This window comes from Pandoraea terrigena (genome assembly GCF_902459705.1).
GTDB lineage: Bacteria > Pseudomonadota > Gammaproteobacteria > Burkholderiales > Burkholderiaceae > Pandoraea > Pandoraea terrigena.
Window position 1 is genome coordinate 173,014 of record NZ_CABPRU010000002.1, and the last position, 230,686, is coordinate 403,699.

At 64.6% G+C, this 230,686-nt stretch carries 202 protein-coding genes, 1 tRNA gene and 1 pseudogene (2 of these 204 running past the window's edge); 109 read left to right on the forward strand and 95 right to left on the reverse strand.

The window, feature by feature from the left end; all coding sequences use genetic code 11:
• Together recB and recC are read right to left on the reverse strand one after the other, a co-directional pair.
• Positions 1–3,045, reverse strand: partial view of an exodeoxyribonuclease V subunit beta gene (gene recB, locus PTE31013_RS05050; RefSeq protein WP_150611747.1) — the 5' portion only. It extends 807 nt beyond the left edge of the window; 3,045 of the gene's 3,852 nt are visible here — the first part of the coding sequence; the start codon lies at positions 3,043–3,045; its stop codon lies beyond the left edge, outside the window.
• Positions 3,042–6,458, reverse strand: coding sequence for an exodeoxyribonuclease V subunit gamma (recC, locus tag PTE31013_RS05055; RefSeq protein WP_150611748.1), 3,417 nt, complete (start codon positions 6,456–6,458; stop codon positions 3,042–3,044). The genes recB and recC overlap by 4 nt, the downstream gene beginning before the upstream one ends.
• A 254-nt stretch (positions 6,459–6,712) precedes the next feature.
• Here recC and PTE31013_RS05060 point away from each other — a divergent pair, with 254 nt between their 5' ends.
• On the forward strand, positions 6,713–8,935 hold the full coding sequence (locus tag PTE31013_RS05060; RefSeq protein ID WP_150611749.1) for an FUSC family protein: 2,223 nt from the start codon (positions 6,713–6,715) through the stop codon (positions 8,933–8,935).
• Between the two features lie 59 nt (positions 8,936–8,994).
• Here the strand turns inward: PTE31013_RS05060 and PTE31013_RS05065 are convergent, their stop codons facing one another.
• From PTE31013_RS05065 to PTE31013_RS05085, 5 genes are all read right to left on the reverse strand, one after another.
• A complete protein-coding gene (locus PTE31013_RS05065; protein WP_174978436.1) occupies positions 8,995–9,633 on the reverse strand; it encodes a response regulator in 639 nt (212 codons plus the stop codon).
• Positions 9,634–10,139: 506 nt separating this feature from the next.
• On the reverse strand, positions 10,140–11,651 hold the full coding sequence (locus PTE31013_RS05070) for an efflux transporter outer membrane subunit (protein WP_150612183.1): 1,512 nt from the start codon (positions 11,649–11,651) through the stop codon (positions 10,140–10,142).
• 199 nt (positions 11,652–11,850) lie between these two features.
• Positions 11,851–14,991 carry a multidrug efflux RND transporter permease subunit gene (locus PTE31013_RS05075; RefSeq protein WP_150611751.1) on the reverse strand — a complete coding sequence of 1,047 codons (3,141 nt, stop codon included), beginning with the start codon at positions 14,989–14,991 and terminating at the stop codon, positions 11,851–11,853.
• Positions 14,988–18,170, reverse strand: coding sequence for an MdtB/MuxB family multidrug efflux RND transporter permease subunit (locus tag PTE31013_RS05080; protein ID WP_150611752.1), 3,183 nt, complete (start codon positions 18,168–18,170; stop codon positions 14,988–14,990). Before PTE31013_RS05080 ends, PTE31013_RS05075 begins: the two co-directional genes overlap by 4 nt.
• Before the next feature lie 91 nt (positions 18,171–18,261).
• Entirely contained in the window at positions 18,262–19,620 is a 1,359-nt protein-coding gene (locus PTE31013_RS05085) for an MdtA/MuxA family multidrug efflux RND transporter periplasmic adaptor subunit (RefSeq protein ID WP_246173900.1), read from the reverse strand.
• A 531-nt stretch (positions 19,621–20,151) separates the two neighbouring features.
• Between PTE31013_RS05085 and PTE31013_RS05090 the strand changes: the two genes are divergently transcribed.
• Both PTE31013_RS05090 and PTE31013_RS05095 read left to right on the forward strand, forming a co-directional pair.
• Positions 20,152–20,871, forward strand: a complete 720-nt coding sequence (locus tag PTE31013_RS05090) for a response regulator (protein ID WP_150611753.1) — start codon at positions 20,152–20,154, stop codon at positions 20,869–20,871.
• 121 nt (positions 20,872–20,992) lie between these two features.
• Positions 20,993–22,285, forward strand: a complete 1,293-nt coding sequence (locus PTE31013_RS05095; RefSeq protein WP_150611754.1) for an ATP-binding protein — start codon at positions 20,993–20,995, stop codon at positions 22,283–22,285.
• A 347-nt stretch (positions 22,286–22,632) separates the two neighbouring features.
• On the opposite strand, the gene PTE31013_RS05100 is transcribed toward PTE31013_RS05095, so the two are convergent.
• Positions 22,633–22,923, reverse strand: coding sequence for an H-NS histone family protein (locus tag PTE31013_RS05100; protein ID WP_150587551.1), 291 nt, complete (start codon positions 22,921–22,923; stop codon positions 22,633–22,635).
• Between the two features lie 824 nt (positions 22,924–23,747).
• Between PTE31013_RS05100 and PTE31013_RS05105 the strand changes: the two genes are divergently transcribed.
• Together PTE31013_RS05105 and PTE31013_RS05110 are read left to right on the forward strand one after the other, a co-directional pair.
• Positions 23,748–24,356 (forward strand): GNAT family N-acetyltransferase, encoded by a 609-nt coding sequence (locus tag PTE31013_RS05105; RefSeq protein WP_246173901.1) that lies wholly within the window; start codon positions 23,748–23,750, stop codon positions 24,354–24,356.
• A 123-nt stretch (positions 24,357–24,479) separates the two neighbouring features.
• Positions 24,480–25,814 (forward strand): MFS transporter, encoded by a 1,335-nt coding sequence (locus tag PTE31013_RS05110; RefSeq protein WP_246173937.1) that lies wholly within the window; start codon positions 24,480–24,482, stop codon positions 25,812–25,814.
• A 28-nt stretch (positions 25,815–25,842) separates the two neighbouring features.
• Here PTE31013_RS05110 and PTE31013_RS05115 read toward each other — a convergent pair whose 3' ends face one another.
• Genes PTE31013_RS05115 through PTE31013_RS05125 form a run of 3 tightly spaced genes read right to left on the reverse strand, consistent with a single transcriptional unit; the run spans position 25,843 to position 27,092 of the window.
• Positions 25,843–26,265 carry a DUF6691 family protein gene (locus PTE31013_RS05115; protein WP_150611756.1) on the reverse strand — a complete coding sequence of 141 codons (423 nt, stop codon included), beginning with the start codon at positions 26,263–26,265 and terminating at the stop codon, positions 25,843–25,845.
• On the reverse strand, positions 26,262–26,708 hold the full coding sequence (locus tag PTE31013_RS05120) for a YeeE/YedE family protein (RefSeq protein ID WP_150611757.1): 447 nt from the start codon (positions 26,706–26,708) through the stop codon (positions 26,262–26,264). Before PTE31013_RS05120 ends, PTE31013_RS05115 begins: the two co-directional genes overlap by 4 nt.
• 21 nt (positions 26,709–26,729) lie before the next feature.
• Positions 26,730–27,092: an ArsR/SmtB family transcription factor gene (locus PTE31013_RS05125; RefSeq protein WP_150611758.1), complete on the reverse strand. Its 363-nt coding sequence runs from the start codon at positions 27,090–27,092 to the stop codon at positions 26,730–26,732.
• Positions 27,093–27,202: 110 nt separating this feature from the next.
• Between PTE31013_RS05125 and PTE31013_RS05130 the strand changes: the two genes are divergently transcribed.
• Positions 27,203–28,072, forward strand: coding sequence for an MBL fold metallo-hydrolase (locus PTE31013_RS05130; protein WP_150611759.1), 870 nt, complete (start codon positions 27,203–27,205; stop codon positions 28,070–28,072).
• Here PTE31013_RS05130 and PTE31013_RS05135 read toward each other — a convergent pair.
• On the reverse strand, positions 28,059–28,946 hold the full coding sequence (locus PTE31013_RS05135) for a LysR family transcriptional regulator (RefSeq protein ID WP_246173902.1): 888 nt from the start codon (positions 28,944–28,946) through the stop codon (positions 28,059–28,061). The two genes, PTE31013_RS05130 and PTE31013_RS05135, sit on opposite strands and share 14 nt — an antisense overlap.
• Before the next feature lie 139 nt (positions 28,947–29,085).
• On the opposite strand from PTE31013_RS05135, the gene PTE31013_RS05140 reads away from it, so the two are divergent.
• Positions 29,086–29,487 carry a tautomerase family protein gene (locus PTE31013_RS05140; protein ID WP_150611761.1) on the forward strand — a complete coding sequence of 134 codons (402 nt, stop codon included), beginning with the start codon at positions 29,086–29,088 and terminating at the stop codon, positions 29,485–29,487.
• A 189-nt stretch (positions 29,488–29,676) separates the two neighbouring features.
• Positions 29,677–30,072, forward strand: coding sequence for a YXWGXW repeat-containing protein (locus PTE31013_RS05145; protein WP_150611762.1), 396 nt, complete (start codon positions 29,677–29,679; stop codon positions 30,070–30,072).
• A gap of 141 nt (positions 30,073–30,213) precedes the next feature.
• Here the strand turns inward: PTE31013_RS05145 and PTE31013_RS05150 are convergent, their stop codons facing one another.
• Positions 30,214–32,502 (reverse strand): NADP-dependent malic enzyme, encoded by a 2,289-nt coding sequence (locus PTE31013_RS05150; protein ID WP_150611763.1) that lies wholly within the window; start codon positions 32,500–32,502, stop codon positions 30,214–30,216.
• 205 nt (positions 32,503–32,707) lie between these two features.
• Here PTE31013_RS05150 and PTE31013_RS05155 point away from each other — a divergent pair, with 205 nt between their 5' ends.
• From PTE31013_RS05155 to PTE31013_RS05170, 4 genes are all read left to right on the forward strand, one after another.
• Positions 32,708–33,670 (forward strand): LysR family transcriptional regulator, encoded by a 963-nt coding sequence (locus PTE31013_RS05155; RefSeq protein WP_150612186.1) that lies wholly within the window; start codon positions 32,708–32,710, stop codon positions 33,668–33,670.
• Positions 33,671–33,866: 196 nt separating this feature from the next.
• Complete coding sequence (locus PTE31013_RS05160; protein ID WP_150611764.1) at positions 33,867–35,141, forward strand: autotransporter strand-loop-strand O-heptosyltransferase; 1,275 nt, start codon at positions 33,867–33,869, stop codon at positions 35,139–35,141.
• A 124-nt stretch (positions 35,142–35,265) separates the two neighbouring features.
• On the forward strand, positions 35,266–35,823 hold the full coding sequence (locus tag PTE31013_RS05165) for a helix-turn-helix domain-containing protein (protein WP_150611765.1): 558 nt from the start codon (positions 35,266–35,268) through the stop codon (positions 35,821–35,823).
• Positions 35,820–36,236 carry a VOC family protein gene (locus PTE31013_RS05170; protein ID WP_150611766.1) on the forward strand — a complete coding sequence of 139 codons (417 nt, stop codon included), beginning with the start codon at positions 35,820–35,822 and terminating at the stop codon, positions 36,234–36,236. The genes PTE31013_RS05165 and PTE31013_RS05170 overlap by 4 nt, the downstream gene beginning before the upstream one ends.
• Before the next feature lie 37 nt (positions 36,237–36,273).
• Here PTE31013_RS05170 and PTE31013_RS05175 read toward each other — a convergent pair whose 3' ends face one another.
• On the reverse strand, positions 36,274–37,290 hold the full coding sequence (locus PTE31013_RS05175; RefSeq protein WP_150611767.1) for a transporter: 1,017 nt from the start codon (positions 37,288–37,290) through the stop codon (positions 36,274–36,276).
• A 333-nt stretch (positions 37,291–37,623) separates the two neighbouring features.
• Here PTE31013_RS05175 and ppk2 point away from each other — a divergent pair, with 333 nt between their 5' ends.
• Positions 37,624–38,544 (forward strand): polyphosphate kinase 2, encoded by a 921-nt coding sequence (gene ppk2, locus PTE31013_RS05180; RefSeq protein ID WP_150611768.1) that lies wholly within the window; start codon positions 37,624–37,626, stop codon positions 38,542–38,544.
• A 72-nt stretch (positions 38,545–38,616) separates the two neighbouring features.
• On the opposite strand, the gene PTE31013_RS05185 is transcribed toward ppk2, so the two are convergent.
• Genes PTE31013_RS05185 through PTE31013_RS05195 form a run of 3 tightly spaced genes read right to left on the reverse strand, consistent with a single transcriptional unit; the run spans position 38,617 to position 41,083 of the window.
• The gene (locus PTE31013_RS05185; RefSeq protein ID WP_246173903.1) at positions 38,617–40,005 is read right to left on the reverse strand and encodes an ATP-binding protein; all 1,389 of its coding nucleotides are present in this window, start codon (positions 40,003–40,005) and stop codon (positions 38,617–38,619) included.
• Positions 40,002–40,844 (reverse strand): response regulator, encoded by an 843-nt coding sequence (locus PTE31013_RS05190; protein WP_150611769.1) that lies wholly within the window; start codon positions 40,842–40,844, stop codon positions 40,002–40,004. Before PTE31013_RS05190 ends, PTE31013_RS05185 begins: the two co-directional genes overlap by 4 nt.
• Positions 40,845–40,861: 17 nt before the next feature.
• Complete coding sequence (locus tag PTE31013_RS05195; protein ID WP_150611770.1) at positions 40,862–41,083, reverse strand: hypothetical protein; 222 nt, start codon at positions 41,081–41,083, stop codon at positions 40,862–40,864.
• Between the two features lie 414 nt (positions 41,084–41,497).
• On the opposite strand from PTE31013_RS05195, the gene PTE31013_RS24720 reads away from it, so the two are divergent.
• A complete protein-coding gene (locus PTE31013_RS24720; protein ID WP_174978437.1) occupies positions 41,498–41,650 on the forward strand; it encodes a hypothetical protein in 153 nt (50 codons plus the stop codon).
• Between the two features lie 104 nt (positions 41,651–41,754).
• Here the strand turns inward: PTE31013_RS24720 and PTE31013_RS05205 are convergent, their stop codons facing one another.
• Positions 41,755–42,963, reverse strand: coding sequence for a Rossmann-fold NAD(P)-binding domain-containing protein (locus PTE31013_RS05205; RefSeq protein ID WP_246173904.1), 1,209 nt, complete (start codon positions 42,961–42,963; stop codon positions 41,755–41,757).
• A gap of 15 nt (positions 42,964–42,978) precedes the next feature.
• On the opposite strand from PTE31013_RS05205, the gene PTE31013_RS05210 reads away from it, so the two are divergent.
• The 4 genes from PTE31013_RS05210 (at position 42,979) to PTE31013_RS05225 (ending at position 46,614) form a co-directional block, all read left to right on the forward strand.
• Positions 42,979–44,013, forward strand: a complete 1,035-nt coding sequence (locus PTE31013_RS05210) for a CDP-6-deoxy-delta-3,4-glucoseen reductase (protein ID WP_150611771.1) — start codon at positions 42,979–42,981, stop codon at positions 44,011–44,013.
• Positions 44,014–44,297: 284 nt separating this feature from the next.
• Entirely contained in the window at positions 44,298–45,557 is a 1,260-nt protein-coding gene (locus PTE31013_RS05215; RefSeq protein ID WP_150611772.1) for an acetylornithine transaminase, read from the forward strand.
• Positions 45,558–45,640: 83 nt separating this feature from the next.
• The gene (locus PTE31013_RS05220; protein WP_150611773.1) at positions 45,641–46,138 is read left to right on the forward strand and encodes a GNAT family N-acetyltransferase; all 498 of its coding nucleotides are present in this window, start codon (positions 45,641–45,643) and stop codon (positions 46,136–46,138) included.
• Entirely contained in the window at positions 46,135–46,614 is a 480-nt protein-coding gene (locus tag PTE31013_RS05225; protein ID WP_150611774.1) for a GNAT family acetyltransferase, read from the forward strand. Before PTE31013_RS05220 ends, PTE31013_RS05225 begins: the two co-directional genes overlap by 4 nt.
• Before the next feature lie 157 nt (positions 46,615–46,771).
• Here the strand turns inward: PTE31013_RS05225 and PTE31013_RS05230 are convergent, their stop codons facing one another.
• The 7 genes from PTE31013_RS05230 to PTE31013_RS05260 form a co-directional block, all read right to left on the reverse strand.
• Positions 46,772–47,485, reverse strand: coding sequence for an ABC transporter ATP-binding protein (locus tag PTE31013_RS05230; RefSeq protein WP_425495538.1), 714 nt, complete (start codon positions 47,483–47,485; stop codon positions 46,772–46,774).
• Entirely contained in the window at positions 47,485–48,258 is a 774-nt protein-coding gene (locus PTE31013_RS05235) for an ABC transporter ATP-binding protein (RefSeq protein ID WP_150611776.1), read from the reverse strand. Before PTE31013_RS05235 ends, PTE31013_RS05230 begins: the two co-directional genes overlap by 1 nt.
• Before the next feature lie 21 nt (positions 48,259–48,279).
• Positions 48,280–49,416: an ABC transporter permease subunit gene (locus PTE31013_RS05240; protein ID WP_174978438.1), complete on the reverse strand. Its 1,137-nt coding sequence runs from the start codon at positions 49,414–49,416 to the stop codon at positions 48,280–48,282.
• Between the two features lie 18 nt (positions 49,417–49,434).
• Entirely contained in the window at positions 49,435–50,385 is a 951-nt protein-coding gene (locus PTE31013_RS05245; RefSeq protein ID WP_150611777.1) for a branched-chain amino acid ABC transporter permease, read from the reverse strand.
• 212 nt (positions 50,386–50,597) lie between these two features.
• On the reverse strand, positions 50,598–51,806 hold the full coding sequence (locus tag PTE31013_RS05250) for a branched-chain amino acid ABC transporter substrate-binding protein (RefSeq protein ID WP_150611778.1): 1,209 nt from the start codon (positions 51,804–51,806) through the stop codon (positions 50,598–50,600).
• 717 nt (positions 51,807–52,523) lie between these two features.
• The gene (ispH, locus tag PTE31013_RS05255) at positions 52,524–53,498 is read right to left on the reverse strand and encodes a 4-hydroxy-3-methylbut-2-enyl diphosphate reductase (RefSeq protein ID WP_150611779.1); all 975 of its coding nucleotides are present in this window, start codon (positions 53,496–53,498) and stop codon (positions 52,524–52,526) included.
• A gap of 8 nt (positions 53,499–53,506) precedes the next feature.
• Positions 53,507–53,962 carry an FKBP-type peptidyl-prolyl cis-trans isomerase gene (locus PTE31013_RS05260; protein ID WP_150611780.1) on the reverse strand — a complete coding sequence of 152 codons (456 nt, stop codon included), beginning with the start codon at positions 53,960–53,962 and terminating at the stop codon, positions 53,507–53,509.
• A 160-nt stretch (positions 53,963–54,122) separates the two neighbouring features.
• On the opposite strand from PTE31013_RS05260, the gene radC reads away from it, so the two are divergent.
• The 4 genes from radC (at position 54,123) to nadB (ending at position 57,285) form a co-directional block, all read left to right on the forward strand.
• Positions 54,123–54,797 (forward strand): RadC family protein, encoded by a 675-nt coding sequence (gene radC, locus PTE31013_RS05265; RefSeq protein ID WP_150611781.1) that lies wholly within the window; start codon positions 54,123–54,125, stop codon positions 54,795–54,797.
• 223 nt (positions 54,798–55,020) lie between these two features.
• On the forward strand, positions 55,021–55,254 hold the full coding sequence (rpmB, locus tag PTE31013_RS05270; RefSeq protein ID WP_150587582.1) for a 50S ribosomal protein L28: 234 nt from the start codon (positions 55,021–55,023) through the stop codon (positions 55,252–55,254).
• Between the two features lie 16 nt (positions 55,255–55,270).
• The gene (gene rpmG / locus PTE31013_RS05275) at positions 55,271–55,438 is read left to right on the forward strand and encodes a 50S ribosomal protein L33 (RefSeq protein ID WP_017232785.1); all 168 of its coding nucleotides are present in this window, start codon (positions 55,271–55,273) and stop codon (positions 55,436–55,438) included.
• A 242-nt stretch (positions 55,439–55,680) separates the two neighbouring features.
• Positions 55,681–57,285, forward strand: a complete 1,605-nt coding sequence (nadB, locus tag PTE31013_RS05280; protein ID WP_150611782.1) for an L-aspartate oxidase — start codon at positions 55,681–55,683, stop codon at positions 57,283–57,285.
• Between the two features lie 114 nt (positions 57,286–57,399).
• Here the strand turns inward: nadB and nadC are convergent, their stop codons facing one another.
• The 6 genes from nadC to purN all read right to left on the reverse strand — a co-directional run bounded on the left by nadC (position 57,400) and on the right by purN (position 64,598).
• Positions 57,400–58,305: a carboxylating nicotinate-nucleotide diphosphorylase gene (nadC, locus tag PTE31013_RS05285; protein ID WP_150611783.1), complete on the reverse strand. Its 906-nt coding sequence runs from the start codon at positions 58,303–58,305 to the stop codon at positions 57,400–57,402.
• The gene (gene nadA / locus PTE31013_RS05290; RefSeq protein ID WP_150611784.1) at positions 58,302–59,435 is read right to left on the reverse strand and encodes a quinolinate synthase NadA; all 1,134 of its coding nucleotides are present in this window, start codon (positions 59,433–59,435) and stop codon (positions 58,302–58,304) included. The genes nadC and nadA overlap by 4 nt, the downstream gene beginning before the upstream one ends.
• 95 nt (positions 59,436–59,530) lie before the next feature.
• Positions 59,531–60,727, reverse strand: a complete 1,197-nt coding sequence (locus PTE31013_RS05295) for a DesA family fatty acid desaturase (protein WP_150611785.1) — start codon at positions 60,725–60,727, stop codon at positions 59,531–59,533.
• 314 nt (positions 60,728–61,041) lie between these two features.
• Complete coding sequence (locus PTE31013_RS05300; protein WP_150611786.1) at positions 61,042–62,436, reverse strand: mechanosensitive ion channel family protein; 1,395 nt, start codon at positions 62,434–62,436, stop codon at positions 61,042–61,044.
• A 45-nt stretch (positions 62,437–62,481) separates the two neighbouring features.
• Positions 62,482–63,753: an RsmB/NOP family class I SAM-dependent RNA methyltransferase gene (locus tag PTE31013_RS05305; RefSeq protein ID WP_150612189.1), complete on the reverse strand. Its 1,272-nt coding sequence runs from the start codon at positions 63,751–63,753 to the stop codon at positions 62,482–62,484.
• Between the two features lie 194 nt (positions 63,754–63,947).
• Entirely contained in the window at positions 63,948–64,598 is a 651-nt protein-coding gene (purN, locus tag PTE31013_RS05310; protein ID WP_150611787.1) for a phosphoribosylglycinamide formyltransferase, read from the reverse strand.
• A gap of 237 nt (positions 64,599–64,835) precedes the next feature.
• On the opposite strand from purN, the gene PTE31013_RS05315 reads away from it, so the two are divergent.
• From PTE31013_RS05315 to dut, 7 genes are all read left to right on the forward strand, one after another.
• On the forward strand, positions 64,836–65,828 hold the full coding sequence (locus tag PTE31013_RS05315) for a bifunctional riboflavin kinase/FAD synthetase (RefSeq protein ID WP_150611788.1): 993 nt from the start codon (positions 64,836–64,838) through the stop codon (positions 65,826–65,828).
• A 158-nt stretch (positions 65,829–65,986) separates the two neighbouring features.
• Complete coding sequence (gene ileS, locus PTE31013_RS05320; RefSeq protein ID WP_150611789.1) at positions 65,987–68,824, forward strand: isoleucine--tRNA ligase; 2,838 nt, start codon at positions 65,987–65,989, stop codon at positions 68,822–68,824.
• On the forward strand, positions 68,824–69,357 hold the full coding sequence (lspA, locus tag PTE31013_RS05325) for a signal peptidase II (RefSeq protein ID WP_150611790.1): 534 nt from the start codon (positions 68,824–68,826) through the stop codon (positions 69,355–69,357). Before ileS ends, lspA begins: the two co-directional genes overlap by 1 nt.
• A 137-nt stretch (positions 69,358–69,494) precedes the next feature.
• Positions 69,495–70,724, forward strand: a complete 1,230-nt coding sequence (gene coaBC / locus PTE31013_RS05330; RefSeq protein ID WP_150611791.1) for a bifunctional phosphopantothenoylcysteine decarboxylase/phosphopantothenate--cysteine ligase CoaBC — start codon at positions 69,495–69,497, stop codon at positions 70,722–70,724.
• A 152-nt stretch (positions 70,725–70,876) separates the two neighbouring features.
• Positions 70,877–72,097 (forward strand): MFS transporter, encoded by a 1,221-nt coding sequence (locus tag PTE31013_RS05335; protein ID WP_150611792.1) that lies wholly within the window; start codon positions 70,877–70,879, stop codon positions 72,095–72,097.
• Between the two features lie 55 nt (positions 72,098–72,152).
• On the forward strand, positions 72,153–73,187 hold the full coding sequence (locus tag PTE31013_RS05340; RefSeq protein WP_174978439.1) for an LLM class flavin-dependent oxidoreductase: 1,035 nt from the start codon (positions 72,153–72,155) through the stop codon (positions 73,185–73,187).
• 85 nt (positions 73,188–73,272) lie between these two features.
• Positions 73,273–73,719: a dUTP diphosphatase gene (gene dut / locus PTE31013_RS05345; protein ID WP_150611793.1), complete on the forward strand. Its 447-nt coding sequence runs from the start codon at positions 73,273–73,275 to the stop codon at positions 73,717–73,719.
• 92 nt (positions 73,720–73,811) lie between these two features.
• Here dut and clpA read toward each other — a convergent pair whose 3' ends face one another.
• Together clpA and clpS are read right to left on the reverse strand one after the other, a co-directional pair.
• Positions 73,812–76,109, reverse strand: a complete 2,298-nt coding sequence (clpA, locus tag PTE31013_RS05350) for an ATP-dependent Clp protease ATP-binding subunit ClpA (protein WP_150611794.1) — start codon at positions 76,107–76,109, stop codon at positions 73,812–73,814.
• A complete protein-coding gene (gene clpS, locus PTE31013_RS05355) occupies positions 76,106–76,420 on the reverse strand; it encodes an ATP-dependent Clp protease adapter ClpS (RefSeq protein WP_150611795.1) in 315 nt (104 codons plus the stop codon). Before clpS ends, clpA begins: the two co-directional genes overlap by 4 nt.
• Positions 76,421–76,862: 442 nt before the next feature.
• Between clpS and cspD the strand changes: the two genes are divergently transcribed.
• The gene (gene cspD, locus PTE31013_RS05360) at positions 76,863–77,069 is read left to right on the forward strand and encodes a cold shock domain-containing protein CspD (protein WP_017232769.1); all 207 of its coding nucleotides are present in this window, start codon (positions 76,863–76,865) and stop codon (positions 77,067–77,069) included.
• A gap of 597 nt (positions 77,070–77,666) precedes the next feature.
• Here cspD and PTE31013_RS05365 read toward each other — a convergent pair.
• From PTE31013_RS05365 to PTE31013_RS05380, 4 genes are all read right to left on the reverse strand, one after another.
• Positions 77,667–77,981: a non-heme iron oxygenase ferredoxin subunit gene (locus tag PTE31013_RS05365; RefSeq protein ID WP_150611796.1), complete on the reverse strand. Its 315-nt coding sequence runs from the start codon at positions 77,979–77,981 to the stop codon at positions 77,667–77,669.
• 13 nt (positions 77,982–77,994) lie between these two features.
• Entirely contained in the window at positions 77,995–78,468 is a 474-nt protein-coding gene (locus tag PTE31013_RS05370; protein ID WP_150611797.1) for an aromatic-ring-hydroxylating dioxygenase subunit beta, read from the reverse strand.
• A gap of 12 nt (positions 78,469–78,480) precedes the next feature.
• Positions 78,481–79,767: an aromatic ring-hydroxylating dioxygenase subunit alpha gene (locus PTE31013_RS05375; protein ID WP_246173905.1), complete on the reverse strand. Its 1,287-nt coding sequence runs from the start codon at positions 79,765–79,767 to the stop codon at positions 78,481–78,483.
• Positions 79,768–79,841: 74 nt separating this feature from the next.
• Positions 79,842–80,909: an FAD-binding oxidoreductase gene (locus PTE31013_RS05380; protein ID WP_150611798.1), complete on the reverse strand. Its 1,068-nt coding sequence runs from the start codon at positions 80,907–80,909 to the stop codon at positions 79,842–79,844.
• Positions 80,910–81,070: 161 nt separating this feature from the next.
• Between PTE31013_RS05380 and PTE31013_RS05385 the strand changes: the two genes are divergently transcribed.
• Positions 81,071–81,982, forward strand: a complete 912-nt coding sequence (locus tag PTE31013_RS05385) for a LysR family transcriptional regulator (RefSeq protein WP_150611799.1) — start codon at positions 81,071–81,073, stop codon at positions 81,980–81,982.
• Between the two features lie 317 nt (positions 81,983–82,299).
• On the opposite strand, the gene PTE31013_RS05390 is transcribed toward PTE31013_RS05385, so the two are convergent.
• A complete protein-coding gene (locus PTE31013_RS05390; protein WP_150611800.1) occupies positions 82,300–83,043 on the reverse strand; it encodes an SDR family oxidoreductase in 744 nt (247 codons plus the stop codon).
• Between the two features lie 105 nt (positions 83,044–83,148).
• Here PTE31013_RS05390 and PTE31013_RS05395 point away from each other — a divergent pair, with 105 nt between their 5' ends.
• On the forward strand, positions 83,149–84,072 hold the full coding sequence (locus PTE31013_RS05395) for a LysR family transcriptional regulator (RefSeq protein WP_150611801.1): 924 nt from the start codon (positions 83,149–83,151) through the stop codon (positions 84,070–84,072).
• Between the two features lie 298 nt (positions 84,073–84,370).
• Complete coding sequence (locus PTE31013_RS05400) at positions 84,371–84,799, forward strand: hypothetical protein (protein WP_150611802.1); 429 nt, start codon at positions 84,371–84,373, stop codon at positions 84,797–84,799.
• Between the two features lie 123 nt (positions 84,800–84,922).
• Here the strand turns inward: PTE31013_RS05400 and icd are convergent, their stop codons facing one another.
• A complete protein-coding gene (icd, locus tag PTE31013_RS05405; RefSeq protein ID WP_150611803.1) occupies positions 84,923–86,176 on the reverse strand; it encodes an NADP-dependent isocitrate dehydrogenase in 1,254 nt (417 codons plus the stop codon).
• A 259-nt stretch (positions 86,177–86,435) separates the two neighbouring features.
• Here icd and PTE31013_RS05410 point away from each other — a divergent pair, with 259 nt between their 5' ends.
• The 4 genes from PTE31013_RS05410 to PTE31013_RS05425 all read left to right on the forward strand — a co-directional run bounded on the left by PTE31013_RS05410 (position 86,436) and on the right by PTE31013_RS05425 (position 88,274).
• On the forward strand, positions 86,436–87,026 hold the full coding sequence (locus PTE31013_RS05410; RefSeq protein ID WP_150611804.1) for a pseudouridine synthase: 591 nt from the start codon (positions 86,436–86,438) through the stop codon (positions 87,024–87,026).
• A 50-nt stretch (positions 87,027–87,076) separates the two neighbouring features.
• Positions 87,077–87,325 carry a hypothetical protein gene (locus PTE31013_RS05415; protein WP_150611805.1) on the forward strand — a complete coding sequence of 83 codons (249 nt, stop codon included), beginning with the start codon at positions 87,077–87,079 and terminating at the stop codon, positions 87,323–87,325.
• A 127-nt stretch (positions 87,326–87,452) separates the two neighbouring features.
• Entirely contained in the window at positions 87,453–87,659 is a 207-nt protein-coding gene (locus PTE31013_RS05420) for a hypothetical protein (RefSeq protein ID WP_150611806.1), read from the forward strand.
• A gap of 135 nt (positions 87,660–87,794) precedes the next feature.
• Positions 87,795–88,274, forward strand: a complete 480-nt coding sequence (locus PTE31013_RS05425) for a DUF192 domain-containing protein (RefSeq protein ID WP_150611807.1) — start codon at positions 87,795–87,797, stop codon at positions 88,272–88,274.
• A gap of 29 nt (positions 88,275–88,303) precedes the next feature.
• Here PTE31013_RS05425 and PTE31013_RS05430 read toward each other — a convergent pair whose 3' ends face one another.
• The 3 genes from PTE31013_RS05430 to xseA form a co-directional block, all read right to left on the reverse strand.
• Positions 88,304–89,044, reverse strand: coding sequence for an HD-GYP domain-containing protein (locus PTE31013_RS05430; RefSeq protein WP_150611808.1), 741 nt, complete (start codon positions 89,042–89,044; stop codon positions 88,304–88,306).
• 250 nt (positions 89,045–89,294) lie between these two features.
• A complete protein-coding gene (sodB, locus tag PTE31013_RS05435; RefSeq protein ID WP_150611809.1) occupies positions 89,295–89,873 on the reverse strand; it encodes a superoxide dismutase [Fe] in 579 nt (192 codons plus the stop codon).
• Between the two features lie 202 nt (positions 89,874–90,075).
• On the reverse strand, positions 90,076–91,449 hold the full coding sequence (gene xseA / locus PTE31013_RS05440) for an exodeoxyribonuclease VII large subunit (protein WP_150611810.1): 1,374 nt from the start codon (positions 91,447–91,449) through the stop codon (positions 90,076–90,078).
• Between the two features lie 450 nt (positions 91,450–91,899).
• On the opposite strand from xseA, the gene PTE31013_RS05445 reads away from it, so the two are divergent.
• From PTE31013_RS05445 to PTE31013_RS05475, 7 genes are all read left to right on the forward strand, one after another.
• The gene (locus PTE31013_RS05445) at positions 91,900–92,514 is read left to right on the forward strand and encodes a MotA/TolQ/ExbB proton channel family protein (protein ID WP_150587610.1); all 615 of its coding nucleotides are present in this window, start codon (positions 91,900–91,902) and stop codon (positions 92,512–92,514) included.
• Between the two features lie 15 nt (positions 92,515–92,529).
• On the forward strand, positions 92,530–92,991 hold the full coding sequence (locus tag PTE31013_RS05450) for an ExbD/TolR family protein (protein WP_150611811.1): 462 nt from the start codon (positions 92,530–92,532) through the stop codon (positions 92,989–92,991).
• Positions 92,988–94,061 carry a tetraacyldisaccharide 4'-kinase gene (lpxK, locus tag PTE31013_RS05455; RefSeq protein WP_246173906.1) on the forward strand — a complete coding sequence of 358 codons (1,074 nt, stop codon included), beginning with the start codon at positions 92,988–92,990 and terminating at the stop codon, positions 94,059–94,061. The genes PTE31013_RS05450 and lpxK overlap by 4 nt, the downstream gene beginning before the upstream one ends.
• A complete protein-coding gene (locus PTE31013_RS05460; RefSeq protein WP_017232748.1) occupies positions 94,042–94,248 on the forward strand; it encodes a Trm112 family protein in 207 nt (68 codons plus the stop codon). Before lpxK ends, PTE31013_RS05460 begins: the two co-directional genes overlap by 20 nt.
• An 8-nt stretch (positions 94,249–94,256) precedes the next feature.
• Complete coding sequence (gene kdsB / locus PTE31013_RS05465) at positions 94,257–95,036, forward strand: 3-deoxy-manno-octulosonate cytidylyltransferase (RefSeq protein ID WP_150611812.1); 780 nt, start codon at positions 94,257–94,259, stop codon at positions 95,034–95,036.
• Between the two features lie 304 nt (positions 95,037–95,340).
• The gene (adk, locus tag PTE31013_RS05470) at positions 95,341–96,006 is read left to right on the forward strand and encodes an adenylate kinase (protein WP_150611813.1); all 666 of its coding nucleotides are present in this window, start codon (positions 95,341–95,343) and stop codon (positions 96,004–96,006) included.
• Positions 96,007–96,068: 62 nt separating this feature from the next.
• Positions 96,069–96,800 carry an Mpo1 family 2-hydroxy fatty acid dioxygenase gene (locus tag PTE31013_RS05475; RefSeq protein ID WP_150611814.1) on the forward strand — a complete coding sequence of 244 codons (732 nt, stop codon included), beginning with the start codon at positions 96,069–96,071 and terminating at the stop codon, positions 96,798–96,800.
• 111 nt (positions 96,801–96,911) lie between these two features.
• Here PTE31013_RS05475 and PTE31013_RS05480 read toward each other — a convergent pair whose 3' ends face one another.
• A complete protein-coding gene (locus tag PTE31013_RS05480) occupies positions 96,912–97,778 on the reverse strand; it encodes a SirB1 family protein (protein ID WP_150611815.1) in 867 nt (288 codons plus the stop codon).
• A gap of 46 nt (positions 97,779–97,824) precedes the next feature.
• Positions 97,825–99,375, reverse strand: coding sequence for a murein biosynthesis integral membrane protein MurJ (gene murJ, locus PTE31013_RS05485; protein WP_150611816.1), 1,551 nt, complete (start codon positions 99,373–99,375; stop codon positions 97,825–97,827).
• A gap of 179 nt (positions 99,376–99,554) precedes the next feature.
• Between murJ and rpsT the strand changes: the two genes are divergently transcribed.
• Positions 99,555–99,827 carry a 30S ribosomal protein S20 gene (rpsT, locus tag PTE31013_RS05490; protein ID WP_150611817.1) on the forward strand — a complete coding sequence of 91 codons (273 nt, stop codon included), beginning with the start codon at positions 99,555–99,557 and terminating at the stop codon, positions 99,825–99,827.
• A 309-nt stretch (positions 99,828–100,136) separates the two neighbouring features.
• On the opposite strand, the gene PTE31013_RS05495 is transcribed toward rpsT, so the two are convergent.
• Positions 100,137–100,451: a DUF3579 domain-containing protein gene (locus PTE31013_RS05495; protein WP_150611818.1), complete on the reverse strand. Its 315-nt coding sequence runs from the start codon at positions 100,449–100,451 to the stop codon at positions 100,137–100,139.
• A gap of 351 nt (positions 100,452–100,802) precedes the next feature.
• On the opposite strand from PTE31013_RS05495, the gene argF reads away from it, so the two are divergent.
• From argF to PTE31013_RS05510, 3 genes are all read left to right on the forward strand, one after another.
• The gene (gene argF / locus PTE31013_RS05500) at positions 100,803–101,729 is read left to right on the forward strand and encodes an ornithine carbamoyltransferase (protein ID WP_017232740.1); all 927 of its coding nucleotides are present in this window, start codon (positions 100,803–100,805) and stop codon (positions 101,727–101,729) included.
• Between the two features lie 368 nt (positions 101,730–102,097).
• Entirely contained in the window at positions 102,098–102,421 is a 324-nt protein-coding gene (gene ppnP, locus PTE31013_RS05505; RefSeq protein ID WP_150611819.1) for a pyrimidine/purine nucleoside phosphorylase, read from the forward strand.
• An 87-nt stretch (positions 102,422–102,508) separates the two neighbouring features.
• Positions 102,509–103,969, forward strand: coding sequence for a patatin-like phospholipase family protein (locus PTE31013_RS05510; RefSeq protein ID WP_150611820.1), 1,461 nt, complete (start codon positions 102,509–102,511; stop codon positions 103,967–103,969).
• On the opposite strand, the gene murB is transcribed toward PTE31013_RS05510, so the two are convergent.
• Positions 103,959–104,975, reverse strand: a complete 1,017-nt coding sequence (gene murB / locus PTE31013_RS05515; RefSeq protein ID WP_150611821.1) for a UDP-N-acetylmuramate dehydrogenase — start codon at positions 104,973–104,975, stop codon at positions 103,959–103,961. The genes PTE31013_RS05510 and murB overlap by 11 nt on opposite strands.
• Before the next feature lie 231 nt (positions 104,976–105,206).
• On the opposite strand from murB, the gene PTE31013_RS05520 reads away from it, so the two are divergent.
• Positions 105,207–105,692, forward strand: a complete 486-nt coding sequence (locus tag PTE31013_RS05520) for a YajQ family cyclic di-GMP-binding protein (RefSeq protein WP_150611822.1) — start codon at positions 105,207–105,209, stop codon at positions 105,690–105,692.
• Between the two features lie 163 nt (positions 105,693–105,855).
• On the opposite strand, the gene plsY is transcribed toward PTE31013_RS05520, so the two are convergent.
• Both plsY and ybaK read right to left on the reverse strand, forming a co-directional pair.
• On the reverse strand, positions 105,856–106,458 hold the full coding sequence (plsY, locus tag PTE31013_RS05525) for a glycerol-3-phosphate 1-O-acyltransferase PlsY (RefSeq protein ID WP_150611823.1): 603 nt from the start codon (positions 106,456–106,458) through the stop codon (positions 105,856–105,858).
• 118 nt (positions 106,459–106,576) lie between these two features.
• Complete coding sequence (gene ybaK, locus PTE31013_RS05530; RefSeq protein WP_150611824.1) at positions 106,577–107,071, reverse strand: Cys-tRNA(Pro) deacylase; 495 nt, start codon at positions 107,069–107,071, stop codon at positions 106,577–106,579.
• A gap of 114 nt (positions 107,072–107,185) precedes the next feature.
• Between ybaK and PTE31013_RS05535 the strand changes: the two genes are divergently transcribed.
• Complete coding sequence (locus PTE31013_RS05535; protein ID WP_150611825.1) at positions 107,186–108,751, forward strand: class I adenylate-forming enzyme family protein; 1,566 nt, start codon at positions 107,186–107,188, stop codon at positions 108,749–108,751.
• Positions 108,752–108,826: 75 nt separating this feature from the next.
• Here PTE31013_RS05535 and xerD read toward each other — a convergent pair whose 3' ends face one another.
• Together xerD and queG are read right to left on the reverse strand one after the other, a co-directional pair.
• Positions 108,827–109,714, reverse strand: a complete 888-nt coding sequence (gene xerD / locus PTE31013_RS05540) for a site-specific tyrosine recombinase XerD (RefSeq protein ID WP_246173940.1) — start codon at positions 109,712–109,714, stop codon at positions 108,827–108,829.
• A gap of 107 nt (positions 109,715–109,821) precedes the next feature.
• Positions 109,822–111,087, reverse strand: coding sequence for a tRNA epoxyqueuosine(34) reductase QueG (gene queG / locus PTE31013_RS05545; protein WP_425495539.1), 1,266 nt, complete (start codon positions 111,085–111,087; stop codon positions 109,822–109,824).
• Between the two features lie 17 nt (positions 111,088–111,104).
• Between queG and tsaE the strand changes: the two genes are divergently transcribed.
• On the forward strand, positions 111,105–111,629 hold the full coding sequence (gene tsaE / locus PTE31013_RS05550) for a tRNA (adenosine(37)-N6)-threonylcarbamoyltransferase complex ATPase subunit type 1 TsaE (protein ID WP_150611827.1): 525 nt from the start codon (positions 111,105–111,107) through the stop codon (positions 111,627–111,629).
• Positions 111,623–113,077, forward strand: coding sequence for an N-acetylmuramoyl-L-alanine amidase (locus tag PTE31013_RS05555; protein ID WP_150611828.1), 1,455 nt, complete (start codon positions 111,623–111,625; stop codon positions 113,075–113,077). The genes tsaE and PTE31013_RS05555 overlap by 7 nt, the downstream gene beginning before the upstream one ends.
• A gap of 112 nt (positions 113,078–113,189) precedes the next feature.
• On the opposite strand, the gene PTE31013_RS05560 is transcribed toward PTE31013_RS05555, so the two are convergent.
• The gene (locus tag PTE31013_RS05560; protein WP_150611829.1) at positions 113,190–113,858 is read right to left on the reverse strand and encodes a VTT domain-containing protein; all 669 of its coding nucleotides are present in this window, start codon (positions 113,856–113,858) and stop codon (positions 113,190–113,192) included.
• Positions 113,859–114,107: 249 nt separating this feature from the next.
• On the opposite strand from PTE31013_RS05560, the gene mutL reads away from it, so the two are divergent.
• The 9 genes from mutL to PTE31013_RS05605 all read left to right on the forward strand — a co-directional run bounded on the left by mutL (position 114,108) and on the right by PTE31013_RS05605 (position 124,951).
• The gene (gene mutL, locus PTE31013_RS05565) at positions 114,108–116,165 is read left to right on the forward strand and encodes a DNA mismatch repair endonuclease MutL (RefSeq protein ID WP_246173908.1); all 2,058 of its coding nucleotides are present in this window, start codon (positions 114,108–114,110) and stop codon (positions 116,163–116,165) included.
• Positions 116,166–116,172: 7 nt separating this feature from the next.
• Positions 116,173–117,120 carry a tRNA (adenosine(37)-N6)-dimethylallyltransferase MiaA gene (gene miaA, locus PTE31013_RS05570; RefSeq protein WP_150611830.1) on the forward strand — a complete coding sequence of 316 codons (948 nt, stop codon included), beginning with the start codon at positions 116,173–116,175 and terminating at the stop codon, positions 117,118–117,120.
• 238 nt (positions 117,121–117,358) lie between these two features.
• On the forward strand, positions 117,359–118,234 hold the full coding sequence (locus tag PTE31013_RS05575; RefSeq protein ID WP_150611831.1) for an ABC transporter permease: 876 nt from the start codon (positions 117,359–117,361) through the stop codon (positions 118,232–118,234).
• A gap of 1 nt (position 118,235) precedes the next feature.
• Positions 118,236–119,288 carry an ABC transporter ATP-binding protein gene (locus PTE31013_RS05580; protein ID WP_150611832.1) on the forward strand — a complete coding sequence of 351 codons (1,053 nt, stop codon included), beginning with the start codon at positions 118,236–118,238 and terminating at the stop codon, positions 119,286–119,288.
• 76 nt (positions 119,289–119,364) lie between these two features.
• Positions 119,365–120,429: an extracellular solute-binding protein gene (locus PTE31013_RS05585; protein ID WP_150611833.1), complete on the forward strand. Its 1,065-nt coding sequence runs from the start codon at positions 119,365–119,367 to the stop codon at positions 120,427–120,429.
• Positions 120,430–120,455: 26 nt separating this feature from the next.
• Complete coding sequence (locus tag PTE31013_RS05590) at positions 120,456–121,376, forward strand: ABC transporter permease (protein WP_246173909.1); 921 nt, start codon at positions 120,456–120,458, stop codon at positions 121,374–121,376.
• A gap of 109 nt (positions 121,377–121,485) precedes the next feature.
• A complete protein-coding gene (locus PTE31013_RS05595) occupies positions 121,486–122,682 on the forward strand; it encodes a M24 family metallopeptidase (RefSeq protein WP_150611834.1) in 1,197 nt (398 codons plus the stop codon).
• A 64-nt stretch (positions 122,683–122,746) separates the two neighbouring features.
• The gene (locus PTE31013_RS05600; RefSeq protein WP_150611835.1) at positions 122,747–123,988 is read left to right on the forward strand and encodes a metal-dependent hydrolase family protein; all 1,242 of its coding nucleotides are present in this window, start codon (positions 122,747–122,749) and stop codon (positions 123,986–123,988) included.
• A gap of 48 nt (positions 123,989–124,036) precedes the next feature.
• Positions 124,037–124,951 carry a LysR substrate-binding domain-containing protein gene (locus PTE31013_RS05605; RefSeq protein ID WP_150611836.1) on the forward strand — a complete coding sequence of 305 codons (915 nt, stop codon included), beginning with the start codon at positions 124,037–124,039 and terminating at the stop codon, positions 124,949–124,951.
• Between the two features lie 21 nt (positions 124,952–124,972).
• On the opposite strand, the gene PTE31013_RS05610 is transcribed toward PTE31013_RS05605, so the two are convergent.
• Positions 124,973–125,854, reverse strand: a complete 882-nt coding sequence (locus tag PTE31013_RS05610) for a LysR family transcriptional regulator (protein WP_150612196.1) — start codon at positions 125,852–125,854, stop codon at positions 124,973–124,975.
• A gap of 182 nt (positions 125,855–126,036) precedes the next feature.
• Here PTE31013_RS05610 and PTE31013_RS05615 point away from each other — a divergent pair, with 182 nt between their 5' ends.
• Positions 126,037–127,626: an MFS transporter gene (locus PTE31013_RS05615; protein ID WP_425495540.1), complete on the forward strand. Its 1,590-nt coding sequence runs from the start codon at positions 126,037–126,039 to the stop codon at positions 127,624–127,626.
• A 97-nt stretch (positions 127,627–127,723) separates the two neighbouring features.
• On the opposite strand, the gene purM is transcribed toward PTE31013_RS05615, so the two are convergent.
• The gene (purM, locus tag PTE31013_RS05620; RefSeq protein WP_150611837.1) at positions 127,724–128,770 is read right to left on the reverse strand and encodes a phosphoribosylformylglycinamidine cyclo-ligase; all 1,047 of its coding nucleotides are present in this window, start codon (positions 128,768–128,770) and stop codon (positions 127,724–127,726) included.
• Between the two features lie 146 nt (positions 128,771–128,916).
• Between purM and hda the strand changes: the two genes are divergently transcribed.
• The 6 genes from hda to panB are packed head-to-tail and all read left to right on the forward strand — an operon-like array spanning position 128,917 to position 133,936.
• Entirely contained in the window at positions 128,917–129,627 is a 711-nt protein-coding gene (gene hda / locus PTE31013_RS05625; protein WP_150611838.1) for a DnaA regulatory inactivator Hda, read from the forward strand.
• A 55-nt stretch (positions 129,628–129,682) separates the two neighbouring features.
• Positions 129,683–130,372, forward strand: coding sequence for a histidinol-phosphatase (locus PTE31013_RS05630; RefSeq protein ID WP_150611839.1), 690 nt, complete (start codon positions 129,683–129,685; stop codon positions 130,370–130,372).
• The gene (pcnB, locus tag PTE31013_RS05635; RefSeq protein ID WP_150611840.1) at positions 130,369–131,901 is read left to right on the forward strand and encodes a polynucleotide adenylyltransferase PcnB; all 1,533 of its coding nucleotides are present in this window, start codon (positions 130,369–130,371) and stop codon (positions 131,899–131,901) included. The genes PTE31013_RS05630 and pcnB overlap by 4 nt, the downstream gene beginning before the upstream one ends.
• Positions 131,898–132,410 carry a 2-amino-4-hydroxy-6-hydroxymethyldihydropteridine diphosphokinase gene (gene folK, locus PTE31013_RS05640; protein WP_150611841.1) on the forward strand — a complete coding sequence of 171 codons (513 nt, stop codon included), beginning with the start codon at positions 131,898–131,900 and terminating at the stop codon, positions 132,408–132,410. Before pcnB ends, folK begins: the two co-directional genes overlap by 4 nt.
• Positions 132,407–133,063 carry a deoxynucleoside kinase gene (locus PTE31013_RS05645; RefSeq protein WP_150611842.1) on the forward strand — a complete coding sequence of 219 codons (657 nt, stop codon included), beginning with the start codon at positions 132,407–132,409 and terminating at the stop codon, positions 133,061–133,063. The genes folK and PTE31013_RS05645 overlap by 4 nt, the downstream gene beginning before the upstream one ends.
• Before the next feature lie 54 nt (positions 133,064–133,117).
• Positions 133,118–133,936: a 3-methyl-2-oxobutanoate hydroxymethyltransferase gene (gene panB, locus PTE31013_RS05650; RefSeq protein ID WP_150611843.1), complete on the forward strand. Its 819-nt coding sequence runs from the start codon at positions 133,118–133,120 to the stop codon at positions 133,934–133,936.
• 120 nt (positions 133,937–134,056) lie between these two features.
• Here panB and PTE31013_RS05655 read toward each other — a convergent pair whose 3' ends face one another.
• Positions 134,057–135,424, reverse strand: a complete 1,368-nt coding sequence (locus PTE31013_RS05655) for a sensor histidine kinase (protein WP_150611844.1) — start codon at positions 135,422–135,424, stop codon at positions 134,057–134,059.
• Entirely contained in the window at positions 135,421–136,083 is a 663-nt protein-coding gene (locus PTE31013_RS05660; RefSeq protein WP_017232029.1) for a response regulator transcription factor, read from the reverse strand. The genes PTE31013_RS05655 and PTE31013_RS05660 overlap by 4 nt, the downstream gene beginning before the upstream one ends.
• A gap of 232 nt (positions 136,084–136,315) precedes the next feature.
• Here PTE31013_RS05660 and PTE31013_RS05665 point away from each other — a divergent pair, with 232 nt between their 5' ends.
• The 3 genes from PTE31013_RS05665 (at position 136,316) to PTE31013_RS05675 (ending at position 139,166) form a co-directional block, all read left to right on the forward strand.
• On the forward strand, positions 136,316–137,116 hold the full coding sequence (locus tag PTE31013_RS05665; protein ID WP_150611845.1) for an ABC transporter ATP-binding protein: 801 nt from the start codon (positions 136,316–136,318) through the stop codon (positions 137,114–137,116).
• Positions 137,117–137,126: 10 nt separating this feature from the next.
• Positions 137,127–138,047, forward strand: a complete 921-nt coding sequence (locus PTE31013_RS05670) for an ABC transporter permease (RefSeq protein ID WP_425495541.1) — start codon at positions 137,127–137,129, stop codon at positions 138,045–138,047.
• Positions 138,048–138,137: 90 nt separating this feature from the next.
• Positions 138,138–139,166 (forward strand): ABC transporter substrate-binding protein, encoded by a 1,029-nt coding sequence (locus tag PTE31013_RS05675; protein ID WP_150611846.1) that lies wholly within the window; start codon positions 138,138–138,140, stop codon positions 139,164–139,166.
• Between the two features lie 40 nt (positions 139,167–139,206).
• Here PTE31013_RS05675 and PTE31013_RS05680 read toward each other — a convergent pair whose 3' ends face one another.
• From PTE31013_RS05680 to grpE, 4 genes are all read right to left on the reverse strand, one after another.
• Positions 139,207–141,162: a chorismate-binding protein gene (locus PTE31013_RS05680; RefSeq protein ID WP_150611847.1), complete on the reverse strand. Its 1,956-nt coding sequence runs from the start codon at positions 141,160–141,162 to the stop codon at positions 139,207–139,209.
• A 4-nt stretch (positions 141,163–141,166) separates the two neighbouring features.
• Positions 141,167–142,318, reverse strand: a complete 1,152-nt coding sequence (gene dnaJ / locus PTE31013_RS05685) for a molecular chaperone DnaJ (RefSeq protein WP_150611848.1) — start codon at positions 142,316–142,318, stop codon at positions 141,167–141,169.
• A 127-nt stretch (positions 142,319–142,445) separates the two neighbouring features.
• Positions 142,446–144,371, reverse strand: coding sequence for a molecular chaperone DnaK (dnaK, locus tag PTE31013_RS05690; RefSeq protein ID WP_150611849.1), 1,926 nt, complete (start codon positions 144,369–144,371; stop codon positions 142,446–142,448).
• A 252-nt stretch (positions 144,372–144,623) separates the two neighbouring features.
• Complete coding sequence (gene grpE / locus PTE31013_RS05695; protein WP_150611850.1) at positions 144,624–145,169, reverse strand: nucleotide exchange factor GrpE; 546 nt, start codon at positions 145,167–145,169, stop codon at positions 144,624–144,626.
• 299 nt (positions 145,170–145,468) lie between these two features.
• Between grpE and PTE31013_RS05700 the strand changes: the two genes are divergently transcribed.
• Positions 145,469–145,657, forward strand: coding sequence for a hypothetical protein (locus PTE31013_RS05700; protein WP_150611851.1), 189 nt, complete (start codon positions 145,469–145,471; stop codon positions 145,655–145,657).
• A 55-nt stretch (positions 145,658–145,712) separates the two neighbouring features.
• On the opposite strand, the gene PTE31013_RS05705 is transcribed toward PTE31013_RS05700, so the two are convergent.
• The 4 genes from PTE31013_RS05705 to hrcA form a co-directional block, all read right to left on the reverse strand.
• Positions 145,713–146,114 carry an RNA-binding S4 domain-containing protein gene (locus tag PTE31013_RS05705; protein ID WP_150611852.1) on the reverse strand — a complete coding sequence of 134 codons (402 nt, stop codon included), beginning with the start codon at positions 146,112–146,114 and terminating at the stop codon, positions 145,713–145,715.
• Positions 146,111–147,286: a ferrochelatase gene (hemH, locus tag PTE31013_RS05710; RefSeq protein WP_150611853.1), complete on the reverse strand. Its 1,176-nt coding sequence runs from the start codon at positions 147,284–147,286 to the stop codon at positions 146,111–146,113. Before hemH ends, PTE31013_RS05705 begins: the two co-directional genes overlap by 4 nt.
• 104 nt (positions 147,287–147,390) lie before the next feature.
• Positions 147,391–149,745 carry a DUF6600 domain-containing protein gene (locus PTE31013_RS24725; protein ID WP_174978441.1) on the reverse strand — a complete coding sequence of 785 codons (2,355 nt, stop codon included), beginning with the start codon at positions 149,743–149,745 and terminating at the stop codon, positions 147,391–147,393.
• Positions 149,746–149,976: 231 nt separating this feature from the next.
• Complete coding sequence (gene hrcA / locus PTE31013_RS05720) at positions 149,977–151,005, reverse strand: heat-inducible transcriptional repressor HrcA (RefSeq protein ID WP_150611854.1); 1,029 nt, start codon at positions 151,003–151,005, stop codon at positions 149,977–149,979.
• 113 nt (positions 151,006–151,118) lie between these two features.
• On the opposite strand from hrcA, the gene PTE31013_RS05725 reads away from it, so the two are divergent.
• Together PTE31013_RS05725 and recN are read left to right on the forward strand one after the other, a co-directional pair.
• Positions 151,119–152,027 carry an NAD kinase gene (locus PTE31013_RS05725; RefSeq protein WP_150611855.1) on the forward strand — a complete coding sequence of 303 codons (909 nt, stop codon included), beginning with the start codon at positions 151,119–151,121 and terminating at the stop codon, positions 152,025–152,027.
• A 23-nt stretch (positions 152,028–152,050) separates the two neighbouring features.
• On the forward strand, positions 152,051–153,715 hold the full coding sequence (recN, locus tag PTE31013_RS05730; protein WP_150611856.1) for a DNA repair protein RecN: 1,665 nt from the start codon (positions 152,051–152,053) through the stop codon (positions 153,713–153,715).
• Positions 153,716–153,793: 78 nt separating this feature from the next.
• Here the strand turns inward: recN and glnE are convergent, their stop codons facing one another.
• Positions 153,794–156,655, reverse strand: coding sequence for a bifunctional [glutamate--ammonia ligase]-adenylyl-L-tyrosine phosphorylase/[glutamate--ammonia-ligase] adenylyltransferase (gene glnE, locus PTE31013_RS05735; RefSeq protein WP_150611857.1), 2,862 nt, complete (start codon positions 156,653–156,655; stop codon positions 153,794–153,796).
• A 173-nt stretch (positions 156,656–156,828) separates the two neighbouring features.
• Between glnE and PTE31013_RS05740 the strand changes: the two genes are divergently transcribed.
• The 3 genes from PTE31013_RS05740 to aroG all read left to right on the forward strand — a co-directional run bounded on the left by PTE31013_RS05740 (position 156,829) and on the right by aroG (position 164,668).
• A complete protein-coding gene (locus tag PTE31013_RS05740; RefSeq protein WP_150611858.1) occupies positions 156,829–161,193 on the forward strand; it encodes a YhdP family protein in 4,365 nt (1,454 codons plus the stop codon).
• Positions 161,194–161,647: 454 nt separating this feature from the next.
• Positions 161,648–163,108: a metalloprotease TldD gene (gene tldD / locus PTE31013_RS05750; protein WP_150611859.1), complete on the forward strand. Its 1,461-nt coding sequence runs from the start codon at positions 161,648–161,650 to the stop codon at positions 163,106–163,108.
• A gap of 486 nt (positions 163,109–163,594) precedes the next feature.
• Complete coding sequence (gene aroG, locus PTE31013_RS05755) at positions 163,595–164,668, forward strand: 3-deoxy-7-phosphoheptulonate synthase AroG (protein WP_150611860.1); 1,074 nt, start codon at positions 163,595–163,597, stop codon at positions 164,666–164,668.
• Positions 164,669–164,738: 70 nt separating this feature from the next.
• On the opposite strand, the gene PTE31013_RS05760 is transcribed toward aroG, so the two are convergent.
• The gene (locus tag PTE31013_RS05760) at positions 164,739–165,299 is read right to left on the reverse strand and encodes a cob(I)yrinic acid a,c-diamide adenosyltransferase (protein WP_150611861.1); all 561 of its coding nucleotides are present in this window, start codon (positions 165,297–165,299) and stop codon (positions 164,739–164,741) included.
• A gap of 333 nt (positions 165,300–165,632) precedes the next feature.
• Between PTE31013_RS05760 and PTE31013_RS05765 the strand changes: the two genes are divergently transcribed.
• The 4 genes from PTE31013_RS05765 to glcE are packed head-to-tail and all read left to right on the forward strand — an operon-like array spanning position 165,633 to position 170,547.
• Positions 165,633–167,054, forward strand: a complete 1,422-nt coding sequence (locus PTE31013_RS05765; protein ID WP_150611862.1) for an FAD-binding oxidoreductase — start codon at positions 165,633–165,635, stop codon at positions 167,052–167,054.
• Positions 167,055–167,061: 7 nt separating this feature from the next.
• A complete protein-coding gene (locus PTE31013_RS05770; protein WP_246173910.1) occupies positions 167,062–168,597 on the forward strand; it encodes an FAD-linked oxidase C-terminal domain-containing protein in 1,536 nt (511 codons plus the stop codon).
• Position 168,598: 1 nt separating this feature from the next.
• Positions 168,599–169,465, forward strand: coding sequence for an ion transporter (locus PTE31013_RS05775; protein ID WP_150611863.1), 867 nt, complete (start codon positions 168,599–168,601; stop codon positions 169,463–169,465).
• Positions 169,465–170,547: a glycolate oxidase subunit GlcE gene (gene glcE, locus PTE31013_RS05780; RefSeq protein WP_150611864.1), complete on the forward strand. Its 1,083-nt coding sequence runs from the start codon at positions 169,465–169,467 to the stop codon at positions 170,545–170,547. The genes PTE31013_RS05775 and glcE overlap by 1 nt, the downstream gene beginning before the upstream one ends.
• 51 nt (positions 170,548–170,598) lie before the next feature.
• Here glcE and PTE31013_RS05785 read toward each other — a convergent pair whose 3' ends face one another.
• Positions 170,599–172,131, reverse strand: coding sequence for an aminotransferase-like domain-containing protein (locus PTE31013_RS05785; RefSeq protein WP_246173911.1), 1,533 nt, complete (start codon positions 172,129–172,131; stop codon positions 170,599–170,601).
• Positions 172,132–172,307: 176 nt separating this feature from the next.
• Here PTE31013_RS05785 and PTE31013_RS05790 point away from each other — a divergent pair, with 176 nt between their 5' ends.
• Positions 172,308–172,823 carry a hypothetical protein gene (locus PTE31013_RS05790; RefSeq protein WP_150611865.1) on the forward strand — a complete coding sequence of 172 codons (516 nt, stop codon included), beginning with the start codon at positions 172,308–172,310 and terminating at the stop codon, positions 172,821–172,823.
• 53 nt (positions 172,824–172,876) lie between these two features.
• Here PTE31013_RS05790 and PTE31013_RS05795 read toward each other — a convergent pair whose 3' ends face one another.
• On the reverse strand, positions 172,877–173,374 hold the full coding sequence (locus tag PTE31013_RS05795; protein ID WP_150611866.1) for a glutathione peroxidase: 498 nt from the start codon (positions 173,372–173,374) through the stop codon (positions 172,877–172,879).
• A 227-nt stretch (positions 173,375–173,601) separates the two neighbouring features.
• Here PTE31013_RS05795 and PTE31013_RS05800 point away from each other — a divergent pair, with 227 nt between their 5' ends.
• Both PTE31013_RS05800 and proC read left to right on the forward strand, forming a co-directional pair.
• Positions 173,602–174,315: a YggS family pyridoxal phosphate-dependent enzyme gene (locus PTE31013_RS05800; protein ID WP_150611867.1), complete on the forward strand. Its 714-nt coding sequence runs from the start codon at positions 173,602–173,604 to the stop codon at positions 174,313–174,315.
• Positions 174,316–174,376: 61 nt separating this feature from the next.
• A complete protein-coding gene (gene proC, locus PTE31013_RS05805; protein ID WP_150611868.1) occupies positions 174,377–175,189 on the forward strand; it encodes a pyrroline-5-carboxylate reductase in 813 nt (270 codons plus the stop codon).
• Between the two features lie 157 nt (positions 175,190–175,346).
• Here proC and ubiA read toward each other — a convergent pair whose 3' ends face one another.
• The 6 genes from ubiA to PTE31013_RS05835 form a co-directional block, all read right to left on the reverse strand.
• Entirely contained in the window at positions 175,347–176,219 is an 873-nt protein-coding gene (gene ubiA, locus PTE31013_RS05810; protein WP_150611869.1) for a 4-hydroxybenzoate octaprenyltransferase, read from the reverse strand.
• Positions 176,220–176,295: 76 nt separating this feature from the next.
• The gene (locus tag PTE31013_RS05815; RefSeq protein WP_150612201.1) at positions 176,296–177,639 is read right to left on the reverse strand and encodes a 4Fe-4S binding protein; all 1,344 of its coding nucleotides are present in this window, start codon (positions 177,637–177,639) and stop codon (positions 176,296–176,298) included.
• Positions 177,640–177,840: 201 nt separating this feature from the next.
• Positions 177,841–178,677, reverse strand: a complete 837-nt coding sequence (locus PTE31013_RS05820) for an FTR1 family iron permease (RefSeq protein ID WP_150611870.1) — start codon at positions 178,675–178,677, stop codon at positions 177,841–177,843.
• 58 nt (positions 178,678–178,735) lie between these two features.
• A complete protein-coding gene (locus tag PTE31013_RS05825) occupies positions 178,736–179,059 on the reverse strand; it encodes a cupredoxin domain-containing protein (RefSeq protein ID WP_174978471.1) in 324 nt (107 codons plus the stop codon).
• A 100-nt stretch (positions 179,060–179,159) separates the two neighbouring features.
• Positions 179,160–179,783: an iron transporter gene (locus PTE31013_RS05830; protein ID WP_150611872.1), complete on the reverse strand. Its 624-nt coding sequence runs from the start codon at positions 179,781–179,783 to the stop codon at positions 179,160–179,162.
• Positions 179,784–179,973: 190 nt separating this feature from the next.
• A complete protein-coding gene (locus tag PTE31013_RS05835) occupies positions 179,974–180,435 on the reverse strand; it encodes an Lrp/AsnC family transcriptional regulator (RefSeq protein WP_150611873.1) in 462 nt (153 codons plus the stop codon).
• Positions 180,436–180,837: 402 nt separating this feature from the next.
• On the opposite strand from PTE31013_RS05835, the gene PTE31013_RS05840 reads away from it, so the two are divergent.
• The 5 genes from PTE31013_RS05840 (at position 180,838) to PTE31013_RS05860 (ending at position 184,505) form a co-directional block, all read left to right on the forward strand.
• Entirely contained in the window at positions 180,838–181,656 is an 819-nt protein-coding gene (locus tag PTE31013_RS05840) for an amino acid ABC transporter permease (protein ID WP_150611874.1), read from the forward strand.
• Positions 181,653–182,306 (forward strand): amino acid ABC transporter permease, encoded by a 654-nt coding sequence (locus PTE31013_RS05845; RefSeq protein WP_150611875.1) that lies wholly within the window; start codon positions 181,653–181,655, stop codon positions 182,304–182,306. Before PTE31013_RS05840 ends, PTE31013_RS05845 begins: the two co-directional genes overlap by 4 nt.
• A complete protein-coding gene (locus PTE31013_RS05850) occupies positions 182,290–183,018 on the forward strand; it encodes an amino acid ABC transporter ATP-binding protein (RefSeq protein WP_150611876.1) in 729 nt (242 codons plus the stop codon). The genes PTE31013_RS05845 and PTE31013_RS05850 overlap by 17 nt, the downstream gene beginning before the upstream one ends.
• Positions 183,019–183,061: 43 nt before the next feature.
• Positions 183,062–183,859, forward strand: a complete 798-nt coding sequence (locus PTE31013_RS05855) for a transporter substrate-binding domain-containing protein (protein ID WP_150611877.1) — start codon at positions 183,062–183,064, stop codon at positions 183,857–183,859.
• Positions 183,860–184,046: 187 nt separating this feature from the next.
• A complete protein-coding gene (locus PTE31013_RS05860) occupies positions 184,047–184,505 on the forward strand; it encodes a c-type cytochrome (RefSeq protein WP_343039546.1) in 459 nt (152 codons plus the stop codon).
• Positions 184,506–184,531: 26 nt separating this feature from the next.
• Here the strand turns inward: PTE31013_RS05860 and PTE31013_RS05865 are convergent, their stop codons facing one another.
• The 3 genes from PTE31013_RS05865 to PTE31013_RS05875 all read right to left on the reverse strand — a co-directional run bounded on the left by PTE31013_RS05865 (position 184,532) and on the right by PTE31013_RS05875 (position 189,213).
• Positions 184,532–186,019 carry a SulP family inorganic anion transporter gene (locus PTE31013_RS05865; RefSeq protein ID WP_150611878.1) on the reverse strand — a complete coding sequence of 496 codons (1,488 nt, stop codon included), beginning with the start codon at positions 186,017–186,019 and terminating at the stop codon, positions 184,532–184,534.
• An 86-nt stretch (positions 186,020–186,105) separates the two neighbouring features.
• Positions 186,106–187,455 carry a glucarate dehydratase gene (gene gudD, locus PTE31013_RS05870; protein WP_150611879.1) on the reverse strand — a complete coding sequence of 450 codons (1,350 nt, stop codon included), beginning with the start codon at positions 187,453–187,455 and terminating at the stop codon, positions 186,106–186,108.
• Positions 187,456–187,776: 321 nt separating this feature from the next.
• Positions 187,777–189,213, reverse strand: coding sequence for an MFS transporter (locus PTE31013_RS05875; protein WP_425495542.1), 1,437 nt, complete (start codon positions 189,211–189,213; stop codon positions 187,777–187,779).
• 281 nt (positions 189,214–189,494) lie between these two features.
• Here PTE31013_RS05875 and PTE31013_RS05880 point away from each other — a divergent pair, with 281 nt between their 5' ends.
• Positions 189,495–189,887: a hypothetical protein gene (locus tag PTE31013_RS05880; protein WP_150611880.1), complete on the forward strand. Its 393-nt coding sequence runs from the start codon at positions 189,495–189,497 to the stop codon at positions 189,885–189,887.
• A 35-nt stretch (positions 189,888–189,922) separates the two neighbouring features.
• On the opposite strand, the gene PTE31013_RS05885 is transcribed toward PTE31013_RS05880, so the two are convergent.
• The 3 genes from PTE31013_RS05885 to PTE31013_RS05900 form a co-directional block, all read right to left on the reverse strand.
• Positions 189,923–190,690 (reverse strand): hypothetical protein, encoded by a 768-nt coding sequence (locus PTE31013_RS05885; RefSeq protein ID WP_150611881.1) that lies wholly within the window; start codon positions 190,688–190,690, stop codon positions 189,923–189,925.
• A gap of 214 nt (positions 190,691–190,904) precedes the next feature.
• On the reverse strand, positions 190,905–193,079 hold the full coding sequence (gene katG / locus PTE31013_RS05890) for a catalase/peroxidase HPI (protein ID WP_150611882.1): 2,175 nt from the start codon (positions 193,077–193,079) through the stop codon (positions 190,905–190,907).
• A 372-nt stretch (positions 193,080–193,451) separates the two neighbouring features.
• Positions 193,452–194,375 (reverse strand): LysR family transcriptional regulator, encoded by a 924-nt coding sequence (locus tag PTE31013_RS05900; protein WP_150611884.1) that lies wholly within the window; start codon positions 194,373–194,375, stop codon positions 193,452–193,454.
• Positions 194,376–194,483: 108 nt separating this feature from the next.
• Here PTE31013_RS05900 and PTE31013_RS05905 point away from each other — a divergent pair, with 108 nt between their 5' ends.
• From PTE31013_RS05905 to PTE31013_RS05930, 6 genes are all read left to right on the forward strand, one after another.
• Positions 194,484–195,245: an SDR family oxidoreductase gene (locus PTE31013_RS05905; RefSeq protein ID WP_150611885.1), complete on the forward strand. Its 762-nt coding sequence runs from the start codon at positions 194,484–194,486 to the stop codon at positions 195,243–195,245.
• 32 nt (positions 195,246–195,277) lie between these two features.
• Positions 195,278–196,174: an SDR family NAD(P)-dependent oxidoreductase gene (locus PTE31013_RS05910; protein WP_150611886.1), complete on the forward strand. Its 897-nt coding sequence runs from the start codon at positions 195,278–195,280 to the stop codon at positions 196,172–196,174.
• Between the two features lie 37 nt (positions 196,175–196,211).
• Positions 196,212–197,225: an aldo/keto reductase gene (locus tag PTE31013_RS05915; protein ID WP_150611887.1), complete on the forward strand. Its 1,014-nt coding sequence runs from the start codon at positions 196,212–196,214 to the stop codon at positions 197,223–197,225.
• 200 nt (positions 197,226–197,425) lie between these two features.
• Positions 197,426–197,980 carry an NADPH-dependent FMN reductase gene (locus tag PTE31013_RS05920; protein ID WP_150611888.1) on the forward strand — a complete coding sequence of 185 codons (555 nt, stop codon included), beginning with the start codon at positions 197,426–197,428 and terminating at the stop codon, positions 197,978–197,980.
• A gap of 570 nt (positions 197,981–198,550) precedes the next feature.
• On the forward strand, positions 198,551–199,078 hold the full coding sequence (locus tag PTE31013_RS05925; RefSeq protein ID WP_246173912.1) for an O-methyltransferase: 528 nt from the start codon (positions 198,551–198,553) through the stop codon (positions 199,076–199,078).
• Entirely contained in the window at positions 199,075–199,770 is a 696-nt protein-coding gene (locus PTE31013_RS05930) for a GntR family transcriptional regulator (protein ID WP_150611890.1), read from the forward strand. Before PTE31013_RS05925 ends, PTE31013_RS05930 begins: the two co-directional genes overlap by 4 nt.
• Positions 199,771–200,003: 233 nt before the next feature.
• Here the strand turns inward: PTE31013_RS05930 and PTE31013_RS05935 are convergent.
• Positions 200,004–200,088 (reverse strand) — tRNA-Leu (locus tag PTE31013_RS05935).
• A 91-nt stretch (positions 200,089–200,179) separates the two neighbouring features.
• Here PTE31013_RS05935 and PTE31013_RS05940 point away from each other — a divergent pair.
• From PTE31013_RS05940 to PTE31013_RS05955, 4 genes are all read left to right on the forward strand, one after another.
• Positions 200,180–200,377 carry a hypothetical protein gene (locus PTE31013_RS05940; RefSeq protein ID WP_150611891.1) on the forward strand — a complete coding sequence of 66 codons (198 nt, stop codon included), beginning with the start codon at positions 200,180–200,182 and terminating at the stop codon, positions 200,375–200,377.
• Positions 200,378–200,471: 94 nt separating this feature from the next.
• Positions 200,472–201,788, forward strand: a complete 1,317-nt coding sequence (egtB, locus tag PTE31013_RS05945; RefSeq protein ID WP_246173913.1) for an ergothioneine biosynthesis protein EgtB — start codon at positions 200,472–200,474, stop codon at positions 201,786–201,788.
• Entirely contained in the window at positions 201,788–202,771 is a 984-nt protein-coding gene (egtD, locus tag PTE31013_RS05950) for an L-histidine N(alpha)-methyltransferase (protein ID WP_150611892.1), read from the forward strand. The genes egtB and egtD overlap by 1 nt, the downstream gene beginning before the upstream one ends.
• Before the next feature lie 434 nt (positions 202,772–203,205).
• A complete protein-coding gene (locus PTE31013_RS05955; protein ID WP_150611893.1) occupies positions 203,206–204,033 on the forward strand; it encodes a DUF4088 family protein in 828 nt (275 codons plus the stop codon).
• A 96-nt stretch (positions 204,034–204,129) separates the two neighbouring features.
• On the opposite strand, the gene PTE31013_RS05960 is transcribed toward PTE31013_RS05955, so the two are convergent.
• Together PTE31013_RS05960 and PTE31013_RS05965 are read right to left on the reverse strand one after the other, a co-directional pair.
• Positions 204,130–205,119: a hypothetical protein gene (locus tag PTE31013_RS05960; RefSeq protein ID WP_150611894.1), complete on the reverse strand. Its 990-nt coding sequence runs from the start codon at positions 205,117–205,119 to the stop codon at positions 204,130–204,132.
• The gene (locus PTE31013_RS05965; protein ID WP_150611895.1) at positions 205,116–205,349 is read right to left on the reverse strand and encodes a hypothetical protein; all 234 of its coding nucleotides are present in this window, start codon (positions 205,347–205,349) and stop codon (positions 205,116–205,118) included. Before PTE31013_RS05965 ends, PTE31013_RS05960 begins: the two co-directional genes overlap by 4 nt.
• 654 nt (positions 205,350–206,003) lie before the next feature.
• Between PTE31013_RS05965 and PTE31013_RS05970 the strand changes: the two genes are divergently transcribed.
• Positions 206,004–206,480: a nitrate reductase associated protein gene (locus PTE31013_RS05970; RefSeq protein WP_174978442.1), complete on the forward strand. Its 477-nt coding sequence runs from the start codon at positions 206,004–206,006 to the stop codon at positions 206,478–206,480.
• Positions 206,481–206,495: 15 nt separating this feature from the next.
• On the opposite strand, the gene garD is transcribed toward PTE31013_RS05970, so the two are convergent.
• The gene (gene garD / locus PTE31013_RS05975) at positions 206,496–208,055 is read right to left on the reverse strand and encodes a galactarate dehydratase (RefSeq protein ID WP_174978473.1); all 1,560 of its coding nucleotides are present in this window, start codon (positions 208,053–208,055) and stop codon (positions 206,496–206,498) included.
• Between the two features lie 423 nt (positions 208,056–208,478).
• Here garD and kdgD point away from each other — a divergent pair, with 423 nt between their 5' ends.
• Both kdgD and PTE31013_RS05985 read left to right on the forward strand, forming a co-directional pair.
• Complete coding sequence (gene kdgD, locus PTE31013_RS05980) at positions 208,479–209,390, forward strand: 5-dehydro-4-deoxyglucarate dehydratase (protein WP_150611897.1); 912 nt, start codon at positions 208,479–208,481, stop codon at positions 209,388–209,390.
• An 11-nt stretch (positions 209,391–209,401) separates the two neighbouring features.
• Positions 209,402–210,976, forward strand: coding sequence for an aldehyde dehydrogenase (NADP(+)) (locus PTE31013_RS05985; protein WP_150611898.1), 1,575 nt, complete (start codon positions 209,402–209,404; stop codon positions 210,974–210,976).
• 101 nt (positions 210,977–211,077) lie between these two features.
• On the opposite strand, the gene PTE31013_RS05990 is transcribed toward PTE31013_RS05985, so the two are convergent.
• The 7 genes and pseudogenes from PTE31013_RS05990 to PTE31013_RS06020 all read right to left on the reverse strand — a co-directional run bounded on the left by PTE31013_RS05990 (position 211,078) and on the right by PTE31013_RS06020 (position 217,556).
• Entirely contained in the window at positions 211,078–212,079 is a 1,002-nt protein-coding gene (locus tag PTE31013_RS05990; protein WP_150611899.1) for an anti-sigma factor family protein, read from the reverse strand.
• Positions 212,079–212,642, reverse strand: a complete 564-nt coding sequence (locus PTE31013_RS05995; protein WP_150611900.1) for an RNA polymerase sigma factor — start codon at positions 212,640–212,642, stop codon at positions 212,079–212,081. Before PTE31013_RS05995 ends, PTE31013_RS05990 begins: the two co-directional genes overlap by 1 nt.
• 176 nt (positions 212,643–212,818) lie before the next feature.
• Entirely contained in the window at positions 212,819–213,211 is a 393-nt protein-coding gene (locus PTE31013_RS06000; protein ID WP_174978443.1) for a COG4315 family predicted lipoprotein, read from the reverse strand.
• Between the two features lie 258 nt (positions 213,212–213,469).
• The gene (locus tag PTE31013_RS06005) at positions 213,470–214,312 is read right to left on the reverse strand and encodes an ABC transporter permease (RefSeq protein WP_246173965.1); all 843 of its coding nucleotides are present in this window, start codon (positions 214,310–214,312) and stop codon (positions 213,470–213,472) included.
• 248 nt (positions 214,313–214,560) lie between these two features.
• A pseudogene (locus tag PTE31013_RS06010) lies at positions 214,561–215,307 on the reverse strand (ABC transporter permease); the annotation flags it as partial.
• Positions 215,304–216,386 carry an ABC transporter ATP-binding protein gene (locus tag PTE31013_RS06015; RefSeq protein WP_150611903.1) on the reverse strand — a complete coding sequence of 361 codons (1,083 nt, stop codon included), beginning with the start codon at positions 216,384–216,386 and terminating at the stop codon, positions 215,304–215,306. The pseudogene PTE31013_RS06010 and the gene PTE31013_RS06015, both read right to left, overlap by 4 nt.
• Before the next feature lie 30 nt (positions 216,387–216,416).
• Entirely contained in the window at positions 216,417–217,556 is a 1,140-nt protein-coding gene (locus tag PTE31013_RS06020; protein WP_246173968.1) for an ABC transporter substrate-binding protein, read from the reverse strand.
• 347 nt (positions 217,557–217,903) lie between these two features.
• Between PTE31013_RS06020 and PTE31013_RS06025 the strand changes: the two genes are divergently transcribed.
• From PTE31013_RS06025 to PTE31013_RS06035, 3 genes are all read left to right on the forward strand, one after another.
• Positions 217,904–219,187 (forward strand): glucarate dehydratase family protein, encoded by a 1,284-nt coding sequence (locus PTE31013_RS06025; RefSeq protein WP_150611905.1) that lies wholly within the window; start codon positions 217,904–217,906, stop codon positions 219,185–219,187.
• Positions 219,188–219,252: 65 nt separating this feature from the next.
• Entirely contained in the window at positions 219,253–220,428 is a 1,176-nt protein-coding gene (locus tag PTE31013_RS06030) for a porin (RefSeq protein ID WP_246173914.1), read from the forward strand.
• Between the two features lie 237 nt (positions 220,429–220,665).
• Positions 220,666–221,412: a FadR/GntR family transcriptional regulator gene (locus PTE31013_RS06035; protein WP_130026933.1), complete on the forward strand. Its 747-nt coding sequence runs from the start codon at positions 220,666–220,668 to the stop codon at positions 221,410–221,412.
• A 78-nt stretch (positions 221,413–221,490) separates the two neighbouring features.
• On the opposite strand, the gene PTE31013_RS06040 is transcribed toward PTE31013_RS06035, so the two are convergent.
• Positions 221,491–222,135, reverse strand: a complete 645-nt coding sequence (locus tag PTE31013_RS06040) for a trimeric intracellular cation channel family protein (RefSeq protein WP_150611906.1) — start codon at positions 222,133–222,135, stop codon at positions 221,491–221,493.
• Positions 222,132–223,400 (reverse strand): M20 family metallopeptidase, encoded by a 1,269-nt coding sequence (locus PTE31013_RS06045; RefSeq protein ID WP_150611907.1) that lies wholly within the window; start codon positions 223,398–223,400, stop codon positions 222,132–222,134. Before PTE31013_RS06045 ends, PTE31013_RS06040 begins: the two co-directional genes overlap by 4 nt.
• 354 nt (positions 223,401–223,754) lie before the next feature.
• Between PTE31013_RS06045 and PTE31013_RS06050 the strand changes: the two genes are divergently transcribed.
• Entirely contained in the window at positions 223,755–224,960 is a 1,206-nt protein-coding gene (locus tag PTE31013_RS06050; RefSeq protein WP_150611908.1) for an MFS transporter, read from the forward strand.
• Positions 224,961–225,096: 136 nt separating this feature from the next.
• On the opposite strand, the gene PTE31013_RS06055 is transcribed toward PTE31013_RS06050, so the two are convergent.
• Positions 225,097–226,710 carry a methyl-accepting chemotaxis protein gene (locus PTE31013_RS06055; protein ID WP_150611909.1) on the reverse strand — a complete coding sequence of 538 codons (1,614 nt, stop codon included), beginning with the start codon at positions 226,708–226,710 and terminating at the stop codon, positions 225,097–225,099.
• A 73-nt stretch (positions 226,711–226,783) separates the two neighbouring features.
• Positions 226,784–227,182: a porin family protein gene (locus tag PTE31013_RS06060; protein WP_150611910.1), complete on the reverse strand. Its 399-nt coding sequence runs from the start codon at positions 227,180–227,182 to the stop codon at positions 226,784–226,786.
• A 162-nt stretch (positions 227,183–227,344) separates the two neighbouring features.
• Between PTE31013_RS06060 and PTE31013_RS06065 the strand changes: the two genes are divergently transcribed.
• On the forward strand, positions 227,345–227,512 hold the full coding sequence (locus PTE31013_RS06065; protein ID WP_150611911.1) for a Rid family hydrolase: 168 nt from the start codon (positions 227,345–227,347) through the stop codon (positions 227,510–227,512).
• A 478-nt stretch (positions 227,513–227,990) separates the two neighbouring features.
• On the forward strand, positions 227,991–229,994 hold the full coding sequence (pdeR, locus tag PTE31013_RS06070; RefSeq protein ID WP_150611912.1) for a cyclic di-GMP phosphodiesterase: 2,004 nt from the start codon (positions 227,991–227,993) through the stop codon (positions 229,992–229,994).
• A gap of 19 nt (positions 229,995–230,013) precedes the next feature.
• On the opposite strand, the gene PTE31013_RS06075 is transcribed toward pdeR, so the two are convergent.
• On the reverse strand, positions 230,014–230,686 hold the 3' portion of the coding sequence (locus tag PTE31013_RS06075; protein WP_150611913.1) for a crotonase/enoyl-CoA hydratase family protein. It continues 215 nt past the right edge of the window; 673 of the gene's 888 nt are visible here — the last part of the coding sequence; its start codon lies off the right edge, out of view — the gene reads right to left on this strand; its stop codon occupies positions 230,014–230,016.

The window sequence follows — 230,686 nt, forward strand, 5'->3', positions numbered from 1 at the left end:
ACGAAGAATGTCGTCGGCGGGTGGCCAGGCGTCGTCCCCCTCGGGCGGCAACGCGAAGGTCGGCCCGGCATTGGCCTGCGCATCGTAATCGGGACGCGTGCGCTCCGGCGCACTGAGTTGACCACCGCCCAGTTGCGGACCGGTGTGCATTCCCGCCAGCAGCCCCGAGAAGCTACCGATTCGCCAGACTTCGCGCAAGGCGCGAGCGCTCGCGCGTGGGCTGAGCTGCGGCGCCGCATCGTGGACGACACGCGTGCCGGCGTCCAACGTCTCACCCATCGGCAACGGCACGACGGCGATCGGCCCCCCGGCCAGCGTCGTCCATGCCGACCGGATTGCGGCCACGCGTTCGTCGGTATCGAGCGTCGAAGACACCCACGCGTCGAATGTCGTGCCCTGTCCGGCCGCAAGCCAGTTGAGCATGCCGCCGCACGCTTCCTTGACGCTGCGTCGCGAGGCATAAATGCCTGCCGCCAGGTAGCAACGGTAGACCGCACGCGTCAGCGCAACGTACAACAGTCGCGCCTGCTCCGCCGATTGCTCCTGCCGTAGCGCGGCGGCGGCCGGTGAACCCTTGCCCGTCGCATCGGTGAAGTCGATGACGGCCGTCGGACCATCGTGATATTCGAGCCCTTCGAGGCTCCCGCCATCGCGCACCGCGCCGTCCCAGAGAAACGGGCAGAACACCACGCCGTACTCAAGGCCCTTTGACTTGTGCACCGTCACGATCTGCACCAGGTTCTGATCGGACTCGAGACGCAATTGCGCTTCCTCGCCGCCGCCCGCACTGCGCTGCGACGCGAGCCAGCGCAGCAGCGCGGGCATGCCCGGCTGCTCGGCCCAACGGGCCTGCGCCAGCTCCGCCAGATGCATGAAGTTCGTCAGACGCCGCTCGCCACCGGGCTGCGCGACCAGACGTGCCGCGAGCCCCAACTCGCGCATCAACGTGCGCCACATCGCCGAGAAGCCACGGTCGATCCATAACTGGCGATAGCGTTGCAGACGCTCGATCCACGCGATGGCTTCCGCGTCGGAAGCCTCGCTGGTCTGCATGCGATACAGCGCCGTAGCGTCGAGTCCGAACAGCTCGGTCGCCAACGCGGCGCGCAGCGCCCGCACGTCGCCGGGCGATGCCACCGCACTCAGCACCCGCAGCAGCGTTTGCGCCTCCTCGCTCGCAAACACTGAGTCCTGCGTCAGCTCCACACTGCCCACGGCATGCTGCGCAAGCATCGCCTTCATCAGCGCACCTTGCCGGTGCGTTTGCACGATCACGGCAATGTCGCCGGGAGCCAACGCGCGTTCGCCCACGAGAACGTCGCCGCGCGACGCGCCGGCCAGCAAGCGCGCCACTTCGGCCGCCGTCGCGCGCGCGCACGCCTGCTGCGCTTCGTCTTTCGACAGCGGCTCGTCGTCGTCCGGCAGCCACCAGACGGTGAGATCGGCCACATCACGCACATCCGTGAACGATGCACGCTGCCGCGCCCCCGCGCGCACCGGCGGATAGTCGAGTCCTTCAAGCACGAACGCCCGATCATTGGCACCGAACAGACGATTGCCCGCCTCGATGATGGCGGGGGTCGAGCGTTGATTCACGGCCAGCGTGTAAGCTGCGTCGGCGTTCTCGCGCGCCGCCAGATACGTATGCAGATCCGCAGCGCGGAAACTGTAGATCGCCTGCTTCGGATCGCCCACCATGAACATCGGCCCGCGGCCGGCGTTGTGCGAAGCGACTGCCCGCTGTCCGTACACCGCGCTGAAAATGTCGAATTGCAGCGGGTCGGTATCCTGGAACTCGTCGATCAGCGCGCACGGATATCGCTCGCGCAGGGCTGCCGCGAGATCGGGGTGCTGGGTCAGTGCCCGTGCAATATTGCCAAGCAGGTCGTCGAACGACACCACGCGCAACTCGCGCTTGCGAAGCGCCAATTGGTCGGGCGCCTGGATGAGCCACTCGCGCAACATCCGCAGCCATTGCATCGCGTAGCGCTCGTGTGCGTCGGCACGTGCTTGCACCAGCCCATCGGCCATGCCGAAGAAGCGGTGGTCGGGAGGCGTCTCACCCTTTTTGATGTCCTTGGCAAGGCGCGTCGTCGTGAGCAGTTCCGCCTTCGGGCTCAGCAGCGCCCCGGCATCGTGCGCGCCCAGGTAGCGTTGCCAGGCCGATACCGCCTGCGCGAGCGATGCCTGGTTATAAATGTTTTTCTTGTACGACGGCAATGCACCGCGCATCAGGTCAGCGATCACCGAGGCTTCGGCGTCCCAGCACTCACACGCCGCTGCGTAGCTCGCAAGCCATGCAGGGTCCGCCGACGTTTGCGTGTCTGCCGACACCGCCGGCGGCCAGCGTAATTCCGACATCGGCTTCTTCAGCCGGCGCGCCAGTTGCTCCGTGAGCGTGCCCGGCGAGCGTTTGGCATCGACCAGCCACGCCGCGAATCCATCGTCCTGCGCGGCCAGCGGTTCGACCACGCGGCGCCAGAATTCGACGGCCAGATCGTGGCGCACACCGTTGTCGTCCGGTACGAGTTCGTAGGCGAACGGCAATCCGGCGGCAAACGGCACCTCGGCGAGGGCACGTTGGCAAAAGCCGTGAATGGTGTGAATCGAGGCCTGATCGAATCCGCGCAATGCAGCTTGCAGACAGGCGCGAATGGCCTTCGACGTCATGTCACCGCGCTCGATCAACCCCGCGATCATCACGTTGAACAAGGGATCGTCGCTCGCCTCGGGATCGAAATCGGGGATGTCGTCGCCCTCGTCACCCTCGTCGGTCTCTGCTGCGTCGTCGTCCTCCCCGAATACCGGCGCCATCGCGGCGACCAGTCCGGCCAGCCGTCCGCGAATCCGTTCGCGCAACTCCGCCGTGGCGGCATTGGTAAAGGTGACGACAAGAATCTGCTCGACCGTCAATTGCTTTTCGAGCAGCAAGCGCACGTAAAGCGCGCAGATGTTCCAGGTCTTGCCAGTACCGGCCGACGCTTCGATCAGGCAAATGCCGTCGAGGTTGCAACCGAAGACATCGAGGTCGATGAGTTGCGTCATGCGCCCTCCGCCATGTCGAGGTGTTTGACCACCGGGCCGAACAACAGATCGGCGAGCAGATCGAACGGCGACGCCAATGGGTCCTCCACGCCGCGCCAGATCAGTCGCGTGTACGGATCGTCCACGTCGCCACGTGCGAACGCCGACCCGAGCCACGCGTTTTGCGCCTCGCCCGGCTTGCCGGTACTCGCCAACTTCCAGGCACTTCGGGCGAAAAAAGGCAACGGCCGCGTCTGGCCGAGGCGGTACAGCGCTACCCATTGCCCCAACAGCGCCGCCGCATCTTCCACCGGCCGCAACGCGAACGTCTCGTCTTCGCCGTACCAGAGCGTTCTGGCCGCCACGTCCAGCCCGGCGTGCTCAGGCTGCTGCAGATGCGCACAAAGCGCCAAATGGGCCAACCACGCCGCGAGCAGATCGCTCGGACGCAGGCTTCCGTACCGATACATCACCAGCCCGTAACGCGATACCGGGGCCAAACGCCCCTGCAACAGGCAGTCCGCACGCAATGTGGCATCGCCATGCCACGCGGTGTCCGTCGACGCAAGCCATGACGGCGGCAACGCCGGCGCCAACGGCAGCGTCACCTGTAGCTCCTGCGTGCCCTCTGCTTGCGCCTCCCGTACCTGCGATGCCAGCGCACGCAGACCACCCAGTTCTCTGCGCCGCCAGACGGCACCCGTCGCCCCGCCCGGCAACTCGTGACTGACCTTGGCAATACGCTCGATCGCGTCGGCATTCGCGTGTTCGTCGCGCCCATCGTGGCGTAACAGGCGCGGCAGCAGTCGCGCCGCGAGCGCGTCGCGTCCGGCCCAATCGAGCACGAACGGCTCTTCGTCGTCGACCTCCGTGACCCAGTCACCGAGCGAGAGTCCCAGCCGGTCACGCGCCCAGGCTCGGCCAGGGTGGCGCCAGAAACGCAACAGGTCATCCAACGTCAAATGGGTTTGGACCACGGCGGGCAACGGTTCGCGCACGAATGGCACGGCGGGGGCGCTTGGTGCGGGAGACGCCAATTGGTCCGCCAACTGCTGCGCCGCCTCGCCATTGGCCGCGTCGTAGCTGTAGAGCGACGCATCGTGTCCGTCGTAATATGCCGGAGAAAACGGCTGGAGCGGATGCGACACGGCAAGACGCTCGCGGGCTTCGCGCTGGTCGTCGAGGCTGTACCCCTGCGACACCGGCGCGAGCAACTGCCCTGCGAAGTCGAGCAATTCGTCCACGACCGTCGATGGCGGCAACGGGGCATTGTCACGCACGCTTCGCCCCGTGTAGGTCATCAGGAAACGGGCCTGCGCGCTCAACATCAGATCGAGGAAGAGATTGCGCTCGTCGTCGCGCCGCTGGCGATCACCGCGCTGCGGCAACGCGCGCATGAGGTCGAACTCGTCGGCGCGTACGCGCCCGGGCAAAACGCCGTCGTCCATGCCGATCATGCACACGACACGGTAAGGCAGCAGGCGCAGGCTGGGGATCGCCGCAAACGTCACGCGCCCCGACGGCACACCACCGCGGGTCGGGTCATCGAGCGCATTGGCCAACACGCGCGCCACCACGTCGACGGGCAGCTGCACGTCGGGCGCACCATCGGCCATCGCCGAGCCGACCTGCTCGATGGCCATGCGCACCTCGGCAACATCGTCGGCAAAACGCGGCTCGTCGGAGAAGAATTGCTCCAGCATCGCCAGCAACTGGTCGCGCCATGCAAGCCCGGTGCGCGCCGTTTGCAGTGTCACGGCATTGGCGTCGAGATCGTCGATGAGCCGTGCCAATTGCCCGAGCCATTCGGCACGCCCGCCCTCGATTCCCCCGACAGGGAGCCAATCGTCGACCGGCAGCGCATCGTCAGGCAAGGCGTAGCCGAGAAACAGCCGCATCATCGCATCGCCCAACGTGTGTCGCTCCAACGTCGGTGAGGCTTCTGCCGTGCATGGCGCAGACGCCTGCGGCGTGTCGAGCCGCAGCAGGGCGTCACCACGCCAGCCACGTCGCGCGCCGGCGGCATGCAACCAGTCCTGAATGGCGTCGAGCACGTTGCCGCCGAGATCGTAGCGTTGCGCAATGGCCTCCGTGCGTGCCAGCTCCACCAGGCTCGACGCCGCCACCCGCTGCTGCGCCAAGGCCAGAATCGAGGCGAACGCACGCGCGACGGGATTGGTCCGCGTCGGCGGCAGCCCAGTCACCAGATAGGGAATGCGTGGCGTTGCGGTGCCGAACACGGCGTCGATGAGCGGGGCCGCGCGCCCGAGATCCGGCACGGTCACGAGCACATCGTCGGGACGCAAATCGGGAATCTCGTCGAAGCACGCCAACAACTGGTCATGCAGCACTTCGATCTGGCGCGCCAGGCTATGACATACATGCACCTGCACCGAACCGTCGGCACTCACACCATCGGGCGCGCCGTGGCGGCCGTCGTCCAGCGTGAGAATGCCGTTCTGCAGGGCAGCGAGCAGCGTCGGTGCGGGATTGGGCTGGAACAGCGCCCGGTCCTCCACCGCCTGCGGCGCGAGGTCGGCATACAGCGCGTCGATATGTGATTGCGTCTGGCGCCCCCACTCGGCCAGCAACGGATGGCCCACTTCCCGGTGCGCTACCCCGTCGCGCCGCGCCAGATAAGACAGCCGCGACGGCGGCACGATGTCGAACCAGTAGCTCTCGCACGGATTGAGGACATACAGGCGCACGTCGATCAGACGGGACATCGCCTTGAGCAGCGCCATTGAGAGCGGCGGCATCGACGACAGCGCGAACACCGACACGCGCGACGGCCATCCGGCCGGCACGGTCTCCGGCGTCAGTGCCTCGATCCGGTCGATGGCCCGCAGCGTCGGGTGACGCTCGCGAATCTCGAGATGCGCCAGCACCTGCTGCCACAAGGCGCTCTGCCACGCTTCGTCGGCACGCTGCATGTCGCCCCAGCCCGTGGCCGCCCCCGGTGTGATCGTTTCGCCCGATTGCCACCGCTCGAGCCAGTTCGGCCGGTACGTCAGGTATTGGTCGTAGAGATGCGCCAGACGGTCGGCCAGCTCGAAGCGCATGACATCGTCCGCGCCGGCCAGATAGCCCGCCAGTCGCGGCGAGGCAGCGACCCACGGCTGGCCGAGACACTGGTACAGCGGCCAGACTAGCCGGTCCGGCGCAAACGGCGAACTCTCGGGCACCGAGAGCAATTGACCCGCCATGTCCCACAGCCATTGGGCGAGGTACGTCAGACGAACGTTCGCACACACGCCGAAGACGTCCGCATAGTCCAGTTCGAGCCGGCGCCGCACCGCCACACTTGGCACGACGACGGTTTCCGTCTCGAACGGATTGCCCGATTTCCCCGCGCTGCCGGGCGCCTGTGCGAGATCGCGCAACAGGGCGGCTTCGAGCGTGGTGAACCGGTTGGAAAAGAATAGGTGGAGCATGCGGGCGTGGCGGCTGAGCGAGTCTGATCGCAAGCATAACAAAAGCCTCCCGACAAAACCGATCGGGCAGATCCGAAAACCTGCCCCGTCATGAGTGACGGCCGCCCCGCACGCCGTTGCCGGCCATCGGCACGCCGCGTATCACCGGCCGCGCCCCCTCTTCGCGGCGTGCGGGGCTTCGGCTAGACTCTCACTGCACCGCGCCCTACCCCGCCGCGCGGCCAGCTTTGCTGCGGAACCCTCGCACCCGACGCATGGACTACCAGACCGATATCAAGAAGTTTCTTTATAGCCATTACTTTTTCACCGGCACCCGTCAGGCCTTGGGGGTCGTATTGCCGGCGCTCGTGCTCTTCTGGGGGATGGGCCAGCACCTGCTCGGCATCGAGGTCGCCTCGGGGGCGCTGTGCGCGAGCGTGGTCGACATCAACGGGCCGCTGCGTCACAAGCACGCCGAACTACTCAGTTGCACACTGCTCGGTGCCCTCACGGTGCTGATCACTGGCATGGCCACTGCCGCACAGCCGTGGCAGCTCTGGATCACGTCGCTGATCCTGACATTCGGCCTGTCGATGCTCGTGATCTATGGCTATCGCGCGTCGCTGGTGAGTTTCGCCTGCCTGATGATGATGGTGCTCAACGTCGAGGGCGATCTCACGCGGCACCAGGCCGTGCTCGATGCCGGCGCCGTGCTCGCGGGCGGCCTCTGGTACACCTACTTCAGTCTCATCGTCTGCCGTGTCTGGTGGTTTCGCATCGAACAGCAGACGCTTGCCGAGTGCTTCTTCGTCACGGCGCAGTACCTGGAAGCCAAGGCGGCGTTCTACGACACGTCGACCGATATCGACGATTGCTACCGGCGACTGATCGCCGCGCAGGTCAACGTCGTGGAAAAGCAGCAGGCGGCGCGCGAAATCATTCTGCGCAACCTGCCCCGCCTGCGCACCGGCACGCTGGAGCCGCGCCGCACGATGCTGTTCAACCTGTTCATCAACATCGTCGATCTGCATGAGGTCGTGGTGTCGGTGCACACCGATTACCCGATGCTGCGCCGGGAGTTCGCCGACCATGACGTGCTCCTGTTTTTCCGCGACATGATCCGGAAGATCGCCAACGAAGTCGATGCGATCGGCTACGCCATCGCCACCAACGAGCCGTCGCGGGCACAGCGCAGTTGGCGCGCGGAGTTCCGCGCCATCGAGTACGAGATCGAACTGATGCGCAAGCAGTTGCTGCCACAGCGTTCGCCCGAAGCCTATCAGGCGCTGACGAACACGTTCCGCCGGGTCTGGAGCAGCACGCGTGTCGTGGAGCGCATGCACCGCAACACGAATCTCGCCACGGCGGGGTCGGCCACCGAAGTGCAGATCGATCAGGCGCTCGTTCGCTTCACGTCGCGACAGAGCTATTCTCCGAAGTTGCTCTGGAAGAATCTGACTTTCTCCTCACCGAGCTTTCGCCATGCGTTGCGGGTGACGATTGCCATTACGGGCGGGATGATCATTTGCGAGAACTGGTCGCTGCTCGCCGGGCAGGCACACAGTTACTGGGTGTTGCTCACGATCATCGTGATTCTGAAGCCCGGCTTCAGCCTGACCAAACAGAAGAACGCCCAGCGTCTGACGGGCACGCTCCTGGGGTGCGTCAGCGTGCTGATCATCCTCGCCTTTGTGCACAAGGCGTGGGTGCTGCTCGTCCTCATGTTCTTCTGCATGGTCATGGGCAACAGCCTGTCGCTGTTCAATTACGGCCTGTCGGTCGTCTTCATGTCGTCCTACGTGCTGTTGCTGTTCCACTTCCTGCTCCCCGGGTCGCTGTCCGTGATCGGCGAGCGCGCGATCGACACGCTGATCGGCTCCGCCGTGGCACTCGTGTGCTCGTATCTGTTCCCGTACTGGGAATACCGCCTGATGGGGCCGCTCATCCGGCAGGCGGTGCAGTCCACGCGTGCCTACCTGGAATCGTGCACCGGTCGCGACGGCAAGCGCGACGACCTCGCGTATCGCATGGCCCGCAAGGATATGCACATTGCGTTCGGGAATTTCGGGGCGGCGTTCAAACGGATGATGCTGGAGCCCAAGTCCAAACAGGTCTCGGTTGGGGAACTCAACGATCTGCTGGTCCAGAACCATGTGATGGCGTCCTACATCACGGGGATGTCGGACGTGCTGCCGCGTCAGATTGCGGCGGACAGGAGCGGCGAACTGGGACAGGTCGTCGCCGCCATCAGCGATCTGCTCTCGCAGGCCGTTGCGGCCCCGGCCGCGTCCGTGCCGACGGACGCGCAGGCCGCAAGCGAAGCACTGCGCGACTACACGCGACGCCTCGATGCGCTGGTCGTCGCCCAGGAGCAGCAGCCCGGCACACCCGAGGCCCACGTGCAGGAGATCAAGCAGGTGGTGCATCAACTCAAGCAGATGCTCCGGGCGGGCGAGTTGATCCTGCGCGACATGCGGGCCATTCGCCTGCCGGCCTGACCTGGCGTGGCGTCGCTGCGCCGCGCCACCCCAGTTGTCTGACGCGTTCAACCGATCCGTCAGGCGATGCCCGTGCGCGTGGCGTAGTGATACAGGTCGACGTCCCGGTCCAGCCCAAGTTTGCGCATGGCGTTGGTCTTCTGCGAGCTGACCGTCTTGACGCTGCGACTGAGCTGGAACGCGATCTCGCTGATGGTCAGCCCCGAGACGAACAGCCGCACCACTTCCACTTCGCGGCCCGAGAGCTTCGACGCATCGATCTCGGTGTCGTCGACCACCGAGTCGTGTAGCCGCGTCGCCAGCCCCGCCGGAATGTAGCGGCTGCCGTCCGCCACCACGCACACGATATCGGCGATCGAACTCTGCTCGTCGAGCTTCGAGAGAATGGAATGCACACCGAGCTTGAGCATGCCGCGAAGAATCGCCAGATTCTCCAGCATCGTCACGACGATGATCTTGATGTGCGGGAAATACCGGCGCACATAGCCGATCAGAAACAGGCCGTCCTTGAAATTGCCCCCCGGCATCGAGAAATCGGTCACGAGAATGTCGCATGGCGACTTGCCCAGCAAATTCACGAGTTCTGACGAATTGCCCGCCTCGCCGACCAGATGAATCATTTCCCGCTCTTCGAGCAGACGTCGTATTCCATAGCGCACAATCGGATGGTCGTCCGCGACCACGACATTGATCGTCATCGTTGTCCCCCTCCCTTTATTCGTCATCTGGCAGCACCGTCATCGCCGCACGACACGTACGGAGCTTCGCGCCTGCCATCGCGGCGAAGCGAGTCCATTCTGGCAAAAAGGGATCATGTCGGCCGGTTGGGAAACGTCACATAGACGATGCGCGCGCGCCTCCCTGCCACGCGGCGTGGTCAATGCGCGAGCGCCCCGCATGCTGCCCGATAGAGCGGGCACTGCGGTCTAACGGCTTGACGGGACTCGCCCAGAGGTGAAATTGCTCAGACGCCCGCCAGCGCAGTCTGTGCTACTCGCGTTACCGGTATTCCGATGATTCGCCACGTGTGTTTCCGACATTCCAATTGCGAAGTTCGGAATTACCTTAAACACCAACGCCCGATTTAGTGATCGGCCTGTTGTCTGCGTCGGAATATGCGTAGTCGGGAGAGGAAGGCATGCCGACGCGGCACCGGTCGAGCCTTGTCTCGACCAGGACGTGGCGAGGGTTGCCGGATTGCGTGTTACTTCTGCGCGTCGCGGCCATTGGCCGGGATAGCGATCGGGCCAACCGCCGCGGATGCCTTCATCGCCGACGCTTCGCCATCGGTCCCGCCCTCGGGCGGCAACCCATGCCAACCGCCGCCGAGCGCCGTCACGAGCAGCACGTTGGCCGTGAACTGACGACCGAGAATCGCCAGCGCCGTACGCTCCGTGGTGTACGCCGTCGTCTGGGCCGTCAAGACGTTCTGGAACCCGACGGTGCCCGCCTTGTACTGATTGAGAATGAGCTGCAGCGCTTCACGCGACGACTGCACCGCCTGGTCTTGCACGGTGGCCTCGCGTCCCAGATAGTTCAAGGCGGCGAGATTGTCCTCCACCGCCTGGAATGCGGTAAGCACCGTCTGACGGTAGGTCGCGACCTGCGCGTCGTACGCCGCGATCGCCGCGTCGGTCTGCGCACGGCGCAGGCCGCCGTCGAAGAGCGTGGCCGCCAGCGCCGGGCCGACCGACCAGAAGCGGCTTGGCAGCGTCAGCCAGTCGGCGAACGTGCTGCTTTGGAAGCCGCCCGTGGCCGAGAGTGAAAGGGTCGGGAAGAAGGCGGCCTTGGCCACGCCGATCTTCGCATTCGCCGCCGCCACCGAGCGCTCGGCCGCGGCAATATCGGGGCGCCGTTCCAGCAACGTCGACGGCAGGCTCACCGGCACCGTCGGCAACGCGGCACGCAATGGCGCCGGCGTGAGCGCAAACACCGCCGGGGCCTTGCCGACGAGCAGCGCGATCGCATGCTCCAGTTGGGCCCGCGTCACTTCGATATCGAGCGCCGAGGCCTGCGCCGACTGCAGTTGCGTCTGCGCCTGAATCACGTCGGAGCGCTGCGCCACGCCGACAGCGTACTGATTTTGCGTAAGCTTGAGCGTCTGCTCATACGCGGCGACCGTACGATCGAGCAGCGCCTTCTGGGTGTCCGTCACTCGCAGGTCGAAGTAGTTCTGCGCGAGCAGCGCCTGCGCCGAGAGACGCGCGTTGGCCAGATCGGCCGCACTCGCCTCGGCGCTCGCATTGCCGGCCTCGACCGAGCGGCGCACGCTGCCCCAGATGTCGGGTTCCCAGCTTGCCGTGCCCGACAGGCTGTAGCTGTTCGAGATGCCGCCCGCCCCCGATCCGCTCACCGCCGTGCTGCTCACGCGCGAGCTGGCGCGCGTGACGCCGCCATTGGCGCCGATCGTCGGGAAGAACGCCGAGCGGGCCTGCGACGCGACGGCCAGCGCTTGCCGATAGTTGGCCTCGGCGACCTTGATGTTCTGATTGTCGACGTTGACCTGTGCCATCAACTCGGAAAGCACCGGGTCCTGGTAGATCGCCCACCACTCGCCCTTGGAGGCCGCATCGCTGGGCTCGGCAAGCTTCCAGTCTCCGGTCTCCTTGAACGCTGCAGGGGTACTGATGCTCGGACGCACATAGTCCGGCCCCACGGCACAGCCCGCAAGCCACAGCACGGCGCTTGCGGCCAGCCACGTGGCGGCGCGGCGCATGCGCGGTGGCGTCCCCACGCACCGCGCTTGACTCACAGCCGCGGCGGCAGCGGCAGGCGCATGAGAACCCACGGCGGCGACTTGACGATTCAGGATACGGGACATGGCACACATCGGCCCTTCGGCCGGAACAGTAGTTTCAAAAGACGCACCGGGAGGCAACGCACCGGCGCGCACGCGGCGCTGGCGACGAACGGCATCAGCCATGCCCCACCTCCTCGGCGTCGCGCCGGCCACCGTCACCATGTGCACGCCATCGCGCCCAGCGCAGCCGCAAGCGGTCGAGATACAGATATACGACGGGCGTCGTATAGAGTGTGAGCACCTGGCTCACGAGCAAGCCACCCACGATGGAGATGCCCAGGGGCTGACGCAGCTCCGCGCCGTCGCCCGTCCCCAGCGCGAGCGGAATCGCACCAAGCATGGCGGCCATCGTCGTCATCATGATCGGGCGAAAACGCAGCAGGCACGCGTGGTAGATGGCCTCGCGCGGCGGCATCTTCTGGCGCCGTTCGGCATCGAGCGCGAAGTCGATCATCATGATCGCGTTCTTCTTCACGATACCGATCAGCAGAATCACCCCGATCAGCGCGATGATGCTGAACTCGGTATTGAAGAGCAGCAACGCCAGCAACGCCCCAACGCCCGCCGACGGCAGCGTCGACAGGATGGTGAGCGGATGAATGTAGCTTTCGTAGAGCACGCCCAGCACGATATACACCGTGAGCAGCGCCGTCAGGATCAGTACCGGCTGCGATGACAAGGCCGACTGGAACGCCTGCGCCGTCCCCTGGAAGCTGCCATGTACCGACGTCGGCATGCCCAGCCGGGCGACGGCCTCCTGGACAGAGGCTTGCGCGGCCGACAACGACACGCCCGGCGGCAGATTGAACGAAATCGTGCTCGCGGCGAACTGTCCCTGGTGCGAGACGCCCAGCGCCGTGTTCGTTGGGCGGTAACGCGCGAAGGCCGAGAGCGGCACCTGTGCCCCGGCCGAGGTCACCACATAGATATCCTTGAGCGACTCGGGGCTTTGCCACCATTGCGGCGCGACCTCCATCACGACCTTGTACTGATTGAGCGGGTTGTAGATGGTCGAGACCTGCCGCTGCCCGAACGCGTCGTTGAGCACGCTATCGATCTGGCTCATCGTCAGCCCCAGGCGCGATGCCTGATCGCGATCGACGTCGAGCGTCGTCTGCAGGCCCTTGTCCTGCTGGTCGGTGTTGACGTCGACGAGATTCGGCAGGTGCGAGAGCGCATTGCGCACCTTCGGCTCCCACTCGCGCAACTGCTGAAGGTCATCCGCCTGCAGCGTGTACTGGTATTGCGCGTTACTCGCCCGTCCGCCCACGCGAATATCCTGCACCGACTGCAGATAGAGCATCGCGCCAGGCTCCTTCGCCAGTTTGCCCCGCAATCGCGCGATGACCCGATCGGCCGAGATCTTGCGCTGGCCCAGCGGTTTGAGCGTGACAAACATCAAGCCGCCGTTGCGGTTCGACCCACCGGTAAAGCCCGTGACGGTCGACACGTCCGGATCGGCCTGCACGATCCTGATGAAGTCGGCCAGCTTCTTCTCCATGGCCTGGAACGAGATCGCCTGATCGGCCTGGATGAAGCCGATCATTCGCCCCGTGTCCTGCTGCGGGAAGAAGCCCTTCGGCACCACGGTATAAAGCCAGACATTCAGGCAGATCGTCGCGAACAGAATCCCCAGCATCAGCGGCCCGTGACGCAACGCCCATGACAGCGAGCGTTCATACTCGCGCAGCATGCCGTCGAACATGCGCTCGGTCCATCCGCCCAGGCGTGTCCAGACGGACGGGCGCGACGGCCGATCGGGCGCGCCCGGCGCAGGTTTGCCCTTGAGCAGACGCGCGCACATCATCGGCGTGGCCGTGAGCGAGACGACCAGCGAGACCAGGATGGCTGCCGAGAGCGTGACGGCGAACTCGCGGAACAGGCGCCCCACGATGCCGCCCATGAGCAGCAGCGGGATGAAAACCGCCACCAGCGAAATGCTCATCGAGAGCACCGTGAAGCCGACTTCGCGCGTGCCCTTGAGCGCGGCAGCGAACGGACTCAGCCCGTCTTCGATATGTCGGGAGATGTTCTCGAGCACCACGATGGCGTCGTCGACCACGAACCCGGTCGCAATGGTAAGCGCCATGAGCGACAGGTTATCCAGGCTGAAGCCGCACAGGTACATCACCCCGAACGTGCCGATCAGCGAGACGGGCACCGCCACGCTGGGAATGAGCGTCGCGCGCCAGTTCCGCAGGAAGAGGAACACCACCATGATGACGAGCGCAATCGAGATCAGCAGCGTGCGCTCGACTTCCTTGAGCGATGCCCGGATCGTCGGCGTGCGGTCCATCATCACGTCGAGATGGATGGCCGCCGGGATCGAGGCGCGCAGCACAGGCAGGATCTTGGTGATGCCGTCGACCGTCTTGATGATGTTCGCGCCCGGCTGCGTCGTGATGACGAGCACCACCGACGGCTTGCCGTTGGCCGACCCGGCGTTGCGCAAGTCCTGCACCGAATCGACCACATCGGCGATATCGGACAGACGCACCGGACGGCCGTCGCGATAGCTGACGACGACCGGAAGATAGTCCTTGGCAGTCTTCGCCTGATCGTTGGCGAGAATCTGCCAACGCAGATCGCCGTCTTCGAGCGCGCCCTTCGGCCGGTTCGCGTTGGCGGCCTGAATCGTCGTGCGCACCGTCTCGAGCGGGATCTGGTACTTGTTGAGCGCCGTCGGGTTGAGCTCGACGCGCACCGCCGGCAGCGAACTGCCGCCGACGGTCACATCGCCCACACCTTCGAGCTGAGAGATCTTCTGCGCGAGGATGGTCGACGCGGAGTCGTACATCTGCCCGCGCGTCATGCTGTCCGACGTGAGCGCGAGAATCATCACCGGCGCGCTCGCGGGATTCACCTTGCGATAGGTTGGGTTGCTCGGCAGACCCGATGGCAGCAGGCTGCGCGCCGCATTGATGGCCGCCTGCACGTCGCGCGCCGCCCCGTTGATGTCGCGCGAAAGGTCGAACTGGAGCGTGATGCGGGTCGAGCCCAACGCGCTGCTCGACGTCATCTCCGTCACCCCGGCAATACGGCCGAGCGAGCGCTCCAGCGGCGTGGCCACGCTCGCGGCCATCGTCTCGGGACTCGCGCCAGGCAGCGACGCCGAGACCGAGATCGTCGGGAAATCGACCTGCGGCAGCGGTGAGACGGGCAGCAGGCCGAACGCGACGATGCCTGCCAGCGTCACCCCGACGGTGAGCAGAACGGTCGCGACCGAGCGCTTGATGAAGACGGCCGACAGGTTCATCGCGCCGGGCCGCCTGTGGTTGCCGGGCCGTCACCGCCAGCGCCTGGGCTGCCATGATCGCCATGCCCCGGATCGTCCGGCGGCCCCGAGGTGTCGAAATGCCGATCCCGCCACGCGCGTGCCCGCGCGGCCCAGCGGTCGAACCACAGGTAGATCACCGGCGTGGTGAACAGCGTGAGCACCTGACTGACCATCAGCCCGCCCACCATTGTGATGCCGAGCGGCTGGCGCAGCTCGGAGCCCACGCCTGAGCCGAGCATCAGCGGCAGCGCCCCCAGCACGGCAGCCATCGTCGTCATCAGGATCGGCCGGAAACGCAGCAGGCACGCCTGATAAATCGCCTCGCGCGGCGCCATGCCCTGTTCGCGCTCCGCCTCGAGCGCAAAGTCGATCATCATGATCGCGTTCTTCTTCACGATGCCGATCAGCAGGATGATGCCGATGATCGCGATGATGCTGATATCGTTGCCCGAGACCATCAGGGCAAGCAGCGCGCCGACACCGGCCGACGGCAGCGTCGACAGGATCGTGATCGGGTGGATGTAGCTCTCGTAGAGCACGCCCAGCACGATGTACATCGTCACGACCGCCGCGAGAATCAGCCACAGCGTGTTCGAAAGCGACGCCTGGAACGCCTGGGCGGCGCCCTGGAACGTCGTCTGCGTGCTCACCGGCAGGCCAATGGACTGCTCGGCGGCGGTGATCGCCTTCACGGCGTCGCCCAGCGATGCGCCCTTGGCGAGGTTGAACGAGATCGTGGCGGCCGGGAACTGGGCCTGGTGGTTGATCGCCAGCGGGGTGGGCTTCTCGATGATCTTCGCGAACGACGTGAGCGGCACCTGCACCCCCGAGGTCGACGCAACGTAAATGCCCTTCAGTGCGTCGGGCCCGCGCTGGAAGTCGTCGCCCACTTCGAGCACCACGCGGTATTGCGACGCCTGTGTGTAGATCGTCGAGATCAGTCGCTGGCCGAACGCACTGTAGAGCGTCTGGTCGACGGCGGCGGGCGTCACGCCCAGGCGGCTCGCCGTGTCGCGGTCGATGTCCACATACGCCTGCAAACCATTGACTTGCAGATCGCTCGTCACGTCGGCCAGTTGCGGCACGTGTTGCAACGTGTTGACGAGCTTCGGCACCCAGACACCGAGCGTATCGAGACTCGGGTCCTGCAGCGTGAACTGATACTGCGTTCGGCTGATGCGGTCTTCGATGGTCAGGTCCTGCACCGGCTGCATATAGAGCGCGATGCCGGGCACGTTCGCGACCTCGGGCTGAATGCGACGAATGACTGCCGAGGCATCCAGCCCGCGCACGCCCTTGTCTTTCAGATTGATGAGCAGGCGCCCGCTGTTGAGCGTGGTGTTCACCCCGTCCACCCCGATGAACGACGAGACCGATTCGACGGCCGGGTCCTTGAGCACGGCGGCGACCAGCGCCTGCTGGCGCTCACCCATTGCCGCAAACGAGATTGACTGCGGCGCTTCGGAAATCCCCTGGATCACGCCCGTGTCCTGCACCGGGAAGAAACCCTTCGGTACCCACAGGTACAGGAGCACCGTGAGCACGAGCGTGCCGAGCGCTACGAACAGCGTGGCCGTCTGGCGATCGAGTACCCACGTAAGCCACTCACCGTACTTCGCAATGATGCGGTCGAACATCTCGCCCGTCTTGCGGTAGAACTTGCCCTGCTTCTCTTCGGGCACGTGACGCAGCAACTTCGCGCACATCATCGGTGTGAGCGTGAGCGACACCACGGCCGAGATCAGGATCGACACCGCCAGCGTGATCGCAAATTCGCGGAACAGACGACCGACGACGTCCCCCATGAACAGCAGCGGGATCAGCACGGCGATCAGCGAGAACGTGAGCGAAATGATGGTGAAGCCGATCTGCTCCGCGCCCTTGAGCGCCGCCTGCAGCGGCTTTTCCCCCTGCTCCATGTAGCGCGCGATGTTCTCGATCATCACGATGGCGTCGTCGACCACGAAGCCGGTCGCGATGGTAAGCGCCATGAGCGTGAGGTTGTTGATCGAGAAGCCGGCCAGGTACATCACGCCGAACGTGCCGACGAGAGACAGCGGCACCGCCACGCTCGGGATGATCGTCGCCGAGACGTTGCGCAGGAACAGGAAGATCACCATCACCACGAGGGCGACGGCGAGCAGGAGTTCGAATTGCACGTCGGAGACCGAGGCGCGGATCGTCGTGGTGCGGTCGGTCAGCAACTTCACGTCGATGCTGCCCGGCAGCGAGGCCTGCAGCTGCGGCAGCAGTGCCTTGACCCGAGTGACTGTCTCGATCACGTTCGCGCCCGGCTGGCGCTGCACGTTCAGCACGATGGCCGGCGTGGTATCGGCCCACGCGGCGAGCTTGGTGTTCTCTGCGCCGTCAATGACGTCGGCAATGTCGGAAAGGCGGATCGGCCCGCCGTTCTTGTACGCGATGACCAGGTTGCGATACGCGTCGGCCGATGCGAGCTGGTCGTTGGCGTCGATGGTCGACGCACGCAGCGGGCCGTCGAAGCTGCCCTTCGCCTGATTGACATTGGCCGCGGCAACCGACGTGCGGACGTCTTCGATATTCAGTCCGTACGATGTAATCGCGCTGGGATTGACCTGAATGCGCACGGCCGGGCGCTGGCCGCCCGACAGGCTCACCAGGCCGATCCCGGGCAACTGCGAGATCTTCTGCGCCACGCGCGTGTCGACCAGATCCTCGAGCTTGGGCAACGGCAGGGTCTTCGACATGATCGCCAGCGTCAGGATCGGCGTGTCGGCCGGATTGACCTTGCTGTAGATCGGCGGCATCGGCAGATCGGTCGGCAGCAGATTACTGGCGCTGTTGATCGCGGCCTGCACTTCCTGTTCGGCAACGTCGAGCCCGAGATTGAGCGAGAACTGCAGCGTGATCACCGACGCGCCACCCGAACTGGTGGACGACATCTGCTTCAGGCCCGGCATCTGACCGAACTGACGCTCCAGCGGGGCCGTCACCGATGAGGTCATCACATCCGGGCTCGCGCCGGGATAGAGCGTCACCACCTGAATGGTCGGATAGTCGACTTCCGGCAGTGCCGAGAGCGGCAGCAGCCGGTAGGCGACGAAACCGGCAAGCAGGATGGCCAGCATCAGTAACGATGTGGCGACCGGTCGGAGAATAAACGGGCGGGACGGATTCATTGGCTACGTCGAAGGGCGTCTCTGGGGGCCGTGGGCCTGGCGTGGGCGGGGCGTGGGCACGCGATGTCGTGCGACGTCACGCGTGAGCGCCCTACGGCGCCGAACGGCGATGCCCGCCGTTGCCGCTGCGCTTTTCCCCCGGCGCTGGCGGGGCAAGGGCCGCGGCGCGGCTAGTCGCCGTGATCACCTCGACCTTGGCGCCGTCGCGCAGCTTGTCCATGCCGTCGATCACGAGCTTCTCGCCCGGTGCGATGCCCGACGTCACCGCCACGTCGGTGCCATCGGTCGGCCCGAGCTTCACGGTCTTGAGCTTGACCGTCTGATCCGGCTGCACCGTATAGACGAAACTACCCTGCGTGCCGCGTTGTACCGCCGCGCTCGGAATCAGCGTGGCGCCCTTGAGCGTGTCGACGAGCATCTTCACGTTGACGAACTGGTTCGGGAACAACAGGCCATCGCGATTGGCAAATTCGGCCTTGAGCTTGACCGTGCCGGTCGTCGTATCGATCTGGTTGTCGATGGAAGCGAGCTTGCCGGTGGCCAGCTTCACCTTGCCCGCGCGGTCGAAGGCTTCGACCGGCAGCGTTTCCCCGTCACGCGAGCGTTTGACGACCTTCGGCAGGTTGTCTTCGGGAATGGTATAGACGACGGTGATCGGCGTGACTTCGTTGACGATGACGATGCCGTTGGTGTCGGACGCGTGAATGATGTTGCCCGGATCGACCTGACGCAGCCCCGCAAGCCCCGAGACCGGCGCGGTCACACTCGCGTAGTTCAGTTGCAGGCGGGCGTTGCCAAGCTGTCCTTCGTCGGACTTGACCGTTCCTTCGTACTGTTTGACAAGTGCGCGCTGGGTATCTACGGTCTGCGCGGCGATCGAATCCTGCTTGAGCAGCGTCTCATAGCGGGCGAGATCGAGCTGCGCATTCTTGAGCAGCGCCTGGTCGTGGGCAAGCTGGCCTTCCATCTGGGTGACCTGCACCTGGAACGCCCGTGGATCGATTTCGGCAAGCAACTGGCCTTCCTTGACCATGTCGCCTTCCTTGAAGTGCACCCTCATGAGCTGGCCATCGACGCGCGAACGCACGGTAACGCTGCGCGTAGGGGTGACCGTGCCCAGCCCGTTGAGGAAGACCGGTAGATCCCCGGTCTTCGCCTCGACCGCCGTCACCGGCGTGGCGGGCGCCCCGGCGCCGGCCACGCCGCCCGGTGGACCACCGCGTCGCCCCTGCGCCTGGGCCGGACCCTGGGCACCTTGCGAATGCAACCGGTAATACACGCCGCCGGCGATGAGCACGACGATCAGCCCGATCACGGTGGGCACGAGCCAGCGACGCGTGCGCGAGGCCGCGGGCGCCGGCCCGGCATCGCGTTGCACGCCAGGGGTGGCGGACGCAGGCCGATCAGAACCGTTCGGTGGTTCGGAACCGTGGGGACCGTGCTCGGTCATGACTTCCTCGTTACAGCGCAGTAGTAGGTGGATTCGTCCCGTGAGGACGACTTTTTTGTGGCTGGATTGCCGCGGCGCAACAAACGGTCCGGAAGCCCCGGGGGCCGTGCCTCACGCCAGATTCGGCCGATCAGCATAGCAGACCGCCGTAAAAAGCCCGATAGGACGGCGGATTACCCCCGCTTTCCGTGCAGGGGGGCGATAGCGGCGCGGTAGAAGAAAGACCGGCCGCGCGAGCGATGGTTCGCATGACGGCGTTGGCGCAGCGCCTCGCGATGGGCCGCATTGCCTTGTCGCGGCATTCTCGCGACGCGAGACGTACGACTGGGTGCGCGGAGTTGGCCGCCGACACGGAGGCTTTTCGATGCGTTAGAAGCTTACGGGATGGGAGGGACATTCGTGCGTAACGGGCGCTGGCTCTATTATTACGCATCGTTACGGGTGACCAATACTGTAATGTCCGGAAACAAAACCCGCGTCAAGCCGTGCGGGGAGGCCACTATCATGACAACACTACCTGTCCGAACGAATATGAAAATTCTTGTTGTCGACGACGATCCCGATCTGCGTGATCTGCTGCGCGAGTACCTGAGCCGCCACGGCTTCTCGGTGGCCGTGATGCATGACGGCGACGGATTGGCGGCACGCCTGGAGCGTGAGCGTCCCGCCCTGATCGTGCTCGACCTGATGATGCCCAAGGTCGATGGCCTCACCGCCCTGCGGGACTTGCGCGCGCGCAACGACGATGTGCCGGTGATTCTGCTCACCGCACGAAGCGACGAGATCGACCGCATCGTGGGACTGGAAATCGGCGCCGACGACTATCTCGGCAAGCCGTTCAGCCCGCGCGAGTTGTTGGCGCGGATCAATGCCGTGCTGCGCCGTCGCAAGATGCCCGACGCCGCGGTGCCCGAGCAGCGCGAGAACTACACGTTCGGCCCGTTCGTGCTCGACTTCCGCAGTCGCACGCTCACGCGCGATGCGCAACTGCTCACGCTCTCGGACGGCGAATATGGCTTGCTTCGCCTGCTGGTGAACCACGCCATGCAGGTGCTCTCGCGCGAGCGCATCATCGAATTGCTCTACGGTGCTGACAGCGACGTCAACGACCGCGGCATCGACGTGCAGATCTGGCGCCTGCGCCGCCTGCTCGACGAGGACGCGCAGAGCCCGCGCTTCATCCAGACCGTGCGCGGGCGCGGCTACATCTTCGTCCCCGATGGCCAACACGCCGACATGGTCACCGGTTGATGGCCCAACGCCAGCCACGACGCATCGGCGTCGGCCTGTTCGACGACGTCGCCTCCCGGTCTGACAAGGACGCGGGCACGCCGTCGATACCGCTGACGCCAGCGCACATGCGGAGCCCTGCATGAAAGGCCGTTTCGACACCTTGTTCGGCCGCCTCGCGCTGCTCATCATCGCAGCGCTGGTCATCAGCCATTTCTCGTATCTCACGATCCTGCGCAGTGATCACGACGAGACGCGCGTGCAGAATGCCGCCGAGCAAATGGCCTTCATCATCAAGGCCGCCGCTGAAGTGCACGACGGCAGCTCGACGCTCACGTTGCCCGATCTCGTCCAGGTCGTGCCGATCTCGTTCGCACATGGCGACGTCTTCGAGCCCGCCAACAAGAACGCCCGGCTGACGACCGAGCTCGCCCGGCGCCTGCCCGCCGGCACGCAGTTGCGCGTGGAGCGCACGCCACCGCCTCGAATCTGGGCGCGCCTGCCGGGCCGCGACTACTGGATCGCCACGCCCGTGCTGTCGGTGCGCAACCCGCCGGGCACCGCCACGATTTTGCCCGGCCTGGCCGCAGTCCTCGGCATTACCGTCATCTTTGCGTTGTTCGCGGCGTGGCAGTTGCAGCGGCCGGTGCGGGACATGGCCGCCGCTGCGGAGCAACTCGCGACCCATCGCATTCGGACCCAGGTCAAGGAACGCGGTCCGCTGGAGTTGCGTCAACTGACCGAGCGTTTCAATCGCATGAGCCACGACATCGTGCAAACCGATCGGGAGCGCAATACCATGCTCGCCGGCATTGCGCACGATCTGAAGACGCCCCTTGCACGGTTGCGCCTGCGCGCCGAAATGATCGACGACGTGCAGATGAGCGAAGGCATTACGCGCGACGCCGAATCGATGACCCGCATCGTCGATCAGTTCCTGCTGTTTGCCCGAGGCATCGAAATGGAGAGTGCGGCATTGCCGGTCGAAGCCCGCATTCCCGCATTGATCGCGCCGTTCCTCGACCAGGGCTATGCCATCGAACTGGACCTGCAGGCCGGCCCGGGCTTCAAACTCAGGCAGACCTATCTCGAGCGCATCGTGAACAACCTGCTCGATAACGCGGTCACTTACGGACGCGCGCCGCTCGCGATTCGCACATCGCACGACGCCAGCGGCTGGCGTCTCGTGATCGAAGACAGTGGTCCGGGCATTGCCAATGAAGACATCAATCGCATCGTGCGACCGTTCGTACGACTCGACCCGGCACGCGGCGGCAACGCGCATTGCGGGCTCGGTCTCGCCATCGTCGACAAGCTCACCCAGCAACTGGGCGGACGCGTATCGTTCAGCAATCGGTCCACCGGTGGCTTGCAGGTCACGTTGATGTTTCCGCCGGAGGATCCGAGCGCCGAATATGCGGAATATGCGGAATAAGCGGAATAAGCGGCGTTGGGGAATCCGGCACAAAGCGCCGCGCGGCGCAGGCCAGGCGTCTCTCCCCGCCGCGGCACCCGCACCTTCGCACGACGCCTCGCCCAAAGACAAACCCCGCCGTCGGTGCACGAACGGCGGGGTTTGTCTTTCACGGCACCGCATCACATCAAGCCACAGCCAGGCGATCCGGGTTGGGGGCAATGCGACGACTGGGCTATGGCTTTACTGCTCACAGGGACACGGCGGCGTTAGTCGGTCGCGGCGCACGTGGGTGCGGCGCAGCGACGGCGACTATCCGACCTCCCTGGCATGTGACCGGCAATGTGCGTCCAGCCTGGGCCAGAGAATTACTTGATCAGGAATTTCTCTTTGTTCTTTCCGACCCACTTCGGGGCGCGGCCACGGCCCGACCACGTTTCGCCGGTGGCCGGATTCATGTACTTCGGCGCAATCTGGGCCCGCGCGGCACGGCGGCGGCCGTCTGTCGCGGCAAGCCCCAGGTCCTTGGCGGACAGTTCATACTCCTGGATCTTCTGTTTGACTTCGGCGATGACCTGAGCGACCTCACGGGCCCGAGCCTCTTCGATTTGCTTTTCGATCTTTTCGCGCTGTGCGACGAGTTCCTTATAGCTTGCCATCTGGCGTGTCCTTACGTTGTTAAAATGGATCGCCACTTAAAATAGCACGAGTTTTAACAATTTGAAAACCGCATTTCCAGAGAGCGAGTCTGCGAATGGCAAAATCGCATTGAATCGTCCGACTGATGCATCAGAAAATGCACAGAATCGGGGCGTGAATCCGGGAATACCATCGACTCCACCCCGTCGATATCGATGGATAAGCGAGATCAATTACCGCGCAAAGCGCGTCAGACGCAACACGACGCAATCAATTGATGCACTCTCCCGCAAGTTTTTGTAAGTATTTTTCGCCGGAGATTTGTCATCGTTTGCAACGCCGCCGGCGCCGACGATCTGCGCCTCGAGCGATATGATCGCCATCCGATCATTCTGTTGTCCGAAAAGCTTCGCTCATTCGGGTTATTCACATTGGAGCGCCGTAGTTTGCGGATAAGCGAGGGACCCTTCGGATTCTCTTGATGCGCCGCGCGTCGTCCGGCGCGCGATCGGCACATTGAATCGCCACGACATCGCCGGCATGGCCCGGGGGCGTCTTCATTCGGCAGGCAGCGTCGATATCCGTGTAAATCGAGACAAATTCGTGTCATTCCGGCTTTTTACCCTGACCATCAAACTCATGCTTCGATGTCATTTCCCGAATCGATCATCTTTTCGTAAGATTGAAGCGTCTGGTCGAACACTACCGCTCGTTACGGCCCGTATGGCAGTATTGACGAGCGCGGACTCAACGTTCACGCGGACAGAATTAAGTCAATCCAGAATTGTCATCATCGGTGATTTGTCATTCGAATTCATTCGAATTCAACAGGGGATTTGAGCGCATGAGCACGTCGAGCATGGCTGACGATTCGGATTCGCCTTTCGGCGCGCCCACGCCCACGCTAACCACCGAGCGCACGATCTTGCGCCAGTGGCAGCCAGAGGACTTGCCGCTTTTCGCCGCGCTCAACGCCGATCGAGACGTCATGCGCCACTTTCCGACGACACTCGATCGGGTGCAGAGCGACGCCATCGCGCACCGGCTGGCACAGCATCTCGAGACGCATGGCTACGGCCCCTGGGCGCTGGAGATCCCGGGCGCGACACCGTTCGCAGGGTTCGTCGGCCTGATGCGCGTGGGTTTCGACGCCCCGTTCGTGCCGGCCGTGGAGATTGGCTGGCGGCTGGCACGCGCCTGGTGGTCGAAGGGATACGCGACGGAGGCAGCCATCGCCGCCGCCCAATTCGCGTTTGAGACGCTCGGCCTGGACGAACTGGTCTCGTTCACCGTCCCCGCCAACGTCCGCTCACGCGCGGTCATGGAACGCATCGGCATGCGCCACTGCCCCGACGAAGACTTTCTGCATCCCTTGATTCCGCCCGGCCACCGGATGCGCCGCCACGTACTCTACCGGCTCGACGCCGGCGAATTGGCGCCAAACAAGCGCTAGGCGTCGCTTCTGCGATTGAAGCGTCTGCTTAAATCGTGGGACAATTCGTCTCTTTGCGCCAGCCGTCCCCCCATTGTGTCGCGCGCCGTCATCATTCCGCTCATCATCGCTTGCGCCCTGTTCATGGAGAACATCGACGCCACGGTGATTACCACCTCGCTGCCCGCCATGGCGCGAGATCTCCAGCAAGACCCGATTTCGCTGAAGATGGCGCTCACCGCCTACGTGGTCGGGCTGGGCATCTTCATTCCGATCTGCGGCTGGGTCTCCGATCGCTTTGGCGCGCGCAACGTCTTTCGCACGGCGATCGGCATCTTCATGGCCGGCTCGATGCTCTGCGCGCTGTCGTTTTCGCTGTCGACGTTCGTGTTCGCCCGATTCCTTCAGGGCGCGGGCGGTGCGATGATGGTGCCGGTCGGACGCCTCGTGATCTTTCGTGCAGTGCCCAAGCACGATCTGGTCAAGGCCATTGGCTACCTGACGATGCCCGCCCTGCTCGGCCCGGTGATCGGCCCGCCGCTCGGCGGCGCCATCACGGCCTACCTGCACTGGCGCTGGATCTTCTTCGTCAATATTCCCGTGAGCCTGCTTGGCATCTATCTCGCGGGCAAGTACATCGACAACGAGCGAGGCGGCAACGCCGGGCGCCTCGACACGCTCGGCTTCGTCCTCTCCGCGCTCGGCAGCGGCCTGCTCATGCTGGGGCTGGCCATGATCGGCGAGCCTCACATCGACAACAGCGTTGTCGTCACCCTGTGCGCCGTCGGGGCGATCTTTGTCTATGCCTACTGGCGTCATGCCAATCGCGTGGATGCGCCCCTGCTCGACCTGCGGTTACTGCGCATTCCGACGTTCCACACCAGTGTCGTCGGCGGCTCGCTCTTTCGCATCGGGTTGGGGGCTGTGCCTTTCCTGCTGCCGTTGGCGCTGCAGGAAGGGCTGCACATGGATCCGTTCGAATCCGGCATGATTACGTGCGCGTCGGCGTTCGGGGCGATCTTCATGAAGGCGATTGCACAGCGCGTACTGGCGCGATTTGGCTTTCGCCGTGTGCTGATCGTCAATGCGGCGCTGGCCGGCTTGGCGCTGTCGTCCTACGGTTTCTTCACGCATGACACGCCGGTGATCCTGATGCTTGCCGTCGTGGCCTTCGGCGGCTTCTTCCCGTCGCTGCAATTTACTTGCCTGAACTCGATCGTGTACGCCGATATTGCCAGCGCCGACGCCAGTCGCGCGACGAGTCTCGCGAGCGTGGTTCAGCAGTTGTCGCTGGGGCTGGGCGTGACGATCTCGGGGATGGTGCTGCAGGCGAGCAGCCGGCTGGCTGGTCACGAACACCTGACCACCCGCGACTTCCTGCCGGCGTTCCTCGTGATCGGCCTGTTCTCGTGGCTATCGATTCCCGTCACCCGCCAACTGCCGGCCGATGCGGGCACGGAGTTGGCGAGAAAGCACTGAGTCGCGCGCGTTACTTCCGTTACTTCCGTTACTTCGTGTCGGCGCGGGTCACGACCGCGTGCAGCGCCATGCCGACGACCATGGCGACAACGAACAGCAATCCCTTGCCCGACCCCGCGCCGAGCAACACCAGCGCGGGTCCCGGGCAAATTCCCGCGATCCCCCAGCCGACGCCGAACGTCAACGCCCCGAGCACCAGCCGTTTGTCGAGACCGCTTGCCCCCGGCCAGGCACGTGGCTCCCCCGTCCAGGCGAGCGCCCGCGAGCGCGCCAGCCGGAACCCGACCAGCCCCACCGCGATGGCCCCGCCCATCACGAACGCCAGCGACGGATCCCACCGACCGGCCAGGTCGAGAAACCCCAGCACCTTCGCCGGATTCGCCATGCCCGCGAGAATCAGCCCCAGCCCGAAGACGAGGCCGCCAACGAACGCGAAAAGCAGCTTCTTCATGCCACACCTCCCAGATCAAGCACGTGACGGACGACGAACACCGTCAGGAAGCCCATCGCCATGAAGCACAACGTGGCGACGAGCGAGCGCCACGACAATCGCGACAACCCGCAAACGCCGTGACCGCTCGTGCAGCCCGATCCGAGTCGCGTGCCGAAGCCGACCAGCACGCCGGCCGTTATGAGCATGGCCGCACTGGCGTCGATCTGCGCGGCTGGCGCGACAGCCACCGTGCGGTACGCCCACGGTGCCACCATGAGCCCGACGACAAAGGCGACGCGCCAGCCGACATCGCCGGCGCGCGGACGCAGCAGGCCGCCGGCGATGCCGGAGATGCCCGCAATGCGCCCGGTCGCCAGCATCAGCCAGACGGCGGCAACGCCAATCAGCACACCGCCAGCCAGCGCGGTCCATGGAGTGAAATGAAGGGTATCAAGGGTCATGGGTGGATTCCCGTTACGTCATCAGGATTTCGGACAAAACTGGTCGTAGAGGCAGGCCAGCACAGCAAGCACCGCGCCATCGGCGACCGAATAGTAAATGCGCTTGCCGTCACGCCGGGTCGTCACCAGCGACTCGGTACGCAGCACGGCGAGCTGCTGCGACAGTGTCGGTTGCCGGATGTCGAGCTGCGTCTCCAGCTCCCCCACGGATAACTCGCCTTGCGTCAGTTGACAAAGGATCAGCAGACGGTCTTCGTTGGCCAACGCGCGCAGCAGCGTAGTGGCATCGCACGCGGCGGCGCGCAACCGTGCGACATCAAGCGATGCGACGTCCGCAACGGCGGTCGCCTGATCGACGGGGGATAGCGCAGTCACTCTTGGCATGGCAGGATCGACACAAATCAGGACATTGCGGCGCGGCGAGATATCACGTCGCCACAAACAGTTTACTTTACTATAATATATCAATTAATAAATTAATGCAGGAGCCAATCATGTCAGCCACTTCAGCCAACATCGAAGCCTTTTTCGACACCACCACCTCCACGGTGACCTACGTCGTGTTCGATGCGCCGGGCTCTCATGCGGCCATCATCGATCCGGTGCTCGACTACGATCCCAAGGCCGGCCGAACGCACACGGAATCAGCCGAGCGCGTGCTCGAATTCGTGACAGCGCACAAGCTCTCGGTCGACTGGATACTCGAGACCCATGCGCACGCCGATCACCTGTCGGCGGCGCGCTGGCTCAAGGAACGCGTGGGCGGGCGCATCGCCATCGGCGCACACATCCGCGAGGTACAGCACGTTTTCAAGACGCTGTTCCACCTGGGGGCCGATGTGCCGCCCGACGGCTCGCAATTCGACCATTTGTTCGAAGATGGCGAGACGTTCACCATTGGCGCCCTGCAAGCCGAAGCGATGTTCGTTCCGGGTCATACGCCGGCCGACATGGCCTATCGTGTGGGCGATGCCGTGTTTGTCGGCGACACGCTCTTCATGCCCGATGTGGGCACGGCGCGCTGCGACTTCCCAGGCGGCAACGCCCACACGCTGTTCCACTCGATCCGCCATCTACTGGCGCTGCCGGCGTCAACGCGCCTGTTCATGTGCCACGACTATCCGCCGGCCGGTCGTGCGGCGAACTGGCAAACGACGGTTGGCGAGCAACGGCGTGCCAACATCCATGTGCACGACGGCATCGATGAAGCGGCCTTCGTCGCCATGCGTGAAGCCCGCGACAAGACCCTCGACATGCCGACGCTGATCCTGCCGGCCGTGCAGGTCAATATCCGTGCGGGCGAGATGCCCGCGCCGGAAGCCAACGGCACGCGCTATCTGAAGATCCCGCTCAACGCGCTGTGAGCTGCGCAGCCAACGCCTCACGCGCCTGCGTGACCCACTCGGGCTCGCCACGGCGCGCGGGAAGCAGATGAAACTCGGCGTCCGGCAACGCGGGCAAGCGCCGCCCCGGCATCAACGTCTCGATACGCGCAAGTGACGGCCCGGCTGCCGAGGCATTCAGGCACGCGACCCCGAGTCCGGCAGCCAACGCCAGCTGCAGCCCCGCCACCCCCGACGCCACGTGCGCAATCGTGTAAGGCACGCGGTGGTCGTCAAGCCATTGCGTGGTGAAGCGATGCAGCGCACAGGTATCAGGCAGCACCAGCAGCGGTAGCGGCGCGCCCGCCACCAGAACCCGTTCTGGCGACGCCACCCAGTCGAGCGGCTCTCGCCCCAACGTTCGCGTGCCGGGCACCGCCTCGCGACCGAGGGCCTTGCCGAGCACGCGCATCGACAGACCGATGTCGAAGTCGCCCGTGTCGTAGCCCGACTCGATCTCGCCACTTTTCAGAATCGTTACGTGAATGCGCAACGACGGATACGCCACGCCGAGATGTCGCAGCATGCGAGCGACGTCGGCAGGACGAAAGTAGTCTGTGATCGCCAGCCGCAGTTCGCCCGCAAGGGAAAATCCGCGCACGTCGTGCCACGCCTGCTCCGACTGCGCGAGCAACTGCCGGGCGTGTCCGAGCAGACGCTCGCCCGCCGGCGTCGGCGTCACGCCTTGCTTGCCGCGCGTGAACAGCGTCACGCCGACGCGCTCCTCCAGCTTGCGAACCTGCTCGCTCACCGACGACTGCGACAGGAACACGCGCGGCGCGGCGGCCGACAGGCTGCCTGCGTCCGCCACCGCGACAAAGGTACGCAACTGATCGAAATCGAATCCGGGCGTCATGGCTGCATCCATTAAATAAACCGATGGATAAGATCGTAAATTCCCGCTTTTCCGATGTCAATCCACGCCCTAGACTGAAGTCGTTGTCTTCACACCATTCAACTTCATTGCGCAACACTCAACGCCAGGGAGCCACACCATGCCCCACCTCGTTCTGCAACTCTCGGGCACGCCCGACGACACCCTCACCCGCAATGCCGTTCGCGCGGTCTCGCAATTGACCGTCGATACGCTGCACAAGTTGCCTGACGTCATCGCCGTGACTGTCGACTATATTCCGCACGCACGCTGGTTCATTGGCGGCGCACCGCTTTCGGAGCAAGGGAAAAACGCCTTCCATCTGGACATCAGCGTGACCGACGAAACGAATACGAAAGCGGAGAAGGCGCAATTCATTGCTCAGGTGTTCGAAACAATGTCAGAGCTGCTCGGCAACGTTCACGAATGCTCGTACATCCATGTGATCGACGCGCGCGGCGCGGCCTATGGTTACGGCGGGCGCACGCAGGAATATCGTCATCAGCACGCATCGACGTCGTGACCCCTCGGCGCTCGCGTTGACCGGCGCTCCCCGAACATCCGCCAGTCAATGCGAGCGTCCTGCCCAAGCGATGTTTCGACGAACAAAACGAAACAATTCCAACACTTTCTTACGACTATTCGCTTCGCGGCGGACGCGGCTCCTCGTACGATGAAGGCATACCCAAAATCGAACTCAAAGGGAGCCATCATGAAGAAACTCACGTTGACCGTTGCCCTCGTTGCCGCGACGCTCGGGGGTATTGCCACTGCCCCGGCTCACGCCCAGGTCGGGGTGTCCATCAGCATCGGCGCGCCACCGGCGCCCCGCTATGAGCCGGTACCGCCGCCGCGCGTCGGCTATGTCTGGGCGCCGGGCTTCTGGGACTGGGACGGCCATCACCACGCGTGGCGCGGTGGTCACTGGGAACGTGCGCGTGCAGGCTACGCGTATCGCGCGCCGGCCTGGCATCAGGGGCCGCACGGCTGGGAGTTGAATCGCGGTGGCTGGGATCGCGGAGATCGCGGCCGAGGGCCGGATCATCGTGACGACCGCGACCATGGCCGAGGCCGAGATCGCGGCCACGGCCGCGACCACCACGGTTGATCTACGACACTCGACGTTCAAACGACAAAGCCCCGGCTCGGCCGGCAGCGCATCGGACCGATGCGTCTGCCGAACCGGCCGGGGCCACGACCGGCGCTCACACCTCGGGAGTCCTCCCCAGGTGTGAGCGCCGTGGAACCATCAGTCGTGATTGGCTTGAATGACGGTAAGCGCCGTCATGTTGATGATGCGTCGCACGGTCGAGCTGGACGTCAGCACGTTGACCGGCGCACCCACGCCCAACAGGAACGGCCCCACCGCGACGTTGCTGCCCGCGCCCGTCTTGAGCAGGTTGTAGGCGATGTTGCCTGAGTCGACGTTAGGGCACACCAGCAGGTTGGCGGCCCCCTTCAGACGCGACTGCGGCAGGATGCGGCTGCGCAGACCTTCGTCGAGCGCGCAGTCGCCATGCATTTCGCCGTCGATCTCCAGCGCTGGTGCCTGCGCCTTGACCAACTCCAGCACGCGACGCATCTTCGTCCCCGACGCCGCGCTGCCCGAGCCGAAGTTCGAGCGCGAGAGCAGCGCGACCTTCGGGTTGAGGTTGAGCCACGACATCTGCTTGGCGGCAGCCAGCGTGAACTCGGCGATCTGCTCGGCCGTCGGGTCGTCGTTGACGTGCGTGTCCACGAGCGCCACGGTGCGCTTGTCGAGCAGCAGGATATTCATCGCTGCGTAGGTATTCGCGCCCGCCTGCTTGCCGATAACTTCGTCGACGAAGCGAAGGTGGTCGTGATACGCCCCCACCGTGCCGCAGATCATGCCGTCGGCGTCGCCCAGGCGCACCATCATTGCGCCGATCAGGGTCAGGCGGCGGCGCATCTCGACGCGTGCCATTTCCTTCGTGATGCCATCACGGCAACGCAGTTCCCAGTAGCTGGTCCAGTACTGGTGGAAGCGCTCGTCGTAGTACGGGTTGGTGACTTCGACGTCTTCGCCCAGACGCAGGCGCAGGCCGAACTTCTCGATACGTGCGAGCAGCACTTCCGGGCGACCCACCAGGATCGGACGTGCCAGCTTTTCGTCGACGATCACCTGCACGGCCCGCAGCACACGCTCTTCCTCGCCTTCCGCGAACACGATGCGCGACTTGCCGCCGTCGCGCACGAGTTGCTTGGCCGCCGAGAAGATCGGCTTCATGAACGCACCAGAGTGGTACACGAACTGCTGCAACTGGTCGGCATAGGCGTCGAAGTCGGCGATCGGGCGCGTGGCCACGCCGTCTTCCATGGCGGCGCGCGCCACGGCCGGGGCAATGCGCACGATCAGACGCGAATCGAACGGCTTCGGGATCAGGTATTCCGGCCCGAACGAGAGATCATACGCGCCGTAGGCGGTCGCCACGGAGTCGTTCGGCTCTTCCTGCGCCAGCCCGGCAATCGCATGCACGGCGGCGATTTCCATGCTGCGCGTGATCGTGGTCGCGCCAACGTCGAGCGCGCCGCGGAAGATGTACGGGAAACACAGGACGTTGTTGACCTGGTTCGGGAAGTCCGACCGGCCGGTGGCAAGCACCACGTCGTCGCGCGCGGCGCGCGCCTCTTCCGGGAAGATTTCAGGCGTGGGGTTGGCCAGCGCCAGGATCAGCGGACGCGCCGCCATCGTCTTGAGCATCGCCGGCTTGAGCACGCCGCCGGCGGACAGCCCGATGAACACGTCGGCGCCTTCGATCACTTCCGCGAGGGTGCGCATGTCGGTCTTCTGCGCGAAGCGGGCTTTGTCCGGGTCCATGCCGACCGTGCGACCCTCGAAGACCACGCCATCGATATCCGTCGCCCAGACATTCTCGACCGGCAGCCCCAGGTCGACCATCAGGTCCAGGCAGGCGAGCGCGGCGGCGCCAGCGCCCGAGGTCACGACCTTCACTTCGCGGATGTCCTTGCCCACGACCTTCAGGCCATTGATGAACGCGGCGCAAACGGTAATGGCGGTGCCGTGCTGATCGTCGTGGAAGACAGGAATCTTCATCCGTTCACGCAGCTTGCGCTCGACGGTGAAGCACTCCGGGGCCTTGATGTCTTCCAGGTTGATGCCGCCGAACGTGGCTTCGAGGCTCGCGATGATGTCGATGAGCTTGTCCGGGTCGCTCTCGGTGATTTCAATGTCGAACACATCGATCCCGGCGAATTTCTTGAAGAGGACAGCCTTGCCTTCCATCACCGGCTTGGAAGCGAGTGCACCGATATTGCCCAGACCAAGCACGGCCGAGCCATTCGTGATCACACCGACCAGGTTGCCTCGACCGGTGTACTTGAACGACTGCGCCGGGTCGGCCGCGATTTCCTGGCACGGGATGGCAACGCCCGGGGTATAGGCGAGCGCCAGGTCGCGCTGGGTGACGAGCGGCTTGGTGGCCGTCACGGAAATCTTGCCCGGGGTCGGGAACTGGTGATATTCCAGGGCAGCCTGGTGGTCGTTGCTTTGGCTCATGGGGGTGTCGTCCTCGGTCGATGTCTCGGCTCTGCCTTGCGCCGCGGACCGTTCTGTAGACGGTTGCCGCGCTGGCGCATCAGAGGTGAGGCCATTCTAGGCAGCCGCCAGCGGGGGACGATTCTGAATTACTATGGGGGCATCATGTTTTCGTTATAAGCCCGGAGCATCGGGGGTTTCAGGGGATTGGGGACAGATGGGGGCGGTGCCTTTCGATACGGGGGAAGTGGTCCGACGGTTGACCACTCGGCTCAAGATGCGTCATCTCGTGCTGTTGCTGCAAATCCAGCAGCACGGTTCGCTCACGCGGGTGGCCGAGCACATGGCGACGAGCCAGCCGGCGGTCACGAGCGCCCTTGCGGAACTGGAAAGCATGCTCGGCGGCGCGTTGTTCGACCGCACGCCGCGCGGCATGACGCCCACGCCGCTGGGCGACGTCGTTCTCTCCCGTGCGCAGGCGATGGTGCACGATCTGGACCACCTGACGCGCGACATCGAGGCCGTGATGGCCGGGCACGCCGCGCGGCTGCAGGTGGGCGTGATCCCCTACATCTCGGGCAAGACGCTTGCCGCCGCGATTCAGCAGACGCTCGCCCAGATCCCCCAGCGGCTGACCGTCACGCTCCGTGAAGGCACCAGCGAATCGCTGATGGCGCAACTGCGCGACCACTCTCTCGATGTCGTGATCGGACGCGCGGCGGCCGGACTCGACCTGGCACAGGTGCAATTCGAAGTGTTGCACCACCAGATGCCGCGCGTGGTTGCCAACCGTCGTCTGGCCGCCCGGCTTGGACGCAGCGCCCCGGTGTGGGCACAACTCGCCGAACTCGATTGGGTGATGGGCGAGCCCCATACGCCGATGCGCGACCAGTTATCCGACCTGTTCCTGCATGCGGGCGTGGTGCCGCCCGTGCCCGTGGTCGAGAGCTTTTCGTCGCGGCTGACGGGGGAATTGCTCGCCAGCAGCGAGCGCGCGGTGTCGTTGCTGCCGGCCGACATTGCCGAGGAACTGGTGCGCATCGCGGGCGTGGCGATCGTGCCCTGGTCGCTCACGTGGACGCTGCCGCCCGTAGCGATGTTCACGCGCCGGGAAAATCCGCGCGAGACGCATCGCCTGTTCACGCAGGCGCTGCGCGCCCAGTACCAGGTGGTGGCTGCCGCCGTCTGAGCCCCCGCGGCTGCCCTTGGGGCTGGCGATACGGCTTGCCATCGTCGAATGCGTCCGCCGGCGCGTTGCCGGATGGATTGCCGAAAGGATCCGAAAGGCCTTTTGACATCAAAGCCGGTCAATTTGTTGAAATAGACCCTTTTCGACGGCTTTGCTGCGCGATTGCGCGCGCGATGTCCAGCGTAAGGTGTCGTGCATGACCCATGCCGCCCCTGCTCAGCCTCACACCGAGATCGCGCCCGCCACGCCGTCATCGGCGGTCACGCCGTTTGTGCCCTCACCCCACCAGATCTTCCTGGCGCCTGCCCTGCTGCCCACGCAAGTCGGCCCCGCCGGCCTGCGCTTCGACTTCAACGATGGCGCACGCGTAGTCATCCCCGATTTCGGTCAGCCGCTGCCGTGGCGTGTCCGAATCAGCGACCTGCGCGACGACCGCTCGCTCGCCGACGTCTCGCTCTCCTGCGGAGTGGTGCGCAGCCCGGCCAAGTATTTCGTGCCGTACGGCATCACGATCTGGCTGAACGACGTCGAGGTCTTTTCGCATCGCTATGATGCGCGCGATCAAGCGGTGCTGGTCCAGTTTCCGTTGGCCGCCCTGGGCGACGTGCTCGGCTGGCTGCCTTACGCGCTGCGCTTTGCACAGGTGCATGGGTGCCGTCTCGCCTGCGTCGTCACCCCGGCGGTGGCAGCGTTGTTCCGCGACGCGTATCCGGACGTCGATTTCGTCGCACAGGACAAGGTGGAGCGACGCAAGTATTACGCGACGTACAACGTCGGTCTGTTTTTCGACGACGTGGCACTCGTGCGACAACCACGCGACTTCCGCGCGTCGGGATTGCATCGCACGGCGGCGCACATTCTTGGCGTGGACGACGCCGAAGCGCGCGCGACAACGGTGTTGCCGGACGTATCGCGGCCAATGGCGGCACCGTATGTGTGCATCGCGGTACAAAGCACCGCGCAATGCAAGTACTGGAATCGGCCGGGCGGATGGCATGCCGTTGTGGCCGGGCTGCGCGAGCGCGGCGTGCAGGTGGTGTGCATCGATCAGAAGGCGCGCAACGGCAAGGGCGATTTCTGGCAGTCGGTCCCGGAGGGCGCCATCGATGCCACGGGCGACTTGCCACTGACCGAGCGCGCGCGCTGGCTGATGCACGCGAGCGCGTTTGTCGGCTTGTCGAGCGGGCTGTCGTGGCTCGCGTGGACGATGGGCACGCCCACGGTGCTGATCTCAGGTTTCACCTTGCCGCACAACGAGTTCGCCACACCGTACCGTGTAATCGCACGCGACGTCTGCACCGGCTGCTGGCACGACCCGGCGCTGCGCTACAACCACGACGATTTCCACTGGTGCCCGCGGCATCGCGACACGCCGCGCGCGTTCGAATGCACTCGCGAGATTCACCCGGACGATGTACTGGCCGCGCTGGATCGCGTGCCGGGCGTTGGCGAAATGCGCCTGTCGCGCTGACCGACCGTCTCGGGCCGCGGGGCGATCGTCTCCAGGGTCGGAGGGACGGTCGTCGAGCGCATCGCTATACCGCGCCCCGTGTTACGCCTAAACTGGGCGGATCTCATGTGCGTCGTTGGAAACCATGGCCCCTCGCGAATGCCGTCGTGATCCGTTGCCTGCCTCGCCCCCCGTGCCCGGCGCCGAATCGACCGATGCCGCGCCGCTGGAAGACCCGGCCTTGCTGCGACGTCTGCTCCGTGCCAAAGACCACATGGACGCCGCCTCGCACGAGGCGTGGCCGGTCAGGCGGCTGGCCGCGGTCAGCGGCGCCTCCGAAGCCCATTTCGCCCGCTCGTTCAAGCGGGCCTTCGGCATTCCACCGCATCGGTACCTGCTGACGCGGCGCATCGAGCAGGCCAACGCCCTGCTGCGAGACACCGACCTCAGCATCACCGACATTGCCTTCGCCACCGGCTGGGAGAGTGTGGGCACGTTTGGCCGCATCTTTCGCGACATCAACGGACAAAGCCCGAGCGCCGTGCGGCAGGCGGCGCGGGCCGCCACGCCCCATTGCCTGGCGCGTGTTCCCGCCTGTGTCCTGAAAGCGGCGCAGCGACCCGATCTCAAGATCGCAGTTTTGGAGAAGCGCCGTCGCGCGGCCGAGGGTACAGTCCCGCCATCAACCAAGGAGGTCATATGAACCCAGGGATACAAGTGGTAGGCGTATACGTCGACGACCAGGATGAAGCGCTTGCCTTCTACGTCGATAAACTCGGATTCCGCGTCCACACGGACGTGCGCAATGGGCCGTACCGATGGCTGACGGTCCAGCATCCGGACCAGCCCTCGTTCCAGCTCGGCTTGTTCACCCCTGGCCCGCCGATCCATGACGAGGCGACCGCGCAAACCTTGCGGGCGATGGTCGCCAAGGGCGCCATGCCGCCACTGGTCCTTCACGTATCCGACTGCCGGGATAGCCATGCACGGCTGAAAGCCCTGGGCGTCGAATTCACCCAGGCGCCGGTCGAACGCTATGGCAGCGTCGACGCTGGCTTTCGCGACCCGGCCGGCAACGGGTGGAAGATGATCCAGGCCTCACCGGGCGGGAACTGACCCGCCTGTCGCGGCGGCGTCATCCGGCTTGACGCCGTCAATCCGGACGCCGCCGAAACGCCCATCCGCCAGCGGCGGCGGTCCCCGTGGCCACGATGGCGACCAGGACCCAAAAGCCATGCGGGTGATTGGCGAGCGGGATGCCGCCCACGTTCATGCCGAAGAAGCCCGCCACGATGTTGATGGGCAAGGCGAGCACAGTCACGACAGTGAGCGTGTAGATTGTGCGCTCGGTGCGCTCACTGACCATCGCCGCGATCTCTTCCTGCAGCAACTTGATGCGCTCCAGCAACGCCGACAAGTCATTGAGCACGACGGCGAACTCTTCGGTTGCCTGACGAAATTCCTGCACATCCTCGACATGTCCCCAGACAGGCGGGCGACTCAGCAGACGAAAGAGCGCCGCCGGCTCCGGCGCCAGCAACCGCTGCAAGCGCACGAGCACGCGGCGCAACGACCCCAGGTCGGCGCGATTGCTTTCGATACGCTGCTGCAACAACCGGTCCTCGACGGTATCCACGCGTGCGCTTGTCTCGCGCGCAATGCGCTCGAGCACATCCGCCTGATCGCGCAGCAGATGCACCAGCAGGGCCAGCGGCGAACGAAACACTTCGCCGCGTTTGACCGAAGCCCGCAACTTGTCGATGGATCGCAACGGCTTCACCCGGCCGGTAACCAGCAGCCTTGCATTGGCGGCGACGCGCAGCGTTGAAATCTCCGACTGCGCGATGTCGAAGGCGAAGATCACATCATTGATGACCGCCAACAGCCAGTCGTCGGAATGCTCGATGCGCGTGGAGCGCGAGCCTTCGCCCAGATGCTCATAGAACTCGTCCGGCAGACGCAGATGTTGTTGCAACCACCGCTCGCACGCGGCATGCGCGAAGTTGAAATGCAGCCAGAGAAAACCCTGCGCACGCTCGCCTTGCGCCAGCCACGCCAGCGCCTCGTGCGAATCGATGGGTTCGGGCGAGGCGCCGTCGATGAATCGATAGCCGTAGATCAGACCCGCCTGATCGCAGCCATATGCGTTGTGGACCAAGTCGGCGAACATGCGGGCGGTGTGTGGGCAAACGTGGGCAATGACGTGAACCGCGCCGCAGCGCGGACGGGCTTGTCATCATGCCGCTGTCATATTGCATTTTTGTGACAAATCCCCCCAGCCCGCCCCCTCCTCTGACGGCGTCGCTTTCGCCCACCGGGCGGGGCTGGACTGGAACTCCGCCGCATAGTATTCGTCAACGCCATGCCAGTGTCATAAAATCGTCGCAGACTTTGGCTCACCCGCGGTGCGCCCTGTCCGCGGCAATACGCTGCGCATCCGCCTGCCGTCACCCGTGCCACACGGGTGTTTTCCGTATTTTTTGGTCCGTAAGAGATCGTCGCCATGACCCAATTCGATTCCGACGCCGACCGCGACACCTCGCTTGCGCGTCGTCTCCAGGATGACCTGATCGACAGCTACGACGAAGAGATCGAAATGGAGATCGACGATCTTCGTCTGCCCGGCCTGAACGACCTGACCGACGCCGCTCGCAGCGACCGCCTGAACTATTTCCGCGAACTGTTTCGCCTGCAGGGCGAACTCGTCAAGTTGCAGGACTGGGTGATCCGCAGCCGCCACCGGCTCGTGGTGATCTTCGAAGGCCGCGATGCGGCCGGCAAGGGCGGCGCGATCAAGCGCATCACGCAACGGCTCAACCCCCGCGTGTGCCGCGTGGCCGCCCTGCCCGCCCCTAACGACCGCGAACGCACGCAATGGTATTTCCAGCGTTACGTTCAGCATCTGCCAGCCGCCGGCGAAATCGTGCTGTTCGACCGCAGCTGGTATAACCGCGCGGGCGTGGAACACGTCATGGGGTTCTGCACCGAGAGCGAATATGAAGAGTTCTTTCGCTCGGTGCCCGAGTTCGAGAAGATGCTCGTTCGCAGCGGTATTCAGATCGTGAAGTACTGGTTCTCGATCTCTGACGACGAACAAGAGGCGCGCTTCCTTGCGCGGATCCAGGATCCGCTCAAGCAATGGAAGCTCAGCCCGATGGACCTGGAGAGCCGCCGTCGCTGGGAAAGCTACACGCGCGCCAAGGAAGTGATGCTCGAGCGCACCCACATTTCGGAAGCCCCCTGGTGGGTCGTGCAGGCCGACGACAAGAAGCGCGCGCGCCTGAATTGCATGCACCACCTGCTCGCGCAAGTGCCATATCACGACGTGGAGCGCTCGTCAGTGGTATTGCCCGAGCGTGCCCGCAGCGAAGACTATATGCGTCACCCGGTGCCGGATGAAATGAGCGTGCCGGAGATTTACTGACACGGTGCGAATCACGGCGGTTCAAGCTGGCATGCTGGCACGATCCGCATGTACCGAACCGCCCATGCCACCTCAGGCGCCCGAAAGCCCGGACGCCGGCGTGACCGGCAAGCGCAGCGTGACGCGAAGCCCGCCGTCCGGCGACGTCCCCAGACGCACGGTGCCGCCCAGCCCCTCGACCAGGCGCGCAACCAGCGACAGCCCCAGTCCGCAATGACCTTCGCCGCCGCGCGAGGGATCGAGCCGCACGAACGGACGCATCGCCAGGGCTACCTGATCGTCCGGAATCCCCGCCCCGCAGTCGCTCACTTCGATATATCCCACAGCGCCCTCGCACCACGTCGCCAGGCGCACGGGCGGTTCGCCGTGCTCAAGCGCGTTGTCGACGAGATTCATCATCACCCGGTCGAGCAGCGTGCGCGGCAACCTGAAAGCCGGACCTGCGCACAACTGACTGGCGAACAGCGTGGCACTCTCGCTCGATTCGTTCAGCCCACACAACTCGCTTGATGACATGGACGCGTCCAACACGTTAGGTGCTGCCGCGCTCAATGCCGCCGTTGCATCATCGTGCACGCCCTCGCCCACGGGAAATTGTTCGCGCAGGAACGCATCGACGCCTACGAGCGGACTCGTGTCGGCCTCGTCGCGTGCGTAGGCCAGAAACTGCTGGACGATGTGGTCGATGGACGCGATATCGCGCACGAACCCGTCGCGTGAGCTGTCGCTGTCTACCATATCGGCGCGAAGCCGCAGGCGCGTGAGCGGTGACTTCAGATCATGGGCAATGCCTGCGAGCATGATCGCCTGGTTGTCCTCGGCTTCGGCCAGGCGCTTGGCCATGTCGTTGAAGGCGTGCGTGAGGTCGCGCAACTCATGCGGCCCTTGCTCGGGCAGCAGGGCCGGACGCCGTCCACGCGCAATCACTCGCGCGGCCTGCGCCACGCGCGCGATCGGCCGCTGCATCTGCCAGGCCACCAGCAACGCCAGCAACACCGCGCCGATCAGAATGCCCACGGTCTCGCGCACGAAGGGGGGCATCGGCGGCAAGTCGAGCTCGATGACGATCCACTCGCTGCGTTGCGGCAGCAAAACCCACAAGCTCCCGCGCATGCGCTCATCGACCAGATGCAATTGCGTACCTGCCGGCAATCGCGAAAGCAGTTCCTGGCGCAGGCGCGCGGCGCGTTCGTCGTCTACGCGATCGGCAAACGCCGGGGCGTCGGCCAGTGGCACGCGGCGCAGGCCCTGCGGCGGCGTCAGGCTGCCGGGGGCCACGGCGCGTTGATCAACGCTCTGGATCGCGATGAGCAGGCCGCGCGCGAACCCGTCCACCTGCTGACGCGGACGCTGGTAGAAGACCAGCGCACTCCATACGAGATGCATCACCAGCAAGACGGCAATGCCCAGCCCCGCCATGCGCGCGAAGAGCGAGTCGTGCAGCAGCCAACGCAGTTTCACGCCGCAGACTCGCGCCAGCCGCGCACCGTACGCTTGACCGCCGGCACGGGCGAGGCCAACGCCAGCCCGTCTTTGTGCTCACGCGCGCCACCTGTCCCGGACGGCTCTCGCGCGTCGGATGCCGCGCCCTCGGACAATTCGCCCCCCGGCACGAACACGTACCCCTTGCTGCGAATCGTCTGGATATAGCGCGGCTCGGACGGATCGGCTTCGATGAGTCGACGCAGACGCCACACCGGCACGTCCAGGCTGCGATCGCGAAACGTGATGCCGTCGCCATAGAGCATGGCATGGAGCTTGACGCGCGGAAGCACCTGCATCGGGTGCTGCGTGAAGGCCTTGAGCATGGCGAACTCGGTATCGCGCAACGGCAGACGCTCGCCTTCGTGCTGCAACGTGCGAAGCGAGTAGTCGAGTTCAAACGGACCAAAGCGATACGGCGCGCGCACGTCGGGCGCGCTGGCCGCAACCGGCCCGCGACGACGCAGCACGGCGTGAATACGGGCGAGCAACTCACGCGGATCGAACGGCTTGGCCAGATAGTCGTCCGCGCCCAGTTCCAGCCCGAGCGCCCGGTCGAGCGGGCCGCCGCGCGCGGAGAGCATGATCACCGGAATGTCTTCACCGGCCGCGCGAAGGTCCTGCAACGCACGCAGGCCGTCGCGTTCCGGCATCATGATGTCGAGCAGAATCACCGACGGCCGCTCGAGTTCGAGCCGGCGCAGCAGCGACGCCCCGTTGTGCAGCACCGAGACCTGCATGCCGTTGGCATGCAGCAATTCGCGCAAGAGGTCGCGAACGACGGGATCGTCGTCGACCAGCAGAACATGCAGACTCATGAAATTTTCTCGGTAATTTAAGGTTGTCGCCGTGCGCTCGCGCGCGGCGACAGTGTCACGGCACTGTCTTGCGTCACAGCGGGCGGTGTCGGCGTACTGGACAGTGCGCGCAGCGCATTCGTGAATCGCTCCGGCGTCGACGACGCGCGGCGCGTGCCGAGCGTCGCGGCAGGTCCCTGCCCCGGCAAACGCCAGGCGCGATGTAGCGCCGACCCCGGCGCGCCAATGCCTGTAGACATGATGTGTGCTCCCTTGGTGTCGACATACACCGCAGTGTGCGCGTCCGTCCAGGCTGGTGTTGACCGAAGCATCTTATAGAATGGCGTCCAATCCTTATTTCAGAAAGCATTGGAAAGGTTCGTCGACATCCAGGACCGCCATGGCGACGAGGCGAGCCGACAATAATCCAGAATTTCGCAGACGTTAGGCGATATAGACCGCAATTATATTCGCGTTGTCGCACGCACATCCTTACTGCGGTGTTTTCGCGTGACCCGGGAGGGGGACGGCAGACAAACAGGGGCCGCGCAATCTTCACACTGTGCAGTCGTGCCGCGCGCACGTGGGTGACGCGTGTCGTCCTGATCGCCGCCGCCCACCGCACCCCGGGCGCCCCGTCTGGCGCGCTCCCAGGGCCGGCGGCAGGCACCGGCGTGGCAGCAACGCGACACAACTTCGATCGCGATCCGTTTCTCCACATTTCCGCGGCCATTGTCGACTGCCCTGCGCCAGCCGAACCCGCCACGACCGAATCGGACCGACTGGCCGATGCGTATCGCCACATCGCGCTCGCGCTTCGTCATTGAATGCTTCGATTCCGCGATCCGCTTGTTGACGGCACTGACGCCCCCCCCCGGTCAGGCTCGTGCTCCCCCCATCTCCGAAAGGAACCAGAGCGCCTCTCGATGAGCTACACGCTGTCGGGCTTGTTAGGCAGCGCGGCGACACCCATCGTCACGACCGCACCACTTTCCGCAACCGGTAAGGGACCATCGGTCGAGTGTTTCATGGTGGGGTCGGCGGTCAAGTCGGCGACGGCGTTGTGGTTGCGCAAGGACAGCGTGGCGAGCAGTGCCGCCACGTCGGGATACCGCAATCGATAGCCTAGTTCGCGCTTGAGTCGCGTGTTGGCGAGCCGGCGAGACTCCGACATGAACGACAACAGCGTCGGCTCCAGCACGCGCCGAGCTTCATCCCGCGAAATACGCGGCGGCCGGGGCAGCGCCAGGGCGTCGGCCACATGATCGAAATACTCGCCCATGCGCCACTCAGTGTCGTCGCTCGCGTGCACGATCCGCTGCGGCTTGCCGCGCCACATCGCACGCACCAGGATCGCGGCGAGATCGTCGGCATGAATATGGTTGGTGAAGACGTCGTCGGACGCCTGCAACGCCGGCGTGCCTTTGCGCAGACGCAAGACCGGAAGACGATCCGCCGCGTAAATCCCCGGAATGCGCACGAGCGTTGTTCGCCACGGCACGCGCGCATGCTCGGTGAAACGCCAGGCGGCGCGCGCGGCGCTCATCGACGCCGCGTGGGCGCGCGCCGGGCCGGCGGCCAGCACACGATGCACGCGATGGGCGTGCGTCGATGGCCTGCCGAGCGTGCGCACCGTGCGCTCCGCGTCCACACGACGCTGGCCGCGCGGCGAACGCGGCCGCGGTGCGCGGGTTTCGTCCACATAGGCGCCGCCGCAGTCGCCATAGACGCCGCTCGTGCTCGCATATACGAGAATGCGACGCGGCGCTTGAGGCAGCCACGACAAGGCACGCCGCCCTCCCTCGGGTACAATGATGGGCTTCGGCGGCCGGGCAAGTGCCGCGCGCAAACGACGGGTACGCCGGTCCTGGGTGCCGCTGCCGGCGACCCCGGCAGGCGGCGCCAGGTGCAGCACTCGCGGCGCCAGACGGCCGATGCGATGCAGGCTTGCCGCGTCGTCCAGGTTGGCGACAACGGGCACGGCCCCCGTCGCGCGCAATGCCGCATGACGCGCATCGCTCGACGTGACGGCAAAGACGCGAAAGCGTTTGACGAGGGCCGGCAGCGCACGCATGCCGACGTCGCCGCAGCCCACTACCAGCAGGCGCGGACGACCGAAGCGTTTTGACGAATTATTCATTTCTCGGATTGTAGTATGGCTTACAACGTTACCCTCGTGCCGAGCGGGCGCGAGTTCCAGGTCGAAGACGGCGAGGCCGTGCTCAGCGCAGCGCTGCGCCAGGGCGTCGGCCTGCCTTACGGCTGCAAGAACGGCGGTTGCGGTTCCTGCAAGGCCAAGCTGGTCGAGGGGAGCGTCGAGCACGGCGCGCATTCCAGCTCCGCACTCTCGAAAGACGACGAGACGCGCGGTTTCGCACTGCTTTGCTGCGCCCACGCCAAGGGCGACCTCGTCATCGAATCCCGCGAAGTCAAAGGCATTGGCGACATCCCGGTCAAACGCCTGCCGTGCCGCGTGAACGCGTTGGAGCGCCGTGCCGACGACGTCATCATCATGCGCCTGCAATTGCCCGCCAACGAACGTTTCCAGTATCTCGCCGGACAGTACATCGAGTTCATCCTGAAAGACGGCAAGCGTCGCAGCTACTCGATGGCGACCGCGCCGCACGAAGAGGGCTCCCTCGAGCTTCACTTGCGTCACATGCCCGGCGGCGTGTTCACCGACCATGTGTTCCATCAGATGAAGGAACGCGAAATCCTGCGATTCGAAGGACCGCTGGGCACATTCTTCCTGCGTGAAGACACCGACAAGCCGATCGTGCTGCTCGCGTCGGGCACGGGTTTCGCGCCGATCAAGGCCATCGTCGAGCATGCTGCGCACAAGGAACTCGAACGGCCCATGACGCTGTACTGGGGTGCACGACAGTTGAAGGACATCTACCTGCGCGAACTGGCCGAGCAGTGGGCACGCGAGATTCCCGGCTTCACGTTCGTGCCGGTGCTCTCCGAAGCCGCGCCCGAAGACCAGTGGCAAGGCCGCACCGGGTTCGTCCATCGCGCCGTGGTGGAGGACCTGCCTGACCTGTCGAACTACGAGGTCTACGCCTGCGGGGCCCCCGTGATGGTGGAATCGGCACGCCGCGACTTTATCGCGCATCACCACCTGCCCGAAGCGGCATTCTTCGCCGATGCGTTCACCACCGAGGCCGACAACCCGGGCGGCGGTCAGTGAACCGAGCCGATCGAACGATGCCGCCGCGAGGCCACGCGGCGCGCGCGCCACAGTGCGGCCGTACCCTTTGACAAGCGCCGCGTCGCCGACTTATGCTTGCCGACATGAACCTGATTGCCATCGCCTCGATCCGACGTCGCCGTACGCTGCCCCAACCGGGATGCCGCGCGGCACGCTATCGACTGCGATAACTCACAAGTTCTCAAGCAAAGCGAAGCCACGGGCAACCCCCGTGGCTTTTTTTATGCTTCCGTCTCGCCCACCCTTGTCCTTCGGAGACCGTCATGTCGCTTGCCAACCCGTCCGCCCCCCCTGCACCCACTGCGCCCAAGGCGGCCCGCCACGCCAGGTTCACGGAATTTCCGACCCAGGCGTTGCTGCCCATCACGTCGCGCCCGGAGATCGTCTTCACGCGCGGCAAGGGCGGCTGGCTGTATGACCACGAAGGCAAGCGATATCTCGACTTCATCCAGGGCTGGGCCGTCAACAGCCTCGGCCATTGCCATCCGGTGATGCGCGACGCGCTCGCGACGCAAAGCGGCTTGTTGCTCAATCCGAGCCCCGCGTACTACAACGTGCCGATGATCGAGTTGGCCGACCTGCTCGCCACGCGCTCGGGGCTCGGCAAGGTCTTCTTCGCGAACAGCGGCGCCGAGGCGAACGAGAGCGCGATCAAGCTTGCACGCAAGTGGGGGCAACTGCATCCGAATCCGTCGGGCGGCGCGCGCTTCGAGATCATCACGTTCAAGGACGCCTTCCATGGCCGCACGCTCGCCACCATGTCGGCGAGCGGCAAGCCCGGCTGGGACACGATCTTTGCCCCGCAGGTGCCGGGCTTCCCGAAGGCCGAACTGAACAATCTCGCCTCCGTCGAAGCCCTCATCGGTCCCGACACCGTCGCCGTGATGCTCGAACCGATTCAAGGCGAAGCCGGTGTCGTGCCGGCCACCGACACATTTCTGAAGGAACTGCGCGTTCTCACGAAATCGCGCGGACTCCTGCTGATCGTGGATGAAGTGCAAACCGGCTGCGGACGTACCGGCACCCTCTTCGCGCATCAGCAGGCCGGCATCGTGCCCGACATCATGACGCTCGGCAAAGGCATTGGCGGCGGCGTGCCGCTCGCGGCGATGCTCTGCGACGACGCATTCGCCGTCTTCCAGCCGGGCGACCAGGGCGGCACGTACAACGGCAATCCGCTCATGTGCGCCGTCGGCCTCGCGGTCATGCGCACCGTCAGTGCACCGGGCTTCCTCGAATTCGTGCGCGCGCAGGCCGACTACCTGAGCGCCGGATTGCAACACCTGTCATCGCGCTACGGTGGCGAGGGCGAGCGCGGCGCCGGCCTGCTGCGTGCATTGCGGCTCGGTCGCGACATCGGCCCGCAACTGGTGGACGCCGCACGTGAGATGGCGCCCGACGGGCTGCTGCTCAACTCGGCGCGTCCGAACCTGCTGCGCTTCATGCCCGCCCTGAACGTGAGCCGCGACGAGATCGACCAGATGCTGTCGATGCTCGACACGCTGCTTGCCCGACACGCTTAACGCATCGGTTCGATGCGCGCTGCGGCATGCCCGGAACCACTCGGGCAGCGTGGCGCGCCCCTATCGCACAGGAGACACGCGCAATGCACGATCTGAGTCACGGACATCCAATACCGCCCGCCGATGCCATCGTCGACATCTCGTCCGATCCGGCACGGCTCGACATCGGCTTCATCCATCATGCGCTCTCGACGCAAACGTATTGGGCGAAGGACATCCCGCGCGTCACGCTGATGCGCGCCATCGCCCACTCGCTGTGCTTCGGTGCCTATGCCACACAAGTCGAAGGGGGCGCTGCGCGTCAGGTCGGCTTCGCCCGCGTGATTACCGATCGCGCAACGTTCGCGTATCTGGCCGACGTCTTCGTCGATCCGTCAATGCGCGGGTTCGGTATCGGCAAGCGCCTTTGCGAGAACGTGCTCGCGCATCCCGCCTTGCAAGGGCTGCGACGCTTCCTGCTCGCCACCACCGACGCGGCGGGCCTTTACGCCCGTTATGGGTTCGAACCGCTCGACCCCGTGAACAAGATGATGCAGATCCACCGGCCCGACATCTACACCGGGCGACAGGACGCACCATGATCGCCACGTCCGACAACGTTCGCATCCGCTGTTTCGACGACGCGGATACCGACGCCGTGCTCGCGCTCTGGTGCGAAGCATTTCCCGAATACCTCGCGGCCGACAAACCGCATCGTGAGCCACGCCGTTCGATCGCCAACAAGGTCGCGCTGCGTGACGGGTTGTTCTTCGTTGCCGCGTGCGACCGTCAAATCGTGGGCACGGTCATGGCCGGGTATGACGGTCATCGTGGCTGGGTCTATTCCCTGGCGGTGGCGCGGGCGCTGCGACGTCGCGGCGTGGCGAGCGCCCTGCTGCGCCACGCCGAGTGCGTGCTGGCCGAGCGAGGCTGTCTCAAGCTCAATCTGCAAGTACTCACGCAGTCGCGCGAAGCACTGGCGTTCTACACCGCGCACGGCTATGCCACCGACGATGTCGTAAGCCTCGGCAAACGGCTGCCGCTCGCACAGGGGACGACACTGGCGACACCGCTGTAGCCCGGCCACCCGGCCAGACGGCGATGCGCGGAACGCCCGTGGCAAGAATAGCGCTCGGCGCGAAACGACGGAAAACACGAAGGGCGCCGGAGTTGCCTGCGGCGCCCTTCGCGACCCTTCGCACTTCGTCCGGCTTGCGCCGGACGCTCATGCCCGTTTATTCCCCGAGATACGCGGCGCGCACCTTCGGATCGTCGAGCATGTCTTTCGCGTTACCGGTCATGGTGACCAGACCGCTGTCCATCACGTAGCCTCGGTGCGCGGCTTGCAGCGCCAGACGCGCGTTCTGCTCCACGAGCAGCACCGTCACCCCCTCGCCCGACACCGTGCGCACCACCTCGAAGATCTTCTCGACCATGATCGGCGAGAGCCCCATCGACGGCTCGTCGAGCAGCAGCAGCTTGGGCTGACTCATGAGCGCGCGCGCCATGGCGAGCATCTGCTGCTCACCGCCCGAGAGCGTGCCCGCGAGTTGGTCACGACGCTCCTGCAAACGCGGGAAGATGCCGAACATCTTGTCGACGTCCCGCTTGATCCCCGCGGTGTCGTTGCGGAGATAGGCGCCCATCTGCATGTTCTCGAGAATGGTCATGCGCGTGAAAATGCCCCGCCCTTCCGGCACCATCGCGAGCCCCTTCTTGAGCAGATCGAACGCCTTCACGCCACGAATCGACTTGCCCAGATACTCGATGTCGCCATCGGCCCACGGCAGCAGACCGGTGATCGCCTTCATCGTGGTCGTCTTGCCCGCCCCGTTCGCGCCGATAAGCGTGACCAGTTCGCCCGGCTCGATGCTCAAGTCGATTCCCTTGACTGCCTTGATCCCGCCGTAAGCGACTTTCAGGCCCTTGATCGTCAACATTGCGCTCATCAATGGCCTCCCGAACCCAGATACGCTTCAATCACCGCCGGATTTTTTTGCACATCCTGCGGCAAACCCTCGGCAATCACCTTGCCGTAATCCAGCACCGTCATGCGGTTGCACAAGCCCATCACCAGCTTCACGTCGTGCTCGATGAGCAGGATCGTCCTGCCGTCGCTACGGATCTTGTCGAGCAAGCCACGCAACTCGACCTTCTCGGTTGCATTCATGCCGGCGGCCGGCTCGTCGAGCGCGAGCAGCTTGGGATCGGTCGCCAACGCACGCGCGATCTCCAGACGGCGCTGGTGGCCGTACGAGAGGTTCGCCGCCGTGTAGTTGGCATACTTCGCCACGCCCACGTACTCGAGCAGTTCCATCGCGCGATCGCGAATGGCGCGCTCCTCGGCCCTCGCGCGCGGGTAACGAACGATCGCGCCGATCACGCCCATCTTGGTTCGCACGTGGCGGCCGACCATCACGTTCTCGACCACGGTCATGCCGCCGAACAGGCGAATGTTCTGGAACGTGCGGGCAATCCCCGCCTTCGCCACTTCGTGCACGGCGGTCGGCTTGTAGGTCGAGCCGTCGAGCCTGAACTCGCCCGAGTCCGGCGTATAGAGGCCGGTGATCACATTGAAGAACGTGGTCTTGCCAGCACCGTTCGGGCCGATCAGCCCATAGATTTGCCCCGGCTTGATCTCCAGGCCCACATCGGTGAGGGCCTGCAGACCGCCGAAGCGCTTGTTCACGCCCTTGACGGACAGAAGAATTTGTTCGCTCATAGTCAGGTCATCTCCCTCAACTTACAGTGTCCGCTCTTCTGGACGCGGCGACGGCCACAGGCCGGCCGGACGGTACAGCATGATCAGGATCATGGCCAGACCGTACAGCAATTGCCGGATCACTTCGGGATCGACGATGACGCTGCCAAACAGGCTCGTCTGCAACGGGCCCATGGTCGAGCGCAGGATTTCCGGGAAGGCCGAGAGCAGGATACCGCCCAGGATCACGCCCGGAATGTGGCCCATGCCGCCGAGCACCACCATCGAGAGCACAATGATCGACTCCCAGAAGGTGAACGACTCGGGCGAGACGAAGCCCTGGAACGCCGAGAACATGCCGCCGGCCACACCGCCGAACGACGCGCCCATGGCAAACGCGAGCAACTTGATGTTGCGCGTATTGATACCCATCGCCTTGGCGGCGATTTCATCTTCACGGATGGCCACCCAGGCACGTCCGATGCGCGAGTGCTGCAACCGCACGCAGATGAACGCAATGAGCAACGCCAGGAACACGAACAGGTAGTAGTACATGTACACCGAGTTGACCTGGATCCCGAAGATGTTGTGCGCCTTCGAGAAATCGAAGCCAGCAAACGATGCGGGCTCGATGCCGGTGATCCCCTTCGGGCCATTGGTGATGTTCACCGGCCGGTCCAGGTTGTTCATGAAGATGCGGATGATCTCACCGAATCCCAACGTCACGATGGCCAGGTAGTCGCCACGCAGACGCAGCGTCGGCGCACCGAGCAGGATGCCGAAGGTGGCGGCGACCGCTGCCCCGATCGGAATCGTGAACCACACCGGCACATGCAGCCCACCAGGGAACAGATGCGCGATCCACGCAAAATGGAGCGTGAGGTGAGGCGAACTGAGGAAGGCAGTGACGTACGCGCCCACGGCATAGAACGCGATGTAGCCCAGGTCGAGCAGGCCGGCGAAGCCCACCACGATGTTCAGGCCCAGCGCGAGCATGATGTACAGCAGCGCGAAGTCGAGCACGCGCACCCAGTAGTTGCCGCCGGCGTAGCCGACGAGTACCGGCGCGACAATCGCCGCGATGAGGAAGAACGCGAGGCCGCGATAGGCTTTGCGGGCGGCTGCCGCCTCGGTGAGGGGCGTCGCTGCGCCGGCGGAGGTTTGCACGGGTTGATTCATGATGTCGTTTCTCCCCGCTTATGCACGATCCGCCACGCGCTCGCCGAGCAAACCGCTCGGACGGAACACGAGCACCGCGATCAGGACCACGAAAGCGAACACGTCCTGATAGTTACTGCCGAACACACCGCCGGTCAGATCCCCGATATACCCAGCGCCAAGCGCCTCGATCAGGCCGAGCAGCACACCGCCGACCATCGCGCCCTGCAGGTTGCCAATACCGCCGAGCACCGCCGCCGTGAACGCTTTCATCCCGGGAATGAAGCCCATGTAGAAGTGCACGTTACCGTAGTTCGACGCCATCATCACGCCCGCGAGCGCTGCGAGTCCACCGCCCAGCGCGAACGTTGCGGAGATCACGAAGTTGGGGTTCACCCCCATGAGGCCCGCGACGTTGCGATTTTCCGCGGTCGCCCGCATGGCGCGGCCGAGCTTGGTACGGTTCACGAGCTGCGTGAGTCCGAACATCACGAGGAAGGCAACGACCACGATCACGACACCGGTGCCGTTGGTCACGGCGCCGATCTGGTTACCGTGCTGCGGGATCACGGTCATGGCGTCGGTAGGCAGCAGTTGCGGGAACGAGAGGGGGTTACGCGACCAGATCAGCATGGCGATCGTCTGCAGGAGCAGCGACACACCGATGGCGGTGATCAGCGGCGCCAGGCGCGGCGCATTGCGCAACGGCCGGTAGGCCACCCGCTCGATCACGAAGTTGGTCAAGGCACACACGGGCATACACACGAGCGTGGCAATGGCCAGCATGAGCGCCGGGTTCATGTCCGGCGCGATTTTCAACAACAGGTTGATGGTGGAGAGCGCGACCATCGCGCCGATCATCATCACATCGGCGTGGGCGAAATTGATGATGCCCAGAATGCCATAAACCATCGTATAGCCCAGTGCAATGATCGCGTAGACGCTGCCAAGCACGAGGCCGTTCAAGATTTGTTGGATAAAGATATCCATGAAGCTAACTCCTTGTCCCGAGAACGGGCTCTCGACACGCTTGCCCGATCGGGCGCGCGAGGGGGTCGAGAGGACTGCGGGTAATGAGGCGTAATCCTGTGTCAGGAGGGGGGGCCGTGCCCGTCATGCAGGCACGGCGTCGTTCCGCAGATATAGGAACGGCACCGAACGGGTAGGCAGCGGTGCCGTTTCATGGCGCAAGCGCCCTAGAGTTACATCTTCACCACGTCAAGCACGCTCTTCTTCTTGTCCTTGTAGTTGTAGAGCGTGATCACCGGCTCCTTCATGTCGCCCTTGCTGTCGAAGGCGATGTGGCCAATCACGCCCTTGTAGTCGGTGGCCGGCATGGCCGCCAAAATCTTGGCCGGATCGGTCGAGTTGGCACGCTTCATGGCGTCGATGATCACGTTGACGGCGTCATACGTGAACGGGGCGTAGATCTGGATCGGCTGGTTGAAACGGGCTTCATAACGCTTCGCGAAGTCCGCGCCGCCTTCCATCTTCGACAGCGCCATGCCCGCTTCCGAGCAGACGATGTTGTCGATGGCGTCACCGGCCAGTTCGGCCACCTTGTCGGTACACACGCCGTCGCCGGCCAGCACCTTGGCACCGATGCCCAGCTCCTTCGACTGCTTGGCGAACGGGCCGCCGGTGGCATCCATACCGCCGTACATAATGATGTCCGGACGCTCACCCTTGATCTTCGTCAGAATCGCGCGGAAGTCCGTGGCCTTGTCGTTGGTCGCGTCGTGCGAGAGCACCTTCAGGCCGTTGGCCTTGGCGGTCTTCTCGAACTCGTCGGCCAAGCCCTTGCCGTAGGCCGTCGCGTCGTCGACGATGGCCACCGACTTGGCGCCCAATGCCTTGGTGGCGTAGTTGGCCAGTGCCGGGCCCTGCTGGGCGTCGGTGGCCACCACGCGATAGGCCGTCTTGAAGCCCTGCTGGGTGTACGCCGGGTTGGTGGCCGACGGGGAGATCTGCACGATGCCGGCATCGCTGTAGATCTTCGACGCCGGGATCGTCGTACCCGAATTCAAGTGGCCCACCACGGCAACGACCTTCTCGTCGACGAGCTTCTGGGCGACCTGCGTTGCGGTCTTCGGATCGGCCGCGTCATCTTCGGCCAGCAGTTCGAGCTTGACCGGCTTGCCGTCGATGGTCAGACCCGCCTTGTTGGCTTCCTCGATAGCGAGGCGTGCACCATTTTCGTTATCTTTGCCCAAGTGAGCAATTTGGCCCGTCAGCGGCGCAACGTGACCAATTTTGACTACAACCGCATCGCCGCCCCCGCTGGCGGCAGTCGTCGCGGCGGGTGCAGAAGTGGCACCCGAATCGGCCTGCTTTTCTTCCTTCTGACCGCATGCCGCCAACAGCGTCACTGCGGCAACAACGGGCAGTACCTTCGCGAACTTGAGTTGCATGTGATTATCTCCAGATTGTCGGCGGATAAATAACGCCAGTAACGCCAATTCAACGTTTCGTATGCGAAACGCGCGCATTGTAACTCCATTCTTTGCGGATGCGATGCTCGCCGCCACAGGGTTTTCCATAATGGAGGCCTAAGGTTTTATACCGACTTGTGCAACCCGATTTTTTCAAAAGCGCAACCCTGGATTGGTTAAAGGTTTCACATACCCGTGCGTACCTGCCCGGGTGACGTCATGGTGCAACCGCTGCACCATTCATGGGCCCCACCATTGCAATACCTAGATGAGCAATTTATGTGCCACAAAATTTTGAACCCAAACTCTAATTAAGTGAATAAATAAATAATTGACTTTCGGAAAGCCAAATCCTCATTTTCACGCCAATTCAACATTCACTGAATTGCAAATTGAGGCAAGGGGTTTTATCTACCGAGACATCAAAAATGACAAAATCCGCCGCGCGGATTCTTTGCATAATCCGATTCGATAATGCGCCAATACCGCACAGCCAATCCGTGACGCGACCGGCGATTCAGCGAGTGACGCCGAACTTACGTCAGGGGGGACCGACGTGCACCGACTTGGGGGACAGGCTTGGGGAGAGGAAGGGGAAACGAGGCATAAAAAAACCGGGGCCGTACGGTACGGCACCCGGTTTGCCGGCCACGCGGCGTTACCGCTGGCCGATCGGTCCTGCTGCGATGATGGCGCTTAGCCGGCGATCACCGGCGCAAGGCCCTTGGGAAGGGGAAACGCAATATTCTCCTCCACGCCGTCGAGCACCTTGACCTGGTTGACGCCCAGCTCACGCAGACGCGAGACGATCGATTGCGCCAGCACTTCCGGGGCCGACGCCCCCGCCGTCACGCCGATCCGGCGCTTGCCGTCGAACCATTCCGGCTTGAGTTGCTCCGGCGCGTCGATCATGTAGGCGGGCACGCCCATCTTCTCGGCCACTTCGCGCAGGCGATTGGAGTTGGAACTGTTCGGGCTGCCGACCACCACCACCACGTCGCACTGCGGCGCCATGAACTTCACGGCATCCTGGCGATTCTGCGTGGCGTAACAGATGTCCTGCTTCTTCGGCTCGGTAATCGATGGAAAGCGCTGCTTGAGCGCGTTGATCACCTCGGCGGCATCGTCGACGGACAGTGTCGTTTGCGTCACGTAGGCGAGCTTGCCCTCGTCTGCCACCTGTAGTGCCAGCACGTCGTCGATCGTCTCGACAAGGAACATGCCCTCGCCCGACTGGCCCATCGTGCCTTCCACTTCAGGATGTCCCTTGTGGCCGATCATGATGATCTCCAGCCCCTGGCTACGCATCTTCGCAACCTCGACGTGCACCTTCGTGACGAGCGGGCAGGTCGCGTCGAAAACGCGCAGACCCCGCGCCTCCGCTTCGGCGCGCACGGCCTGCGACACACCGTGGGCGCTGAAAATCAGCGTGTTGCCGGCTGGCACGTCGGTCAGCGCTTCGACGAAAATCGCGCCCTTCTTGCGCAGGTTGTCGACGACGTACGCGTTGTGCACGATCTCATGGCGCACGTAAATCGGCGCGCCATACATCGCGAGCGCGCGCTCGACAATCTCGATTGCACGGTCGACGCCCGCGCAAAAACCGCGCGGTTGAGCCAGTAGGATTTCCGCATCCGACAGGGTCGGTGCTACGACTTGGGTGGCGCTCATTTCGATTCCTACAGAATGCCGATAATCTGGACTTCGAACACGATCGGCTGGCCGGCCAGCGGGTGATTGAAGTCGAACAAGGCCCAGCCGTCGCCCAACTCACGCAGGATGCCCGCGTAGCGGCCGCCGCTCGGCGCGTTGAACTCGACCAGATCGCCAACGCTGTAGGCTTCGCCGAAGTTACTGTTTTCCTGCAGCGTCTTCATCGAAACGCGTTGCAGCAGCTCCGGGTTGCGCGGGCCGAACGCGTTTTCGGGCGCCAGGTCGATCCGGCGTCGCTCCCCCACCGTCATTCCCCGCAGCGCCTGTTCCAGCGTCGGCGCCATCTGGCCGCCACCCAGCTGCAGCGTCGCCGGCGTACCTTCAAAGGTGTTGACAATGTCCGCACCGTCGGGCGCGGCGATCCGGTAGTGGAGCGTCAGATAGGAATCATCTTGAACCACAGGGGTTACGGCAGAACTCATGGGGGTCTCACAGCAAGGTCAAGCTAATATTGTAAATGACGGCGCGTTGCGCGTCCGGCTCCCCATCGAAGCGCCCTCGATTTTTTCCCGTCGACGGTACTGTTTGTGATTCGTGACACCCGCGATCATGCGCGCGACCGTGTCCGCCTCTGGAGTCGTCATGTCCATCGCCCAATGGCCGCTCGCCGAGCGTCCCCGTGAAAAAATGCTGGCCCGCGGCGCCAGCGCCCTGTCCGATGCCGAGTTGCTCGCGATCCTGCTGCGTACGGGCTCGCACGGGCGAAATGCCGTCGATCTCGGTCGCGAATTGCTGGCGCGAAGCGGATCGCTCACGCGGCTGCTTGCCACGCCGTTCGAGACGTTGCGGCAAATTCCCGGGCTGGGTCAGGCCAAGGTCCTCCAATTTCAGGCGGCCCTCGAAGTGGCGCGCCGCATGCTGGGTGAAGGCATGCAGTCCGGCAATCTGCTCGATTCCCCGGCCCGCGTGCACGACTATCTGCGCCTCACGTTGCAGGATCGATCGCGCGAGCGCTTCGCCTGCCTCTTTCTTGACGCCGCGCACCGGTTGATCAGCACCCGTGTCATGTTCGAGGGAACGCTCACGCAGACCTGCGCCTATCCGCGCGAGATCGTGCGCGCCGCGCTCGACGTCCACGCCGCGGCCGTCATCGTTGCGCACAACCATCCGTCCGGCACGCCCACCCCGAGCGCGGCCGATCTGGCACTCACCCGCCAGTTGGGCGACGCGCTGGCACTGCTGGAAATCCGGCTTCTCGACCATTTCATCGTGGCCGGGGCCGGCGTTTACTCCCTCGCGGAGCACGGCGATCTGTGACGCTGTACAACACTTGCCCAGAATTTTGGCACCCGGGTCGCGTTCGCGCTGCGCTTGCGCTATAATCCGACCCTTCCCCGAATCTCCGACAGACGTTTCCCGCCAGGGACTCGCGTCCTAAATCTCGAAAGCGATTGATTTGTCTGGGATTTTTGTGGTATCATCGCGGTCTGTCTTTTCGACTCACCTTTTTTTACACAGAATTCTGGGTTAGGAGTGCTTCATGGCACGCGTATGTCAAGTGACCGGGAAAGCGCCGATGGTCGGCAACAACGTTTCCCACGCCAACAACAAAACCAAGCGTCGTTTTCTTCCGAACTTGCAAAATCGCCGGTTCTGGGTTGAGAGCGAAAACCGCTTTGTGCGCCTGCGCATTTCGAAGGCCGGCCTGCGCCTGATCGATAAGAACGGCATTGATGCTGTTCTGGCGGACCTGCGTTCGCGCAGCGCCATCTAAGTTTTAGGAGATCATCATGGCAAAAGGCGCTCGCGACAAGATTAAGCTGGAATCGACCGCTGGCACGGGTCATTTCTACACGACCACCAAGAACAAGCGTACCCATCCGGAAAAGATGGAAATCAGCAAGTTCGATCCGGTGGCTCGTAAGCACGTGGCCTACAAGGAAACCAAGATCAAATAAGATCAACAGGTTTTCTCGCAGCGGTTCGCTGCTGCGTTCGATACCCCGCCCCAGGCGGGGTTTTTCATTTGGGCGTCCCGAAATTCGCAATGCTACGCTATGCGTAGTTACGCAACACAGAATTTCTCCGATGTGCGCATAGGGTCATATGTCGCGCGCGTATTGACTCGCTATACTGGCTCATTTCCCATCACGAGAATCGCACCACGCCCGTGGCGTCGATTCCAGAGAGCGCGCGTATCATGAATTTCGATGTCGTCATCGTCGGCAGTGGGCTCGCCGGCCAGTCCGTCGCCCTGCATCTGGCCCAAACCTGCCGTGTGGCGCTGGTCGCCAAACGCCCCATGCCCGAAGGGGCCAGCGACTGGGCGCAAGGCGGTATCGCCGCCGTGCTCGACTCGACCGACAGCGTCGACGAGCATGTCGCGGACACCCTCATTGCCGGCGCCGACCTGTGCGACGAAGCCGCCACGCGATTCATCGTCGAACACAGCCGCGAAGCCATCGAATGGCTCATCGCGCAAGGCGTGCCTTTCACCCGCGACGACGCCGCCGAACTAGGCTTCCACCTGACGCGCGAAGGCGGCCACAGTCATCGTCGCATCATTCATGCGGCCGACGCTACCGGGCACGCGGTGATCGCCACGCTCACCGAGCGAGTGCGCAAGCATCCGAACATCACCGTCTTAGAAAACCACTTCGCAGTCGATCTGATCACCTCCGACCGCGACGACGCGGCACCGACGGCCGGGCGTCATTGCCAAGGCCTGTACGTGCAGGATCTCGGCACCGGCGAGGTTCACGCCATGACGGCGCGCCACACGGTGCTGGCCACCGGCGGTGCGGGAAAGGTGTATCTCTACACGACCAACCCCGACACCGCGACTGGCGACGGCATCGCGATGGCCTGGCGTGCCGGTTGCCGCATCGCGAACATGGAGTTCATCCAGTTCCACCCGACCTGCCTTTATCATCCGTACGCCAAGTCCTTCCTGATCACGGAAGCCGTGCGTGGTGAAGGCGGACGCCTGGTGTTGCCGGACGGCACGCGCTTCATGCTGCAACACGACCCGCGCGCCGAACTGGCGCCGCGCGACATCGTGGCCCGAGCCATCGACTTCGAGATGAAAAAGCACGGCCTGGACTGCGTGTACCTCGACATCAGTCATCAAAGTCCCGAATTTCTGCAAGAGCACTTCCCCACGATCCTGGCACGCTGCGCCGAGCTGGGCATCGACATCACGAAGCAACCGATTCCGGTGGTGCCGGCTGCGCACTATACGTGCGGCGGCATCGTCACCGACATGCGCGGCCGCACGGACCTGCCAGGACTCTATGCCGTCGGCGAAGCGACCTACACCGGCCTGCATGGTGCCAACCGTCTCGCCAGCAATTCGTTGCTGGAATGCCTGGTGCTCGGCAAGGCCACTGCCGAAGATATCCAGCGAGAAGAAGCGACGACGCCCGCGCCAGCAGATGTCCCCGCGTGGGATGAAAGCCGTGTCTCGGATGCCGACGAAGAAGTCGTCGTCGCGCATAACTGGGACGAACTGCGTCGCATGATGTGGAATTACGTCGGCATTGTGCGTACGACCAAACGGCTGGAGCGGGCGCAGCATCGAATTGCCCTGCTGCGCGAGGAGATTACCGAGTACTACGCGAACTTCCGTGTGAGCCGCGATCTGCTGGAATTACGCAACCTGGTCGACGTCGCGTCGCTGATCGTCGACAGTGCCCTGTCGCGCCACGAAAGTCGCGGTCTGCACTTCTCGCGAGACTTCCCGGACACCCTGCCGAAAGCCCTCCCGACAGTGCTTTCCCCTGCATTACCGCGCCGCACTCGCTGATCGGCGACCGATCCGCTCACACCGCGCGCACGGCTGCACCGGCGAAAGCAAGAAGGCCGCAGGGGGTTACCCCTGCGGCCTTCGATCTTCCGGCCTGACGAGCGCGAACGGCGCCTACCCCACCGTCTCCAGAATTCGCATCGAATAATCGGTGGCGCGGACATCCTTGGTAAGTCCACCGACGGAAATCCGATCGACGCCTGTCTCCGCAATCGCGCGCAACGTTTCCAGACTGATCCCGCCCGAGGCCTCCAGCACGGCGCGCCCGTCCGTCACGCGAGCCGCTTCACGCATCATTTCCAACGTGAAGTTATCAAGCAGGATCGAAGTCGCACCGCACTCCAGCGCCGTTTCAAGCTCTTCGAGCGACTCCACCTCGATCTGCACCGGCGCGCCGTCTGCCAGGCGGTCGGCGTTCGCCAACACCTGGCGAATGCCGCCCGCCGCCGCGATGTGGTTCTCCTTGATGAGGATGCCGTCGTAGAGCGCCAGACGCTGATTCGCCCCGCCGCCCACGCGCACCGCGAATTTCTGTGCGAGACGCAGGCCAGGCAACGTCTTGCGCGTATCCAGTACCCTCGCCTTCGTGCCCTCAACGATATCGGCATAACGACGCACGGCTGTCGCCACGCCAGAAAGCAACTGGAGGAAGTTCATTGACGTTCGCTCGCCCGTGAGCAGCGCGCGCGCCGGGCCATGAATGTCGCATACGGCCGAGTCGGGCGTCATGCGCTCACCTTCACGGTAGTGCCACTGAATGCGCACCGACGCATCAACGCCTTGCATGCATCGCTCGAACCAGCGCACGCCACACAGCACCGCCGACTCGCGCACGATGACGCGCGCGTGCGCCATTTCCTCGGACGGCACGAGCAGGCCGGTCAAATCGCCGGCGCCGATGTCTTCGGCGAGCGCATCGCGTACGTTGCGCGTGAGCGCCGCCTCGAGCGGTTCGCCGAAGATGGCGAAGACGGGCGAAACGGCCTCGTCGGCACTCAGGATCCTGGATGACGTCATCATGCGGGGCCCACTCCGGCAAACAATGCGCCGTCACGCGCAAAATCACCGCTGGCGCGAACGTTCTGCTTGCGCGCCTCGGCGAACTTCAGCATCCGGTCGATACAGGTATGGGCGCGACGGCCGATCTGCGCATCGACGTGAATCTCGTTGTGCCCGGTTGCCAGCACGTCGGCCAGGTTCTGCAGACTGTTCATCGCCATCCACGGGCAGTGCGCGCAGCTCTTGCACGTGGCGCTGTTGCCGGCTGTCGGCGCTTCGATGAAACGCTTGCCCGGCGCCGCGGCGCGCATCTTGTGCAAAATGCCGTTGTCGGTCGCCACGATGAATTCGGTCGCATCCATCGTCTGGGCGGCCGTGATCATCTGCGACGTCGAACCGACCACGTCGGCCTGCTCGACCACCGAGGCAGGCGACTCCGGATGTACCAGCACCTTGGCGTTCGGAAACTCACGACGCAGCAATTCCAGCTCGGTGCCCTTGAATTCGTCGTGCACCAGACAGGCGCCTTGCCACAGCAGCATGTCGGCCCCCGTCTGCTTCTGGACATAACTGCCCAGGTGGCGATCCGGCGCCCAGAGAATCTTCTTCCCCTGCGCGTGCAGATGCGCGACGATTTCCAACCCGATCGACGACGTCACCATCCAGTCGGCCCGCGCCTTCACGGCAGCACTGGTATTCGCGTAGACCACGACCGTACGGTCGGGGTGCGCATCGCAGAAGGCGGCGAATTCGTCGGCGGGGCAGCCCAGATCGAGCGAGCAGGTCGCGTCGAGGTCTGGCATCAAAACGCGTTTTTCGGGACTGAGAATCTTCGATGTCTCGCCCATGAAGCGAACGCCGGCCACCACCAGCGTCTTGGCCGGATGGTCGCGGCCGAAGCGCGCCATCTCGAGCGAATCAGCCACGCAACCGCCCGTCTCCTCGGCAAGATCCTGCAAGTCGGCGTCGACGTAGTAATGGGCCACCAACACGGCGTCCTGCTCAACGAGCAGGCGCTTGATTCGGGCCTTGAGCGCCGCGCGTTCTGCTTGCGACGGCGCCTCCGGGACACGTGCCCACGCATGGGCAACGCACGTGGCGCCGCTCGGTGCGGGGCGCTCGAATGCTACGGATTTGATTGAGGCGTTCATTTTCACGTGGCCCGCGGGGGGGACCGGGAATGACAAAACCCCGCCTTGGCGGGGTTTTGATTATGCGTCAAAAATGGATTTCTGGCTGAGCCCGTTCAAGCGTAGCGGCGCAGACGTGTCGCGAACTCCTGCAGCGCGTGAATACCGCTCTGCTCGGCGCGATGGCACCAGTTCTGCAACTGGCTCAGGAGTTGTTCGCGCGACGCATTCGAGCGCTCCCAGATACCGGCCAGTTCGCGGCGAAGTTCGTAATAGGTCTTCACGGCGTTGCTGTGCGCGAAGATCTCGCCCAATTGCTGCTTCTGCGGCTCTTGCAGCGATGCTTCGTCGTGATGCAGCCATTTGCTGGCGCCGCGCAACAACTGATATTCGCCATGCTGACGCTTTTCCTTGAAGCGCGCCAGTTCCTCGCCGTAGGCACGCTTGAACGTCTTGGCGTAGCGCTCCATCACTTCGTAGCGGTTCGAGAGCACGGCCTGCAGCGTGTCGTCGTCGCACGCCGCCTTGTTCTTCGCGAGCTTCGGCGTCGGCGCGATCTTCTTCACCTTGGCCAGGCCCAGGGCCGACAACACACGGATATACAGCCAGCCGATGTCAAACTCGTACCACTTGTTCGAGAGCTTGGCGGACGTCGCGTACGTATGGTGATTGTTGTGCAGTTCCTCACCGCCGATGATGATGCCCCACGGCAGCAGGTTCGTCGACGCATCTGCGCAATTGAAATTGCGATAACCCCAGTAGTGGCCCAGACCGTTGACCACCCCGGCGGCCCAGAACGGAATCCACACCATCTGCACGGCCCACACCGTCAGGCCGACCGCGCCGAACAGGGCGATGTCGATGATCATCATCAGGCTCACGCCGAGAATCGGATAGCGCTTGTAGAGATGGTTCTCGATCCAGTCGTTCGGCGTGCCGTGGCTGAACTTGCGCAGCGTTTCTTCGTTCTTCGCTTCGGCGCGATAGAGTTCGGCCCCTTCGGCCAGCACCTTCCACAGACCGCGCGTTTGCGGGCTATGCGGATCTTCCGGCGTTTCGCACTTGGCGTGGTGCTTGCGGTGAATGGCCGCCCACTCGCTGGTGACCATGCCGGTCGTCATCCACAGCCAGAAGCGGAAGAAATGGGCAACGATCGGATGCACGTCGAGCGCGCGGTGCGCCTGGCAACGGTGCAGATAGATCGTCACACCGGCGATCGTCACATGGGTGACGGCCAAGGTAAACAATGTGATCTTCCAGCCGCTCCAGTCGAGCAAGCCGGTCGAGATGAATCCAAGGAGACTGTCCAGCAAAATATCACTCCAAACTAATCAATACGGTAGCAATCACGGCAACGTCGCCGTGGCTTGTCTTGTCGGGCCGATAGGACATCGATGGCCGTCGCGTCAGGTATCGTTCGTGCGCTCGCTTGACGCTTGGATTCGCTGGAGTTCGGCAAGTTGCTGAATGCCGGGGCGAGATGGGCGGAAAACGTGCCAGTGAACGTCGGTTTATTATCGTTTGGCCCGTATTTTACCTGACGGACTGACGCCCGTGTGTAACCTCCCAGCCACGCATTTTGTCGCAGGTCAACCCGCGCCCATCGGCGAAAGCGTCCACACGGCGTCTAGGCGGGCTTCCTCGTGGCGTCATCGGCCTCGGAAGGCGCCAATCCGGGCGATTCCGTCGTCAAGACCGGCGGATGCACGCTCCCGACCGGCACGCCGTCGGCCCAATCATTGAGAATGCGTATTTCGCGCTGCGGATACGGAATTTCAATACCGTGCTCGCGAAATGTGCGCCAAATCCGCAAATTAATCTCGGAACGGATCGCCCCGCTGCCTTGGGCGGGATCTTGCACCCAGAAGCCCATTTCGAGATCCATCCCATCGGCGCCGAAATTCAGCAACAGTGCCCAGGGGGCCGGTTCGGCCAACACCCGGGGAATGTCCACGGCTGCCTTGAGCATCAGCGACATCGCCAGCTCGACGTCGGCGCTGTAGGCCACCTGCACGTTCACCTTGGCGCGCCCACGGGTCTCGGTAAACGAGTGATTCTGGACGACGTTCGTCACCAGTTGCTCGTTCGGCACCAAGGCTTCGACACCGTCCAGCCCACGCACAACCGTATAGCGCGTATTGATCTGCGACACGGTGCCGTGATACGGACTGATCGTGATCAGGTCGCCAATGCGCACCGAGCGGTCGAGCAGGATGATGAAGCCCGACACGAGATTCGACGCGATCTTCTGCAGGCCGAAGCCCAGCCCGACGCCAAGCGCGCCGCCGAACACGCCGAGCACCGTGATGTCGATGCCGACGAACGACAGCGTCGTGAGCACGGCAATCAGCGTCAGCACGCCCTTGACCAGCCGGGAGAGCACCACCTTCAGATTGCCGTCGAGCGTGGTCGTACGCATGATCCGATCTTCGATCAGCGCCCCCACCCACATCGCCATCACGAGCGTCACGCCGATCCAGAGCAGGCCCGAGAGGATCGAGAGCAGCGTCAAATGGCTCGAACCGACGGCGAAGCGCACGCTGGCGAGCCACTTCAGGATATCGTCGTGCACACCGAGCACATACGCCACCATCGACAGCCAGGCGAGCGTCGTGAACACACGTTCGAAGACTTTCAGCAGCCCCGAGGCGTGAGGCGAGGTGGCGAACAACCGCCGCGCGAAATAGAACGCCAGGTAGATGAGCGCGGTGCCGAACAGCGGCACTTCCGCGAGCATCAGCAGCGAGACGTGCGTGTAGTCCTGAAGCACCACGCGCGTGAGCGCCACGCACATCCAGCCGAACATCGGGAAGAACGCGCGGCGCAGGCTCGACGAACCCGCCCGGCGCGCGGGGGCAACACGCGCGAAATGACGGTCGAGCCGGCCGACCATCCAGCGTCGCAACATGAGCGCAACGGCGAGCGCGCCCACGAGCGCCACGACCTGCCAGACGATCTGCGGCTCGCCAACGTCACGGACGACGTCCCGAACCAATCTCGCGAAAGCCGGACTTTCCTGCATCGCTCTCTCTCTTCTTATGGTGGTTCGCTGACGCCGAGCGTCGCCTTATGCCGGACGACGCTCGAACACGGCGGCAAAAAAACCGTCGGTCGCGTGGCGGTTCGGCAGCAATTCGAGGTACGTGCCCGTATCGAGATCGATTTTCTGCGCGGCCAGCAACGCGTTCGCCGGCAACAGCACGAAATCGGGGTGCGCGGCGGCAAATGCCTCGGCAATGGCGCTGTTCTCTTCGGTCAGCAGGCTGCACGTGGCGTACACGAGACGACCGCCGGGCTTCACCAGCCGTGCGGCACTCGCGAGGATCGACGCCTGCTTCTGCGTGAGTTCCGCAACCGACTGCGGCGACTGGCGCCATTTCAGATCCGGATTGCGTCGCAGCGTGCCGAGTCCGCTGCACGGGGCGTCGACCAGCACCCGGTCGATCTTGCCCGCCAGTCGCTTGATCTTGCTGTCGTTCTCGCTGTCGATCATCACCGGATAGACATTCGACAGGTCGCTGCGCGCCAGACGCGGCTTGAGCTTCGCGAGCCGCTTCTCCGAGATGTCGAACGCGTAAAGCCGGCCCGTGGAGCGCATCTGCGCGCCGATCGCGAGCGTCTTGCCGCCCGCCCCGGCGCAAAAGTCGACGATCATTTCCCCGCGACGCGGCGCGACCAGTTGGCACAGCAACTGGCTTCCCTCGTCCTGGACTTCGATGGCGCCGGAGATGAACAGCGCATGCTTTTGCAAGGCGGGCTTTCCGGCCAGGCGAATGCCGTTGGGCGCAAACGGCGTCGGCTCGGCCGAGAACCCATCCGCGCGCAGTTGCGCGAGCACGTCGTCCCGGTTCGCCTTGACCACGTTCACGCGGCAGTCGAGCGGCGCGGGTTGGTTGAGCGCCGCCGCGAGGGCTTCGAGTTCGGTGTCGTCGAATCGCTTGGCCAGACGCGCGTAGAGCCATTCCGGCAAATTGGTGCGCACGCGTGCGGACAGGCTTGCCGGGTCGATCTGACCGACGTGCTCGAGCCACGTGACTTCATCGGGCGTTGCCACCAGTTGCACCGACGCCAGGCCACGCGTGAACGCCAGCCCGAGCAGTGCCAGACGGCGCTCCAGCGGCCCGGAGCCACTGCCTGCGTGCTGACCGAATTCGAGCTTGCGGCGCAGAATGGCGAAGACCGTTTCCGCCAGCACACCGCGCTCGCGGTGGCCCAGCTTGGCGTTGGCGCGGAAGTATGTGCTCACGAGCGTATCGGCCGGACCGCTGAAGGTCAGCACGCTGCCGAGCAGGCGTTGCGTGTGTTCGAAGAGTGCGGGCGACAGATGCTCGCCGCGCATGCGGGCCGTCTCGGCGGGCGGCGCCTCCGGGCGGCGATCGTTGCGCGAACGGTCGTAGCGGTCAGGACGGACATACCGCTCCTGACGCTCTCCCGCCTGCGCCCCCTTTGACGGCTGACGGGTATCGGTGGATCGGCCGCCGGAGCGGTGACCGGATTGATTGGCGCCATCGCGGCGCTGTGTCGGGCGGGTGCTCATGCGTTCTCACCAAAAAACCATTGCGGATCGGGCGTGCCGTCGGCACCGGGCGTGAGCGTCACGCGGCCATCGGCCACGACCAGACGGTCTTCCACGAACCAGCGCACGGCGCGCGGATAAATGATGTGTTCCAGCGGAAGAATACGCTCGGCCAGCGTCTCGGAGGTGTCCCCCGCCCGCACGGGCAAGGCCGCCTGCAGGATGTAGGGGCCATGATCCAGCTCGGCCGTCACGAAATGCACCGTCGCACCGACGACCTTGCAGCCCGCTTCCAGCGCGCGCGCGTGTGTTTGCAAGCCCGGGAAGGCGGGCAACAGCGACGGGTGAATATTCAGGAGCCGGCCGGCGTAGTGCTCGGTGAAGGCCGGCGTCAGAATGCGCATGAACCCGGCGAGCACAACCAGATCGGGTTGGTGACGGTCGATCTCGGCGGCAAGTTCGGTGTCGAATGCCTCGCGGGTCTTGCCCTGGCTGGGCACCACGGCCGTTACGATACCGTTTTCCTGGGCGAATGCCAGGCCTTCGGCGTTGGCGCGATTGGCGATGATGGCCGCCACGCGGGCAGGCCAGCCTTCTGCGATACAGGCGCGGACGATGGCCTGCATGTTGCTGCCTCGTCCGGAAATCAGGATGACAATGTTCTTCATCGCAGGATTTTATCATTGGTGCGACGCACCAGACACGTGGGATTGGCCGCGTCGTATGCCGCGATGGTCGCGAAGCGTTTATAATTCAACGTTCTGCGGCGCCGCAATGTCGGATCGACCGTCCTGTGCCGTCCCGGGTCCGTCCCGGTGCTGCAGGCCGGCAAGTCCTGCCAGCGTTGCCGCGCGGTTCATTCACCAACGTTCAACTCAACGTCTTGTACTGACGCTTCCTTTATCGTGCGAGTCTTCCGGGGTCTACCCAACGCGCAGAGCAAAGCGCCCTGCGTGCTGACGATCGGCAATTTCGACGGCGTGCACCTGGGCCACCAGGCGCTGCTGGCACGCGTACGCGCCGCGGCGGCCGCACGCGGCCTGCCGGTGTGCGTGATGACGTTCGAGCCGCATCCCCGCGAGTATTTCATGCCCGACCGGGCGCCCGCGCGCATTTCCAATCTGCGCGACAAGTTCGAGGCGCTTCGCGCGCATGGGGTCGACCGCCTGGTGGTGGAACACTTCAACGCCCATTTCGCCAGCCAGTCTCCCGAGGCGTTCGTGCGCAACATCATTGTCGATGGCTTGCACACCCGCTGGCTGCTCGTGGGCGACGACTTCCGCTTCGGCGCGAAACGCGCGGGCGACATCGAATATTTGCGCGACGCCGGCCGTCGCTTCGACTTCGTCGTCGAACAAATGCCGACCATTGCGCACAACGGCGCACGGATTTCCAGCTCGGAAGTGCGCACTGCGCTCGCTGACGGCAATTTCGAGCGCGCCCATGCGCTGCTCGGCCGCCCGTATGCGATCACCGGCCATGTGGTGCATGGCATGAAGCTCGGCCGCAAACTGGGCTTCCCGACGCTCAATCTTCGCATCGCTCACAAGCATCCGGCGCTGACGGGGATTTTCGTCGTGCAGGTGCATGGTCTGGCGGACCGGCCGCTGCCCGCCGTGGCCAGCCTGGGTTGGCGCCCGACGGTGGACGACTCTGGACGCGTGCTGCTCGAAGTGCATCTGCTCGATTTCGACGGCGATTGTTACGGCAAGCTGGTGCGCGTGGAGTTTTTGCAGAAGCTGCGTGACGAAGCCAAATTCGACGGGCTGGCGGAACTGGAAGCCGCCATCGCGCAGGACACGCGCGAGGCGCGCGCCTACTTCGCGCATGCACTCGACGCCAACGGCCCGAGCGCACGACGCGACTTCGCCACCTCGGCCACCGACCGAATTAGTTGATCTTCGCCCGCGTGCGGCGGCGCCCAGCGCCTCGCGCGCGGCCCGCCGCCGCCACTGGCACCTGCCCGGGCGTTGCCGCTTCCGGCCCACACGGGCCGCCTGCAACGCCATCGGCGCGAGCGCCCTACCCCGACATCCCAAATTCGTAGCGAAGCCCCATGAGCGAAAAGAAAGCCCCGAGCAAATATCCTGTCAACCTGCTGGACACGCCGTTCCCGATGCGCGGCGACCTGCCCAAGCGCGAGCCGCTGTGGGTCAAGCAATGGCAGGAAAAGAAGATCTACGACAAGATCCGCGCAGCCAGCAAAGGCCGGCCGAAGTTCATCCTGCATGACGGCCCGCCGTATGCCAACGGCGACATCCACCTCGGCCACGCGGTCAACAAGATCCTCAAGGACATGATCGTCAAGGCACGCAGCCTCGGGGGCTTCGATGCCGCCTATGTGCCGGGCTGGGACTGTCACGGCATGCCGATCGAAATCCAGATCGAAAAACAGTTCGGCAAGCATCTGCCGGTGCGCGAAGTTCAGGAGAAGGCGCGCGCTTACGCCGCCGAGCAGATCGAGCGTCAGAAGCCCAACTTCAAGCGCCTGGGCGTGCTCGGCGACTGGGACAACCCTTACAAGACCATGAACTTCTCGAACGAAGCGAACGAGCTTCGGGCGCTCGCGAAGATCATGGAGAACGGCTATGTGTACCGCGGCCTGAAGCCGGTGAACTGGTGCTTCGACTGCGGCTCGGCACTTGCCGAAGCGGAAGTCGAGTACAAGGACAAGACCGATCTGGCCATCGACGTCGGCTTTGCCTTCGCCGAGCCGGAGAAAGTCGCGGAGGCCTTCGGCCTGCCGAAGCTGCCGCGCGAAGACGGCCACATCGTCATCTGGACGACCACCCCGTGGACGATCCCGTCGAATCAGGCGCTCAACGTTCACCCGGAAGTCGAGTACGCGCTGGTCTCGACCGAGCGCGGCCTGCTGATCCTCGCGACCGAACGTGTGGAAGATTGCCTGAAGACGTACGGCCTGCACGGCGAAATCATCGCCCGCACGAAGGGCGAAGCGCTCTCGCTGATCCGCTTCCGCCATCCGCTTTGGACGGCCGACGCCGGCTTCGCGCGCACCTCGCCGATCTATCTCGGCGACTACGTGACGACCGACACGGGGACCGGCATCGTCCACTCGGCCCCCGCCTACGGCGTGGAAGACTTCGCGTCGTGCAAGGCGCACGGCATGACCGACTCGGAAATCCGCATGCCGGTGCTGAGCGACGGGCGCTATCAGGACAGCCTGCCGCTGTTCGGCGGCCAGTCGATCTGGGACGCCAACCCGCAGATCGTCGAAGCGCTGCGCGAGGCCGGCACGCTGTTCCACTCGTTCAAGTACACGCACAGCTACATGCATTGCTGGCGTCACAAGTCGCCGATCATCTATCGCGCCACCAACCAGTGGTTCGCGGGGATGGACATCAAGCCGGTCGACGGCGCACCGGGCGACGGCAAGACGCTGCGCGAGATCGCACTCGCCGGCATCGAGGCCACCGAGTTCTTCCCGGCATGGGGCAAGCAGCGCCTGCACAACATGATCGCGCACCGCCCGGACTGGACGCTCTCGCGTCAGCGTCAATGGGGCGTGCCGATGGCATTCTTCGTGCATAAGGAAACCGGTGCGCTGCACCCGCGCACCCCGGAACTGCTCGAAGCCGTGGCCAAGCGCGTGGAAACCGAAGGCATCGAAGCGTGGCAAACGCTCGACCCGGTGGAACTGCTCGGTGACGAGGCCAACGATTATGTGAAGAACCGCGACACACTCGACGTGTGGTTCGACTCGGGCACCACGCACTGGCACGTGCTGCGCGGCTCGCACGCGCATGAACTGGGCTTCCCGGCCGATCTGTATCTGGAAGGCTCGGATCAGCACCGTGGCTGGTTCCATTCGTCGTTGCTCACGGCCTCGATGCTCGACGGCCGCCCGCCGTACAAGGCGCTGCTCACGCACGGCTTCACGGTCGACGGTCAGGGCCGCAAGATGTCGAAATCGATCGGCAACACGATTCTGCCGCAAGACGTTGCGGACAAACTGGGGGCCGAAATCATCCGCCTGTGGGTCGCGTCGACCGATTACTCGGGCGAGCTGTCGATCTCGGATGAAATCCTCAAGCGCGTGACCGAAGGGTATCGCCGTATCCGCAACACGCTGCGTTTCCTGCTCTCGAATCTGGCCGACTACGACCACGCGAAACATGCGCTGCCGTCAGACCAATGGCTGGAAATCGACCGCTACGCCGTGGCGCTGGCCCAGTCGCTGCAGACCGAAGTGCTCGGCCACTATGACCGCTACGAGTTCCATCCGGTCGTGGCCAAGCTCCAGACGTTCTGCTCCGAGGACCTCGGCGGCTTCTACCTCGACATCCTGAAGGATCGCCTGTACACGAGCGCGCCGGACGCCCCGGCACGCCGCGCCGCCCAGAACGCGCTGTACCACATCACGCACGGCCTGCTCAAGCTCATGGCCCCGTTCCTGTCGTTCACGGCCGAAGAGGCATGGCAGGTGTTCCAGCCAGGCAACGACACGATTTTCACGGAAACGTACTACGCTTATCCGGACGTCGCGGAAGGCTCGCGCTTGCTCGAGAAGTGGTACCTGCTGCGCACGGTGCGCGGCGACGTCACCAAGGCACTCGAGGAGGCACGCGCAGCGGAGCAAATCGGTTCGTCGCTGCAGGCCGAAGTGGACGTACGCGTCTCGGGGCGCAAGTTCGAGGTGCTGGCCAGCCTTGGCGACGATCTGCGCTTCGTGCTGATCACGTCGGCGGCCTCGGTCACCCAGGTAGCGACCGACGCCGACGAGGGCGTGGTGGTCACGCCCTCGTCGCACCAGAAGTGCGAGCGGTGCTGGCACTATCGCGAAGACGTGGGCGCCGACGCCGCCCATCCCACCCTGTGCGGGCGCTGCGTGTCGAATCTGTTCGGCAGCGGCGAACACCGGAGCGCGGCATAATGGCAACGAAAGTGGGCGCACGACGCAGCAATGGCAATGGTGGCGCGCGTCGCGGCACCGCTTATGGGCTGGCCCCGTGGCTTGGGGTTGCGGTCATTGCGATCCTGCTCGATCAGGTCACCAAGCTCACGATCCTGAAGACGTTCCAGTACGGCGAGTTTCATCCGCTGACGTCGTTCTTCAATCTGGTGCTGGTGTACAACAAGGGCGCGGCGTTCAGTTTTCTGGCGGCCGCGGGCGGCTGGCAGCGCTGGTTCTTCACGCTGCTTGGCCTGGTCGCGGCAACCGTGATCATCTGGCTGCTCAAGCGTCATAACGGCCAGAAGATGTTCTGCCTGTCGCTCTCGCTGATTCTTGGCGGCGCGCTGGGCAACGTGATCGATCGGGTGATCTACGGCCACGTGATCGACTTCCTGGACTTTCACGTGGGTGGTTGGCATTGGCCGGCGTTCAACGTGGCCGACTCGGCCATTTGCGTGGGCGCAGTCCTGCTGGTGATCGACGAGCTGCGCCGCGTGAGGCGCGGCAAGTAGCGCCTGGCGCAGCGCGCCGCAGGCGCCCTGCGGCGCGATCCGCCACTGCGGCCACGGCAACGGGGGCGGGATCGAGGCAAAACACCGTCGCGGCGCCCTGGAGGCGCCGCGCAGCACTTTGGAGGAGGCATTTCCCTATGGAACGCGGTGAACTTGCGGGCAAGACCATCGTTCTCGGCCTGACCGGCGGCATCGCCTGTTACAAGTCGGCCGAACTGACCCGATTGCTCATCAAGGCCGGTGCAGCGGTGCAGGTCGTGATGACCGAGTCCGCCACGCAATTCATCACCCCGCTCACGATGCAGGCGCTCTCGGGCCGCCCCGTCTTCACCAGCCAGTGGGATGGCCGCATCGACAACAACATGGCGCACATCGACCTCTCGCGCGAGGCCGACGCCATTCTTATCGCCCCCGCCTCCACCGACTTCCTCGCCAAGCTCGCGCATGGCATGGCGGACGATCTGCTGTCCACGCTGTGCGTGGCGCGCGATTGTCCGCTGCTGGTCGCACCCGCGATGAATCGTCAGATGTGGGCCCATCCGGCGACACAGCGCAATGCGGCGACGCTGCGCGGCGATGGCGTCACAATCCTCGGCCCCGGCAGCGGCGAGCAGGCCTGTGGCGAGATCGGCGATGGACGGATGCTCGAACCGGAAGACCTGTTCGAGGCACTCGCCGGCTTCTTCCAGCCGAAGCGCCTCGCCGGACGTCGTGTGCTCATTACCGCCGGCCCGACCTTCGAGCCGATCGATCCGGTCCGTGGCCTGACCAACCTGTCCAGCGGCAAGATGGGCTTCGCGCTCGCGCGTGCCGCGGCGCAGGCCGGCGCCGACGTGCATCTGATCGCCGGCCCGTGCGCACTGGCGACGCCCTACGGCGTGACCCGCAGCAACGTCCAGACGGCGCAGCAAATGTACGATGCCGTGATGGCCGACCTATCGCAGGTATCGCTCGCATCGCACAGCGACATCTTCATCGCGGTGGCCGCCGTGGCCGATTGGCGCGTGCGCGAGGTGGCCCTCGACAAGATCAAGAAGACCGGCGACGCCGACGTGCCGACGCTCGAATTCGTGCAAAACCCCGACATCCTCGCGGCCGTTGCACAGTTGCCAACGCCGCCCTACTGCGTAGGGTTCGCGGCCGAGTCGGGCGATCTGGAGACGCACGGCGCCCAGAAGCGCAAGCGCAAGCAGGTGCCGCTGCTCGTCGGCAATCTCGGTCCGGCCACGTTCGGGCAGGACGACAACGAAGTCATCCTGTTCGACGAGGCCGGGCAGCAACGGCTCCCACGTGCCGACAAGGCATCGCTCGCCCAACGCCTGATCGCCGAAATCGCGGCCCGGCTTCCCTCGCGTGCGCCGGGCTGACGACCGCCCCCGACACACCGCACGCCGTCTCATCGGCGTCTCGTCCGTCATCGTCGCTGTCCGGCGACGCTGACGGACTGGCGGCAACGCTCGACGTCACGGCCTCAGCCCTTCGCCCTCGAAGCGGGCCATCGCAAACGATAACAAATCCAATGACGCAACCTCCTACGCCCGCGCGGCCCGCCGCCAGTGTCTACGGGACACTGAGCATGCTCGCCGCGATCATGTTCTTCGGTTTCATGACGATCGGTATGCCGCTGCCCGTGCTGCCGGTCTATGTGCATGAAACGCTCGGCTACGGCTCGTTCGTGGTTGGGGTGACCATCGGCATCCAGTCGGTCGTCACGCTGCTGCTGCGCTCCTACGCCGGACGCACCGTCGACACCCGCGGCCCCCGCCGCGCCGTGCTGACCGGCCTGTGCGGCTGCGGTGCGGCGGGCCTGCTGTATCTCGCCGCGTCGATGGTGCCGAACCCGGCGCTCGCGCTGGGGATCCTTATTGCGGGACGCGTCGTGCTCGGGTTCGGCGAAAGCCTGATCCTGACCGGCGGCATGTCGTGGGGCATCGGCCTGCTTGGTGCCGCCCACGCCAGCAAGGCGATTTCGTGGCAGGGCGTGTCGATGTACACGGCGATCGCCGTTGGCGCCCCGTTCGGGGCCTATCTGCTGCAATCGGCGGGCTTTACGGCGGTCTCGCTCGTGAACATCGCCCTGCCCGCCATCGCCTTCGCGATCGCGCTGCGTCTGCCGGCGGCGGCGCCCGTGGGCGGCCATCGGCTGCCGTTCTTCCGGGTCGTGGGGCTGGTGTGGCGCCCGGGTCTGGCGATGACGCTGGGGAGCATCGGCTACGCCGTCATTGCCGCGTTCATCACGCTCTACTATGCGAGTCACGGCTGGTCGGGCGCTGCCTTCGCGCTCACGCTGTACAGCGCGTGTTTCATCGGTATGCGGATCGTGCTCGCGCACGCCGTCGATCGCTTCGGCGGGCGCCGCGTCGCCATGGCCTCACTCGTGTTCAGCGCCATCGGCCAATTCCTGCTGTGGGGGGCAGTCAACCCGGATATGGCCCTCGTGGGTGCCGGACTCACCGGCGTGGGATTCTCTCTGGTGTTCCCGGCCCTGGGGGTGGAAGCCCTGCGCCAGGTGCCGCCACAGAACCGCGGCGCGGCGCTGGCGGCCTACTCGGCGTTCTTCGATCTGGCGCTCGGCCTGATCGGTCCGATGGCCGGACTCGTCGCCAACTATTTCGGTTACGCCTCGATCTTCCTGTGCGGTGCCCTCGGTGGCATCGTCGCGATTTTCATGATTGCGCGCCTGCCGCATGCAGGCCCGGTCGCAACACCGGCGGATGCATCCGCCGGCAGCGGCCACTGACCCGCACGACGACGTTGTCGATGGCCCCGTGCCCTCGACCTGGAGCCTCCCCCTCATGACGCCTACGGCTATGGCACGCATCAAGCTGTCGATCCTCGATCAAACGCCCGTGATTCACGGCCACAGCGTGGCGGATGCCATCGCGGCAACCGTCGAACTGGCGCAAGCCGCCGACGACCTGGGCTACACGCGCTACTGGTGCGCGGAGCATCACGGGCTGCGCGGCGTGGCCAATCCAGCACCGGAGGTCATGATCGCCCGGCTCGCCAGCGTGACGAAACGCCTGCGGGTCGGCTCGGGCGGCGTAATGCTGCCCTACTACAGCCCGTTCAAGTTGGCCGAGCAATTCCTGATGCTCGAGGCACTGTTTCCGAATCGCATCGATCTGGGCGTCGGACGCGCCCCCGGCGGCGACATGCGCACGGCGCGCGCCGTTGCCAAAGGTCCTTACGATGCCGGCGAGCACTTCCCACAACAGGTGGCTGAGCTGGCTGGCCTGTTCAATGACACGCTGGCCGACGATCACCCCTACCGTGGCGTACTGCTGCAGCCAGCGGTGACAACGCGCCCCGAGCTGTGGGTACTGGGATCGAGCGAGTTCGGTGGCCTGCTGGCCGCGCAGCTCGGCCTGCGTTACTGCTTCGCCCACTTCATCAATGCCCATCACGGTCACCGCGTCACGCAGGCGTATCGTGAACGATTCACGCCGGGCGCATTGAGCAAGCCCTATTGCGCGGTGGCGCTCTTCGTCATCTGTGCCGACACCGACGCCGAAGCGCAAGCGCTGGAAGCCGGTGTCGACCTGCGCCGCGTACAGATGGCATACGGCATGAACGAGCCGATTCCGAGCCTCGAGCAAGGCGCGCAGGCCACGGCACAGTATCGTGAACGGGAGTTGTCCGTGATTGCGCGCGAGAAGCCGCGTAGTATCATCGGCACCCCGGAGCGCGTGACTGAACGCGTGCTGGCGTTGCAGGAACAGTTCGAGGCCGACGAAATCGTCGTGTTGACGGTCGCCGGCAGTTATCGCGCCCGACTGCGCTCGCACGAACTGCTCGCACAGGCATTTTCGTTGCGCAGCGCCGACTGACGGGCACCCGGGACGCTCGCCCGAACGCGTTGCGTCTACGGCTGCATTTTTCGACAGCAATCTCCCCATCCAACGCCACAAGACCATGAACCTCGACGTCAAGATTCTCGACGAACGCCTTCGCTCGCAGTTGCCCGCCTATGCCACGCCGGGTAGCGCCGGACTCGATCTGCGCGCGTGCCTCGACACGCCGCTGACGATTGAACCGGGCCAGACGGTCCTCGTGCCGACGGGGCTGGCGATTCATCTCGCCGACCCGGGCTACGCCGCGTTGATCCTGCCGCGCTCGGGCCTCGGCCACAAGCACGGCATCGTGCTCGGCAACCTGGTCGGACTGATCGATTCGGATTACCAGGGCCAACTGATGGTCTCCACCTGGAATCGCGGCCATGCGTCGTTTGTGCTGAATCCGTTCGAGCGGCTGGCGCAACTGGTGATCGTGCCGGTGGTGCAGGCAACGTTCAACCTCGTCGACGAATTCCCCGAGAGCGATCGCGGCGCGGGCGGCTTCGGCAGCACTGGCAAGCACTGACGCCACGCCGCCGCGGCTTCGCCGCACTGCGGCGACATCCAAGAAAAAGCGCCGCATGAAGCGGCGCTTTTTCATTGTTGACGCAGTGAGGCTTATTCGACTTCGGCGGCTTCCGGTTCGGCACGGGCGTTGCCGTCCTGCGGGAAGGACAGTTGCACCTGGTCGTGCTCGTCCAGATCCACGGCAACGCGCCCGCCGCTGGTCAAACGCCCGAACAGCAATTCGTCGGCCAGCGCACGACGGATCGTGTCCTGGATCAGACGCTGCATCGGGCGGGCGCCCATCAGCGGATCGAAGCCCTTCTTCGCCAGGAACGCGCGCAGCTTGTCGGTGAAGACCACCTCGACCTTCTTCTCATGCAACTGGTCTTCCAACTGGATGAGGAACTTGTCGACCACGCGCAGGATGATCTGCTCGTCGAGCGGCTTGAAGCTGATGATCGCGTCCAGACGATTACGGAACTCCGGCGTGAACATGCGCTTGATGTCGGCCATTTCGTCGCCAGCCTGACGCTCGTTCGTGAAGCCGATGCTCGCACGGTTGATCGTCTCTGCGCCCGCATTCGTCGTCATGATGACGATGACGTTACGGAAATCCGCCTTGCGACCGTTGTTGTCGGTGAGCGTACCGTGATCCATCACCTGGAGCAGCACGTTGAAGATGTCCGGATGCGCCTTCTCGATTTCGTCGAGCAGCAGCACGCAATGCGGCTTCTTCGTGACGGCTTCGGTCAGCAACCCACCCTGATCGAACCCCACATACCCCGGCGGCGCGCCAATCAGTCGGCTCACCGCGTGACGTTCCATGTACTCCGACATATCGAAGCGGATCAGCTCGATGCCCAGCGTGAAGGCGAGTTGTTTCGCGACTTCGGTCTTGCCGACACCGGTCGGGCCCGAGAACAGGAACGCGCCGATCGGCTTGTCCGTCTTGCCCAACCCGGCGCGCGACATCTTGATCGCGGCCGACAAGGCGTCGATGGCCGGATCTTGCCCGAACACCACGCTCTTGAGGTCGCGGTCGAGCGTCTGAAGCTTGCCGCGGTCATCCGCGGACACGCTCTGCGCCGGAATACGCGCAATCTTCGATACGATGTCCTCGATCTCGCCCTTGCCGATCGTCTTCTTCTGCTTGGACTTCGGCAGGATGCGCTGAGCGGCGCCGGCTTCGTCGATCACGTCGATGGCCTTGTCAGGCAGGTGACGGTCGGTGATGAACTTGGCGGACAGCTCGGCGGCGGCCGACAGCGCACTCGACGAGTACTTCACGCCGTGGTGCTCTTCAAAACGCGACTTCAGTCCGCGCAGGATCTGCACGGTCTGCTCGACGGTCGGCTCGTTGACGTCGATCTTCTGGAAGCGACGCGACAGGGCGGCGTCTTTTTCGAAGATGCCGCGATACTCGGTGAAGGTCGTGGCGCCGATGCACTTGAGCTGCCCCGACGACAATGCCGGCTTGAGCAGGTTCGAGGCGTCGAGCGTGCCGCCCGATGCAGCGCCCGCGCCAATCAGCGTATGAATCTCGTCAATGAACAGAATCGCGTTGTTGCGCTCCTTGAGTTCCTTGAGCACCGCCTTCAGGCGTTGCTCGAAGTCGCCGCGATACTTCGTGCCGGCCAGCAACGCGCCCATGTCCAGCGAGTAGACGGTGGCGTCCTGCAGGATCTCGGGCACTTCGCCGCGCGTCACGCGCCAGGCAAGGCCTTCGGCAATGGCCGTCTTGCCCACCCCGGCTTCGCCGACGAGCAGCGGATTGTTCTTCCGGCGGCGGCACAGCACCTGCACCACACGCTCGACTTCCGCCTCGCGACCGATGAGCGGGTCGATCTTGCCGTCGCGCGCCATCTGGTTGAGGTTCTGGGTGTACTGCGCGAGCGGGCTTTCCTTGGCGTTGGCGCCCTCTTCGCCCTCGGCACTGCCTTCGCCGGCCTTGGCCGACTCGCCGGGCGCGCCCGTCTTGGTGATGCCATGGGAGATGAAATTGACGACGTCCAGACGCGTCACGCCCTGCTGCTGCAGGTAGTAGACCGCGTGGGAATCCTTTTCACCGAAGATGGCGACCAGCACGTTGGCCCCCGTCACTTCCTTCTTGCCGTTGGAAGTCGATTGCACGTGCATGATGGCGCGTTGAATCACGCGCTGGAACCCGAGCGTGGGCTGTGTGTCGACCTCGTCGCTCCCTGGCACCGTCGGCGTATTGTCGGCGATGAAGTTGCGCAGGTTCTGCCGTAAATCCTCAAGATTTGCGGCGCACGCGCGCAATACTTCGGCAGCGGTCGGGTTATCCAACAGGGCGAGCAGCAGGTGCTCGACCGTGATGAATTCATGTCGTGCCTGGCGCGCTTCCATAAACGCCATGTGCAGGCTGACTTCCAATTCCTGGGCAATCATGCTTCCTCCATCACGCACTGCAGCGGGTGCCCGGACTGCCTTGCATGGCTAACAACTTGCTCAACCTTGGTCGCCGCGACGTCGCGCGTAAAGACCCCACAAACTGCCCTGCCCTCGCGGTGAACCTTGAGCATGATCTGCGTGGCAGACTCCCGGTCCTTATTGAAATATTCCTGAATGACCATCACCACGAATTCCATCGGGGTGAAATCGTCGTTCAACAGTACCACCTTGTACATCGATGGCGGCTTGAGCTGTTGCTCTTGCCGCTCCTGTACGGTGTCGTCATGCGTTGTCGGTAAGGTTGCCATACGTGGATTCTAAACAACTCCCGGGCGCAGGAAGCAATCGGAGCCCCTATTGCCGCCTGCCGTCCGGTTGTCCACCGGATTGCCAACACTCGTCGATTCTCGCGCGCGTTGTCCAGCAAGGCGCCGCAGCCCCGACCACCGGGGCGTGCCACACCCATATGAGTCAGCTTAACCCAAATTTCAAGGGCGTGTCTCCGCACGCTTGGCGCCCGCTCGGCCATCAGGGTAAAACCTGATCGAGAGTAACTTCTATCGTTCAAAAAGGGCTTGACACTGTTGGTAGTTAGCGAAAACAATCATCGTGGCGCTTTTCCTCTATAAGCGTTTTAAAAGAAAAGATGCCTGGGTGAGCCTAAGAAGCCGCCGCCAGCCGGCGGGATTTTCAGATGTGCTCGTTGTTGCTGTGATATGTAGTAGTCGTAATTGTTGAGGGGAAGTTAGTATGGCAACCGGTACGGTCAAATGGTTTAACGACGCCAAGGGTTTTGGATTCATCACGCCGGATGAGGGTGGCGAAGATCTGTTCGCGCACTTCTCGGCAATTCAGATGAATGGCTTCAAGACCCTCAAGGAAGGTCAAAAGGTCCAGTTCGAGGTCGTCCAGGGCCCGAAGGGCAAGCAGGCTTCGAACATCCAGGCGCCTGCCTGAGGTAGCGCCGTTCGACGCATTGAAAACCCGGCTTCGGCCGGGTTTTTTATTGCGTTGCAACAATTCACCGCCCGCCAGGGCATTTCGGGGATCCATTATGGAGTGCCAAAAGCGGCGCAACTTTCCACTCCACTCCAGACGCTTTATGGAATTCGACTGCGTTTAATCCCTTAAAAAATTTGCTTCATCGATACATTCCGCTCCGCTATTAAAACGTCGCTCGACAATATCGCACTGCGGAAATCAATTACGCACCCGGTTTATTTGGCTCAGTATTCCTACACAGTCGACCGGTCAACCGATGCTCGATAGTCGCGAGTTAAGTATCGAAAAAAATACATTGATTAACCCCTCGCCCCGCGGAATCCGCCACAGTCATGCGAATCACGCATGAGTATCATTTGTTTCTTTTATATTTTATATGAAACAAATGATTCACGACTCATTGAACAGCGAACCGCCGCATCGCGGTATCCCTGACCGGCGCGTCCTGTCGTGGAAATGCTGCGGGCCGCCCGCCCCCTCTCAAGTCCGATAGGCGGCCCGTGTGGGCGGGTTGCCCCAAGGCGGGGCAATTCGCCGGTCGCGGCGACGGTGTCAGCCCAGATCGACGTAGACCTTATCGGCCTCGATGCGGATCGGATACCGCCTCACTGCCTCGGTGAGCGGCGCGCACATCGCTTCGCCGGTTCGCACGTCGAACTTGCCCTGATGCAGTGGACATTCGATCTCGTGCCCGTCGAGAAAGCCATCGCACAGGCGTGCGTTTCCGTGCGTGCAGGCGTTGTCCGTCGCAAACACGTCGCCGTTCACGTCGTACAGGGCAATCTCCCGCCCGCCCACGACCACGCCGATCACGTCATCGCCGGGAATGGCGTCGCGCGACGCCGCCTCAATCCAGTTGTCACTCATGATGTGCCTCGCTTCAGATCGGGTAGATCAGCGAGTTGGGAATCATCTCGCTGTCGAAAATGCATTGGCGCGACGCGAATTTCCATCCGTCACCCGTTCGTTTGACAATGTCCAGATAGCGACCGACCGACAGGATGTCGGTGAGCTGATCCGGCTTTGTGCGAAATACCGCGTAGTTGGCCTCGACCTGGAGGGTGTCGCCGTCAAGTCGCCGAATGGCCGGCAGTCCGATCACGTGACGCTGGTAATACGGGTCGTGGAACAGTGTGTCGCGAATCCCGTAGATGCGATCGCGCAGCATGCCCTTGCTCTCGAACGACAGCGTCGCCAGCGGCAAGCCCAGTTCGTAATTCTCGCGCGGCTGCACGCGATAGACGCAGTCGTCCAGGAAGAAGTCGGGCCAGGCATCCCACTGCTGCGCGTCGAGCACCGCCGCATACGCGGCATTGAGGTCGACCACGGCCTGAAACGTTGCAAAATCCACCATCGCGTTGTCTCCTCAAACGCCCATGACGCGGCGCCAATAGGCGTACATGCCGCGAATCAGGGTTTCCGTCACCATGTGTTCCGTGTTTTCCACCCCCGTGCCATCCAGCTCGGCGAGCGCGCGGTGCCAGGGCTTCTGCGCGAACCCTTCCTGGGAGCACTCGATGGCCTCGCCGTCATCGGCCGAGACGAAGCCGGCCGGGCCGAACAGATTCGCCTGGCGCAGACGACGCTGCGTCATTTCCTCGGTGTCGTCTTCGAAGCCGAAATGCGTCCAGACGAAGTCGAACGCGTCGTGGCCGCGTGGCTGGATGTGACGCGTCGACACCGAATTGACCTGCTGCTGCAGGATCACGCTGGGGAAGAGCGTCATCAGCACGGCGGTCGGCCCCTTCCACCAGTCTTCCTGCACGATGTCGAGAAAGCGCATGTCGTTGAGCGACATCGACGCCTTGAAGCTCGACACCCCCGAGGTCACATCCCCGCCGCCGCCCTGTCCACGCGTGGACACCATCGCGGCGTGACGTCCATGCGCGTCCATCACCAGGCGCGATTTGTTATCGGCGCGCCACAGCCCGAATGTGACGAACCACGTGTGCAACAGCCCCGGATGGTAAGGGTCCTTGATGTTCTCCTGCATCAGCTTCCAGTTTCCTGGAATGCGCTGCTTGTTGTAGCCGAGCAATTTGAGCTTTCGCCCGTCGAACAGGCGATCGAAGTAAGCGCAGATCTCCGGTCCGAGAAAGTCCTCGAGCGATTCGATGTCGTGATCGAACGATGCGAAGATCACGCCGCCGCGCGTGGCGACCTTGAGCCGGGTGAGGCCGTGGTCTTCCGGCTTGAAGTCCTTCGGCATGCCGCCGTTGATCTTGCCGTCCTGCTTCACGCCGCGCCGGAACGGCACGCCTTGCAGATTGCCCTTCAGGTCGTAGTTCCACTGGTGATACGGACAGTGAAAGTCCGTACGGTTGCCGCGCTTTTCGCGACAGAACTTCATGCCACGATGCGCGCAGACGTTTTCGACGACGTTGATGTCCCCCGCGGCATCTCGCGTCACGATGACGGAGCGCTCGCCGATCACCGTGCGCTTGAAATCGCCCGGATTCGGCACTTCGGCTTCCAGCCCGACGTAGTTCCAGTGGTTGCGGTAGAAGCACGCGTCCAGCTCGCGCCGATAGAGCGCCTCGTCCGTATAAACGCGAAAGGGGATGCGGCTCGAGCCCTCGGCGGGCCAAATGTCCGACGGCTGCGGGCCGGCGGTCGGCGCCGGGTCGAACCCGGTCTGCGGTGCGGTACTCATGATCGTCTCCTGAGGGGGATGCGGGGAAGTCCGGGAAAGCGCCGATGCAGTGATGGCCGGACATTCCCCGGCCGTTATGCCGCCTTCGCGTAAAACGCGTCGGCGTAGATATGGGCGGCATCGATGCCGCGCTCGCGCAGCAGCCGGGTGGCGGCGTCAACCATCGGCGGCGCACCGCACAGGTAGGCACGCCAGCCCGAAAGTGCATCGGGGGCGGCGTAGTCGGCGACAAGCGCATCGGTGACGTGCCCCAGACGGAACCCTGGATTCGATACGCCGGGAGGGGTGTTGGGGGCATCGATCGTCGTCACGACGTGCAGGCGAATACCGCCGTGACGCGACGCGAGTTCGCGCAGCCACGCAAGGCCATACACGTCCGCTGGCGCACGCGCGCCGACGTAGATGTCGATGCGATTGCTCATGCCACGGGCAAGCGCGCCGCGAACGATCGACAGCACCGGCGCCAGGCCGGTACCGCCGGCGACGCAAAGCATCGGCCCATCGTGCCGCGTGCGCAGGTACGACGTGCCGAGCGGGCCCGATACCCGTACGGCATCGCCGACCTTGAGCTGCTCGTCGACATAACCGGTCACGGCCCCGCCGGGCACCCGCCGGATGTGGAATTCGAGTGTGTCGTCGGCGTCGAGTCCGGCCATCGAGTACGGCCGGATATGCGCGGGTGAGAATTGCAGCGTGGCGTACTGGCCCGGCGAGAAGCTGAGCGGCTTTGCCGTCTTGAGCACCAGGCGCTTGATGTCGTGGGTCAGCGATTCGATCGCGAGCACCGTCGCCTTGAGAATTTTGGCGGGATGCACGACCACTTCGTCGACTTCCGGCAATGCGATCTCGCAGTCGCCGTGGATGGTCGACTGGCAGGCGAGCACGTAACGGCCGGGGGGCGCGGGGAGCGCACCGGATGTCGTGCCCGCGTCCTGCCCCGTCAGGAAGTCGTCACGATGGCGATATTCCACGCCTTCGGCTTCCCGCACGTCCCCCGAAACAACCCGACAACGGCACGTGCCGCAGCGTCCGGACAGGCAACTGTACGACACCGGAACCGGGTGATCGGTGAGGGCTTTCAGCAAATTGTCACCGGGCGCGACCTTGATGCGCTCGCCGAGCGGCTGAACGTGCACTTGCATGGAAATTGTCTCCGTTCTGACGGCCCCCGCCTTGGGCACCGCACGTGGCATTTGGACGCCATTTGCAAGAAGCATCGCGCAACCCGCGATATAAACCAATAGAATCTCGTTTATATCTCCTATAAATTTCAGTGATTTTCCGAGCGTCGAGACGCTGCCCCATGGACCTGCATTCCGTCGACCTGAACCTGCTGGTGGTCTTCCAGCATTTGTACAACGTGCGCCGTGTGTCACGCGTTGCCGAGGCGCTCGGCGTGACGCAACCGGCGATCAGCAACTCGCTCGCGCGTTTGCGCAAGTTGTTCAACGACGAGCTGTTCATCCGGACGTCACGGGGCATGCTGCCAACCCCGATGGCCATCGAGCTGGCCGAGCCGGTGGCTGCGGCACTGGACGCGTTACACGGGGTCTTCAATCGGCAGCTCGCCTTCGATCCGGCAACGAGCCAGCGTGCGTTTCAAATCGCCATGACGGACATCGGGGAAGTGCACTTCCTGCCGAAGCTCATGCACGCGCTGGGCGAGCGAGCGCCGGGCATTACGATCAGCACGGTTCGCAACACGGCGGTCAACTTGCAGGAGGAGATGGCGGCGGGTCAGGTCGACCTTGCCGTGGGGCATCTGCCGGATCTGACAGCCGAGTTTTTCCAGCGGCGCCTGTTCCGGCAGAAGTATGTGTGCATGTTTCGTCCCGGGCATCCGCTCGACCGGCCGACGACAACGCGGATGGCGCGCGAGGATTTCGAGCGCGCCGAACAGGTGATGGTGGTCGCCGCCGGCACCGGGCACGGCCGGGTCGACGACTTCATGGCACGCGCCCACGTGCAGCGCAACATCCGGCTGCGCGTACCGCACTTCGTCGCGCTCGCCGACATCCTGCACGCCACGGATCTCATTGCGACCGTCACGGAAAAGTTCGCCCAGCGCAGCGCGCAGCATTTCGGATTGCGCTACATCGACCATCCCCTGGATTTGCCGGACGTGCAGATCAATCTGTTCTGGCATGCGCGCTATCACCAGGAACCGGCGAGTCAGTGGATGCGTACCCTGCTATTCGATCTGTTTTCGGAGTAATGCTCGCTGCTCAGCGTCCGTGCCACGTTTCCCACAGGCCGCGCCAGAACGCGTTGGCGTTGCGACGCGGACGCAACGCGTGACTTTCACGCCATTCCGTCGCATTACATCTCATCACGCCGGTAATACACCGCATGACGGACGCCGCCACCGTCATCCGCGAAATGACGAAATACAGCAACCGGGCGGGAGATCGGGCGATCTCCCGGGTCTTGCCAACGCCGCAAGCGCCTCGGGACGATCGCATTCGACCTCTCGCCCCGTTGCATTGCTTACGATTACGGTCACGCCGCGTGCGTCACGAATTCCGACGAAGCTCACGCGCTGTAGCCGCCATCGATGGTCAGGCTCGCACCGGTCACGAAGCTGGCCTCTTCGCCGGCGACATAGGCGACCATCGCCGCAATGTCTTCCGGACGGGCGTGATACTTGAGCGCCATCTGGTCATGCATCGACGCCGCGAAGTCTCCCTCGGCCGGGTTCATATCGGTATTCGTCGGTCCCGGCTGCACATTGTTGACGGTAATGCCGCGCGGACCGACGTCGCGCGCCATGCCCTTGACGAGACCGACCAGCGCCGCCTTGCTCATCGCGTAAGTCGCCCCACCCGCGAACGGAATACGTTGCGCATTGGTCGAGCCGATGTTGATGATGCGGCCGCCTTCGCCCATGTGCGCAAGCGCGGCTTTCGACGCGACGAACACGGCTCGCACGTTCACGTCCAGCATGCGGTCGAAGTCTTCCAGCGCAAGGTCGGCGACCGAGCCCAGCGTGAACACGCCGGCGTTGTTCACGAGAATGTCGATCTTGCCAAATTGCTGCGCAGCGTCGTTCACCGCCTGGGTTAGCGCGGCGGCGTCGCTCGCGTCGGCGAGCAGGGCCAGCGCGCGACCGCCCGATGCCTGAATGCGGGCGACGAGATCCTCCGCTGCCGCCTTAGAGCCTTTGTAAGTGAACGCGACCGTTGCCCCGCCGTCGGCCAGCCGCTGTACGACGGCGGCGCCAATACCGCGCGAGCCACCCGTGACGAATGCCACTTTGCCTTGAAAATTCGTTGCCATGATTTAGCTCCACTGGTTGAGAGGTGAAGCCAGTATCGGCCTTGAATTACATTGCAGCTAGACCATAATAACGATCATCACTTTCAACGAATTGGAACAGATGGAATGGACGCTCTGCATCTGATCGAATCCTTCGTCCTTAGCGCACGTGCGGGAAGTTTTTCGGCGGCGGCGCGGCGACTGGGGATGACGCCTGCGGCAGTCAGCAAGCATGTGGCGCGTCTGGAAGCGCAACTCGGCTCGCGGCTGTTTCACCGAAGTACCCGCAGCCTCACGCTGACGGCGAGCGGCGAGCGGTTCCTGCTCGATGTCGACGGACCGTTCGCCGCGCTGACCGATGCCTTCTCGCGCGCCGCCGAAGGCGAGGGCAAACCGTCCGGCGTGCTAAGGGTGAGCGTGGCGCATGCCTTCGGCCGTCACTACCTCGTGCCGTTACTCGGCGACTTCCTCGCAAGGTATCCGGACGTCGTGCCGGACTGGCGATTCGATAATCGAAGCGTGGACGTGGTGGCCGAAGGCTTCGACGCCGCGATTGGCGGCGGCATCGAACTCACGCCCGGCGTGATCGCGCGGCAGCTTGCGCCAACTTACGCTGTGATTTGCGCATCGCCCGACTATCTGGCCGGGCGCAAGGCGCCGAGGCATCCGTCGGAGCTGGCCGCCTACGACGCGGTGATCCGGCGCTCCGGCATGTCGGGGCGTCTGCGTGCATGGAACCTGCGCAACGCCGTCGGTGAACGGGTGAACATCGAAGCGCGAACCCGCATGATTTTCGACGATCCGGAGGCGATGGCACACGCCGTTGCCCTGGGCTACGGGGTGGCGTTGCTGCCGATGCCGCATGCGGCGCCGCTGCTGGCGGCGGGCCGAATTCAACGGTTGCTGCCCGGCTGGTTCGAGGAGTACGGCGGAGTGTCCATCTACTACTCGAACAAGAAGTTGCTGCCGTTGCGAACGCGCGTGTTCGTGGACCACGTTGTCCAGGCGTTCGAACAGCAACGCCTCTCGGCTTTTTTCGACGGCAGGTGAGAGAGCGCTGCGGTGACGCGACTGGACAGCGCGGGGGTTGACGATTGGCGCTCAGCGACTATCGGTGCGAGAGGATATTGAGCATGTGGAAACGTCGCGCGCCCCGCGGTTCGTCGGTGGGTCCGTGACGGTGCGGCGATGTTGGCAACGATGCGACCGACCTTCATCCCCCGCCTTCCGCGCCCCGTTCCTTGCCTAGTGCTTGCGCATGCACTGTAATGAAAGCGTCGTGCCGATAGCTTGTCTGGGCTAAGAGAAGGCCGATGCGTCGGCCGCCGAAGGGGGCGGGAGGTCCATCATGGACACCACAGGAATCGCGTTGCGCACGATGGCGCTCATCACGTGTGTTATGAGTGCGGGCGCTGCATGGGCGCAAGCGGCGTACCCTCCGCCAACCATCGAGACCAGCGTTGCCGTTGGCCAGAAGATCGCGATCTGGGTACAGCCCAACTACAGCGTGCTGTGCCGCTCGCTGGGCCAGCCGACATTCCAACTCGATTCGACACCGGCACTTGGTGAAGTCTCGCCGGAATGGATCGACTACACGGTGCCGAACGGACAGCGCTGCGAGACCATGCACTTTCCGGGCCTGATCGTCTGGTATCAGGCGGGACAGGCACCGGGCACGGATGTCGTCGTCTGGACGGTTGGATTCCCGCGTGAGCTCACCAGCCGCGTACCCGGGACCGGCGACCATCGCGTGACCACGACCATCGTGGTGCGGTAGTACAGGCGATCACTTCCGGATTGGCTTCCCACTCGACGCACCACGAATGGGAAGCCCCGGCGAGCATCGCTATACCGGGGCTTGATGACGGGACTGAGGCGTTTGGCTCGCGAGCCGCATGCGTTACATATTGTCGATCATCACGCGACCGAAGCCGGAGCACGACACCTGAGTGGCCCCTTCCATCAGGCGGGCAAAGTCGTAGGTCACGTGCTTCGACAGGATCGATTTCTTCATCGACGCGATGATCAGATCCGCCGCTTCCGTCCAGCCCATGTGCCGCAGCATCATCTCGGCCGAGAGAATCTCCGACCCAGGATTCACATAGTCCTTGCCCGCGTATTTCGGTGCGGTGCCGTGCGTCGCTTCGAACATCGCAACCGAGTCGGACATATTCGCCCCCGGGGCGATACCAATGCCCCCCACCTGCGCCGCGAGCGCATCGGAAATGTAGTCGCCATTCAGATTGAGCGTGGCGATTACGTCGTACTCTGCCGGGCGCAACAGAATCTGCTGCAGGAAGGCGTCTGCAATCGAGTCCTTGATGGTGATCTCCTTGCCCGTCTTGGGATTCTTCACCTTGCACCACGGACCGCCGTCGATCTCCATCGCACCGAATTCGTTCCGCGCGAGCGCATATCCCCAGTCACGGAACCCGCCCTCGGTGAACTTCATGATGTTGCCCTTGTGAACGAGCGTCACCGAGTCGCGGTTATTGTCGATCGCGTACTGAATGGCCTTGCGCACCAATCGCTCCGTACCCTCGCGCGACACCGGCTTGATGCCGATGCCCGACGTCTTCGGAAACCGAATCTTGGTCACGCCCATCTCGTCCTGCAGAAAGGCGATCAGCTTCTTCGCGCCGGGCGATTCCGCTTCCCATTCAATGCCCGCGTAGATGTCTTCGGCGTTCTCGCGGAAGATCACCATATTGATCTTCTCGGGTTGCCGCACCGGCGACGGTACGCCCTTGAAATACTGCACCGGGCGCAGGCACACATAAAGGTCGAGCTGCTGGCGCAACGCCACGTTGAGCGATCGAATGCCACCGCCTACCGGGGTGGTCAGCGGCCCCTTGATCGATACTACGTAGTCCTTGACAACCTGGAGCGTCTCATCGGGCAGCCAGACATCCGGGCCATAGACGCGCGTCGATTTTTCCCCCGCGTAGACCTCCATCCAATGGATCTTGCGCTTGCCCCCATAGGCTTTGGCCACCGCCGCGTCGACGACCTTGAGCATCACCGGCGTAATATCCACGCCGGTGCCGTCGCCTTCGATGTACGGGATGATCGGATTGTCCGGCACGTTCAAGGAAAAATCCTTGTTGACCGTGATCTTCTCGCCTGCCGGGACCTTGATGTGCTGATACGACATGGTGGGCTCCAATGGGATGAATCGGACTGTGCGGGTGGAACCGGACGCAGGACCACCGCTCGCCGCATTACCGCTTTATTGTAGTCACAGCGTGCCGTGGCACGATGACGCAGATCAAGTCTTATATAAGACACAAGACTTAATGTCTTGATTATGCATTAACATGACGGGGCTGACCAGCCGTTCGCGCACTCGCCAGGCGCCGTGCCACAGGGTCGCGCGCGACGGCATCGGCGACTTCCGATTTTCTTCCCTTGGTATGACACTTCTCGCACTCAACAAGCCCTTCGGTACGATCTGCCAGTTCTCGCCCCATCCGACACGTGCCACGCTCGCCGAATGCGTGGCACGCCCGGACGTCTATCCGGCCGGACGGCTCGACGCCGACAGCGAAGGCCTCCTGCTGCTCACCGACGACGGTCGTCTGCAGGCCCGCATCGCGGAGCCGGAGCGCAAATTGCCGAAAACCTACTGGGCGCAGGTCGAAGGTGAGTACGACGAGGCGGCCGTCGCACGCCTGCGCGCCGGCCTCGATCTGGGCGACTTCGTCACACTGCCGTGCGAGGCGCGCGAGATCGCCGAGCCCGCCCGTCTCTGGCCCCGTCATCCGCCCATCCGCTATCGCGCCAGCATCCCGACGCACTGGCTCGAAATCACGCTCGTCGAAGGCAAGAACCGCCAGGTTAGACGCATGACCGCCGCCGTCGGCAAACCGACGCTGCGACTGGTTCGCATTGCGATCGGACCGGTCGACGTCTTTTCGTTGAAGCTTGCCCCGGGGCAGTGGTGCGAATTGCCGCAACAAATACTTACACTTCCCGGTCAACGAAGCCATCGTCCATCTCGTTGAGGGAACAGGTGCGCAACATACGCACCACACCGTAACGAGGAAACCAAGTCATGAACAAACTGCTGCTTGCCCTGAGCGCCGGGCTGATCGTATCCGGCGCCGCGATGGCCCAACAATCGGCGCCGGCCACGGCGCCAGTCGCACCGGCGGCACCCGCAGCAGCGGCGCCCGCGATGGCGGCACCGGCGGATCGCGCAGCCCCTGCGAAGCAGGCGCCCAAGCACAAGAAGCATCACTACAAGAAGTATCACCACAAGAAGCCGGCCATCAAGCAACCGGCCGCTGGTAACAAGCCGTAATATGTTTCACTGAAAGAATCCGCGAGCGGGTTGTCAACCGATGTCCTGAACGGACGTTATAGGAGATGACTCTCTTCGCGGGTCAACGAGTACATCACCCCAACATCGAGCTTCAACGAGGAATCTCATGAAAAAACTGATCGCTGCCCTGGTCGCTGGCCTGTTCGCAACGGGCGTGTTCGCCCAAGCTTCGGCTCCGGCCGCTGCTCCTGCTGCTCCGGCCGCCGCCATGAAGCCGGCTGCCAAGTCGACCCACAAGAAGACGCACAAGAAGTCGCACAAGAAGTCGGCCAAGAAGGCTGCTGCTGAAGCCCCGGCGGCTGCCAGCAAGTAAGTACCACGTCGCGCGGCCTGGCTGCGCAACGCATGGTAATAGGCAGGTTGCTCACGCAACCTGCTTTTTTTTCGCCCGGCGGCTACAATGGCTCGCCACGTACCTGACGTTCCCCGATCTTTCCAGGAGCCGTTTGTGATCCGGATTCCACGTCAACTGGCCGCGCTCGCCGCCTGCGCCACGTTTGCCGCTACCGCTACCGTCCTGACGCTTGCTCCGGCCAGCGCTGCGGCACAGATCAAACAGGCCGGGCAGTTCCCGACCGTCCAGCTCTCCGCCGGTATGTATCTCATCAAGGCCGAGGTTGCCGCTAACGAGGCCGACCGCGAACAGGGCCTGATGTATCGCACCACGATGCCCGCCAACGCCGGCATGCTCTTCGTGTTCGAACAACGCGCCGGTCACTGCTTCTGGATGAAGAACACCGATCTGCCGCTGTCGATCGCGTTCCTGGCCGACGACGGTACGATCGTCAACATCGAAGACATGGCGCCGCAGACCGAAGACAATCATTGCCCGCGCGCGGCCGTGCGTTACGCGCTGGAAATGAATCAAGGCTGGTTCAAAAGCAAGCACATCGGGCCAGGCGCAAAGATATCCGGTCTGCCACGCTGATCGCGCCCGCAAAGACCGGCGCATTGCGCTCAGCACGCCCCGCGCGATAACGCCAGCGCAGGCCCGAGCGAGCGCTCGAGAAAGCGGTCCAGCAGCCACGGGTCGAAGTGGTGCCCGCGCTCGGCAAGCATCGCCTCGACGATCTGCGCAGGGCTGAGCGCCGCACGATACGGACGGTGGCTCGCGAGTGCATCGAACACATCGACCAGCGCCACGATGCGTCCGGCCAACGGAATACGATTGCGCGACAGCGCGTTCGGATAGCCCCCACCATCGTAGCGTTCGTGATGCGTACACGCGACCGTCGCGGCGAGCTCGCATGCGGCGCCGCCGAGGGCGCGCAGTATGTCGGCCCCCACCTGTGGATGCCGACACATCACTCGCATGTCGTCGGGTGTCAGTTTTTCCGGCTTTTCCAATATCGCATTCGGAACACACAGCTTGCCGGTGTCGTGCAACGCCGCGGCAAGCCCGAGGGCCTGCGCCTCGACGGTGGGGATCCCCAGGGCTTGGGCGAAACGCCAGGTGAGCGCGCCGACACGCCACATGTGCGTGGCCGTACCGCCACGCTTGTGTTCGGCCAGCCGAAAGAGTGTCCACGCCGCCGCCGGCAGGCTGCGCATGAGGCGGGCGTCGGCGAGCCAGTGACAGTGCGCGCCGCGTGGCGTGCGCTCGGGCGGGGCATCGTTGCAGGGCGCTTTACGCAGGGCATCGCCGGCGCAGGGGGAGGTTGGGAAGGGGATGGCGTGCGTTGGCGCAGGGTCGGGCATACGTTGTTCGGTCGGTTTGAAGCGCACACTCTAACGACGCGCAAGTCCACGAATGTTGATCGGGATCAATCCGGCGGAAGACGCCTGCGTTCCAATCACCGTTGAAAATCAAAAGCCCACCGCAAGCGGTGGGCTTTTGTCTTGCTGGCGACCCCGGGCGCTCGGGTTGGGCGCCTGGCGTCACCTCGGTGGCGCGTCGCCGACGTCGACCGTGTTGAGCGTGTCGATCGGCAACGTCCGGGCGCCTCGATTACGCGAAGTTCTTCGCGGCGAAGTCCCAGTTGACCAGGTTCCAGAATGCCTCGACGAACTTCGGACGGGCATTGCGGTAGTCGATGTAGTACGCGTGTTCCCACACGTCGATCGTGATCAGCGGCTTGTCCGCGCCGGTGAGCGGCGTGGCGGCGTTGCTGGTGTTGACGATGTCGACCGAACCGTCGGCCTTCTTCACGAGCCACGTCCAGCCCGAACCGAAGTTGCCCACGGCCGACTTCGAGAAAGTGTCCTTGAAGGCGTCGAACGAGCCAAACTTGGCGTCGATGGCCTTGGCCAGATCGCCCGACGGTGCACCGCCACCCTTCGGCGACAGGGTGTTCCAGAAGAAGGTGTGGTTCCACACCTGCGCCGCGTTGTTGAACACGCCGCCCGACGACTTCTTGATGATGTCTTCGAGGCTGGCGCTTTCGAATTCGGTGCCCTTGATCAGGTTGTTCAAGTTGGTCACATAGGCTTGGTGATGCTTGCCGTAGTGATACTCCATCGTTTCCTTGGAGATGGTCGGCGCCAGTGCATCGATGGCGTACGGCAGTTCAGGGAGCTTGTGTTCCATGGCGATTGTCCTTTGTGCTCTGAGGGGAACCCGATTTTGCGTTATCCGGAGCCATCGATTCTAGGGCAGATGCGATAACCCCGCAAACCGCACGGGTACTCGCTTGACCGCAAGCGACCGCTTTCACGTGACGATTGCTGGCCAATATCGCCTGATCGACGCACGATGCCCGCGATTGACCCGCATTATCGAATCGACCTGGCTAAAAAGTATCGTCTAGCCTGACCTGAACGTCACCAATACCCACATCGGCGGCTCCGTCGGCCAGATGCATCGTCACGTGCTGGCCGCGCTGGAGTTTGCGAGGGTCGCGCAACGGTTGCCCCCTGGCGTCGAGCACGGCGGCATAGCCGCGCTGGAGCGTGCGGCGCGGGTTGAGCAGTTCGAGGTGGGCCGTGGCGTCGGCCAGCCGTTGCGCCGAGCGCTCCGAGCGGCGCGACATCGCGTTTTGCAAGCGCTGCGAGAGTAGCGCGACGCGCTCGTGTTGCGGGGCGACATCGGGCACCGCCCGCGCCAGACGCAGATGCAGCATCTCGAAGCGACTGCGGCGCTGGGTCAACGGGCGTTCGAGCGCATGACGCAGCCGGTCGGCCAGATGGGCCAGCTCACCGCGCTGACGCGCCAGACGCTCACGCGGCGACACCAGCGCGCGCGATAGGCTGTCGAGTTGCTGGGCGCTCTGCTCGAGCGTGCGCCACATGGCTCGCGTCAATCGCTGGCGCTCCCGGTCGACCTCGCGCAGACACTCATCGCGAGATGCACTGATCAGCTCGGCCGCCGCCGTCGGCGTGGGCGCCCGGACGTCCGCCACAAAGTCGGCAATCGTGAAATCGGTTTCATGTCCCACGCCGGACACCACGGGCAACGCACTGCGGGCGATCGCCTGGGCGAGCACTTCCTCGTTGAACGCCCACAGGTCTTCAATCGAACCGCCACCCCGACAAAGCAGCAGCGTGTCGACTTCGCGGCGCGCGTTGGCCATGTCGAGCGCCGCCGCCAGTCGCGTGGCGGCATCCGCGCCCTGCACCGGTGCCGGATACACCACGACCGAGACATGCGGTGCGCGTCGGGCAAGCGTCGTCAGCACGTCGCGCAAGGCCGCCGCCTGCAATGACGTGACGACGCCGATGCGGCGGGCATATCGCGGCAACTCACGCTTGCGCGCCACGTCGAACAGCCCGGCGGCGGCGAGCTTCTCCTTGAGCCGCAGGAACGCCTCATAAAGATTGCCTTGACCGGCGCGGCGGATCGCTTCGACATTGAGCTGGACCTCGCCGCGCGGCACATACATGGAGAGCAGCGCGCGAACTTCGACGCGATCGCCCTCCTTCGGCGAGAAATCGGCATGTTGGGCACGACCGCGAAACATCACGCAGCGCATTTGCGCCTGGGCGTCCTTGATCGAGAAATACCAATGGCCGCTTGCCGCGCGCGTGAAGTTCGAAATTTCGCCGCTGACCCATGCCAGCGGGAAGCTTCGCTCCAGCACGCCGGCCACGGCTTTGTTCAAATCCGAAACACTTAGCACGCGATCCGCGCCACCAGCGGGCCGGACGTCGTCGAAAAATTGGTTCATGCGGGTTGGCTGGCAAAAAAACTGTCCACAGGCCCGCTAATTTAAGGGTTTTCTCGCCCGCTCGCCGTATTTTTCCTGGCCCCCGATGCCAAACCCTTGATTTATCGGCCCTCCCGAAGCGCATCATGGCCATGCGGCAAACCTATCTCAATGACTTCGTGAAGATATATCCTGACGCACCGACATGTGCACATAGTTATCCACAGGCAAGCGCGTGTTCGATGGGATTCGTGAGTTTGCGGATGTGTTCATTTCTGAAACGTTTTCCTGCTCATTTTTTCATCACGAAGGAAAAACGTACGTCGCGTCAAACAGTTGCCGAAGGTATCCCAAGCTTTTCCACATCCTTGTGCGCCTGTCGTGTGGAAAACGGTACTTGCCCATCCCCCCCCTGCACGCTACAGTTCGGACTCGCTTGCCCATCCCCCCGCAATCAGTAAGAGGTCGTCTTTGTTTGCCGTCATCCAGGCCGCCGGCTGGCCCATCTGGCCACTTCTCATCGCCTCCGTTTTCGCGCTCGCCCTGATCGTCGAGCGCGCCCTGTCGCTGCGCCGCGCCCGCGTGCTGCCAAGCGGCGTGCTCGAAAACGCCATCACCCTCGCTCGACGCGGGTCGGCCAAACAAGACGCGACCGAAGCGTTGGCGCGCAGTTCGTTGCTCGGGCGCGTGCTCGCCACGGGCGTTCGCTATGTGGCGCACAACCCGCAGGGGCCGCGCGACGGCGCGAAGGAAGCGCTGGAAGAGACCGGGCGTGCCGTCGCGCACGAACTGGAGCGTTTTCTGCCCGCGCTGGGCACGATCGCGTCGGTCGCCCCGCTGATGGGCCTGTTCGGCACGGTCGTCGGCATGATCGAGATCTTCGGCGCCCAGGACGCCTCGGGCACGGATCCCGCCCAGTTGGCACACGGTATTTCCGTCGCGCTCTATAACACCGGTTTCGGCCTGATGATCGCGATTCCCGCGATGATCTTCTATCGCTACTACCGCACCCGTGTGGACGCGTTCCTGGTCGAACTCGAGACGCAGGCGGTCCATTTTCTCGATGCCACGCTGCCGCGGCACTGATCCGAGAGACGCACGATGAATTTCCGTCGAGGTCTCTCCACGCGCGACGAGCCGGAGATCAATCTGATCCCGCTTATCGACGTGCTGCTCGTCATATTGATCTTCCTGATGGTTACCACGACCTACACGCGCTATACCGCGCTGAAGGTCAACCTGCCGACGGCCGACGCGCAAAAGGCCGTTGTGCCCCCGCGTCAGATCGTGGTCTCGGTCGGCGCCGACGGCAGCTACGCCGTCGACCGGCATGCGCTCGCGCAACGCGATGTCGCGAGCCTCACGGCCGCGCTGCGCCAGGCTGCCGGCCCGGTCAACAGCGAAGCTCAAGCGCCTGTCGTCGTGATCAATGCCGACGCCAAAAGCGCCCATCAGTCGGTCATCAATGTCATGGAAGCCGCTCGCGAGGCCGGTTTGTCCCGGCTGACGTTCGCCGCGCGCTCGACGACGGCCCACGGCGCCGCCGGTCAACCGTCCCGATGACGACGCCTTCGTCACGTCCGGTCCTTGCCGCCGGCGTGCGTTCGCGCGCACTGGTGCCGCGTCTGTCTGGCTCGCTGGTGCATTGGGTCAGTGGGCAATGGCAGCGACGCGGGCTCGTCGCCTGGCTGCTTTGGCCCTTGTCGTGGCTTTTCGCGGCGATGGCGGCCTGGCGGCGCCTGAGCTTCCGTCGAGGCTGGAAATCGTCGACGCGACTCCCCGTGCCAGTCATCGTGGTCGGCAATCTCACGGTGGGCGGCACCGGCAAGACGCCGACGGTCATTGCGCTCGTGGGCGCGCTGCGCGCACTTGGCTATACGCCCGGCGTCCTGTCGCGCGGATATGGGGCAACGCTGCCCCGTCCGACCGAGGTGAGTCCAACGGCGCGCCCCGATGCGGTCGGCGATGAGCCGCTGCTGATCGCCCGGCGCACGGGCGCGCCGGTGTGGGTGTGGCCGTCACGTGTAGAGGGCGGTCGCGCACTGCTGGCCGCGCATCCGGCATGCGACGTCATCGTTTGCGACGACGGCCTGCAACATTACGCGCTGGCGCGCGACGTCGAGATCGCCGTATTCGACCACCGGCTGGGCGGCAACGGCTTCCTGTTGCCCGCCGGGCCCTTGCGCGAGCCACTGTCGCGTCGGCGCGACGCCAATCTGATCAACGATCCCTACGGCAGAACGCTCCCCGACTGGCCCGACACCTGGCGACTGACGCTCACGCTCGGTGACGCGTGGTGCGTGAGCCAGCCGACCCTCACCCGGGCGCTGCCGCACTTCTCGGGCAAGCGGGTGCTGGCCGCCGCCGGCATCGGCGCGCCCGAACGCTTCTTCGCCGCGCTGCGTGGCGCCGGCCTGCAGATCGAGACGCTGGCCTTGCCCGATCATTACGACTTTGCGACGAATCCGTTCGACGGCGTCGCGGCCGACGCCATCCTGATCACCGAAAAGGATGCAGTAAAATGCGTCACCTGGTCCGACCCGCGTGTGTGGGCCGTACCTGCCGAGGCGGCGCTCGATGCGCGCCTCGTATCCCTGGTAGTGGAGAAATTGCGTGGACAACCGACTGTTTGAGATTCTCGTCTGCCCGTTGTGCAAGGGCCCCCTGGAGTACGACAAGAAGGCCCAGGAGCTGATTTGCCACGCCGACAAGCTCGCTTACCCGATTCGCGATGGCATCCCGGTCATGCTGGCCGACGAGGCGCGTCAGTCCGTCGAAGGCACACCCGTGCCGCTGAGCGGCGACAAGCCGGCATCGTGAGCACGTCGATGAACACCGTCGACTTTGTCGTCGTGGTGCCAGCGCGTCTCGCCTCGACGCGTCTGCCGAACAAGCCGCTCGCCGATATCGGCGGCAAGCCGATGGTCGTGCGCGTCGCCGAGCGGGCGCGCGAGTCGGGGGCGTGTCAGGTGGTCGTCGCCACCGACGCACAGCGCGTGGCCGATGCCGTCGCCGCGCACGGCTTCGATGTCGCGTTGACGCGTGCGGATCATCCGACAGGCACCGATCGTCTTGCCGAGGTGGCCGTTCAGCAGGGCTGGTCCGACGACACCATCGTCGTCAATGTGCAAGGCGACGAGCCGCTCATCGATCCGCGCCTGGTACACGCGGTGGCGGCGCATCTGGCCGAACATCCGGACTGTGCCCTGTCGACGGCGGCGCACCCGATCACCGACAACGCGGAAATCTTCTCGCCGAACGTGGTCAAGGTCGTGCTCGACGCGCACAGCCGTGCACTCTATTTCTCGCGTGCGCCCATTCCGTGGTCGCGCGATGCGTGGTCCGCCGGACTGGCCCATGCCGCAACACTGCCGGCCCCGGCCACGCCCGTCTTTCGTCACATCGGGCTTTACGCCTATCGCGCCAAATTCTTGCGCACATATCCGAGCCTGCCGCAGGCCCCGATCGAGACCGCGGAGTCGCTCGAGCAACTCCGTGCTCTCTGGCATGGGGAACGCATTGCCGTGCTCGTGACCGCCGACGCACCGCTACCGGGCGTCGACACGGCGGAAGATCTCGAACGCGTTCGCGCATTGCTGCGAAACTAACGCCCGATCCCGCACGAATTAGGGCAGTTTCGCGCCAACCGATCGCTGGCAAGCGTGTCTCGGAAATCGCACCGGTACGACGCCTATCGGTCGGCAAAACGCCGGCAGGCGGACTCATCGTGGCATAATCGCTCTGATTCTCGCGAGCAGCCCCCCGGTCGCGCGCGACGCGCCCTGCCGATGCGTCGCCTGCCAACCGCGCGGTTGGCCGGTCACGTGACCCGCAACCGCCGCAGAGTACCGGAGACGCGCCTGCCTGCCGCACGCACAGCATTCACAAATCACAAACTTTCAGGAGTCATTGATGCGTCTGATTTTGTTGGGGGCACCCGGGGCCGGCAAAGGCACCCAAGCCACTTTCATCAAAGAAAAATTCGGCATCCCGCAAATCTCGACCGGCGACATGCTGCGCGCCGCGATCAAGGAAGGCACCCAGCTCGGCCTCGAAGCCAAGCGATACATGGACGCGGGCGACCTCGTGCCGGACGCTGTCATCATCGGCATGGTGCGTGAGCGCCTGACGGCGGACGACTGCAAGAGCGGCTATCTGTTCGATGGCTTCCCGCGCACGATTGCGCAAGCAGAAGCCATGAAGGATGCCGGTGTCGCCATCGACTTCGTGCTCGAAATCGACGTGCCGTTCGACGAAATCATTACGCGTATGAGCGGTCGTCGTACGCATCCGGCGTCGGGCCGTACCTACCACGTCACGTTCAACCCGCCCAAGGTCGAAGGCAAGGACGACGTGACCGGCGAGCCGCTCGTGCAGCGCGACGATGACAAGGAAGAAACCGTCAAGAAGCGCCTGACCGTGTACGAATCGCAAACCAAGCCGCTCGTGGCCTACTACTCGGATTGGGCGAAGCATGGCAGCCCGGGCGCAAGCGTCGAAGCACCGCAGTATCGCAAGATCTCGGGTCAGGGCAGCGTGGACGAAATCCGTGCGCGTGTGTTCGATGCACTGAAGTAAGTGCGTTGCCGTCGGTTCCGTTCACCCGGTGTGGCATTCGCTGCGCCCGGTGTCGGGTCGACGTGAACGACGATGTAGAAAAAGGCGGCCGGTGCATTCCAGGCCGCCTTTTTTGCCAACGGCAGGCGATGCCGTTACCGCAACGCCGGCGGTTGCCGGGTCAGATTGTCGCGGCGCAGCAAATTGTTGGGTCGCCAATGACTACAATGGAGTGCCGAGTGCAGCTTGCGATCGGCTCGGTCGCCGAGGCTGTCGGCGTCAACCCCGCATTCTCCCCGTCCCCAAGGCAGGAGGCTGGCATGAAATCACTGGCGCAACAGATGTCGTTCTACCAGCGCTATCATCGCAGTGCCAGGAATCGCCTGACCCATTTCTTCGGCGTTCCCATGATCATCCTCGCGGTCATGCAGGCGCTCGCCCTGCTGCCGCTTGGCCCGAGCGGCCTGAATGTCGCCCATGTGACGGTGCTGGTGCTGCTCACCTACTACTTCCTGCTCGATGTCCCGCTGGCGCTCGCCATGACGGCCTTTTTCGCCGTATTGCTGGCCATTACGCAACATCTGGCGACATTGTCATGGCCGTGGGCGCTGAGCGTCTTCGGCGTGCTGTTCGTCGGCGGCTGGATCGTCCAATTGGTTGGACATCATTTCGAAGGACGCAAGCCCGCGCTGCTCGATAACGTCTTCCAGATCTTCATCGCGCCAATGTTCCTGATGGCCGAGGTGTTCTTTCATTTCGGTTACAAACCCGGCCTGCAAAGGCGCGTCCAGGAATTGGCGGCTCAGTCGGCGTGAACGGGCGCAGGCCCCGACGAACGTCGCGCGACGTCGTCACGCCAGCCGATTCGGCTGGCGTTTTGCGTTCAAGATGATGGACGGCAGCGGGAAAGCAGGCGGGACCGGCGCTTATCCGTGACTGCCCGGGCGACGGCTCAGATCGTCAAGCATCTGACGAATCGCATTGGCGTCTTCGGCATCGGGGCGCACCCCCAGATAGCTCTCCAGATCGTCCTGCGCCGGACGCACCAGCCCCAGACGGGCATAAGCCAGCCCGCGATCGCGCTTCTCGATCGGTTGGTCGGGCAAGACGAGCACCATGCGCTCCTGCACCGAAAGCACACGCTCCCATCGCTCGCTCTGCGTGTAGATGGCGCGAAGATTGCGCAGCATCCGGGCCAGGATCTCGCGCGGCGACGCCGGCTCCAGGAAGGGATGAAGCAGTGCCCACAACGCCAATTCCTGAATCGGCTCGGCGCTCTCGTCTCGATAGTGCTTCAAGTACGGCTCGACCATTTCGAGCAGTCGCTGCGGCGAGAGCGAATTGCCCGAGATCGGGTCGATCACCACGTCGCCGGCCGGCACGGCAAGCCGCAGCAGGAAATGCCCCGGGAACGACAGGCCGCGCAGCGGCAGGCCGATCTGGTTGCCGATTTCCATGCAAAGCACGGCCAGGGAGATCGGAATGCCGCGACGCCGGTCCAGCACCACATGCAGGTGGCTGTTGTCCGGGTCGTAGTAATCGTTCTGATTGACGGAGAACCCGAGTTCGCGGAAGAAGAAATGATCGAGCAGTTGCAGCTTCTGCAACGGCCCGGCATCCGGCGGCAGACGCTTGGCCAGACGCGCGGCGAGCGTGTCGATCCGGGTCAGCGTGTCCTGCACGTCGAGATCGGGATAGACGTCCTGGGCGATGGCGATGGCCGCTTCGGTCAGCGGCAGACCGTCGTCGGACGCCACCAGCGCAGCAAAGTACTCGAGAAATCGATTCGCCATGCGCTATCCGTGAAGTCTGCCGTGTCGGTGGCCCGCGAGCGAACGGCTAGCGAACGCGCCGACGGAAGAACGAGAAGTTGAAACCCATGAGGAATAATGCCCCGAAATACACCACCGCGCATAGCACCAGACTGGCGCCAAGTAGCGCAATGCGCGAGAGCGGGCGCGCGCTCATCGCCACCCAGTCGAAACTCTGGGTGAACCACAGCAGCAAGCCCGCCAGAATCAGGCACGCGGCCAGCAATTGCACGAAGAACAGACGCCATCCGGGCGCCGGCCGATAGATGCCGCGCTTGTACAGCCCCGCGAACAGCAGCACCGCGTTCATGCACGCGCCCACGCCGATCGATAGCGAAAGCCCCGCGTGAGCGAACCAGCGCACGAAGAGCAGGTTGGAGAGCTGCGTCGCCACGAGCACCACGACGGCGATCTTCACTGGCGTCTTGATGTCCTGCTTGGCATAGAAGCCCGGCGCCAGAATCTTGATGAGAATCAGGCCCACCAGCCCGACGCCGTAGGCCGTCAGCGCGTGTGCCGTCATCGCGACATCGGTCGCGTCGAAACGGCCATATTGATAAAGCGTTGCGGTCAGCGGCTCGGCGTATACGAACAGCCCGACGGCACTCGGCATCGCCAGCAGGAACGTCAGACGCAGCCCCCAGTCCAGCAGCGCGGAATACTCGGCGGGGTCGCCGTCGGCGTGGGCGCGCGAAAGGCTCGGCAGCAGGATGGTGCCCAGTGCCACGCCGAGCAGTGCCGTCGGAAACTCCATCAGCCGGTCGGCATACGCCAGCCACGACACGCTGCCCTGAGCGAGGCGCGACGCGATGTTCGTGTTGATGATGAGGCTCACCTGCGCCACCGACACGGCCAGCGTAGCCGGCACCATTTTCGCCAGCACCCGTTTCACGCCCGTGTTGCGCAACGCCGCCGCGACGTTGATCGTGATGCGCGGCAACATACCGATGCGCGCGAGCGCCGGGAGCTGGATGACCAATTGCAGCACGCCACCGACGATCACCGCGAAGGCCAGCGCGTAGACCGGCTTCGCGAGGTGCGGCGCAACCCACAGCGCCGCGACGATCGAACTGATATTGAGCAGCACGGGCGCGAACGCCGGCATCGAGAACTGTCGCCAGGTATTGAGCACCCCGGCGGCGAGCGTTGTGATCGAGATGAGGGTGATGTACGGGAACATCACGCGGGTCATGAACACGGCCGAGTCGAACGTGCCGTTTTCGCGCGAGAGGCCCGTCGCAACGGCGTAGACAACCCCGGAGGCACCCAGCACCCCGGCAATCGTGATCATCAACAACCCCCAGAACAGGACGGTGGTCACGGAATCGACGAGGGTTCTGGTCTCCTCGTGACTGCGCTGCGACTTGAATTCGGCCAGAATCGGCACGAACGCCTGCGAAAACGCGCCTTCGGCGGACAGGCGGCGCAGCAGATTGGGGATGCGGAATGCGACGTTGTAGGCGTCGGTCATGGGACCGGCACCAAACATGCGTGCGATAAGAATTTCACGAACCAGGCCGGTGATGCGCGAGAGCATCGTGAAACCGCTGACCGTAGCGAGAGCTTTGAGCAAATTCATGTTGCGCGTATTATACGCACAGCCTTGCAGCAAAGAAGTTGCAATTTCCATTGGCGTTCGGCTATAATCGACGGTTTCCAAGTCAATGGATTGCTTCCTGGCCACCGTGTCTCCCAGGGAGCCGGGCCAAACTGCATAGAAGCCGCATCAGGCGGAGCAATTCAAGGAATTCACCAAACATGGCAAATACCGCACAAGCACGCAAGCGCGCGCGTCAAACCGTTAAGATCAACGCCCACAACTCGGCACTGCGCTCGCGTCTGCGCACGGCAGTCAAGGCTGTCCGCAAGGCCATCGCCGCTGGCGACCAGACCGCTGCCAAGGAAGTGCTGCGCACGTCGGCCAAGACGATTGACATCATCGCCGACAAAAAGATCGTTCACAAGAACACCGCCGCTCGTCAAAAGAGCCGCCTGTCGGCCGCCATCAAGGCGATGTCGGCGGCTGCCTAACAGCGCAAGCTGCAAAGCAGACCCAGTTGCTTGCCGGTTCCGACGCTGGTCGGAACACAAAAAAGCCCGCTTCATGCGGGCTTTTTTCTTTTCAACACAGCGCAACGCCGACCCGCGCTCACGCGATGCGAGCGCGCACCTCTGCGTGCCGTCGCGCAAGAGATCCGGGACCGGCAAGGGAACGGCAAGAACACCCAGGACCGTCGCCGCGAAACGGCTAACGAGAGGGGGCTAACGAGAGGGCAGATCGACAGTGAGTCAGGGCCAAAGGCCCGGCACTCACGTCTGGCCGAAAAACGGCCGGGGAGATTATTTGACGTCGGGAACGAAGCAGGCTTCGGTCAGCTGCAAGTCGTTGTCACGGGCAAAATTCATCACGAAATCGAACGCCATCGGCTCAATATCGCGCAACCGCTCGTCAACGACGACGCATTTGACGTCGCCCACCATAATCGGACGCACATAGGGGGAGTACTGCATGTATGCGTTCGGACCGGTATTGCTCCGGCCACAGAACGACACGGCGCCGCACAGACGCTCCGCCCAGTCACTCGGCCGGAACTTCTTGCCACCCCGGGTGAGCCCCTGGATGAAATACTCGCGCGCGGAAACCTGGTCGGTCATATCGCTCAATCACCTCAAAAAACACCTGGCCAGCCATACGCGGGTAGCGTCGCTGACAGAGACAGTATTATATCTTATATAAGACTCAAACCTGTCCCCTACCCTCGCCGCCGATGTTTTTTTCAGTCTTGCCAGCCGTTTTTGGCTGTGCAGCATCGGGCTCGATCATACGCTTTTCGTGTGACGGCAAAACGATTTGGTAGACTAGGGCCTGTTCCCCTGATGCCAGCAACCTGTAGAACACCTTCAAGCGCCTGACCGGGGGACAGGCCTCAAGGCTTGTTCGTCGTGCCGCAAGCGTGCAAGTTCCCTTTGAATTTCCGCGCTATCGGCCTCCAGCAGAACATCCAAATGACCACCGCCAAACCCATCAAGCATTACCTTCAGTTTTCGGATTTGACGCTCGACGAGTACGACTACGTACTGGAGCGCACCCGCATCCTCAAGAAGAAATTCAAGAACTACGAGACCTACCACCCGCTGCACGACCGCACGCTGGCGATGATTTTCGAGAAAAGCTCGACACGCACGCGACTGTCGTTCGAAGCCGGGATTCACCAGTTGGGCGGCCATGCCGTGTTCCTGAACACGCGCGACACGCAGCTCGGACGCGGCGAGCCCATCGAAGACGCCGCCCAGGTGATCTCGCGAATGACCGACATCATCATGATTCGCACGTTCGGCCAGGAGATCATCGAGCGCTTCGCGCAGCATTCGCGCGTGCCGGTGATCAACGGCCTGACCAACGAATATCATCCGTGCCAGGTGATGGCAGACATTTTCACGTTCTACGAGCATCGCGGCCCGATCAAGGGCAAGACCGTGACGTGGATCGGTGACGCCAACAACATGTCTTACACGTGGATTCAGGCCGCCGAGATCTTCGGCTTCCAGTTCAACATCTCCACGCCGCCGGGCTACCGCCTTGATCAGGCGATGGTGGCCGAGTCGAGCCGCCCGTTCGTGCGCGAGTTCGACGACCCGCGCGAAGCCTGCGAAGGCGCGGATCTCGTGTCGACCGACGTCTGGACGAGCATGGGTTATGAAGCGGAAAACGAGGCGCGTAAAGCGGCCTTCGCCCAATGGTGCGTGAACGCCGACCTCATGCAGCGCGCCAAACCGGACGCGCTGTTCATGCACTGCCTGCCCGCGCACCGTGGCGAGGAAGTGTCGGCCGACGTGATCGACGGGGCGCAAAGCGTCGTCTGGGACGAAGCCGAGAACCGTCTGCATGTGCAGAAGGCGCTCATGGAGTACCTGATGCTCGGTCGCGTGTAACGCGGCGCAGATCACGCAGCGCCCGGACTACCGCAATGTTGTCCGGGCGTTTTCTTGTCCCCAGCACCCCCGCCTCCCTTCCCGTTGACGCCCCGGCTTCCCCCACCGCGAGCAGCGTTCCGCTATCATCGCTGACGCGCAGGCGTCCCTCGTTGACACGCGCTTCATCACCGCACGTCGCCGTCCGTACCGTCCGTCAAAACATTTCGCCATTTGCACCACGACGGGGCAAATTCGTTGTGCATTGCACAAAATGCAGCCGGATGGACATTCGAAACGTGCTAGCATGAATTCACGCTTGTCCCGTCGGGACGGGCTTATCGACCCATCATCGCGACTTTCCATCGCATTCGACTCCGCATTCGGTCATGACGCAAAACGCAACGCAGTTCGACAACGTTTCCGTAATCAAGCGCGCCAACACCTATTTCGACGGCAAGTGCGTTTCGCACACCGTGCTGTTCCCGGACGGCACGCGCAAGACGCTGGGCGTGATCTTCCCAGCCACGCTCCAGTTCGGCACCGATGCCCCGGAAATCATGGAAGTCACGGGTGGCCGCTGTCGCATCCGTCTGGCCGGTCAGGCCGAGTGGCAGGAATACGCCGCCGGTCAGCAGTTCTCCGTGCCGGGCAATAGCAAGTTCGATATCGAGGTCCTGGAGACGCTCGATTACGTCTGCCATTACGGCTAATCGTCCGGCCCAGCATCGCGATGGCGGGGGTCTCCCGCGCCATTGCCCTCTCGGCCGGTTCAGCGCGGCCCGGCGCCGCTACTCACTATGTCGCGTCTGCCCCCCGAATCCGCCGACGATACTACCGGCGACCGATCTTCTGTAACGCCTGCCGATGCACAGGTCACCGCCGCCATGGCAGAACCGGTCTCGCCGGCCGCACCGGCCGGCGCGTCTGAATCCGCTGCCACCTTGGAGAACGGCACAAGCACCGATCTCGAGCCGAGCGACGTCCCACTGCTCCCGCCGGACGGCCTCACCGGCCCGGCACACGCCGTCAGCGAGGCAAAAAAGTCCGCCGCCCCTCGCGCACGCAAGCGCACGTCGGCCCCCGCCGGCAAGGCGGGTGACGCCGTCGCGGCGAAAGGCGGCACAGATACGCCAGAGCCCCCCCGCACGCGCGCGCCCGGCAAGTCCACGAAACCCACGCGACGCCGCCAGGCGAAGCGAAAAGGCATCGACCTGGGACTACAAGGGGGCGGTGCGCACGGCGCCTACACGTGGGGGGTGCTCGACAAATTGCTGGAAGACGGCCGTCTCGAATTCGAGGGCATCAGTGGCGCCTCCGCAGGCACCATGAATGCCGTCGTCCTGGCGCACGGCCTGCTCGATCGTCCGGGCGTGGACCCACGCGAGAAGGCACGTGAGGCGCTGCACAGCTTCTGGCTTGGCGTGTCGCAGGCAGGCTCATCGGCGACCGCATGGGCGCAGACCGTATTCAGTTGGCTCAACGGCCGTCCGACCGAGTATCCCGTCTGGCACGACTGGATGCAGAGCATGCAGCAACTGATTACGCCGTTCTCGCAGCCTCCGGCCGAAATCAACCCGCTGCGTACTGTGCTCGAGGCGCAGGTCGATTTCGAACGGTTGCGCGAAAGCACCGCGACGCGTCTGTTCGTCTCTGCGACCAACGTCCGCACCGGTAACATCCACATCTTCCGCACGCACGAAATCACGCTTGACGTCGCGATGGCGTCGGCATGCCTGCCGTGGCTCTTCAAACCGGTGAAAATCGACGAGGACTTTTACTGGGATGGCGGCTATCTCGGCAACCCGCCGCTCTACCCGTTCTATTACGAGACGCTCACGAGCGACATCCTGATCGTTCACATCAATCCGATCGAGCGAAAAGAGAAGCCGGTGCTGCCGGGCCAGATCATGAACCGCGTGAATGAAATCACGTTCAACGCGTCGCTGCAGCGCGAGTTCCGCGCCATTTCCTTCGTGCACAAACTGATCGACGAAGGGTGGCTCAAGCCCGAGTTTCGCAAGCGCCTGAAATATCCGCTGATTCACTCGATTCGCGCGGACAAGGCGCTGTACGACTTGTCGTCATCGACGAAATTCGTGACCGACTGGCATTTCCTCACCACGCTGCGCGACCGTGGCCGCGAAGCGGCGAGCCGATGGCTCGATGCGCATTTTGACGACGTCGGTGTACGCTCCACCGTCGACCTGCGGCGCGATTACCTGCAGCGTCTGCCCGACGCCACCACCATCAAAGCATGAGCGGCTCGGGCTCGAGCGCGATACCGAAGCGAGCCTGCACGCTGGCTTGCACGGCGTGCGCGAGCGCCACGATCTCCGCGCCGCTCGCGCCGCCGCGATTGATGAGCACCAGCGCCTGACGCTCGTGCACACCCGCGCGACCGAGCGACTTGCCGCGCCAGCCGCACTGGTCGATGAGCCAGCCCGCCGCGACTTTCCAGGCGCCGTCCGGCTGGACGTAGCCGACCGCCTGCGGACACCGCTCACGCAGCGCCGCAAACGTCGCGGCGTCCACCACGGGATTCTTGAAGAAGCTCCCGGCATTGCCGAGTTCGGCCGGGTCGGGCAGCTTGCGCCGGCGAATGTCGGCGACGGCCGCGAAGATCTGCCGCGCCGTGGGGTGCGCGATGCCCGCCTGGGCGAGTGTGTGCGACACGTCCGCATAGCCGGTCACGGGTTGCCACGGCTGCGGCAGCCGCAACGTGACCGAGACGATGAGGTAGCGCCCGGGTTCGCGCTTGAACAGCGAATCGCGATAAGCGAACGCGCAGGCCTCGCGCGCGAGCGTGACGAACGTGCCCGTGGCCGTGTCGAGCGCGCGCACCTCGGCAAGGCGCTCGGCCAACTCCAGCCCGTAGGCGCCGATGTTTTGAATCGGGGCCGCGCCAAGGGTGCCCGGGATCAGCGCGAGGTTCTCCAGGCCCGGACAGTCCTGTGCGAGCGTCCAGTCGACGAAATCGTGCCAGACTTCGCCAGCGCCGCCGCGCACATAGCGCGCGTGCGCGTCGTCCGCGAGCCGCTCACGGCCGCGAATCGCCATCCGGAACACCACGCCGTCGAAGTCGCGCGTGAACACCACATTGCTGCCGCCGCCGAGCACGAGGCGCGGCAGGCCCGCCAGCTCGGGCATGGCGAGCGCGTCGAGAAGTGCCGCTTCGCTGTCGATCGTCACGACGAAGCGGGCGGTGGCGGGCAGACCGAAGGTATTGAATTCGCGCAGGCTGACGTCGCGTTGCAACTGAGGCATGAAGTCGGGAGAAATCCGTGGGTGATCCGTGGGTGCCGTCGTCCCGGAGAGTGCCCGGAAGGGACGCGGGACCGACGGCTGAATTACAATATCGGGCGAAAGAATTTTGCGCAACATTATAACGGCCGCGTGGCCGAGGCCCGCGCCGGACGCATCCGCCGGTGCCGCCATCCCCCGCAGGGCACGCCCGGCGAGCCCTTTCACGAACCCTTTACCTTTCAGGAGAGCCAGATGCCATCGTTCGACGTGGTTAGCGAAGCCAACATGATAGAGGTCAAGAACGCCATCGACCAGGCCAACAAGGAAATCTTGACGCGATTCGATTTCAAGGGATCGGACTCGCGCGTCGAGCACAAGGAGCAGGAACTCACGCTCTTCGCCGACGACAACTTCAAGCTCGAGCAGGTCACGCAGGTGCTCATCAGCAAGATGGCCAAGCGCAACGTGGACGTGCGCTTCCTCGATTACGGCAAGGTCGAGAAAATCAGCGGCGACAAGGTCAAGCAGGTCGTCAAGGTGAAGAAGGGCGTCGAAGGCGACCTGGCCAAGAAGATCGTGCGCCTGATCAAGGACAGCAAGATGAAGGTGCAGGCCAGCATCCAGGGCGACAGCGTGCGCATCACGGGCGCCAAGCGCGACGACCTGCAAAACGCCATCGCGCTGCTGCGCAAGGACGTGACCGACACGCCGCTCGACTTCAACAACTTCCGCGACTGAGCGCGCGCGGCAGGCACAGGCAAACCCTGCGGACACGAACCGTCCCCATCAGGTTGGACGGTGCGCAAGGTGGGGACCGACAGGGCTGGGTTCTGTAATGCACAGGGCTCAGCCCTTTTCATTTGCGCTTAATGCGGTTGATGCGGTTGCCGTCGCACCGACCTTACTTCTTCTGACCGATGCGGCTTTCCTTGCCCGCAATCAGCTTGCCGATGTTCGCGCGGTGCCGGTAGACCAGCAGGATCGCCATGACGATCACCGCCGGGGCATACGGCCCGAAGCCGGACATGAACACGTAGTAGAGCGGCGCGAACACGGCCGCCACCAGCGCGGCGAGCGACGAATAGCGGAAGAAGATCGCGATGATGAGCCACGTGGCGAGCACCGCGAGCCCCAGCACCGGGTGGATGGCGAACAGGACACCGGCCGCCGTCGCCACGCCTTTGCCGCCTGAGAAGCGCAGGAACACCGGGTACAGGTGGCCGAGGAAGACCGCGAGGGCCACGGCCGCCAGACCGAAGTCACCGACGCCCCACGTGTCGGCAAAGCGTTGGGCGAGATACACCGCGAGCCAGCCCTTGAGGGCGTCGCCGATCAGCGTCAGCACGGCGGCCTTCCTGTTGCCGGAGCGCAGCACGTTCGTGGCGCCCGGGTTGCCCGAGCCATAGCTGCGCGGATCGGCGAGGCCCATCGTGCGGCTGACGATCACCGCAAACGGCAACGAGCCGATCAGGTACGCGAGAACGATAAAAACCAATGTGGCCATGAACTTCGAGCGTGAGCAGAATGTGTAATGGCCGCCATTCTACTTGACCCGCCCTGTCACCCCATTCTGGCAAACACGGGGTTGCGCCGGGATCGAAGCGGCCGGGCGGTGGTGGCGCCTACCCGTCGCTCAGCGCACACGACACCGGCTTCGCGGCCAGAGCGTTGAGCAGCACCTGCGGGGCAATACCGATCAGGTACCCGCGTCGCCCGCCGTTGATGAATATCTGCGGCAGATCGAGAATCGATGCCTCCACATACACCGTCATCGCCCGCTTGGTGCCAAACGGCGACGTGCCGCCCACCAGGTATCCCGAATGACGCTGGGCGACCTCCGGCTTGCAGGGCTCCACACGCTTGGCGCCGATCTGGCGCGCGAGGTTCTTCGTCGAGACGGTCCGGTCGCCGTGCATGAGCACGATCAGTGGGCGGGCCTTCTCGTCTTCCATGACGAGCGTCTTCACCACGGCATGCTCGTGCACGCCCAACTGGCGTGCCGACTCGCCGGTCCCGCCATGCTCGACGTATTCGTAGACGTGTTCGGTGAAGGCCACTTTCTTTTGCTTCAGAAACTGCGTGGCCGGCGTTTCCGAGACATGTTTGGTCTTGCTCATGGGCGCCTATTGTAATGAAACGCCTGAGGATTGCGGTCCCGGAATGCGCGCACCGCTGCCGCCCGGGGCGGCCCGTTTTCAGCCCGATGGCGGTGGGCGCATTACAATGCGGCCATGCCAGCCTCTTCCGCCCCCTCATCCCCGGACACCTTCGCCGCCAACCTGCTTGCGAATCTGCCCGCGCGCATCGACACGCTGCCCGCACGCATCGCCGCGCAAGCGCCCATGCGCACCGCCCTGATCGACGACTTCGGGCGCCTGACCTACGGCGCGTTGGCGACCTCCGTGAGCGCTTGCGCCGAGCGCCTGCGCGCACACGGCGTGCGAGGCGGCGATCGGGTGATGATCGTCGGCGAGAACGGCATCGCCTATGTGGTGCTGCTGCTCGCCGTGGCCGCCGTTGATGCGTGGCCACTGCTGTGTAACGCGCGGCTCAGCGCGGCGGAATTGAACGCGATCCGCGATCACGCGCAACCGCGCTGCGCAATCTACACCGTCGACGCCTCGCCCGACGCCGCCGCGCACGCCCGCGTGGACGCCGCCAAGATCGCCTGGACCGACCTCGCGCTCGGGGCCCTGGCACTGTCCGACACCGATCCCGACAGCGTTGCCGAACCGGTGCAAACCGATCCCGCGTTGCAATGCGCCGCGCTCATCTACACGACCGGCACGACCGGCACGCCCAAGGGCGTTCGTCTCTCGCATCGCAATCTGATGTTCATCGCCGCGGTGTCGAGCACGCTGCGACGCGTCGGTGCCGACGATATCGCCTACGGCGTGCTGCCGATCTCGCATGTCTATGGCCTGGCGTCGGTCTGTCTGGGCACGCTGTATGCCGGCGGCACGTTGCGGCTCGCCGCGCGCTTCACCCCCGAGGCCGTGCTCGACTCGCTCGCCTACGACGGGCTGACGATCCTGCAAGGCGTACCCGCCATGCACGCCCGCCTGATGGCCTACGTGTCGGCCCAAAACCGAGCGCTCGTCGCACCGCGTCTGCGCTTCGTCTACTCGGGCGGCTCGCCCCTCGACGCCGCGCTCAAGGCGCGTGTCGAAGCGTTCTACGGCCTGCCGATTCACAACGGGTATGGGTTGACCGAGAGCAGCCCCACGGTCTCGCAAACGCTGCTCGACGCCCCGCGCGATGACTGCGCCGTGGGACCGGCGATCCCTGGCGTGGCGGTACGTATCGTCGATCGCGACGGGCATGACCTGCCCGATGGTGACGTCGGCGAACTCTGGGTGCATGGGCCGAACGTGATGCTCGGGTACTACCGTGCGCCAGACCTGACAGCCGCCGCCGTGACCGAAGACGGCTGGCTGCGCACGGGCGATCTTGCGCGTCGCACCGCCGATGGCGCGCTCTTCCTCGCGGGACGCGCAAAGGAACTCATCATCCACTCCGGCTTCAACGTCTATCCGCTCGAAGTCGAGCAGGCGCTGGCGAGCCATCCGGATGTGCTGCAGGCGGCCGTCCTCGGACGCCCCGTCGACGGCAACGAGCAGGTGATCGCGTTCGTGGAGGCGCGCCCCGGCCATGCCGTCGACGTGGCCGCGCTGGCGGCGTGGGCTTCGACGCGGCTCGCGCCGTACAAGCGTCCGGCACAGATTCGTGTGCTGGACGCCCTGCCCGCCGCGTCGACGGGCAAGGTGCTCAAGCACCGGCTCAAAACGTTGCTTTGACGACGTGGCGTCGCCGCCCGCCTACCGCGGGCGTGGCACGGGTCGCCCGTGTCGCGCAAGCATTACACCTCGCCCTCAACCGCGCGGATGATGTTGCGCATGCAGCGATTTGAGGCGCTCGCGCGCAACGTGCGTGTAGATCTGCGTGGTCGAGATGTCGGCGTGGCCGAGCAACAACTGCACCACGCGCAGATCGGCGCCGTGATTGATCAGATGGGTGGCAAACGCATGACGCAGCGTATGCGGGGAGAGCGGCGCGCGAATGTCCGCCTGCAACGCATAGCGTTTGATCAGATACCAGAACGCCTGCCGCGTCATCCCATCGCCGCGTTGCGTGACGAACAGCGTGTCGCAGGCGCGACCGGCGAGCAGCACACCGCGACTTTCCGCCAGATAGCGCGCCAGCCAGGCGTTGGCCTCCTCGCCGAACGGCACGAGCCGCTCCTTCGCGCCCTTGCCAAAGATGCGCAGCACGCCTTCGTTCAATCCCACTTCAATCGTCTTGAGCGCGACCAGTTCCGACACCCGCAGACCGCTCGCATACATCAATTCGAGCATCGCCCGATCGCGCAGCCCGAGCGGCTGGGCCAGATCGGGCGCGGCCAGCAGCGCTTCGACCTGCGACTCGGACAATGTCGACGGCAAGCGCTGGGCACGCTTGGCCGACGCGATGCGCAAACACGGATCCTGCTGCACGGCGTGCTCGCGCAGCGCCCATTGATAGAAACGCTTGAAGACCGACAGGCGACGGTTCACGCTGCTCGCCAGACTCTCACGACGCCACGCCAGATAGGCGACGAGCGCCGCCTCGTCCACACCATCGAGTGAGGCTTCGCGCTTGGCGGCGAGCCACTGCGCGAACAGACGCAAATCCCGCCGGTAAGCGTCGAGCGTGTTGCGCGAGAGGCCGTCTTCGAGCCAGATCGTGTCGCAGAACTGGTCAATGAACCGGATGCTGCGCACGTAGGTCGCCCCGTCGGGATCGAAGGTGAGCGGAGACGACGGGTCGCCGGGGTTGTCGGCGCTGTCGGCGTCGTGGGGATCACCGCTCGCGTGGTGTGCCTGCGTGGTCACGCTGTGGCTCCTTCCTGGGCCAGCGCCCATTCGACGTGTTCGCGCACGAGCGCCGAGGGATGATCGCGTCGCGCCAGCAAGGCATCGCGCAGCGGCGTGCGCGCGGCGGCGTCCGCCGTGTCGCGCAGCGCATTGCCCAGCCCGACGGCCAGATTGCGCAGCCATCGCTCATGGCCAATGCGACGAATCGGACTGCCTGCCAGCTTGTCCATGAAATCCGCCTCGCTCCAGGCGAACAATTCGACGAGCGAAGCGCTATCGAGCCGGTTGCGCGCAGCGAAATCGGCGAGCGGCGACGGCTGGGCAAACTTGTTCCACGGGCAGTAGAGCTGGCAATCGTCGCAGCCATAGATGCGATTGCCCATCTTCGCGCGCAAGTCCTCGGGAATCGCCCCTTTGTGCTCGATCGTCAGATACGACACGCACAGCCGTGCATCGACGCGAAACGCTTCGGTGATGGCGCCGGTCGGGCAGACCTCGCGGCATCGCTGGCATTGCCCGCAGTGCTCGCCCCGTTGCAGGCCACGGCCCCGCCCCGTGCCGTCGTCCGCCTTGCCCGGCGCGCTCCCCTCGTCGGCATCCACCGGCAGCGGCACGTCGACAAGGATCTCGCCGAGGAAAAAGAGCGATCCCGCGTCGCGCGAGAGCAGCAGGGTGTGCTTGCCGCGCCAGCCCAGCCCGGCCTTCTGCGCGAGTTCGACTTCGAGCACCGGGGCTGAATCGGTGAATGCGCGATAGCCGAACGGCCCGATGGCCTGCGCAATGCGCTCGGCCAGTTGTTGCAGCCGATGGCGAATGACCTTGTGATAGTCGCGTCCGCGCGCATAGATCGACACGATCGCTTCGGCAGGCATCGCCGCGCGCGTGGCTTCACGCTCACGCCAGTTCGCCATGTCGGTATCGTTCGGGAGATAGTTCATGCGGGCGCTGATGACGCGCACCGTGCCGGGAACCAGTTCGGCAGGCCGCGCGCGCTTCATGCCGTGCGCCGCCATGTAGTCCATATCGCCATGACAGCCGTCGTCGAGCCACTGCTGCAGCCCCGCTTCGGCGTGCGAGAGATCGATGTCCGTGATGCCGACCCGGTCGAAGCCAAGTTCCCTCGCCCACGCGCGAATCTGGCCGGCAAGCGACGCCAGGCGCTCAGCATCGAGGGCCGGGGATGTCGCATTGTCGCGCGAGGGCGACACTTCCAAAGCCTTCGGAGGTGTCGCCGACTCGACTTGTGCGGCGGTAGCGGGGAAAATCACGGAAGCTTTCATCGACTCCATTTTACGCAATGCCCGATTCATCGACGCCGTTACCCCTGGGCGAGCGCATCTTCGCGCTGCCGGACGAAGCCGCCACCGAGGCCTTCGCCGCAGCGCTCGCGCGCGCCATCATGGAACGTGCGGCCCACACCGACGCGGCACACGCGGGCCTGCACGTGCAGCTCTCGGGCGACCTCGGTGCGGGGAAAACCACACTCGTGCGCGCACTGCTGCGCGCGCTGGGCCACACGGGTCGCGTCAAAAGCCCCACGTACGCTTTGTGTGAACCATACAACATCGACACACCACAAGGCGTGTTGCCGGTCTATCATTTCGACCTGTACCGCTTTTCCGATCCGGCCGAATGGCATGACACGGGCTTTCGGGAGCACTTTGCAGGCGACGCCCTGTGCCTCGTCGAGTGGCCGGAAAAGGCCGAAGGTCTCCTGGGCACCCCCGATTTGGGCCTTTGGCTGGAACCTGTTGGCGACAGCCGCCGTCTGACGACGAGCGCCTACACGCCGGCCGGTCTTGCTTGCCTTAACTCATGCTGATCAAACGCTTCGCCCGTTCCGACGATGCCTCATCGCCCAATGCCGGCCGCCGCCGCGCATTGCGCGCCGGTGCATCGACGCTCGTCCTCGCCCTCACCGGTACTCGCCTCGCCTTCGCCAACACCATCGTGGCCGTGCGCGTCTGGCCGGCCAGAGACTACACCCGCGTCACGCTCGAGACCGACAACCCGATCAAGTTCCAGCAGCAACTCATGGCGAGCCCGAACCGCTTCGTCATCGATCTCGACGAAGTGGATCTGAGTCCGGCACTGCGCGATCTCGTGTCCAAGATCCAGCCGAACGACCCGCAGATCATGCAGGTGCGCGTGGGGCAGTTCAAACCCGGCGTCGTGCGCATGGTCTTCGACCTGAAGGCCGGCGTGAAGCCGCAATCCTTCACGCTGCCGCCGGTCGCTGGCTACAAGTACCGCACGGTGTTCGACCTGTACCCGGCCGTCGAGCCCGATCCGCTCATGGAACTGCTCGCCAACTCCGGCCACAAGGCCGAGGCCTTGGCGCAGAATACGCCGCCCGCTCAGCCCTCGCGTCCCTCATCCGGCAACGGCACGCCGAGCACGGAAGAGAGCGAAGCGTTCTTCCAGCGTTACGCGCGGCGCGAAGCGGGGCCGCGAGCCTTGCGTCCCGCGCCGCCCGCCGCAGGCGACAGAATGCCCTCGCTCGCGCAGCGCAACGACGACGGGCTGCTCACGCCGCCGTCGCGCGCTCCGAAGACCGCCCGCCTGCTCACCATCGCGCTCGACCCCGGCCATGGCGGGGAAGACCCCGGCGCGATCGGCAGCAGCGGCACGTACGAGAAGGTGGTGGTGTTGCAGATTGCGAAACGGCTGCGCGAGAAGATCGATGCGCAACCCAACATGCGGGTGATGATGACGCGCGACGCCGACTTCTTCGTGCCGCTTGGCGTGCGGGTGCAGAAGGCCCGCCGCGTGGACGCCGATCTGTTCATGTCGATTCACGCGGATGCGTTCACATCGCCGTCGGCGAACGGGGCCTCGGTGTTCGCCCTGTCCGAGCGCGGCGCCACGAGCGCGACGGCACGTCTGCTCGAGAAGACGCAAAACGCGTCCGATCTGATCGGTGGCGTCAACATCAAGACCCACGATCGCGCCGTGGCGCATGCGTTGCTCGACATGTCGACGACGGCCCAGATCCGTGACAGCAAGGTGTTCGGCACCGCGCTGCTCGCCGAGATCGGCACCGTCGCTGACCGGCTGCACAGCAAGTACGTCGAACAGGCGGCCTTCGCCGTGCTCAAGGCACCCGACATCCCGTCGGTGCTCGTCGAGACGGCCTTCATCAGCAACCCCAAGGAAGAGCAGGCGTTGAACGATCCGGCTTATCAGGAGCGGCTCGCCAACGCGTTGCTCAAGGGGATCAAGGCCTACTTCGCCAAGAATCCGCCGCTCGCGAAGAATCGCACGGCCTGACGACGGACGAGGGCCGAAAGCCCAGACAACAATGGCGCGTCCGGTCACCCGGACGCGCCATTGTTCATTGCACCGGCGAATCGACTGTCTGACTGGCCGTCGGCCGTCGGCGTTACTCGCTCTGGCCTGGCGCCACGCCGCGGCGACCGCGCGTGACGAGCTTCCACAGCGCGCCGAGCGCAATCGGCACCACCGCCGCCGAAATGCCCACCAGCACGATGACGTTCAGGTATTGCTTGACGACCGGCAGGTTGCCGAACAGGTAGCCGCCGCCCACGAGCAACGTCACCCAGATCGCCGCGCCGAGCATGTTGTAGAGCTGGAAGCGCGCCCACGACATGGCCGACACACCTGCCACGAACGGTGCGAACGTGCGCACGACGGGCACGAAACGCGCGATCACGATGGTCTTGCCGCCGTGATGCTCGTAGAAATCGTGCGTCTTGCGCAAGGCGTCGCGATCGAGGAAACGCCAGTTCTTCTCGTACACCCGCGGCCCGATCTTCGCGCCGATCCAGAAGTTGAGCGTGTTGCCGGTCACGGCCGCGATGAAGAGCAGTACACCGAGCAGCCACGGATCCATGGCCCCGGTCGCCGCAAATGCGCCGCCAATGAACAACAGGGAATCGCCCGGAAGGAACGGAAAGAGCACCAGCCCTGTTTCCACGAAGACGATCATGAACAGGAACAGATACACCCAGTTTCCGTACTGATCGATAAACACCCCCAGGTGTTTATCGATATGGAGCACCATCTGCAGCAATTGCACCAAAGTATCCAAGTCGATTCCTCAAGATAAAGGACGCCGGCCCATCCCCGCGGGCGCGCGACGAATCGCATGATACCAGCGCAAACGTCGGGCGTCGTGAAGTCCCCATGACGGTCGAAAGCGGCCCGCCCGGGTGTGTCGAATCCATCGTCCAGCCTACAACCTTCCCATGACAGGAATAGGTCGCGCTTCTGCGTGTGTATTATCGGTTGAAACGTGGATCGACCTATGTCTTTGAGGGCAACCTTTATAATGGTTCCCATGTCTGCGACCCCGACCTCCTCTCCCTCCGCACACGACCCGGCGGGCGTGCCCGACCACGCTGGCACCGACGCCCCCGTGCGCCGTCCCGGCCCTACGCCGGCTGGCCTCGCCCCACAGCGTGCCATCCAGGTCCTCCCCGACCAGTTGATCAGTCAGATCGCTGCGGGCGAGGTGGTAGAACGCCCGGCGTCGGTCGTCAAGGAATTGCTCGAGAACGCCCTGGATGCCGGCGCCCGCGCCCTCCAGATCAAGCTCGAAGAGGGCGGTGTGCGCCGCATTGCGATCACCGACGACGGCGGCGGTATGTCCGCCGAGCAGTTGCCGCTAGCACTCACGCGCCACGCAACGAGCAAAATCCGCACGCTCGGCGAGCTGGAATCGGTGCTCACGCTGGGGTTCCGGGGGGAAGCACTCGCCTCCATCGCGTCGGTCGCCCAGCTCACGCTGTCGAGCCGCCGGGCCGATGCCCCGCACGCAAGCGCCATCGACGGCAATACCGGTGCGCTCACACCCGCCGCAGGCCCCGTGGGCACGACGGTCGACGTGCGCGACCTGTACTTCAACACCCCCGCGCGCCGCAAATTCCTGAAGACCGAGCAGACCGAATTCGGTCATTGCATGGACGTCATTCGCCGCAGCGCACTCGCGCGCCCGGATGTCGGTTTCTCGATCCTGCACAACAACCGGGCGGTGGAGCACTGGAACGCGTCGGACGCCGCATCACGCGTCTCGCGCGTGCTCGGCAACGACTTTGCCGGCGCTCATCTGCCGCTGGACGAGGGCGCGGCCGAATTGCGCCTGTCGGGCTTCGTCGGGCTGCCCACCGCCAGCCGTGGCCGCGCCGACCAGCAGTTCTTCTTCGTGAACGGCCGTTTCGTGCGCGACAAGCTGCTCACCCACGCCGTGCGCGCCGCCTATGAGGACGTACTCCACGGCGACCGTTATCCCGCCTACGTGCTGTATTTCGAACTGCCGCCGCAGTTGGTTGACGTCAACGTCCATCCGTCCAAGATCGAAGTGCGGTTCCGCGATGCCCGCAGCGTCCACCAGTTCGTGTTCCACGTCGTGCAACGTGCGCTGGCCCGCGCCGCGGGCAGTGGCGGCGCGACGCACGCCGCCCACCTGACCGACGCCGGCGGTCTCGCCGCCGGGCCGGGTGCCGCTTTGGCTGGCAGCAGCAACGGCTTGATGGCCGCGCGTCCGGCTGGCGGCGTCAGCGGCGTCGGATTCGGCGCGCCGGGCGGCAGCAGTTGGAGCCCGCGCATGCAGCAAGGTACGCTGCCGGTGGCACAACCGCTGTCTGTCTACGACAACCTGTTCGGACGCACCGCCCCCCCGGCCCCGCGTCCCTACGGTCAGCCGGGCGTCACCGATGCGCCCGCGCCGCCTTATGGCAGTCGCGAGACAACACAAGACGGTACAACGCTCACCGGAGGCCTCGACGCCTTGCCGGCCGACGCCACGGCGCTGGAGCAACCGCTCGGCTTCGCACTCGGCCAGTTGCACGGCATCTACATCCTCGCGCAGAACGCCTATGGCCTGGTGCTCGTCGACATGCACGCGGCGCACGAGCGCATTCTGTACGAACGCTTCAAGCAGGCCCTGGTGGAACGTAGCGTGCCGGTGCAGCCGTTGCTCATTCCCGTGACGTTCTTCGCCGATCCGGTGGAAATCGGCACGACGGAAGAGCATCAGGAAACGCTCACCGCGCTTGGCTTCGACCTTGCGGCGATGTCGCCGACCACGCTCGCCGTGCGCGCCATTCCCGCCCTGCTCGACGGGGCCGATGCGCAAGCCCTGGCGCGTGCCGTGCTCGCGGATCTGCGCCAGTACGGCGGGTCGCGCGTGCTCACGGAGCGTCAGCATGAACTGCTCGGCACGCTCGCTTGCCACACGGCCGTGCGCGCGAATCGGCGTCTTACGCACGAGGAGATGAACGCGTTGCTGCGCCAGATGGAAGCGACCGAGCGCGCCGATCAGTGCAACCACGGACGTCCCACCTGGTACCAGCTCACGCTCGGCGACCTCGACAAATTGTTCATGCGCGGACGTTGAGCAGGTCATGAAGTCACCTTCCCCGATCGTCTGCCTGCTGGGTCCGACGGCATCCGGCAAGACCGCGGCCGCCCTCGCGCTGGCACAGGACACCCCGCTCGAGATCATCAGCGTCGACTCCGCGCTCGTCTATCGCGAGATGGACATTGGCACTGCCAAGCCGAGCGCCGCCGAGCTGGCGGCCGTTCCCCATCACCTGATCGACATCATCGATCCACGCGACGCGTATTCCGCCGCGCAATTCCGTGAGGACGCGCTGCGTCTTGTCGACGAGATTGCCGCGCGCGGGCGCCGTCCGCTGCTCGTCGGTGGCACGATGCTGTACTACAAGGCGCTCACGCAGGGCCTCTCGCCACTGCCGTCGGCCAACGCCGATGTGCGCGCCCAACTCGACGACGACGCCGCACGCGCGGGCTGGCCGGCGATGCACGCGCGGCTGGCGAGCATCGATCCCGTGACGGCAGCCCGCCTCGCGCCGAACGACGCACAGCGCATTCAGCGCGCGCTGGAAATCTTTGCGCTATCAGGCAAGCCGATGTCGCAATGGCTTGCCGAAGAAGCCCGAACGCCTGCCACGCCACCGACCCACACGTTCGTGCCGGTCGCCCTCGAGCCCGGCGACCGCGCGGTGTTGCACGCGCGCATTGCCGAACGTTTTCGTCTCATGCTCTCGGCAGGCTTCATCGAAGAAGTCGAACGCTTGCGCGCGCGAGGCGATCTCGACCCGGGCCTGCCATCGATGCGGTGTGTCGGCTATCGACAGGTGTGGGAATACCTCGACGGCGAGATCGATTACGACACCATGCGCGACAAAGGCATCTTCGCGACGCGTCAGTTGTGCAAGCGTCAGCTCACGTGGCTGCGCTCGATGCCCGAGCGTCACATCGTCGACTGCACGGCCGCCGACGCCTCGCAACGCGCCCTCGCCACCGTACGCGCACTCTGGCACGCCTGAGCACAAGACCGTCCCCGCACCCGGCAACACTTCGCTGAGCGCCCGGCGAAGCAGGCCACGGCCACGCCCGTCGCACGCTTCGAAACCCGCATCTGCCTGCCATCCCGGCGCCCCCCGGCCTCCGTTCAAACCCTGACAGCTTTCCGGTTTGCATGACGATTTTGATATGCTAATTTGCATATCAACGTTTCATGCAATGCAAATTCGCATCGAATCCACGATACCGGGAAGGATGTCAATGACGCAGACTTCGATGGAGCCCAGTGGGGTGGCGGGTCATGGGCTGCGGCGGCCGACAGGCGGCGCGCGGCGCGTACCTATCGCGAAATGGGCGGTGCGCGCCGGGGTCACGCTGATCTACCTGTTCATGCTCAGCCCGTTGATCTTCGTTGTCTGGCTGAGTTTTTTCAAGGACGCGATCATCACGTTCCCGCCGAGCGGCTACACGGTCTCGTGGTACCTGAATGCCTGGCGCAACGCCGCGTTCGCGGACGGCTTCCTGCTCTCGCTCCAACTCGCCGCCTGCGCGGCCATCGGCGGTGTGATCCTCGGTGTCGCCGCCTCTCTCGCCCTCGCACGTTATCGCTTTCCCGGCCGCCGCACGCTCGGCAATGTGTTGCTGCTGCCGCTCGTGGTCCCGGGCATCGTCGCGGGCATCGCCACTTACCTTTTCTACCTGCGCGCCGAGAACACGCTCGACATGGACATCGTCGGCACCTTCGGCGGTCTGGTAATCGCGCACGTGTGCCTCACCATTCCGTGGACCATGCGTCTCGTGGGCGCGAGCCTTGCGCAGATCGACGGCACCATCGAGGAAGCTGCGCGCAATCTCGGCGCCGGACCGTGGCGCACGCTGTGGCGGGTCACGCTGCCGATGCTGCGCCCCGCTGTCGTGGCGGCCGGGCTGTTCAGCTTCATCGTGTCATTCGAGAACCTCGAACTCACGTTGCCGCTGGTGGGCCCCGGCAAGACCACCTTGCCCATCGCGATCATGCAGTACCTCGAATTCAACCTCGATCCGACGATTGCCGCTGTCTCCGCGGCGCAGATCGTCCTGCTCGGCATCGTCATGCTGATCACCGATCGTTTCGTCAAACTCAGCCAGGTGATCTGACATGGCCAACGTTTCGTTGCGCAACCTGCGCAAGCAATACGGCAACGCCGCTGCCGTGGCGGACTTCTCGCTGGAGATTGCCGACGGCGAACTCGTCGCCTTCCTCGGCCCGAGCGGCTGCGGCAAGACCACGACGCTGCGCATGGTCGCGGGCTTCGTCGAACCGACGGCCGGCGAGATCTGGATTGGCGGCAAGGAGGTCTCGCGCCTGCCCGCGCATCGCCGCAACACCGGCATGGTGTTCCAGCGCTATGCGCTCTTTCCGCACATGACGGTGGCGGAGAACGTGGCGTTCGGCCTCGAAATGCGACACGTCGCCAGTGCCGAGCGCCTCACGCGAATTCGCGAAGCGCTCGACATGGTTCGCTTGACGCCGCTCGCGGATCGCTATCCGCGCCAGCTCTCCGGCGGTCAGCAGCAGCGGGTAGCGATCGCCCGCGCGCTCGCGATTCGCCCCGACGTCTTCCTGCTCGACGAGCCGCTCTCCAATCTCGACGCCAAGCTGCGCACCGAAGTGCGCGAAGAGATTCGCGCCTTGCAGCGCCGGCTGGGCCTGACGACGATCTTCGTCACCCACGACCAGGAAGAAGCGCTGGCCATTGCCGACCGCCTGGCCGTGATGCACGACGGCTGCGTGCAGCAGATCGGCACCGCCGACGCGCTTTACGAGCGCCCCGCCAATCCGTTCGTGGCGAACTTCCTCGGCAAGATGAATTTCCTCGCCGGGCGGATGACCGACGGCCATTTCGTGACCGCCAAGGGCGAGCGCCTGGCGCTGCCGAGCGCCGCCCCCGACGCCACCACGCTCGGCATTCGCCCCGAGCGCCTGCGCCTGAGCGACGCCCCCGCCCACGACGAGACGGCCATGCAAGTCACGGTGGATCAGACGATCTACCTCGGCGCCACGCTGGAGCTCCGCTTGAAGAGCTCGCAAGGCGAGACGCTCGTCGCGCACGTGCAGAACGCTGCGCGCGACGACGTCGGCCGCTATGCGCCGGGCCGAGCGCTCAACGCGTGCTTCGCGAGCACCGACTGCCTGTTTTTCAACGCCTGACGACACTGCCTCACTCCCACCCGCTTCGGCCCAAGTACTGGCCAACCTAGTGGCCAACGTTTTGAAGGATGACGACATGACGCACGCCCTGAACCGCCGCTCGTTTCTGAAGACCGCTTCCGGTCTGGTGATCGCCCCCGCGCTCGGCCTCGATGCGCTTTCAGCCCACGCTGCCGCCGCCTGCCCGAACGTGGTCGTCGGTACGTGGGGTGGCGACTATCTGAATCTTCTCGAGCAGAACATTGGCAAGCCGATCATCGAAGCCGCCGGCGGGAAGGTCACGTACGATTCCGCCGGGCAGGTCGAGCGCATGACGAAGCTGCGTGCCGAAAAGGCGTCGCGGCGCGGCTCGCTCGACGTCGCCTGCCTGGCCGATCTCGATATGTATGACATCAACCGCTCGGGCATTCTCGAAGCGGTCGACGCCAAGCGCGTCCCGAACCTGGTGAATGCGCTGGAGGCGCTGCGCCGCCCGTACTCGATCCCGCACATCTTCAGCGCGATGGTGATCGTCTACAACCCCGAGAAGCTCGGCACGAAGCCCGACTCGTTTACCGCCGCGCTCGACCCCAAGCTCAAGGGCCGCGTGGGGTTCTCCGACATCCTCTACAACTTCAACGTGGTGAGCAGTTCGCTCGCGGCCGGTCACAAGGACGGCGATATGGCAGGTGGCGTGCAATTCCTGCGCGAGCTGCGCAAGACGCAGCAGCCCAAGGTGTATCCGTCGAACGAGGCCGTGGCGTCGGCGCTCAAGAGCGGCGACATCTGGTTCACCTGCATGTGGAAAGCGCGCGCGCTGCAATGGAAGAAGGCGGGGGTGCCGATCGACTACGTGGTGCCCAAGGAAGGCGCCGTACCGGTGACGTTCGAGGCCGCCGTGCCGAAGAACTCGCAAGCCAAGCTGTGCGGATTCAATTTCCTGAACGCGATGCTCGACCCGCGCGCGCAAATCGGCTTCGCGGAGACAATGGGCTATGCGCCGACCGTGACGAACGCGAATCTGCCGCCGTCGCTGCAGGAAAGCGTGGGCTTCACGCGTGCCGAACTCGATCGCATGGTCAAGCTCGATTACGCCCGCTTTACCGCCGACAAGCCCGCCCTGCTCGACTTCTGGAACAAGGAATTCAAGGTGGGGCTGTGAACGTTGCCGCCCCTCGAGAACCCGCGATGACGCCGCAACCGCCCGCCGCCGACGCCTCCCGGCCCCCCCGGGCCGCCACCGCACGCGCGGTGCGCGGCGCCCTCACCGGTGGCTCGCTCGCCACGCCCGCCACGCTCGTGGTGTTGCTTGTGATCGTGCTGCCCGGGCTGCAACTGGTGCGCTACAGCTTCAACCGGTTCGATCCCGTCGACATGATGCAGGCAGCGCTGACCGGCGCCAACTACGTCAAGTTCTTCACCGATCCGTACTACCTGACGGTGCTGTGGACAACGATCAAGGTCGCCTCGCTGTGCACCGCGCTCGCGCTCGTGTTCGGTTTTCCCGTCGCCTACGTGCTCGCGCGCACGCAAACCCGCTTCAAGAGCCTGCTGGTGATGCTACTGGTCTTCCCGCTGCTCGTGGGCAACGTCGTGCGCGCGGCGGGCTGGATGGTCATGCTCGGCACCGCCGGTTTCGTCAACTCGATGCTGGTGTCGCTGGGCATCGTGCCCCAGCCGATTCGTTTGCTGTACACGCCGTTCGCGGTCGTGGTGGGCACCACCGCCGTGGTGCTTCCCTACATGATCCTCACGTTGCAGAGTGTGCTCGAAGGCATGGACTTCTCCGTCGAGGAGGCGGCGCGCAATCTGGGCGCCACGTTCCGCCAAACCCTCACGCGCGTGATTCTGCCGATGGCCGCACCGGGCATCGCCGCGGGCACCATGCTCGTGTTCATTCTCTGCATGAACGCCTATGCCACGCCGGTGCTGCTCGGCGGCACCGGCATCACGATGATGACGCCCTCGATCTACGACCAGATCGCGAAAGCAAACAACTGGCCGTTCGGTGCAGTGCTCTCCATCGTCTCGATGGTGGTGACATTCGTGCTCGCCATCGCCTCGCACTGGATCATTCATCGGCGTTACGCGAAGACGATGATGACCTGACCGATCTGGCTAGCGCGACCTTGCGTGCCGGCCTGCCCGTCTGCCGCTCGCGACCCAGTCCGCTCGCTCTCTGACATTCGCCCCCCCTATTGCCGATAAGGACTTCGTGATGCCGACACTCTCCGATGCCACACGTCAGTACCGCCATCGCCTGATGCAAGACCTGATGGACTGCGCGCACGTCGATGCGCTCGTGTTCACCGCCGCCGACTTTTTCCAGTGGGCCACGAACTTTCACGTCGATGTCCAGACGTGGGAGCGTCCCATCGCCGTTTGCGTGCCGCGCAACGGCGAGCCGTTCGCGGTAATGAACGAGTTGTCCACGCATCATCTGATGATGGCGCGCGAGCGTGGCCATCTGTGGCTCGATCTCGATCGCGTCACCCTCTACGCCGAGCATCCGCGTGTGACGCAACGCCAGCCGCTGCTCGCCGACGTTCCGGCCCTGATCGCCGACACGCTGCGCGCCGCCGGTCTGGCCGGATCGCGCATCGGCGTCGATGCGGCCAGCGGCCCGCTGGCGCGCGCCGCCGGGCTGCTGCCCGACGCAAAGCTCGTGCCCATGCTCACCGAGATGCGCGCCCTGCGCTGGGTCAAGCACGACGAGGAAATCGCCATCATGCGCGCCGCCGCCGAGCTGGCCGATTGGGTGCAGGACCGGTATCGCGAGAACATTCGTCCGGGGCGCCTCGTGCAGGAACTCGACTATTCGATGGCCGCATTGATGGTCACGGAAGGGGCGAAGCGCTTCCCCGGCGAAAACCTCGAAGTGATGCGCTGCTGGACGCTCTCCGGCCCCGCCTCGGCTTCGCCGCACGGCGATGGTGCCTCGTGCGGCGCGCGCATCAACGCGGGCGACGGCATGGTCAATATCGTGATCCCGCGCCTGAACGGTCTCGTGATCGAGAACGAACGCACGTGGTTCTGCGGCAAACCCTCAAGCGAGCAGGCGCGCTATTACGAGGTCGCACGCGCCGCCAATGAAGCCGCGGTAAACGCCGCCGTGACCGGCAAGCCCGTCTCGGGGATCGACGCCGCCGCGCAGGCAGTCATCGAGAAAGCGGGGTGCGGTGAATGCATCCGCCATCGCACGGGGCACGGCATGGGCATCATCGGCCATGAGTACCCGGACGACATGGCGTTCAACCATCGTCCGCTGCTCGCGAACGAAGTCTATTCGGCCGAGCCGGGCATCTACGTCTACGGCCTCGGCGGCTTCCGCCTGGACGACTCGGTCGTCACCGGCGACACCCCCATCATGCTCACGCGTACGCCGCGCACGCTCGCGCACGCAACCATCGATTGAATACGAGGCGGGTTTGCCCGGCGACCCCGGGCAACGCCAGACACACCATCCTGGAGGAGAGGTCATGGAGTCGATTCTGTTGTCGAATTGCGCGCTGCTCGACCCGGTCAAGGGCGAGCTGCGGGAAGACCACGCCGTCCTGATCGAAGGCGGACGCATCAAGGAAGTGTCCGACAAGCCGATTCGCGCGCCGTCCGCACGCGAGATCGATGCCCACGGACGCACCGTGATGCCGGGACTGATCGATCTGCACGTGCACGTGCACGCCACGCAACTCAACCTGGCCGCGCAAGCGCATCTGCCCAACGTGCTGGTCACGCTCAAGTCAGTGCCGATTCTGCAGGGCATGCTGCGGCGCGGTTTCACTACCGTGCGTGACGCGGGCGGGGCGGGACACGCCATCAAGCAGGCGGTCGAAAGCGGGCTGGCCGAAGGGCCGCGCTTGTTCGTGTCGGGCCGCGCGATCAGCCAGACCGGTGGACACGGCGACGGACGCGCGCGCACCGACTACATCGGTACCGACGGCCCGTGCCCGTGCTGCGTACGCGTTGGCGCCCTCTCACGCGTGGCCGACGGCGTCGACGAAGTCCGACGCGCCGTGCGCGAAGAGCTGCAAATGGGTGCCGACCAGATCAAGATCATGGCCTCGGGCGGCGTCGCATCGCCCACCGATCCGGTTGGCGCTTGGGGCTATTCCGAAGACGAAATCCGCGCGATCGTCGCGGAAGCGCGCGCACGCGGCACCTATGTGCTCGCCCACGCCTACACGGCATCGGCCATCGAACGCGCCGTGCGCTGCGGTGTGCGCACCATCGAACACGGCAACCTCGTCGACGCCCCCACCGCGCGCTATATGGCCGAGCAAGGCGCGTACGTCGTCCCCACGCTGGTGACTTACGATGCCCTCGCGAACGAAGGCAAGTCGCTCGGGCTGCCCGACGATAGCGTCGCGAAGATCGCCAACGTTCACGCGGCGGGCCTGCGCTCGCTGGAAATCTTCCGCGAGGCCGGTGTCAAGATGGGTTACGGCTCGGATCTGCTGGGCGAATCGCAGCGCCTGCAGAGCGACGAATTCCGTCTGCGCGCCGAAGTGCTCTCGCCGGCGGAGATTCTGCGCAGCGCGACGGTCATCGGCGCCGAGGTGCTCGGCCAATCGGGCCAGTTGGGCGAGATCGTGCCCGGCGCGCATGCCGATGTGCTGCTCGTCGACGGCAATCCGCTTGCATCGCTTGACTGTCTGCTCGGTCAGGGCGAGCGAATTCCGATGGTGATGAAGGGCGGTAGAATCCACGCTCTCACGCTGTAGGGCCCCCTGCGCAAGGACCCCGACGGCTAACCCTTCCGTGGAGAATCGATGGATTTCCGCCACATCGACGCCTTTCGGGCGCTGATGCTCACGCGCACGACCACCAAAGCCGCCCAGGTGCTTGGCACGTCGCAGTCGGCGGTCAGCCGTCTCGTGGCCGATCTCGAACGCTCGACGCGCCTCACGCTGTTCGATCGCGCGCGCGGTCGGCTCGAACCCACGGCCGAGGCGTTCGCGCTGTTCGAGGAGGTCGAGCGCCGCTACGCCGGCCTCGACAACATCCGCGAATTCGCCCTCAATCTGCGTAACCCCGACAAGGCCGTCATTCGCGTGGGGTCGGTCCTGTCGTTCGGCCTCGGCTTCTTCGCGCGCGTGATGGCCGGCTACCGGGCGGTGCATCCGAGCGTGCAGCTCGCGCTGACCACGGGGGCCTCCGATCTCATTCGCGATCAAGTCGTCACGCATCAACTCGCGCTCGGCCTCGTGACCGACACCATCGACGTGGCCGCGACCGATGCCGTCTCGTTCGCCAAGCTCGACGCGATCTGTGCCCTGCCCGCCGGTCATCCGCTCGCGTGCAAGAAAGTGATTCGCCTGGCCGATCTGAAGGGGCAGCCAATCCTGTCGTACGAACCGACAGACATGGTGCGCTGGGGCATGGATCAGCGCTTCGCCGAAGGCAATCTGCATCAGCAGGTTGTCGCCACGGCGCGCTATTCCATCAACATCGGCACGATGGTCAAGGAGAACGTCGGCATCGGTTTGCTGCACCCCGTAGCCGCCTACGATTTTCTCGACTCCGATCTCGTGTTACGCCGCTTCGAACCGTCGATGCCGTTCCACACGCTGCGTATCACGCCGCGCGCGGCCGCCCCCAGTGCGCAACTCGACGACCTCGTACGTGTGATGGAAACCACGCTAGACGATGTCATGCGAGCGGTAGAAGCCCGGACGAAGCGCTGACGCGACGGCTCTCGCCTGCGGCTACCGCATGTGGTCACACATGGCGTCGACGAACACGCGCAGCTTCGGCGAGAGGAGGCGGCTGGACGGCCACAACATCCAGAACTGGCCGGGATTTTCCAGATAGTTGCCGAGCAAGACCTGAAGTTCGCCGGCCGCGAGCGCATCGCGAACCAGAAAGTCAGGCATGTACGCGATGCCCAGTCCGTGCGTGGCCGCACTCAGCAACGCCTCCATGTTGTTGCATGTGAGGCGCGTGCGCAGCTTCGGTTCGTGCGTCACCGCTGGCACGAACGCCCATGACTGCAACTTTCCAGACGTCGGAAAACGAAAGCGCAGGCACGCGTGTGTCTCGAGGTCATCCGGGGTTTGCGGCGTGCCACGCCGCGCGAGATAGCCGGGCGACGCGCACAACACGAAGCGAAACGGCCCCACGCGGCGCGACATCAGTGTGGAGTCCGGCAGGTCGCCACTGCGAATCACCACATCCAACCGGCGCTTGATCAGATCGACGATGCGGTCGTCGAAATCCAGATCGAGTTCGATGTCGGGATACTTTTCGGCAAATGCAGGCAGCAGCGGCATCAGGAACCGGTAGGCCGTGACGGGCAGCCCGACGCGCAATATGCCGCGCGGTATCTGCGACACCTCCGAGAGCATGGCGCGGGCGTCGGCCAGTTCGTCGAGTACGCGCCGGCAGCGCTCGTAATACGTCTGCCCCGCCTCGGTGAGATTCACACGTCGCGTGCTGCGCTGGAAAAGCCGTACACCGAGTGTCGCTTCGAGCCGCGCAATCTGCTTGCCGATCGCCGACGCCGACACACCCATCTCCCGCCCTGCCCCCACGAAGCTCAAGGTCTCGGCCGCTCTCACGAATGCCGCGATTTCCGCCAGATTGTCCATCGTCACAAGCTCCTGCATGGTTGGCTGCGCACCGCAGATTACGGAATTTTAGTCGTTAATCTACGAACGCTTGGCCTGTTTATCCAGCATTGAAGATTTTCTAGCATGTATGGCGTGACGTCGGCCGACGTTCCTTTTCCGACCCGGATGCGCGTCAGCGCGTCTTCATCAGGACCTTCTTCATGTCGATCATGGCTTCCCGGCCCGTGCCGCGCGACGATGCCTCGTGGCGCCGCCGGCGACTGGGCCTCTTTTCCGTTTGCCTCGCCGCGCTGCTTCTCCCCATATGTTTCTCGGGCGGCGCGGTCGCCACACCCGCCATCGGTGCGGCATTGCATGGCAGCGCGCTCGAGATGCGCTGGATTACCAGCGCCTTCATGCTCGCGTTCGGTGGTTGTCTGATGGCCGCTGGCGCGTGCGCCGACGCCTTCGGACGCAAACGCATCTTCTTGCTCGGCGTGGGGTGCTTGCTGCTGACGTCGTTGGCGCTCGCGTTCTCGCGCTCGGCACTCGCGGTCGATTGGCTGCGCGCGCTGCAAGGCGTGTCGGCCGCCGCGACGCTCGCGGGCGGCGGTGCATCGCTGGCCCAAGACTTCGACGGGCACGCCCGGGCGCGTGCCTACGGCTTGCTTGGTACAACCTTCGGCGTGGGGTTGGCTTTCGGCCCGCTGCTCGCCGGGCTACTCATTGTGCGCTTCGGCTGGCAAGGGGTGTTTGCCGCCACCGCGGTTGTCGCCGCACTTGCGCTGGTCATCGGTACGCGCGGCATGCGCGAATCGCGCGATCCGGCAGCCACGGGGCTCGACTGGCCCGGCACGCTGTCATTCACCGGCGCGCTCGCCAGCTTCACCTATGGCGTGATTCAGGCACCGGCGCTGGGGGCGACTGCACCGGAGGTCATCGGTGCACTCGCATTCGCCGTGGTGTTGGCCGTCGCATTCGTTGCCATCGAGCGGCGTGTGGCGCATCCGATGCTCGACCTGACACTCTTTCGTTACGTGCGTTTCATCGGCGTACAACTGCTGCCCGTCGCGACTAGCTGCTGCTACATCGTGTTGCTCGTATTGCTGCCGTTGCGCTTTATCGGTGTGCATGGCGACAGCGAAGTCACGGCCGGGTTGCGCATGACAGCGTTGTCACTGCCGATGCTTGTGGTGCCGTTCGTCGCCACGCAGTTGGCGCGGCGCATTCCCTCTGGCGTGTTATGCAGCACGGGACTGGTGCTGGCGGCGGCAGGTCTGGCGTGGCTGGCGCGCACCGTCGGCGCACCTGACACCGGCGTGCTGTGTCCCGCGCTGTGGCCAATGCTCCTGATCGGCGCGGGGAGCGCAATGCCCTGGGGCCTGATGGACGGCTTGTCGGTGAGCGTCGTACCGACCGATCGTGCGGGCATGGCCATGGGCATTTTCAATACGACACGTGTGGCCAGCGAAGGTGTGATGCTCGCGCTCGTCGGCGCCGTGTTGATCGCACTGATCGGCGCGCAGTTGCCGGACATGCCCGGCGCCGTAGCACCGGACGTCGCCCGGGAGGCCGTCAACCGCCTCGTCGCGGGGGACATGCACGGGGCGATGGCACGCGCTCCGGCGTGGGGCGAAGCGGCATTGCGCAGCGCTTACGAACATGCCTTCGCAACCCTGCTCGACCGGCTCGCGATCGTCACCCTGTTGTGTGCCATCGTCGTGTTTGCCTGCCTCAGCGGCAAGACCCGCAGCGGCGCCACCGACACCGCCGATCTGGGCGAACCGTCGACCGACACCGCCACGCCCTGACGCGCGCGAGCGGGCCAAAAAGAAAAGCCCGCCGAGGAGATCCCGGCGGGCTTTGCGCGCGTTCCGGACGCTGGAAGGGCCCAGCCCTCCCCGTGTCTTACGACACGATCGTTTGCGCTTCGCCTTCCTTTCGCTCGCGGATCGTGCCCAGACGGTAGACCGTCTCGCCCGACGCTTCGAGGTGCTTGACGGCGGCATCGGCGTCAGCGGCCGACACGATGACCGCCATGCCGATGCCGCAGTTGAATACGCGGTGCATTTCGGCGTCGGCCACCTTGCCATGGGCCTGCAGCCACTGGAACAGCGGCGGCAGCGTCCAGGCGTCTTGTTTGATGTCGGCCGTCAAATGGTCCTGCAGGACGCGCGGAATGTTCTCGACGATGCCGCCGCCCGTGATGTGGGCCATGCCCTTGACCGGCAGCGCCTGCATCAGGGCCAGCAGCGGCTTGACGTAGATGCGCGTCGGGGCCATCAGCACGTCGCGCAACGGCTGGCCGTGGAAGTCCGCGTCCAGGTCCGGCTTGGCGACGTCGATGATCTTGCGAACGAGCGAATAGCCGTTTGAGTGCGCGCCCGACGAGGCCAGCCCCAGCACCACATCGCCCGGCACGATGGTCGTGCCGTCGATGATCTTGCTCTTCTCGACCGCACCGACGGCGAAGCCGGCCAGATCGTACTCGCCGTCCGGGTACATGCTCGGCATTTCAGCCGTCTCGCCGCCGATCAGGGCACAGCCCGCCAGCTCACAGCCCTGCGCGATGCCCTTGACGACAGTGGCCGCCGTGGCCACGTCCAGCTTGCCGCACGCGAAATAGTCGAGGAAGAACAGCGGCTCGGCGCCCTGCACCAGGATGTCATTCACGCTCATGGCCACCAGATCCTGACCGACCGTGTCATGCTTGTTCAGCGTGAAGGCCAGCTTGAGCTTGGTGCCCACGCCGTCGGTCCCCGAAACGAGCACCGGCTCCTTGTAGCGCTTGGGCACTTCGAACAGTGCGCCAAAGCCGCCAATGCCGCCCAGCACGCCATCGCGCAGGGTTTTTTTGGCAAACGGCTTGATCGCTTCGACCAATGCGTCGCCCGCTTCGATGTCGACGCCAGCGTCGCGATAGGAAAGGCCGGATGTTTCGTTAGGGTGTGACATGACGGGAATGCATCAAGGTTCGGTAAAATGCGATTTTACCCGATGCGCGTGTCCTTTCGGCACGCAAACGGGATATCGGACGCAAGCCGACGCCGGCGTGCCCTGTAAACCGTACTCCGCCGGCCTTTTGCCGGCTTTCCTCGTTCGTGATCCAGCAACTGTTTCTCGACCTCGGCACACCGCCGCCCGCCACGTTCGACAATTTCATTGTCGGGCCCAATCGCGAGGCGGCGCAGACGCTCGCCGCCCTGCCCGCCGAACTCTCGGCCGGTACGGCGCGCGACCGCGGCATCTACCTCTGGGGGACGGCCGGGTCCGGCCGCACCCACCTGATGGAGGCCCTGTGCCATGCCGTCGGCCCGAGCGCGCGCTATCTGCGCCCGAACAGCCCGCTGGCCGCCTTCACGTTCGACGACGCGAGCACGATCTACTGCGTCGACGACTGCGACCATCTCTCGCCCACCCAGCAGATCGCCGCCTTCAACCTGTTCAACGAGACGCGCGCCCGCCCGCACTGCGCCTTCGTGGCCGCCGGCGCCCAGCCCCCCGTCGACATGCCGCTGCGCGAAGACCTGCGCACCCGTCTCGGCTGGGGCCTCGTATTTCACGTTGTGGGCCTCGACGACGACGGCAAGAAGCAGGCGCTGCAGAACGCCGCACGCGAGCGCGGTTTGCAGTTGGCGAGCGACGTGCCCGCCTACCTGCTCACGCACTTCGAGCGCGACATGTCGAGCCTGATGGCGTTGCTCGACCGTCTCGACCGGTTTTCGATGGAACAGAAGCGCGCGGTGACCCTGCCATTGCTGCGCCAGATGCTCACCCACACCGATCCGGCCGCTCCCGAAGGGAAAAACTGACCGGCGTCGCGTCGGTTCAGGTAAGCAGGCCGTAGCTTCAGGTAAAATTCGCGCAATGACCAATTTAGCCCTCTTCGATCTCGACCACACTCTGCTGCCCACGGACAGCGACAAGGAGTGGGGCCGTTTCCTCGTGCGCCAGGGCGCTGTCGAGCGTGACTCGTACGCGCAGGCCAACGAGGCCTTCTACCAGGATTACCGCGCCGGCCGGCTCGATATGCCGGCCTATCTGCGTTTCTGCCTCGCGCCGCTCGCGCGCTACCCGCGCGACCAGCTCGACGCGTGGCACACGCAGTACATGGAAGAAGCGATCCTGCCGCACATTCGTCCCGAAGCGCTCGCGCTGCTCGACACGCACCGTCAGGCGGGCGACCTGTGCGCCATCGTGACGGCCACCAACACGTTCGTCACGCGGCCGATCGCCCGGGCGTTCGGCGTCGATCATCTGATCGGCACCGAGCCGGCCGTGGCCGGCGACGATCCGAACGCACCGAATGCACGCTATACCGGCGACTATATCGGCACGCCGAGCTTCCGCGAGGGCAAAATCACGCGCACCGAAACCTGGCTCGCCAGCCTCGGCAAGACGTGGCGCGATTTCGACCACGTCTTTTTCTATAGCGATTCCGCCAACGACGTCCCCCTGATGGAGAAGGTGAACCATCCGGTGGCAACGAATCCCGATGAGGCGCTGCGCGACATCGCGCTGGCGCGTCGCTGGCCCATTCTCGAGTTGTTCCAGTGATCCGCAAACTCATCAAGAAACTGCTTGGCAAAGACAGCCAGGCCGAAGGCAGCGCAGGCAGCCTGAGCGCGACCGGCAAGCCGGTCGTCATCCCCGTCTCGGTCCACGGCATCGATCCGAGCCTGCTCTCGAAGAACGCCGTGCGCGTGACCGACACGCTGCAGCAAGCCGGGTTCAAGGCCTTCATCGTCGGCGGCGCCGTGCGCGATCTGCTGCTGGGCATCGCGCCGAAGGACTTCGATGTCGCCACCAGCGCCACGCCCGAGCAGGTCCAGCGCCTGTTCCGCCGCGCGCGCATCATCGGGCGCCGCTTCCAGATCGTGCACGTGCAGTTCGGGCAGGAGATCATCGAGACCTCCACGTTCCGGGCCTTGGTCGACGCCGTCGACAGCGAGCAGATCGGCGCGCGGCGTCCCAAAAAAGGCGAGCTCGACCGCAAGACGCACGTCACCGACGAATCGGGCCGCGTGCTGCGCGACAACGTGTGGGGCGAGCAGGAAGAGGACGCCGCCCGGCGCGATTTCACCGTCAACGCCATGTATTACGACCCGGCGGCCCAGACGGTGCACGACTACCACCACGGCTGGGAAGACATCCAGAAGCGCGTGCTGCGCATGATCGGCGACCCGGCCACGCGCTACCGCGAAGACCCCGTGCGCATGTTGCGCGTGGTGCGTTTCGCGGCCAAGCTCGGCTTCAAGATCGACGACGCGACGGCCGCCCCGATTCCGCAGCTCGCGCCGCTCATCGACAACGTGCCGGCGGCGCGTCTGTTCGATGAAATGCTCAAGCTGCTGCTCTCGGGCCATGCGTGGGGCTGCGTGCAGCAACTGCGAGAGCAGGGCCTGCATCACGGCCTGCTGCCGTTGCTCGACGTGGTGCTGGAGCAGCCGCTGGGCGAGAAATTCGTCATGCTGGCGCTCGCCAACACCGATGCGCGCATCCGCACCGGCAAACCGGTCTCGCCGGGCTTCCTGTTCGCGGCACTGCTCTGGCATCTCGTGCTCGAAAAGTGGCAGGCCTATCAAAAAGCCGGCGAGTATCCGATTCCCGCGCTGCATCTCGCCATGGACGACGTGCTCGATGCGCAAACCGGCAAGCTGGCGATTCAGCGCCGCTTCGTCGCCGACATGAAGGAAATCTGGGGCTTGCAGGTGCGTCTGGACAAACGCGTTGGCCGCACGCCGCTGCGCATGCTCGAGCATCCGCGCCTGCGCGCCGGTTACGACTTCCTGCTGCTGCGTTGCGAATCGGGTGAAGTTCCGGCCGAAGCTGGCCAATGGTGGACCGACTTCCTCGAAGGCGACGCCGCCGCGCGCGACGCCCTGCTCACCCAAGGCAGTGGACCAGGCACCACGCCGGCCGCCAAACGCCGCCGCCGCCGTCGCAAGCCCGCGGGCGGAAGCGGTGGCGAAGGCTCGGGCGGCAGCGAGCATGGTGACGGCGGGAGCGGCAATGAGACCGCGACCAGCGAGAATCAGGGCAAGCGGGTATCATCGCGACAGCATGGTTCCGAAGGTGCTTCATGACTGTTGCCTACATCGGGCTTGGCGCGAATCTCGGTGACGCCCGCCAATCGATCAAGGACGCCATCGTCTGCCTGGCGCAGCAGATCGGCGTCACCATCATTGGCAAGTCCGACCTGTATCGCACGGCGCCCGTCGAGTCGAGCGGCGATGACTATCTCAACTGCGCCGTCGCCGTCGAGACGAGCCTGAGCGCGCACCAGTTGCTCACGCTGTGCCTGAAGATCGAGTTGCATTTCGGACGTGAACGGCCTTACAAGAATGCGCCGCGCACGCTCGATCTCGATCTGCTGCTGTATGGCAACGAGCGCATCGCCGAACCCGACCTGATCGTCCCGCATCCGCGCATGGCCGCGCGCGCCTTCGTGCTGCGCCCGCTCGCGGATCTCGCTCCCGAACTCGACATCCCTGGCGTGGGCCGCGTAAGCGCCCTGCTTCTGGACGTCGCCGACCAGCGCATCGAGCGCGTCGCGCAGTGCTGCTGCCCGACGAAGCGCGCGTACGCGTCATGAAATCCCCCGTCCTCGGGCGTTTTCGCTACCTGGCCGTGGAAGGCCCCATCGGGGTGGGCAAGACCTCGCTGGCGCAACGGCTGGCCGATGCCGCCGGCGCCGACGTGCTGCTCGAGCAGCCCACGCGCAATCTCTTTCTCGAACGTTTCTATCGTGACAGCGCGCGCTACGCGATGCCCGCGCAGTTATCGTTCTGTCTGCAACGGGTGGACGAAGCGACGGAGATCGCGCGCCGCGAGATCGACGGCAAACCGATCTTCACCGACTTCCTTCCGGAGAAGGACGGGCTGTTCGCGCGCCTCACGCTCGCCGCCGACGAACTCGATCTCTATCGCAAGCTGGTCGCGCACATCGAGCGGCCACACCGGGCGCCGGATCTCGTGATTCATCTGCAAGCGAGTCCCGAAACGCTGTATGCGCGCATTCAGAAACGCGCCATTCCGATGGAACAGCAAATTCCCGACACGTATCTGCGCGCGCTGTGCGACATCTATGGCGAATTCTTCTATCATTACGCCGCTGCGCCGGTATTGACCGTCGACACGGAACAATTCGATCCGGCGCATAACGACAACGACTTCGCCCTGCTGGTCGAACGCATCGATCAGATGCGCGGACGCAAGGAAGTCTTCGTCAAGGGCGCTCGCCCCTGATCGTCTCCCGCCCCGCGCAGGCGCACGGGCGACACCTCATGAACCGAGGCTGACATGAGTTATCTGCAAGAATCCAATCGCAAGGCCGTGACCGTTCCCGGACTTGCCCAGATGCGCGAGCGGGGCGAGAAGATCGCCATGCTCACCGCGTACGATGCGAGTTTCGCCGCGCTGCTCGACCGCGTGGGCGTCGACGCCATCCTGGTTGGCGACTCGCTCGGCAACGTGATTCAAGGCCAGCGCACGACGCTGCCCGTCACGTTGCGCGACATCTGTTATCACACCGAATGCGTGGCGCGCAGTGTCAACAAGGCACTGGTGCTGGCCGATCTGCCGTTCGGCACCTACGGCACGAAGGAACAGGCATACCAGAGTGCCGTAGCGGTCATGCAGGCCGGTGCACAAATGGTGAAGATCGAAGGCAACGCGTGGCTCGCCGAGACCGTGCGCTTTCTGGTCGAGCGCAGCATTCCGGTGTGCGCGCATCTGGGACTCACGCCGCAGTCGGTACACGCGTTCGGCGGTTTCAAGGTGCAGGCGCGCGAGGATGCCGCACAAGCGCAATTGATCGACGATGCCCGTACGCTGCAAGCCGCGGGCGCGCAGTTGGTCGTGCTCGAAGCCATTCCGGCCACCGTCGCGGCACGCGTCACGCCGGAAGTGCCGACGATGCCGACCATCGGCATCGGGGCCGGCCCCGAATGCGACGGCCAGGTGCTGGTGTTGCAGGACATGCTGGGCGTGTTCCCCGGCAAGTCGCCGAAGTTCTCGATGAATTTCATGGAAGGCCAGCCAAGCATTGCAGCCGCCATCGAAGCGTACGTGCAAGCGGTCAAGCACGGCACGTTCCCGGCGCAAGCGCATTGCTTCTGAGCGAGCGGACGTGTCCCTCGCGATGACGCTACGCCGGTTCGGGAACGGACCGACGCCGCGTCATCGCTGATTTGCCACTACCGCACGACCCTCACGCGCCCCGCCGCGCCCCCTCCGCATTCATCCCGCCATCGGCAGCGTCAACACGACGGCGAACCCCGCCTCGCGCCCCCGCTCGAACGCCATCGCCCCGCCGTGGGCAAGCATCACCTCGGCTACCATCGCCAACCCCAGGCTCGCCCCTTCGCGACCGTCGGCGCGCGATGAGAACGGCGTGCGCACACGCTGCCATTCCGATTCGGGGATGCCCGGCCCATCGTCGAAGAACCGCACCCGCCATTGATCGTCGACGCGCGTCACATCAACGTGAAGCCGATGCGGCGCACCGTACGCCAGCGCGTTGACCAGCACGTTCTTGATCGCTTCACGCAGGCTCAGCGCATCGCCGACGATCATGCAGGGCCCCGGCGGCGCGTGAAGGGCGACGTCGATATCGCGGGTCGCATACGAGAGCGTCTCGCGCATCGCCACCTGCAGCAGTTCGTTCAGATCGACCGGCGTGGGCGCCACGCTATCGGCGCGATGCTGCACCATCGCGTGATTGATCAACTGGTGGATAAGTCCGCCGAGCCCCCGCGCCTGCTTCTGGATGCGCGCGACATGCGCCTCGCGCGCCGCCTCGTCCTGCGTTTGCGTGAGCATTTCCGCCTGCGCGGTGAGCGCCGTCACAGGCGTACGCAATTGATGCGCGGCGTCGCCGATGACACGGCGCATCAGTGCGCGCGAGGTGGCCAGCCGCTGCATGAAGTCGTTGATGGCGCCGACGAGCGCCAGCGTCTCGGCCGGCGCCGTCACCGCCAGCGGCACGAGATCGTTTGAATCGCGCGCCCGGATGGCCGCCTCAATCTGCTTGAGCGGCGCGAGCGCCTGACGCAGTGTCCACAGCGCCGCGAGCATCGTCAGTACGCCGGTGGCGATGGTGATGAGCAGTGTGTTGTCCGCCAAGCCGCGCGTGAACCGCACGCGCGCATTCTGCGTGTGCGCCAGCGCCACCACGGCCCACGGATGCGGCGCATCCACCGGCATGCGGCGCCCGACGATTGCGATGCGGATCGGCATCTCCTGGTACGTGCCGTCGAGCACGACCGGCCCGTCGGCCAGCTTGTCCCACGGAATGGCGGGGCGGAACTCCGAATCGCCCGCGACCGAGCGGCCGTTCGGATCGAGCACGGTATAGAAGATCTGGTCGCCGGGCGCGAGGGCAGAGAAAGCGGCGAGCGGCACGTCGACGTTGACCTCGCCATTCTGGTACCAGGTGTTTTCCGCGACTTGCAGCGCGCTGCCGAGCAGCCAGCGGTCGTACGCGCGGTCGACGGCGGCACGCGTCGAGAACCAGATGCCAAGCAGCACCGCCGCCACGGCCAACGCCAGTACGGCCCCCATGCGCACGACCAGCCGCAGATACAGGGAACGACCGGGGACGATCATGACAGCACGAGCTGATAGCCCAGTCCGCGCAGCGTGCGAATCTGGAATTGCGCGGCCGCCAGCTTCTTGCGCAGGCGGGCCACATACTGCTCGATGGCGTTTGCGTTCGGTGCGGGCTCGTCGCCATACAGACGATCCATGAGTTCGTCCTTGCCGAAGATGCGTCCCGGGCGCGCCGCAAGAATTTCGAGCAGCGTCACTTCGCGGCGCGTGAGTTCGATCGGCAGTCCGTCGACTTCGACGCCACGACTCTTGCGGTCCAGCGTGAGGTTGGCGCACGTCAGCCGGTTCGTGGCGTCCTGCCCGGTGCGACGCATGAGCGCACGCACGCGCGCTTCCAGCTCGCGAAAATCGAATGGCTTGGTGAGGTAGTCGTCGGCCCCGAGATCGAGCGCGCGCACCCGCTCTTCGATCTCCGCGCACGCGGTGAGCATGAGCACGCGCGTGGACAGGCCGCGCTCGCGCACGCGTCGCAGCAACTCGAAGCCGTCGATGTGCGGCAGCATGACGTCGAGGATCAGCAGGTCGTAATCGTCGCCAATGCGTGCCGCGGCGGCCGCGCCGTCAGTCTCGCAATCGAGCGCGTGGCCGAGCCTGCGCAACTGGGTGGCGATCGCTTCGGCAACATCGGCGGTGTCTTCCACCAGCATGATGCGCATGATTCCTGAGTCTCCTTCGATAGTGATTGCAGGGCACCCTGCCTATCCCGGTATTCCCCGGTATTCCCCGGCCGATGCCCATGCGTGTCTCAGGATTCTGTCGGAAATCGTCAGCCACTTCCTCGGGGTTTCCCCTGAATCCGGGCACCGCCTGCCCGGCGTGTCAGCTTCGCTACAGCTTCGCTGCTTAGCATGGGAACCGATTATAAAAGCATCCCTCAGGAGACACGCAATGCACAACGCCCCTCATGCGGGCGCCGCCGGGACCCTTGCGCCCGCGGTGCCGCCATTGCTCGAAATCGATGGCGTCACGCTGCAATACAAGACCGACGATTACCTGGTGACCGCCGCGCAGCAAGTGAGCTTCAACGTCTATCCGGGCGACCGGTTCGTGTTGCTCGGTCCGTCGGGCTGCGGCAAATCGACGTTGCTCAAGGCGATTGGCGGCTATCTGCCGCCGGTCCACGGGGAGATTCGCCTCAAGGGCCGCACGATCACCGAGCCCGGCCCCGATCGCATGATGGTATTCCAGGAATTCGATCAACTGCTGCCGTGGAAGACCGTGCGGCAGAACGTGGAGTTCGCGCTCGTCGCCAGCGGTCGCCTCAAGCGACGCGAAGCGGCCGAGCGCGCCGCGCACTACATCGAGAAGGTCGGCCTCGCGAAGTTCATCGACAGCTATCCGCATACGCTCTCGGGCGGCATGAAGCAGCGCGTGTCCATCGCGCGCGGCATGGCGATGGAGCCCGACGTCCTTCTCATGGACGAGCCGTTCGCCGCCCTGGACGCCCTCACCCGCCGCAAGATGCAGGACGAACTGCTGCGCCTGTGGGACGACACACGTTTCACGGTGCTGTTCGTCACGCACGGCATCGACGAGGCGATTCGCATCGGCACGCGCATTCTGCTGCTCTCACCGCACCCCGGCCAGGTCAAGGCCGAACTCAATAGCATCGCCCCCGAGCAGCTCGGCACGGCGCACCAGAGTGCGCTCGAGACGCGCATCGATCAACTGCTGTTCGCAGCCCACTGAGGAGACGGCCATGAACGCCATGACCTCACAACACACCCCGTCGTCCCCGCAAGCGGCCCCCGAAGCCCCCCTCGAAGCGGTCTACCGGCCGGAATTCGTGCGGGAGCCGACGCCCGCCGAACTGTCGTCGATACAGCGTCCGCTCTCGACCTTCGAGACGCTGTATCGCCTGAGCTGGCTGCGCAAGACCGTCATCCTGTGCGTGCTCGCCGTGATCTGGGAAATCTACGGCCGCTGGCTCGACAACGCGCTGCTCTTCCCGAGTTTCACCGACACGGTCACCGCCTTCGCTGGCGGCCTGACGAGCGGTGTGCTGCTGCTGCGCGCGGCCGTCTCGCTCAAGACGCTGCTCATCGGCTACAGCATCGGCATCGGGCTCGCGGCGGTGCTCACCACCGTCGCCATCAGCTCGAAGATCGGCAACGACCTGCTCGAGACGCTCACCGCCATGTTCAACCCACTGCCGGCCATCGCGCTGTTGCCGCTCGCGCTGATCTGGTTCGGCCTCGGCAGCGGCAGTGTGATCTTCGTGCTTGTGCACTCGGTGCTGTGGGCCGTGGCGCTCAACACGCACAGCGGCTTTCGCGGCGTCTCGAAAACGTTGCGCATGGTTGGGCAGAACTACGGACTCAAGCGTTTCGCGCTGGTTTGGCATGTGCTCATCCCGGCCGCGTTCCCGAGCATTCTCACCGGCCTGAAGGTGGGCTGGGCGTTCGCGTGGCGCACCTTGATCGCCGCGGAACTGGTGTTCGGCGTGTCTTCGGGGTCGGGGGGGCTCGGCTGGTACATCTTCGAGAACCGCAATTCGCTGGAGACGGCCAACGTCTTCGCCGGGTTGTTCTTCGTGATCCTGATCGGGCTCGCGGTCGAGAACCTGCTGTTCGCCCGCATCGAAAAGCGCACGCTGCACCGCTGGGGCATGCAGCACTGACGCACGATCCCCTCGATTTTTTGCGGCTGTGTTTGATTGACGCCCCTTCGGGGGTATGAATAATTCCAACTATCTGGAGACAACAACACCATGAATCGACGCCATTTCACCCGCTGGGCAAGCGCGCTGACCCTTGCTGCCACGACCGCTCTCTCGACGCTCGGCAACGTGGCTCACGCCGAAGCCAGCACCGTGCGCTTGTCGCACGGCTACGGCATTCTCTACCTGCCGCTCATGGTCATGCGCGACCAGCATCTCGTGGAGAAGCACGCGAAAGCGCTGGGCCTGGGCGACGTGAAGACGACGTGGACCATTCTCGACGGCGGCAACGTCATCAACGATGCGATGCTCGCGGGCAATCTCGATGTCGCGGGCACGGGCGCGCCAGGCTTCGTCACGCTGTGGTCGAAGGCGCACGGCATTCCGCGCTCGGAAGTGATCGGTCTGTCGGCCCTCTCGACCGGTCCGCTCTGGCTCAACACGAACAATCCGAACATCAAGTCGCTCAAGGACTTCACCGCGAAGGACAAGATCGCGATTCCGGGCATCAAGACGTCGCTCTCCGCCGTGCTGCTGCAAATGGCGGCGGCCAAGGCCTTCGGCATCGAGAACTACGCGAAGCTCGATCCGCTAACCGTCAGCCTGAGCCATCCGGAAGCCGTCAGTGCCCTGCTCTCCGGCAAGACGGAGATCACGGCGCACTTCACCTCGCCGCCGTTCTCGTACCAGGAACTGAAGAATCCGCACATCACGCGCGTGCTGAATTCGACTGATGTCCTCGGCAACATCACCATCGACGTGGTGTTCGCACCGAAGCAGTTCACCGTGCAGAATCCGAAGCTGGTGCAGGCGATCCTGGATGCCCAGGAAGAAGCCGCCGCTTACATCGCCAAGGATCACGTCGGCGCCGCAAAGACGTACCTGCGTGTGTCGAAGATGAACGTGCCGCAAGCCGACATCGAGCAGATACTGGCCGACCCGGGCATGAAATTCACCACCACGCCCAATGGCCTGATGCAGTATGTCGAGTTCATGAGCCGCGCGGGTACGATCAAGACGCGTCCGGCGAAGTGGAGCGAACTGTTCGTGCCGCAGATGGCAGCGCGTCAGGGAAGTTGATGGCATGACGCACGGCGGCGCGTACTGGCGCCGCCCGACGTCAGGCGGTTGACGCGGCCGATGACATCGTTGAGGGCGCCGCCGACAGCGTGGCAGGCAGCGCGCCGCGCAGCGCATTGCACACGACGATCGCCTGCGCGCTCAGCACGTCGTCGCGGGTGAGCACCGCCTCGAGCGCCGCCCACCCGGGGTCGTCGAGCATCACGCTGCGCATCACGCCCGGCAACACGCCACACGACAGCGGCGGCGTCATCCAGACGCCGTCGCGTTTGACGAACACATTGCTGCGCCCGCCCTCGGTCAGCTCGCCGCGCTCGTTAAAGCACAGCGTGTCGAACGCCCCATTCGCTTCCGCCAGCTTCCAGGCCGCATCGTAACGGGCGCGCACCGTTGTCTTGTGTCGCAGGAACAGGTCGTTCGCGCGGGTCGTGGTCGCGGGATCGTCGGCCGCTGCCAGCAGCACCCTGACGGGCTTGCCCGGTAACGGTGCCAGCACGCCATGCGTCATCGCGACCGTGCCGTCATGCGAGAGCGCCAGACGCACGCGGTGAACGCCGTCATCGCTCAACGTGGCGACGAGCGCGTCGATCTGCGCCCGCAAGGCCGCTTCATCGAAGCGGAAGCCGAAGCACTTCGCTGACGCCGCGAGGCGCGCCCAATGTCGTGCGAGATGCGCCACGCCGCACGCACGCGTCGCCTGCATCGTCTCGATGAGTTGGAAGCCCGGATCGAGCGCGCTCAGGAAACGCGCCTTGAGCGTGCATTCGTCGCGCTCCTCGTCCGCCAGGCTGTCGAGCACGATACCCGCGCCGACACCCAATCGTCCACGCCGCAGGCCGCGGGCGTCTGGGGCGTCGAGTTCGAGCGTGCGAATGGCGACGGACAGGCAGAAGTCACCGAGCGCTTGCGGGTCGTCTTCCCGTACATCGAGCCAGCCGATCGCGCCCGTGTAGAGCCCGCGCGGCGACACCTCGAGTTCGCCGATCAGTTGCATTGCGCGATGTTTCGGCGCGCCCGTGATCGAACCGCAGGGATACAGCGCGCGCAGCACGTCGGCAAACGTCGCCGCGGGCGGTAGCGTTGCCGTGACGGTCGATGTCATCTGCAGGACACTCGCGAATCGCGTCACCTCGAAGCGCTTCGGCACCTTGACCGAGCCGGGTATCGCGAGGCGTCCGAGATCGTTGCGCAACAGATCGACGATCATCACGTTCTCGGCCTGGTTCTTCTCGTCGGCCGCGAGCGCGGCGCTGCGCTCGGCATCCACCGAGGCGTCGCCGCTGGCCGGTGCCGTGCCTTTCATCGGACGCGCCTCGATCTGGCCGCGCGAATGGCGCAGGAACAGTTCGGGCGAGAGGGAGAGAATCGCCCGGCCGGCCACGCCCGACGCGCCGGGCAACATGACAAGCGCCCCGTAAGGTACCGGCTGACGCGCACGCAACCGGCGATACAACGCGACCGGAGAGCCGAACGCGTCGAAATGCAAGCGGTATGTGTAGTTGATCTGATAACACTCGCCTTGCGTGAGCCAGTCATGGATGCGGGCGATGGCATCGTCGAACGCGGCGTCGCTCACGTCGCTGTGCAGCGCCGCGACACCTGCCACGCCCGGCGGGGCAATGCCATCGCTGCCAACCGCAACCGCCCTGCCGTCGTCGGCATCCGCCGCTTCACGCTGCGACAACCACGCCTGCGTTTGCGTGGCATCGAGTCGCCGCAACTCGCGAAACAGCAGGACGCACAGTCGTCCCCGCGCGCGACGCGTGGCGACCGTCTGCACGCCCGCCAGGCGCACACCGAATTCGTAGTCGGCCAGCAACACGGCGTGCAAGCCATGGCGCATGGCGTCGTCCACTTCGCGAAGCGCGTCCGGAAGCACACCGGGCTCGTCGCAAGTCACCTCGCGCGCGAGCCCGGTATACAGACGCGCCCCGCCCGCCGGATCCGCGCTGTCGTCCAACAGCGCAAACGCGGCCAAGGGGGCTTCACATGGCATGGAATTACTCGAAGAACTGCTTCACGCGGTCGAACCAACCCTTTGTCTGCGGGCTGTGGCGAGCCCCGCCGGCCTTGAGCGCCGTGTCGAAGTCGCGCAGCATTTGCTTTTGCTTGTCGTCGAGCTTGACTGGCGTTTCCACCTGCACATGGACGTACAGATCGCCAGGATAACTTGCGCGCAGCCCCTTGATGCCCTTGCCGCGCAGGCGGAACGTCTTGCCCGTCTGCGTGCCTTCCGGCACTTCGAACGTTGCCTTGCCGTGCAGCGTCGGGGCGTCAATGTCGCCGCCGAGTGCCGCCGTCGCAAACGAAATCGGCATCTGGCAATGCAGGTCGTCGCCGTCGCGCTCGAACACGTTGTGCGCCTTGATGTGGATTTCCACATACAGGTCGCCCGCCGGACCGCCGTTCACGCCCGGCTCGCCGTTGCCGGACGAGCGGATGCGCATGCCGTCTTCGATGCCCGCCGGGATCTTGATCTCCAGCGTCTTGGTCTTCTTGATCTTGCCCGAACCGTGGCAGTTCGTGCAGGGATCGGGAAGGTATGAGCCGGTGCCGTGGCACTTCGGGCAGGTCTGCTGAATGCTGAAGAAGCCCTGCGACATGCGCACCGCGCCCGATCCGTTACAGGTCGGGCAGGTCTCGGGCTTTGTGCCCGGCTTCGCACCGTTGCCGTGGCAGATCTCGCATTCGTCCCAGCTCGGCACGCGAATCTGCGTGTCGAAACCATTCGCGGCCTGCTCGAGCGTGATCTCCATGTTGTAGCGCAGATCGGCGCCGCGATACACCTGCGGACCGCCCCGGCCACCACGGCCGCCCGCCGCTCCGGGGCCACCCTGACCGAAGATGTCGCCGAAGATGTCGCCGAACGCGTCCGCGAAGCCGCCGAAGCCCTGTCCGCCCGCCCCGCCGAAGCCACCCATGTTCGGGTCGACGCCCGCGTGGCCGTACTGGTCGTACGCGGCGCGCTTCTCCGGCTCGGAGAGCATCTCGTAAGCCTCTTTGACTTCCTTGAACTTCTCTTCGGCGTCCTTGCTGTCCGGATTGCGGTCCGGATGGTACTTCATCGCCAGCTTGCGATACGCCTTCTTGATTTCGTCGTCGGCAGCGTTCTTGGCAACGCCAAGCACTTCGTAGTAATCACGTTTGGCCATAAGTCTTTCCAATGTTGGCGCATGTCGCCATCAGGCAAAAAGCCGGGTCGAGATTCTCTTGGCAGAGAACTTCGAGACCCGGCCCACACGCGACGCACCCTTGCGTGCGTCGCGCGCCATGCACGCCTTACTTCTTGTCGGTGACGTCCTTCACTTCGGCGTCGACGACGTTATCGTCATGCGAATTGCCCGGCTCGGCACCTGCGGCGCCCGCAGCACCGGCTTGCGCCTGCATGTCGGCATACATCTTCTCGCCGAGCTTCTGGCTGGCCGTGCCCAGCGCCTCGACCTTGGCATCGATGTCCGCCTTGTCCGAGCCGCGCAACGCGCCTTCCAGTGCCGTGATGGCCGACTCGATCGATTCCTTCTCCGACGCTTCGATCTTCTCGCCGTATTCGGTCAGCGCCTTGCGGGTGCTGTGGACCAGTGCGTCGCCCTGATTACGGGCGTCGGCCAGTTCGCGCGCCTTCTTGTCTTCCTCGGCGTTCAACTCGGCGTCCTTCACCATTTGCTCGATCTCGGCATCCGACAGGCCCGAGTTCGCCTTGATGACGATCTTGTTTTCCTTGCCCGTCGCCTTGTCCTTCGCGCCGACGTGCAGAATGCCGTTGGCGTCGATGTCGAAGGTCACTTCGATCTGCGGCGTACCGCGTGCTGCGGGCGGAATACCCTCGAGGTTGAACTCGCCCAGCGACTTGTTGCCGGCGGCCATCTCGCGCTCACCCTGATACACCTTGATCGTCACGGCCGGCTGGTTGTCGTCGGCCGTCGAGAACACTTGCGAGTGCTTCGTCGGGATCGTGGTGTTCTTCGTGATCATCTTCGTCATGACGCCACCCAGCGTTTCGATACCCAGCGAAAGCGGCGTCACGTCGAGCAGCAGCACGTCCTTGCGGTCGCCCGAGAGGACCGAGCCCTGGATCGAGGCGCCTGCCGCCACGGCTTCATCCGGGTTCACGTCCTTGCGCGGTTCCTTGCCGAAGAACTCCTTGACCTTCTCCTGCACCTTCGGCATGCGGGTCATACCGCCGACCAGGATCACGTCGTCGATGTCGCTCACCTTCACGCCGGCATCCTTGATGGCCAGACGGCAAGGGTCGATCGTGCGGGCGATCAGCTCTTCGACCAGCGCTTCGAGCTTGGCGCGCGTGATCTTCAGGTTCAAGTGCTTCGGACCCGAGGCATCGGCCGTGATGTACGGCAGGTTGATTTCGGTCTGCTGGCTCGACGACAGCTCGATCTTGGCCTTTTCCGCGGCTTCCTTCAGGCGCTGCAGCGCGAGCACGTCTTTCGACAGATCGACGCCCTGCTCCTTCTTGAACTCGCCGATGATGTAGTCGATGATGCGCTGGTCGAAGTCTTCACCACCGAGGAACGTGTCGCCGTTGGTCGACAGCACTTCGAACTGGTGTTCGCCGTCGACGTCCGCGATTTCGATGATCGAGATGTCGAACGTGCCGCCACCCAGGTCATACACTGCGATCTTGCGGTCGCCGCCTTCCTTCTTGTCCAGACCGAATGCCAGTGCGGCAGCGGTCGGCTCGTTGATGATGCGCTTGACTTCCAGCCCGGCGATACGGCCCGCGTCCTTCGTGGCCTGGCGTTGGCTGTCGTTGAAGTAGGCCGGCACCGTGATCACGGCTTCCGTGACCGGCTCGCCCAGGTAGTCCTCGGCCGTCTTCTTCATCTTGCGCAGCACTTCAGCGGAAATCTGCGGCGGGGCCAGTTTCTGGTCGCGCGCTTCCACCCAGGCGTCGCCGTTGTCAGCCTTGACAATCTTGTAAGGCATCAGGCCGATGTCCTTCTGCACTTCCTTTTCTTCGAAGCGACGGCCGATCAGGCGCTTGACCGCGTACAGCGTGTTCTTCGGATTGGTCACCGCCTGGCGCTTGGCCGGTGCGCCGACCAGAATCTCGCCATCGTCCATATAGGCGATGATCGACGGCGTGGTGCGCGCACCTTCCGCGTTCTCGATGATCTTGACCTGATTGCCTTCCATGACGGCCACGCACGAGTTCGTGGTGCCCAAGTCGATACCGATGATTTTACCCATGTCTATTTCTCCTAGCGTCCTTTGCGTCGTTCCGTGGGGCCCGTGGCCCGCTCAAATCGTTGATCTGCACGTCATATGGGTGCAGCCCGGTCCATTTCAAGACCCTTCTTGCCGTCCGGTTATGCCACACCTCATGCCAACGTCGCCGTCGACAGGAAACGCGCGCAGGTCCCGGGTCCCGCACCTCATGCCGTCTGCCGGAACGCCCAAGCTTGCCATGATGTCATGGGGCTAGACGCCGGCACGATGTCATTACTTGGCCGCCGCGACGGTCACGAGCGCCGGGCGCAGCACGCGGTCGGCGATCAGGTAACCCTTCTGCAGCACCGCCACGACGGTGTTCGGCGCCTGTTCGGCGGGCACCATCGAGATGGCCTGGTGCTGATGCGGATCAAACTTCGCGCCGGCCGGATCGATCACCGTCACCCGGCTGCGCTCGAGCGCCGAGACGAGCTGGCGCAACGTCAGGGCCACGCCTTCCTGCAGCTTGGCCACATCGCCGCTGTTGTCGGCTGCGGCTGCTTCCAGGCTGTCGATCACCGGCAGCAGGTTTTCCGCGAAGCTCTCGACGGCGAATTTACGGGCCTTTGCCACATCCTCTTCCGCGCGGCGGCGGACGTTCTCCATCTCGGCGCGCGCGCGCAAGGCGTCGTCGCGCAGGGCTGCCGCCTCGGCCTGTGCCGCCAGAAGTTGCGCCTCGACCGAGGGCAGCGCGTCGTTCGCGCCCGCAGCGTCGGTCGGGGCCGTTTCAGCCTGGAACGGAATCGGCTGGTCGGGGGTGTTTTGCGGTTCAGTCATGAGCTTGAGTCGTCAAAAGGTTCTTGCGGCGCACCACGACGATGCGCCACCGGTTCAAATCCCTTTGGATAGTAGGGCCGTTCACACCGATTTCAAGGGCTGGCGGGCACGCTGTGCGCCGTACCGGTGCGCGCCGCGTGCCGGCAAACATCCGGTTACACGCGTTACGAGTCCACTATTGTATCGGCCGTTGCTGCGACCTAACATGAAATACGGTTTGGCGAATGCGTGTGTCGCGCTGAACCCGGCCGCTCACCGGGCATCCCCCGCCCGGTCGAGTGTTCTCTCAGGAGCGCATCATGAAGCTGCCGCTGGCTGTTCTCTTCATCCTTGCGTTGGTGACGACGGTCACGATTACGATCTGCTTGTCCGGCGCCGTCACGCCCCGCGATACCGAGTACGGTGGCGTGCGGGCCGTGCTGTATCACGACTTCGAAATGCCGGGCGTTCCCGTGAATTCGCCTGATCCCGACATTCCTTCGCGCTAGTCACCCGAGAGCGCAGCCGGCGCAGCGACAGGCCAGCGCTCTCGCACGCCCCTTCTTACTCGCCAACGCCACCCAGGCGCCGCCGATCCCGTTTCGTCGGCCGCCCGTGCAGTTGCGCGGCGGGCTCCTGGAACAGACGTCGACGTTCACTCTCGTCGGCCCGCGCGTGCCGACTGGCTTCGGTCTCTTCGTACAGCGACTGCGCCACTGGCGCCGAGCCCCTGACTTCCGCGATGGCCTTCACACGCACTTCCCAGCGCGTGCTGCCGTTGTCCACCGTGACGATATCCCCCGGGCGTACGTCGCGCGCCGGTTTGACCCGTGCGTCGTTGCACAGCACTCGTCCGCGATCGACGGCCTGCGTGGCGAGCGAACGCGTCTTGAAGAAGCGCGCCGCCCACAACCACTTGTCGATGCGGGTGGCGGCCTGCGGGGAATCGTCGACCTTGACCGTCACGCGCTCGCTCCCGGCTGGCCCGGCGCCGGCGCGGCCGCTGCGGCATTGGCTTCATCGAACGCCGCCACGGCCGCGACCTGTCGCTGCCGGGTCGAGGCCACCGCCGCCGACGCGGCCTGGGCAACGCCCTCGGGCGTCAGCACCGGCCACCCTTGCAGATGGCGCGCCGCAATTTCGCCGAGTGCCGTGATCCAGGCGCTCGCGCCGTTCAGGCAAGGGATGAAGTGGAACGCCTTGCCGCCAGCGGACAGGTACGCGTGGCGGCCTTCCATATTGATTTCTTCGAGCGTCTCGAGACAGTCGGAGGTGAAGCCCGGGCAGAACACGTCGACGCGCGGCGTGCCGCCGCGGCCCAACTCCTCGAGCGTTGGCGCCGTGTACGGCTGCAGCCATTCGGCCTTGCCGAAACGCGACTGAAACGTGAGACGGCAGGTCGTCTCGTCGAGACCGAGCGCGGCGGCCAGCGCACGCGCGGTCTTCACGCACTGATCGTGGTACGGATCGCCCAGGTCGAGCGTGCGGCGCGGTACGCCGTGAAAGCTCAGCAACAGTCGCTCACCCGACTGGAAATCGGGCCGGCCGTGCTGCTGCCAATAGCCTTCAACCTGCTGACGCAGTGCCTCGATATACGCTGGGTGATCGTGATAGTCGCGCACCGTGCGCACGTCGGGCTGATTGCGCAGCCGGCCGAGCACGCGGAACACCGCGTCGGTGGCGGTGGCGGTCGTACTGCTCGAATACTGGGGATAGAGCGGCAGCACCAGGATGCGCTCGACGCCGTTTTGCCGCAGCGCGCGAATGCGCTCCGGAATCGACGGGTTGCCGTAGCGCATGGCGTAGTCGACGACCACATCATAGTCATTGGCATGCAGCAAGGCGCGCAACGCGTTGGTCTGGTACTCGGTGTTCACCTTGAGCGGCGAGCCGTCGCGAGTCCAGATCGTCGCGTACTTCTGCGCCGACTGCCGCGAGCGGAACGGCAGGATCACCAGCCGCAGCAACGGCTGCCACACCAGCGGGGGAATTTCCACGACGCGAGGATCCGACAGGAACTCGCGCAAGTAGCGGCGCACGGCCGCGGGACGCGGCTCGTCGGGCGTGCCGAGGTTGATCAGCAGAACGGCAGTCTTGCCGGTCTGGCCATGCGAAATGGGTTCGGGATCGAAGCGCATGGAGCGTACTTTACCGCAAGGCGGGCAGCGGGTGCCGAGCTCCGAACCCAGTGCACCCGCCGTCAGCCTGAGATAACGCCGGATAGCGGCGTACGGTGCGGCAATCAGCCGCTCGGGGGCTCGCCCTCGCGCGACGGACGACGCGACGACGCCGCGGGATGCTCGACGTCATGCGCGGGAGCCTGCGCCCCTTCCGGCTTGCGTTCGCGCGGCGCAGGCTGCGGAGGTTCCTTCGGTTGAGGGTGCGGCACCGCCTGCGGTTGCGGCCGAGGCGGTGCCTGCGGGCGCCCCGGCTGAGGCTGAGGCCTCGGCGCGACTTGCGGACGCTCGACCTGCGGCTGAGGTCTCGGCGCGACTTGCGGGCGCTCGACCTGCGGCTGAGGTCTCGGCGTGACTTGCGGGCGCTCGACCTGCGGCTGAGGTCTCGGCGCGACTTGCGGGCGCTCGACCTGAGGCTGAGGTCTCGGCGCGACTTGCGGGCGCTCGACCTGCGGCTGAGGTCTCGGCGCGATTTGCGGGCGCTCGACCTGCGGCTCCGGACGCGGTTGAGGCCGTGCCATCTGCGGCGGATGCGGCACGCCGAACGGCACGGCCTGTTCACTGCGCACCGGCGGTTGGCCCTGCGGCCCGGACTGCCCCGGACGATTCTGATAAACGCTACGCCCCGGCACACCTGGCACACCAGGTTCTCCCGGAACTCCCGGCACGGCAGGCTCACCCGGTACGCGTGAGCGTCCCGGCGCGCCCTGCGTCGGCGGTACCGTGTGGGTCGGCGGCAATCCCCCATGAGCCGCTTGCGCGCCTGTGGCTCCCATTGCCTTGAGGGGCGGCTGCGCGGGCGCAGCCCCCTCCCCCCCGATCGGCGCACCGGCCGGCCCATGTGTGCCAACGACCGTCACACGCGGCTGCACGTGCCCTTGCGGGTTTGGCCCCGTTGGCCTTCCGTTCTGGCGTTGTTGCGCGTTCTGATCAAACACCAGTGGCGCGCCCCCGGCATTCGGCACCGTGTGCAACGTGCTCGTCAGTTCGCGCGACGGCATGGCGCGGCCGACCGGCGCACGCGTGGCGAGCACCTGTCGGTTGAACACGCCTGCTGGCGGCGCGCCTGCCGCCGGCCGACTGTTGCCGAACACACTCTGCCGCACCGGCGCGACACCCGGCGTATTGCCCACGCGCCAAGGCTGACCCGCGTGCGGGGTGGCCAATGCCACTGGCGCGCCGACCCGACGGCCCTGCACGAAAGCCTGTGCCGGCATCGTCGAGACGGCGCCGCGCACGTTACGGTTCACGTACACGTTGTTGACGTTGATATTCGTGACGTTGGTCGTCCGGATCACCGTCGACCGATTGATGTTGGTGACGTAGGACGGACTGGCGTGATACGCCGGACGGTAAGCGTCGTGCGGACCGAGTGCGAACCACGCGAGCCCCGCGCCGCCTGCCGCGAACGCGATCCCCCACGCGTTCCCGCCGCTATTGCCGCTCACCCAGCCGACCAGCGCCGGGGCATACACCGGACGCACCGCGACCGGCCCCGGCACCCAGCACCAACGCGCATCGACGTACGCCCACCGTCCATAGTGATAGGGCGCGAAGCCCCACGGCGCATCGTCGACCCAGGTCCATCCCCACGGGTCGACCCAGGCCCAATGACCGGTGCGATAGGGTGCCCAGCCCGCCGGCACGTCAGACGGCACCCACACCGCGCCGTAGCTCGGGGTTTCCTGCCACGCGCCGTAGTCGTCCAGGCTTTCGAAGCCGGTCACGTCGCGCGACACGTAGCGCGCGGCGACGGAGGCATCCTCCCGCGCGTCGCGCTGATGCACCCATTGGTCGAAGGCATCGGCCACGAACGGCCCGGCCGGCTGCTGCGCCAGGTTCTGCCCCACGAATGCCGCCCGTTGCCCCTGCTGCAACGGCACCGACGCGCCCTGCCCGTACACCGTGGCCGCCCCGCGCCAGACGCTCACGGTCGTCGCCCCATTCGGATCGACATCGACACGATACTCACCGGCCTGTTGCGGGACGAACGCCAGATTCGGCGTATCGATCTCGTAAGGCTGGTTCGGATCGAAAGCCCGCAGTCGCAGGCCGACCGTGCCCTGCGTTACGTTCAGTTGCACATTCTGGTCAGTCACCGCAGACAGCACGACGCTCGTGGACGGCCCCATGCGAACCGCTGTGCCGCCCACGTGCATCTCCGCGCGGCTGTTGCGCTCGACCCAGATGGCATCGCCCGTGGTGAGCGGCCGGTTGCGGTCGGCGTAGCGCCAGTCGTTGGTGCCTGCGGGGGCGTATGTGACGGTGCCGTCGAATTCGTTCAGACGCGCAACGCGCCCCGGGGGATCGGCGCTCGGTGCCTGCGCCAGCGCGGGGAGACCCGCCGCGCCAAGGGCCCCAAGCGCAAGCCCGACGCCGAGACAACGAACCATCGTCTGCCAGGAAATCAGGGATTTCATAGACACTCCGGGCCTGTCCGGTGCACGCGCCGAGCGTTGGATCGGCCGCGTCACCTTGTTGCTCTGTCCGAATCCTTCGGCGAATGCCGTGATGGCCGCCTCGCCGCAAGTGACACCTCAAGGCTAAGCCTGCCGCGTGTGACCGCGTGTAAAGGAATGCTACAGGGGTGTAACGGAGAGCTTCTCGTGACCACGCGCGGGGATGACGCGACGCACCGGCGCCGACGCCGCCTAGTGCTGGCTGAGGGCGTTGGAAAGCAGCTTGGCCGTGATGTCGACGATCGGAATCACACGATCGTAGGCCATGCGCGTCGGGCCGATCACGCCCAGCGTGCCGACCACTTCGCCGTCGACTTCGTAGGGCGCCGTGATGACGGTCATTGCTTCGATCGGCACGAGACTCGACTCGCCACCGATGAAAATCTGGACGCCCTGCGCCCGGCTCGAGACGTCGAGCAACTGCAGCAGGCCGGTCTTGGACTCGAACACGTCGAACAGCTTGCGCAGCCGCTCCATGTTCGACGACAGATCTTCCACGCCCAGCAGATTGCGCTCGCCCGAGATCAGCACGCTCTCGCGCGAGGTGTCGGCCATGGCGTCGCTGCCCGCCTGAACGGCCGCCTGCATCAAGGCACTCATGTCGGAACGCAGGGCATCGAGTTCGCCACGCAAGGACGCGCGCACCTCATCGAAGCTTTGGCCGCCGAAATGGGCGTTCAGGTAGTTCGCCGCCTCGACCAGTTGCGCCGGGGAATGGTCCTTTTCCGTCAGGATGATGCGGTTCTGCACGTCGCCGTCGGGGGTGACGATGATAAGCAGCACGCGCTTGTCGGACAGCCGCAGGAATTCGATCTGCCGGAAGGTCTGGCTACGGCGCGGCGTCAGCACCACGCCCGCGAACTGCGAGAGATTCGAGAGCACCTCCGCAGCCGAGGCGACCAGTTGCTGCGGCCCCGCCGGCTGCAAGCGCGTCTGGACCTGCGACGCCAATTGATGCACGGCATCGCCGAGCGGGCGCACCGTCAGCATGGTGTCGACGAACAGCCGGTAGGCGCGCGGCGTGGGAATGCGGCCGGCGGACGTATGCGGGCTGGCCACGAAGCCGAGCGACTCGAGATCGGCCATCGCATTGCGAATGGTCGCCGGAGACAGATCGAGTCCCGAGTATCGGGAAAGCGTGCGCGATCCCACCGGCTGGCCATCCGCGATGTACCGTTCGATCAGGGTTTTGAGTAGCTTCTGCGCACGTTGATCTAGCATGGCGAAAATTGTAACGCGAAATGTACAACCACGGCGCGCGGCAAACCCCGAGTGGGGTGGCAATGCCGCGCGTGCCGATGGTTGCTGTCATCGACTTATGGTGTAATGGCGGCATGAAAACAGGGAGCCCTTTCAAGACCGTAGCGCTCGTCGGGAAATACCATGCCGACGGCGTTGCCGAACCGTTGCTCACGCTGGCGGCATGCATTGCCCAGCGGGGGCATCACGTCGTCTTCGAGCGAGATACGGCGCACAACATCGGCGCGGCCGCCGATCCTTACCGCCCCCTCGATATCCAGGAGATCGGCACGCAGGCCGATGTGGCCGTGGTCATCGGTGGCGACGGGACGATGCTTGGCGTCGGCCGCCAGCTCGCCGCCTCGAAGGTGCCGCTCATCGGCGTGAACCACGGTCGCGTCGGTTTCATCACCGATATTCCGCTCGACGAGATGCGGCAAGTCGTGCCGGCCATGCTCGAAGGGCATTTCGAAGCCGAGCAGCGCACGCTGCTGGCCGCCCGCATCGAGCGCGACAGCGAAACACTGTTCGAGACACTCGCGTTCAACGACGTCGTCGTGAACCGCTCGGGCATCTCGGGCATGGTCGAGTTGCGTGTCGATGTCGACGGCCGCTTCATGTACAAGCAACGCTCGGATGGCCTGATCGTCGCAACGCCCACCGGCTCGACCGCGTATGCGCTCTCGGCCACCGGCCCGATCCTGCATCCGCGACTCGGCGGCGTGGTGCTCGTGCCGATCGCCCCGCACGCGCTGTCGAACCGCCCGATCGTGCTGCCCGATTCAAGCGACATCGTCATCACGATCACCGGCGGGCGCGAAGTTGGCGCCAACTTCGACATGCAGTCGTTTGCCGAGCTGCGTCAGGGCGACCGGATTCTGTTGGGTCGCTCCGAACACCAGGTGACCTTCCTGCATCCGGTCGGCTACAACTACTACGCGACGCTGCGCCGCAAGCTGCACTGGAACGAGCATATCTCCGACGAAGATTCGCCGCAGACCTGACTTCACGCCCTCTCCAACCTCCCATGCTACGCAGTCTCTCGATTCGCGATTTCGTGATCGTCGACCGTCTCGACCTGGAATTCTCCGCCGGCTTCACCGTATTCTCGGGGGAGACCGGCGCGGGCAAATCGATCCTGATCGACGCGCTGGCGCTGGCGATGGGCGAGCGCGGCGACGCCAGCATGGTGCGCGCCGGACAGACGCGCGCCGACATCACCGCTGAATTCGCCGCCGACGCCGCGGCCCGTCCCGATCTCGAAGCCTGGCTGCAAGCGCAGGCGCTCACGCTCGAAGAACACGGCGGCGTGCTGCTGCGCCGCGTGCTCGACTCGGGCGGGCGCTCGCGCGCCTTCGTCAATGGCACACCCGCCACCCTCGCCCAACTGCGCGAACTCGGCGAGATGCTGGTCGACATTCACGGACAGCACGCCCACCAGCAATTGCTGCGTCCCGACGCGCAGCGCCGTCTGATCGACGCCCATGCCGGTGCCACCGCGCTCACGGCGGACACGGCGGCGGCGCACAGGGAATGGCGGCGTCTCGTCAAGCGTTGCGAGGAAGCCCACGGGCGCGACCGCGAGTTGCAACTCGAGCGCGAACGCCTCGAATGGCAGACGGCTGAACTCGACAAGCTGGATCCGCAAGCCGGGGAATGGGACGAAGTGAACGCCGAGCATCGCCGCCTGTCGCATGCCGCCAGCCTTATCAACGGTGTGCAGGGCGCGCTTGACGTGCTGGCGGAAGCCGACGGCGCGATTGTCCCGTCACTCGGTCACGTGGTGCAGCAGATTCGCGAACTGGCCGAGATCGACGCCGGGCTGGCCGACGCCCTCGCCGCGCTGGAACCGGCCGAGATCCAGCTTCGCGAAGCCGTCCACTCGCTCACGCATTACGCGCAACGCATCGATCTCGATCCCGAGCGCCTGGCGGTGGTCGAGCAGCGTCTCGATGCGCTGCATTCGGCGGCCCGCAAGTTCCGCGTCGCCCCCGAGCAACTGCCCGCCGAGCAGGCGGAGCGCCGGGCGCAACTGGAAGAACTGACCGCATCGCAGGACACGGTCGCCATGCACGCGGCGGCCGACGCCGCGCACGCGACCTATCTGACGCTGGCAGCCGCATTGTCGAAGGCACGCGCGGCGGCCGCGGCGTCGCTCTCGCGCGAAGTCACGCGCGCCATGCAGGATCTCTCGATGCCGGGCGGACGCTTCGAGGTCGCCCTGAGCCCGACCCCCGAGCCGCAGTCGTACGGCCTGGAGACGGTCGAATTTCTCGTCGCCGGTCACCCGGGCGTGCCCACACGGCCGCTGGCCAAGGTGGCGTCGGGCGGCGAACTGGCTCGCATCAGCCTGGCATTGCAGGTGATCGCCAGCAGCGTGAGCCTCACCCCGACCTTGATTTTCGACGAAGTCGATTCCGGCATCGGCGGCGCCGTGGCCGAAGTGGTCGGCCGCCTTCTGCGCGAACTGGGTCAGGGTCGGCAAGTGTTGTGCGTTACCCACCTGCCCCAGGTCGCCGCGCTCGGCCACCAGCATCTGCGCGTGAAGAAACGCAGCGACGGCGATACCACGATGAGTGAGATCGAGCCGCTCGGCCGCACCGAACGCGTCGAGGAGATCGCCCGGATGCTCGGCGGCGTCGAGATCACCGCGACGACGCGCAAGCACGCACGAGAGATGCTCGCGCTCTGAGCGGCCCGTTGCCCATTGCCCACGGATCGCGCACGGTGCCATCACGGGCGGCGGGTCATCGACCGCCCGTGAACCGCATCAGACCGGCCCCACGCTGGAAAACACCGAATCCCACAGCGCCATGACGGCGTCGCGTTCGCCCACGACATCGTCGGCCGGCACGCGCGCCGTTTCCACACCATCGAGCCGCAACTTGTGCTGGCGCTTGCGATATGTCCGATAAGCGGCGGCCGCACCGTCGGCCAGCGACGCCTCGATCAGCCCGAGCTGCGCCGCTTCACGCAGCAGCGCAATGTTGCCCGCATTGCGCAGCAGCGCCGGATGCGCCCCCGAATGCAGCAGCACCAGATACTGCACGGTGAACTCGATGTCCACCATGCCGCCACGGTCGTGCTTCAGATCGAAGAGCGGTGTCGGGTTCGGATGCCCATCCAGCACCTTGCGTCGCATCGCCACGATTTCCTGCGCGAGCGGCAGTGCCTCGCGTGGCGTAGCGAGCACCTGCGCGCGGATCTTCTCGAACGTCTCGCCAATCGCCTCGTCACCGGCGCAGAAGCGCGCACGCGTGAGCGCCTGATGTTCCCAGACCCACGCGGTATTCGCATTGCCTTCGCGGAACTGGTACTGACGGAAGCTCTCGACGCTCGTCACCAGCAAGCCCGACAAGCCGTTCGGCCGCAACCGCAGATCGACGTCGAAGAGCGTACCCGCGCCGGTGTGCGCGGTCAGCCAGGTCACGAACCGTCGGGCGAGCGCGGCATAGGCATCGGGGGCGTGGTCGTCATCGTCGTCGTAGAGGAAGATCAGGTCGAGGTCGGACGCGTAGCCCAGCTCCTTGCCGCCGAGCTTGCCGTAAGCAATGACCGCGAAGCGCGGCACCTCGCGGTGGCGCGTGGCCACGTGCGGCCAGACCGTCGAGATCGTCGCGTCGACGATGATGTCCGCCAGCGCCGAGAGCCGGTCGCCGATCGCTTCGACCGACAGCGTGCCCTGCAAATCGAGCAGCAGGATGCGGAACACCTCGGCGTGATGCGCGCGCCGCAGAATGTCCATCTGCACTTCGACGTTGCCGGCCGCGCCCGACGCGTTCAGGCTCAGCAGCAACTGCGTCTTGAACGACGGCCAGTCGAACGGCGCGGCGAGCGCTTCGTCGTCGAGCAACTCGTCGAGCAATTGCGGATGACGGATCAGGTAGCCGGCGGCCCAACGCGAGCCGGCCAGCACGTTGACGACGCGCTCGAGCGCGCGCGGATATTCAGTGAGCAGCGCCAGATACGAACTGCGACGGCTGATGGTCGAGAGCAGATCGAGCAGGCGTGCGAGCACGGCATCGGCCTCGCCCGTGCCCGCCGCGCCCTCCACGGCGCGCTGCACAAGTTGATCGAAGCGGCGCCGGCTGGTCTCGCCCAGCGCCTTGTAGCGTGACGACGTCCAGACGGCGCGCAGCCGATCGAGGGCACCGTCGGCGTCGCTGAAGCCGAGGCGCCCAAGCTGGTTGCCGAGATCGCCCGTTTGCGTCTCGTCGGCCAGACACTCGCTCCACAATTCCGGCGGACATTCGCAATCGCCCGCGCCCGTCGCCGCCGTGCGCCCGTTGCCGCCCGCCTTGTCCGCGAAGATCTCGTCGAACTGCGCGGCGACGAACTCGCGATGCTCGTCGAGCACGGTCATGAAGCTCGCTTCGTCGGGGAAGCCCATCGCGCGCGCGACCGCGAGACGATCATCGCCGGGTGCCGGGAGAATGTGCGTCTGTGCGTCGTCAAGATACTGGATGCGGTGTTCGAGCTTGCGCAGGAAGACGTAGGCGTTCGCCAGTTCGTCAGCCACGTGCTGCGCGAGCCAGCCGCGTCGCGCCGCCACGCCCAGCACGGAAAGTGTCGGCCGCACGCGCAGCTCCGGCTCCTGCCCGCCGCGAATCAGTTGGAACACCTGCGCGGAGAACTCCACCTCACGGATGCCGCCGCGCCCGAGCTTGATGTCGTTGATCCGTGCAGGCTTGGCGCGCGCGCGGCGCTCCGCCTCGTGACGAATCTGCTCGTGCAGCGCACGAATCGCGCCGATCACACCGTAATCCAGGTAACGGCGATACACGAACGGCTGGACCAGCGACGCGAGCAGCCGCTCGATGCGCTTGCCCGGCTCGCTTGCCACCTCGGACACCAGCCGCCCCTTGATCCACGCGTAGCGTTCCCACTCGCGCCCCTGCACGTAGAAATACTCTTCGAGCATCGGCAGGCTGCACACGAGCGGCCCCGAATCGCCATTGGGACGCAGGCGCATGTCCACGCGGAACACGTAGCCGTCCGGCGTAAGTTCGGAAATCATGCCAATCAGCTTGCGGCCGAGCTTGGTGAAGAATTCGTGGTTGGAGAGCGCACGCAAGCGGCTCGCCGCCGCCGGATCGGCGTCGTCGGGGGCCGACGTGTCGCCGTCCTCTTCATAGACGAAGATCAGGTCGATGTCCGACGAGACGTTCAGTTCGCGCCCGCCAAGCTTGCCCATGCCGACCACCGCGAGCGTCTGGCGCTGCCCTTCCGCATTGCGCGGCACGCCATGGATGGCTTCGAGGTCGCGCGAGAGGACGGTCATGCCCGCCTGCACGGCGAACTCGGCGAGGGCCGTCATGGCTTCGGTGACCTCGGACAACTCGGCACGGCCGTCCAGGTCGCGCTGCATGACGGCGCACAACGCTTCGGCACGCAGTACGCGCAACGCGCGGGCCAGGCCCGCCTCGTCGACCCCCGAGACCCCCACGGGTTGCTCGGGCGGCGACAGCTGCGTGCCGGTGATGGCTTCGAAACGACGGGCGAGCCAGCGGGCGTCCACGGGGTGCTCGGCCAAGGCGGGCAGTGCCTCGGCGAGCGCGGGACGGCTTGCCAGCATGCGCGCCGCATAGCGCGAGTAGGACAGGATATCGATCGGGTTTTCGAGTGAACTCACTGGCGAGGTTCCGGTCAGCACTGAGAATGAAGAGACTTTCGAAGGCTTACCCGTGCGCGATGAAACGCCGGATCACCCGTTTGTTTCTCCGACGGTCGGGCCTTCGGCCAGCCTTGGGCTTGTGTTACAGTCTTTGCCACAGAAACTACCACATTCCCTCGTAGACGCGCAGCATGACCGACCGTAAGCCGCCCGCCTCGTCCACCGGCAACCGGTCCTGGTTCTCGTCACTGCCGCGTGGCTTGCGACTGGGCCTGGAATGGCTGCTGGCGCTCGTCGTCATCGCCTATTTCGGACTTGGCGCCGTCGTTCTTACCGCTCGGTACGTCATCCTGCCACGGGTATCGGACTACCGTCCGCAGATCGAAGCCGCCGCCTCACGCGCCATCGGCCTGCCCGTCACCATCGGCCGCATCGATGCCGTCTGGCACGGCTGGCACCCCTACCTGACGCTCGAAGACGTTCGCATTACACGCCCGGCCCCCACCGGTCGCGCGCCCTCGCTCACGTCACACACGACACGCCCGACGCGTGCGACGAGCCCCGCACCGAATCCGCTGGACACGCCACCCGGCGCACCGCCGCCCGCCGAACCCAGCCTGACGCTCCAGCGTCTCGACGCGGTGCTCTCGTGGACCAGCCTGATCCACCTCGACGTGCGCCTGTCGAATCTCACGTTATCCGAGCCGGATCTCACCATCGAGCGCCTCGCCGACGGCGCGATCCTCGTCGCGGGCATGCCGGTGACCGGCAGCGGCGGCGCGACCGACTCGACCGCCGCCGACTGGCTCATGCGTCAGTCGCGCGTTGTGATTCGCAACGGCACCTTGCGCTGGCGCGATGCCACGCGCAACGCGCCCGATGTCGTCATCACGCAGGTCAACGCCATGCTGCGCAATCGCGGCTTTGACCATCGCTTCGGCATGCAGGCAAATCCGCCGACGGGCGTCGTGGCACCGCTCGACATTCGGGCGCGGTTCACCCATCCCTTGTTTGCACGCCCCGGCGAAGCCAAGCGGTGGCGCGGTCAGATCTACGGTGACATCGGCACGCTCGACCTCACCGAACTGGCCCGCTACGTCGACTTGCCGGGCAAGGACTCGCGCGGTCGCGTCGCCGCGCGGGCGTGGGTCGACTTCGATGGCGGCGCGATCACCGGCGCGACGCTGCGCGCCGCGGGGGCGAACACGTCGGTGCAATTGGCAGACGATTTGCCACCGCTCACCTTCGACGCCACGCAGGGCCGCATCGACGTGACCCGCGCGGGGCCGCAGGCCGACGCCGGCTGGCAACTGCGCGCCCGCGATCTGACGCTACGGGCCGCGGGCCGCCCGGCGCTCGACGTGCCCGATTTGCATGCCACCTACTCGCCGGGCACGGCCGAGCACGGGCTTCACGTCGCGTTCGCGGGCCAGCGCTTCGACATTGGCGCCGCAATGGCGCTGGTGCCGTCGTTGCCGCTCGATCCACAAACGCGCCAAGCACTCGCGAGCTTCCAGCCGCGCGGCCGCCTGGCCAATTTCGACATGAGCTACCAGGCGCCGAAGCCCCACGGCCCGGGCAACTGGCGCGACCTGCCGGGGATGCGACAACTGCCGCCGGAACACGAACGCTACCGGGTGGTCGCCGACTTCGACGATCTCGGCATTGACAGTGCACCGAGCCCGCATCCGCCTGCGGATCCGGGGTCGCCCAATGCCGGGCGTCCCGGGTTCGCTCACCTGAGCGGGCACATCGACGCCGATCAGTCGCGAGGCAGCCTGACGCTCGATGCAAAACACGCCGCGCTCGACTTCCCCGGCCGCTTCGACCAGCCGCGCATCGACCTCGACACGCTCACCGCCCGCACCTCGTGGCGCGTCTCGCACTCGGTGACCCAGCGCGACGCCCCGGCGAACGTGCAGGTACGCGTCGACGCCCTGCATCTGCAGAACGCCGAGCTGACGGGCGATGTGAGCGGCACGTGGCGTAACGGCGGCAAAGGCAACGGCATCGTCGACCTGAAGGGCAACATCGTGCGCGCGAACGCCAGTGCGGTGCCGCGCTACCTGCCGACCGACATCGGCGCGAGCGTTCGCGATTACCTGCAGCGTGCGCTGCTCGCGGGCACGGTGCAGAACGCGCCGTTCGCGGTGCAGGGCGATCTCGACGACTTCCCTTACGGCAAGGGCGGCGGCAAGTTCCGCATCGACATTCCGCTCGTGGACGTCACCTTCAACCCGTCGCCGCTGCGCCCCGGTCACACCGAGGTCTGGCCGGCCTTCGAGAAGGTGCGCGGCAATTTGCGCTTCGACGCGGACAAGCTGCACATTGCCATCGACACCGGCACGGTCTTCGGCGTGACGCTCACGCAGGTGGTGGGCGACATCAACGACATCGGCCAGGACAATGCCGTGCTCACGCTCAAGGGCGACGCCCGCGGCCCGGCGGCGGACTTCGTGAAGTACCTGAACGGCAGCCCGGTGGGACATTGGATCGGCGACTTTACCGACGAGACACGGGCGAGCGGCACCACGCAGCTCGCCATGCAGTTGTCGATGCCGCTCGATCACACCGATCGATCGAAGGTCACGGGGCGCGCGCGCTTCCTGCGCAACGACATCACGTTGCTGAGCGGTCTGCCGACCTTCGGCGCGGTGGACGGGGAACTGGCATTCACCGAGCGCGGCATCTCGCTCGACAATCTGCGCGGTACGTTCCTGGGCGGCGACGTGCGGGCCTCGGGCGGCAGTCGCGACGGCGGCACTATCGCGCTGAACATCGCCGGCACCTTGACCGCGCAAGGGCTGCGCGACAATCAAGAGAGCGCGTCGCTGGCGCAACTGGCCAAGCGCATGACGGGCAGTACCCCCTACACGGCGACGGTCACGGTGCGTCAGGGCATGACCGAGATGGCCGTGCAATCCACGCTCACCGGGCTGGCCGTGAACCTGCCCGCGCCGCTCGGCAAGCGGGCGGAGACCTCGCTGCCCGCGCGCTTCACGCTGCGCCCGCTGGCAAACCCGGGCGGCCGCCGCATCGACACACTCGACTTCGCCATCGGCAGCGTTCAGGGCAATTACGTGCAGCAGCGTAGCGCGGGGAACGGCGCGCGCGTCGAGGTGCTGCGCGGCGGCATCGGCATCGACCAGCCCGTGCCCGCACCGCGCGAGGGTGTGCAGGCGGCAGCCCAGTTCGAGACGCTCGACGTTGACGCCTGGCGCGGCGTTATCGCGGCGCTCAGTAGCGACGCCAGGACCACCAGCGCGCAAGGTGCGCAGGGCACTGAGGGCACCGCGCCCGTCGCGGCGGCGTCAGCCACGACGGCCACGACGGCGCGCGACGAATTTGGCGCGCTTACGCCATACCTGCCGACGCGTCTCGCCCTGCATGCCAAGCAGGTGCGCCTGATGTCGCGCCAGTGGCCGGAACTGGTGCTGGGCGCGCAGCGCAACGATCGCGACTGGCAGGTCAGCCTGGCTTCCGATCTCGTCTCCGGCTTCGCCGAGTGGCATGCGCCCGATGCAAAGAACCCGTCGGGCACCCTGCGCGCACGGCTCGCGAAGCTGGTGATCCCGCGCGAAGACCAGGGCAACGATGTGCTCACGCAAGTCCTCGATGAACCGAGCGACGAATTCCCGGCCATCGACGTCGTCGCCAACGATTTCGTCCTGCGTGACAAGCCGCTGGGCCGGCTGGAATTGAATGCGCACAACGATGTCGAGGACGGCGTGCCCGTGTGGCAGCTCACCCAACTGTCGCTCACCAACAGTGCTGCCACGCTCAACGTCAAGGGCAACTGGCGCACCTCGCGTCGCCGCGCGGGCGCCGCGGGAGGGGACGTCGTGCCGCGCCGTACCATGCTCGACTTCCATCTCGACGTGAAGGATGCCGGTGGCCTGCTCGATCGCCTGGGTCTGCCCAAGACGCTCAAGGACGGCTCGGGCACGGTCTCGGGCCGTTTCGGCTGGCAAGGTGGTCCCGATGCGATCGATTACCCGACGCTCGGCGGGCGCGTCGCGATCGACCTCAAGCGCGGCCAGATCCTGAAGGCCGACCCGGGACTGGCCAAGCTGCTGGGCATTTTGTCGGTGCAGACGCTGGCCAAGATCCTGACGTTCGACTTCAACAGCCTGATCGGCAGCGGGCTGCCCTTCGACAGCATCGACGGGAACGCCACGATGCAAGGCGGTGTCGCCAATACCACCGATCTGACGATCAACGCCAACGTGGCGACGATCAAGATCGACGGGCATACGGATCTCGCGCGCGAGACGCAGAACCTGAACGTACTGGTGCTGCCAAAGATCAATGCAGCGTCGGCGTCGCTGGCGTGGGCCATTGTCAACCCGGCACTGGGCATCGGCTCGTTTTTCGCGCAACTGGCGCTGGGCGAACAGCTCTCGCGAACGCTCTCGACGACCTATCATGTGAGCGGCTCCTGGGACAATCCCGTCATCGAACAGGTCGACGGCAATAAGAGTAAGATCGATGCATCCCCGGAAACCCGGCCCGGCGCGCAAAACAACGCTCAGCCGCGCGGCTTGCCCGGCAACTGATGGCCTATCCGATACGCCTGACGCGTTCGATATGTCCGACGTGCTCGACGTACCCGACATGCCCGATATACGGTTCCGCCCCGAATCCGCCCATGACATGATGCGTCCCGACACGCCGCCCACCGCCAAGCCCGCCACGACGCCGGCAATGCCGTACGGACGTTTGACGCGTCCCTTGCTGGGACCCTCGATGGCCGCATGGGCTTGTCGAGCGGCGACGACCTGCGTTTCCCCGAGTTGCCTCGTGCCATGGGTGACGGTACGCTCGACGTCGTACCCGCCGCCCACCGCGACCCGAAGGGCCGCGCGCACCGAGGTCGGCTGCCGCACCCGCGAGCCATTGGGACGCCGAGCCATGTGCCGGCGCGCGCACGGGGCGGCATTGCATGCTGCAGGGTTGATTTCACCGCTTCCGCCCTCATCTTCCGAATACCTTTTCCTGGCCTGACACCGCATGAAAATCATCGACACCGGCATCCAGAACCTGGCCACGGCCCGTGAGCTGCTGCTCACGCCATACGGCCTTGACGAAAGCCACCTGCAACGCGCGCTGGGCGACATCTTCACGCACCGTGTGGACTACGCCGACCTGTACTTCCAGTACACGCGCAGCGAAGCGTGGAGCCTCGAGGAAGGTATCGTCAAATCGGGGTCGTTCTCGATCGATCAAGGCGTGGGGGTGCGCGCCATCGTGGGCGACCGGACCGCGTTCGCCTACTCCGACGACATCTCCGATATCGCGCTCAAGGACGCCGCCGCGGCCACGCGCAGCATCGCCACGGCCGGTCGCGGGCGTGTGAAGGTTGGCAACGCGCTCTCGAACACCAGCGGCCACGGGCTGTACCTGCCGTCCGATCCGCTCGCCTCGCTCGACGCGAACGGCAAGGTGGCATTGCTCGAACGCATCGAAAAACTCGCCCGCGCACGCGATCCGCGCGTGTCACAGGTGATGGCCGGGCTGGCCGGTGAGTACGACGTCGTGCTGGTGGCGCGCAGCGACGGCGTGATCGCCGCCGACGTGCGGCCGCTCGTGCGGGTGTCGGTCACGGTCATCGTCGAATCCAACGGCCGCCGCGAAATGGGCAACAGCGGCGGCGGTGCACGTCTCGACTACGCGTTCTTCACCGACGACCGGCTCGAAAAGTACGTCAGGGAAGCGGTCGATGGCGCCATCGTCAAGCTCGACGCACGCCCGGCGCCGGCCGGCGCAATGACCGTCGTGCTCGGCCCGGGCTGGCCTGGCGTGCTGCTGCACGAGGCCATCGGCCACGGCCTGGAAGGCGACTTCAACCGCAAAGGCTCGTCGGCCTTCTCCGGACGCCTCGGCGAGCGTGTCGCCGCCAAGGGCGTCACGGTGGTCGACGACGGTACGCTCGCCAACCGCCGCGGCTCGCTGAACATCGACGACGAAGGCAATCCGACGCAGTGCACCACGCTCATCGAGGACGGGATTCTGCGCGGCTATATGCAGGACAGCCTGAACGCGCGTCTGATGAAGATGCCGGTCACGGGTAACGGCCGCCGCGAATCGTATGCCGCGCTGCCGATGCCGCGCATGACCAACACGTACATGCTCGGCGGCGACAAGGATCCCGAGGAAATCATCGCGTCGGTCAAGCACGGGCTGTATGCCGTGAACTTCGGCGGCGGGCAGGTCGATATCACCAACGGCAAGTTCGTGTTCTCGATGTCCGAGGCTTACATGATCGAGGACGGCAAGATCACGTACCCGGTCAAAGGTGCCACGCTCATCGGCAACGGCCCGGAATCGCTCAAGGACGTCACGATGATCGGCAACGACATGTCGCTCGACTCGGGCGTGGGCGTGTGCGGCAAGGAAGGGCAGAGCGTGCCTGTGGGCGTCGGTCAGCCCACCCTGCGCATGGAGAACATGACGGTCGGCGGCACGGCTTGACGCGGATTCGCACGGTCAAGCACAACATAATCAAGGCCTACGGCGCGTGCCATGTCACGCGCCGGATGGCGCACCGCAAAAATGCGTCAAGCATAGCAAAGCGCCCGGCTCAAATCGGGTGATTCCGCGATTTTTCTTTAAAGCGCGATTATTTGACGCAATTAGCGACAGTGAAATACGCAAACTCCGCATGTTTCCGGGCCATGTAGCGGCTATCGCGGTTGCGGCGTCATTCGATTAGGCGTATAAAGTGGTTCCTGTGCACGGCAAATGCGTGCAATGCAATGTTGAAGACCTCGCTCATGACCGCCCATCCGTTCTACTTTTATTTTTTTGCGATTCTCGCACCGCTGGCGGAAGGAGAGGGGCAGTTGCAGCAGTAAGCACCGAAACGAATCCTGAAAAACCGCCAGCAAGCCTGGCGGTTTTTTTTTGACCCGAATCCCGAGAAACGAACCGCAGCTCGAACTGCGCAGGAGAAATGCCATGCCTCCCCACAACACCGATGATGTCCGTATTCGCGAGCTCAAGGAACTGACGCCGCCGGCGCATCTGATTCGCGAGTCCCCCTGCTCGGACAAGAGCGCGGACCTCATCCATCGCTCGCGCAGCGCCATTCACCGCGTGCTGCACGGCATGGAAGACCGTCTCGTCGTCATCATCGGCCCGTGCTCGATCCACGATCCGAAAGCCGCGATGGAATACGCGGCGCGCCTGGTCGAACAGCGTGAACGCCTGAAGGGCGAACTTGAGATCGTGATGCGCGTGTACTTCGAGAAGCCGCGCACGACGGTGGGCTGGAAGGGGCTGATCAACGACCCGCACATGGACAACAGCTTCAAGATCAACGACGGCCTGCGTCTCGCGCGCGAGTTGCTCGCGCAGATCAATGAACTGGGCCTGCCCGCCGGCACCGAGTACCTCGACATGATCAGCCCGCAGTACATCGCCGATCTCGTGTCGTGGGGCGCCATCGGCGCGCGTACCACCGAATCGCAGGTGCACCGCGAACTGGCGTCGGGCCTGTCGTGCCCGGTCGGTTTCAAGAACGGCACCGACGGCAACGTGAAGATCGCCGTCGATGCCATCAAGGCCGCGTCGCAGCCGCACCATTTCCTGTCGGTGACGAAGGGCGGCCATTCGGCGATCGTGTCGACCGCGGGTAACGAGGACTGCCATCTGATCCTGCGTGGCGGCAAAACGCCAAACTACGACGCCGCCAGCGTGCAGACCGCCTGCGACGACATCGCCAGGTCGGGCCTGGCCGCGCGCGTGATGATCGACGCATCGCACGCGAACAGCCAGAAGAAGCATGAGAACCAGATCCCGGTCTGCGAGGACATCGCCCGCCAGATCGCCGCCGGCGACGACCGCATCATCGGCGTGATGGTTGAGTCGAACCTCGTGGCCGGACGTCAGGATCACGTGCCAGGCAAGCCCCTGACCTACGGCCAGAGCATCACCGATGCCTGCATCGACTGGGAAGACAGTCTGAAAGTGCTCGATACGCTGGCCGAGGCCGTGCGGGCACGCCGTCTGGTGCACGGCGCGGGCAATTGAGGGAGCGGGCGGCCGCTGGTCGCCCGATGTCCCTGCCCGAGCGCAAGGACCGAGGGGCGCAGTCGCTCGATTACGCGCCGCCGTCGGTCCGGTCGCGCCGCCACAGCACGTCGGTGCCGCCGCCGGCCCGATTGAGCACCCTGGCGAGCACGAACATCAGGTCGGACAGGCGATTGACATACTGACGCGGCGCGGGGGCCACCGTTTCCTCGGCGCCAAGCGCCACCATGGCGCGTTCCGCACGACGGGCAACGGTCCGGACCACATGCGCCAGGGCCGCCGCGCGCGTACCGCCCGGCAGGATAAACTCCTTGAGCGGCGGCAGATCGGCGTTGTAACGGGCCAGCCAGCCGTCGAGCCTCGCCACCTGGGCGTCGCCGATCAGCGCGTGACGCGGCGTGCTCAGTTCCCCCCCGAGGTCGAACAGATCGTGCTGAATGTCGAGAAGTACGGCGCGCACGTCCGGTGGCAGCGCTTCGCACAACAACACCCCGATGTGCGAATTGGTCTCGTCGATCTCGCCGATGGCGACGATTCGCAGGCTGAACTTGTCGACGCGCGAGCCGTCCCCAAGGCCGGTCTTGCCTCCATCGCCCGTACGCGTGACGATCTTGCTCAAACGATTCCCCATCTTTCTGATTCCTGCCCCTCGCGGCATCGCTTGCCCGCCAGCCCGCAATTCGGCCGCGGACCGACTTGCCTGCGTTGATTGAAATGGACCGCACACGCCCCGAATGCCTGCTTTTCAGGCAATTCCGATGGCGCGCGGTTGCGTCAAGTCCGTATGATATGACGCAAAGGGTGGGGAAAAACGCCGCCACAGCGTAAAATCCCCGCTCATAAGACGTCAGGGCCTGCACCCCGGAATATTGTCGTTCCAGGCCATGCCCGAGACCTCGCCCCCGATTTGGAGCCTGCCATCGCCTATCGGCGCTGGCCGCCCGGAGACCTGAAGGAGATCACCGTGAATCACCCCCATCTGCCGTTCGCCGCCAAGCGTGCGTTTCCCGAGGCGCTGCTCACCGAGTTGCAAGCGCTTCTGGGCGAGCGCGTGAGCACCCAGACGGCGCTGCGCGAACATCACGGCCGGGACGAGTCTCCGTTCGACCCCATGCTGCCGGACGCCGTCGCCTTCGCGCATAGCACCGACGAGGTCTCGCAGATCGTCAAGCTGTGCGCCAAATACAACGTCCCCATCATTCCGTACGGCGCGGGCTCGTCGCTCGAAGGCCACCTGCTCGCGGTCGAGGGCGGCCTGTCGCTCGACCTCTCGGAGATGAACCAGGTTGTCTCGATCAACGCCGAAGACCTGACGGTCACCACCCAGCCGGGTATCTCGCGCAAGGCGCTCAACGAAGCGCTGCGCGACACGGGCCTGTTCTTCCCGATCGACCCGGGCGCCGACGCCAGCATTGGCGGCATGTGCGCCACGCGCGCGTCGGGCACCAATGCCGTGCGCTACGGCACGATGCGCGAGAACGTGCTGGCGTTGACCGTCGTGCTCGCGGACGGCCGCGTCATCCACACCGGCACACGTGCCCGCAAGTCCTCCGCGGGCTACGACCTGACGCGCCTGTTCGTCGGCAGCGAAGGCACGCTGGGCATCATTACCGAAGCGACGGTGCGGTTGTATCCGCAGCCCGAGGCCGTGTCGGCCGCAGTCTGTGCGTTCCCCAGCATGACCGATGCCGTGAACTGCGTCATCCAGACGATTCAGTTGGGGGTGCCGGTCGCACGCGTCGAGTTCGTCGATGCCCTGGCCGTGCGCGCCATCAACAAGCATTCGAAGATGACGTTGCCCGAAACGCAAACGCTGTTCTTCGAATTTCACGGCAGCGATGCCGGGGTGAAGGAGCAGGCGGAAACCGTCGAGGAACTGGCCAAGGAAAACGGCGGGACCGGCTTCGAATGGGCCACTCGCACCGAAGACCGCAACCGTCTGTGGAGCGCGCGGCATAGCGCGTACTTTGCCATGCTGCAACTCCGGCCGGGTTGCCGCGCGGTCACCACGGACGTCTGCGTGCCGATTTCGCGCTTGGCCGAGTGCGTGGGTGAGACCGAGCAAGACCTGCGGGCGTCGAGCCTGCCCTGCCCGATCGTGGGTCACGTGGGCGATGGCAATTTCCACGTGGCGATCCTGATCGATCCGGACAAGCCCGAAGAGATCGAGGAGGCCGAGCGGCTCAACCAGCGTATTGTCGAGCGCGCGATTCGCATGGGCGGCACATGCACCGGCGAGCATGGCGTGGGTCTGCACAAGATGGGCTTCCTCGTCACCGAACACGGGGAAGGCGCTATCGACGTCATGCGTGCGATCAAGATGTCGCTCGATCCGCACAATCTGCTCAATCCGGGCAAGATTTTCCAGTTGCACCCGGCGAGCTGAACGCCGCATGAACGCCCCCGCCACCCCGCAAGGTCAATCCGGCCCGCTTCAGGCGGGCACCGGAACCGACGACGCCGACGCGCTGAGCACGCGCCAGCGTCACTTGCTCGACGCGCTCACGCAGATCCTGCCGCCGCATTGCATTTTGCATCGACGCGAAGACACCACGCCGTATGAGTGTGACGGTCTTGCCGCATACCGCCGCGTGCCGCTCGCCGTCGTGCTGCCCGAGTCCGAAGCGCAGGTGCAGCGCATTCTGCAGGCCTGCCATCAGCTCGGCATCCCGGTCGTGCCGCGAGGCGCGGGCACCAGCCTGTCTGGCGGGGCGATGCCTATCGCCAGCGGCCTGGTGCTCTCGCTCGCCAAGTTCAAGAAGATCGTCGAAGTCGATCCCTATGCCCGTACCGCCACGGTGCAGCCCGGTGTTCGCAATCTGGCGATCTCAGAAGCCGCCGCGCCGTACGGCCTGTATTACGCGCCCGATCCCTCGTCGCAGATCGCCTGCACCATCGGCGGCAACATCGCGGAGAATTCCGGTGGCGTGCACTGCCTGAAGTACGGGTTGACCGTGCACAACGTGCTGCGCGTACGCGCCATCACGATGTCCGGCGAGGCCATCGAGTTCGGCTCGCTGGGGCCCGACGCGCCCGGCCTCGACCTGCTTTCGGTCTTCATCGGCAGCGAGGGCATGTTCGGCGTCGTGACCGAGATCACCGTCAAGCTGGTGCCCAAGGCGCAGACGGCACAGGTCATCATGGCGAGCTTCGACGATGTGGAGACCGGCGGCAACGCCGTCGCCGCGATCATCGCCGCCGGCATCATTCCGGCCGGGCTGGAAATGATGGATAAGCCGGCCACGCAAGCCGTCGAGGAATTCGTTCACGCCGGCTACGATCTCGACGCTGCCGCCATCCTGCTGTGCGAATCGGATGGCACGCCGGAAGAAGTCGCCGAGGAGATCATGCGCATCTCCCACGTGCTGCGCACCTCGGGCGCGACACGGTTGCAGATTTCCCGCAGTGAAGAAGAGCGCCTGCGCTTCTGGTCGGGACGCAAGAACGCATTCCCCGCGGCCGGGCGCATTTCGCCGGACTATTACTGCATGGATGGCACAATTCCGCGCCGCGCGATTGGGACGTTGCTCAAACGCATCGAAGGTCTGGAACAACAGTACGGATTGCGCTGTATTAACGTCTTTCACGCGGGAGACGGCAACATGCATCCGCTCATTCTTTTCAACGGCAATGACCTCGACGAGTGGCATCGCGCCGAGGCGTTCGGTAGCGACATTCTTGAAGCGTGCGTCGAACTTGGCGGCACGATCACGGGCGAACATGGCGTGGGCATCGAGAAGATCAACTCGATGTGCGTGCAGTTCTCGCCGGACGAGCGCGACGCGTTTTTCGGCGTGAAGCGCGCGTTCGATCCGGTCGGACTGCTCAATCCCGACAAGGGGATTCCCACGCGCGCACGTTGCGCCGAATACGGCAAGCTGCATGTGCGCGGCGGTCTGTTACCGCATCCCGACCTGCCGAGGTTCTGACATGCGCCCGCTGTCAGCCTGGCTGCCGCACGATTGGCGGCAGCGGCTCTACATCATCATCTTCGAGGCCGACACCCGCGAAGGGCGGCTTTTCGACGTCGCGCTGCTCGCCGCCATCGTGCTGTCGGTGTTCACGGTCATCATCTCGAGCGTGCCGGCCGTGCAAGCCACGGCCTCGCTGCCGATGGCGATCCTCGAGTGGTGCTTCACGCTGCTCTTTACGGCCGAGTACATCGCGCGCTTGCTTAGCGCGCATCGGCCACTGCGTTACGCGCTGTCGTTCTACGGCATCATCGATCTGCTGGCGATCCTGCCGACCTACCTCGCGATCCTGGTGCCCGAGCTGCACGGCCTGATCGATGTCCGTCTGCTGCGACTCATGCGCGCGTTCCGAATTCTGAAGCTCACGGCGTATGTGAACGAAGCCGGGGTGCTCAGCATTGCGCTCTACAACGCGCGCCGCAAGATCCTCGTGTTCCTCGGGTTCATCTCGATCATCGTGGTGATCTTCGGCACGCTCATGCATATCATCGAGGGGCCCGAGCACGGTTTCACGAGCATTCCCGTCGGCATCTACTGGGCCATCGTCACGCTCACGACCACCGGCTACGGCGACGTGGTGCCCGTCACCGCCCTGGGCAAAGCGATCACCGGTTTCGTCATGCTGCTCGGCTACAGCGTGATTGCGATTCCCACCGGCATCATGGGCGCCGAAATTCATTCGGTGATGCGCAAGAGGGCGATCACCACGCGCACCTGCCGTCAGTGCCACACCGAAGGGCACGACCCCGATGCCCGCTACTGCAAGGATTGCGGTAGCGAGCTGGGGCCATATCAATCCGACCTGCCACCGCCAGAACCCAGTTGATGACCGATACGAACGACACACTCGAGCACTTCCGCGCCGTCATCGAGCATGCCACGGTGCACCGCACGCCGCTTCAACTGCGGGGCGGCGGCACCAAAGCGTGGTACGGCCAGCAACGCGTGGGCGACGTGCTGGACACGCGCGCCTACAGCGGCATCGTGGCCTACGATCCGGCGGAACTGGTCATCACAGCCCGCTGCGGCACGCCACTGGCCGACATCGAAGCGGCGCTGGCCGAACACAATCAGTTGCTGCCGTTCGAGCCGCCCTACTTCGGCCCTGGCGCGACCCTCGGCGGTGCCGTGGCCGCCGGGCTTGCCGGGCCGCGTCGCAGTGCGGTGGGGGCCGTGCGCGACTTCGTGCTCGGCGCCAAGTTGATGGACGGTCGAGGCCATGTGCTGACCTTCGGCGGACAGGTGATGAAGAACGTCGCCGGTTACGACGTCTCGCGCATGCTCGCCGGTTCGCTCGGTACGCTTGGCCTGATTCTCGAGATGTCGCTCAAGGTACTGCCGCAACCGTTCGCCGAGCTGACGCTGCAATTCGAAATGAACGCTATCGATGCTGTGCGCAAGCTCAATGAATGGGGCGGCCAGCCGCTGCCGATCACGGGAAGCGCATGGCGCAACGACCTGCTGGTGATTCGTCTGGCAGGTGCGTCGGCCGCAATCAAGGCGGCGCGCGTGAAAATGGGGGGCGAACTGGTCGATGCGATTCATGCGGCGAAATTCTGGCACGCCATCCGTGAGCAGACCGACACTTTCTTCGCCGACGCGGGGCCTGGGCAGGCGCTGTGGCGCCTGGCGGTGCCGTCGACGGCCGAGCCGCACCGGCTGCCGGGCAAGCAACTCATCGAGTGGGGCGGCGCGCAGCGCTGGTGGATCACCGACGCCGACGCGCAAATCGTGCGCTCGGCGGCACGGCAGGACGGCGGGCATGCCACGCTGTTCCGCTATGGCGAGCCCGGCGTGAGCGTCTTTACGCCATTGCCCGCGCCGGTCATGCGCATACACCGCAATCTGAAATCGGTGTTCGACCCCGCCGGCATCTTCAATCCGGGGCGGATGTATCCCGAGTTCTGAACGCGATGGCGCGTCGCGTTGCCGGGTCTTGCGATCTCGCCCCCCGTGCGCTCAGCGCTTCGCGTCCAGCAAGCGCGTGACCTCGGTCGCGAGCGTGCGTACCGCCATGTCGACCTCGCGCGTGAACGACTGCCCGCCGTTGATGCGCAGGAAGTGGTCGTAGCGCGCCGAGTTGGAAAACAAACTGCCCGGCGCGACGCGAATCCCCTTGGCAAGCGCCGCGTCGAACAGCCGTTCCGAGCTGACACCGCCGGGCATCTCCACCCACAGACTCAATCCGCCCGCGGGCAAAGTCAGGCGCGTGCCCGCGGGGAAGTGGGTCGCGATCGCTTCGGCCATCGCCGCGCGATGCTCGCGCAACTGGGCACGTAGATGACGCAGGTGCCGATCATAGCGGGGGGAGTCGATGAACTCGCCCATTGCGATCTGGGCGAGCACTTCGTTGGGACGCGTCTGCGCGTATTTGAGCATCTCCACGCGCCACTGCCACTTGCCGCCCGCGATCCAGCCGAGCCGCATGCCCGGCGCCAGCGTCTTGTGCAGCGATGCGCAGTGAATCACGTTGCCAGTCGTGTCCCATGAGCGAATCGCGGCGGGGATATTGCCGTCGTCGCCCAGCGCCGAATACGTGTCGTCTTCGATGATCGCAATGCCCCGCGACGCCCCCCACTTCACGAGCCGCGCCTTGTGCGAGTCCGGCATCACCGACCCGAGCGGATTCTGGAAATGCGGCACGACGATGACCGCCTTGATGTTGTCGTAGGTCTCGCTCGCCAACTCGAGCGCTTCGAGCGAGATACCGGTCTGCGGACTTGTGGGAATTTCGAGCGCGTGCATGCCCATGCTCTCCAGCGTCTGCAACAGCGCGTAGTACGTCGGCGACTCGACGGCCACCACGTCGCCGGTGCCCGCCACCGCACGCAGCGCGAGATTGATCGCCTCGATACAGCCATGCGTGACGACGATCTCCTCGGGATTGATGTTCATGCGCGCTTCCAGGGCGCGCCGGGCAATCGCCGCGCGAAACCGTGCCTCGCCGCCGCCGGGCGGGGGGGTGCCATAGAGCATCGGGTGATCGCGCAACGCGCGAATCGTGGCCTGGCGCAGCGCGTTGACCGGATAGAGCGACGGGGCCCCGTGGGCGACGGCGAAGTTGATCTTGACGTCGGCCTGCAGCCCTCGCGCGAGGATCGACGACACGCGCTGGTTGATGCCGGCGTACTGCCTCAGGTCAGGCACCCACGGCCGCGGTTCGGCCACCGGTACGAGACTCGCCCGGGCAGGCGCGCGCACGAAGTAACCGGAGCGGGGACGTGCCTCGAGCAGGCCCTGCGCCTCCAGGTAACGGCACATCTGCAACGCCGTCGACAGGCTGACCTGATGCCGCCCCATCAACGTGCGCACGCTCGGCATGCGGTCGCCCGGCGCCAGCGTACCTGCCTCGATGGCATGTCGGTAATGAGCGGCGAGTTGGCGGTAGAGCGGTGTGCGCTCCGCCGGGACGGTGTCGGGTGGAGGCGTCGGATCGCCCGTGGTCAGCGGCGTATCGTCCAAGGCAGCGAAGGGGAGTGTGACGGCATTCATGCGCCAATGATCGTTCATGGCACGCGACCATAACAGATACAGATTCAATGAATCAGGATCGTAACAGATTGCCGGATGCCGCTCTGTTGCGGGTGAAACCGGGCAACTGTGTGCCTACCGGGGCGCGCCAGCGGCCGATACGCTGTACTCACCCGTTCAACGCCCCGGAGCCCGTCATGGCCAAGCCCTCCCCACCCCCGCTCTCGTCGCTCTCGTCGCTTTCGTCGCTGTCTTCGCTGGCATCACTACCGGCTGTGTCTCCTGATGCCGGGCTCGCGCGAAGTCGCGGCGATGCCGAATCGACGGGAGGGCGCGCCCTCCCCCGGGCCGCCGCCCGCCCCGTCGGCATGGAGGGCGACACGTCCGGCACGCGCGGCTCTCCCCTCACGCTGGCGCGCGGACAGTCGTTTCATGCGTATGCGAGCCGTGGCACGGTGTTCCATGTCCAGCGAGGCCGGGTGGTGTTCAGGCTCGCGCCGAGCTGGCTGTCGGGGAGCGTCTGGCGAGACGCCGTCGCGCTGACGGCGGGGCAGGTGTACGTGGTCGAGACGTCCGGCTGGCTGGCACTGACCAGCGATGCCGGCGCGCGGATCGCATTGCGAGAGGACGCGCACTCGGCACGCCGTCTTGCCGCGCCGTGGGAATACATCATGCGTCGTTGGCAGCGGATTCTCGACGGCTTGAGGTTCTGAGTCGGTCGGCGCGACGGTCTGACACAAGCGGCTCGGTCACGCCGTCGCAGTGCTCAAGCGGGAAGCCGCTTCTCGATGTCGACGCGAATGTCTTCGGGTTTCGCCGTTGGGGCATAGCGCGCCACGACCTGCCCCGTCGCATCGACGAGAAACTTCGTGAAATTCCACTTGATCGCCTTCGTTCCCAGCACGCCGGGCTTCTCCTGGGTTAGGTAGGCATAGAGCGGGGCGGCGTTCGGCCCTTTGACGTCGACCTTGGCGAACAGGGGAAACGTGACGTGAAAACGCAGATCACAGAAGCTGCGAATGGCCTGCGCGTCGCCCGGCTCCTGCTTGCCGAACTGATTGCACGGGAACGCGAGAACTTCGAAGCCGCGCGGGCCGAGCTGTTCGTATAGCGCTTGCAGGCCGGCGTACTGCGGCGTGAACCCGCATTCGCTCGCCGTGTTGACGATGAGCAGCACCTTGCCACGATACTGCGACAGACTGACGGTTTCGCCCGCGAGCGTCTGGACGGAAAAATCGTACACTTGCTGCGAATTCGCGCTCATCTCTGGCTCCGAGTGAAGGTTGGCACCGCGCAGTCTGCCACAAGCCGCGCGCCGCAGCGCTTCGGCGTGCGCCGGACCTGCTTGGGCGGAACATCGGCACGGGTAGCACCTCGTTGTTTCCCGGGTGGCACCTCGTGTGCGGGCACGGCTATAATCGTTGACCTGCAACGTCTTTGCAATGCGCCCCGCGCCAACGACACCGCCTCACCGACGCCAGAACCTGCCTCATGTCGACCATTGCCGCTCATCTCGACAACGTGCTTTCCCGGATTGCCCGTGCTACTGCCGCCGCCGGTCGGCCGGCGGGCAGCGTGCGCTTGCTCGCGGTCTCTAAGACATTCGGCGCCGATGCCGTGCGCGACGCACTGGCGGCCGGCCAGCGGGCATTCGGCGAGAATTACGTGCAGGAGTCGCTCGACAAGATTGCCGCGCTCTCCGGCGAGACGGTCCACGGCGAACCGCTCGAATGGCATTTCATCGGCCCGCTGCAAAGCAACAAGACGCGCGCGGTGGCCGAACACTTCGACTGGGTGCACTCGGTCGACCGCCTGAAGATCGCCGAGCGCCTGAGCGCGCAGCGCCCGGCGGACCTTCCGCCCTTGCAGGTGTGCCTGCAGGTCAACATCAGCGGTGAAGCGAGCAAGAGCGGCGTGGCGCCTGCCGACGTGCCCGCCGTGGCGCGTGCCATCGCTGCGCTGCCGAATCTGCAATTGCGCGGCCTGATGGCGATTCCCGAGCCCGAGGACGATCCGGCCCGCCAGCGTGCGCCGTTCAAGGCCGTGCGCGACTTGTTCGACACGTTGCGCACCGACGGCCTGGCGATCGACACGCTGTCGATGGGCATGTCGGGCGATCTCGAAGCGGCTATCGCCGAGGGTGCGACAATGGTGCGCATTGGCACCGCGATTTTCGGCGCACGTGACTACGGCTCCCGAGCCTGATCGCGGCGCGCCGCAGCAAGAGGTAATGACGGTAACGACTCACGCAACGCAAAGGATGGTTATGAGAATTGCATTCATCGGCGGCGGCAACATGGCCAACGCCCTGATCGGCGGACTCGTCAAGCGCGGCACGGCCCCGCGCGACATTCTCGCGATCGACGTCAACGAATCGACCCGCGACGCCCTCGTCAAGCAGTACGGCGTGGACACCGCCAGCGCCCCGAACGATCGCCTGCGCGATTACGACACGATCGTGCTGGCCGTCAAACCGCAAGTGCTCAAGGACGTCGCGCAAGCGCTCCAGCCGCACCTGAACGGCCAACTGGTGATCAGCATCGCGGCAGGCATTCGTGCGTCCGACCTGGCGCGCTGGCTCGGCGGTCACAATCAGATCGTGCGCTGCATGCCGAACACGCCCGCCCTTATCGGCATGGGCATCACGGGTCTGGCAGCCCTCTCGGGCGTCGATTCCGATCAGCGCAAACGCGCCGAGAACGTGCTGGGCGCCGCGGGTCAGATCGTCTGGGTGGAGAAGGAAAGCCAGCTCGACGCCGTGACGGCCATCTCCGGCAGCGGCCCGGCGTACGTGTTCTATTTCATCGAAGCGCTGGAGCAAGCCGCACATGAACTGGGCTTTTCGCCCGAGCAGGGACGCCAGTTGGCCATCGCCACATTTACCGGCGCCTCGCAACTGGCGGCGCAGTCGAGCGACCCCGTGAGCGTGCTGCGCGAGCGTGTGACGTCCAAGGGCGGCACGACGTTTGCCGCCCTCAGCTCGTTCGAGCGCGACGCCATCAAGGCGGCTATCGTGCGCGGCGTGCACGCGGCCAATACCCGCGCCAGGGAACTCGGCGACGAGTTGGGCGACGCCTGACGGGCGCTCGGGCGCGTCAGCCGCCTGAGTCGGTCAGTCGTAAAGACAAACGGACCGCAGGTGAACTGCCCCACTCCCGGGGATCAGTTCGCGTGCGGTTCGTTTTCGTTTCATTGGCGAACGTCCACATGGACGTCCGTGCCGGCCCCCCCCCAACCTACGCCTGCGCCGTCAGCAAGTAGTGCCCGGCGATGCCCGCGAACACGGCGGCACCGAGCCAGTTGTTGTGACGGAACGCGGCGAAGCACGGCATGCGCTCGCGTCCGCGAATCAGGAAGTAGTGATAGACGGCGCAGCCCACCGCCACCGCCATGCCGAGCCAGAACGGCCAGCCGAAGCCAAGATACGCACCCACGCCGGCCTGGATGCCGAGCGCCCCCGCGTAGCAGAGCATGATCGCCAACACGTCGAAACGGCCGAACGTGATCGCCGACGTCTTGATGCCGATCTTCAGATCGTCGTCGCGATCGACCATCGCATATTCGGTGTCGTAGGCCACCGACCAGAGCACATTCGAGAGCAGCAGCACCCACGCGATGACCGGCACCTGATCCTGCACCGCGGCGAAGGCCATCGGAATACCGAAGCCGAAGGCCACGCCGAGATATGCCTGCGGAATTGCCAGGAAGCGCTTGGTAAACGGATAGGTGCCCGCCACGAACAATGCCGGGATCGAGAGCCACTTGGTCAGTGCGTTGAGCGGCAGGATCAGCAGGAAGCTCGCCAGGGCCAGCGTGGCCGCCACGGCCACGGCTTCCCACGCATGAATGCGTCCCGACGTGATCGGCCGCTCCTTGGTGCGTTTGACGAACTTGTCGAAGTCGCGGTCGGCGTAATCGTTGATGGCGCAACCCGCCGAGCGCATCAGGAAGGTGCCGAGCGTGAAGATCGCCAGTAGCGGCAGATCGGGATGTCCGCTGGACGCGATCCACAACGCCGCAAGCGTTGGCCACAACAGCAGCACGGTACCGATCGGCTTATCGAGACGAACGAGGCGGAAATACAGCGGGAGACGTTGAGCGAGCAACATGGGTGTCACACAGGAAGGCTTGTGGCGACATTGTAGGCCACGGGCCGGAGGCGCGCCAATTCGCGTGCGCCAGGCGTCACCAGATCCAGAACATCAACAGCCAGAGCCAGTTGACCAGCGCCAGCGCCGCCACGACACCGGCCATCCCGGCCAGACGCCGCCCAAGCGAGCGCGCATGCCGTCCGGTCACGCGCCAGCCAAGCCACAGGCTCCACAGCGTGGTCGCGGCGAGAATGGCGGCGCGCACATCGTTCGCCCAGTACACGGGCAGATGCTCGGCGCGCAGCAGACTGATCGTCGTGGCCGACAGGCCGATGAACACCCCGGCGCCGGCAATCGGAATCAGCGACTGCACCAAGTGATTGAATCGCGACGTCTGCCACGGCCCCATCGCCCGGTTCGCCAGCGCAAAGAGCACCGTGAAAGCCAGGCCCAGCAGCAGACCGTTGCCGAGAATGTACGTGACGACCATGCCGCCATCGAGCCACGAGAAGACGTCGCTCTGATCGGGATAATTGGTAAAGATGAACCACGGCGCATTCGTCTCGAACGGCCACATGATGTTGTGATCGATGAGCCACGTGGCGAGCATCGTCTTGGTCGCCACGAACCACGGGTTCGCCGTCCAGTGGAACGCACCGATGGCCACGCCGAGCAGCCCATACATGACGAGCACGCTGTCCCATACGCTGTTGTTTTCGGTCGCCCCGAACTTGACGATCTCGTCGCTCGGCGAGCGCCCCGTGAGCGCGATGGCGTCGCGATGCCCGGCGCAGCGACCGCACATATGGCATTGTGCGCCGCCCTTCATATTGCGCATCGGCACGAGCGGCGCGCAATTGACCGGGATGATCTTGTGACCGTTGGTGTGATACGACCGACGCCAGGCGTCTTCATTGACCTTGAAGTGGAACGGGGCCAGACGCGCGAGCAACGAGAACACGCCGTTGACCGGGCACAGGTACTTGCACCACACGCGTTTGTCGCGGCCATAGGAATAACCGATCACCATCGCGCCGATGGTTGAGCCGCCCAGCACCAGCAGTACCGCCTTCGGATACTGATACACGCTGACCATCTGGCCATAGAGCGTGGTGCCGGCAAACGCCACGAACGGCCAGCCGCCCCAGCGCATCCAACGGGGAATGGCGCGCCCGCGTCCGTGGCGGCTCGCAAATTCCGAGAGCGTGCCTTCCGGGCACAGCACGCCGCACCAGACACGCCCCATCAAGACCATGCTGATGAGCACGAACGGCCACCAGATGCCCCAGAAGGTGAACTGCGCGAAGACGGTGAGGTTATTGAGGATGTGTGCCGTCTCGTCCGGCAACGGTAGCATGACCGGCACGCCGATGAGGAACGCGTACACGAGCACGATGCCCCACTGCACGCCACGGATCAGCTTGCCGTGACGTTGCATCCAGAGCCCTGCGCGGGCCAGTCGGTTCGGGACAGGTATGGCGATGCTCATGCTCAATTCGTACGTCGGAGAAACAACCTTGTCAGGCTGACGGATCGTGCCGATGCCGGGGCGCTTGTGACGCTGGCATGTGCCTGTCCAGACAGACCATTGTGGTGCACCGGCGGGACGGATTCACGCCCCCCGTTGCACGCTACCCGCTCAGGCGGGCTTGACCTGCTTGGCCGGCCCGTCCGCTCGCTTGAGCAGCGCCCAGATGAACAGCCAGTACACGCCATACACCAACAGGTTCATGCCGGCCGGATGCGCGCGATACCCCGTCAGGGTGGCGACGAGACTACCGAACGGGCTGGCGTCATCAAGCAGTGCGGAGGTGTCCCACAGTTGATCGACCAGCGTCGGCACCAACTCGAGCGAGATCAGGCGATCGAGCCCTGACTCCAGCAGCCCCGCTGCCAGTAACAGCAGCATGATTTCCGTCACGCGGAAGAACAGGCGCCACGAGAAGACCTTCCCGCCCAGTTGCAGCAGCCAGAACGTGGCGAGCGCCAGCGCAAAGCCGATCAGCACCGCGAGCCACATCGACGGCGGCACACTGCCTTGCTGGCCAAAGCCGATCCCGTACAGGAAAATGGCCGTCTCACTGCCTTCACGGGCGATGGCCAGCGCCACCAGCACGAGCACGCCCCACCATGTGCCCTGATCCTGGTTCTTGCGCAGCGACGATTCCATGTCGCGCTTGAGCGTGCGCCCGTGACGCTTCATCCAGAAAACCATCTGCACGATCAGCACGCAGGCGATCAGCACCATGGCGATCTGGAAGTAGTCCTGTGCGTTGCCCGAGAGCGCCTCGGTAAAACCGACGAGTGCGGCCCCCAACGCCACGGCCGCCGCAACCCCGAGCGCAACGCCGGCCCACAGATAAGGCAAGCCGCGCTTGGCACCGTGCTCAGGGTTGGCCAGCCACGCATGGAGAATGCCGACGACCAGCAATGCCTCGACGCTTTCGCGCCAGACGATGAACATGACCTGACCCATCGTGTGATTCCTCTTGTGATGCCTGTCTTACCGTATGTCCAGAACGACTTCCGCCGGCTTACTTGGCGACGATCACGCCTTGCGCCTGCTGATGGAAATCGTCGAAAAACTTGTACTCGCCGGGTTGCAGCGGCGCGATCACCACAAACGACTGCGCGCCCGGTGCGAGCACCTTCTCCTTGCGAAGTTGCAGGCTCTCGAACTCGACGGCGTTCGTTCCGGTGTTGTGCACCTCGATCTTGATGCGCTTGCCGGCCGGCACCTCGATGCGGGCCGGGTTGAGCTTGCCGTTGTTCATCTCCAGCCGGAAAGTGGGCAAGTCGTCGGCGCGAGCGAGCGACGGCGCGCCCAGCACGAACAAGGTCGCCACCACGGCAATCATCGAGGCCAGCAGGCGCGCGATGCGCTGATTCATCCTTCTGCTCCAAACGAAAACAGCGCCGGCCCCCAGGCCAACGCCGAATCTGGGTGATATGGGTGGCTTAGTACCCGCCCTTCTTGCCAATCCCCGAGAAAATGAAATCCACTTCCTTGGTCAGAGGCTTGAACCACGGACCCACACCGGTTTCCTTGTCGACGTGACGGCCAAAGCACCATGGCCCCATGCCGCCATGCGCCGCATGGGCACCGGCCGCTGGCGTGGCACCCATCTTGCAGCCGAATGCCTGCAGCGTGCCCGGCGCATTGACAACCATCGTCAGCTTGTACTTGCCGACCCCGGCCAGCTTGACGTTATCGCCATAGTGCGGGCCATCGCTCGCGACCATCGGCATCATCAGACCGTCGATGGACGCGCCATCCGGGGTCTTGCCGTCGCTCTTCATCTTTTGCAGCTTGTAGGTGATTTCCAGCCCCGGAATCCAATCGCCTTCGGCATACCCGTTCGGATTCTTGGCGATCGCGTGAATATCCGCTTCGAGGTGGATGTCCGACTTGGCGGCATCGCGCATCATGCCGGCCGGTTCCATCGTGACCGGCTGGAGATACACCGTGTTGATTTCCATGCCCGCCACGTTCAGCGGTTTACCGATGGGGAACTCGGCGGCATTCGCCAGGGTAGCCACACCGGCAAGCAACACCGCGGCCACGAGGGATTTCACGCGCATACACACTCCAGATTGACAAAGAAGTTAATGCAAACAATTCTCAGTAATTTTAGCACTAACGCATTCGCCAGACAAATGCGCGAAGTCAAGGCAACCGGGAAATAAACGCGAAATTTGTACACGGCGCGAGCGTCGGCGGGGGCGCGGGGCGATTCTTGGCCGCCCGTTACGGAAAATTACCGGTCGAGGCTCAGGGCAGCACGCCGCCCCGGTCGATCTTGCGGGCGAGCACGACCGAAGTCGTCGTGCGGGTAACGCCATCGACCTCGCCAATCGTGTCGAGCAAAGCGTCGAGCTGGTCTGCCGACGCCGCGTGCAGCCAGGCGACGTAGTCAAACTCGCCGCTCACGGTGCACAGCAGGTGAATCTCCGGCATCTTGTTCAGACGCCGCAACACATCTCGCCCCGAGCGTGGTTGCACGCTGATGCCGACACAGGCCTGCAACCCGCCACCGGCGGCGTCCTGCCCGAGTCGCACCGTGTAGCCGGCGATCACGCCCGCTCGCTCGAGCCGCGCCAGGCGGGCCACTACGGTGGTGCGCGCCACGCCGAGCCTGCGCGCCAGATTGGCCGTGCTCTCGCGCGCATTCACCCGCAGCAGGGCGAGCAGGCGACGGTCGAGTTCATCGAGTGCGGTCGCGGACAGCGTCATCGGATTTCGCCTTGAGTGTCATCATCGGAATTACAAAGCGCGATTATAGAACCCGGAACCGCACCGCCGCGCCCGGCGCTCCCCATTGTCCGACAGCAAGAGATACGATGACATGCGCGCGCAATCCATCGCTATCCATGCATCGTTGAAGCCGCCTCATGCAGCATGCGGCGGGTTGCCCCGCGGGGCGGGATGCCCTTTAACCCCTTTCCCGACAAGGCAATACCCAAGGGTATCCCCCCAATCCTCCACGCTTGACAACGCCGATCCACGGTGCGCAAAATCGCACCACTCATATGACGACGTACAAGAAAGACCCTCCACGGCGATTGCGGATGTCATGACCGCAACCGACTGCCTGGCGCGTCGGCCCCGAAACGTCACCGGAGACAGACGCTTGCCATGCATTTCTCGCTGAATTTCGCCCCGCTGCTTCCTTACTGGCCGGTGTTCCTGGAAGGCGCGTGGCTTACGTTGAGGATGACCGTGATCGCGGTCGTCATCGGCACCGCCGTCGGCACGCTGGTCGCCTTTGCCAAGCGTAGCCGCCGGCGCTGGCTGGCCCGCCTGTGCAGCCTTTATATCGAGGCGGTGCGCAATACGCCGTTCCTCGTCCAGATCTTCCTGCTGTACTTCGGACTGGCTAGCGTGGGCGTGCACATGCCGACGTTCGCCGCGTCGGTCATTGCGATGGTGATCAACATCGGCGCGTACGCGGCGGAGATCATTCGCGCGGGGCTGGAATCGGTGCCGCGTGGCCAGATCGAGGCCGCCGAGTGCCTGGGGCTGTCGAAATGGCGCATCGCGTGGCACGTCATGCTCCAACCATCCATCGAGAAGGTGTATCCGGCGCTCACCACCCAGTTCATTCTGATGATGCAGGCCTCCGCCATGGCCTCGCAGATTTCGGCCGAAGAACTGACGGCCGTGGCCAACACCGTGCAATCGGACACGTTCCGCTCGCTCGAGACCTACATCGTCGTGGCCGCCCTTTATCTTGGCCTCTCGCTGTTGGTGAAGCTCGTGGCGTGGGCCGCTGGCGAGTACTTCTTCAAGCGCCGCCGCATCGTGCGGCGCGCTGCGGCGCAGACCGCCCAGGCGGCACGCCGCCGAGCCGCGGCGTCGCGCGCCGCCGGTCTGCTGAATGCCTCGGGTAACGCAGGGACACCGGGAGCGTCAGGCCAATCGGGCACCAACGCCGCGCAACGGAGCACCTCATGATCGGCAACTTCTCCTGGACGTATTTAGGCTACATGGTGCAGTCGATTGGCTGGACACTTGTGCTCTCGCTCATCGCCTTCGTTCTCGGCAGTGCGGGCGGCTTTGTCGTGATGCTCGGGCGCATCTCGCCGCGCCGATGGCTGCGCTTGCCCGTCCAGGTCTTCATCGAAGCGATCCAGGGCATCCCCCTGCTGATCCTGCTCTTCATCGTCTACTTCGGCCTGTCGGTCTATGGCTTCGAGCTGCCCGCCATCGTGGCGGCCGCGCTGGCGCTGATGGTCTACACCAGCGCGTACCTCGGCGACATCTGGCGCGGCTGCGTCGAAGCGATGCCACGGGCGCAATGGGAGGCCGCGGAGTGCCTCTCGCTCTCGCGCTGGCAGACGCTGCGCCTGGTCATCATTCCGCAGGCAGTGCGCCTTTCGCTGCCGCCGACCATCGGCTTCCTGGTGCAGATCATCAAGATGACGTCGCTCGCGTCGGTGATCGGTTTCGTGGAGCTCACGCGCGCCGGACAGATCATCAACAACTCGATTTTCCAACCCTTCCTCGTGTTCTCGCTGGTCGGGGTTTTTTATTTCGTGCTGTGCTATCCGCTCTCGCGCTGGAGCGCATCACTGGAGGGCAAGCTCAATGTCGGCAATCGTTAAGGTCAACCAGATTCACAAGCGCTTCGGCGACAACCCGGTGCTCAAGGGTGTGTCGTTCGAAGTGGAGCGCGGCCAGATGGTGGCGGTCATCGGCGCCAGCGGCTCGGGCAAGAGCACGGCCCTGCGTTGCATCGATCGCCTGGAGACCATCGACGAAGGGTCGATCGAAGTGTGCGGCATTCGCGTGGAAGATCCGCACATCGACCTGCATCAACTGCGCCGCGAAGTCGGCATCGTCTTCCAGAGCTACAACCTGTTCCCGCATCTGAACGTGCGCGAGAACATTATGCTCGCGCTGCGGCACGTCAAGCGCATGGCACGCGGCGAAGCGCAAGACGTGGCCAAGCGGGTGCTCGCCCAGGTCGGGCTCTCCGACAAGGCCGACAGCTATCCCGAGCAGCTCTCGGGCGGCCAGCAGCAGCGCGTGGCGATCGCGCGCTCGCTCGCCATGTCGCCGAAGGTCATGCTGTTCGACGAAGTGACGTCCGCACTCGACCCGCAGCTCACGGGCGAAGTGCTGCGCGTCATGGAAGACCTCGCGGCGGGCGGCATGACGATGGTGCTCGTCACTCACGAGATGGCGTTCGCCAAGCGTGTCGCCGACCAGATCATCTACATGCATCAGGGCAAGGTGTGGGAAGTCGGTCCGGGCGACATGCTCGACAACCCCCAAACCCCCGAACTGCGCGCGTTTCTCGCCAACGGGCTGTAATCCGGCCACGCAAGACAATCCACAACTCCAAGGAGACCTCTGCATGACTCTCAAGACATTGCTCACCCAGACCTGCGCCGCCGTCCTGCTTGGCGCCATGGCGCACGCCGCCCTTGCCGATCAGCTCGACGACATCAAGAAGGCGGGCAAGATCCGCATTGCGATCGCCATGGGCACGCCGCTTTACTCGTACGCCGACGCCAACCTGCAGCCGGTAGGCTCGGACGTCGAAACGGCCAAGCTGCTGGCGCAGGATCTGGGCGTGAAGCTCGACATCGTGTCAGTGACGAACGCCGCGCGCATCCCGACGCTGCAGTCGAACCGCGCCGATATCGTGGTGGCCGATCTCTCGATCTCGCCAGAGCGTCAGAAGGTGATCGATTTTTCGATGCCATACGCGGTCATTTCGATCATCGTGGGCGGCCCCAAGAGCATGGTCATCAAGGGTTACGACGACCTGAACGGCAAGCGCGTCGGCCTGACCCGCGCGACCGTCAACGATTCGCTCACCACCCAGAACGCCAAGGGCGCGCAGATCGTGCGTTACGAAGACGACGCCACGCTCATCACATCGATGGTGACCGGTCAGGTCGACATCTTCTCGAGCACCCCGTCGAATCTCGGCGAGATGCAAAAGCGTGCACCGGACAAGAACCTCGAATTGAAGTTTGCCCAGAAGGAATTCGATCTGGGCATCGCGCTCAACAAGAATCAGCCGGCGCTCAAGGATTGGATCAATCACTGGGTAAAGACCAATTTGAAGAACGGCAAGCTCAACGCGATCTACAAGAAGTACCACGGTCGCGATCTGCCGGAGAGCGTGGTCAAGGGCGCGGCGTAAGACCGCGGCCGGCCGCGGCGAATGCTCGTCGATGCCCTGGCGTCGACCGGCCATTCGTCGCTGGGCATCCCCTGGCGGCCGCGACACGATGTCGCACCGCCTTCGCTCGGGAATCGCTGGTGGCGCCGGACGGAACGCGGTAAGTTAGCGGCTTGCCTTCAACACGTTCCCCGGCTGCGCCCCTCCGATGACCGACCGTTCCCTTTTCCCGACCGCCTGCCTCACGCTCCCCGCGTTTGCCGCTCGCCGATGGCGTGATACGCCGATGTTCGTGCTGCTCGCGCTGCTCACCGCGCTCACTCCCGTGAGCACGCGTGCCGCACCGGCCATGGCCGCAGGCGACGTCGAGGCGGGCAAGACATTGTTTGCAGCGCGCTGTGCGTCGTGCCATGCGCTCGGCCCGATGGCGACGTCGGGCTTCGGCCCGCAACTCAACCATATCGTCAACCGCCGGGCAGGCAGCCTGCCGGACTTCGATTACTCGACGGCGATGAAGCAGTCCGGCATCGTCTGGGACGACAGGACGCTCGCCGCCTTCGTCGCCGATCCGGGCAAGACCGTGCCGGGCACGAAGATGCGCTTCTGGGGCATCGGCAACGAGCGCAAGGTGGCCGACCTGCTCGCCTACCTGCACACGTTCAAGTGACGTGAGGCCATCCGCCGGCGAGCGTGTCAGGCCTCGACGAGGCTGACGCCGGCACGCTCGAGCAGGTGTTGATTGCGCGGCGAGAGATTGACGAAGCACAGGCTTCGGCCCGACTTCCGATAACGCTCGCGGAGCGCCTCGAACGCCACGATGGCCGAGTGATCCGCCACGTGCAAATGACGGCAATCCACGACGATCCGGTGCACATCCGTCAACGGCTGGAACAGGTCCTGGAAATTGGCGGTCGACGCGAAGAACAACGTGCCGTGCAGGACGTAGGTGCGGGCGTCGTCGCCGTTCTCGTGCACGTCGGCGCGAATCTCGCGGGCATGTTGCCAGGCGAAGTTGAGTGCGGCGATGACGATGCCGCACATCACCGCGACAGCCAGATCCGTGAAGACGGTGATGACCGTCACCGCGACGATCACGAGGGCGTCGTTGCGGGGCACCTTGCCCAGCACGCGAAGCGAGCCCCAGGCGAACGTCTGCTGGGCAACGACGAGCATCACCCCGACGAGCGCCGCCAGCGGAATCCGCTCGATGAGTGGGGACAGGCACAGCACGAACAGCAGGATCATGATGCCGGCCGTTGCGCCCGAAACGCGACTGCGCCCGCCCGAACTCAGGTTGATCATGGTCTGGCCGATCATGGCGCAGCCCCCCATCCCCCCAAACATCCCCGATACGACATTCGACACGCCGAGCGCGAGGCATTCGCGATTCGGGCGGCCGCGCGTTTGCGTGATCTCGTCAGTGAGGTTGAAGGTAAGCAGCGTCTCGAGCAGACCGACCATCGCCATGAGCGATGCGTAGGGGAAGACGATCCCCAGCGTCTCCAGATCGAACGGCACGTGCGGCAGATGCAGGGACGGCAGCGCCCCGGCGATGTGCGCCATGTCGCCGAGCGTGCGCGTGGGCAGGTGCAACCCCTGGCTGAGGAGTCCGACACCGACGATGGCGACCAGCGCAGGCGGTACGGCTTTCGTCACGCGCGGCAGCCCGTAGACGATCAGCATCGTGAGCGCGACCAGCGCGCACATGATCGCCAGCGGCGTGCCTTGCAACCAGACATCGCCTTGCGGGGTGGCGCGCTTGAAGTGCTCCAGTTGCGCCATGGCGATAATGATCGCGAGTCCGTTCACGAACCCGATCATCACCGGGTGCGGCACCATGCGAATCAGCTTGCCGAGACGCAGCAGGCCGAAGAGCATCATGAGCACGCCGCCCAGGACGACGGTCGCGAGCAGGTATTGCACACCGTGCTGGACGACCAGCGCGACGATAACGACCGCCATTGATCCGGCAGCCCCGGAGATCATGCCAGGACGACCGCCGAAGATGGCGGTGAGCGCGCAAAGGATGAAGGCCCCGTAGAGGCCCATGAGCGGGTTGACTTGAGCGACCAGCGCGAAGGCGATGCACTCGGGCACCAGCGCGAACGACGTGGTCAGTCCGGCAAGGACATTACCGGGGAGATTCGGGAGCCACTGCTCCCGAAGTGTTTGAGACTTCATAAAATGACGTTCCACGTTGGACGCGCATTTTACCAGTCCCGGTGTTCTCGCACGGATTCATGACGGAAATTCGCGACGGAAGCGACTTAACGCACGAGGCACGGACGCTTGTTGTCGAATGTCCAGTTCGGAATCAGGTACTGCATCGCGACGCCGTCATCGCGCGCGCCGAGGCCGTGTTGCTGATACAGCGCATGCGCCTTCTCGACTTCGTCCATATCGAGTTCGACGCCGAGGCCCGGCACTTCCGGCACCTTCACCTTGCCGCCGGCGATCTGCAACGGATCGCGCGTGAGGCGCTGGCCGTCCTGCCAGATCCAGTGCGTGTCGATCGCCGTGATCTTGCCGGGCGCGGCCGCCGCGACGTGCGTGAACATCGCCAGTGACACGTCGAAGTGATTGTTCGAATGCGAGCCCCACGTCAGGCCCCAGTCATTGCACATCTGCGCCACGCGCACCGAGCCCTGCATCGTCCAGAAGTGCGGATCGGCCAGCGGGATGTCGACGGATTGCAGTTGAATCGCGTGGCCCATCTGACGCCAGTCGGTCGCGATCATGTTGGTCGCCGTCGGCAGGCCGGTCGCGCGACGGAACTCGGCCATCACTTCGCGGCCCGAATAGCCGTTCTCGGCGCCGCACGGGTCTTCCGCGTAGGCGAGCACGTCATGCTTGTCACGGCACAGGCGGATCGCCTCGGCGAGGGACCACGCGCCGTTGGGATCGAGGGTCACACGCGCTTCCGGGAAGCACTCCGCAAGCGCCGTGGCCGCTTCCATCTCCGCATCGCCCGAGAGCACGCCCCCCTTGAGCTTGAAATCATTGAAGCCGTAGCGCGCCTTCGCGGCCTGCGCCAGACGCACCACCGCTTCCGGCGTCAGTGCGACTTCGGTACGCAGGCGCTCCCAGTCGTCGCGCCCGTTTGCGCCCGACGCGTACGGCAGGTCAGTCTTGGTCCGATCGCCGACGTAGAACAGATAACCGAGCATCTCGACCTCGTCGCGCTGCTGGCCTTCGCCGAGCAGGGCGGCGACCGGCACGCCAAGGTGCTGGCCGAGCAGGTCGAGCAGTGCCGCTTCGAGCGCGGTGACGGCGTGGATCGTCGTGCGCAGGTCGAAGGTCTGCAGGCCGCGACCGCCGACGTCGCGATCGGCGAATACCGTGCGCACGCGGTTCAGGATCGCTTGCAGGTTGCCGATCGATTGGCCGACGACGTAGGCGCGTGCATCGTCGATCGTCTTGCGGATGCGCTCGCCGCCGGGCACTTCGCCCACGCCAGTGTTCCCCGCGCTGTCCGTCAGGATCACGATGTTGCGCGTGAAAAACGGGCCGTGCGCGCCGGAGAGATTCATCAGCATGCTGTCGCGCCCGGCGACGGGGATGACGCGCAGTTCGGTGACGGTGGGTGTAGCGTTGACGTGAGTGAGCGTCGTAGACATGAAAAAAGTACCAGAAGTTAAGGGAAACAGGCGAGCGGATGACGCCGATCGGTTGACGGTTCGCATTGAAGACCTTCACGCCATCGCGGCCGGCGGAACTTACGCCGGGACGTCCGTGCAAAGCCCCAGCCGCACCACACGTTGCCCTCCGTATCGACCGCGACACCCATCGGTGATCATCGCCTGCAACGCACCGTCCGGCGGGACGCGATGGACCGCTGGCGGCAGCTCGGGCGCCGCCTTCCCGCCTTCCCGAGGTTCGGCGAGTTCAGGCGCTTGCGCGGGTAACGTTGCGTGAGCGCCGCGATCTTGCCGCATGGATTACGCCGCCAGCTCGAAACGCTGGATCTTGCCGACGACGAACAAATAGCACACGATCGCAATCAGCGCATTCGCGCTCACGAAGACCAGTGCCGCCGCGAACGAGCCAGTGTCCTGCACGAGATAGCCGATAACGATCGGCGTCGTGATGCCCGCCGTGTTACCGAACGTATTGAAGAGCCCCGCGCACAGTCCGCTCGCCTGCTTCGGCGCCGTATCGGAGACAACAGCCCAGCCCAGCGCGCCAATGCCCTTGCCAAAGAATGCCGCCGCCATGATGCCGACCACGACCCACTGGTTGTCGACGTAGTTGCAGGCGATCATGCAGGTCGAAAGCAGCAGCCCGACGACGATCGGCACCTTGCGCGCGGTCGACGTGGAGAAACCGTGCTTCATCATCCGGTCCGACACCACGCCGCCGAGCAAGCCGCCGAGGAAACCGGCGATCGCCGGGATCGACGAGACAAAGCCGGCCTTCAGAATCGACATGTGGCGTTCCTGCACAAGATAGATCGGAAACCACGTCAGGAAGAAGTACGTCAGCGTCGTGATGCAGTACTGCGCGACAAACACACCGAGCATCATGCGGCTCTTGAGCAGTTGCGCGAAGATCTTGCGGCTCTGCGCACCGTCCGTCGAACCCGCCATCGCGGCGCGGCGCTGCGCGGCGACCTGCCTGTCCTCGAGGTCGATCATCGCGCCGTGATCCGCAATGAAACGGACTTCCGCGTCGTTCGCGAGCGGATGCTGGCGCGGCGCATAAATGGTTTTGAGCCAGACGCCGGTGAGCGCGATGCCCAGCGCGCCCATCACGTAGAACACGTACTGCCAACCGTAGGCATGCGTGATCCAGCCCATGAGCGGCGTGAACAGCACGGCGGCGAAATATTGCGACGAATTGAAGATCGCCGACGCCGTGCCGCGCTCGGCCGTCGGAAACCACGTGGCGGTCATGCGCGAGTTGCCCGGGAATGCGGGCGCCTCGGCCGCGCCCACGAGAAAGCGCAGCGCGAACAGCGTGATGATCGCCATCGCGACCGGCAGGCCCGCGACCAGGCCCTGCAGCGCCGTCACCAGCGACCAGAAGAAGATACTGCAGGCATACACCCGCTTGGTGCCGAAGCGGTCGAGCAGCCAGCCGCCGGGAATCTGCGAGGCGACATAGGCCCACGCGAACGACGAGAACAGATAGCCCATCGCGACCGGCGAAATGCCAAGGTGGTGCTGGATGGCCGTGCCCGTAATGGAGAGCGTTCCGCGATCGGCATAGTTGACCGTCGTGATCAGGAAGAGCATGAAAACGACCAGGTACCGCGCCTTGCTGCGCCCCGCATAGGCGCTGTCGACGCCGCCGGCGGTGGTAGCCGCCGCGCCAAGCGCCCCATCTCGGGCAAGGGATGCCCGGGTAATGCCATTCTCCATGTTTGTCTCCGACATGTTGTCTGATGTCCTATGTGTTGGGAGCATAAATTAGCCACAACAACCCGAAAATTCGGGTTTTCCCGAGATTTATACATATGACGTCATATATCTTTGGGCGCGTTAATTGCGTTCACTTGGTCGATCGAATGGCGCGAGGGAGGACGATGCGAGCACCGCTGCGAACGTCGATCCGGTCTTGTCGACGGTTCGCCTCGACGCGGCGGTGATCGGACGGATTGCCGAACCCTGGCGAACGCGCGCATGATGGCGCGTTTGCTGCACCGATGCCACCTGCCATGCCCGACTACCTGGACACCACAACCCTGATCGATCTTGCACGGCGCGCCGAAGTCAGCGAGCCCGGTCCGTGTGCGTGCACGAAAACGCCGCTCGACGGCTGGCAATCCCAGCCCATTTCCCTCGACGAAACGCAGTTGCGAGAGATTGGCACCTTGCTCGCGGAAAGCGATCCGGAACCCACCTTTGCCGAATACCTGCCCGGCAAGACGACGTATTGGTCAGACAATGCGCCGGTCGCCCCGCGCTATTTCCCGTATAACCGCTGTAGTGTGTGGGAATGCGTCTCGTGCGCACGGCTATATCTGCGCTACACGGAGGGCGGTGGCTATTTCGTCGACCGACGCATCCGCGCGTTGCGCCTGGCCTTGATCGAAGACATCCCGCTTTGAGCGGCGCCAGCGCTGGCCCGCGACTGCCTTCATCCTCAGCCGTTGTTCATTGTCTGGCTCGACGCGTCAGCGCGGCGCCACTGACCTGATTGCGGGCAGACGCCGACCCTAGCATCCTCTCGCCGCACTTGCTCTTCATTCACCGTCATCGAGGCCACCGGGTCAACGTCGAAAACGACGTCGAGCGCCCGTGCGACATGGGGATCCTCGATGGGAAGCTCCCACGTCAGGAATACCTGCGTGCCATCTTCATCGGCGGGAAAGTCGCCCGCATCGAAGACAGGGTTGCCGCGTCGAATCACGCCATGCGGCTGGCAGGTATCGAATATCAGCACTGTCCCCCGCTTCAGCGGGATTCGAAGGCCCAGTGCCGGGAAATGGACGTCCTGTCCCTTGTCGTCGCTCAGGAACAAATTACAGAACGCCGCGCCGCCATATTGTTCTCCGTCGTGGTGATACCTCGCGCCGCGGCAGGCCATGAGCGCCACGTCGTTCGCTGCGAGCGGCCCGGGCAATCCCAGTGCGCGCGTCCAATCGGACACGGCCTGCACGTATTGCGAGTAGTCCGGCCAGCGCGTGCGCGCGCGTGCCAGCGGCATCACCTCGACATCGCCCGCGTCCAGCGTCATGCGCAACGATATCTCCCGCGCCCAATCGGCGAGCAGCGGCACCGGCAGCTCGGGCACGTCGACATTGCCTGACAGCACAACGTCGCTCACGCGCCGGCTGCGGATGGCGTCGCCACTCCAGAAATAGGACGTGAGGCGGTCTTGGCCGTGAGGTTGGGGAGAATTTGGGCGCATGGGTAGCAGTGTAATGCGGCGGCCGTGATCGCTAGCCCAACGTGCCGGCGAAGGTCTTCCGCCGTACCGACCCCGTCGGTCGATCCGCAATCAACGAGCAAGTGGGTGCCCGTCGCCGGATTTTCAGGGACGCGTGATTTGACCGAAAGTTGTGGGTGACACCCAGACGGTCCTCGCAGCCGTGTCCCGGCTGCGAGGGATGCTGCATCGAAAATTACGCCAAGTCGAACCGATCGGCGTTCATGACCTTCGTCCAGGCGGCGACGAAGTCCTGCACGAACTTCTCCTTGTTGTCGTCCTGCGCGTAGACCTCCGCGTAGGCACGCAGCACCGAGTTCGAGCCGAAGACCAGATCGACGCGCGTGGCCGTCCATTTCACGTCACCGGACCGGCGATCGCGGATTTCGTACAGATTGTTGCCCGCCGGCTTCCACGTATTCGCCATGTCGGTCAGATTGACGAAGAAATCATTCGTCAACGCGCCAACGCGACTCGTAAGCACACCATGCCGGGTGCCCCCGTAGTTGGTGCCCAGTACCCGCATGCCCCCCAACAAGGCGGTCATTTCGCAAGCCGTCAGCCGCATCAACTGGCTTCTGTCGAGCAGCAGTTCCTCCGGGCTCACCGCGTAGTCCTGCTTCAACCAGTTGCGGAAGCCATCCGCCACAGGCTCCAGGACGTCGAACGATGCCACATCCGTTTGCGCCTGCGTTGCATCGCCACGCCCGGGTGCGAAAGGAACGGTGACATGAAAGCCCGCCGCCTTGGCCGCCTGCTCCACACCCACGTTACCGGCCAGCACGATCACATCGGCCACACTGACACCCGTCTCGGCGGCGATCTTCTCCAGCACGGCCAGCACGCTGGTCAGGCGCACCGGCTCGTTGCCTTCCCAGTCCTTTTGCGGGGCCAAACGGATGCGCGCACCGTTGGCGCCCCCGCGCTTGTCGGAACCACGGAAGGTGCGGGCGCTGTCCCACGCGGTCGTCACCATGTCACCAATGCCGAGGCCGCTGGCAACGATCCTTGCCTTCACGGCGGCCACGTCGTAGTCCTTGCGGCCCGCGGGGACCGGGTCTTGCCAGATCAAGTCTTCCTTCGGCACATCCGGGCCAAGGTAGCGGGACTTCGGCCCCATGTCACGATGGGTCAGCTTGAACCACGCGCGCGCGAAGACTTCCGAGAAATAAGCCGGATCCTGGTGGAACCGTTCCGAAATCTTCCGATATTCCGGATCCATCTTCATCGCCATGTCGGCGTCGGTCATGATCGGCTTGTGGCGAACCGACGGGTCTTCGACATCCACGGGCATGGCGTCTTCCTTGATGTCGACGGGCTCCCACTGCCAGGCGCCGGCCGGCGACTTCTGCAACGCCCACTCATGGCCAAGGAGCATGTCGAAATAGCCGCCGTCCCATTTCGTCGGGTGCGTGGTCCAGGCACCTTCGATGCCACTGGTGACCGTGTCGCGCCCCACGCCACGGCTGACCTGGTTGATCCAGCCCAGGCCCTGCGCGTCGACATCCGCGCCTTCCGGTGCCGGGCCAAGGTTGGCAGCATTGCCATTGCCGTGCGTCTTGCCAACGGTGTGCCCGCCCGCCGTCAGGGCAACCGTTTCCTCGTCGTTCATTGCCATGCGCGCGAAGGTCTCGCGCACGTCGCGGGCCGTCTTCAGTGGATCGGGCTTGCCATCGACGCCCTCCGGGTTCACGTAGATCAGCCCCATCATGACGGCCGCCAAGGGATTTTCCAGATCACGCTCACCGGAGTATCGGCTGTTCGGATTTTCGGTGGGCGCGAGCCACGCCTTCTCGGATCCCCAGTAGATATCCTTTTCCGGGTGCCAGATATCTTCACGGCCGAAACCGAAGCCGAAGGTCTTCAATCCCATCGACGCGTAGGCGAGGGTGCCCGCGAGGATGATCAGGTCGGCCCAGCTCAGCTTGTTGCCATACTTCTTCTTGATCGGCCACAGCAGACGGCGGGCCTTGTCGAGATTGGCGTTATCGGGCCAGGAGTTGAGTGGGGCAAATCGCTGATTGCCCGTGCCACCGCCGCCTCGCCCATCGGCAATGCGGTAGGTACCTGCCGAGTGCCAGGCCATACGGATCATCAGGCCGCCGTAGTGCCCCCAATCCGCAGGCCACCAGTCCTGGCTGTCGGTCATCAGGGCCGTGAGATCTTTCTTGAGCGCGTCGATGTCCAGGGTCTTGACGGCATCCCTGTAGTGAAACGATGCCCCCATCGGGTTGGTCTTGGTGTCGTGTTGATGCAGGATGTCGAGGTTCAGTGCCTTGGGCCACCACTCCATGTTGGACATGCCCGCCGACGTGACGCCGCCGTGCATGACCGGACACTTGCCGGAAGAACTCGCGCTTTTGCTTTCCATTTCTCGCTCCTAGCGTTGCATGAAATCAGATGATCGAATCTGCATCCGGGGACAGATACCGAAAAAGTACCAGATTCGGCGACTTCAGGCAGGGATGCACTCTTTAAGACCGGGTGGGAACCGATGTCCAGTCAGAACATCCCAATCATCCTCACAGGGAACGATGTCGAGCCGATGGCGATGGCCATCGGCATTTCGAGCGCGAGTCGCACGCCAGGCTCAATGCCATGGCACGACGTTTGAACGAACGTTCCGGGAAGACACTAGACCACGAAACGCCGGCACAACGGTTTCATCGCACTGTTGCATCGACCGGTTGAATCCACAACCTCAACGCTGCCGTTCGATCACCAGGATTCGAGCGGCACTTCGTTACGACTGGCCGTGAGGTTTGAGCACCGTTGCCATGTATTGCATCGCAAAGTCGACGAATGCCTTCACCCGGACCGGCATTCTTCGCTGCGCCGGATAAACGATCTGCGCGGCCCACGGCTTGGCATGCCACTTTGGCAGCAGTCGGACCATGCGCCCCGAGAGCAGATCTTCCTCGACGAACCACTCAGGCAGCACGGCGACGCCAAGTCCCAGCCGAACCGCTTCACGGATACTCGCCCCACCTTCAGTAACAAACACCGGCTCAATCTCCAGCGAGTAACCCGCCGCGCCGGAGCGCAACGTTACATTCCTTGGGCCACCGAATTGACTTCCGGACAGGGCGACCCAAGGGAAGCGGGCGAGATCCTCAGGCGCACTCGGTTTCCCATGGTCCTTAAGAAGTGACGCAGCGCCGACGACACAGCGCCTTATCTCGCCCAGCGAGCGAGACACGACGCGCTCGTCACTGAGTGCGCCGGCGAGGATGCCCGCATCGCAACCCTCCTCGATCATGTGCAAAGGCCGATTCGAATAGCCGAGCTCCACGCGCACAGCCGGGTTCGCCTGAATAAAACTGCTGATGAGGCGACTGACGACCGATTGGCCAAAATCGATGGTGGAGAAGACGCGGATCTGTCCGCTCAACGCTGCCTGATCACTTCGCAACCGGTTCTCGCATTCCTCGGCCATCGACAGCAATGCCTGCGCATCGGTGAGTATTTGCGCGCCCGTATCGGTGAGGCTCATGCGATGCGTGTCCCGGCGCAGGAGCGCCGTGCCGGACTGCGCTTCGAGCGCCTGCAGTTGCCGGCTTAGCGTCGGTTGACTTAGCCGGAGCTTTCTTGCGGCCGCCGAGATGCTGCCACTGTCAACGATGGCGATGAACGCGCGAAGGAGATCAAGATTGTCGAAGGTGCTCATGCAGAAAAAGCATAGCCGATATTCAGGTCATGCAGCTACCGTTTCACCTGCAATCTCACGAAAATGCACTCATCGCAGTCACCCAACCCCGTTCAAAGGAAATTTGTCATGAGTACCCAAGCCAACAACGCACAAGCCGCAAAGGTCGCTATCGTCACTGGGGCCTCCCGTGGAATCGGTGCATCGATCGCGCAACGCCTTGCCGCAGACGGCATCGCAGTCGTCGTCAACTATGCCGGGCGCGAAGCGGACGCAATGGCCGTCGTCGAATCGATTCAAGCCTCGGGCGGGCGCGCTGCGGCGGTTCGCGCCGACGTGACAGTGCCCGCTCAGGTCGCTGCGATGTTCGACACGGCTGTCACCTTATTCGGGGGGGTGGACATTCTCGTGAACAACGCCGGGATCATGCAGCCTGGCCTCGTCTCTCTCGTCGATACGGACGACACCCTGTTCGACCGACTCGTCTCCATCAACCTCAAAGGCACGTTCAACACCTTGCGGGCGGCTTGCAGAAAACTGCGCGCGGGCGGCCGCATCGTCAACTTCTCGAGCAGCATGAATGGCCTCTCGCAGCCCGGCTATTCGGTTTACGCGGCGACGAAAGCCGCCGTCGAGACGATGACGAACATTCTCGCCAAGGAGTTGCGCGGGCGGAACATTACCGTGAACGCCGTCGCACCGGGGCCGACCGCCACGGCGCTTTTCCTCAAGGACAAGACGCCTGAGCAGATCGAGCACATCGCCAAAGCGGCGCCCATGGGGCGCCTGGGCAAGCCGGAAGACATCTCGGAAGTGGTCGCCTTCCTCGTCAGCCACGCGGCGAGTTGGATTGACGGGCAGACCCTCCGCGTCAACGGCGGAATTATCTGACCGACGACACCCCTCTGGACAAGGAGATCAACATGAAACAAGTCATTGTCGTAACCGGCGCGTCGAGCGGATTTGGGCGCCTGGCTGCCGAAGCGCTCGCACGGGCGGGCCACACGGTGTATGCAACGATGCGCTCAACCGACGGTCGCAACGCATCCACCGTCGCCGAAATGGAGCACTTCGCCCGCACCTGGGCGGCGGATCTTCGGACCGCCGAACTGGATGTCTCGTCGCAAGTCTCGGTCGACAAGGGTATCGCGCGGATCATCGACACGGCAGGATGCATCGATGTCATCGTCCATAACGCTGGTCACATGGCGTTCGGCCCAGCCGAGGCGTTCACACCCGAGCAGTTCGCCCAGTTGTATGACACGAACGTCGTGGGTACCCAACGCGTCAATCGGGCGGTCCTGCCGCACATGCGAGCGCAGAAGCGGGGGCTCGTACTGTGGGTCTCGAGCAGCAGTTCCGCTGGAGGCACTCCGCCTTACCTCGCGCCGTACTTCGCAGCGAAGGCCGCCATGGATGCGATCGCGGTCCAGTATGCGCGAGAGCTCTCGCCGTGGGGCATCGAAACGTCGATTATCGTCCCTGGCGCCTTCACGGCAGGCACGAACCACTTCGCGCATGCTGGTCGTCCCGAAGATCAGAGCGTACTCGATCAGTACGAAAGCGGGCCCGCCGAGGGGCTGGGCGAGCGCATCCAGCAGGCGTTCGCGGCCATTGTGCCGGCCGATGCCGACGCGAGTCTCGTGGCCCAGGCTATCCTCGATGCAATCAACGCACCGTTTGGGCGGCGACCGTTCCGCGTCCACATTGATCCCGCGCAGGACGGCGCGGATGTAGGGTTCGCCGTCCTCGACCGTCTCAGAGCCGAAATGCTGCATCGGGTAGGCATGGCCGAACTGCTCCGGCCGCGCGTCTGGTAACCGACATGTCTATGTCACGCTTGTCAGGAGAGCGCAAATGAACGCACGAGTTCTGGGCAGGAATGGCCCGACCGTATCCGCCATCGGGCTAGGTTGCATGGGCATGTCCGATCTGTATGGCCCGGCCGATCATAGCGAAAGCATAGCGACACTGCACGCCGCGATTGAAGCGGGAGTTACGCTGCTCGACACAGGAGACTTCTACGGCATGGGTCACAACGAGCGGCTCATCCGCGAAGCGCTATCGGCGCTACCGCCGTCACGGCGCGACGCGGCGCACATTAGCGTCAAGTTCGGGGCGATGCGAGATCCTGCCGGTGGCTGGAACGGATACGACGCTCGCCCGAAAGCCGTGCGGAATTTTGTCGCCTATTCTCTGCAAAGGCTAGGGGTCGACCACATCGACATTTATCGACCGGCACGGCTTGATCCCGATGTTCCGATCGAGGACACCGTTGGGGCCATCGCGGATCTGGTCAAAGCAGGCTATGTTCGGCACATCGGCTTGTCTGAACTCGGCGCGGATTCGATCCGACGCGCCGCAAGCGTTCATCCGATCAGCGACCTGCAGATCGAATACTCGCTGATATCACGCGGCATCGAAGACGAGATCCTGCCTACCTGCCGCTCGCTCGGCATTGGCATCACCGCCTATGGTGTGCTGTCCCGGGGACTCATCAGCGGTCACTGGCAAGCTGGCGCCAGGCAGCGCGATTTTCGCGCAATCAGTCCCCGATTCCAGGGTGACAACGTTTCTCACAATCTGGCCTTGGTCGAAGCCCTGCGCAATGTGGCGGTCCGCAAAGGTGTGACCGTCGCCCAGCTCGCGATTGCGTGGGTTGCCGCGCAAGGTTTGGACGTTGTGCCGCTCGTGGGCGCCCGAACGCGTCAGCGACTTGACGAGGCCCTCGGTTCGGTGGACCGCCAACTCACCGATGATGACCTCGTCGAAATCGAGCAGGCGATACCGAGAGACGCTGCGGCAGGAGAACGTTATGCGTCGGCGCTTCTCGCTGAGCTAGATAGTGAAAAACGGGCGGCAGGGCACTAGTCGGTGCTGCGGGGCGGCACCCCGCGTAGCGCTTTGATTGCTGTCATGAGCGACGGAAGCGCCATGGCCGGAAGTCATGTCCACCGGCAACCTGCGGACGAGACGCTCGGCGGAATTGATCGGGACGGAGGATAGCGAAGGAACGGCAATCTGGCGATCATGGGATACTACGCGCCCTATCGGTCGCCAACACCATCGTGATGATTCGCATCCTCGCATTATCGGGCAGTCTGCGCGCCGCGTCGTCCAACGCTTGCGCACTGTCTGCGGCTGCCTTGCTGGTCCCGCCTGGTGTCACGATCGAGGCCTATGATGAGATTGGCGAACTGCCCCATTTCAATCCGGATCTCGAAGCTAACCTTCCCGTACGCATCGTTGATCTACGCGCCCGAGTTGGTCAAGCCGACGCCCTTCTGATCGCTTGTCCGGAATACGCGCGAGGGATTCCGGGATCCTTCAAGAACCTGTTGGATTGGCTGGTAGGAAGCCTCGAGTTCCCGGGAAAGCCCGTCGCGATGATCAACACCTCGCCTCGAGCATCTGACGCTCAAGCGGCGTTGAAGCTGGTGCTCGAAACGATGTCCGCCACGCTTGTTCAGGACGCTTGCATCACGCTGCAACGGCTCGGCAAGCAGACTGATCCGGTCACCATAGCGAATGATCCCGTGAGCGGGGAAGCGCTGCGCCACGCCCTTACAGCGCTCGTCGACCATATCGCGACGACATCGTCTGAGTGTCGAGAGACGTTGCCATAGCGCACGACGTTGTGCGAGCCGACTTGCCAGGGTTGCGTCGGCACGCATTACATTTGCTCAGCGCGCGCAGACAAGCGCGTTTCGACTGAGCAAAATTTCAGCGGCCAGTCAGATGATCGCAGTCAAACGCTTCTGCCTGAAAGCCGAGTGGTACCGGGGACCGGAATCCTGTGTTCAATGAAATCAATGCTCGCTAGGTAATCGATGCAGAAACGGTACGGAAATACCAGAGTCCGTTACCAATTCTGTTGATCGAACCGGGCGACCGCGTCCGCCCCTTCCCCGCCGTCCGGGCCTTGTGTGCCAAGGCCTCCTCCCTTCACATGAGCGCCCCATCCGGTGGGTTGGCTTTTGCGGGGGACGATGCCCCTGCTGGCATTCGCCTGGCCGAAATCTGGTTCGCAAAGTCGAGTCACGTTGTGGAACCTGGAGCAGTTTGCACCGCCATCAATGTGATGTATCATGAAACACGAAACATGAAACATGAGGTGGCAGATGATATTTCTTGACGGTGCGTTGCCAGGCATCCTGTCGGGACTCGAGTCTCTCGGCGCCGAGAACGATCTGCGAATGGTCGAGCGCAGCCAGAAGTCGTTGAATCTGGAGAGACCCACGGCGGAACTGCTCTACATTCTCGTGACCAGCGCACGGCGGCGGCACATTCTTGAAATTGGCACGTCAAACGGCTACAGCGCCATATGGCTCGCCAGCGCGTTGCGCGAGACAGAGGGCCGTCCGCTGCTGACCATCGAGCATTCGCCCCACAAGGCAGCTCAGGCCAAAGCCAACCTGAAAGAGGCTTCCCTGCAAGACTGGGTGCACGTCATCGAAGGGGATGCGACCAGCGTGTGCGCCGCCTTGGCCGGGCCCTTCGATTGCGTGTTTTTCGATGCCGATCGCGTGAGCGCATCGAAGCAACTGGAGCATCTGCTTCCCAAGTTGACGGAAGATGCGTTGTTACTTGCGGACAATGCCCTCTCTCACCCCGACGAAATTGCGGACTACATCAGCCGCGTCGAAGCCTTGCAGGCGTTTGACACCGTGACGGTGCCGGTCGGCAAGGGACTTCATATTGCCCGCCGTCGTCGTCAATCATGAACAGAAACAAGCTGGAACGCACAACCTTCGCCCGCGACGCGTATACCGCCATACGGGAGATGCTGCTCGAAGAAGGTCGGTTTCTCGCGGGTGAAAAGATTAGCGTGGAGGCATTGTCACGCGACCTTGCCGTTAGCCGTTCCCCGGTTTGGGGGGCGATCTCCCGTCTCGAAGCGGAAGGGCTGCTTCATGTCGTACCGCGTCAGGGTGTTTTTGTTATCGCCTTTGACGCAAGTAAGGTCATCGCCATTTTCGAGGCGCGCGAGGCACTGGAAGGAATGGCTGCGCGCCTGGCGGCAAGTCGCATGACGCCCGAAGACCGAGAGATCATGGCAGAGGCGCTTTCTCGCCAGGCGCGAAGCATAGAAGCCGAAGATCCTGTCGCCTACCAGGCCAGCAACCTCGACTTCCACCACAGGCTTCTCGTAGCCGCGCAAAACGCGACGATTGAGGCGTCGCTCAAGTCGCTGTATGCCCAGACACAGGCGATGTGCAACGGCCGGAATTCGTTTTCGGAAGGCTGGGGGCAACTTCGCCAAAACCTGGCCGAACATCAGCGCGTTCTCGACATGCTGACTGCGCACGACCAGGACGCGGCGGAGCAGGCGGCCCGACTACATGTCCAACAGTTACTGAAAGCGATCCTGACTCGCGAGAGCCAGGCCGCGGTGCCATCCAAAGCACCCATGTGACGGTTGTTCCGGCCCGTCGCTTGCCGATGCGGGCCGACTGGAACTGGCCGACTATGGAACGTGCGCGCGGCCCCACGCCATCAGACAGGCGAGGGCAAGGCGTGCCGGGATCAGACTGTGAACTGGAAGTCACAGCCACCGCGCATGACGGGACGATGCGCCCGATGAAAGCGCGATGCGAGATCATCCGAACGCCGTGGCTTGACTTAGGTGGACGTGGCGAAACGCCTAAGTGGTACCGGGGACCGGACTTGAACCGGCAAGCCCGAAGGCGGCGGATTTTAAGTCCGCTATGTTTACCAATTTCATCACCCCGGCAGGGGCACGCATTCTAACATCCCCACCAAGATACGTCAGTTGGGTATCATAGAATCACGCACGCGCTGCGCGCGCCATCGGAGATCGCCTCATGCTGGAGAATCTCGACCGCATCGCCCTGTCGCTCGACGCCATCGAAGCCGCTGCCCGCGACCTCGCCCTGCAATCCCCCGAGAACGCGCAAGCCCTCTACACCGCGCTCATGGAGATTCGCAACGCCATCGCGCTCGTCGCCCAGGAAGTCGTCCGCCTGGAACACGAACTTCACGGCCCCACCGGCAACGGGTAATCGTGACATCGCCGCCGCGATGCCCCATGGCGTACGGCGGGCACGCAACGGGTCTACAATAAGCAGCACGTTTCACAACACGGCGCGTCCCCCCATGGCCCTCCCCTGTTGTACGTCGCAAGCCGAAGCGCCCTCCGGCGCCCACGCCAGTCCCGCCCGCCCGCGCATCGAACGCGACGGCACGACGTCTCTCGCAGCGACAATACCGGAACCGCTTCACGCACGTTACGATGCCGTACGTGCCACCTCGGTCGCGTTCGCACAAGGCCTCTCCGACGCGGACGCCACTGTGCAGTCGATGCCCGACGCCAGCCCCATCAAGTGGCATCTCGCGCACACCACGTGGTTCTTCGAAACCTTCTTGCTGAGCGAGCCCGGCAACCTGCCCGGCAGCCGCTACCGCCCCTACGATCCGCGCTTCGCCTATCTTTTCAATTCCTATTACGAAGCCGCCGGTCCGCGTCACCCTCGCCCGCAACGCGGCTTGCTGACTCGCCCCACGCTCGATGACGTGCTGCGCTATCGCCGCCACGTCGACGCCGCCATGCACGAGCGCCTGCTGCATGCCGATCTCCCGCCCGACGTTCGCGCCCTGATCACGCTCGGCCTGCATCACGAGGAACAACACCAGGAGCTGATGCACACCGACTTGCTGCATCTGTTCGCGCAAAATCCGTTGCGCCCCGCGCATCGCCAACCGGACCTCGCCAGCGAAATCGCCGGGCCGCTGCAATGGATTGCCCACGGCGGCGGGCAGCACCGCATCGGACACGAGGGCGAGTCGAGCGGACACTTCGCGTTCGACTGCGAAACGCCCGCCCACGATGTCTTGCTGCGCCCGTTCGCGATCGCCGCGCGCGTGGTGACGAACGGTGAGTGGCGCGCGTTCATTGAAGATGGCGGCTATCGCACGGCCGGGCTCTGGCTGTCCGACGGCTGGGCGACGGTGCAGCGTGAGGGTTGGGGACATCCGCTTTACTGGGAATGCCACGACGGCGAATGGCAGTCGATGACGCTCGCGGGCATGCAACCGGTCGACGACGACGCCCCCGTGCGACACGTGAGCTATTTCGAGGCGGACGCGTTCGCGCGATGGGCCGGCAAGCGTCTGCCGACAGAATACGAGTGGGAGGTGGCGGCCACCACCGCCTCGTCATCGCAACCCGCGATGGCCCAACGCTTTGGCGCGGTATGGCAATGGACAGCCAGCCCTTACGTCGCCTACCCGGGATTCCGGACGGCGGCGGGGGCCGTCGGCGAATACAACGGCAAGTTCATGTGCGGACAATTCGTATTGCGCGGCGGGTCGATCGCCACGCCGCCGGGGCATTCACGCGCCACGTATCGCAACTTCTTTTACCCGCATCAGCGCTGGCAATTCTGCGGCCTGAGGCTCGCGGAGGATCGTTGATGTCGCAAGCCCCCCAAGCTACGCCGTTCGTTTGTCCGTCACTGCCGGAAAACGCCTTCGCAACCGACGTGCTCGCCGGCCTCGGCCACACGCCCAAGTCACTGCCCAGCATCTGGCTCTACGATCGGCACGGCAGCGAGCTGTTCGAAGCGATCACCGGCCTCGACGAGTATTACCAGACCCGCACCGAAACGGCCCTGCTCGGCGAATGCGCCGCCGCCATTGCGGACGTCATCGGCCCGGACGCCGTCGTCGTCGAATTCGGCAGCGGCTCGAGCCGAAAGACACCGCTGCTGCTCGATGCGCTCGTCACGCCGCGCGCCTATGTGCCCGTCGACATCGCCGACGAATTCCTCGACGATGCCGTTGCCACGCTGGCCCGACGCTGCCCGGGCATTCCCATGCTGCCGGTGCGCGCCGACTTCACCCGGCCGTTTCGCCTGCCTCCGCAGTTGCAGATCACGCAAGGGCCGCGCCTGGGCTTCTTCCCCGGCTCGACGATCGGCAACTTCGCGCCCGGACAGGCCGCCGCATTTCTCGCCCACGTCGGCAAGATGCTCGGCCCGCGCCGCCGCATGGTCGTCGGCGTGGATGCCTGCAAGGACCCCGCCGTGCTGATACCCGCGTACGACGATGCGCGCGGCGTGACCGCCCAGTTCAATCTGAACGTGCTCGCGCGCATCAACCGCGAACTCGACGGCGACCTGCCGCTCGATGCCTTCCGTCACGAAGCCCGTTTCAACGCGGGCGCCAGCCGCATCGAAATGCATCTCGTCGCGCAGCGTCCTTTCCGAGCGAGCGTGCTGGGCCGCGACTTCGCGTTCACGACAGGCGAGTCCATCCACACCGAGAACTCCTACAAGTACGGTCAGACCGAGTTCCGTGCCCTCGCAAGCTCCGCGGGGTGGGATGTCGAACGTGTCTGGCTCGACGCCCGCTCGCGCTTCGCGGTCTATCTGCTGCGCCCGGCCGCAGGCGCGTGAGCCGATACCTGCCACCGCGCAAAAAGTTCGCCCCTCAAGGCTAAAGTTCTGACGTCGCCGTGCCGTTGATGCATCCAGACGCCTGCTGCCCACCCTCCGAAATGTGAATTTCATGGGGGGATCATGGAGACGCGGGGATTCGCTAGCCGGGGTTACGCTAGAATCGCCGCCATCAACGCCATGGGACCGGACACACCGATAGGCAGGCACGGGTTCCCTCAAGGGCCATCTTCACAGCGCGCGGGCATGACCGCAGCGCACCGTTGACACGTATCGCTGCACATGACTTCACGCGCAATGGGGAGGCACGTGGCACGAGCTTCGGCGACAGCGCCCGCAGCTCGAGGCACGGGCACAGACACTCGACTGGCTGGCGTTCACGCGCACGCACGGCGGCTTTGTGCCGTCGTTGCAGCGCCAGGGAGCCTGTCGCGATGAGCCGCATTTCGCTAACCCTCTCCGACATCGCGCTGGCGGATCTAAAAAAAGACTTCGACGCGTTCGTGCGCATCTCCGCGGCCGTCGACCGTCACTTCACGCCGCCGCCCTTCGACGACTTCCTGCGCGCCCGCCTGCTCGACAGCACCGTGCCGCTCACCGAAGCCGCCGTCGCCCAATTGCTCGCCGGCGGTCACTACGCGTGGGCCAAGCGCACGTTCGACAAGCAGTTCCCGGACGTCGTCTCGATCATCCTGAATCAGGCGCGTCTACACGGGTTCTATTTCGTCTCCCGGCCCGAATGGACGCGCGAAGATATGTCGCGTCAGGCGAGCCGCTGGGCCGAAGGTATCGTACGCGAAGCGAAGGGCGAGGAAAGCATCGTGGAATCGCTCGCAGGACAAATCGTCAGCTCGGCGCAAGACCTGCGCACATTGGAGGCGACGTTGCAGACGCCTGCGTGGCGGACCGCCTCCGTGCTGCGCGAACGCGTGTTCGACGCCAAGCGCAGCGTGGAGACCGCCCGTTCGCTGCAAGCGCGCGAGCGGCTCGGTGAGCTGCGCGCGCTCCTCGATCTCGCGCTGATCTACGGGTCGGTCGGTGCTCAGGAAGCCGAACAGATTCTGGACTACCTGCGGGTATTGCGTCCGGAGTTGTTCAACGACGATCCGGGCATCTTCGAGCGACTTGCCGCCTGGCTGCGACGCTTGCTCACACCGACCCTGCCACGCCCGGCCGTGGTGCCGCAAGCACCGCCGTCCGGCGTGACGACCGACGCCTCACGCCAGAACCCCGATACCCTGCAACCGCCCCTCACGCGCTGACGATCCGGCAGCGCCCAAGCGCCCCCGTCCTTGCTCACCGGTTGAAAATCCATGCGACGCTCGCGGTCAGCGCGGAGCATGCCCCGCGCGCCGACCTCACATGTCCTCGTCCAGACGATGCAGAGAGTCGAACATGGCCCGGTAGGCTGCCGCAACGCCGTGCGCCCCGCGCAGCATGCGCAAGCGCGACGCCGCATCGGGCTCCCCGACCTCCTCCACCCATTGCGCGAGCAACGGCGTCCCGCCGCAGACACTCGCATCGTGCCGCGCGTGCGCGCCGACCGCCTGGAACCCCTCGGCGGCCGATGGATAGCGCCGTGCCAGCGCGTCGAACTGCGCCTCGATCTCGCTGGCCGCGCGCACGGCGGCTGGCGCCTGACTGAGCGCGCAGCAGCCGACATAGGCGGGCATGTCGCCCGCCGCGCCAATGATGAAGTCGATGAGCGCATGAGTCGCGTCGAACGCGCCGCTATCGAGGAACGTGCGCGCGGCCGGGCCGCAGCGCAGTAGCCCGGCGGCGAGCATCGTCGCCTGCCCGCGCTGCTCGCGGTACTGGCGCAACAGCAACGGCCTCAGCGCCGCATCGGTGCAGCGCTCGACCGCAATGCGATTGTGCACATCCGCCCCCGCCGCGCGATGGTAGTGCTGTGCGAGAAACGCCAGCACCTGAATGTCGCTCGACTCTCCCGCCAGGAAGCGCGTCCAGAACGGCGCGGCGAAAATGCCGCGCACCCAGTCGTCGCAAATCCGCCCGAACGCCGGACCCATCGCGCCATGCGTGGCGGGCAACACCTGTACCAGCGCCTCATCGACGAGCGTGGCCAGCCAGGTGCCCGGCGACGGCGCTTCGGCGAGCAACACGCCGTGCCGCATACGGTCGAGCCACACCGCGGTTTCGGCGGGCGCGCCGTGCAACGTGCAGGACACCTCGTGCGACGACACCGCAATGGCCTGCGCCTCGGTCGCCCATCGCGCATGCGGCGAGACGATGACCCATACCGGCGTGTTGCACGCGTCGCTCGCCAGTGGCGGGCATGGCACACCACGCGAGGAAGATGCGACGGATGACGCGATCGGCGCACTCATCGGACGATGGCCCCAAGCAGCGCCACCTGCGCGGGATCGATGCGCCTGACGACCTCCGCGCGAAACGTCACCACGTCGTCGCCCAGCGACAGGCCCGGCACGTTCTGCATCGCGCCCGCATGACGGCGGCGCACGGTTCGCCCTTTGCCGTGCGACGTGTCAGTGGTGCCTCGCGTCGGTCGACGCGAGGCCGCCTCGGGCGCACCGGCGGCCTCATCAGGCGAGGACATGGCGCGACCCTGAGCCCCGCGCGGCGACTCCAGGACGACGGGAAGAAAAGGAAACGGTGACGGCGGCGCATTGGACGGCATGTCGGCTCCTCTCGAAATTCTGGGTGCGCGGACGTCCGCGCCTCGTGCAAGACGGCCGCACAGGCCGCGCATGCCATGCCGGGCATGAACGCAGACGACTGCGGGCCAAACATCTACCTTAGGAATCCCTTAGGGATACGAAAAAGAACGGAGACTCTAGAAGTCCGTATCAACGTAGTCACATCGCATCGCCGCCCCCAGCGCGGCGCGAACCACCGGCCGCGCTCCGAGCGATGACGACGATTCGACGTCGGCCGCCATCGTGAACGGCAAATGCGGGCAACGCCGCTCAAACACGCAAATTCAAGACTTTTCCCAAGAACTGAAGGCATTGATGCCGGGATACGACATCATGGGGTCACGTCTTCCTCGTAGCGACATGGGGAAGCGACGCGCCAGTCGCATCGGCCTCCCGCTCAAAATGCAGCGGGCGTTACCCCAAAAATGTGCCTCACCGTGCACCGACGTCCAGATTTGCACCTACGCTAATGCATACCAAGTTCGAATGTCGAGACTCAACGCACTTGAAGTACCATGACGGTTTCCGATGCTGCGCCCCGGGGAACGACTCTCATGCATCTTTATCAGCGTCTGCCGATCTTCGTTTTCGAGATCGAAGCCTGCGAAAACCTGAAGTTCATCACGATGGCGATCCGCTTCAACCTGGATCGCAACGCTCAGCATCTGTCGCTGGCCGACTGGCAACGCCTGCCCCAGGCGGCGCGCGAAACGCTGGCGTCATGCGGGCCGGGCGACGAGGCGTTTGCCGCGCGTCTCGACGAGATCGCGCGCGACCATCTCGGGCAAGCGGTGGCACGCAGCGTCGACCCCGCCCCCACCACCTGGCAGGACACGCGTGCGCTGCCGCCGGGACTGCTCAAGCAATGCGAACTGGCCGACCTGCTGCCCCCCGACGTGGGCGACTGGGCCACGCTCACGCCGTTCCGTCGCTACGTGCTCACGAAGCTCTCGCGGCGCGACGTGCTCAACCATTGCTTTGTCCCGGCCATGCTCGAGTTCGGGCTGGCGTGCGCGCCAGCCGGCCTCTGAAGCCCGTGCGCCGGCTCAGGTCACCGGAGCCGGGTTGAACAGGACGAGCGCGTTGCGCAGGCCCCAGCGTTCCGCCCAGGTCTTCTCGCCGCTTGCCACGGCGAGCATCAGGTGGAACAACTGCCAACCGACGTCTTCGATGGTGGCCTCGCCCGTGGCGATGCGCCCGGCGTCGACATCCATCAGGTCATGCCAGCGACGTGCCAGATCGGAGCGCGTCGCCACCTTGACAACCGGCACCTCGGCCAGCCCGTACGGCGTGCCGCGTCCCGTCGTGAAGACGTGCATATTGATCCCGGCCGCCAGTTGCAAGGTACCGCAGATGAAATCGCTCGCCGGGGTGGCGGCGTAAATCAGCCCGCGCTGGCGCGTGCGGTCGAGCTTGGCACCCGGCGCAATCACCCCGTGAATCGGTCCCGTGCCTGACTTCACGATCGATCCCATCGCCTTTTCGACGATGTTCGACAAGCCGCCGCGCTTGTTGCCCGGCGTGGTGTTGGCGCTGCGATCGACGCGACCACGCTCGAGATAGGCGTCGTACCAGGCCATCTCGCGGATCATCGCGTCAGCCACCTCCGGCGTCGCCGCGCGCGAGGTGAGCTGATCGATTCCGTCGCGCACCTCGGTGACCTCGGAGAACATGACCGTCGCACCTGCGCGTACGAGCAGATCCGTGGCGAAACCCACCGCCGGGTTCGCCGTGACCCCGGAGAACGCATCGCTGCCGCCGCATTGCACGCCCACCACCAGCGCCGACGCCGGCACCGTCTCGCGCTGGCGCGCGTTGAGCCGCTCCAGATGCGTGCGCGCCGTCGCCAAGATCGAGTCGATCATCGACAGGAAGCCAACGTGCGCATCGTCCTGCAGACAGACGGTATCAGGCTTGCCGTCCGCATTGGCACTGCCGATGGGAATACTGCCCGCCGGCAGGAGACGCTCGGGCTGAAGCTTCTCGCAACCGAGACTCACGACCATCACTTCGCCGCCGAAATTCGGGTTCGTGGAAATGTTGCGCAGCGTGCGAATCGGCACGTCGGCATCTGGCGCATCGATGGCCACGCCGCAGCCATAGGTATGCTCCAGCCCGACGACATCGTCGACATTCGGGTACTGCGGCAGCAACGTCTCCTTGATCCGTTTGACGGCAAATTCGACCACGCCGGCCACGCACTGCACCGTGGTCGTGATCGCCAGGATGTTGCGGGTGCCGACCGAGCCGTCGGCGTTCCGATAGCCCTGAAAGGTGAAACCCTCGAGCGGCGGCAGTGTGGCGGGCACCCGTGTGCCGATCGGCAAACGATCCAGCGACGGTGCCTCGGGCATGTTCAGATTGCGCTCGTTGACCCAACTCCCGGCGGGCAACGCACGCGCCGCATAACCGATCACCACGCCGTAGCGAAGCACCGGCGCGCCTTCGGCCAGATCGGTCAGCGCGACCTTATGCCCTTGTGGCACGGCGTCCACGAGCGTGAGCCCGTCGGCAAACCGGCTACCGGTGGGCAAACCACCGTCGTTCACGACGATGGCAACGTTGTCGTCCGGCTGCATCCGGATATAGCGCGGCACATTCCTCATTTCCGCACCGGATTCCCCTCCGGTGCCTGTGCGACCCGCGTCCGTCATTGATGCCATGTTGCTCACTCCTTCCTGTTTCCTGATGCGATGCTACGCCCGCACGGATTGACACATGCGATTGCCCGGCGACGCTAAACACGATCGCGCAAAACGGCGCCGACTATCGACGTCGGCGCGGCACACCGCACTCATGTGTCATCATACATCTAGATTCGCACTGTGCGTACCCCTCACGCCTGACGGGAAAATCGGAATAAATCCCGTCAATGCTTTGTCCGGGTTTATCCCACTGCCATTCTTCTCGACAGCCTCTTGTCCGACTTCGCAACATGTTATACGATGACATATAACTCAGCGCCAGGTGCTGATTGAACCCTTCTTCCCTTATCGAATCCGGCCCCGTTGCCGACAGGAACTCTTGACATGACCGCACCTCAAGAACTCAAGCAGATCGTCTCTGACGGCTTGTTGTCCTTCCCCGTCACCGACTTCGACGCCAACGGCGACTTCAATGCGCGCGGCTACGCGGCCCGCCTGGAGTGGCTGGCGCCGTTCGGCGCGACGGCGCTCTTCGCGGCGGGCGGTACGGGCGAATTCTTCTCGCTCACCCCGCGCGATTACAGCGCTGTGATCAAGACGGCGGTCGATACCTGCGCAGGCAAGGTGCCGATTCTGGCGGGCGCCGGCGGCCCGACGCGCCTGGCTATCGAATATGCGCAGGAAGCCGAGCGCCTTGGCGCCAAGGGCGTGCTGCTCATGCCGCACTACCTGACCGAGGCGAGCCTGGACGGGATCGCCGCGCACGTCGAGCAGGTCTGCCGTTCGGTCGACATCGGCGTGATCGTCTACAACCGCGCGAATTCCAAGCTCGGCGCCGACCAACTGGAGCGTCTGGCCGAGACGTGCCCGAACCTGATCGGCTTCAAGGACGGTGTGGGCGATATCGAGCGCATGGTGCAGATCCGCCGCCGCATGGGCGAGCGTTTCTCGTATCTGGGTGGTCTGCCGACGGCCGAAGTCTATGCTGCCGCCTACCGCGCGCTGGGCGTGCCGGTGTACTCGTCGGCGGTCTTCAACTTCATTCCGAAGACGGCCATGGCGTTCTATCGCGCCGTGTGCCAGAACGACGAAGCGACGATCGGCCGCCTGCTCGACACGTTCTTCCTGCCGTACCTGGAAATCCGCAACCGCCGTGCCGGCTACGCCGTAAGTATCGTCAAGGCAGGCGCGAAACTCGTCGGCCACGACGCCGGTCCGGTGCGCGCACCGCTGACCGACCTGCTGCCGAACGAGCTCGAGATGCTCGACGCGCTGATCAAGAAAGTCGAAGGCTAAGGAGCCCACGCATGCAAATTACCGGCGAGATGTTGATCGGCCATGCCGACGTGAGGGGGAGTGCGGGCGCGCTCGAGGCCTTCGATCCGTCGCGCGGCGAGCGGCTGGCACCGGCGTTCGGCGCGGGCACCTTGCAGGACGTCGAGCGCGCTTGCGAACTGGCACGGGCCGCGTTCGATCCGTTCCGTGCTTTGCCGCTCGCCAAGCGCGCCGAGTTCCTGGACGCCGTCGCGCAGGCCATTCTCGATCTGGGCGACGCCCTCGTCGAGCGCGCCCATGCCGAGACCGGATTGCCCATCGCTCGCCTGCAAGGCGAGCGCGGGCGCACCGTCGGCCAACTGCGCATGTTCGCCCGCGTGGTGCGTGACGGACATTTTCTCGACGCCACGATCGACCCTGCGCAGCCGGCACGCGAACCGCTGCCGCGCAGCGACTTGCGTCTTGCCAAGATCGGCCTGGGCCCCGTGGCCGTGTTCGGTGCGAGCAACTTCCCGCTCGCATTCTCGGTGGCGGGCGGTGACACCGCGTCGGCGTTTGCCGCAGGGTGCCCGGTGGTCGTGAAGGCACACCCGGCGCACCTGGGTACGTCGGAACTCGTGGCCCGCGCCATTCGGGCGGCGGTGCAGGCACTCGGCCTGCCGGAAGGCGTATTCTCGCTGCTCGTGGGCGAACGCGCCGTGGGTGAAGCTCTGGTCGCCCACCCGGCAATTGCCGCCGTGGGCTTCACCGGTTCACGCACCGGCGGCCTGGCACTGCAGCGCATTGCGCAGTCGCGCGCCGTGCCGATCCCCGTCTATGCCGAGATGAGCAGTATCAATCCGGTGTATTTGCTGCCCGAGGCGCTCAGCGCGCGCGGCGACGCCATTGCCAAGGGCTTCATCGATTCGCTGACGATGGGTGTCGGTCAGTTCTGCACGAATCCGGGGTTGGTGCTGGGCATCGCGGGAGACGCGCTCGATCGCTTCTGCCGCACGGCCACCGACGCGCTCGGCGCGAAAACCGCGGGCACGATGCTGACGCCGGGCATTCACCAGGCCTACGCCAAGGGCGTGACGCGACTGGTCGACGAACCGAACGTGACGCTGCTCGCGCGTGGCCAGGCCGGGGGCGCCTGTCAGGGCCAGGCCGCCCTGTTCCGCACGACGGCCGCCGAATTCCTCGCCACGCAGGCACTGCATGAGGAAGTCTTCGGCCCGGCATCGGTCGTGATTGCCTGCGATACCGTCGAGGAGATGATCGCGATCACCGAGCGCCTGGAAGGGCAACTGACGGCAACGCTGCAACTCGACGCCGGCGATACCGAGACGGCGCGCCGCTTGCTGCCGAGTCTGGAGCGTCGCGCCGGACGCATTCTCGCGAACGGTTTCCCGACTGGCGTCGAGGTGTGTCACGCGATGGTTCACGGCGGTCCGTTTCCGGCAACGTCGAACGCGATGTTCACCTCGGTCGGCGCGACGGCCATCGACCGGTTCCTGCGCCCGGTCTGCTACCAGGACCTGCCCGACACGCTGTTGCCGGAAGCCCTGCAGGAAGGCAATCCGCTCGGCTTGTGCCGGCTTCGCGACGGTGCATTGACACAGGCGTGACATGTCGCCCGAAGGCATGGCGAATGCCAATGCCGCAATGACAAACGCCCTCGGTTCAATTTCCGAGGGCGTTTGTTTTGGGCTCGACGCATTGGAAGCGGCTACGACGCCGCAGGCGCCCGCGTGAGCAACGGCGGTGTCACCAGGCCATACAACGGCGCGACCTGTCCGTGCGCCAGCCCACTGGCCACCGCCTTCAGGTTGACCGACCCCGGCGCACCGATGAGCGCGTAGCCAATCTGCCCCTTGCGCCACGTCACCACGCCCATCCGGTCGATCGTCTGCTCCGCCACCGCCTGGTCCGGACGCGCATCGCGCACCGCGCACAGCGCGACGGGATCGCCCGTCTCCGGCAGGTACACCATTTGCACCAGCGTGCGATCCTGCCAGCGCAGACGTTGCATGCTCTTGAACGTGAGTCCCTGTGCGCGCAGGTCGGGGACACTGATATCGAGTTTGTCGGCCTGACGAATATCGCTCACGGCGCGCGCAATGTCGGCATCGTCCACCCGCACCGACGCGATCGTTTCGCGCACATAGAGCTGCTGGTATTCGGCTGCGGCGCGCACCCATGTCGTGCCTTGCGCCGACTTCGGCGGCGCCGTCACCGACGCCGTCATGAGTCCGCGGCCGGCACCCACGCGATTCAGCGCGCCCGGCAACCAGGGCAAGGTGATGGCGGTGGCTGCCACACCTGCGGCAAACGCGGCAACGAGCCACCCGGCGCGCACGCGGCGTCCGGCCCGCGCTTCATTCGCCGCGGGCGGACTGCGCGATGCATCGGCATGCACGGACGCCGTGGGCAACACCGGATTCACCGGACTCGCCGGCTTGGCGGCATCGGCACCGCCCCGCGTCACCGCCGTCTGTTGCAGTGTGTGCGCACGCAGCAGCGCCTCGAGATTGGCGCTCAGGCTGGCCGGCACGGGCGGGATGACTTGCGCGGCAAACGTCTCCCGATACGGCAGGCGCGATGCGCGCAACGATTCGACCGCGTCGGCCAGTTCGGGCGACGCATGAATGGCCGCTTCCACCTGCGCCCGCTCGGCAGCGGTGAGCGTCTCGTCGACGTACGCGAGCAGGCGGATATCGTCTTCGTTCATCACGCATCCTCCTCACGTGCGCCGGGAACAGGACCAACGTTGTCGGCACGGCGGGGTTGCCCCTCGGGTTGACGGAACTGGTCGCCGACGGTTCGGCGTGCGCGTGACAAGCGGCTCATGACGGTACCGATGGGCACGTCGAGCACAAGCGCCGCCTCCTGGTAGGTCAGCCCTTCGACGGCGACGAGCAGCACCACGAGCCGCTGTGCTTCGGGCAGCCGGTCGACCGCACCGAACACTTGGTGATAGCTGGCCAGCGCTTCGGGCGTCGACGCCTGGAGATCGGGAATCGCCTCGACGTCGGCGTCGTCCCAGGCCAGACTGCCGCGCGAGCGGACACGACGCGCACGGATCTCGTTGATCCACGTGGTATGCACGATGCGATACATCCAGCTCAACGCCGAGGTGCCCGGCTGCCACTGATGCACGCGCTCGAGCGCGTGCAGGCAAGCGCGTTGCACGAGATCCTCGGCATCGTGGCGATCGCCCGTAATGCGCAGAGCGAACGCCCAGAGGCGCGGCAGCAAGCCAGGGAGCAAGCTGGGCAAATCCTGACCGGTCATCGGCGAATGTCCTGGCGGAGTGTGTCTGGCATCAAGCCAGTCCGAAGCATCGCCGGCGGAGATCGCCGGCGCTTGCCGCGAAATTATACTGAGCCGGCGCCACTTTGCACTGCGCCACGTGGCCGGCCGGACCGCCAACACCCTGTGCTCCCCGTCGTTTCGACCTGCGCTACCGCTCAGGGCTTGACAACGTGCCACACGCCCTTGAAGCCGTTGCCCTTCTGGTCGCCCTGGGCGGTGTCCTTCGTGAACCGATACATCGGCTTGCCCTTGTAGGCCCATTGCATCGCGCCGTCGTCACGCGTGATGACGGTGTAATCGCCCTCGGCCTTCGCCCCCGGGGCCGCCATTACCGGCGGCCAGGCGTCGGCGCACGCGCCGTTGCAAGTGCTCTTGCCGCTGCCGGCCACATCTTTGTCGAACGAGTAGACGGTGTGGTTCTGGCCGTCGACCATCATGCCGCCCATCGCCTTGAGCGGGGTTTCGGCATGGGCGGCGGCGGCGGCGAACAGACCGGCAGCGGCCACCAGCGCGGCAAGCACGGAAGACATCGATTGACGTTGGTTCATGACATTGGCTCCTGAGTGAAATATGTCGGGGACGACACTCTCAGAACGCCCGGTCGCGGCGCTTTATTCCGTCCGATGTCAGTGATTTTTTTGGTGCACCGCAATGCGGCGCAGGAAGGCGGAGCGTACGGCGGGGAGCGGCGACAGCATGTCGCGCGCAATGGCGGTCAATGGCTGCCGACGACGCGGGCGCGGCGAGTGCGGCAAGTGCCGCGCATCGCCTTGAAACCACGCCGGCGATGGCGGCACCCGCATGGCTTACTCCCCCTTTGGCGCTTCCTTGACGCGGCTCACGAGCTGCGTCGGGCTCACGAATTGCAATGCGATAAGCACCCACAACAGCGTGATCGCCATATAGATCATGGCCATGGCGTCGATGGACTGCGGTGCCCGCACGCCGGTCGAGAACACTGCGTAGTACAGCGCGACGACGAGCGTTTGCGTATCGGGGCCGGCCGTGAAGAACGTCAGCTCGAACATACCGATGGTGCGCACGAGCACCAGCAGTCCGGCCGCGAGAATGCCCGGCACCAGCAGCGGCAGCAACACGTGACGGAAATACTTCAGCGTATTGGCTCCGAAGATGCGCGCAGCGGCTTCGAGATTCGGATCGATCTGCTCGATGAACGGCGTCATCACGAGAATCACAAATGGCAGCGACGGCACGAGGTTCGCGAGAATCACCCCCATGAGCGTGCCCCCCAACCCGACCTTGTAGAGCACCGTCGCCATCGGAATGCCGTACGTGACCGGCGGCACCATCAACGGCAACAGGAACACCAGCATCGCGAGCTTCTTGCCGGGGAACTGGGTGCGCGCCAGCGCGTACGCGGCAGGCACGCCCAGCGCGATCGACAGCAGCACGACCGCGCCGACGACCTCGACGGTGACCCACAACACATCGGCGAGCTGGAAATCACGCCACGCCTGCGCATACCAATGCAGCGTGAAGCCTTCGGGCAGCGGCGTGCCGAACCAGCGGGTGGCCAGCGAGTTCATCGTGACGGTGGCGATCATCAGCCCCACGTTCACGAGAAAGAAGATCATCGCGCCCCACACCAGCACGCGCCAAAGACGCGAGCCCGGTCCTTCGCGGCGCATCTTGCGCCGTGTCGTGGGAGCAGCCGCCAGCGAACTCACGGGCGAAGGCGTCGTCATGAAATCTCCGTTCTGCGCGGCCAGGGGGCTGGCCAAATGCTTGTTGGTGGCGCTCATCCCTTGCCTCCCGTGGTCGGACCGCTATAGAACGCCCGGCGCGCGCCGAGCATCCCTGCCACGATCAGCAATTGCACAAAGCCCATCACCATTGCCACGCACGACGCCAGCGAGTAGTCGTAGCTCTCGAACGCCGCTTCATACGCCGCAATCGACACCACGCGCGTGGCACCAGCCGGCACGCCAAGCAACACCGCCGACGGGAACACCGAGAACGCTTGCACGAACGACAGGCACGCCGCCATCGTCAGTCCCGGCACCAGCAACGGCAGATAGATCAGGCGGAACTGTTGCCACGGACCCGCGCCGAGCGTGCCGGCCGCACGCGCGAGCGTCGGATCGATACCCGTCACATACGACAGGATCAGCAGGAACGCGAACGGGAACCCGGAAATCACCAGCGAAATCAGCACGCCCCAATAATTGTGCGTCAGGCGAACCTCGTCACTGTACAGATGCAGCGCGTGCAATGCCTGCGGGAACCAGCCGTTCGGCCCGTAGTACGTGAGCATGCCATCGGCGATCAGCACGGTGCCGAGCGTGACGGGCACGACGAGCAGCATCGTCACGAACCTCGTTGCGCGCGTGCTTTTGCGCAGCGCGAAGGCGGCCGGAATCGACGCGCCCACGTTGATCAACGTGGACGGCACGGCGAGCTTGAGCGTGATGAGGACCGTCGGCCACAGCGTCGGATCGGTGAAGAACTTCAGATAGTTCGCGAAGACACCGCCCTCCATTGGCTGGAACGACAGGAACAGGCCGTACGCGAACGGGTACACGAACATCGCGAGCAGGCACACGAGCGCCGGGGCGACGAGCCAGCCACGCCCATCGAAGCGCGCGGCCGGCCTAAGCGAGGGGGAAGACACGGCGGCACTCATGCGCGCTCTCCGGCGTAGACGAGCGTACGCTCGGCCGGCACGCACAGCGGCACGCGCTCGCCGATGGCATAGTCGCCCGGCAGGCGCGCATACAGCGGGCCGAACGGCGACGCCACGCGCAACAATGAATCGCGGCCACCGTATTCGACAGTCTCCACGACCGTGTCGAAGGCGTTGTCGTTAGCGGCCTGCGCGCGCTCGAAGTCGTCGGGACGAATCGCCACGCTGACCTTGCCCTCGCTGCCCGGCGACTCCATGAGCACACCGTCGAACGACGCGCCACCGCGCGACACGCGCGCGTGATCGCCTTGCGCCGAGGTGATCGACACGTCGAACACATTGCGATAACCCATGAAGCGCGCCACATGCAGGTTGCGCGGACGGCAATACACGTCGCGCGGCGCACCGATCTGCTGCACAACGCCCTCCTTCATCACCACGATGCGGTCGGCCATCGAAAGCGCTTCATCCTGATCGTGCGTGACGTAGATCGTGGCGCGGTCGAGTTCGCCGTGAATGCGACGAATCTCGGCACGCATCTCGATGCGCAGCTTCGCGTCGAGGTTCGAGAGCGGTTCGTCCATCAGCACGACGGGCGGCTCGATCACGATGGCGCGAGCGATGGCCACGCGTTGCTGCTGCCCGCCGGAGAGCTGGCCGGGCAGCTTGCGCTCGTGCCCCACGAGCTGCACGAGTTGCAATGCCGCACGGGCTCGCTTTTCGATCTCCGCACGCGGCATGCCGCGCATGCGCAGGCCGAAGCCCACGTTATCGAGCACGCTCATGTGTGGAAACAGCGCGTAGTTCTGGAAGACCATGCCGAAGCCGCGCTTCTCGCTCGGCAGCACGTCGATGCGCTCGTCGTCGAGCCAGATGGCGCCGCCGGTCAGCGGCGTGAGTCCGGCAATGCAGTTGAGCGCGGTGGACTTGCCGCATCCCGAAGGCCCCAGCAACGCGATGAATTCGCCTCGCTCGATGGTCAGGTCCAGGCCGTTCAGGGCGGCCACGGACTGACCTTCCGCGTTGGTGAAAGCGCGCGCCACGCTATCGAGGCGCAGGTGTTGAAAGTTGTGCTTCATAGACGACTCCGATCCCTCTGATCCTAACGGTCACTTCGATTTCAGCGAACCGATCTCGGCATCCCACTTCTGGAATGCGGCGACCATCGCCGTCGCATCGAGCGGCACGGCGTGCGGGAAGTCGGCGATGAGCTTCGCGTATTCCGCACGGCCATACTTCGCGATCACTTCCTGGCTCTTGGCCGGCGCGGCGGACAGCGCGACATCCTTCACGGCGGGCCCCGGATAGAAGTAGCCGTCGTCGTAGGTCATGGCCTGTTGCGCAGGTTCGAGCATGAAGTTGATCAGCTTGAGGATGACGTCCATCTTCTCTTTCGGCACGCCCTTGGGCACCACGATGTAATGCGCATCGTTGACCCACGTGAATTTGTCGAACGCCTGCACCTTGAAACTCGCCGGCACGATGCCGAGTGCCCTCGGGTTGATGTCCCAACCTGTCATGGTCACCGTCATGTCACGACTGCCCTCACCCAGCTCCTTCATGACCGCCGACGTACCGCCCGGGTAGTACGGAATGCATGAGTCGAGTTCCTTCAGGAACGCCCACGTCTTGTCCCAGCCCTTGACCGGATCGTGCGGATCCTTGTCGCCCAGCAAATACGGCAACCCCATGAGGAATGCACGCCCCGGGCCCGAGTTGGCCGGACGCGCGTAAATCAGCTTGCCCGGGTTCGCCTTGCACCAGGCGAGCAGTTGGGCGGGCGTCTTCGGCGGATGGTTCACCTTGGCCGGGTTGTATTCCAGGAGCGGTCCGCCCGGACTGTACGTCACGGTAAGACCGTAGCCCTTCGAGAGTTCCTGCATCGCGCGCACGTTCGGCGCGTATTTGTCGAGCACCCCCGGCAGCTTCGCACTGTAGTCGGGCAACAGGCGCTGCCAGAGGTTTTGCTGGAGGCCGGCGGCAAGCGCATCGGTGCCCGTGAGCACGATGTCGATGTCGGAGCGCCCGGCGGCTTGCATCGCCTTGATCTTGCCCGGCAGTTGCGGCGCAGGTGCATTGGTGAACGTGATTTTCGAGACGAGATCCGGGTACTTGTCGCGGAAGGCTTCGAAGCCCTTCTGCGTGAGTGCGAGGTTACCCGCAACGTCGACGACGTTCAGCGTGATCGGCGCGGCGATTGCGGTATTCGCGATGCCTCCCAATGCGGCCGCACATGCCAGTGCGCCCATCGTGCGTTGCCAGAATCCTCTGCGACTAAAGGCCATGCTGTCTCCTCGTTGTGTTGAATTTCTCGTAAGTCATCATATGACTTGAGTGGTGAATTTGCAATCATGAGACACGCTGAAGCGCCTCAGAGATTTCCCTATGAGATTCCGATGTTCTTGTTTAATTAGGCGTTTTTCGGCGATTTCGACAGTCTGTCGCGCCGTTCGTACGGGATTACACCGATAGAGAGACGCCCCATCGGTCACCTAAATTACAGCAAGTCATACGATGACGTAAAAGTAGTCCACCAAACGCAATTTGCGTTTCCGTTCCCTGGCCTGCTCCCTTCGGAGCCGGAGGATGAGTCGCTGTGAAAATTCACCGCATCACGATCACCCCCATTGCGTTTCGCGACCCGCCGCTGCTCAACGCGGCCGGCATTCACGAGCCGTATGCGCTGCGCTCGATCATCGAGATCGAGACCGATAACGGACACGTGGGACTAGGCGAAACCTACGGCGACGCGCCGGTACTGGCGTTGCTGGAAAGCACCCGAGCGCATCTGATCGGCATGGATCCGTTCGACACCAACGGCCTGCGCGCCCGCGTCGCGGCGGTGGTGCGCCAGGGGGTGCGCGGCGAGCGCGTGGAATACGAACTCGCCCCGGGCACCGATCCGCGCAAGGACGCCGAGAAGATCTACTCCGCGTTCGAGGTGCCCTTCCTCGATCTGCAGGCGCGGCATCTGGGCATCCCGCTGGTCGAACTGCTCGGTGGCGCCGTCCGTCCAGAGGTGCCTTACAGCGCGTATCTGTTCTTCAAGTACGCGCAGCACATCGACATGCCGGCCACCGGCTATCCGGTCGACCCGTGGGGGGAAACGCTCAACGCCGAGCAACTCGTCGCCCAGGCGCGCACGATGATCGACGCCCACGGCTTCGGCAGCATCAAGCTCAAGGCCGGGGTGCTCGCGCCTTCGGAAGAGGTGAAGTGCCTCAAGGCGCTCAAGCGCGCGTTCCCGGACACGCCGTTGCGCATCGATCCGAACGGCAACTGGTCGCTCGCCACCGCGATCGCGATGGGCCGCGAACTCGCCGGCGATCTCGAATACTACGAAGATCCCACGCCCACCCTCGAGGGCATGGCGGAACTGCATCGTGCCACGGGCATGCCGCTCGCCACGAACATGGTGGTGACCGACCTGCGGCAATTCCGCGAGAACGTCCGGGTCAACGGCGCCCAGATCATTCTTTCCGATCACCACTACTGGGGCGGGTTGCGCGACACGCAACTGCTCGCGCGCATGTGCGAGACGTTCGATCTCGGCCTGTCGATGCACTCCAACTCGCACCTCGGCATCAGCCTGATGGCCATGACGCACCTGGCCGCCAGCGTGCCGCGCCTCTCGTACGCCTGCGACACGCATTACCCGTGGCAGGCGCCCGACGAGGAAGTCGTACGCGGCGGCAAGATCGCCATTCGCGATGGCGCGGTCGCCGTGACCCAGGCCCCGGGGCTCGGTCTCGAGATCGATCAGGACCAGTTGGCCAAGTTGCACGAACAGTATCTGCGTTGCGGACTGCGCACTCGCAACGACTCCATCCAGATGCGCAAATACCAACCTGACTGGAGCGGCAGGGCACCCCGTTTCTAGTTCCCATGAGCATGCAGCAACGTTTCAAGCGAAGTCCAAGAGAACACACCACAAGAGGAGAAGACGTGAGACATTCGAAATTGTTTGCCGGGCTGGTATTGGCCGGACTGGGCGCTGGCGCTGTCCCGGCGTTTGCGCAGACGAGCGTAACGCTGTACGGGATCGTCGACGATGCCGTGACCTACAGCAGCAATCAGAACGGCAAGTCGAACACCTATTTGCGCAGCGGTAATCTGGCAGGTAGCCGCTGGGGCCTGCGCGGCACCGAAGATCTCGGCGGCGGCACCAAGGCGCTGTTCCAACTGGAGAACGGTTTCGACCTCAACAATGGCGCGCTCGGCACGTCCGGCTCGATGTTCAATCGTCAAGCCTTCGTCGGCCTGAAGAACGACCGGCTCGGCACGGTCACGATCGGCCGCCAGTACACGCCGTACTACCTGATGGTCGGCACCATCGGCCCGACCACCTACGTGACGGGCGCGACCGGTGCACACCCGGGCGATATCGACGGTCTCGACACCACCATCCGCATCAACAACTCGGTGACGTACACGTCGCCGGTGATGTGGGGCGTGACGGCCAGCCTGCAATACGGCTTCGGCGGCCAGGCCGGCGCGTTCAGCAAGGGCAACACGTATTCCGGCGCGCTGCGCTACGACGGCGGCCCGCTGTCGCTGGCCGCCGGCTATCTGCGCCTGAACAACGTGGGCGGCAGCGGCGCGACGTGGAACGGTGCGTCGACGGGCACGCCGGGCACGTCTTCGCTCAACCAAGGCTATGTCACCGCCGATGTACTGCAACACATCGCCGTGGCCGGCATCTACACGATCGGCAGCGTAACGTTCGGTGCGACCTACAGCAACGTGCAATACAAGCCGGGGGCGGCGTCGCTGTTCCATGACACCGCCATCTTCAACACGGCCGGCGTGCATGCGTCGTGGGTCGTGTCGCCGCAGTGGCGTCTGGCAGCGGCATATAGCTACACGGCGGCCTCGAAGGCGAACGGCATCACCGATGCCGCCACGTACCATCAGGTCTCGCTCGCGCAGGTGTATTCGCTCTCGAAGCGCACGTCGCTGTATGCGCTCGAAGCGTGGCAACACGCCAACGGCAAGTCGCTCTCGGCCAATGCCGCAAGCATCATCAACGCCGGCCCGGCGATCGGCGATTCGCAGAACAGCACGCCGTCGGCGACGAGTTCGCAGGTGGTCGGCATGCTGGGGATTCGCGTCGATTTCTGACGCCGGTCCGCCGGTAGGAAAGCTGTCCGGACCGGCGCCGTGCGCGTGCCGGCCCAGGCAGTCATGAGTGGTCGCGAGAAGTCGCACGAGGTCGTGCTTTCGACCGCCAATGCCCGGTATTGATTAGGGAAAGGCATTGGCGGTCAATTCTTATCGGTTGTCGTATGTATGCGACCGGCGATAAGGTAGACTGGGGGGGTTCTGTCGTCACCCATTATTCCAACCAACGCCATGTCCATGACCAGTCCGTTGCCCGCACGTCCTCGCCGCAAGTCTCGCAGCCTCACGGAAGAGGTCGTGAGCGCCTTGTCCGAGCAGATTCGCAGCGGCACGTTCCGCCCGGGCGACAAGCTGCCGACCGAGTCGGCCATCATGGAAAGCCTGGGCGTGAGCCGCACGGTGGTCCGCGAAGCGATCTCGCGACTGCAAGCCGCGCAACTGGTGGAAACACGCCACGGCATCGGCACCTTCGTGCTCGAAGCGCCGCGCGAGAATTCATTGCAGGTTGACACCAACCGCATCCTCACGATGCTGGACGTGATGGCAATCCTGGAGCTGCGTATTTCGCTGGAGACGGAAGCGGCGGGGCTGGCGGCGAATCGCCGCACCGACACGCAGCTCAAGCTCATGCGCCAGGCGCTGGACGACTTCGAGATGCACGTGCGCCAGCGCACGGGCAATGCGGTGACGGCCGACGTCGCATTCCACCTGCAGGTGGCAAACGCTACCGGCAACCGCTATTTCCACGACATTCTCGAACAGCTCGGCAACACGATCATTCCGCGAACGCGTGTGAATTCCGCCGAGCTCGCCGACGACGACCAGGTGTCGTACCTCAATCGCGTGAATCGCGAGCACGAAGACATCTACAACGCCATTGCTCGACACGACCCGGAAGCGGCGCGTGCGGCCATGCGCACGCACCTCACCAACAGTCGCGAACGTCTGCGCCGCGCGCAGGAATCGGCAGGCCCGCAAGGGTAACGTCGCGGCCCGGGCACGCGCACGGCGCATTTGGCGGACGGCTTTCGCTGTCGCGACTGTCGGCTGTCCCGCTGCGCGCTACTCGCCGTCCGTGCCGTTGACGGCACGTGGCTTGCCGAATACCGGCAGCCCCCAGCCAAAGCGCAGTGACGCGAGTCGTAGCGCAACGCAGGCAAATGTGGCGAACCACGGCGTCCACCAGTCTGTCCATCCCGCATAGAAGAAACCGACTTGCACCCCCGCGCCGATGAGCGCCGCCGAGGCATAGATTTCCCGAGCCAGGATGGACGGCACGCGCGATAGCAGCACATCGCGAATGACGCCGCCACCGACCGCGCTCACGATTCCCAGCAGGATCGCCGGTTCGGCACTGTGGCTGAACGCCAGCACTTTCTGTGCGCCCGAGACGGCGAACAGACCGAGTCCGATCGCGTCGAAAAAGAGCACCGGCTGGCGCATTCGACGAACCGGCCCGTAAGCGGCGATCACCACGGCGGCCGCCAGCAGCGACACCGCGAGATAGCGCCAGTTCGAGAGCCCGGTGGGCGGAATCGCGCCGATGCAGACATCGCGGATGATGCCGCCACCACACGCCACGAGAAACGAGACCGCCGCAATCCCGAACAGGTCGAGGCGCCGTTGGCGCGCCGCGACCGCACCGCTCAGCGCGAAGGCAAAGGTCCCGATCAGGTCGAGGACGAGATAGACGGTGTGAGAATTCATGCCGCTGCGTCGTGGGGGGCGAGCCAGGCGCCGGCGGCGCAGAGCATGGCTTCCAACCCGGTGCGCAGCGTCGGATCGATGACCGGCGCGAATTTCGGTGAATGATTGCTCGGAATCTCGTTCACTCGCTTCGCCGCGACGGCATGCCGGAAGACCTCGGGATCGGTTCCGCCGACAAACCAGAAGGCATACGGGACGTCCCATTCGCGGCCAAACACGCTGAAGTCCTCGCTGGCCGCTGCGGGCTGGGTTTCATAGACGCGCTCGCCGAAATGGGCTTCGAAGGCGGCAAGCAGGCGCTCATGCGTCGCGGCGTCGTTGACCGTGAGCGGGTAGCTCGACAGCGTCGTGAATTCCGGGTCGCGCGGGGCGTTCGAGGCCGCGCACTCCGCGCAGCAGATGCGACGGATCGCACCGAGCATGTAGTCGCGCACGTCTTCGTCGAACGTGCGCACGTTGAGCTTGAGCGTCGCGTCGTCGGGAATGATGTTTTCCTTCGTTCCCGCCTGCAGGGCCCCGACCGTCAGCACCGCGCTGTCGCGTGGCGAAATTTCGCGCGACACGATCGTTTGCAGGCGCAGCGTCGTGGACGCCGCCATGATGACCGGATCGATCGACGTCTGGGGCTGTGACCCATGCGAGCCGCGGCCGAACAGTTTGACCTTGAGACTGTCGCCCGCGGAGAGAATCGTGCCACTGCGACAGCCGACCGTGCCCGCCGCACCGACCATCACGTGTTGGCCCAGAATCACATCGGGCTTCGGAAAGCGCCGGGCCATCCCATCGTCCATCATGCTGCGCGCGCCGCGGGCAACTTCTTCTCCGGGTTGAAAGACGGCCATTAGCGTGCCGTGCCAGGCATGGCGATGTTCCGCCATCAGGCGCGCGATGCCCATCAGCCAGGTCACGTGCATATCGTGACCGCACGAGTGTGCGACACCGACCTCGACGCCATCCTCATCCTTGGCGCTCACCGTGCTGGCATAGGGCAGCCCGGTGGCTTCGGCCATCGGCAGGGCGTCCATGTCGGCACGCAGCATCACCGTCGGCCCCACGCCGTTGCGAAGCACGGCGACCACCCCGGTCACGCCCACGTTGCGAGAAACTTCGTAGCCGAGCGGCTCGACGTAGTCCGCAACGATCTGCGCGGTGCGCACCTCCTGCATCGACAGTTCCGGATGCTGGTGAAGGTCCTTGTAGATCGCCTCGAGTCCCGGCAGGAGAGCGTCGATAGCGCCCGTCATGGTTTCGATCAGTGTCGACATGGTTGCCTTCCACGGATTTTGGTAATCGCTGGCGCGCGCCAGCGTCGGGTTCCGGCTCTGAGCGCAAGTCTTCATTGTAGAGAAGACTTCACACGCTTTCTAGCGGGACAACCGGCCGCACCTGCCGTGAGGCGGATCACAGTGCCGTTTCGTCCTGCAATGCTCGGCGGCAGCGGGAGCCGCACTCGCACTCGCGCCATGGTGGCGTGGAGATTTCGGCAATGTCGACGATTCCAGCGATTCCGGCGATTGCATTGGCCGAAAGCTCGCCGGCCCGCTACCCTACGGAAGGTGTAACCGATGGAGCACGATCGGGCACACCCACGTGATCCCCCGGCTCCCTGGAAAAGGTCCATGTCAACGAACCCGCGAACGAAGGTGCTGCAACAAATCCCCCGTAGCGTGTGGATACTCGGCTTCGTGAGTCTGTTCATGGACATTTCATCCGAAATCGTCCACAGCCTCTTGCCAATGTTTCTGATGGCAAGTCTCGGCGCCAGTGCAACGACGATTGGCGTTATCGAAGGGATTGCCGAAGCGACTGCCCCGATCGTGAAGGTGTTCTCAGGAACGCTCAGCGATTACCTGGGCAATCGCAAGTGGCTCGCGGTCGTGGGATACGGTCTCGGGGCGATCAGCAAACCGTTGTTTGCCATCGCCCCCACGATCGGTGTTGTCGTGACCGCTCGCGTGCTCGATCGTATTGGCAAGGGCGTACGCGGTGCACCGCGTGACGCGCTGGTGGCCGACATCACGCCAGCGCATCTTCGGGGCGCGGCGTTCGGCTTGCGACAGGCGCTGGATACGGTGGGGGCTTTCCTGGGGCCGTTGCTGGCGGTTGTCATCATGCTCGCGGGATCTGACAACTTTCGGCTGGCGTTCTGGCTGGCCATGATCCCCGGCGTGATCGCCGTCGCGCTGCTGACGTTCGGCATTTCGGAGCCCGCGCACGCCCCCCACACCCAGCGCGTCAATCCGGTTCGCTGGGAGAACGCGAAGCGGCTTGGACGCCAGTATTGGTGGGTGGTCGGCATCGGTGGCGTCTTCGCGCTGGCGCGGTTCAGCGAGGCATTCCTTGTGCTGCGGGCGATGGGCAGCGGCGTGCCTGTCGCATGGGTGCCGCTGGTGATGGTGGCGATGAACGCCGTCTACGCGCTGTCGGCATATCCGTTCGGAGAACTCGCCGACCGAATGAGCCACACCCGATTGCTCATCGCGGGTCTTGTGATGCTGTTCGCCTCTGACATCGTGCTCGCGCATGGCACGCATTGGACCGTCCTGCTCATCGGTGTCGCCCTTTGGGGATTGCATATGGGCATGACGCAGGGACTCCTGGCCACGATGGTCGCCCACACGGCCCCGGCGCAACTGCGGGGGACGGCGTTCGGCATTTTCAATCTCGTCAGCGGCGTCGTCACGCTCGGGTCGAGCGTCATTGCCGGCATGCTGTGGGATCGCGTTGGTGCCATGGCGACCTTTTACGCCGGCGCCGGCTTTTGCGTGCTGACGGTGCTGTTGCTGTTGTCACGACGTGGCGCCGCACGTCCGTCAGACAACTAAGGCCATGGCGGGGGCAACGCGAATCAAGCTACGAACCGCCCCGAACCTGCCCCGACGGCACATGTCGAGCAACGATGGTGACATCGTGTCGGGATGGACGCTCGACGCTCACGTTGCCCCACCGCAGCGGTTCCCCCTAAGCGGCTCGACTTTCGGGGGCCAAATCGAAGATCTCGACAGTCGATTGCAGGATGACGGACTGCTCGCTCAACGACTGCCCGGCCGCCGCCGCCTGTTCGACGAGCGCCGCGTTTTGCTGGACGTCGGCATCCATCAAGCCGAGTGCCCGATTGATGCGTTGCAGGCCACTGTTCTGCGCCTCCGATGCATCGGTGATGTTCAGTATCAGATCGTTGACCCGCTCGACCGACTGGCCGATCGATCGAGTCGTCTCACCCGCACGTTCAACGCGCATTCGGCCCGCCTCGACTTGCGCCGATGCGTCGGTGATCAGGGCCGCTATTTCGCGTGCGGCCGTCGCCGTTCGCTGTGACAGAACGCGAACTTCTGCCGCCACGACAGCGAAACCCCGCCCCAGCTCACCCGCACGTGCCGCTTCGATGGCGGCGTTGATCGCCAGGATATTTGTTTGCGCGGCAATGCCGTCGATCAGACGCGAAATCTCAGCGATTTTTCCCGAATTTTCAGCGGCGGACCGAATCGCAGCCACCGCGTCGGCCATTTGGTTGCCACCCTCGCGTACCATCGCCGCGGTTTCGCTGGAAATTCTCCTCGCGTCCTGGCCGAGCGCGGTATGGCTCGCGACCGCATCGCTCAGCGCGCGCAATTCCGCCACCGAACGCTGCAAGGCAAACGCCGTCTGTTCCGTTCTCTGCGACAGGTCATCGTTGCCCGACGCGACCTGTGCCGTTGCCGCAGTCAGCTCCCGCGCCCCGCGATCGATGCTGGAGACGATCTGCACAAAGCTCGCGCGCGTCATGTTGAGCGCCCGCACAAACGGCGCGAATACATCGGCGACGCGCATGTCGAACTGCGCCAACAAGTCGCCGGAGGCGATCCTGTAGAGGTGGTCCGTGACGTGAGTGACCGGGTCGACGAACTGCCGCGCGAATGATCGACCGTGCAGGACAATCGCGATCATCGCGCAGATGAACGCTCCCCAGGCAAACTCGAGCGCAGTGGCAGACACGGGTTCGCCTCGCGCATGTCCATCGGCCCACGGACCGATGCCCGGTGTGAGCGCGGCAAGCGCCGCGAAAAAACAGAAGGCAACCGTCCACAGTGAGGCGCTTCGTTTCGCGCGCCCGAGCGTGCCGATCATCCAGCGCATGCAGCGAGCGGGGAACCCTTTCCTGACGAGACGTCCTTGCGCGATGAAGTACTTGTCGCCGCCCGGCCCGTTCAGCGTTTCAAACATGCGTTGCGTGTGCTCGACCATCGACGAAGGCACCGGGGTGCGAAGTGATGTGAAGCCGATCAGCCGGCCGTCGATCCAGCGGGGCGCAACGCTAGTCATCGTCCATAGGCGCTGGCCGTCGCGGCACAGGTTGACGGCCACGCCTTCCCAGCGCTTTCCGGCATCAATGGTCTTGCGCACGTCCATGAACGCCGCGCGCGGGCTTTCCGGGGGCACGAGCTTCGCATAAGGTTGTCCGATCAGATCCGCCACTTCGTATCCGAGCGCGCGAGCAAACGCGTCGCTCGCGTAGGTCACGTTGCCTTTCAGGTCCGTGCGCGAGATAAGAATGCCTTCCGCAGCAATGGTCCGAGAAATCGATGTCTCACTCATATGGATGTCCGCCTTCTGCCATTCTGGAATGCACACCTCGTTGTGGCATCCTACGAATCGCCGTTTGTCTCACTTATGAAACGAGTGACCATATATGTAACGGCGAAGATGGGTAGAACTTGAGGCGGAAGTCTGCAGTCCCTGCCTTGGCGTTTCCGGATATGGGTGCAAAGGGCGGGTTGTGCTGGGCCGATGCCCCCCCCTGGGATCCACGGCTTTGCGAACCCTCTCGGGACTGGGCACACGCAGACAACTGCCGGCGCGAACTCGACGGCGACTTGTAGTAGATCGGCGCGAACTTTGCATCCCCCACCGCTTTCTGGAAAATGCCGACGATGAAAACGCCCGTTCGCTTCGAGAGAAACCAGTCGACGCCCACGTCCACCTGATACCACGCCGGTTTCTTACCGGTCGGCGCATCGTGGCTGTCCGTATCAATGTGGCCGAGACCTGCGGGAACCGTCGGCGTCACGAAATATGTCGCCGTGGCTTCAAAGTTGCTGAGACGTCAGATGGCGCCGTCCGACGGGCGTCGAACGTCCACTGTGACCTTGGGCGTTCAAGTGAGAGAGGCGATTTTTCAGTTGACGGAGCAAATGTCGTTGCCTACAGTGACCGCGCACCACTACTACCGATGATCGACATTGCGGACATCCCGTTGATTGACAGCGTCTACCGGGAATTCTTCAATACGCCCTATCCGAATCGTTCGAGTATCGCCGCGAAAGCGCTCGTCGTGCCCGGGATGCGTGTGGAGATCGTCGCCTACGCCGTCCCCTCCCACTGCCCCCCGCTGACATGAGCCGCCCAGCCGCCGACGAAATGGGTCGGCAAGCACGCGACGCAAAAACGAAGCTTAGGAAGGCCGATTGTCGCCCTCCATCGCCAGCGTCATCCGCCCCCCAGAGGGGCTCTCGATCCCAGGCTTCGGCCCGCACTGAAGCACATTTCGAACCCGGCTTACGTTACAGTGGACTCCAAATTCGATCCTGTCGGCTCAATACCGCCTGCGAGCGGGGAAGCCAACCGACGCCGCGCGGTTGGCTCGTCCCCCATTCGGACGTTGAAACCCACGGATATAGTTTGATAAGATCGAAAAAACGTAATTGTTCAATGCACCCTGCGCGACTGCCCGGTCGGCGCAAGCCGGGCCGCTAATCGGCGAGAACAGATGCGCATCAAGCTTTGCCGTCAATGGCGGAGCATATGACCCGGCGCGGCAATGGGTATCTGTCACCGAGCGCCGTCTAACTTGTGCGATTTATTGGCGGGTCTCGTCCATGCATGACGAAAACGACGGTGAAATACTCGAAGTCCACCTTGGCACGCGCAGTCCTTACTGGCGCCTGGGCGTCGACAGCAACGCGCTCGAGCTTGCCGCCGTTCGAGGCTTGACGAACGTCGCCGTGGCACTTGATTCAGCGCAGGCCGCGAAGATCCGCAGCCTGACCGGCGTCACATCCCCGTTTGAACTCGAGATCGCACTGTTCGGCGACCCGTTGCGCCTGCACATGGTTGGAAAGAAACTCGATGCCACCCATTGGGCCGGCACCGCATCCGCCTATTCGGATACCCGCTCCGTCGCGCGCGACCTCGCGCAAGGTCTCGCCTTTGCCGAACAGGTCGTCTCCGAAGTCAATTCGCTCGTCGTGGTGCTCAACCGCCACGGCATTCTCCAGCGTTTCAACCGCCTGGCCGAAGAAGTCCTGGGCAAACGCGAGGAGGACGTCATCGGCAGGAGCGCGTTCGAGCTGTTCATGACCGAAGAGCAAGGCGCGAAGTCGAGCAAGAACATCACGGGTTTCTTTGAAAACGACAAGCCCTTCGCTGTCGAGCGCTACATCAATACGGTCAACGGCCCCCGTCTTTACCAGTTTCGCAATAAGTTCGTGCAGAGCGGCAGCGGGGTCGACGAGCGCTTCCTGATCTGCTCTGGCGTCGACATCACCGAGGAGCGCAACGCGCAGGAGCGCCTGACCGTGCTCGCGAATACCGACGTGTTGACGGGGCTGCCGAACCGCCATGCCGTCACCGAGATGATCCGCGCCGCGCTGGCCAGCGGCACGGACGAGACGCCGCGGCAAGTCGGCATCCTGTTTCTCGATCTCGACAATTTCAAGCACGTGAACGATCACTATGGACATATCACCGGCGACCGCCTGTTGTCCCAGGTGTCCATGATCGTCAGGAACTGTTTGCCCGAATGCGCGACGCTCGCCCGTCTCGGCGGCGACGAATTCCTGGTGCTGTTCGAGGACGCAACGCTCGAACTCCTCGAAGACACCGCGAAGACCGTCATCGACCTGTTCGACACGTCGGTTCGCCTGGACTTGATGGAGGTCTACACGAGCTGCTCGATCGGCATCACGATGTATCCGCAACACGGCGACACCATGGAGACCCTGGTCCGTAACGCCGATACAGCGATGTACGTTGCGAAGGAAGCGGGAAAGCACACGTATCGCGTGTTCACGCAGGAGATGAACCAGAAGGTCGCGAAGGCGATGTGGCTCGATACGAATCTTCGCAAGGCGCTCGAGGAAAATCAGTTCGTATTGCACTATCAGCCGCTCGTCGACATCGCGACCGGTGACGTAACGAGTGTCGAGGCATTGATCCGCTGGCAATCCCCGGAGCGGGGACTGGTCTGGCCGGGCGAGTTCATTCGCCATGCCGAAGAGTTCGGCCTGATCGGGGCGCTCGGACGCTGGGTGATGGAAGAGGCAGCCAATCAGGTCATTCGGTGGCAGGCAAAGGGCTTGAATATGCGCGTATCGATCAACGTGTCCGCGCGTCAGTTGAGCGACGGTAACGTCGCGAACCATTTCGGCGAGATCTGCGAGCGCGTCGGACTGAAACCGGGCCTGCTCGACATCGAGCTGACTGAGAGCTGCTTCATCGAGGACGAGGGCCGCGTGCGGCGGCTGATGGAGCAGTTCCGAAAGCTCGGCGCGCGGATTTATCTCGACGACTTCGGCACCGGGTATTCGTCGCTTGCGCAGCTCGCGCGGCTGCCGTTCGATGTGATCAAGCTGGACCGAAGTTTCGTGACCAGCGTCGACAGCGACACGAACGCCCAAGCGCTCGTGTCTTCCGTATTCACGCTGGCAAGAGCACTGGGGTTCTCGGTGGTGGCGGAAGGGGTCGAGACCACCGCCCAGGCGGCCTTCATTCGACAGGCCGGGATCGAGTATGCGCAAGGTTTCCTCTACGCGAAACCGATGCCCGCACCGGATCTCGAGGCCTGGGTACTCGAAAAAAGAAAGCTCAGGCTGATTGCCTGAGCCTTCCCGATTCACTCCATCACCTCACACCCACCGCGCCTGAAGATGCCGTGCGAAGTTTGGAGACACGGCGGTTCTGCATCATCACGAGGCGCTCCATGTATGCGAGATCCTTCATCTCGATCGTAAACGTCGAGCGGACCCAATCCTCGGTAATGTCCATCAGCTCTGAACGAGACAAGGGCAGTACGCGTTGACGCGTGCGAATCAGCGCCCGAATCGCATTCAACTTCGGCCGTATCACGTCGATAAAGGTACGTGTTGCGACGAACGCGTCGCCGGGTTCGAATAGCTGGTCGACGAGCCCCTTGTCCGCGAACCACTCGGCCGTGTGCGATTCTCCGGTACTGATCAACGCTTCGGCCACGCCCATGCCGGCTTTACGTGCCACCAGCGAGTATCCGCCCATGCCGGGGAATAGATTGAACGCGACCTCCGGAAAGCCAAGCTTCACGCCATTCTGCGCCAGCACGTAGTGATGCGCGAGCGCCGCCTCGAGTCCGCCGCCGAGCGCGCTGCCCTCGACCATCGCGATCGAGATCGCACCGGTTCCGTAGCCGTTGTACATTTCCCAGATGCAATCGATGCACGACCGCGCGTACGCCATCAGCACGTCTCGCTGGCCCGAACGGATCGCATCGACGAAAAAGCTAAGGTCGCCGCCAACGTTGAATAGCTCTGGAACCAGCGAT

Coding starts and splice junctions, on each gene's coding strand:
- recC (WP_150611748.1), bottom strand. CDS start 6,458: ATGCTCCACCTATTCTTTTCCAACCGGTTCACCACGCTCGAAGCCGCC.
- PTE31013_RS05060 (WP_150611749.1), top strand. CDS start 6,713: ATGGACTACCAGACCGATATCAAGAAGTTTCTTTATAGCCATTACTTT.
- PTE31013_RS05065 (WP_174978436.1), bottom strand. CDS start 9,633: ATGACGATCAATGTCGTGGTCGCGGACGACCATCCGATTGTGCGCTAT.
- PTE31013_RS05070 (WP_150612183.1), bottom strand. CDS start 11,651: ATGCGCCGCGCCGCCACGTGGCTGGCCGCAAGCGCCGTGCTGTGGCTT.
- PTE31013_RS05075 (WP_150611751.1), bottom strand. CDS start 14,991: ATGAACCTGTCGGCCGTCTTCATCAAGCGCTCGGTCGCGACCGTTCTG.
- PTE31013_RS05080 (WP_150611752.1), bottom strand. CDS start 18,170: ATGAATCCGTCCCGCCCGTTTATTCTCCGACCGGTCGCCACATCGTTA.
- PTE31013_RS05085 (WP_246173900.1), bottom strand. CDS start 19,620: ATGACCGAGCACGGTCCCCACGGTTCCGAACCACCGAACGGTTCTGAT.
- PTE31013_RS05090 (WP_150611753.1), top strand. CDS start 20,152: ATGAAAATTCTTGTTGTCGACGACGATCCCGATCTGCGTGATCTGCTG.
- PTE31013_RS05095 (WP_150611754.1), top strand. CDS start 20,993: ATGAAAGGCCGTTTCGACACCTTGTTCGGCCGCCTCGCGCTGCTCATC.
- PTE31013_RS05100 (WP_150587551.1), bottom strand. CDS start 22,923: ATGGCAAGCTATAAGGAACTCGTCGCACAGCGCGAAAAGATCGAAAAG.
- PTE31013_RS05105 (WP_246173901.1), top strand. CDS start 23,748: ATGAGCACGTCGAGCATGGCTGACGATTCGGATTCGCCTTTCGGCGCG.
- PTE31013_RS05110 (WP_246173937.1), top strand. CDS start 24,480: ATGGAGAACATCGACGCCACGGTGATTACCACCTCGCTGCCCGCCATG.
- PTE31013_RS05115 (WP_150611756.1), bottom strand. CDS start 26,265: ATGAAGAAGCTGCTTTTCGCGTTCGTTGGCGGCCTCGTCTTCGGGCTG.
- PTE31013_RS05120 (WP_150611757.1), bottom strand. CDS start 26,708: ATGACCCTTGATACCCTTCATTTCACTCCATGGACCGCGCTGGCTGGC.
- PTE31013_RS05125 (WP_150611758.1), bottom strand. CDS start 27,092: ATGCCAAGAGTGACTGCGCTATCCCCCGTCGATCAGGCGACCGCCGTT.
- PTE31013_RS05130 (WP_150611759.1), top strand. CDS start 27,203: ATGTCAGCCACTTCAGCCAACATCGAAGCCTTTTTCGACACCACCACC.
- PTE31013_RS05135 (WP_246173902.1), bottom strand. CDS start 28,946: ATGACGCCCGGATTCGATTTCGATCAGTTGCGTACCTTTGTCGCGGTG.
- PTE31013_RS05140 (WP_150611761.1), top strand. CDS start 29,086: ATGCCCCACCTCGTTCTGCAACTCTCGGGCACGCCCGACGACACCCTC.
- PTE31013_RS05145 (WP_150611762.1), top strand. CDS start 29,677: ATGAAGAAACTCACGTTGACCGTTGCCCTCGTTGCCGCGACGCTCGGG.
- PTE31013_RS05150 (WP_150611763.1), bottom strand. CDS start 32,502: ATGAGCCAAAGCAACGACCACCAGGCTGCCCTGGAATATCACCAGTTC.
- PTE31013_RS05160 (WP_150611764.1), top strand. CDS start 33,867: ATGACCCATGCCGCCCCTGCTCAGCCTCACACCGAGATCGCGCCCGCC.
- PTE31013_RS05165 (WP_150611765.1), top strand. CDS start 35,266: ATGGCCCCTCGCGAATGCCGTCGTGATCCGTTGCCTGCCTCGCCCCCC.
- PTE31013_RS05170 (WP_150611766.1), top strand. CDS start 35,820: ATGAACCCAGGGATACAAGTGGTAGGCGTATACGTCGACGACCAGGAT.
- PTE31013_RS05175 (WP_150611767.1), bottom strand. CDS start 37,290: ATGTTCGCCGACTTGGTCCACAACGCATATGGCTGCGATCAGGCGGGT.
- ppk2 (WP_150611768.1), top strand. CDS start 37,624: ATGACCCAATTCGATTCCGACGCCGACCGCGACACCTCGCTTGCGCGT.
- PTE31013_RS05190 (WP_150611769.1), bottom strand. CDS start 40,844: ATGAGTCTGCATGTTCTGCTGGTCGACGACGATCCCGTCGTTCGCGAC.
- PTE31013_RS05195 (WP_150611770.1), bottom strand. CDS start 41,083: ATGTCTACAGGCATTGGCGCGCCGGGGTCGGCGCTACATCGCGCCTGG.
- PTE31013_RS05205 (WP_246173904.1), bottom strand. CDS start 42,963: ATGAATAATTCGTCAAAACGCTTCGGTCGTCCGCGCCTGCTGGTAGTG.
- PTE31013_RS05210 (WP_150611771.1), top strand. CDS start 42,979: ATGGCTTACAACGTTACCCTCGTGCCGAGCGGGCGCGAGTTCCAGGTC.
- PTE31013_RS05215 (WP_150611772.1), top strand. CDS start 44,298: ATGTCGCTTGCCAACCCGTCCGCCCCCCCTGCACCCACTGCGCCCAAG.
- PTE31013_RS05220 (WP_150611773.1), top strand. CDS start 45,641: ATGCACGATCTGAGTCACGGACATCCAATACCGCCCGCCGATGCCATC.
- PTE31013_RS05225 (WP_150611774.1), top strand. CDS start 46,135: ATGATCGCCACGTCCGACAACGTTCGCATCCGCTGTTTCGACGACGCG.
- PTE31013_RS05230 (WP_425495538.1), bottom strand. CDS start 47,485: ATGAGCGCAATGTTGACGATCAAGGGCCTGAAAGTCGCTTACGGCGGG.
- PTE31013_RS05235 (WP_150611776.1), bottom strand. CDS start 48,258: ATGAGCGAACAAATTCTTCTGTCCGTCAAGGGCGTGAACAAGCGCTTC.
- PTE31013_RS05240 (WP_174978438.1), bottom strand. CDS start 49,416: ATGAATCAACCCGTGCAAACCTCCGCCGGCGCAGCGACGCCCCTCACC.
- PTE31013_RS05245 (WP_150611777.1), bottom strand. CDS start 50,385: ATGGATATCTTTATCCAACAAATCTTGAACGGCCTCGTGCTTGGCAGC.
- PTE31013_RS05250 (WP_150611778.1), bottom strand. CDS start 51,806: ATGCAACTCAAGTTCGCGAAGGTACTGCCCGTTGTTGCCGCAGTGACG.
- ispH (WP_150611779.1), bottom strand. CDS start 53,498: ATGAGCGCCACCCAAGTCGTAGCACCGACCCTGTCGGATGCGGAAATC.
- PTE31013_RS05260 (WP_150611780.1), bottom strand. CDS start 53,962: ATGAGTTCTGCCGTAACCCCTGTGGTTCAAGATGATTCCTATCTGACG.
- radC (WP_150611781.1), top strand. CDS start 54,123: ATGTCCATCGCCCAATGGCCGCTCGCCGAGCGTCCCCGTGAAAAAATG.
- rpmB (WP_150587582.1), top strand. CDS start 55,021: ATGGCACGCGTATGTCAAGTGACCGGGAAAGCGCCGATGGTCGGCAAC.
- rpmG (WP_017232785.1), top strand. CDS start 55,271: ATGGCAAAAGGCGCTCGCGACAAGATTAAGCTGGAATCGACCGCTGGC.
- nadB (WP_150611782.1), top strand. CDS start 55,681: ATGAATTTCGATGTCGTCATCGTCGGCAGTGGGCTCGCCGGCCAGTCC.
- nadC (WP_150611783.1), bottom strand. CDS start 58,305: ATGATGACGTCATCCAGGATCCTGAGTGCCGACGAGGCCGTTTCGCCC.
- nadA (WP_150611784.1), bottom strand. CDS start 59,435: ATGAACGCCTCAATCAAATCCGTAGCATTCGAGCGCCCCGCACCGAGC.
- PTE31013_RS05300 (WP_150611786.1), bottom strand. CDS start 62,436: ATGCAGGAAAGTCCGGCTTTCGCGAGATTGGTTCGGGACGTCGTCCGT.
- PTE31013_RS05305 (WP_150612189.1), bottom strand. CDS start 63,753: ATGCGCGGCGAGCATCTGTCGCCCGCACTCTTCGAACACACGCAACGC.
- purN (WP_150611787.1), bottom strand. CDS start 64,598: ATGAAGAACATTGTCATCCTGATTTCCGGACGAGGCAGCAACATGCAG.
- ileS (WP_150611789.1), top strand. CDS start 65,987: ATGAGCGAAAAGAAAGCCCCGAGCAAATATCCTGTCAACCTGCTGGAC.
- lspA (WP_150611790.1), top strand. CDS start 68,824: ATGGCAACGAAAGTGGGCGCACGACGCAGCAATGGCAATGGTGGCGCG.
- coaBC (WP_150611791.1), top strand. CDS start 69,495: ATGGAACGCGGTGAACTTGCGGGCAAGACCATCGTTCTCGGCCTGACC.
- PTE31013_RS05335 (WP_150611792.1), top strand. CDS start 70,877: ATGACGCAACCTCCTACGCCCGCGCGGCCCGCCGCCAGTGTCTACGGG.
- PTE31013_RS05340 (WP_174978439.1), top strand. CDS start 72,153: ATGACGCCTACGGCTATGGCACGCATCAAGCTGTCGATCCTCGATCAA.
- dut (WP_150611793.1), top strand. CDS start 73,273: ATGAACCTCGACGTCAAGATTCTCGACGAACGCCTTCGCTCGCAGTTG.
- clpA (WP_150611794.1), bottom strand. CDS start 76,109: ATGATTGCCCAGGAATTGGAAGTCAGCCTGCACATGGCGTTTATGGAA.
- clpS (WP_150611795.1), bottom strand. CDS start 76,420: ATGGCAACCTTACCGACAACGCATGACGACACCGTACAGGAGCGGCAA.
- cspD (WP_017232769.1), top strand. CDS start 76,863: ATGGCAACCGGTACGGTCAAATGGTTTAACGACGCCAAGGGTTTTGGA.
- PTE31013_RS05365 (WP_150611796.1), bottom strand. CDS start 77,981: ATGAGTGACAACTGGATTGAGGCGGCGTCGCGCGACGCCATTCCCGGC.
- PTE31013_RS05370 (WP_150611797.1), bottom strand. CDS start 78,468: ATGGTGGATTTTGCAACGTTTCAGGCCGTGGTCGACCTCAATGCCGCG.
- PTE31013_RS05375 (WP_246173905.1), bottom strand. CDS start 79,767: ATGAGTACCGCACCGCAGACCGGGTTCGACCCGGCGCCGACCGCCGGC.
- PTE31013_RS05380 (WP_150611798.1), bottom strand. CDS start 80,909: ATGCAAGTGCACGTTCAGCCGCTCGGCGAGCGCATCAAGGTCGCGCCC.
- PTE31013_RS05385 (WP_150611799.1), top strand. CDS start 81,071: ATGGACCTGCATTCCGTCGACCTGAACCTGCTGGTGGTCTTCCAGCAT.
- PTE31013_RS05390 (WP_150611800.1), bottom strand. CDS start 83,043: ATGGCAACGAATTTTCAAGGCAAAGTGGCATTCGTCACGGGTGGCTCG.
- PTE31013_RS05395 (WP_150611801.1), top strand. CDS start 83,149: ATGGACGCTCTGCATCTGATCGAATCCTTCGTCCTTAGCGCACGTGCG.
- PTE31013_RS05400 (WP_150611802.1), top strand. CDS start 84,371: ATGGACACCACAGGAATCGCGTTGCGCACGATGGCGCTCATCACGTGT.
- icd (WP_150611803.1), bottom strand. CDS start 86,176: ATGTCGTATCAGCACATCAAGGTCCCGGCAGGCGAGAAGATCACGGTC.
- PTE31013_RS05410 (WP_150611804.1), top strand. CDS start 86,436: ATGACACTTCTCGCACTCAACAAGCCCTTCGGTACGATCTGCCAGTTC.
- PTE31013_RS05415 (WP_150611805.1), top strand. CDS start 87,077: ATGAACAAACTGCTGCTTGCCCTGAGCGCCGGGCTGATCGTATCCGGC.
- PTE31013_RS05420 (WP_150611806.1), top strand. CDS start 87,453: ATGAAAAAACTGATCGCTGCCCTGGTCGCTGGCCTGTTCGCAACGGGC.
- PTE31013_RS05430 (WP_150611808.1), bottom strand. CDS start 89,044: ATGCCCGACCCTGCGCCAACGCACGCCATCCCCTTCCCAACCTCCCCC.
- sodB (WP_150611809.1), bottom strand. CDS start 89,873: ATGGAACACAAGCTCCCTGAACTGCCGTACGCCATCGATGCACTGGCG.
- xseA (WP_150611810.1), bottom strand. CDS start 91,449: ATGAACCAATTTTTCGACGACGTCCGGCCCGCTGGTGGCGCGGATCGC.
- PTE31013_RS05450 (WP_150611811.1), top strand. CDS start 92,530: ATGAATTTCCGTCGAGGTCTCTCCACGCGCGACGAGCCGGAGATCAAT.
- lpxK (WP_246173906.1), top strand. CDS start 92,988: ATGACGACGCCTTCGTCACGTCCGGTCCTTGCCGCCGGCGTGCGTTCG.
- kdsB (WP_150611812.1), top strand. CDS start 94,257: ATGAACACCGTCGACTTTGTCGTCGTGGTGCCAGCGCGTCTCGCCTCG.
- adk (WP_150611813.1), top strand. CDS start 95,341: ATGCGTCTGATTTTGTTGGGGGCACCCGGGGCCGGCAAAGGCACCCAA.
- PTE31013_RS05480 (WP_150611815.1), bottom strand. CDS start 97,778: ATGGCGAATCGATTTCTCGAGTACTTTGCTGCGCTGGTGGCGTCCGAC.
- murJ (WP_150611816.1), bottom strand. CDS start 99,375: ATGAATTTGCTCAAAGCTCTCGCTACGGTCAGCGGTTTCACGATGCTC.
- rpsT (WP_150611817.1), top strand. CDS start 99,555: ATGGCAAATACCGCACAAGCACGCAAGCGCGCGCGTCAAACCGTTAAG.
- PTE31013_RS05495 (WP_150611818.1), bottom strand. CDS start 100,451: ATGACCGACCAGGTTTCCGCGCGCGAGTATTTCATCCAGGGGCTCACC.
- argF (WP_017232740.1), top strand. CDS start 100,803: ATGACCACCGCCAAACCCATCAAGCATTACCTTCAGTTTTCGGATTTG.
- ppnP (WP_150611819.1), top strand. CDS start 102,098: ATGACGCAAAACGCAACGCAGTTCGACAACGTTTCCGTAATCAAGCGC.
- PTE31013_RS05510 (WP_150611820.1), top strand. CDS start 102,509: ATGTCGCGTCTGCCCCCCGAATCCGCCGACGATACTACCGGCGACCGA.
- murB (WP_150611821.1), bottom strand. CDS start 104,975: ATGCCTCAGTTGCAACGCGACGTCAGCCTGCGCGAATTCAATACCTTC.
- PTE31013_RS05520 (WP_150611822.1), top strand. CDS start 105,207: ATGCCATCGTTCGACGTGGTTAGCGAAGCCAACATGATAGAGGTCAAG.
- plsY (WP_150611823.1), bottom strand. CDS start 106,458: ATGGCCACATTGGTTTTTATCGTTCTCGCGTACCTGATCGGCTCGTTG.
- ybaK (WP_150611824.1), bottom strand. CDS start 107,071: ATGAGCAAGACCAAACATGTCTCGGAAACGCCGGCCACGCAGTTTCTG.
- PTE31013_RS05535 (WP_150611825.1), top strand. CDS start 107,186: ATGCCAGCCTCTTCCGCCCCCTCATCCCCGGACACCTTCGCCGCCAAC.
- queG (WP_425495539.1), bottom strand. CDS start 111,087: ATGAAAGCTTCCGTGATTTTCCCCGCTACCGCCGCACAAGTCGAGTCG.
- tsaE (WP_150611827.1), top strand. CDS start 111,105: ATGCCCGATTCATCGACGCCGTTACCCCTGGGCGAGCGCATCTTCGCG.
- PTE31013_RS05555 (WP_150611828.1), top strand. CDS start 111,623: ATGCTGATCAAACGCTTCGCCCGTTCCGACGATGCCTCATCGCCCAAT.
- mutL (WP_246173908.1), top strand. CDS start 114,108: ATGTCTGCGACCCCGACCTCCTCTCCCTCCGCACACGACCCGGCGGGC.
- miaA (WP_150611830.1), top strand. CDS start 116,173: ATGAAGTCACCTTCCCCGATCGTCTGCCTGCTGGGTCCGACGGCATCC.
- PTE31013_RS05575 (WP_150611831.1), top strand. CDS start 117,359: ATGACGCAGACTTCGATGGAGCCCAGTGGGGTGGCGGGTCATGGGCTG.
- PTE31013_RS05580 (WP_150611832.1), top strand. CDS start 118,236: ATGGCCAACGTTTCGTTGCGCAACCTGCGCAAGCAATACGGCAACGCC.
- PTE31013_RS05585 (WP_150611833.1), top strand. CDS start 119,365: ATGACGCACGCCCTGAACCGCCGCTCGTTTCTGAAGACCGCTTCCGGT.
- PTE31013_RS05590 (WP_246173909.1), top strand. CDS start 120,456: ATGACGCCGCAACCGCCCGCCGCCGACGCCTCCCGGCCCCCCCGGGCC.
- PTE31013_RS05595 (WP_150611834.1), top strand. CDS start 121,486: ATGCCGACACTCTCCGATGCCACACGTCAGTACCGCCATCGCCTGATG.
- PTE31013_RS05600 (WP_150611835.1), top strand. CDS start 122,747: ATGGAGTCGATTCTGTTGTCGAATTGCGCGCTGCTCGACCCGGTCAAG.
- PTE31013_RS05605 (WP_150611836.1), top strand. CDS start 124,037: ATGGATTTCCGCCACATCGACGCCTTTCGGGCGCTGATGCTCACGCGC.
- PTE31013_RS05610 (WP_150612196.1), bottom strand. CDS start 125,854: ATGGACAATCTGGCGGAAATCGCGGCATTCGTGAGAGCGGCCGAGACC.
- PTE31013_RS05615 (WP_425495540.1), top strand. CDS start 126,037: ATGTCGATCATGGCTTCCCGGCCCGTGCCGCGCGACGATGCCTCGTGG.
- purM (WP_150611837.1), bottom strand. CDS start 128,770: ATGTCACACCCTAACGAAACATCCGGCCTTTCCTATCGCGACGCTGGC.
- PTE31013_RS05630 (WP_150611839.1), top strand. CDS start 129,683: ATGACCAATTTAGCCCTCTTCGATCTCGACCACACTCTGCTGCCCACG.
- folK (WP_150611841.1), top strand. CDS start 131,898: ATGACTGTTGCCTACATCGGGCTTGGCGCGAATCTCGGTGACGCCCGC.
- PTE31013_RS05645 (WP_150611842.1), top strand. CDS start 132,407: ATGAAATCCCCCGTCCTCGGGCGTTTTCGCTACCTGGCCGTGGAAGGC.
- panB (WP_150611843.1), top strand. CDS start 133,118: ATGAGTTATCTGCAAGAATCCAATCGCAAGGCCGTGACCGTTCCCGGA.
- PTE31013_RS05655 (WP_150611844.1), bottom strand. CDS start 135,424: ATGATCGTCCCCGGTCGTTCCCTGTATCTGCGGCTGGTCGTGCGCATG.
- PTE31013_RS05660 (WP_017232029.1), bottom strand. CDS start 136,083: ATGCGCATCATGCTGGTGGAAGACACCGCCGATGTTGCCGAAGCGATC.
- PTE31013_RS05665 (WP_150611845.1), top strand. CDS start 136,316: ATGCACAACGCCCCTCATGCGGGCGCCGCCGGGACCCTTGCGCCCGCG.
- PTE31013_RS05670 (WP_425495541.1), top strand. CDS start 137,127: ATGAACGCCATGACCTCACAACACACCCCGTCGTCCCCGCAAGCGGCC.
- PTE31013_RS05675 (WP_150611846.1), top strand. CDS start 138,138: ATGAATCGACGCCATTTCACCCGCTGGGCAAGCGCGCTGACCCTTGCT.
- PTE31013_RS05680 (WP_150611847.1), bottom strand. CDS start 141,162: ATGCCATGTGAAGCCCCCTTGGCCGCGTTTGCGCTGTTGGACGACAGC.
- dnaJ (WP_150611848.1), bottom strand. CDS start 142,318: ATGGCCAAACGTGATTACTACGAAGTGCTTGGCGTTGCCAAGAACGCT.
- dnaK (WP_150611849.1), bottom strand. CDS start 144,371: ATGGGTAAAATCATCGGTATCGACTTGGGCACCACGAACTCGTGCGTG.
- grpE (WP_150611850.1), bottom strand. CDS start 145,169: ATGACTGAACCGCAAAACACCCCCGACCAGCCGATTCCGTTCCAGGCT.
- PTE31013_RS05700 (WP_150611851.1), top strand. CDS start 145,469: ATGAAGCTGCCGCTGGCTGTTCTCTTCATCCTTGCGTTGGTGACGACG.
- hemH (WP_150611853.1), bottom strand. CDS start 147,286: ATGCGCTTCGATCCCGAACCCATTTCGCATGGCCAGACCGGCAAGACT.
- PTE31013_RS24725 (WP_174978441.1), bottom strand. CDS start 149,745: ATGAAATCCCTGATTTCCTGGCAGACGATGGTTCGTTGTCTCGGCGTC.
- hrcA (WP_150611854.1), bottom strand. CDS start 151,005: ATGCTAGATCAACGTGCGCAGAAGCTACTCAAAACCCTGATCGAACGG.
- PTE31013_RS05725 (WP_150611855.1), top strand. CDS start 151,119: ATGAAAACAGGGAGCCCTTTCAAGACCGTAGCGCTCGTCGGGAAATAC.
- recN (WP_150611856.1), top strand. CDS start 152,051: ATGCTACGCAGTCTCTCGATTCGCGATTTCGTGATCGTCGACCGTCTC.
- PTE31013_RS05740 (WP_150611858.1), top strand. CDS start 156,829: ATGACCGACCGTAAGCCGCCCGCCTCGTCCACCGGCAACCGGTCCTGG.
- tldD (WP_150611859.1), top strand. CDS start 161,648: ATGAAAATCATCGACACCGGCATCCAGAACCTGGCCACGGCCCGTGAG.
- aroG (WP_150611860.1), top strand. CDS start 163,595: ATGCCTCCCCACAACACCGATGATGTCCGTATTCGCGAGCTCAAGGAA.
- PTE31013_RS05760 (WP_150611861.1), bottom strand. CDS start 165,299: ATGGGGAATCGTTTGAGCAAGATCGTCACGCGTACGGGCGATGGAGGC.
- PTE31013_RS05770 (WP_246173910.1), top strand. CDS start 167,062: ATGAACGCCCCCGCCACCCCGCAAGGTCAATCCGGCCCGCTTCAGGCG.
- PTE31013_RS05775 (WP_150611863.1), top strand. CDS start 168,599: ATGCGCCCGCTGTCAGCCTGGCTGCCGCACGATTGGCGGCAGCGGCTC.
- glcE (WP_150611864.1), top strand. CDS start 169,465: ATGACCGATACGAACGACACACTCGAGCACTTCCGCGCCGTCATCGAG.
- PTE31013_RS05785 (WP_246173911.1), bottom strand. CDS start 172,131: ATGAATGCCGTCACACTCCCCTTCGCTGCCTTGGACGATACGCCGCTG.
- PTE31013_RS05790 (WP_150611865.1), top strand. CDS start 172,308: ATGGCCAAGCCCTCCCCACCCCCGCTCTCGTCGCTCTCGTCGCTTTCG.
- PTE31013_RS05795 (WP_150611866.1), bottom strand. CDS start 173,374: ATGAGCGCGAATTCGCAGCAAGTGTACGATTTTTCCGTCCAGACGCTC.
- PTE31013_RS05800 (WP_150611867.1), top strand. CDS start 173,602: ATGTCGACCATTGCCGCTCATCTCGACAACGTGCTTTCCCGGATTGCC.
- proC (WP_150611868.1), top strand. CDS start 174,377: ATGAGAATTGCATTCATCGGCGGCGGCAACATGGCCAACGCCCTGATC.
- ubiA (WP_150611869.1), bottom strand. CDS start 176,219: ATGTTGCTCGCTCAACGTCTCCCGCTGTATTTCCGCCTCGTTCGTCTC.
- PTE31013_RS05815 (WP_150612201.1), bottom strand. CDS start 177,639: ATGCAACGTCACGGCAAGCTGATCCGTGGCGTGCAGTGGGGCATCGTG.
- PTE31013_RS05820 (WP_150611870.1), bottom strand. CDS start 178,677: ATGGGTCAGGTCATGTTCATCGTCTGGCGCGAAAGCGTCGAGGCATTG.
- PTE31013_RS05825 (WP_174978471.1), bottom strand. CDS start 179,059: ATGATTGCCGTGGTGGCGACCTTGTTCGTGCTGGGCGCGCCGTCGCTC.
- PTE31013_RS05830 (WP_150611872.1), bottom strand. CDS start 179,783: ATGCGCGTGAAATCCCTCGTGGCCGCGGTGTTGCTTGCCGGTGTGGCT.
- PTE31013_RS05835 (WP_150611873.1), bottom strand. CDS start 180,435: ATGACGCTGTCCGCGACCGCACTCGATGAACTCGACCGTCGCCTGCTC.
- PTE31013_RS05840 (WP_150611874.1), top strand. CDS start 180,838: ATGCATTTCTCGCTGAATTTCGCCCCGCTGCTTCCTTACTGGCCGGTG.
- PTE31013_RS05845 (WP_150611875.1), top strand. CDS start 181,653: ATGATCGGCAACTTCTCCTGGACGTATTTAGGCTACATGGTGCAGTCG.
- PTE31013_RS05850 (WP_150611876.1), top strand. CDS start 182,290: ATGTCGGCAATCGTTAAGGTCAACCAGATTCACAAGCGCTTCGGCGAC.
- PTE31013_RS05855 (WP_150611877.1), top strand. CDS start 183,062: ATGACTCTCAAGACATTGCTCACCCAGACCTGCGCCGCCGTCCTGCTT.
- PTE31013_RS05860 (WP_343039546.1), top strand. CDS start 184,047: ATGACCGACCGTTCCCTTTTCCCGACCGCCTGCCTCACGCTCCCCGCG.
- PTE31013_RS05865 (WP_150611878.1), bottom strand. CDS start 186,019: ATGAAGTCTCAAACACTTCGGGAGCAGTGGCTCCCGAATCTCCCCGGT.
- gudD (WP_150611879.1), bottom strand. CDS start 187,455: ATGTCTACGACGCTCACTCACGTCAACGCTACACCCACCGTCACCGAA.
- PTE31013_RS05875 (WP_425495542.1), bottom strand. CDS start 189,213: ATGTCGGAGACAAACATGGAGAATGGCATTACCCGGGCATCCCTTGCC.
- PTE31013_RS05880 (WP_150611880.1), top strand. CDS start 189,495: ATGCCCGACTACCTGGACACCACAACCCTGATCGATCTTGCACGGCGC.
- PTE31013_RS05885 (WP_150611881.1), bottom strand. CDS start 190,690: ATGCGCCCAAATTCTCCCCAACCTCACGGCCAAGACCGCCTCACGTCC.
- katG (WP_150611882.1), bottom strand. CDS start 193,079: ATGGAAAGCAAAAGCGCGAGTTCTTCCGGCAAGTGTCCGGTCATGCAC.
- PTE31013_RS05900 (WP_150611884.1), bottom strand. CDS start 194,375: ATGAGCACCTTCGACAATCTTGATCTCCTTCGCGCGTTCATCGCCATC.
- PTE31013_RS05905 (WP_150611885.1), top strand. CDS start 194,484: ATGAGTACCCAAGCCAACAACGCACAAGCCGCAAAGGTCGCTATCGTC.
- PTE31013_RS05910 (WP_150611886.1), top strand. CDS start 195,278: ATGAAACAAGTCATTGTCGTAACCGGCGCGTCGAGCGGATTTGGGCGC.
- PTE31013_RS05915 (WP_150611887.1), top strand. CDS start 196,212: ATGAACGCACGAGTTCTGGGCAGGAATGGCCCGACCGTATCCGCCATC.
- PTE31013_RS05920 (WP_150611888.1), top strand. CDS start 197,426: ATGATTCGCATCCTCGCATTATCGGGCAGTCTGCGCGCCGCGTCGTCC.
- PTE31013_RS05925 (WP_246173912.1), top strand. CDS start 198,551: ATGGTCGAGCGCAGCCAGAAGTCGTTGAATCTGGAGAGACCCACGGCG.
- PTE31013_RS05930 (WP_150611890.1), top strand. CDS start 199,075: ATGAACAGAAACAAGCTGGAACGCACAACCTTCGCCCGCGACGCGTAT.
- PTE31013_RS05940 (WP_150611891.1), top strand. CDS start 200,180: ATGCTGGAGAATCTCGACCGCATCGCCCTGTCGCTCGACGCCATCGAA.
- egtB (WP_246173913.1), top strand. CDS start 200,472: ATGGCCCTCCCCTGTTGTACGTCGCAAGCCGAAGCGCCCTCCGGCGCC.
- egtD (WP_150611892.1), top strand. CDS start 201,788: ATGTCGCAAGCCCCCCAAGCTACGCCGTTCGTTTGTCCGTCACTGCCG.
- PTE31013_RS05955 (WP_150611893.1), top strand. CDS start 203,206: ATGAGCCGCATTTCGCTAACCCTCTCCGACATCGCGCTGGCGGATCTA.
- PTE31013_RS05960 (WP_150611894.1), bottom strand. CDS start 205,119: ATGAGTGCGCCGATCGCGTCATCCGTCGCATCTTCCTCGCGTGGTGTG.
- PTE31013_RS05965 (WP_150611895.1), bottom strand. CDS start 205,349: ATGTCCTCGCCTGATGAGGCCGCCGGTGCGCCCGAGGCGGCCTCGCGT.
- PTE31013_RS05970 (WP_174978442.1), top strand. CDS start 206,004: ATGCATCTTTATCAGCGTCTGCCGATCTTCGTTTTCGAGATCGAAGCC.
- garD (WP_174978473.1), bottom strand. CDS start 208,055: ATGAGGAATGTGCCGCGCTATATCCGGATGCAGCCGGACGACAACGTT.
- kdgD (WP_150611897.1), top strand. CDS start 208,479: ATGACCGCACCTCAAGAACTCAAGCAGATCGTCTCTGACGGCTTGTTG.
- PTE31013_RS05985 (WP_150611898.1), top strand. CDS start 209,402: ATGCAAATTACCGGCGAGATGTTGATCGGCCATGCCGACGTGAGGGGG.
- PTE31013_RS05990 (WP_150611899.1), bottom strand. CDS start 212,079: ATGAACGAAGACGATATCCGCCTGCTCGCGTACGTCGACGAGACGCTC.
- PTE31013_RS05995 (WP_150611900.1), bottom strand. CDS start 212,642: ATGACCGGTCAGGATTTGCCCAGCTTGCTCCCTGGCTTGCTGCCGCGC.
- PTE31013_RS06000 (WP_174978443.1), bottom strand. CDS start 213,211: ATGAACCAACGTCAATCGATGTCTTCCGTGCTTGCCGCGCTGGTGGCC.
- PTE31013_RS06005 (WP_246173965.1), bottom strand. CDS start 214,312: ATGCGCCGCGAAGGACCGGGCTCGCGTCTTTGGCGCGTGCTGGTGTGG.
- PTE31013_RS06015 (WP_150611903.1), bottom strand. CDS start 216,386: ATGAAGCACAACTTTCAACACCTGCGCCTCGATAGCGTGGCGCGCGCT.
- PTE31013_RS06020 (WP_246173968.1), bottom strand. CDS start 217,556: ATGGGCGCACTGGCATGTGCGGCCGCATTGGGAGGCATCGCGAATACC.
- PTE31013_RS06035 (WP_130026933.1), top strand. CDS start 220,666: ATGACCAGTCCGTTGCCCGCACGTCCTCGCCGCAAGTCTCGCAGCCTC.
- PTE31013_RS06040 (WP_150611906.1), bottom strand. CDS start 222,135: ATGAATTCTCACACCGTCTATCTCGTCCTCGACCTGATCGGGACCTTT.
- PTE31013_RS06045 (WP_150611907.1), bottom strand. CDS start 223,400: ATGTCGACACTGATCGAAACCATGACGGGCGCTATCGACGCTCTCCTG.
- PTE31013_RS06050 (WP_150611908.1), top strand. CDS start 223,755: ATGTCAACGAACCCGCGAACGAAGGTGCTGCAACAAATCCCCCGTAGC.
- PTE31013_RS06055 (WP_150611909.1), bottom strand. CDS start 226,710: ATGAGTGAGACATCGATTTCTCGGACCATTGCTGCGGAAGGCATTCTT.
- PTE31013_RS06065 (WP_150611911.1), top strand. CDS start 227,345: ATGATCGACATTGCGGACATCCCGTTGATTGACAGCGTCTACCGGGAA.
- pdeR (WP_150611912.1), top strand. CDS start 227,991: ATGCATGACGAAAACGACGGTGAAATACTCGAAGTCCACCTTGGCACG.